198 protein-coding genes, 5 tRNA genes, 1 rRNA gene and 2 pseudogenes (1 of these 206 running past the window's edge) are annotated in these 195,769 nt (G+C 67.2%); 94 read left to right on the top strand and 112 right to left on the bottom strand.

Annotation, left to right across the window (positions count from 1 at the left end; genetic code table 11):
• Together rrf and J2753_RS10995 are read left to right on the top strand one after the other, a co-directional pair.
• Positions 1-95, top strand: a 5S ribosomal RNA gene (rrf, locus tag J2753_RS11000); the annotation flags it as partial.
• Between the two features lie 153 nt (positions 96-248).
• Positions 249-1,100: a DUF7504 family protein gene (locus tag J2753_RS10995; RefSeq protein WP_209492098.1), complete on the top strand. Its 852-nt coding sequence runs from the start codon at positions 249-251 to the stop codon at positions 1,098-1,100.
• Here J2753_RS10995 and J2753_RS10990 read toward each other — a convergent pair whose 3' ends face one another.
• Positions 1,101-1,385 carry a hypothetical protein gene (locus J2753_RS10990; protein WP_209492097.1) on the bottom strand — a complete coding sequence of 95 codons (285 nt, stop codon included), beginning with the start codon at positions 1,383-1,385 and terminating at the stop codon, positions 1,101-1,103.
• A 115-nt stretch (positions 1,386-1,500) separates the two neighbouring features.
• Here J2753_RS10990 and J2753_RS10985 point away from each other — a divergent pair, with 115 nt between their 5' ends.
• Together J2753_RS10985 and J2753_RS10980 are read left to right on the top strand one after the other, a co-directional pair.
• Positions 1,501-2,691 carry a redox-regulated ATPase YchF gene (locus J2753_RS10985; RefSeq protein WP_209492096.1) on the top strand — a complete coding sequence of 397 codons (1,191 nt, stop codon included), beginning with the start codon at positions 1,501-1,503 and terminating at the stop codon, positions 2,689-2,691.
• 38 nt (positions 2,692-2,729) lie between these two features.
• The gene (locus J2753_RS10980) at positions 2,730-3,014 is read left to right on the top strand and encodes a ubiquitin-like small modifier protein 1 (protein WP_209492095.1); all 285 of its coding nucleotides are present in this window, start codon (positions 2,730-2,732) and stop codon (positions 3,012-3,014) included.
• A 250-nt stretch (positions 3,015-3,264) separates the two neighbouring features.
• Here the strand turns inward: J2753_RS10980 and J2753_RS10975 are convergent, their stop codons facing one another.
• A complete protein-coding gene (locus tag J2753_RS10975) occupies positions 3,265-4,950 on the bottom strand; it encodes an aldehyde ferredoxin oxidoreductase C-terminal domain-containing protein (protein ID WP_209492094.1) in 1,686 nt (561 codons plus the stop codon).
• A gap of 205 nt (positions 4,951-5,155) precedes the next feature.
• On the opposite strand from J2753_RS10975, the gene coxB reads away from it, so the two are divergent.
• The 3 genes from coxB to J2753_RS10960 are packed head-to-tail and all read left to right on the top strand — an operon-like array spanning position 5,156 to position 8,609.
• On the top strand, positions 5,156-5,836 hold the full coding sequence (gene coxB / locus J2753_RS10970) for a cytochrome c oxidase subunit II (protein ID WP_379810277.1): 681 nt from the start codon (positions 5,156-5,158) through the stop codon (positions 5,834-5,836).
• Between the two features lie 3 nt (positions 5,837-5,839).
• Complete coding sequence (locus tag J2753_RS10965; protein WP_209492092.1) at positions 5,840-8,335, top strand: cbb3-type cytochrome c oxidase subunit I; 2,496 nt, start codon at positions 5,840-5,842, stop codon at positions 8,333-8,335.
• A gap of 4 nt (positions 8,336-8,339) precedes the next feature.
• Positions 8,340-8,609, top strand: coding sequence for a cytochrome C oxidase subunit IV family protein (locus tag J2753_RS10960; protein ID WP_209492091.1), 270 nt, complete (start codon positions 8,340-8,342; stop codon positions 8,607-8,609).
• A gap of 217 nt (positions 8,610-8,826) precedes the next feature.
• Here J2753_RS10960 and J2753_RS10955 read toward each other — a convergent pair whose 3' ends face one another.
• The 6 genes from J2753_RS10955 to J2753_RS10930 all read right to left on the bottom strand — a co-directional run bounded on the left by J2753_RS10955 (position 8,827) and on the right by J2753_RS10930 (position 13,134).
• Positions 8,827-9,102, bottom strand: a complete 276-nt coding sequence (locus tag J2753_RS10955; RefSeq protein WP_209492090.1) for a DUF7410 domain-containing protein — start codon at positions 9,100-9,102, stop codon at positions 8,827-8,829.
• A gap of 2 nt (positions 9,103-9,104) precedes the next feature.
• Entirely contained in the window at positions 9,105-10,559 is a 1,455-nt protein-coding gene (locus tag J2753_RS10950; RefSeq protein WP_209492089.1) for a hypothetical protein, read from the bottom strand.
• 48 nt (positions 10,560-10,607) lie between these two features.
• Entirely contained in the window at positions 10,608-11,036 is a 429-nt protein-coding gene (locus J2753_RS10945) for a hypothetical protein (protein WP_209492088.1), read from the bottom strand.
• Between the two features lie 79 nt (positions 11,037-11,115).
• Positions 11,116-11,421, bottom strand: coding sequence for a hypothetical protein (locus J2753_RS10940; protein ID WP_209492087.1), 306 nt, complete (start codon positions 11,419-11,421; stop codon positions 11,116-11,118).
• Positions 11,422-11,461: 40 nt separating this feature from the next.
• Positions 11,462-11,743, bottom strand: a complete 282-nt coding sequence (locus tag J2753_RS10935) for an ArsR/SmtB family transcription factor (RefSeq protein WP_209492086.1) — start codon at positions 11,741-11,743, stop codon at positions 11,462-11,464.
• 68 nt (positions 11,744-11,811) lie between these two features.
• Positions 11,812-13,134, bottom strand: a complete 1,323-nt coding sequence (locus tag J2753_RS10930) for a ferritin-like domain-containing protein (protein ID WP_209492085.1) — start codon at positions 13,132-13,134, stop codon at positions 11,812-11,814.
• Positions 13,135-13,283: 149 nt separating this feature from the next.
• Here J2753_RS10930 and J2753_RS10925 point away from each other — a divergent pair, with 149 nt between their 5' ends.
• Together J2753_RS10925 and J2753_RS10920 are read left to right on the top strand one after the other, a co-directional pair.
• A complete protein-coding gene (locus tag J2753_RS10925) occupies positions 13,284-13,757 on the top strand; it encodes a hypothetical protein (RefSeq protein WP_209492084.1) in 474 nt (157 codons plus the stop codon).
• 31 nt (positions 13,758-13,788) lie between these two features.
• Complete coding sequence (locus tag J2753_RS10920; protein ID WP_209492083.1) at positions 13,789-13,950, top strand: hypothetical protein; 162 nt, start codon at positions 13,789-13,791, stop codon at positions 13,948-13,950.
• Positions 13,951-14,302: 352 nt separating this feature from the next.
• Here the strand turns inward: J2753_RS10920 and J2753_RS10915 are convergent.
• The 3 genes from J2753_RS10915 to J2753_RS10905 form a co-directional block, all read right to left on the bottom strand.
• Positions 14,303-14,377: transfer RNA gene (locus tag J2753_RS10915), tRNA-Glu, on the bottom strand.
• 117 nt (positions 14,378-14,494) lie between these two features.
• Complete coding sequence (locus tag J2753_RS10910; protein ID WP_209492082.1) at positions 14,495-15,649, bottom strand: metal-dependent hydrolase family protein; 1,155 nt, start codon at positions 15,647-15,649, stop codon at positions 14,495-14,497.
• Positions 15,650-15,712: 63 nt separating this feature from the next.
• Positions 15,713-16,468 (bottom strand): archaeal proteasome endopeptidase complex subunit alpha, encoded by a 756-nt coding sequence (locus J2753_RS10905; protein ID WP_209492081.1) that lies wholly within the window; start codon positions 16,466-16,468, stop codon positions 15,713-15,715.
• 243 nt (positions 16,469-16,711) lie between these two features.
• Between J2753_RS10905 and J2753_RS10900 the strand changes: the two genes are divergently transcribed.
• Together J2753_RS10900 and yqeC are read left to right on the top strand one after the other, a co-directional pair.
• A complete protein-coding gene (locus J2753_RS10900; RefSeq protein ID WP_209492080.1) occupies positions 16,712-17,557 on the top strand; it encodes a polysaccharide deacetylase family protein in 846 nt (281 codons plus the stop codon).
• Positions 17,558-17,602: 45 nt separating this feature from the next.
• Positions 17,603-18,334, top strand: coding sequence for a selenium cofactor biosynthesis protein YqeC (yqeC, locus tag J2753_RS10895; protein ID WP_209492079.1), 732 nt, complete (start codon positions 17,603-17,605; stop codon positions 18,332-18,334).
• On the opposite strand, the gene J2753_RS10890 is transcribed toward yqeC, so the two are convergent.
• Genes J2753_RS10890 through thyX form a run of 3 tightly spaced genes read right to left on the bottom strand, consistent with a single transcriptional unit; the run spans position 18,335 to position 20,866 of the window.
• A complete protein-coding gene (locus J2753_RS10890; RefSeq protein WP_209492078.1) occupies positions 18,335-19,027 on the bottom strand; it encodes a molybdenum cofactor guanylyltransferase in 693 nt (230 codons plus the stop codon).
• A gap of 45 nt (positions 19,028-19,072) precedes the next feature.
• Positions 19,073-20,083, bottom strand: coding sequence for a lamin tail domain-containing protein (locus J2753_RS10885; protein ID WP_209492077.1), 1,011 nt, complete (start codon positions 20,081-20,083; stop codon positions 19,073-19,075).
• 39 nt (positions 20,084-20,122) lie between these two features.
• The gene (thyX, locus tag J2753_RS10880) at positions 20,123-20,866 is read right to left on the bottom strand and encodes an FAD-dependent thymidylate synthase (protein ID WP_209492076.1); all 744 of its coding nucleotides are present in this window, start codon (positions 20,864-20,866) and stop codon (positions 20,123-20,125) included.
• Between the two features lie 107 nt (positions 20,867-20,973).
• Here thyX and J2753_RS10875 point away from each other — a divergent pair, with 107 nt between their 5' ends.
• Positions 20,974-21,177: a 30S ribosomal protein S17e gene (locus J2753_RS10875; protein ID WP_209492075.1), complete on the top strand. Its 204-nt coding sequence runs from the start codon at positions 20,974-20,976 to the stop codon at positions 21,175-21,177.
• 15 nt (positions 21,178-21,192) lie between these two features.
• Here J2753_RS10875 and J2753_RS10870 read toward each other — a convergent pair whose 3' ends face one another.
• From J2753_RS10870 to cofD, 5 genes are all read right to left on the bottom strand, one after another.
• A complete protein-coding gene (locus tag J2753_RS10870) occupies positions 21,193-22,566 on the bottom strand; it encodes an NAD(P)/FAD-dependent oxidoreductase (RefSeq protein ID WP_209492074.1) in 1,374 nt (457 codons plus the stop codon).
• 195 nt (positions 22,567-22,761) lie between these two features.
• The gene (locus tag J2753_RS10865; RefSeq protein WP_209492073.1) at positions 22,762-23,388 is read right to left on the bottom strand and encodes a DUF447 domain-containing protein; all 627 of its coding nucleotides are present in this window, start codon (positions 23,386-23,388) and stop codon (positions 22,762-22,764) included.
• On the bottom strand, positions 23,385-24,266 hold the full coding sequence (locus J2753_RS10860) for a triphosphoribosyl-dephospho-CoA synthase (RefSeq protein WP_209492072.1): 882 nt from the start codon (positions 24,264-24,266) through the stop codon (positions 23,385-23,387). The genes J2753_RS10865 and J2753_RS10860 overlap by 4 nt, the downstream gene beginning before the upstream one ends.
• A complete protein-coding gene (locus tag J2753_RS10855) occupies positions 24,263-25,024 on the bottom strand; it encodes a tRNA-dihydrouridine synthase (protein WP_209492071.1) in 762 nt (253 codons plus the stop codon). The genes J2753_RS10860 and J2753_RS10855 overlap by 4 nt, the downstream gene beginning before the upstream one ends.
• Positions 25,025-26,170 (bottom strand): 2-phospho-L-lactate transferase, encoded by a 1,146-nt coding sequence (cofD, locus tag J2753_RS10850; protein WP_209492070.1) that lies wholly within the window; start codon positions 26,168-26,170, stop codon positions 25,025-25,027.
• An 85-nt stretch (positions 26,171-26,255) separates the two neighbouring features.
• Here cofD and J2753_RS10845 point away from each other — a divergent pair, with 85 nt between their 5' ends.
• On the top strand, positions 26,256-27,428 hold the full coding sequence (locus tag J2753_RS10845) for an HD domain-containing protein (RefSeq protein ID WP_209492069.1): 1,173 nt from the start codon (positions 26,256-26,258) through the stop codon (positions 27,426-27,428).
• A gap of 168 nt (positions 27,429-27,596) precedes the next feature.
• Here J2753_RS10845 and J2753_RS10840 read toward each other — a convergent pair whose 3' ends face one another.
• Positions 27,597-28,460 (bottom strand): hypothetical protein, encoded by an 864-nt coding sequence (locus J2753_RS10840; protein ID WP_209492068.1) that lies wholly within the window; start codon positions 28,458-28,460, stop codon positions 27,597-27,599.
• Positions 28,461-28,555: 95 nt separating this feature from the next.
• Between J2753_RS10840 and J2753_RS10835 the strand changes: the two genes are divergently transcribed.
• Positions 28,556-29,314, top strand: coding sequence for a coenzyme F420-0:L-glutamate ligase (locus J2753_RS10835; protein WP_209492067.1), 759 nt, complete (start codon positions 28,556-28,558; stop codon positions 29,312-29,314).
• Positions 29,311-30,336: a 5,10-methylenetetrahydromethanopterin reductase gene (locus J2753_RS10830; protein ID WP_209492066.1), complete on the top strand. Its 1,026-nt coding sequence runs from the start codon at positions 29,311-29,313 to the stop codon at positions 30,334-30,336. The genes J2753_RS10835 and J2753_RS10830 overlap by 4 nt, the downstream gene beginning before the upstream one ends.
• A 4-nt stretch (positions 30,337-30,340) precedes the next feature.
• On the opposite strand, the gene J2753_RS10825 is transcribed toward J2753_RS10830, so the two are convergent.
• The gene (locus J2753_RS10825) at positions 30,341-30,547 is read right to left on the bottom strand and encodes a hypothetical protein (RefSeq protein ID WP_209492065.1); all 207 of its coding nucleotides are present in this window, start codon (positions 30,545-30,547) and stop codon (positions 30,341-30,343) included.
• A 110-nt stretch (positions 30,548-30,657) separates the two neighbouring features.
• Here J2753_RS10825 and J2753_RS10820 point away from each other — a divergent pair, with 110 nt between their 5' ends.
• Positions 30,658-31,905: a DNA double-strand break repair nuclease NurA gene (locus J2753_RS10820; protein WP_209492064.1), complete on the top strand. Its 1,248-nt coding sequence runs from the start codon at positions 30,658-30,660 to the stop codon at positions 31,903-31,905.
• A 423-nt stretch (positions 31,906-32,328) separates the two neighbouring features.
• On the opposite strand, the gene J2753_RS10815 is transcribed toward J2753_RS10820, so the two are convergent.
• Positions 32,329-32,679, bottom strand: coding sequence for a DUF7113 family protein (locus tag J2753_RS10815; RefSeq protein WP_209492063.1), 351 nt, complete (start codon positions 32,677-32,679; stop codon positions 32,329-32,331).
• A 104-nt stretch (positions 32,680-32,783) separates the two neighbouring features.
• Between J2753_RS10815 and J2753_RS10810 the strand changes: the two genes are divergently transcribed.
• From J2753_RS10810 to J2753_RS10800, 3 genes are all read left to right on the top strand, one after another.
• Positions 32,784-34,634 (top strand): ATP-binding protein, encoded by a 1,851-nt coding sequence (locus J2753_RS10810; RefSeq protein ID WP_209492062.1) that lies wholly within the window; start codon positions 32,784-32,786, stop codon positions 34,632-34,634.
• A 151-nt stretch (positions 34,635-34,785) separates the two neighbouring features.
• Positions 34,786-35,226 (top strand): universal stress protein, encoded by a 441-nt coding sequence (locus tag J2753_RS10805; RefSeq protein ID WP_209492061.1) that lies wholly within the window; start codon positions 34,786-34,788, stop codon positions 35,224-35,226.
• Positions 35,227-35,329: 103 nt separating this feature from the next.
• Positions 35,330-36,016: a nitroreductase family protein gene (locus J2753_RS10800; RefSeq protein WP_209492060.1), complete on the top strand. Its 687-nt coding sequence runs from the start codon at positions 35,330-35,332 to the stop codon at positions 36,014-36,016.
• A gap of 194 nt (positions 36,017-36,210) precedes the next feature.
• Here the strand turns inward: J2753_RS10800 and J2753_RS10795 are convergent, their stop codons facing one another.
• Positions 36,211-36,645, bottom strand: a complete 435-nt coding sequence (locus J2753_RS10795; RefSeq protein ID WP_209492059.1) for a universal stress protein — start codon at positions 36,643-36,645, stop codon at positions 36,211-36,213.
• Positions 36,646-36,825: 180 nt separating this feature from the next.
• Between J2753_RS10795 and J2753_RS10790 the strand changes: the two genes are divergently transcribed.
• Both J2753_RS10790 and J2753_RS10785 read left to right on the top strand, forming a co-directional pair.
• Positions 36,826-38,118 (top strand): DUF502 domain-containing protein, encoded by a 1,293-nt coding sequence (locus J2753_RS10790; RefSeq protein ID WP_209492058.1) that lies wholly within the window; start codon positions 36,826-36,828, stop codon positions 38,116-38,118.
• Positions 38,118-38,537 carry an archease gene (locus J2753_RS10785; protein WP_209492057.1) on the top strand — a complete coding sequence of 140 codons (420 nt, stop codon included), beginning with the start codon at positions 38,118-38,120 and terminating at the stop codon, positions 38,535-38,537. Before J2753_RS10790 ends, J2753_RS10785 begins: the two co-directional genes overlap by 1 nt.
• 15 nt (positions 38,538-38,552) lie before the next feature.
• Here the strand turns inward: J2753_RS10785 and J2753_RS10780 are convergent, their stop codons facing one another.
• Positions 38,553-39,119: a pyridoxamine 5'-phosphate oxidase family protein gene (locus J2753_RS10780; RefSeq protein ID WP_209492056.1), complete on the bottom strand. Its 567-nt coding sequence runs from the start codon at positions 39,117-39,119 to the stop codon at positions 38,553-38,555.
• Positions 39,120-39,201: 82 nt separating this feature from the next.
• Between J2753_RS10780 and J2753_RS10775 the strand changes: the two genes are divergently transcribed.
• The 3 genes and pseudogenes from J2753_RS10775 to J2753_RS10770 all read left to right on the top strand — a co-directional run bounded on the left by J2753_RS10775 (position 39,202) and on the right by J2753_RS10770 (position 43,246).
• The gene (locus tag J2753_RS10775) at positions 39,202-40,317 is read left to right on the top strand and encodes a DoxX family protein (RefSeq protein WP_209492055.1); all 1,116 of its coding nucleotides are present in this window, start codon (positions 39,202-39,204) and stop codon (positions 40,315-40,317) included.
• Between the two features lie 43 nt (positions 40,318-40,360).
• A pseudogene (locus J2753_RS14765) lies at positions 40,361-40,675 on the top strand (RtcB family protein); the annotation flags it as partial.
• Complete coding sequence (locus J2753_RS10770) at positions 40,649-43,246, top strand: RtcB family protein (protein ID WP_394357484.1); 2,598 nt, start codon at positions 40,649-40,651, stop codon at positions 43,244-43,246. The pseudogene J2753_RS14765 and the gene J2753_RS10770, both read left to right, overlap by 27 nt.
• A 50-nt stretch (positions 43,247-43,296) precedes the next feature.
• On the opposite strand, the gene gdhB is transcribed toward J2753_RS10770, so the two are convergent.
• From gdhB to J2753_RS10755, 3 genes are all read right to left on the bottom strand, one after another.
• Positions 43,297-44,592, bottom strand: a complete 1,296-nt coding sequence (gene gdhB / locus J2753_RS10765) for a glutamate dehydrogenase GdhB (RefSeq protein WP_209492053.1) — start codon at positions 44,590-44,592, stop codon at positions 43,297-43,299.
• Between the two features lie 2 nt (positions 44,593-44,594).
• Positions 44,595-44,738, bottom strand: coding sequence for a rubrerythrin-like domain-containing protein (locus tag J2753_RS10760; RefSeq protein ID WP_143076985.1), 144 nt, complete (start codon positions 44,736-44,738; stop codon positions 44,595-44,597).
• A gap of 171 nt (positions 44,739-44,909) precedes the next feature.
• Complete coding sequence (locus J2753_RS10755; RefSeq protein ID WP_209492052.1) at positions 44,910-47,780, bottom strand: bacterio-opsin activator domain-containing protein; 2,871 nt, start codon at positions 47,778-47,780, stop codon at positions 44,910-44,912.
• A 197-nt stretch (positions 47,781-47,977) separates the two neighbouring features.
• Here J2753_RS10755 and J2753_RS10750 point away from each other — a divergent pair, with 197 nt between their 5' ends.
• Positions 47,978-48,181, top strand: coding sequence for a hypothetical protein (locus J2753_RS10750; RefSeq protein WP_209492051.1), 204 nt, complete (start codon positions 47,978-47,980; stop codon positions 48,179-48,181).
• Positions 48,182-48,220: 39 nt separating this feature from the next.
• On the opposite strand, the gene J2753_RS10745 is transcribed toward J2753_RS10750, so the two are convergent.
• The 8 genes from J2753_RS10745 to J2753_RS10710 all read right to left on the bottom strand — a co-directional run bounded on the left by J2753_RS10745 (position 48,221) and on the right by J2753_RS10710 (position 57,583).
• The gene (locus tag J2753_RS10745; protein WP_209492050.1) at positions 48,221-48,409 is read right to left on the bottom strand and encodes a hypothetical protein; all 189 of its coding nucleotides are present in this window, start codon (positions 48,407-48,409) and stop codon (positions 48,221-48,223) included.
• An 81-nt stretch (positions 48,410-48,490) separates the two neighbouring features.
• The gene (locus J2753_RS10740) at positions 48,491-48,940 is read right to left on the bottom strand and encodes a hypothetical protein (RefSeq protein ID WP_209492049.1); all 450 of its coding nucleotides are present in this window, start codon (positions 48,938-48,940) and stop codon (positions 48,491-48,493) included.
• A gap of 43 nt (positions 48,941-48,983) precedes the next feature.
• Entirely contained in the window at positions 48,984-49,514 is a 531-nt protein-coding gene (locus tag J2753_RS10735; RefSeq protein WP_209492048.1) for a universal stress protein, read from the bottom strand.
• Positions 49,515-49,517: 3 nt separating this feature from the next.
• Positions 49,518-51,167, bottom strand: a complete 1,650-nt coding sequence (locus tag J2753_RS10730; protein ID WP_209492047.1) for a VC_2705 family sodium/solute symporter — start codon at positions 51,165-51,167, stop codon at positions 49,518-49,520.
• Positions 51,164-51,682: a DUF4212 domain-containing protein gene (locus tag J2753_RS10725; protein ID WP_209492046.1), complete on the bottom strand. Its 519-nt coding sequence runs from the start codon at positions 51,680-51,682 to the stop codon at positions 51,164-51,166. Before J2753_RS10725 ends, J2753_RS10730 begins: the two co-directional genes overlap by 4 nt.
• Before the next feature lie 57 nt (positions 51,683-51,739).
• A complete protein-coding gene (acs, locus tag J2753_RS10720; RefSeq protein ID WP_209492045.1) occupies positions 51,740-53,731 on the bottom strand; it encodes an acetate--CoA ligase in 1,992 nt (663 codons plus the stop codon).
• 86 nt (positions 53,732-53,817) lie between these two features.
• Positions 53,818-55,506, bottom strand: coding sequence for a bacterio-opsin activator domain-containing protein (locus tag J2753_RS10715; protein WP_209492044.1), 1,689 nt, complete (start codon positions 55,504-55,506; stop codon positions 53,818-53,820).
• A 133-nt stretch (positions 55,507-55,639) separates the two neighbouring features.
• Positions 55,640-57,583, bottom strand: coding sequence for an acetate--CoA ligase (locus J2753_RS10710; RefSeq protein WP_209492043.1), 1,944 nt, complete (start codon positions 57,581-57,583; stop codon positions 55,640-55,642).
• A gap of 111 nt (positions 57,584-57,694) precedes the next feature.
• Between J2753_RS10710 and J2753_RS10705 the strand changes: the two genes are divergently transcribed.
• Genes J2753_RS10705 through J2753_RS10695 form a run of 3 tightly spaced genes read left to right on the top strand, consistent with a single transcriptional unit; the run spans position 57,695 to position 59,050 of the window.
• Complete coding sequence (locus tag J2753_RS10705) at positions 57,695-58,540, top strand: translation initiation factor eIF-2B (RefSeq protein WP_209492042.1); 846 nt, start codon at positions 57,695-57,697, stop codon at positions 58,538-58,540.
• A 60-nt stretch (positions 58,541-58,600) separates the two neighbouring features.
• Positions 58,601-58,804, top strand: a complete 204-nt coding sequence (locus J2753_RS10700; RefSeq protein ID WP_209492041.1) for a type II toxin-antitoxin system HicB family antitoxin — start codon at positions 58,601-58,603, stop codon at positions 58,802-58,804.
• Positions 58,805-59,050 (top strand): type II toxin-antitoxin system HicA family toxin, encoded by a 246-nt coding sequence (locus J2753_RS10695; RefSeq protein WP_209492040.1) that lies wholly within the window; start codon positions 58,805-58,807, stop codon positions 59,048-59,050.
• Positions 59,051-59,083: 33 nt separating this feature from the next.
• Here the strand turns inward: J2753_RS10695 and J2753_RS10690 are convergent, their stop codons facing one another.
• On the bottom strand, positions 59,084-59,428 hold the full coding sequence (locus tag J2753_RS10690; protein ID WP_209492039.1) for a nuclear transport factor 2 family protein: 345 nt from the start codon (positions 59,426-59,428) through the stop codon (positions 59,084-59,086).
• A 101-nt stretch (positions 59,429-59,529) separates the two neighbouring features.
• Between J2753_RS10690 and J2753_RS10685 the strand changes: the two genes are divergently transcribed.
• Together J2753_RS10685 and J2753_RS10680 are read left to right on the top strand one after the other, a co-directional pair.
• On the top strand, positions 59,530-60,489 hold the full coding sequence (locus J2753_RS10685) for a D-2-hydroxyacid dehydrogenase (RefSeq protein ID WP_209492038.1): 960 nt from the start codon (positions 59,530-59,532) through the stop codon (positions 60,487-60,489).
• A 312-nt stretch (positions 60,490-60,801) separates the two neighbouring features.
• The gene (locus J2753_RS10680) at positions 60,802-61,773 is read left to right on the top strand and encodes a hypothetical protein (protein ID WP_209492037.1); all 972 of its coding nucleotides are present in this window, start codon (positions 60,802-60,804) and stop codon (positions 61,771-61,773) included.
• Here the strand turns inward: J2753_RS10680 and J2753_RS10675 are convergent, their stop codons facing one another.
• The gene (locus J2753_RS10675) at positions 61,774-62,187 is read right to left on the bottom strand and encodes a hypothetical protein (protein ID WP_209492036.1); all 414 of its coding nucleotides are present in this window, start codon (positions 62,185-62,187) and stop codon (positions 61,774-61,776) included.
• A 47-nt stretch (positions 62,188-62,234) separates the two neighbouring features.
• On the bottom strand, positions 62,235-63,269 hold the full coding sequence (gene asd, locus J2753_RS10670; protein WP_209492035.1) for an aspartate-semialdehyde dehydrogenase: 1,035 nt from the start codon (positions 63,267-63,269) through the stop codon (positions 62,235-62,237).
• A 306-nt stretch (positions 63,270-63,575) separates the two neighbouring features.
• Here asd and J2753_RS10665 point away from each other — a divergent pair, with 306 nt between their 5' ends.
• A complete protein-coding gene (locus tag J2753_RS10665) occupies positions 63,576-65,168 on the top strand; it encodes a Na+/H+ antiporter NhaC family protein (RefSeq protein ID WP_209492034.1) in 1,593 nt (530 codons plus the stop codon).
• Between the two features lie 611 nt (positions 65,169-65,779).
• On the opposite strand, the gene J2753_RS10660 is transcribed toward J2753_RS10665, so the two are convergent.
• Both J2753_RS10660 and J2753_RS10655 read right to left on the bottom strand, forming a co-directional pair.
• Positions 65,780-66,202: a hypothetical protein gene (locus J2753_RS10660; RefSeq protein ID WP_209492033.1), complete on the bottom strand. Its 423-nt coding sequence runs from the start codon at positions 66,200-66,202 to the stop codon at positions 65,780-65,782.
• Positions 66,203-66,247: 45 nt separating this feature from the next.
• Positions 66,248-66,616 carry a tautomerase gene (locus J2753_RS10655; protein WP_209492032.1) on the bottom strand — a complete coding sequence of 123 codons (369 nt, stop codon included), beginning with the start codon at positions 66,614-66,616 and terminating at the stop codon, positions 66,248-66,250.
• A 90-nt stretch (positions 66,617-66,706) separates the two neighbouring features.
• Between J2753_RS10655 and J2753_RS10650 the strand changes: the two genes are divergently transcribed.
• Positions 66,707-67,390 (top strand): haloacid dehalogenase type II, encoded by a 684-nt coding sequence (locus tag J2753_RS10650; RefSeq protein WP_209492031.1) that lies wholly within the window; start codon positions 66,707-66,709, stop codon positions 67,388-67,390.
• Between the two features lie 177 nt (positions 67,391-67,567).
• On the opposite strand, the gene J2753_RS10645 is transcribed toward J2753_RS10650, so the two are convergent.
• From J2753_RS10645 to J2753_RS10630, 4 genes are read right to left on the bottom strand one after another with little or no spacing between them, the layout of a single operon-like run.
• Complete coding sequence (locus J2753_RS10645) at positions 67,568-68,812, bottom strand: ABC transporter permease (RefSeq protein WP_209492030.1); 1,245 nt, start codon at positions 68,810-68,812, stop codon at positions 67,568-67,570.
• Entirely contained in the window at positions 68,809-69,480 is a 672-nt protein-coding gene (locus J2753_RS10640) for an ABC transporter ATP-binding protein (protein WP_209492106.1), read from the bottom strand. Before J2753_RS10640 ends, J2753_RS10645 begins: the two co-directional genes overlap by 4 nt.
• 44 nt (positions 69,481-69,524) lie before the next feature.
• Positions 69,525-70,148: a TetR/AcrR family transcriptional regulator gene (locus J2753_RS10635; protein ID WP_209492029.1), complete on the bottom strand. Its 624-nt coding sequence runs from the start codon at positions 70,146-70,148 to the stop codon at positions 69,525-69,527.
• Between the two features lie 57 nt (positions 70,149-70,205).
• Positions 70,206-70,631, bottom strand: coding sequence for a DUF7575 domain-containing protein (locus tag J2753_RS10630; protein WP_209492028.1), 426 nt, complete (start codon positions 70,629-70,631; stop codon positions 70,206-70,208).
• Between the two features lie 156 nt (positions 70,632-70,787).
• Here J2753_RS10630 and J2753_RS10625 point away from each other — a divergent pair, with 156 nt between their 5' ends.
• The 3 genes from J2753_RS10625 to J2753_RS10615 are packed head-to-tail and all read left to right on the top strand — an operon-like array spanning position 70,788 to position 75,901.
• Positions 70,788-74,357 (top strand): MMPL family transporter, encoded by a 3,570-nt coding sequence (locus J2753_RS10625; protein ID WP_209492027.1) that lies wholly within the window; start codon positions 70,788-70,790, stop codon positions 74,355-74,357.
• On the top strand, positions 74,357-75,103 hold the full coding sequence (locus J2753_RS10620; RefSeq protein ID WP_209492026.1) for a TrmB family transcriptional regulator: 747 nt from the start codon (positions 74,357-74,359) through the stop codon (positions 75,101-75,103). Before J2753_RS10625 ends, J2753_RS10620 begins: the two co-directional genes overlap by 1 nt.
• 48 nt (positions 75,104-75,151) lie before the next feature.
• Entirely contained in the window at positions 75,152-75,901 is a 750-nt protein-coding gene (locus tag J2753_RS10615) for a DUF429 domain-containing protein (RefSeq protein ID WP_209492025.1), read from the top strand.
• Positions 75,902-75,921: 20 nt separating this feature from the next.
• Here J2753_RS10615 and J2753_RS10610 read toward each other — a convergent pair whose 3' ends face one another.
• Positions 75,922-76,545 (bottom strand): class I SAM-dependent methyltransferase, encoded by a 624-nt coding sequence (locus J2753_RS10610; RefSeq protein ID WP_321168810.1) that lies wholly within the window; start codon positions 76,543-76,545, stop codon positions 75,922-75,924.
• A 127-nt stretch (positions 76,546-76,672) separates the two neighbouring features.
• On the opposite strand from J2753_RS10610, the gene J2753_RS10605 reads away from it, so the two are divergent.
• The 3 genes from J2753_RS10605 (at position 76,673) to J2753_RS10595 (ending at position 79,147) form a co-directional block, all read left to right on the top strand.
• The gene (locus J2753_RS10605; RefSeq protein ID WP_049980416.1) at positions 76,673-76,867 is read left to right on the top strand and encodes a cold-shock protein; all 195 of its coding nucleotides are present in this window, start codon (positions 76,673-76,675) and stop codon (positions 76,865-76,867) included.
• Positions 76,868-77,045: 178 nt separating this feature from the next.
• The gene (gene hisD, locus J2753_RS10600; protein ID WP_209492023.1) at positions 77,046-78,386 is read left to right on the top strand and encodes a histidinol dehydrogenase; all 1,341 of its coding nucleotides are present in this window, start codon (positions 77,046-77,048) and stop codon (positions 78,384-78,386) included.
• On the top strand, positions 78,386-79,147 hold the full coding sequence (locus J2753_RS10595) for a class I SAM-dependent methyltransferase (protein ID WP_209492022.1): 762 nt from the start codon (positions 78,386-78,388) through the stop codon (positions 79,145-79,147). Before hisD ends, J2753_RS10595 begins: the two co-directional genes overlap by 1 nt.
• Positions 79,148-79,152: 5 nt before the next feature.
• On the opposite strand, the gene J2753_RS10590 is transcribed toward J2753_RS10595, so the two are convergent.
• Positions 79,153-80,496 (bottom strand): hemolysin family protein, encoded by a 1,344-nt coding sequence (locus J2753_RS10590; protein ID WP_209492021.1) that lies wholly within the window; start codon positions 80,494-80,496, stop codon positions 79,153-79,155.
• A 167-nt stretch (positions 80,497-80,663) separates the two neighbouring features.
• Between J2753_RS10590 and J2753_RS10585 the strand changes: the two genes are divergently transcribed.
• On the top strand, positions 80,664-81,980 hold the full coding sequence (locus J2753_RS10585; protein ID WP_209492020.1) for an NAD(P)/FAD-dependent oxidoreductase: 1,317 nt from the start codon (positions 80,664-80,666) through the stop codon (positions 81,978-81,980).
• A 404-nt stretch (positions 81,981-82,384) separates the two neighbouring features.
• Here J2753_RS10585 and J2753_RS10580 read toward each other — a convergent pair whose 3' ends face one another.
• On the bottom strand, positions 82,385-82,936 hold the full coding sequence (locus J2753_RS10580) for a DUF6149 family protein (RefSeq protein WP_209492019.1): 552 nt from the start codon (positions 82,934-82,936) through the stop codon (positions 82,385-82,387).
• A gap of 118 nt (positions 82,937-83,054) precedes the next feature.
• On the opposite strand from J2753_RS10580, the gene J2753_RS10575 reads away from it, so the two are divergent.
• The 3 genes from J2753_RS10575 to mptA all read left to right on the top strand — a co-directional run bounded on the left by J2753_RS10575 (position 83,055) and on the right by mptA (position 86,150).
• Positions 83,055-84,299, top strand: a complete 1,245-nt coding sequence (locus tag J2753_RS10575) for an NAD(P)/FAD-dependent oxidoreductase (RefSeq protein WP_209492018.1) — start codon at positions 83,055-83,057, stop codon at positions 84,297-84,299.
• 191 nt (positions 84,300-84,490) lie between these two features.
• The gene (locus J2753_RS10570; RefSeq protein WP_209492017.1) at positions 84,491-84,910 is read left to right on the top strand and encodes a DUF7124 domain-containing protein; all 420 of its coding nucleotides are present in this window, start codon (positions 84,491-84,493) and stop codon (positions 84,908-84,910) included.
• A gap of 316 nt (positions 84,911-85,226) precedes the next feature.
• Positions 85,227-86,150, top strand: coding sequence for a GTP cyclohydrolase MptA (gene mptA, locus J2753_RS10565; protein WP_209492016.1), 924 nt, complete (start codon positions 85,227-85,229; stop codon positions 86,148-86,150).
• Here the strand turns inward: mptA and J2753_RS10560 are convergent, their stop codons facing one another.
• Entirely contained in the window at positions 86,151-86,960 is an 810-nt protein-coding gene (locus J2753_RS10560; protein ID WP_209492015.1) for a TrmB family transcriptional regulator, read from the bottom strand.
• 76 nt (positions 86,961-87,036) lie between these two features.
• Entirely contained in the window at positions 87,037-88,671 is a 1,635-nt protein-coding gene (locus J2753_RS10555) for a DUF255 domain-containing protein (protein ID WP_209492014.1), read from the bottom strand.
• Between the two features lie 301 nt (positions 88,672-88,972).
• On the opposite strand from J2753_RS10555, the gene J2753_RS10550 reads away from it, so the two are divergent.
• Complete coding sequence (locus J2753_RS10550; RefSeq protein WP_209492013.1) at positions 88,973-89,296, top strand: hypothetical protein; 324 nt, start codon at positions 88,973-88,975, stop codon at positions 89,294-89,296.
• 145 nt (positions 89,297-89,441) lie between these two features.
• Entirely contained in the window at positions 89,442-89,957 is a 516-nt protein-coding gene (locus J2753_RS10545; RefSeq protein ID WP_209492012.1) for a DUF5815 family protein, read from the top strand.
• Here the strand turns inward: J2753_RS10545 and J2753_RS10540 are convergent.
• On the bottom strand, positions 89,954-90,268 hold the full coding sequence (locus tag J2753_RS10540; RefSeq protein ID WP_209492011.1) for a nucleoside triphosphate pyrophosphohydrolase: 315 nt from the start codon (positions 90,266-90,268) through the stop codon (positions 89,954-89,956). The two genes, J2753_RS10545 and J2753_RS10540, sit on opposite strands and share 4 nt — an antisense overlap.
• A gap of 140 nt (positions 90,269-90,408) precedes the next feature.
• Between J2753_RS10540 and carB the strand changes: the two genes are divergently transcribed.
• On the top strand, positions 90,409-93,834 hold the full coding sequence (gene carB / locus J2753_RS10535) for a carbamoyl-phosphate synthase large subunit (protein ID WP_245334593.1): 3,426 nt from the start codon (positions 90,409-90,411) through the stop codon (positions 93,832-93,834).
• Positions 93,835-93,962: 128 nt separating this feature from the next.
• On the opposite strand, the gene J2753_RS10530 is transcribed toward carB, so the two are convergent.
• Complete coding sequence (locus tag J2753_RS10530) at positions 93,963-94,784, bottom strand: NAD(+)/NADH kinase (protein WP_209492010.1); 822 nt, start codon at positions 94,782-94,784, stop codon at positions 93,963-93,965.
• A 121-nt stretch (positions 94,785-94,905) separates the two neighbouring features.
• Between J2753_RS10530 and J2753_RS10525 the strand changes: the two genes are divergently transcribed.
• The 4 genes from J2753_RS10525 to J2753_RS10510 all read left to right on the top strand — a co-directional run bounded on the left by J2753_RS10525 (position 94,906) and on the right by J2753_RS10510 (position 98,440).
• Complete coding sequence (locus J2753_RS10525; RefSeq protein WP_209492009.1) at positions 94,906-96,123, top strand: KaiC domain-containing protein; 1,218 nt, start codon at positions 94,906-94,908, stop codon at positions 96,121-96,123.
• 180 nt (positions 96,124-96,303) lie between these two features.
• Complete coding sequence (locus J2753_RS10520; RefSeq protein ID WP_209492008.1) at positions 96,304-96,738, top strand: DUF2391 family protein; 435 nt, start codon at positions 96,304-96,306, stop codon at positions 96,736-96,738.
• Positions 96,739-96,924: 186 nt separating this feature from the next.
• Complete coding sequence (locus J2753_RS10515) at positions 96,925-97,401, top strand: GNAT family N-acetyltransferase (RefSeq protein ID WP_209492007.1); 477 nt, start codon at positions 96,925-96,927, stop codon at positions 97,399-97,401.
• Between the two features lie 439 nt (positions 97,402-97,840).
• On the top strand, positions 97,841-98,440 hold the full coding sequence (locus J2753_RS10510) for a hypothetical protein (protein ID WP_209492006.1): 600 nt from the start codon (positions 97,841-97,843) through the stop codon (positions 98,438-98,440).
• Between the two features lie 229 nt (positions 98,441-98,669).
• On the opposite strand, the gene J2753_RS10505 is transcribed toward J2753_RS10510, so the two are convergent.
• Positions 98,670-99,848 carry a cystathionine gamma-synthase gene (locus J2753_RS10505; RefSeq protein ID WP_209492005.1) on the bottom strand — a complete coding sequence of 393 codons (1,179 nt, stop codon included), beginning with the start codon at positions 99,846-99,848 and terminating at the stop codon, positions 98,670-98,672.
• A gap of 147 nt (positions 99,849-99,995) precedes the next feature.
• On the opposite strand from J2753_RS10505, the gene J2753_RS10500 reads away from it, so the two are divergent.
• The 6 genes from J2753_RS10500 (at position 99,996) to J2753_RS10475 (ending at position 104,191) form a co-directional block, all read left to right on the top strand.
• A complete protein-coding gene (locus J2753_RS10500) occupies positions 99,996-100,289 on the top strand; it encodes a 50S ribosomal protein L21e (protein WP_209492004.1) in 294 nt (97 codons plus the stop codon).
• Positions 100,289-100,645: an RNA polymerase Rpb4 family protein gene (locus J2753_RS10495; RefSeq protein WP_209492003.1), complete on the top strand. Its 357-nt coding sequence runs from the start codon at positions 100,289-100,291 to the stop codon at positions 100,643-100,645. Before J2753_RS10500 ends, J2753_RS10495 begins: the two co-directional genes overlap by 1 nt.
• A 62-nt stretch (positions 100,646-100,707) precedes the next feature.
• Positions 100,708-101,337, top strand: coding sequence for a DUF655 domain-containing protein (locus tag J2753_RS10490; protein WP_209492002.1), 630 nt, complete (start codon positions 100,708-100,710; stop codon positions 101,335-101,337).
• An 87-nt stretch (positions 101,338-101,424) separates the two neighbouring features.
• Positions 101,425-102,288 carry a 16S ribosomal RNA methyltransferase A gene (locus tag J2753_RS10485; protein ID WP_209492001.1) on the top strand — a complete coding sequence of 288 codons (864 nt, stop codon included), beginning with the start codon at positions 101,425-101,427 and terminating at the stop codon, positions 102,286-102,288.
• A complete protein-coding gene (locus J2753_RS10480) occupies positions 102,288-103,547 on the top strand; it encodes a mechanosensitive ion channel family protein (protein ID WP_209492000.1) in 1,260 nt (419 codons plus the stop codon). Before J2753_RS10485 ends, J2753_RS10480 begins: the two co-directional genes overlap by 1 nt.
• Entirely contained in the window at positions 103,544-104,191 is a 648-nt protein-coding gene (locus J2753_RS10475) for a HemK2/MTQ2 family protein methyltransferase (RefSeq protein WP_209491999.1), read from the top strand. The genes J2753_RS10480 and J2753_RS10475 overlap by 4 nt, the downstream gene beginning before the upstream one ends.
• A 307-nt stretch (positions 104,192-104,498) precedes the next feature.
• On the opposite strand, the gene J2753_RS10470 is transcribed toward J2753_RS10475, so the two are convergent.
• Positions 104,499-104,582 (bottom strand) — tRNA-Leu (locus tag J2753_RS10470).
• Positions 104,583-105,247: 665 nt separating this feature from the next.
• Between J2753_RS10470 and J2753_RS10465 the strand changes: the two genes are divergently transcribed.
• The 4 genes and pseudogenes from J2753_RS10465 to J2753_RS10450 all read left to right on the top strand — a co-directional run bounded on the left by J2753_RS10465 (position 105,248) and on the right by J2753_RS10450 (position 107,890).
• Entirely contained in the window at positions 105,248-105,976 is a 729-nt protein-coding gene (locus tag J2753_RS10465) for a hypothetical protein (RefSeq protein ID WP_209491998.1), read from the top strand.
• A 757-nt stretch (positions 105,977-106,733) separates the two neighbouring features.
• On the top strand, positions 106,734-106,913 hold the full coding sequence (locus tag J2753_RS10460) for a hypothetical protein (RefSeq protein WP_209491997.1): 180 nt from the start codon (positions 106,734-106,736) through the stop codon (positions 106,911-106,913).
• Between the two features lie 36 nt (positions 106,914-106,949).
• Positions 106,950-107,282: pseudogene (locus J2753_RS14760) on the top strand (GNAT family N-acetyltransferase); the annotation flags it as partial.
• A gap of 425 nt (positions 107,283-107,707) precedes the next feature.
• The gene (locus tag J2753_RS10450) at positions 107,708-107,890 is read left to right on the top strand and encodes a hypothetical protein (protein ID WP_209491996.1); all 183 of its coding nucleotides are present in this window, start codon (positions 107,708-107,710) and stop codon (positions 107,888-107,890) included.
• Between the two features lie 208 nt (positions 107,891-108,098).
• On the opposite strand, the gene J2753_RS10445 is transcribed toward J2753_RS10450, so the two are convergent.
• On the bottom strand, positions 108,099-109,250 hold the full coding sequence (locus J2753_RS10445) for a tyrosine-type recombinase/integrase (RefSeq protein ID WP_209491995.1): 1,152 nt from the start codon (positions 109,248-109,250) through the stop codon (positions 108,099-108,101).
• Between the two features lie 365 nt (positions 109,251-109,615).
• Here J2753_RS10445 and J2753_RS10440 point away from each other — a divergent pair, with 365 nt between their 5' ends.
• The 7 genes from J2753_RS10440 to purF all read left to right on the top strand — a co-directional run bounded on the left by J2753_RS10440 (position 109,616) and on the right by purF (position 115,051).
• Positions 109,616-110,113 (top strand): DUF309 domain-containing protein, encoded by a 498-nt coding sequence (locus J2753_RS10440; protein ID WP_209491994.1) that lies wholly within the window; start codon positions 109,616-109,618, stop codon positions 110,111-110,113.
• Position 110,114: 1 nt separating this feature from the next.
• The gene (locus J2753_RS10435; protein WP_209491993.1) at positions 110,115-110,900 is read left to right on the top strand and encodes a GNAT family N-acetyltransferase; all 786 of its coding nucleotides are present in this window, start codon (positions 110,115-110,117) and stop codon (positions 110,898-110,900) included.
• A gap of 57 nt (positions 110,901-110,957) precedes the next feature.
• Positions 110,958-111,986, top strand: coding sequence for a M42 family metallopeptidase (locus tag J2753_RS10430; RefSeq protein ID WP_209491992.1), 1,029 nt, complete (start codon positions 110,958-110,960; stop codon positions 111,984-111,986).
• Between the two features lie 44 nt (positions 111,987-112,030).
• Entirely contained in the window at positions 112,031-112,834 is an 804-nt protein-coding gene (locus tag J2753_RS10425; RefSeq protein WP_209491991.1) for a succinylglutamate desuccinylase/aspartoacylase domain-containing protein, read from the top strand.
• A gap of 68 nt (positions 112,835-112,902) precedes the next feature.
• Positions 112,903-113,133 carry an LSM domain-containing protein gene (locus tag J2753_RS10420; protein ID WP_209491990.1) on the top strand — a complete coding sequence of 77 codons (231 nt, stop codon included), beginning with the start codon at positions 112,903-112,905 and terminating at the stop codon, positions 113,131-113,133.
• Positions 113,130-113,306, top strand: a complete 177-nt coding sequence (locus J2753_RS10415; protein ID WP_209491989.1) for a 50S ribosomal protein L37e — start codon at positions 113,130-113,132, stop codon at positions 113,304-113,306. The genes J2753_RS10420 and J2753_RS10415 overlap by 4 nt, the downstream gene beginning before the upstream one ends.
• A gap of 263 nt (positions 113,307-113,569) precedes the next feature.
• Positions 113,570-115,051, top strand: coding sequence for an amidophosphoribosyltransferase (purF, locus tag J2753_RS10410; RefSeq protein WP_209491988.1), 1,482 nt, complete (start codon positions 113,570-113,572; stop codon positions 115,049-115,051).
• Positions 115,052-115,128: 77 nt separating this feature from the next.
• Here purF and J2753_RS10405 read toward each other — a convergent pair whose 3' ends face one another.
• Positions 115,129-115,692, bottom strand: a complete 564-nt coding sequence (locus tag J2753_RS10405; protein WP_209491987.1) for a DUF420 domain-containing protein — start codon at positions 115,690-115,692, stop codon at positions 115,129-115,131.
• A gap of 171 nt (positions 115,693-115,863) precedes the next feature.
• Here J2753_RS10405 and J2753_RS10400 point away from each other — a divergent pair.
• A tRNA-Leu gene (locus J2753_RS10400) sits at positions 115,864-115,948 on the top strand.
• Between the two features lie 204 nt (positions 115,949-116,152).
• The gene (locus tag J2753_RS10395) at positions 116,153-116,329 is read left to right on the top strand and encodes a multidrug transporter (protein WP_209491985.1); all 177 of its coding nucleotides are present in this window, start codon (positions 116,153-116,155) and stop codon (positions 116,327-116,329) included.
• A gap of 83 nt (positions 116,330-116,412) precedes the next feature.
• Here J2753_RS10395 and rpl12p read toward each other — a convergent pair whose 3' ends face one another.
• Genes rpl12p through J2753_RS10380 form a run of 3 tightly spaced genes read right to left on the bottom strand, consistent with a single transcriptional unit; the run spans position 116,413 to position 118,444 of the window.
• Positions 116,413-116,757, bottom strand: coding sequence for a 50S ribosomal protein P1 (gene rpl12p / locus J2753_RS10390; protein ID WP_209491983.1), 345 nt, complete (start codon positions 116,755-116,757; stop codon positions 116,413-116,415).
• A gap of 5 nt (positions 116,758-116,762) precedes the next feature.
• The gene (locus tag J2753_RS10385) at positions 116,763-117,809 is read right to left on the bottom strand and encodes a 50S ribosomal protein L10 (RefSeq protein WP_209491981.1); all 1,047 of its coding nucleotides are present in this window, start codon (positions 117,807-117,809) and stop codon (positions 116,763-116,765) included.
• Positions 117,806-118,444, bottom strand: a complete 639-nt coding sequence (locus J2753_RS10380; protein WP_209491979.1) for a 50S ribosomal protein L1 — start codon at positions 118,442-118,444, stop codon at positions 117,806-117,808. Before J2753_RS10380 ends, J2753_RS10385 begins: the two co-directional genes overlap by 4 nt.
• A gap of 237 nt (positions 118,445-118,681) precedes the next feature.
• Here J2753_RS10380 and priS point away from each other — a divergent pair, with 237 nt between their 5' ends.
• The 3 genes from priS to bcp all read left to right on the top strand — a co-directional run bounded on the left by priS (position 118,682) and on the right by bcp (position 121,368).
• Complete coding sequence (gene priS, locus J2753_RS10375; protein ID WP_209491977.1) at positions 118,682-119,857, top strand: DNA primase catalytic subunit PriS; 1,176 nt, start codon at positions 118,682-118,684, stop codon at positions 119,855-119,857.
• Between the two features lie 51 nt (positions 119,858-119,908).
• Complete coding sequence (locus tag J2753_RS10370; RefSeq protein WP_209491975.1) at positions 119,909-120,838, top strand: DNA replication complex subunit Gins51; 930 nt, start codon at positions 119,909-119,911, stop codon at positions 120,836-120,838.
• Between the two features lie 68 nt (positions 120,839-120,906).
• Complete coding sequence (gene bcp, locus J2753_RS10365; protein WP_209491974.1) at positions 120,907-121,368, top strand: thioredoxin-dependent thiol peroxidase; 462 nt, start codon at positions 120,907-120,909, stop codon at positions 121,366-121,368.
• On the opposite strand, the gene J2753_RS10360 is transcribed toward bcp, so the two are convergent.
• From J2753_RS10360 to J2753_RS10340, 5 genes are all read right to left on the bottom strand, one after another.
• On the bottom strand, positions 121,369-122,325 hold the full coding sequence (locus J2753_RS10360; RefSeq protein ID WP_209491972.1) for a DMT family transporter: 957 nt from the start codon (positions 122,323-122,325) through the stop codon (positions 121,369-121,371).
• 55 nt (positions 122,326-122,380) lie between these two features.
• Positions 122,381-122,659 carry a hypothetical protein gene (locus tag J2753_RS10355; RefSeq protein WP_209491970.1) on the bottom strand — a complete coding sequence of 93 codons (279 nt, stop codon included), beginning with the start codon at positions 122,657-122,659 and terminating at the stop codon, positions 122,381-122,383.
• A gap of 56 nt (positions 122,660-122,715) precedes the next feature.
• Positions 122,716-123,762, bottom strand: a complete 1,047-nt coding sequence (gene idsA3 / locus J2753_RS10350) for a geranylfarnesyl diphosphate synthase (protein ID WP_209491968.1) — start codon at positions 123,760-123,762, stop codon at positions 122,716-122,718.
• A gap of 2 nt (positions 123,763-123,764) precedes the next feature.
• Complete coding sequence (locus J2753_RS10345) at positions 123,765-125,111, bottom strand: ribonuclease J (protein ID WP_209491966.1); 1,347 nt, start codon at positions 125,109-125,111, stop codon at positions 123,765-123,767.
• A 211-nt stretch (positions 125,112-125,322) separates the two neighbouring features.
• Positions 125,323-126,417, bottom strand: a complete 1,095-nt coding sequence (locus J2753_RS10340) for a DUF63 family protein (protein WP_209491964.1) — start codon at positions 126,415-126,417, stop codon at positions 125,323-125,325.
• A gap of 94 nt (positions 126,418-126,511) precedes the next feature.
• On the opposite strand from J2753_RS10340, the gene J2753_RS10335 reads away from it, so the two are divergent.
• Entirely contained in the window at positions 126,512-126,877 is a 366-nt protein-coding gene (locus tag J2753_RS10335) for a hypothetical protein (protein ID WP_209491962.1), read from the top strand.
• On the opposite strand, the gene J2753_RS10330 is transcribed toward J2753_RS10335, so the two are convergent.
• Both J2753_RS10330 and J2753_RS10325 read right to left on the bottom strand, forming a co-directional pair.
• Positions 126,874-127,323: an Lrp/AsnC family transcriptional regulator gene (locus tag J2753_RS10330; protein WP_209491961.1), complete on the bottom strand. Its 450-nt coding sequence runs from the start codon at positions 127,321-127,323 to the stop codon at positions 126,874-126,876. The genes J2753_RS10335 and J2753_RS10330 overlap by 4 nt on opposite strands.
• Before the next feature lie 50 nt (positions 127,324-127,373).
• Positions 127,374-128,174 carry an inositol monophosphatase family protein gene (locus tag J2753_RS10325; protein WP_209491960.1) on the bottom strand — a complete coding sequence of 267 codons (801 nt, stop codon included), beginning with the start codon at positions 128,172-128,174 and terminating at the stop codon, positions 127,374-127,376.
• Between the two features lie 192 nt (positions 128,175-128,366).
• On the opposite strand from J2753_RS10325, the gene J2753_RS10320 reads away from it, so the two are divergent.
• Positions 128,367-129,527, top strand: a complete 1,161-nt coding sequence (locus J2753_RS10320; protein WP_209491959.1) for a CBS domain-containing protein — start codon at positions 128,367-128,369, stop codon at positions 129,525-129,527.
• Between the two features lie 260 nt (positions 129,528-129,787).
• Here J2753_RS10320 and radB read toward each other — a convergent pair whose 3' ends face one another.
• On the bottom strand, positions 129,788-130,483 hold the full coding sequence (radB, locus tag J2753_RS10315) for a DNA repair and recombination protein RadB (protein WP_209491958.1): 696 nt from the start codon (positions 130,481-130,483) through the stop codon (positions 129,788-129,790).
• 618 nt (positions 130,484-131,101) lie between these two features.
• Between radB and J2753_RS10310 the strand changes: the two genes are divergently transcribed.
• Genes J2753_RS10310 through J2753_RS10300 form a run of 3 tightly spaced genes read left to right on the top strand, consistent with a single transcriptional unit; the run spans position 131,102 to position 135,827 of the window.
• Complete coding sequence (locus J2753_RS10310; protein ID WP_209491957.1) at positions 131,102-133,324, top strand: CDC48 family AAA ATPase; 2,223 nt, start codon at positions 131,102-131,104, stop codon at positions 133,322-133,324.
• A gap of 60 nt (positions 133,325-133,384) precedes the next feature.
• Positions 133,385-134,905 (top strand): hypothetical protein, encoded by a 1,521-nt coding sequence (locus tag J2753_RS10305; RefSeq protein ID WP_209491956.1) that lies wholly within the window; start codon positions 133,385-133,387, stop codon positions 134,903-134,905.
• Positions 134,906-134,954: 49 nt separating this feature from the next.
• Complete coding sequence (locus tag J2753_RS10300; RefSeq protein WP_209491955.1) at positions 134,955-135,827, top strand: aldo/keto reductase; 873 nt, start codon at positions 134,955-134,957, stop codon at positions 135,825-135,827.
• A 453-nt stretch (positions 135,828-136,280) separates the two neighbouring features.
• On the opposite strand, the gene phoU is transcribed toward J2753_RS10300, so the two are convergent.
• The 5 genes from phoU to J2753_RS10275 are packed head-to-tail and all read right to left on the bottom strand — an operon-like array spanning position 136,281 to position 141,436.
• Entirely contained in the window at positions 136,281-136,952 is a 672-nt protein-coding gene (gene phoU, locus J2753_RS10295) for a phosphate signaling complex protein PhoU (RefSeq protein WP_209491954.1), read from the bottom strand.
• Positions 136,952-137,785, bottom strand: coding sequence for a phosphate ABC transporter ATP-binding protein PstB (pstB, locus tag J2753_RS10290; RefSeq protein WP_209491952.1), 834 nt, complete (start codon positions 137,783-137,785; stop codon positions 136,952-136,954). Before pstB ends, phoU begins: the two co-directional genes overlap by 1 nt.
• A gap of 13 nt (positions 137,786-137,798) precedes the next feature.
• Positions 137,799-139,385 (bottom strand): phosphate ABC transporter permease PstA, encoded by a 1,587-nt coding sequence (gene pstA, locus J2753_RS10285; protein ID WP_209491950.1) that lies wholly within the window; start codon positions 139,383-139,385, stop codon positions 137,799-137,801.
• Positions 139,382-140,371 carry a phosphate ABC transporter permease subunit PstC gene (gene pstC / locus J2753_RS10280; RefSeq protein WP_209491948.1) on the bottom strand — a complete coding sequence of 330 codons (990 nt, stop codon included), beginning with the start codon at positions 140,369-140,371 and terminating at the stop codon, positions 139,382-139,384. Before pstC ends, pstA begins: the two co-directional genes overlap by 4 nt.
• 60 nt (positions 140,372-140,431) lie before the next feature.
• The gene (locus J2753_RS10275; protein ID WP_209491946.1) at positions 140,432-141,436 is read right to left on the bottom strand and encodes a PstS family phosphate ABC transporter substrate-binding protein; all 1,005 of its coding nucleotides are present in this window, start codon (positions 141,434-141,436) and stop codon (positions 140,432-140,434) included.
• A 284-nt stretch (positions 141,437-141,720) separates the two neighbouring features.
• Here J2753_RS10275 and J2753_RS10270 point away from each other — a divergent pair, with 284 nt between their 5' ends.
• Entirely contained in the window at positions 141,721-142,722 is a 1,002-nt protein-coding gene (locus J2753_RS10270; protein WP_209491944.1) for a phosphate signaling complex PhoU family protein, read from the top strand.
• Here the strand turns inward: J2753_RS10270 and J2753_RS10265 are convergent.
• Positions 142,719-142,868, bottom strand: a complete 150-nt coding sequence (locus J2753_RS10265) for a hypothetical protein (protein WP_209491942.1) — start codon at positions 142,866-142,868, stop codon at positions 142,719-142,721. The genes J2753_RS10270 and J2753_RS10265 overlap by 4 nt on opposite strands.
• Before the next feature lie 86 nt (positions 142,869-142,954).
• Positions 142,955-143,329 carry a 30S ribosomal protein S8e gene (locus tag J2753_RS10260; protein WP_209491941.1) on the bottom strand — a complete coding sequence of 125 codons (375 nt, stop codon included), beginning with the start codon at positions 143,327-143,329 and terminating at the stop codon, positions 142,955-142,957.
• Between the two features lie 159 nt (positions 143,330-143,488).
• Here J2753_RS10260 and J2753_RS10255 point away from each other — a divergent pair, with 159 nt between their 5' ends.
• The 5 genes from J2753_RS10255 to hemG are packed head-to-tail and all read left to right on the top strand — an operon-like array spanning position 143,489 to position 147,863.
• Positions 143,489-143,938, top strand: a complete 450-nt coding sequence (locus J2753_RS10255; RefSeq protein ID WP_209491939.1) for a DUF2240 family protein — start codon at positions 143,489-143,491, stop codon at positions 143,936-143,938.
• Positions 143,935-144,348: a hypothetical protein gene (locus J2753_RS10250; protein WP_209491937.1), complete on the top strand. Its 414-nt coding sequence runs from the start codon at positions 143,935-143,937 to the stop codon at positions 144,346-144,348. The genes J2753_RS10255 and J2753_RS10250 overlap by 4 nt, the downstream gene beginning before the upstream one ends.
• Positions 144,349-144,354: 6 nt before the next feature.
• Positions 144,355-145,407 carry a mechanosensitive ion channel family protein gene (locus tag J2753_RS10245; protein ID WP_379810342.1) on the top strand — a complete coding sequence of 351 codons (1,053 nt, stop codon included), beginning with the start codon at positions 144,355-144,357 and terminating at the stop codon, positions 145,405-145,407.
• Between the two features lie 60 nt (positions 145,408-145,467).
• Complete coding sequence (gene hemH, locus J2753_RS10240; RefSeq protein ID WP_209491935.1) at positions 145,468-146,514, top strand: ferrochelatase; 1,047 nt, start codon at positions 145,468-145,470, stop codon at positions 146,512-146,514.
• A complete protein-coding gene (gene hemG, locus J2753_RS10235) occupies positions 146,511-147,863 on the top strand; it encodes a protoporphyrinogen oxidase (protein ID WP_209491933.1) in 1,353 nt (450 codons plus the stop codon). Before hemH ends, hemG begins: the two co-directional genes overlap by 4 nt.
• Before the next feature lies 1 nt (position 147,864).
• Here hemG and hemE read toward each other — a convergent pair whose 3' ends face one another.
• On the bottom strand, positions 147,865-148,875 hold the full coding sequence (hemE, locus tag J2753_RS10230; protein WP_209491931.1) for a uroporphyrinogen decarboxylase: 1,011 nt from the start codon (positions 148,873-148,875) through the stop codon (positions 147,865-147,867).
• Positions 148,876-149,056: 181 nt separating this feature from the next.
• On the opposite strand from hemE, the gene J2753_RS10225 reads away from it, so the two are divergent.
• Complete coding sequence (locus tag J2753_RS10225) at positions 149,057-149,329, top strand: hypothetical protein (protein WP_209491929.1); 273 nt, start codon at positions 149,057-149,059, stop codon at positions 149,327-149,329.
• 499 nt (positions 149,330-149,828) lie between these two features.
• Here the strand turns inward: J2753_RS10225 and J2753_RS10220 are convergent, their stop codons facing one another.
• Positions 149,829-150,773 (bottom strand): biotin--[acetyl-CoA-carboxylase] ligase, encoded by a 945-nt coding sequence (locus tag J2753_RS10220; RefSeq protein WP_209491928.1) that lies wholly within the window; start codon positions 150,771-150,773, stop codon positions 149,829-149,831.
• Positions 150,774-151,007: 234 nt separating this feature from the next.
• On the opposite strand from J2753_RS10220, the gene J2753_RS10215 reads away from it, so the two are divergent.
• The gene (locus tag J2753_RS10215; protein ID WP_209491926.1) at positions 151,008-152,552 is read left to right on the top strand and encodes an acyl-CoA carboxylase subunit beta; all 1,545 of its coding nucleotides are present in this window, start codon (positions 151,008-151,010) and stop codon (positions 152,550-152,552) included.
• Entirely contained in the window at positions 152,549-152,860 is a 312-nt protein-coding gene (locus J2753_RS10210) for an acc operon protein (protein WP_209491924.1), read from the top strand. Before J2753_RS10215 ends, J2753_RS10210 begins: the two co-directional genes overlap by 4 nt.
• Position 152,861: 1 nt before the next feature.
• Here the strand turns inward: J2753_RS10210 and J2753_RS10205 are convergent, their stop codons facing one another.
• The 5 genes from J2753_RS10205 to J2753_RS10185 all read right to left on the bottom strand — a co-directional run bounded on the left by J2753_RS10205 (position 152,862) and on the right by J2753_RS10185 (position 155,472).
• A complete protein-coding gene (locus J2753_RS10205; RefSeq protein ID WP_209491922.1) occupies positions 152,862-153,041 on the bottom strand; it encodes a hypothetical protein in 180 nt (59 codons plus the stop codon).
• A complete protein-coding gene (locus J2753_RS10200) occupies positions 153,038-153,511 on the bottom strand; it encodes an MOSC domain-containing protein (protein WP_209491920.1) in 474 nt (157 codons plus the stop codon). The genes J2753_RS10205 and J2753_RS10200 overlap by 4 nt, the downstream gene beginning before the upstream one ends.
• 80 nt (positions 153,512-153,591) lie before the next feature.
• Complete coding sequence (locus J2753_RS10195) at positions 153,592-154,824, bottom strand: HD domain-containing protein (RefSeq protein ID WP_209491918.1); 1,233 nt, start codon at positions 154,822-154,824, stop codon at positions 153,592-153,594.
• 49 nt (positions 154,825-154,873) lie between these two features.
• The gene (locus J2753_RS10190; protein ID WP_209491916.1) at positions 154,874-155,266 is read right to left on the bottom strand and encodes a PIN domain-containing protein; all 393 of its coding nucleotides are present in this window, start codon (positions 155,264-155,266) and stop codon (positions 154,874-154,876) included.
• Positions 155,263-155,472 (bottom strand): DUF7557 family protein, encoded by a 210-nt coding sequence (locus tag J2753_RS10185; protein ID WP_209491914.1) that lies wholly within the window; start codon positions 155,470-155,472, stop codon positions 155,263-155,265. The genes J2753_RS10190 and J2753_RS10185 overlap by 4 nt, the downstream gene beginning before the upstream one ends.
• Before the next feature lie 218 nt (positions 155,473-155,690).
• On the opposite strand from J2753_RS10185, the gene J2753_RS10180 reads away from it, so the two are divergent.
• The gene (locus J2753_RS10180; RefSeq protein WP_209491913.1) at positions 155,691-156,929 is read left to right on the top strand and encodes a hypothetical protein; all 1,239 of its coding nucleotides are present in this window, start codon (positions 155,691-155,693) and stop codon (positions 156,927-156,929) included.
• A gap of 774 nt (positions 156,930-157,703) precedes the next feature.
• Here J2753_RS10180 and J2753_RS10175 read toward each other — a convergent pair.
• Positions 157,704-158,912 carry a threonine synthase gene (locus J2753_RS10175; protein WP_209491911.1) on the bottom strand — a complete coding sequence of 403 codons (1,209 nt, stop codon included), beginning with the start codon at positions 158,910-158,912 and terminating at the stop codon, positions 157,704-157,706.
• A gap of 55 nt (positions 158,913-158,967) precedes the next feature.
• Positions 158,968-161,355: a hypothetical protein gene (locus J2753_RS10170; RefSeq protein WP_209491910.1), complete on the bottom strand. Its 2,388-nt coding sequence runs from the start codon at positions 161,353-161,355 to the stop codon at positions 158,968-158,970.
• A 163-nt stretch (positions 161,356-161,518) separates the two neighbouring features.
• Between J2753_RS10170 and J2753_RS10165 the strand changes: the two genes are divergently transcribed.
• From J2753_RS10165 to J2753_RS10145, 5 genes are read left to right on the top strand one after another with little or no spacing between them, the layout of a single operon-like run.
• The gene (locus tag J2753_RS10165) at positions 161,519-162,523 is read left to right on the top strand and encodes an AAA family ATPase (RefSeq protein WP_209491908.1); all 1,005 of its coding nucleotides are present in this window, start codon (positions 161,519-161,521) and stop codon (positions 162,521-162,523) included.
• Positions 162,523-163,692, top strand: coding sequence for a DUF58 domain-containing protein (locus J2753_RS10160; protein ID WP_209491906.1), 1,170 nt, complete (start codon positions 162,523-162,525; stop codon positions 163,690-163,692). The genes J2753_RS10165 and J2753_RS10160 overlap by 1 nt, the downstream gene beginning before the upstream one ends.
• Positions 163,689-165,950: a transglutaminase family protein gene (locus J2753_RS10155; protein ID WP_209491904.1), complete on the top strand. Its 2,262-nt coding sequence runs from the start codon at positions 163,689-163,691 to the stop codon at positions 165,948-165,950. Before J2753_RS10160 ends, J2753_RS10155 begins: the two co-directional genes overlap by 4 nt.
• A gap of 47 nt (positions 165,951-165,997) precedes the next feature.
• Positions 165,998-166,603 (top strand): ArsR/SmtB family transcription factor, encoded by a 606-nt coding sequence (locus J2753_RS10150; protein ID WP_209491903.1) that lies wholly within the window; start codon positions 165,998-166,000, stop codon positions 166,601-166,603.
• Positions 166,604-166,623: 20 nt separating this feature from the next.
• The gene (locus J2753_RS10145) at positions 166,624-167,973 is read left to right on the top strand and encodes a S8 family serine peptidase (protein ID WP_209491902.1); all 1,350 of its coding nucleotides are present in this window, start codon (positions 166,624-166,626) and stop codon (positions 167,971-167,973) included.
• Here the strand turns inward: J2753_RS10145 and J2753_RS10140 are convergent.
• The 4 genes from J2753_RS10140 to J2753_RS10125 are packed head-to-tail and all read right to left on the bottom strand — an operon-like array spanning position 167,970 to position 173,774.
• The gene (locus tag J2753_RS10140) at positions 167,970-168,905 is read right to left on the bottom strand and encodes an HFX_2341 family transcriptional regulator (protein ID WP_209491901.1); all 936 of its coding nucleotides are present in this window, start codon (positions 168,903-168,905) and stop codon (positions 167,970-167,972) included. The genes J2753_RS10145 and J2753_RS10140 overlap by 4 nt on opposite strands.
• Before the next feature lie 48 nt (positions 168,906-168,953).
• Positions 168,954-171,458, bottom strand: a complete 2,505-nt coding sequence (locus J2753_RS10135) for a PAS domain S-box protein (protein WP_209491900.1) — start codon at positions 171,456-171,458, stop codon at positions 168,954-168,956.
• A gap of 39 nt (positions 171,459-171,497) precedes the next feature.
• Positions 171,498-172,568, bottom strand: coding sequence for an mRNA surveillance protein pelota (locus J2753_RS10130; RefSeq protein WP_209491899.1), 1,071 nt, complete (start codon positions 172,566-172,568; stop codon positions 171,498-171,500).
• 48 nt (positions 172,569-172,616) lie between these two features.
• The gene (locus tag J2753_RS10125) at positions 172,617-173,774 is read right to left on the bottom strand and encodes a hypothetical protein (RefSeq protein WP_209491898.1); all 1,158 of its coding nucleotides are present in this window, start codon (positions 173,772-173,774) and stop codon (positions 172,617-172,619) included.
• 216 nt (positions 173,775-173,990) lie between these two features.
• Between J2753_RS10125 and J2753_RS10120 the strand changes: the two genes are divergently transcribed.
• Positions 173,991-174,674, top strand: a complete 684-nt coding sequence (locus tag J2753_RS10120) for a 6-hydroxymethylpterin diphosphokinase MptE-like protein (RefSeq protein ID WP_209491896.1) — start codon at positions 173,991-173,993, stop codon at positions 174,672-174,674.
• 1 nt (position 174,675) lies between these two features.
• Here the strand turns inward: J2753_RS10120 and J2753_RS10115 are convergent, their stop codons facing one another.
• The 26 genes from J2753_RS10115 to J2753_RS09990 all read right to left on the bottom strand — a co-directional run bounded on the left by J2753_RS10115 (position 174,676) and on the right by J2753_RS09990 (position 193,623).
• Positions 174,676-174,858 carry a hypothetical protein gene (locus tag J2753_RS10115; protein WP_209491894.1) on the bottom strand — a complete coding sequence of 61 codons (183 nt, stop codon included), beginning with the start codon at positions 174,856-174,858 and terminating at the stop codon, positions 174,676-174,678.
• Positions 174,859-177,012 carry a ribosome rescue protein RqcH gene (gene rqcH / locus J2753_RS10110; protein ID WP_209491892.1) on the bottom strand — a complete coding sequence of 718 codons (2,154 nt, stop codon included), beginning with the start codon at positions 177,010-177,012 and terminating at the stop codon, positions 174,859-174,861.
• A gap of 229 nt (positions 177,013-177,241) precedes the next feature.
• Entirely contained in the window at positions 177,242-177,649 is a 408-nt protein-coding gene (locus tag J2753_RS10105; protein WP_209491891.1) for a hypothetical protein, read from the bottom strand.
• Between the two features lie 48 nt (positions 177,650-177,697).
• Positions 177,698-178,129 (bottom strand): SHOCT domain-containing protein, encoded by a 432-nt coding sequence (locus J2753_RS10100; protein ID WP_209491889.1) that lies wholly within the window; start codon positions 178,127-178,129, stop codon positions 177,698-177,700.
• 40 nt (positions 178,130-178,169) lie between these two features.
• Positions 178,170-179,840 carry a tRNA uridine(34) 5-carboxymethylaminomethyl modification radical SAM/GNAT enzyme Elp3 gene (locus J2753_RS10095; protein ID WP_209491887.1) on the bottom strand — a complete coding sequence of 557 codons (1,671 nt, stop codon included), beginning with the start codon at positions 179,838-179,840 and terminating at the stop codon, positions 178,170-178,172.
• A 634-nt stretch (positions 179,841-180,474) separates the two neighbouring features.
• Complete coding sequence (locus J2753_RS10090) at positions 180,475-182,712, bottom strand: DHH family phosphoesterase (RefSeq protein ID WP_209491885.1); 2,238 nt, start codon at positions 182,710-182,712, stop codon at positions 180,475-180,477.
• A 56-nt stretch (positions 182,713-182,768) separates the two neighbouring features.
• Positions 182,769-183,371, bottom strand: coding sequence for a YIP1 family protein (locus J2753_RS10085; RefSeq protein ID WP_209491883.1), 603 nt, complete (start codon positions 183,369-183,371; stop codon positions 182,769-182,771).
• A gap of 25 nt (positions 183,372-183,396) precedes the next feature.
• A complete protein-coding gene (locus J2753_RS10080; RefSeq protein ID WP_209491881.1) occupies positions 183,397-183,984 on the bottom strand; it encodes a thymidine kinase in 588 nt (195 codons plus the stop codon).
• A gap of 79 nt (positions 183,985-184,063) precedes the next feature.
• Positions 184,064-184,543, bottom strand: a complete 480-nt coding sequence (locus J2753_RS10075; protein ID WP_209491880.1) for a nucleic acid-binding protein — start codon at positions 184,541-184,543, stop codon at positions 184,064-184,066.
• Complete coding sequence (locus J2753_RS10070; protein WP_209491878.1) at positions 184,540-184,791, bottom strand: ribbon-helix-helix protein, CopG family; 252 nt, start codon at positions 184,789-184,791, stop codon at positions 184,540-184,542. Before J2753_RS10070 ends, J2753_RS10075 begins: the two co-directional genes overlap by 4 nt.
• 80 nt (positions 184,792-184,871) lie before the next feature.
• Complete coding sequence (locus J2753_RS10065; protein ID WP_209491876.1) at positions 184,872-185,690, bottom strand: isopentenyl phosphate kinase; 819 nt, start codon at positions 185,688-185,690, stop codon at positions 184,872-184,874.
• The gene (gene mvk, locus J2753_RS10060; protein WP_209491874.1) at positions 185,687-186,700 is read right to left on the bottom strand and encodes a mevalonate kinase; all 1,014 of its coding nucleotides are present in this window, start codon (positions 186,698-186,700) and stop codon (positions 185,687-185,689) included. Before mvk ends, J2753_RS10065 begins: the two co-directional genes overlap by 4 nt.
• A gap of 51 nt (positions 186,701-186,751) precedes the next feature.
• Positions 186,752-187,129 (bottom strand): cupin domain-containing protein, encoded by a 378-nt coding sequence (locus tag J2753_RS10055; protein ID WP_209491873.1) that lies wholly within the window; start codon positions 187,127-187,129, stop codon positions 186,752-186,754.
• 318 nt (positions 187,130-187,447) lie between these two features.
• A complete protein-coding gene (rpsB, locus tag J2753_RS10050) occupies positions 187,448-188,203 on the bottom strand; it encodes a 30S ribosomal protein S2 (RefSeq protein WP_209491872.1) in 756 nt (251 codons plus the stop codon).
• Positions 188,200-189,399 carry a phosphopyruvate hydratase gene (gene eno, locus J2753_RS10045; protein ID WP_209491871.1) on the bottom strand — a complete coding sequence of 400 codons (1,200 nt, stop codon included), beginning with the start codon at positions 189,397-189,399 and terminating at the stop codon, positions 188,200-188,202. The genes rpsB and eno overlap by 4 nt, the downstream gene beginning before the upstream one ends.
• Positions 189,396-189,572, bottom strand: a complete 177-nt coding sequence (locus J2753_RS10040) for a DNA-directed RNA polymerase subunit K (protein WP_209491870.1) — start codon at positions 189,570-189,572, stop codon at positions 189,396-189,398. Before J2753_RS10040 ends, eno begins: the two co-directional genes overlap by 4 nt.
• A complete protein-coding gene (locus J2753_RS10035) occupies positions 189,569-189,763 on the bottom strand; it encodes a DNA-directed RNA polymerase subunit N (protein ID WP_209491869.1) in 195 nt (64 codons plus the stop codon). Before J2753_RS10035 ends, J2753_RS10040 begins: the two co-directional genes overlap by 4 nt.
• A gap of 12 nt (positions 189,764-189,775) precedes the next feature.
• Complete coding sequence (locus J2753_RS10030; RefSeq protein WP_209491868.1) at positions 189,776-190,174, bottom strand: 30S ribosomal protein S9; 399 nt, start codon at positions 190,172-190,174, stop codon at positions 189,776-189,778.
• Entirely contained in the window at positions 190,168-190,605 is a 438-nt protein-coding gene (locus tag J2753_RS10025; protein ID WP_209491867.1) for a 50S ribosomal protein L13, read from the bottom strand. Before J2753_RS10025 ends, J2753_RS10030 begins: the two co-directional genes overlap by 7 nt.
• Positions 190,602-190,958 carry a 50S ribosomal protein L18e gene (locus J2753_RS10020; RefSeq protein WP_209491865.1) on the bottom strand — a complete coding sequence of 119 codons (357 nt, stop codon included), beginning with the start codon at positions 190,956-190,958 and terminating at the stop codon, positions 190,602-190,604. Before J2753_RS10020 ends, J2753_RS10025 begins: the two co-directional genes overlap by 4 nt.
• A gap of 153 nt (positions 190,959-191,111) precedes the next feature.
• Positions 191,112-191,196, bottom strand: a tRNA-Leu gene (locus tag J2753_RS10015).
• Positions 191,197-191,313: 117 nt separating this feature from the next.
• Positions 191,314-192,075, bottom strand: coding sequence for a DNA-directed RNA polymerase subunit D (locus J2753_RS10010; protein WP_209491863.1), 762 nt, complete (start codon positions 192,073-192,075; stop codon positions 191,314-191,316).
• Between the two features lie 3 nt (positions 192,076-192,078).
• Entirely contained in the window at positions 192,079-192,480 is a 402-nt protein-coding gene (locus J2753_RS10005; RefSeq protein WP_209491861.1) for a 30S ribosomal protein S11, read from the bottom strand.
• Positions 192,477-193,004, bottom strand: coding sequence for a 30S ribosomal protein S4 (locus J2753_RS10000; RefSeq protein ID WP_209491859.1), 528 nt, complete (start codon positions 193,002-193,004; stop codon positions 192,477-192,479). Before J2753_RS10000 ends, J2753_RS10005 begins: the two co-directional genes overlap by 4 nt.
• On the bottom strand, positions 193,001-193,516 hold the full coding sequence (locus J2753_RS09995) for a 30S ribosomal protein S13 (protein ID WP_209491857.1): 516 nt from the start codon (positions 193,514-193,516) through the stop codon (positions 193,001-193,003). Before J2753_RS09995 ends, J2753_RS10000 begins: the two co-directional genes overlap by 4 nt.
• Before the next feature lie 22 nt (positions 193,517-193,538).
• Positions 193,539-193,623 (bottom strand) — tRNA-Ser (locus J2753_RS09990).
• A 257-nt stretch (positions 193,624-193,880) separates the two neighbouring features.
• Between J2753_RS09990 and J2753_RS09985 the strand changes: the two genes are divergently transcribed.
• Positions 193,881-195,212, top strand: a complete 1,332-nt coding sequence (locus tag J2753_RS09985; protein ID WP_209491855.1) for a class-II fumarase/aspartase family protein — start codon at positions 193,881-193,883, stop codon at positions 195,210-195,212.
• 97 nt (positions 195,213-195,309) lie between these two features.
• A protein-coding gene (locus J2753_RS09980) for a lipopolysaccharide biosynthesis protein (protein WP_209491853.1) crosses the window boundary here: on the top strand, positions 195,310-195,769 show its beginning. It continues 1,082 nt past the right edge of the window; the window shows 460 of its 1,542 coding nt (coding positions 1-460); the start codon lies at positions 195,310-195,312; its stop codon lies beyond the right edge, outside the window.

The raw sequence follows: 195,769 nt of genomic DNA, 5'->3' as shown, positions 1-195,769 counted from the left end.
CCCGTACCCATCCCGAACACGGAAGTTAAGCTCACCCACGTGTGGTGGAGTACTGGCGTGGGCGACCCGCTGGAAAACACGACTCGCTGTCTCTCTATTCATTGCGGCATTCCCAACCCGTTCGAGCGGTAGCGTTCGCGACCGCTCACATACGTAATCCAGAGCGATCAGTTTCGATACGCCGCGAGGATCCAGTATCCTTCCGCGACCCATATTTTTATGCCCGATCAGTTGTTGTAACCGACATAATGACGCTCGGCGTCGACGGCCCGGAACGACTCGCCTTCGGCGCCAAGCGAGCGATGCGCGAACTCCGCGAGCACGCGGCGGGCCGGAACGTGCTCGCGGTTCTCACCGATTCGACCGCCGACGAGTGGCATCGCCGGTGGCAGCGATCCGACGACCGCGCTGAACAGACCGGTATCGTCGACTGCTTCGAGTTCTCCCGCGGGGCAGCGGCCACCCAGACGACGGTGGTCAACGACGACCTCGCCGTTTCGACCCTCGAACGACCGATAGAGCCGGACCAACTCCGTCCGCTCCTCGAACGATATCTTGGCGGCTGGGAGTCGGGCCAGAACGGCACCGTCGTCTACATCGACTCACTGGGTGAACTGCTCGCGGACGCGGACCGAGAAGCCATCGAGGAACTTCTCAGGTGGCTCCGGGGCCGCACCGCCACTGAGGAGTCAGGGCTCGTCGCGACGGCCGACGCGGACTGTCCACCGCGCGCGACCGCTGCGTTCGGGAGCATCCTCGAGGAGACTGCCGGCCAGCCTACGTACGACACCGACGCCCCCACCGCCGTCCGCCGGCTCAGAATGGCCGATCCGACAACGTTCGGCTACTTCCGGAGTTACTGGCGTGACGCGCTCGCGGCGCTCGAACGGGCCGACCGGTCGTTCGTCCAGGCAGGCCAACTCGATGCTGGCACCGACATCTCCTCGCGGATGCTCGGCGCGACGCTGTCAGCGTTCGCCAGACTCGATGCACTGTCGTTGCGTGCGGACACCAACGGCCCGAACCGGTACGACCTGCGCAGCTACGACCCCGACCGCGCCGCGGAACTCGGACTCGCTGTCGACGCGCTTCCCGAGTAGCTACGCCGGCACGGCGAGGTCGCTCGTTACCACAGTCCCGTCCGGCTGGAGCGTCACTGTCCCGAGCATCGCCGTCTCGCCCGGATCAGTGGTCGTCGCGACGGCCTGCAACGTTTCTTCCTGGTCGAGCTGATCCCAGAGCCGTTCTTCGACCAGCCGCTGGAACGACTCCGGATCGGTCCATCCCGAGTCGATGTCGGAGGGGACCTGCACGACCACGCGCAGTTCCGTCTTGGTCACGCGGATGCCGACGCCGAACGTATCGCCGGCTTCGTCGTCGCTCATACCGACCGTCGGGTCCGCGTCGGCAAATCCCCTCCGGCTCGCCATGTGTGATGTTGTCAGCCGCTGCGCCCCCCGATGGGCGTGCTTTTGTCCGGCAACCACATCGGCCGTTGCAATGAGCTACCGGATCGGACTCGTCGGCAAGCCCTCGGTGGGCAAGTCGACGCTGTTCAACGCGGCGACGATGAACGACGTGCCCGAGGGGGCCTACCCGTTCACGACAATCGACCCGAGCATGGGTGAGGCGTACGTGCGCGTGGACTGTGCGGCCCCGGAGTTCGACGAGACCTGCACCCCCAGCGTCGGCTACTGCGACGACGGTACCCGGTTCGTCCCGGTCAAACTCGTCGACGTTGCCGGCCTCATCCCCGGCGCCCACGAGGGCAAGGGGCTGGGCAACCAGTTCCTCGCGGACCTCAACGAGACCGACGTACTGGTTCACGTCGTCGACTTCTCGGGCGAGACCGACATCGAGGGCGAGGCCACCGAAGGCCACGACCCGCGCGAAGACATCGCGTTCCTCGAAAACGAGATCGACATGTGGTATCTCGACGTGCTGAACAAGGGGATCGAGCGCCACCTCACGGGCTACCACGGCGGCGAGGGCGACGTGGAGGAGGCACTCGGCGAGCAGATGGACGCCTTCGGCATCATCGCCGAGGAGATCAAGCAGATCATCCTCGGGCAGGGGATCGGCTTCGATCCCGAGGAGTGGGACGACGAGCAGCGCGAGGAACTGGCTCGCGAGATCCGCAAGCGCACCAAACCCATCGTCATCGCGGCCAACAAGATGGACATGCCCGCGGCCCAGGAGAACTGGGCCGAGATCACCGAGGAGGAACAGTACGACCACCTCGACTTCGTGCCCGTGAGCGCCCACGCCGAGAAGTCCCTGAAGAAGGCGAGCGAGGGGGGCGTCGTCGACTACACGGCCGGCGACGCCGACTTCGACATCGTCGGCGACATCAGCGCTGAACAGGAGGCGGGCCTCGAACAGATCCGGGCGTTCACGACCGAGTACGACGGCGCCGGCGTGCAGAAGGCCCTCGAGACGGCCCTGTTCGACACGCTTGGCTGCATGGGCGTGTTCCCGGGCAGCGCCAACGGGTCGAAGGACGAGAAGGGCGTCTTCCGTGACTGCTTCATTCTCCCCGAGAGTGGCACCGTCGAAGACTTCGCCTACACCATCCACTCCGACGTCGGCGACGGCCTACTCCACGGCATCGACTGCCGCTCGGGCCGGCAGGTCGGCTCCGACCACGGTCTCGCCCACCGCGACGTGATCGAGATCGTCACCACCGGCTGATCGCTGGCTACTTTTCGCCGCCGGCCCTTCGTCGGCCCGTGCAAGTCGAGTCTAAACTGTTCGGCCCGTTCCGCGACGACGCCGGCGCCGAGGATGTCGGCGGCGAGTACGACCCGGGGACGACAGTAGGCGAACTGCTCCGGGAGCTGGAAGCCGACTACCCGTCCCTCGAGGGACGGATCGTCGACCCGGACAGCGACGGCACTGTGGGTTCGACAGTGGTCTCGGTCAACGAGAAGAACATCACTCACCTCGACGGTCTCGCGACAGAACTCGAAGCGAGCGACGTGGTCCGAATCGTCCCCTCGGTGTACGGCGGGTAGTCGAGGGGGCGAGTAGCGACTGCTTAGTCGTCACACCGTCGCGGCTGGCTGTCGCCGCTTAGTCGTCCCACCGTCGCGGCTGGCTGTCGCCGTTGCCGGACTACGTCCGGGAGGTAGCCGAGAATCACGGATTCTCGGCAACGTCGCAGGACGGCGCTGCCTTCCTGCTGGCAGACGAGCATCGCTCGTCAGCGTCACCAGAACGCTTCGCGTTCTGGTTGGCGAACGAGGGATTCGCCCTCGTTAACGCTCAGTCGTCGGCCGGCGCCGGGGCGACCGAATCGACCGACGCGTCCGGGACAGTGCCGTCCTCGTTCCAGCCGCGCGCTTCGTAGTACTCCTGGACGGCGTCGGCGAGATCCGGGATGTCGTAGGGGAGGTCGTCGTCCTCGACGTCCTTGCCGCGCTTGTTGTTGAAGTGGCGCTCGCGCTCGATGGTTCTGGCGCCGAGAGCCTGCAGGTCCTCGTAGTCGGCGTCGAGCAGCTGTTCGAGGCGCTCGTCGGTGAGGTAGTCGCCGCCGAACGCACAGACGACCCCGGAGTCCCGGACGACGTTGTGGTTCTCGAGGCCGACGAGCGTCTCGGCCTTGCCGAGCGTCCCCTCCGGATCGACCTCGCCCGAGTACTCCAGGCCGAGCATCCCGCCGTACATGTGGTCGGCGCCGCGGTTAGCGACGGCGTAGGAGAGCCCCTGTCCGTGGAGCGTGCGGCCGTCGTGGGCGGCGAACTCCATCCCCTTCACGGTGTAGTTGTTGACCCCCAACTCCTCGTGGGCGCGGGCAGTCCCCTCCGCGAGCACGTCGCCGATCCCTTCGCGGTGGGCGATCTTCTCTAAGGTCTCGTGAGCGAGATCGGCGTTCCCGAACGCGTCTTCGCTCTTGAGATAGGCCGCGACGGTGACGCCCGCGGAGATGGTGTCCATGCCGAGTTCGTCACAGAGTTCGTTCGAGATCATCACGTCAACGATGTCGTCGACGCCCTGGCAGGTGCCAAAGGAGTACACCGTCTCGAACTCCGGCCCCTCGGTTTCGACGCCGCGCTCCTCGTCTTTCGTGGGAAGCTTGCAGGCGTAGGCACACTGCGAGCAGGCGCCTTTCTTGTACTTCTTCTCCTCGACGGCGTTGCCGCCGATGTTCGCGATGCTCTCGAACTCGTAGTCGTCGAAGTAGCGCGTCGGGATCGAGAAGTTGTCGTTGATGAACTCGGTGTTGCCCGTGGTCCCCTGTCGCCGCATCAGGTCGTCACTGGTCGCGGCCTCGCGGTGGACGTCCATCGCCGGCGGGTCCGGGATCTCGATCTCGGGGCTGGAGTCGCCCTCGAACGTGACGCACTTGACGTTCTTCGACCCGAGGACGGCGCCGATGCCGCCGCGGCCGAACGCCCGGGAGTCGAACGTCATCACCGAAGCAAAGCGCACGAGGTTCTCGCCGGCGGGGCCGATGGTGATGCAGTTCTCCGGCCCGAGGTCGTGGTGGGTGTCCATGTATCCCGAGACCCGGCTGGTTTCGGCGCCCTCCAGTTCGGGCACTTCCTCGAACTCGACTTCCGGGCCGTTGGGGCCGTCGGTGACGTGGATCGCGAGCAGCTCGTCGCTCTGGCCGGTGAGTTCGAGCACCGAGAGGCCGGCGCCCGTGAAGTTCCGCGAGAGGTAGCCGCCGGCGTTCGTCGAGACGAGGCCGTCAGTCAGCGGCGAGAGGCCGGTCATGTTCATCCGGCCGGTGAAGGACATCCGGCTCATCTGCATCGGCCCGGTCGAGAGGTACGCACGGTTCTCCGGGCCGAACGGGTCGGCGTCGTACGGGATGCGATCATGGGCGAGTGCGGTCGCGGTCGCACGGCCGCCGATGGTGTTTTCGAGCACGTCGTCGATGTCGACGGCGGTGGCGCTTCGGTCGCCGACATCGATGGTGAGCATCGGGCCCTCTGCGTGAAGCATACTCCATTGGTTCGGTTTCACACGACTTATGCCTATCTCTCAACGAGCGAATCCCAGTCCGGCGGAGCCATCTCGCGCGCGTGCGTGAGCGTTCGAAACCACTAAGGTCGGAGCGTGGCGAGTACCTGTATCAAGGCCGCCGATGATACCTGATGCCATAGCCGCATCCGTGCTCCAAAGCGGGCTCATTCCCCGCGGAACTCGGGTGCAAGTGTTCAGCGAGATCTACTGGGTGTTCCTGGGGCTCGGAACCCTGGTAGGAGCCGTCGTTATCGGCTACATGTTGAAAAATGCGTACAAGTACAGCGACCGGGGCGGCGCCGACGAGAAGGAGCGCCCCAAACTCGGCGAGATGCCGACCGGCGGGGGGAAAGGCAAGAAGCTGTTCCTCTCGCTTAGCCTCAGCGCGATCATCGTCATCTCGCTGATCGCCTGGACCTACGGCACGCTGTTGTTCGTCGAGGGCCAGACCGGTGATCAGGGCGTCGACGTCGAGGTCGAGGGCTACCAGTTCGGCTGGAACTTCCACTACCTCAACGATGACGGCGAGTACTCGGGGGTGAACACGACTGGAACGCTCCGTGTCCCCGTGGACACGCAGGTGAACTTACAGATAACATCGGACGACGTGTTCCACAACTTCGGGATCCCGGCGCTCTCGGTGAAGGGCGACGCGATCCCCGGTGAGACCACCGAAACGTGGTTCAAAGCCACCGAGGCCAAGAACTACACGGCTCACTGTTACGAGCTCTGTGGGCAGGGTCACTCCTACATGGAGGCGGGGGTAATCGTCATGGAGGAGGAAGCCTACAACGACTGGTACGCGGAGCAGCGCGCGTCCGCGGAGAACGACTCCGCCGGGAACATCGCTGCAGCGGGGGTGTAACGCATGACTGACGAAACACAACCACGAACTGACGGCGGCACGGCCACGGCACTGCCGGGTGACAGCCACGACGACGGGAGCCACCTCCCGCCGCGCTGGTCGATCAAGCGCTGGCTGATCACGACCAACCACAAGGACGTCGGCATCCTCTATATCGTGACGGCGATGTTCTTCCTCGTCTTCGGGGGCATGCTGGCGCTGCTGATCCGCGCCCAGATGTGGGCGCCGCGCGCGCCGGGTGAAGGGATCCTCTCGGCGATGGCGTACAACCAGGCCGTCTCGCTGCACGGGCTGATCATGGTGTTCTGGTTCCTCTCGCCGATCGCGACCGGGTTCGGGAACTACATCGTCCCGCTCCAGATCGGGGCCGAGGACCTCGCGTTCCCGCGGTTGAACGCGCTCTCCTACTGGCTCTACTTGGCCTCGGGGCTGATGGTGTTTGCCTCGTTCTTCCAGGGATCGACGTTCGCGGGTGGATGGACGCTGTACGCGCCGCTGAACATCCCGGCGTTCATGCCGAGCATCGGGGCGACGACGACGGTGTTCGCCATCGTCACGTTCTGTGCCTCGGTCACCGTCGGTGGGGTGAACTTCATCACCACGATCCACCGCATGCGTGCGCCGGGGCTCACGATGCGCAGCCTCCCGCTGTTCACGTGGTCGTGGCTGCTCACTGTCTGGATGATGCTGCTCGCGTTCGCGGCGCTGCTGGCCGCGTGTATGATCCTGCTGTCGGACCGCCTGCTGGGAACGACCTACTTCGCGATGACCACGGACGGGGGGTCGGTGCTGTGGACCCACCTGTTCTGGTTCTTCGGCCACCCGGAGGTGTACATCGTGTTCTTCCCCGCGTTGGGCGCGATGGCGGAGATCTTCCAGACGTTCTCGGGGAACCGGATCGTCGGCCGGAAGTGGTTCATCGTCTCGATGGTGCTGGTGGCGCTCCAGTCCTTTATCGTCTGGATGCACCACATGTTCCTCACCTCGATCAACCTCGAGGTGAAGACGCTGTTCATGGCGACCACTATCGGGATCTCGCTGCCCTTTGACCTGATGGTGTTCGCGCTGATCTACACCCTGATCAAGGGGCGGATCCGCTGGGACACGCCGATGCTCTACGCGTTCGGCGCGCTGGTGCTGTTCATCGTCGGCGGGATCACCGGCGTGTTCCTCGGTGCGGTCGTGCTGGACTACGAGTTCCGCGGCACCTACTGGGTCGTCGCGCACTTCCACTACGTGATGGTGAGCGGGGCGACGGCGCTGATCGGCGCCCTGTTCTACTGGTTCCCGAAGATAACCGGGAAGACGTACAACGAGTTCCTCGGGAAGGTGAGCTTCGCGGTGTTCTTTACCGGGTTCAACCTGCTCTACTTCCCGATGTTCCTCGCGTGGGGGACGCCCCGGCGCGTGTTCGCCTACCGGCCGGAGTATCTGGTCTGGCACCGGATCGCGTCGGTGGGCGCGGTGATCCTCGGGATCTCGTTCCTGCTGATCATCTACAACCTCACCAAGAGCCTCATCAGCGGCGACGACGCCGCGGCGAACCCGTGGCCCTACTCGACGACCGCCGAGTGGGCGGTCTCCTCGCCGCCGCCGCTGGAGAACTTCCCCGGGACCCCCAGCTACGCGAGCGGCGCACTGGAGTTCCTGGGTAGCGACGACGACGGTTCCGGCGCCGCAGCCGCCACCGACGGCGGCCACGCAACGGAGCACGAGGAGGTTCACGTCGACCATGCGAGCGTCTGGCCGTTCGTGACCGGCGTGTTCTCCTTCGTCACCGTCATCGGTCTCTCCGGCCTGCAGGTCGGGAGCTACCCCGCGGGCCTCGAGGGTCTGTTCTACCAGGCGACCTCGGTCGTCGGCGTCGTCGGCTTGATCAGCGCCATCTCGGCGATGGGCTACGAGAACTTCACGGCCCACGAGGGCGGCTTCGGCGAGACGTGGCCCTTTGGCGGCGTCGAGAACACGAAGATGGGCATGTGGGTGTTCCTGGCCTCCGACGTGGTACTGTTCGGGGCGTTCATCGGCGCATCCATCTTCCTCCGTGTGGCCTACGGCTGGACCAACTGGCACCCAGTGCCGCACAACCCGATCCCGGGGTTGGTCAACACCTACCTGCTGTTGAGCAGTTCGTTCTCGGTGATCCTCGCGCTGGTCGCCGCGAAGAAACACAGCCGGAAGGGGATCGTCGCGAGCCTCGTGATCACGTTCGTGCTCGGTCTCGGCTTCCTCGTGAACAAGGGGATCGAGTGGCTCGAACTGTTCCACGAGGGCGTCTGGCTGGACTCGGGTGTGCGTGCGTCCACCTACTTCCTCACCACGGGCCTGCACATGGGCCACGTGATCGCGGGGCTGCTGATCACGGCCTACCTCATCTGGCGGGCCTGGAACGGCGCGTACTCGGAGGGCAGCGGCGAGACGCTCGAGTACTTCGGCCTGTACTGGCACTTCGTGGACATCGTGTGGCTGTTCCTGTTCCCGCTGTTCTACATCGTCTAGACCAATGGCACGAACAAAACTTTACACCGGAATCTACGTGGCACTGTTCGTCATCGCGACGATGCAGGTCGGCATCGAGCAGATCGGCCTGCTCGAGGAGAGCTATGTGCTCGCGCTCGCGCTCATCACCGCGTTCTCGGTGATCAAGGCGGTGATCGTCGCGGGATACTTCCAGCATCTGGTCTGGGAGCCCCGCTCGCTGACCTACGTCATGATGCTGGGCTTCGTCGGCTTCCTGGCACTGACGGTCGCGGCGTCGTACTCGATCCAGTAAGGCGCCGTCGCAGTGCGGATTCTTTCGGCACGCTTCGTCGGTCAGCGACGGCTATCGCGATACCCTTCTCACACACGACGCCGCATCGACGACTGCCGTAGCGGCGTCGACGCACGCACGGTAGCCGTTTCGGCGTCGACGGTGCCCAGCGCGGGCGTCGTTGAGACATGTCTCGGCGAGACAGTCGACCGGAGAACGGAACCGGAGGGGTCGGGGACTATCCCGACCAGACGAACGAGTAGCTGTAGACGAACAGGAACATGATGAACGAAAGCGCGCCCAGCACCTTCAGGTGGAACACGAACAGGTCGTCGCTCTCCTGGTCTTCGGCGTCGGCGTAGCGTTCGGCCTCCTCCTCGGTCATCGTCTCGCCGTGGGCCTCCCCGACGTGGAGCGTGCGGAGGTGGTCGGTGGCGAACGGGCGGCCACAGTACGGGCAGCGCTCGGCGTCGCCGTCGATGTCGAACGCCGCGTCGGTGGTGGTGTCGGTCATGATCAGATGAAGGGTGCGTCGATGGTCGGCTGTGCGAGCAGCCAGAGCCCCGTGATGGTGTACAGCACCATCACGAACACGTAGGGGTACTGGCTCCGGATCGGCTGTAGCTTCCCGGTGAACAGGTCGAACGCCCGGGAGTGTGAGACCCAGACGGCGAGCAGGTGCCCCGCGAGCACCGAAATCGGCCCGACCCAGGTTATCCACCCCGGAAGCCCGAGCACGGGCGGCGTGATCGGCGGGGAGAGCGGCGCCGCAGCGGTGACGGCCGCTGCCGGAAGCTGTTGGAGCAGGTACGGCAGGTAGTGCCCGAAGTGATAGCCCGCCGCAATGGGCACCAGCGCGGGCGCGAACGCGGCGGCGACGTGCGGCGCCGCGCGGTAGGTCGGGCCGCTCGTCCGGACGCGCTTGGAGGCGCCCCAGAACACGCCGAAGAAGAGTGCGTAGCCCACGAGCATCGCCGCGAAGTAGGCCAACTCACCCGGGAGTCCCAGCCGCACAATCGGCGCCGCAATCGCCTGCCACGTCGGCGTGGCGACGAAGCCGTCGAACGTCGTCACCCACAGCAGCGCGATGACGAACCCGACCTCGCTCTCGCGGGTGGTTCTGCCGGCCTCGACCTCCGTGAGCGCGGCGCCCGGGATCACTAGTTCCAGCCCGTCGTCGGTGCGCTGGATCGGCGCCACGCGGCCGTAGAGGTCGAACACGCCCGCGACGGGGTCGAACTGCCGGCGCCACGTCTCGTGGCCCAGCAGCGCGCCGCCGGCGACCGTCGCGACGGCGTAGACGGCGACGACTGCCGTGAGCTGTCGGGGGTCGGAGGCGACTTCTGTGACCACTTCGAGCCAGACCAGCAGCAGGAGTCCGGCCACGGCGGGCCAGCGCCCCACCCAGTCGGGGACGTCGACGCCCGACCGGTCCGGCAGGAGTGCCGCGAGTCGGCCGAACGGGTCGAGCGCGGGCCAGCCGTTGCCCACGAGGTAGGTGCTTGCGGTGAAGCCGGCCCACCAGACGACCCAGACGAACAGCACCGCGAAGTTCCGGCCGGCCTGTGGTGGGCCGGCAACGCCGACGACGAGCACGGCGACGAGGCCGAGCAGGCCGAGTGCGCCGCCGATCCGCCCGCCCCAGCGCCGGACCGCCTCGCCGTTCGGCACGGGGACGCGGCGCTCGTGGTAGTCGCTGATGAGCTCTCGGTCGGTGACGAAGCTCGTGAGCAGGAAGGAGACGGCGATGACGCCGCCGCCGGTCATCAGGAACAGCCACGTCGGCGTGTCGACGTTGCCCGACGAGATACCGGGGCCGCCGTGGGCCCGGGCCGGCGCCGTGAGAACGACGAGCGCAGCGAGGGTCAGCAGGCCGCGGCGGCCGGTGCTGGGGCCGTACCGTCCGGCCAGCCGCCCCGCGTACTCGCGCAGCCGTGCGACCGCTGTCGCTCCCTGTCGATGGACGCTCACGTGACTCCCAACTCGGGGCGGAAGCGACAGAAACGTTTCGCAAACGGCTCAGGCGGTGACGAGCTGCACCGTGATGACACCGACGACCAGCAGGGCCAGCACCCACGAGCCGGCCATCACGGCCGCCGCGCGCTGGAACCCACGGGCCTTCGCGGCCGCGTAGGTGCCGTAGAAGAGGTAGAAGAGGAACGCCAGTGCCAGTGCGATGGCGACGACGGCGCCCCCGAGGCTCACGAGCGACGCGGAGTAGGTGTCGCCACTGACGAACAGCGTCGCGCCCGCGCCCATCGCCAGCGCGACGACGACGAACGCCAGGGTCCAGACCGACTCGCTGCCCGCGAGCGCGCTCCAGACCGACTTGTCGCTCCCCAGTTTCGGTGTGTATGCTTTCCAGTTCCGACCCACCACCGCCGCCACGACGGCGACGAGGAGGAGAGCCATCAGCGCCGCACTCACGAGGTAGATCGTCGATACCATGATGCGCTCCGTTAGGGAAGAATGGCCGTGGAGAAGGTATAAAGATTCGTTTCTCGTCCCGGCATGGGCGGCCCCGTGGTCAGTCGAGGGTGACCCACGTCAGGAACGCGAGCGCGGCAGCCTCGAGCACGTGGAACGACAGCATCGCGTACCACGCGATGTCGGGCACCTGCGTGCTGAACCAGACCGAGAGATCCGGGTCGATGAGGTAGTAGTAGAGCGCGAACCCGTTCTCGGCGAACAGCAGGCTCGCGAACACCAGCATCCCCAGCGTGTGCTTCGACCGGAGCGTGAGGTAGTTGCGCCCCCAGACCCAGATCAGACTCCCGAGAAAGAGGAGGTTCAGCCCGACCGCGATCTGTGCGGCGGTCGCTAGCGCGTTCATCGGTCCCCCGTCGAGCGTGGCTCGGTTCGTGTGTTCGGGCTCATGGTTGCTCCAGTCCGCTGGTGATCTCCTCGACGACGTCCCAGTGTTCGCGGGCGCGGTCGGTCGGCAGGTAGACCGCGCCGTACTCGTCGCCGCTCGACTGGACGACGTCGTTCTCCGCCAGCACGTCGAGGTGGTGCCGGACGGTGTCGTAGTTGAGGTCGAGCGCCTCCGCGAGCTGGTTCGGGTTCCGCGGCCGCTCGTCGACGGCCCGGAGGACACGCGCCCGGTTGGGGCCGCCGCGGGTGCCCGACAGCACGTACCAGAGGGCCGCCTCCATCGTGTGCACCCGAGCCGCCCGACCTACCTAAGCCCACCGACCGCCCTTCCAACGGTCGGCGAACGAGCCTACTCAACGATGAACTGGCCGGCAACCTCGCGGACCTCCGCCATCGACATCGGCTCGTCGACGGCGTCGGGGAACGGCGATTCGACGTTGAGTTCGTTCAGGAAGCTCGCGTGCCGTGCCTCGACCGAGTGGATGCTGATGGCCGCCTCGAACACCGCGTCGGCGGAGACGGTCCCCGCAGCGCCCTTGTAGGCGGCGACGCCGGTGTTCTCCAGGGCCTTCGCCACGCCGAGGAACTCCGAGGGCGTCGAGTAGCCGAAGTCGTAGTTCGCCTCCTCGACGGGCGTGCCGCCGAGCTGTTCGACGGTATCCGTGAGCGCGCTCACGTGGGCGGCTTCGTGGTCGCCGACCATCGCGAGGTGACCCGGGACCTTCTCCTGCACCGCCGTTCCGTAGTCGCTCAGCACGTCGGCGTTCATCAGCTCCTCGTCGCTGAACCCCGCGAGGCCGTCGCGGTAGAACGCGTTCTCGAGGTGTTCCAGGGTGAGCGCGTAGTTCAGCACTTCCACGTCGCTGGTGTCGTTGTCGGCCTTCCGGTCATGGCTCGGGCGCTCGTCGCCCAGTTCGTAGGCGCTCGGGTCGACCTCGCTGGTGACGAACTGGCCCGCCACCTCCAGCACCTCGTCGACGCTCATCGCCTGATCGACGGCGTTCGGGAACGGCGCCTCGTCGTTGATCAGGTTCAGGAACGCCGCGTGGCGCGCCTCGTTGGAGTGGATGCCCGCCGCCACCGTCAGCAGGTCGTTGTTCACGACCTTCGGTGCGGCGCCGGCGTAGGCGGCGACGCCGGTGTTCTCCAGGGCGGCACCGACCGCGAAGAACTCCGAGGGCGTCGAGTAGCCGAAGTCGTACTCGCCCTCGCCGATGGGGTCGCCGTTGAGGTCCTCGATGGTCGCGGTCAGCGCGTCGACGTGGGCCTGCTCGTGGGCGCCGACGGTCCGGAGGTACTCGGGCACCTGCATCCGGACGGTCTCGTTGAACCCCGAGAGCGCGTCGGCGTTCATGATCTCGTCGTCGCTGAACGTCTCGAGGCCGTCGCGGTAGAACACGTTCTCGAGGTGCTCCAGGGTCAGCGCGTAGTTCAGCACCGGCACGTCGGCTGCCGGGGGCTGGGGCGTCGCCGTGGGCTCCTCCGTCGGCTCGTCGGTGGCCGTCGCGGTGGGCGTGTCCATCCCCATCGACTCGTCCGTGGGCGTGTCGGTGCCGCCGTTGCCGGAACAGCCGGCGAGCCCCGTCGCCGAGAGCGCCGCCACTGCGCCGACGAACCGGCGTCGGCTGCTTCGCGTACTGTCGTCGTCGCCGCCGGAGTTACTGTCGAACATCGTCACTCGGTTCAACGCACCACCACCTCTTACGTATTTTCCGAATTCTGACACAAATGGCGCGGAACTCCGGGGGTATCGAGGGGGAATTTCGGCCAAAGTCCCCGACGCACCAAATCTCTAAGGGGTGCCACACCTTATCGCGGGATATGGGACTGGATCCGAACAACCCACACGATCCGCTGGGAAAGCGCGCGCCGCGGGAGCGCCAGCAGCCGACCGATCCGCACAGTCCCGAGTTCCAGCGCGACCTCAGGTACGCCTCGGACCTCGTGCTACAGGCGGCGGAGCGGCAGGCCACCGATCTGGAGGTGATCCGGGAGATCCGCCGCGAACAGCAGAGCCGGGAGCCGATCCCGCTGGAGGACCACGAACTGGGCGAGGATCCGCTGGACCCGCTGGACACCCTTGGCGACGACACCATCGACGCGCTCAGCGACGACGCGCTGGACCTGATCGAGGACCTGCCCCCACTGGAAGAGGAGGTAGTGACCGACGACATCCCAGTCGGTTCGGGATCGACGGGCGGTTCCGGGTCGAGCGACGACGACGGCCACGACAGCTACGTCGAGGGCTACGAGGAAGGCTACGTCGATGACTACGAGGAGGGGTACGAGGAGTGAGCTTTTGTCACGCCGCGCCACAGTGTCGCGTATGGCCGTTGTCAAGGTAGCCTGTCCACGCTGTGGGGAAGTCGCGAACGCGACCGTGAACTCGAAATCCGACGAGATCAAGAAGCTCGGAACGAGCAGTAGGCGCGAGTACAAATCCTCCTGTAAGGAGTGTGGCGGAACGTTCTACTACAACCTCAACTGAGCGGCGGCGGTCGTCGACTCGCGGTCAAGCACACGCATCGCTGGGAAGTTTGCTTCGACAGAAATGCTCCGGCTGGGATTCGAACCACGGTCGTTCCCGTTCGTTCGCTATCGCTCACTCACCTCCCACTCCCTGCTTCGGAATCCCAGATATCGATGGCAACGGCTCGCGACCGTTGCGAGCCGTAGAAATGCTCCGGCTGGGATTCGAACCGGAGTAAGACAGTCCGGGATGCTCACTCCGTTGCGCTTCCGGGCTGCGACTCACAGGCTTCGAATCCCACACGTCGATTGCGTCGACGCCGACTCGCGGTTCGCGACGCTCACCGCTCGAACAGTGGCGTCGACAGAAATGCTCCGGCTGGGATTCGAACCCAGGTCATCACCGTGAGAGGGTGATATGATTGGCCGGACTACACCACCAGAGCGCTTCGCATCCAACGGTAATCGGGAGGAACGTAAAACCGTTGTGTTTCCTCGGCGCCGTGGGGCGAATTCGCAGACCTCGCGCCCGTACGAGCGTGCCCTGACGCGGGGGGCTCAGCCTACCGAACCTGCTCGCCGGCGACGTACACCTGCTCGGGGGACTGCCACGCCAGCACGTCCTCGAGGGGGTTCTCGGGGAGCACCAGCAGGTCCGAACGGTGGCCTTTCTCGATCAGGCCGGTGTCGTCGAGGCCCAGCAGATCCGCGGCGTTGACCGTTGCCGCCTCCAGCGCGCCCTCGGCGTCGAGGCCGTACTCGACCATGTACGCGAGTTCGTGGGCCGCGTCCTCGTGGCGGTTGAACGGCGTCCCGGCGTCGGTCCCCATCGCGATGGGGACGCCCGCGTCGAGCGCGTACTCCCACGCGGCAGCCATGCGCTGGGCGGCGTCCTCGCCCTTCTCGACGGCCTGCTCGGGGATGCCGGCGTCGCGGTTCTCGACGATACCCTTCAGCGCCGAGAGCGTCGGCACCCAGTAGGTGTCGCGGTCGGCCATCAGTTCGGCGGCCTGCTCGTCCATGAACGTCCCGTGCTCGACGCTGTCGATGCCGGCGAGCACGGCGTTTTTGATCCCCTGCGTGCCGTGGCAGTGGGCCGCGGTGGGAACGCCCGCGGCGTCGGCGGTGTCGACCAGCGCCTCCAGTTCCTCGGGGGTGAGTTCGGGCGCGCCGGTCTGGGCGCCCGTCGTCAGTACCCCGCCGGTGGCCATGCACTTGATCGCGTCCGCGCCGGCTTTCAGCTGTTCGCGAACGGCCTTCCGGACCTCGTGAGGACCGTCGGCCTCGCGGCCGAACCAGTGGCCGTGGCCGCCGGTCATCACGACGTTCTTGCCCGCGGACTGCACGCGCGGGCCGAGGATCTGCCCGTCGGCGACGGCCTCGCGAGCGTCGATGGCGAGGGTCTCGGCGGCGCCCAGATCCCGGGTGGTGGTGACGCCGGCCTTCGCCTGCTTCCGGAGGTTCTCGGCCGCGCGGTAGGCCATCGTCGCCTCGCTGTCGCCCTGTAGGCTCTCGGCGTCGGGGCGGGCGTCCATCATCAGGTGGACGTGGGTGTCGATCATCCCCGGGACGACGAACTGTCCCGACACGTCGACGCGTTCGTCGACGGTCGCGTCGCTCGCGTCACCGACCAGTTCGATGGTGTCGCCGTCGATCAGTACGTCAGCGTCGAGAACGCCGTCGGCGTCGACAACCGTGCCGCCTTCGAGTAGTCGCATGACTCTGCGTGGACGGGCCGACTACCTAAAGCGTCGGGTGGCGGCGAGAAGAGAGGGCGGGAGTTACTCGTCGGCGTCGTCGGACTCCGCTTCGAGGGCGTCGAGTAGCTCCGCGACCTCCTCGGTCTCGTAGCCCTCGTAGCCGTCCTCGACGGTGATCGCCGAGACCGACAGCGCGTCGGCCTCGATCTCCTCTTCGTGCTCGCGGATGCTACGGAGGACCAGCTTCAGCCCCTCCTCGAGGGTGAGGTCCGCCGACCAGCCGTCCTCGAGCACGCCCTGGATCTCCTCGCGGCCGCCGCCGATGATGGTGGCCTTCCACTCGTGGGGCGTCCCCGAGGGGTCGGCGCTGAACAGGCGCGGCGTCCCGCTCTCGCCGTCGACGCCGCCCTCGATCCCACCGATCAGGAGCGCGGCGCCGTACGGGCGCGTCCCGCCCATCTGGGTGTTCTCCTGGATGTGGTCGGTGATGTACTTCGTGAGCGTTTCCACGCCGACGGCCTCGCCGTAGCGCAGGTGGTTGCTCTGGGCCATCTGGCGCGCGAAGTCGATCAGCTGTCGGGCGTCGGCGACGTGGCCGGCGGAGGCGGCGCCGATGTGGTCGTCGAGCTTGTGGATCTTCTCGATGCTTTCGGACTCCATCAGCTCGGAGCTCGCCTGTGCCTGTGCGGCCAGGACGACGCCTTCCTCGGTTCGAACGCCCACGCTGGGCGCCCCTCGCGACACTGCCTCACGAGCGTACTCTACCTGGTAGATGCGGCCGTCGGGCGAGAACAGCGACGTACCGCGGTCGTAGGCCTGCTGGTCGTTCCCTCTCATTGGAGATCCTCCGTCACGGGGACGGCTTCGCTGTCGTTCATCGACTACTGCTACGCCCCCCCGACTGAAAAACCCTGCCTAAGCGGGCTATTCCTCCCCCGTTCGCTGCTGGCGATGTCGCGGCCGCTCGCGGCCGAAACCGGTGACGCGTCACGGCGGGCCTGACGGGGGTCCGGAGAGAACCACACTGGACTCCTCCGGCTCGCCGGTACTGATTTGTGGCGCCGAGCCCCGGCCCACTCTATGACCCGTGCCACCGTCTGTCTCACCGTCGACTTCGACGCCGTCTCGCCCTGGCTCCACGCCGGCGAGTTCGGCGACTCGCCCGTCCAGCGCTCCCGCGGCCGCTTCGGCGCCGAGGTCGGCGCCCCGCGCTTGCTCGGCCTGTTCGACCGCCTCGACGTACCGTCGACGTGGTTCATCCCCGGCCACACCATCGACTCGTTCCCGGAACCGTGCCAGCGCGTCGTCGACGAGGGCCACGAGGTCGGCCACCACGGCTGGAGCCACACCCCGCCCGGCGAGTACGAGAGCCGCGAGGCCGAGCGCGCGGACGTCGCTCGCGGCATCGAGAGCATCGAGGATCTCACTGGCTCCGCGCCCGCCGGCTACCGCTCGCCCTCGTGGGACTTCTCGCCGAACACCGTCTCGATCCTGCAGGAGTTCGGCTTCGAGTGGTCCTCGAGCGGGATGGCCCGGGAGTTCGAACCCTACGAACTCCGCGAGGAGCACGCGCCCGTCGACGACCCCTACGAACTGGGCGACCCCGTCGGCATCACCGAGGTGCCGGTGTCGTGGCAGCGCGACGACTACCCCGCGCTGGCGTTCTCCGGGAATCGGGCGTTCAGCGACGAGGCGGCAGTGTTCGACCACTGGCGACGACAGTTCGACTGGATGTATGAACAATGCGAGGAGCCACGCTCCTCGGAAAGCCGGACGCAGTCCGGCGAAGACGGCGGGATCTACGTCATCACGCTCCACCCGCAGGTCAGCGGCCGAAGCCCCCGCCCGGGGATGCTCCGGGAACTGATCGAACATATGGCCGCGAAGCCGGGCGTGGAGTTCGCCCGAGTCAGCGATGTTGTCTGAGTCGGTGTCGAAACCGTTTGGGCGCTCGGGTCCCGACAGCGAGCCATGACCGATCTCGCGGCCGCCTTCGACGCCGACGGCCTGACCTGCTTCGTCGGCGCCGGCGGCAAGAAGACCACCATGTACGCGCTGGCGAACGCGACCGAGCGCGCCGTCGTCACCGCCACCGTCCGCATCCCCATCTTCGACCCGCACGTCGCCCACGTCGAGGTCACCGAGGACCCGATCTCGACGCTGATCACCACCGACGAGTTCCCGCTCGGCCTCGTCCCCGAACAGGAGTTCGAGGACCGCTACCGGGGGTACGACCCCGACACCGTCACGGACCTCGCTCGATCCCACGACGGGCCCGTCCTCGTCAAAGCCGACGGCGCCCGGATGCGCGACTTCAAAGCGCCCGGCGTGAACGAACCCCGGATCCCCGAGACGGCCGACACAGTGGTCCCAATCGCCAGCGCCCACGCCGTCGGCGAACCACTGGACGAGGAGATGGTCCACCGCCCCGAGCGCGTCGCTGACGTGGCGGGCGTCGACGTCGGTGACGAGATCACGCCCGAGGTCGTCGGCCGCACGCTTGCCAGCCCCGACGGCGGCCTGCGGGGCGTCCCCGCAGGTGCGACGGCGGTCCCGCTGGTGAACAAAGTCGACGACGACGAGGACCTCGAAGTGGCACGAGAGATCGCCGACACGATCCTTGAACACGCCGACCGTTCCGTCGTCCCGCGCGTGGTGCTCGCGCGGATGGGCGAAGCCGAGATCCGTGAGATCCGCGAGTAGCTACGAGAGCCGTTCGGCCGCTTCCTCGAACTCCGCCTGCGTGTTGAGGTTCTCGAACGACGAGAGATCGGTCACGGCTTCCAGCTCTTGCTCGCTCACGACGGCGTAGGAGAGGTCCTCCAAGGGGGCCAGAATCTTCCGGTCGCCCCGCTCCAGCGCGGCGTCGCAGGCCGCGGCCATCGCGTCCGGCCGGTAGACGGCTTGCGTCGTCTGGTACCACCCGTCGCCGAGTCGCGGGACCGCGCCATCGAACGGTGGCTCCCCCTCGTCGTCGGCGATCGCGGACGACGGTGATGAGCTACCGTCGTCGGCGTCCTCCGGCGGCGGCACCTCGCCGCTCGCGCGGTCGAACAGGTAGGAGATCGTCTCGGGGTCGACGAAGGGCATGTCGCAGGCGACGACGGCGACGTACTCCCCCTCGGCGGCCCGGCAGCCGTTCCGGATCCCGGCCATCGGCCCCTGATCCGTTTCTGGGTCGAGGGCGTAGGTGGTCGGGAGCGGGTAGCCCTCCATCGCGTTCTCTATCGCCTCGCGCTGGTCCGCGCGGCAGTTCACCACCAGTTCGTCGACGACCGGTTCGAGTCGGTCCGCCACGCGGCGGATCATCGGCGTCCCCGCCAGCGGGGCGACCGCCTTGTCGTCGTCGCCGAACCGGGTCGAGCGCCCGCCGGCGATGATCACGGCCGAGTGCATGCCCGGAGGGAGGCGACTCCGCCGAAAGTCGTTTGCGGTGCCGGCTCAGCCGTCGTAGGACCGCTCGATCACCGTCCCGCCGCTCGCGTTCCGGACGATCACCGTGTCGCCGTCGTTGTTCCAGACGGGGCTGCCGCGGCCCCAGTAGTAGTCACCGCTCCCGTCCTCGCCGCTGCCGGTGTGGAGCGTGACCGTCTCGTTCGGCCCGATTTCGGCGGCCTCGGGGAACGTGTACACGTGGTCGGCCTCGTCGCGGACCGTCCAGCCGGAAATGTCGAGCGTCTCCGTGCCGGCGTTCGAGAAGGAAACGTACTCGTCGTTCAGGTTCGCGCGGTCGTCACCCTCGGCGTCGGGATGAACCGTGGCGATCCGGAGCGGCGTCCCGCCGTCGGCGACGGCGATGGGCGTCTCAGTAGCCGTCACGGCTGCGCCGTCCGTGCAGGCGCCCCAGAGCCCCGCGCCGCTCGCGTGGGCGGCGTCCTCGGCGGTCCCGTAGCGCTCGCGGTACTGGAACTGCGAGTCGTCGTAGCGCCGCGCGAGGCCACTGGTGATCAGGCCGTAGTTGAACTCCGCGCCGTCGACGTGGACGTACGCCAGCAGGCGGCCGTAGTAGCCTCGGCGGGGCTCGTTGGCGTCGAAGGAGAGCGTCACCGTCTGGCCCATGAGTTCCTCCTTTGCGTGCTCGCTGGCGCGCTCACCCCACTGGCGCAGGCAGTCGTGGCCCGCGACTGTGTCGGGGACGCCGGGGAACTCCGCGGGGTCGTTCTCGGTGTGGACCTCCGGCGTGTCGACGCCGAGCAGGCGCACGGTGTCGACAGTGCCGTTCGGGTAACGGATCTCTATCGTGTCGCCGTCGACGACGCGGGTCACCTCAGCCGTCAGTCCGTTGGGGTCGGGCGTTGCGGCGGGCGGGGCGTCGACGGTTCCTGCGGCGGCCGCTGTCGGCGACGGCGTGCCGTCGATGCTCACTCCGCTATCGGTGGGTACGGGACTACCGGCACAGCCGGCGAGTACGAGGAGCAGACATAGCGCGAGTGAGCGCGTCGACTGCCGCATGGCCGGGTCGACGGCCGGGAGGGAGAAAGGCGTTGGCGCTCAGGGCGCGAGTCGGTTCTTCCGGTTCTTCATGTGCTCCTCGTAGTAGTCGAAGGTGATCGGACACCACTCGGCGGCGAAATCGAGCACCTCCTCGGTCAGGCCGCGGATCTCCCATTGGGCGTCGGCGGCCGCGCGCATGTCGGCGACGTGCATCAGCGTCCGGACGTTCATGCTCATCACGACGTTCACCTCGGTGCCGATGGGGAGCACGAACCGTGCGTCCTCCGGCGGCATGCCCAGTTCCAGCAGGCGCTGGTACTCCTCGACGGAGCGCTGTACCGAGTTCTGGAACACCTCCTCGCGTTTCTCGACGGTCTCCTCGTCGACGGTCCCGCTCTGCTGGTTGCGGCCGATCCAGTCCGGATCGGTCGCCGAGGGCGGCGTGACGACCATCTCGCCGTCGCCCACGTCCTCGGGATCGACGTCGTCGAACGCGACGTAGCGCATGCTCTGCACGTCGAAGGAGACGTGGCGGTGGCGCGTGAGTTGGGCCATACAGGAACGGGACATCCCCTCGATGGCGAACGTCGCCTGCGGGTGCTCGAACGGGCCGAAGTGGCCGTGGCTCAGCAGATGGCCGATCAGGGTGGCCTGTTTCTCCTCGATGTCGTCGCCGTCGACGGTCGCCATCACCTCGTCGAACTCCTGTTCGCCGACGAACGCCGAGGCGTAGTCGTTGCGCGCGGCGCGACAGATCAGTTCCTCCGGATCCTCCGTGGCCTCCAGCAGTTCGACCTCCATCGTACTCGGAAGGGAGGACGGGCCGGGCATAATTGCACCGGGACGGGCGGCCAGCGCGTTTGGTGCGGAACGAATCGCTTTAGTGGCTCTCCGCGAAATCTGACGGTATGGCAATCAAGCCGAAGTACGTCAAGCAGCTCGGGCGGATCCTGCTCGAGAAGTACCCCGAGTCGTTCAACCAGAGCTTCGAGACGAACAAGGAGAGCGTCACCGCGCTCACCAACGTCGAGTCCAAGGAAGTCCGCAACCGCATCGCGGGCTACATCACGCGGAAGGAAGCCGGCGCCGCGGCGCAGGCGGCCGAAGCCTGAGCCGGCGATTTTTCCTCAGTAGCTGTACTCGTCGGCGGTTAGCTGGACGTGGCGGTTCCGGTTCCGGAACTTGACCAGTTTGTATTCCCCGAGTAGCTTCGCGCCCGTCAGGCCCGCCCGCGGGCTCCAGGAAAGCATCTCGCTCGCGCCCCCCTCGGTTAGCATCTCCTCGCCGACGCGGAACACCTTGTCCCACTGGTCGGGGCCCCAGTCGCGGACCAACTCCGCGAGCGAGACGTTCCGCAGCACCTCGTCGCCGATGGCCTCGCGCCACTCGTGGTTGTAGCGGCCGAGTTTCCCCTCCGCGGCCAGTCGGCCGGCGATGGCGCCGGTCCGGACCGCGAGGTGGTCGCCGCCCTCGTGGAACGCCGACGTGGTCCCCATCGCGCCGCCACAGACGGCGATGCCGGCGTCGACGGGCGAGTCGATGGGTCGGGTCGAGGAGATGGGGTAGGTCTCCGTCCCGCGGTTCTTTCCCGCGTCCTCGACGATGGGGAAGTCGCTCAGGTCGTACTCGTCGCCGTACTCGCGTTCGAGCAGGCGCTCGATGTACGTCGCGCCCTGCGGGATGCGCTCGTCCTCAGGGCGCAGCAGGTCGTACTTCTCGCGGTCCGCCACCTCGTCGATGTCCATCCCGATGGGCATCGTCAGCCCCACGCGACAGACTCGGTCCTGATTCGGGAAAATCCACGGGTAGGCGGTGTGGCCGGGCATCAGTCCCCACCAGAACACGATGGCGTCCTTGACCTCCTCGTAGATCTCCTCGGGGAACTTCCGGTACTCCTGATACGCGATGTGGTTGGCCGTCGGCGGTGAGAGCACCTCGCTGGCCTTCCGGTGATCGGGGAGGTAGTCGTCCAGCACACCCATCGTGATGGTGCGCTGGGGGCCGTCACAGAGCAGCAGGTAGTCGGCGCCGATCTCCTCGCCGTTCGCGAGCGCGATAGTGTGGCGCGGGTGGTCGCGAGCCTCGGTCAGAACGCCCTTCACCGACGCGTCGACGCGATAGGTCGCGCCGGCCTCTTCCGCCCGCGAGCGCAGGAAGTCGTCGAAACGCGCGCGGTGGAAGGTGTAGCCGAACTCGTCGTAGGACGAGTCGATCCCGGTCGAGCGGAGGTTACAGGCCGCGTTCGGCCCGCGGAACTCCGCGCGGTCGAGCACGTTCTGGACCACCCCGTCGGGCATCTCGTCGGGGTGGATCCCCATGATGTCGACCCAGTAGTCGAGGATGCCGGCCGCGTCGGTGGAGTCGGGGCCCAGCCTCTCGCGGTCCTCGCGCGGGACCCCCTTCTCCAGTACGAGTGCGTCGGCGCCGTGTTCGGCCGCGGCGTGGGCGGCGGCCGTCCCCGCTGGCCCCCCGCCGACGATGGCGACGTCTACGCGTTCCATAACTGAACAGGTACGTACTCGGCGCGTTAAAGCTACTGACTCGGGGCGCCCGGCGGCCTCGGCGCCGACGCCCGGTGAGGCCGTGACTGGGGAACCCACACAGCGGCGCCCCCCTTTGGCGCTTGGACCCCTCGACGGCCAAGCGGTGGCCCTCGTCGCTACCGGCGCATGCATCGAAAGTCGTCGGCAGCGCCCTCAGTTCTCGGGTTCGCGGCGGTCCCAGTCGACGTACTCGGCGACCCGTGCCATCGCCTCGCGCTCGCGTGCGCCGCCGCAGCGCTCGGTCACGCTCGCGAGGAAGTCGAGTCGGTCCCGCAGGTCGGCGTCGTCGAACCCCGAAACCCCCAGTCGTGATGCGGCGACAGTCGCCTCGACCACGGCGCCGAAGCCGCGGTTGATGGTCGTCGGCCCCTCCCGGATCACCTCACTCTCACCCGGATCCAGTTCCCACTCCCGGATCGTCGTCCCGTCCTCTTCCCGGGAACTGACCAGCGTCGCATCCACTTCGATCCACGCATCCGCGCTCGGGAGGACCGGCTCCGCTTCCTCCCGGATCGAGAGCGCGGCGTCGACGAACGCTCGCGGGTCGGCGACGAACTGGACGACCCCGCCCCCGCGGCGCTCGAAGTTCCGCCGCGTCCGGGTGTTGCCGTACGTCCGCGCGACGACGGACTCTCTCGCGTGGAGCCCCAGCGCGGCGACGTTCCACAGGTCGTTGGGCCCCTTCGTCGCGATGACGGACTCGGTCACACCCCGAAGCGGGACCGGCCAGCCCTCGGGCGCGTCGTCCTCAGGCCTCCACCCATCAGATCCTCCAGTCATACCGCCAACCCCCGTTCGAGCGCGACGAACAGCGCCGCGGCCACGCGGTCGGCGGTCGTCCCGGGGTTGATCCCCTCCGCGACGAACGCCTCGGCCAGATCCTCGGACGGCGCGAGCGAGCCGGTTCGCTCGACGGCGTCAAGCGTCGCCTCGGCCCGCTCCTGCACGTCGCGTGCGGCCCCTTCACCGTGCTTCGTCGCCACCAACGTGTCCGGCTCCGCGGCCAACTGCCGGAGGAAGCAGCGCGCCGCCCGGTCCAGCACGGGGCCGTCGTCGGCCAGAATCGCCGCCGCGGCGTCGAAGGTGCGGGAGAACCCCTCGATCCACTCCTGTGCGTTCGTGTCCGGAACGCCCTCGTCCGGGTCCGCGGAGAGTTCCATCACGTCCCGGAGCGTCAGTTCCCGCTCCCGGAGCGCCGGTTCGGCGTCGCTCCCGCGGCGCGCATCGAGGCCGGCAGCGCTCTCCGGCGGGTCGCCGACGGCCACATCGACGTGCTCGAACGCGCGGTAGAACGCCACGGCGTCGTCGACAGTCGTCGCGCGGCAGCGTTCCTCGACGCCTTCGGAGGTGAGGTCCCCCTGCGCGGCGGCGCCGACGAGAGGGGTCAGCAGCAGCAGGCAGCCGAACTGGGTGTTGCCGCCGGACTGGCGGCTCATCCCCCGGACCGCACGTTTGAACGCCCGCCCGACCGGCGCGCCCGCGGCGGCCATCCGCAGGCCGCCGGCGCTCCCGACGCTCCCCGCGAGGAACTGCTCGAAGCGCAGGTCGCCCAGATCCCGCCGGCGGTCGACGTTCCCCGGCTTGGGCGTGCCCGCCACCTCCAGCAGCAGCGCGAGTTCGGCGTTCTCCGCGGGGGATCGAGGGCTCTCGCGAGTCATCTCGGCGCCTCCGCTGGCTCGTCGGGCGCCGCCCACTCGTCCACCGCGTCGGCGACGCGGCCCAGTACCTCGGGGTTGTCGCTTGGCCGACCCACGCTGACCGCGTCCGCGCCGTAGTCGAGGTACTCGCGCACGGTCTCACGGTCCCGGACGCCGTTGTTGGCGATCAGGAACAGGTCGGTGGCGTCGGCGAGGTTGGCGACGACCGATTCGCTGTCCATCGCGTCGACGTGGATCGCGTCGGCGCCGGCGGACTCGACCCGCTGGGCGACGTTCACGAGGTCGACGCCCGCGAGTTCGGCCCGAACTTTCACACTCACGTCGGCGCCCGGCCCGCTCGCGGCCTCGACCAGCGGTTCGAGCCGGTCGGGCTCGCGGAGCAGCGTTTCGCCCGCCCCGGCCGCGCAGAGTTCGTCCTGCCGGCAGTGGGCGTTGATCTCGAGGATGGCGTCGTGCTCGGCTGCTACTTTGGCGACCTCCCGGACTGGCTCGGCCGTGGTGGACCGGACGTTGATCCCCGGCCGCACGTCGATGTCCGAGAGCGCGGCGAGTTGGTCGTCGACGAACGGGATCGGGTCGTCGGGCAGGAACTCCGTCCGGTCGCGATCCGCGACCATCTCCCGGGCCGCCGCGCGGGTCGATCCGTCGAGGCAGACGCCGCCGAGGAACGCCGTGCCGGCCCACTCAGACCCTTGTCGGGCCCACTCGGCGTCGGCCTCGCCGGAGAGCGACGCCAGTGCGAGCCGGGGGCTGAACACTCAGACCACCCCGCCGTCCGGGATCACCGGGAGGGCGCTGGCGTCGATGTCGTCGCCGGCCAGCGCCGCGGGGCCGTCGACGCTCGCGAGACCGAGACCCGACGCGGGCGCGCCGACGGCCGCCAGCGCCAGCGCGCAGGCCCGGGCGACGCGCTCGGCGTCCGCGGGGCCGTCGATGGCCGTATCAGTTTGGACGACCGGGCGATCCAGTTCGGTGTCGTCCTCGTCGTCGAGCACGAACGCGTCCGCGAAGCCGTACACGTCGGCGACGCCCGCCGTCGAGGGATCGGCGCCGACGCCGCGCATCAGGGCCGGCGCGGGCCCGGAGAAGGCCTGCTCGCCCACGAACGGCGAGACGGCGACGACCGGCGTCCGGTGGAGTGCGCGGTCGACGCCCGGGAGCGCACGGATCGGCCCGACGGAGGTGACGGGGTTCGACGGGCCGACGATGACGGGATCGGAGAGTGCGTCTCGGACTTCGGGGGTCGGCTCGGCCTGCAGCGCGCCGCGGAACTCCACGTCCTCGACGCGGGGTTCGGCGCGGTTCGCCACCCAGTACTCCTGGAAATGCATCTCGCCCTCAGGCGTGTGGATGATGGTGGCGACGGGGTCGTCGCTCATCGGCAGGAGGTCGATATCGAGGTCGAACGCGTCGGCGAGCACCCGGGTCGCTTCGGTGAGTGTGTGGCCCTCGTCGATCAGGGAGGTGCGAGTGACGTGGACCGCGCGGTCCCGGTCGCCGATAGTCATGAACTCCGCGACGCCCGAGAAGCGGCGCCAGCGGGCGATCTCGCGGCCCGCAGTCTGGGCCGACTCGGGGAGGTAGCGCGGCCCCTTCTCGAGGTCGGCGGCGTCGGCGATGCGGAACAGTTCGTCGTCAGTGTCGTGGGTGTCGCCCTCGATCCCCCACCACGTCTCGCGGTCGAGGACGCCGCCGCCGTCGAACAGCACGGTGTCGAGATCCGGCGAGACCAGCAGGCCGCCCAACTCCACGTCGTCGCCGGTGTTGCCGACGACGGAGACGGATTCACGGGCGAAGACGGGGTCGTCGGTGTCGTCGGACTTCGTCCGACTGCTAGAGGAGCTTCGCTCCTCCGTGGACAGCAGTTTGGGGGTTCCGGTGCCCCCGGCGAGGAACGTGACCATGAACGGCGTTTCGGGCCGGCGGGGTTGAAGCTGTCCCCTTCGGGAACACCGGGGCGACTTTGAGGCTCGCACCCGGGGATCCCGTATGAACGCGATCAAGGACTCCGTCCACGACTGGATCACCCTCTCCCCGGTCGCGGCGGATCTGCTGGATACCCCCGCCTTCCAGCGGCTTCGGCACATCAAGCAGCTGTCGACGGTCCGGCTGGTCTACCCCTCGGCCTCCCACACGCGCTTCGAGCACTCGCTCGGGGTGTACCACCTCGCCAGCGAGGCGCTCTCGCACCTGCGCGTCGACGGCGAGCGCGCCGATCACGTCCGCGCGGCCGCGCTGCTGCACGACGTGGGCCACGGCCCCTACGGCCATCAGACCGAGGAGATCATCATGCGCCGCGCGGGCCGCCATCACGACGAGATCGGCGGCGTCATCGAGGACACCGGCATCGCCGACACCCTGCGCGATCACGACCTCTCGCCGTCCCGCGTCGCCAAACTCGTTCGGGGCGAGGGCGAACTCGGCCAACTCGTTTCCGGGGAGCTGGACGTTGATCGGATGGACTACCTCGTCCGGGACGCCCACCACACCGGCGTTCCGTACGGCTCCATCGACCACGGTCGCCTCGTGCGCTCGCTGGGCTACCGCGACGGCGAACTGGTGCTCGCGGCGGGGAACGTCCGGACCGCCGAGTCCCTGCTCCTCGCTCGCGGGCTGATGAACGGTATCGTCTACCGCCACCACGTCTCCCGGATCGCGGGATCAATGCTCGAACGCGCCGCCGAATCCCTGCTCGACCGGGAGAACGACGTGGGTATCGAGCAGTTCGCTCGCATGGCCGACCACGACCTGCTGGTCGCGCTGGGTGAGCACGTGCCGGATCTCGGCGGGCGGATCGAGCGCCGCGACCTCTACAAGCGGGCGGTCTGGGCGGGGCTCTCGGATACGCCAGCGCACCTCCTCGGACTCGAACACGAGGACGAGCGCGCCGCCGAGCGCGACATCGCGGACCGTGCGGGCGTCGACGAGTCGGAGGTCATCGTCGACGTCCCCCGGCGCCCGTCGATGAAGGAGTCGAACGCCCGCGTGGTCGTCGACGGCGTCGTCCAGCGACTGGAGGAGGCCTCGGGGCTCGTCGGCGCCATTCGGGCGGCCCAGCGCGACGGCTGGCGGCTCGGCGTGTTCGCGCCCGAGAGCGAGCGCGAGGCGGTTGCGTCGGCGGCCGTCGACGTGCTGGGGCTCCCGGACCGCGTGCGGCGATAGGCGGCGCTTGCGAGTGTAGAGTGGGCGGCTCGGGTGAATCCATCGTCACAAGGGGCTCGGTGGGGGTAACCCTCGTCACTGCCGCCCGGCGGAACGTTGGCGGTGGGCCTGTATCAGTCGTTCGTCTTCTCGGTGTTCTTCATCGACGACGGCTCACCGTTGCCGTCGTCACTCGAGTTCCAGCCACGGGACCTCGACCAGCGCCGGAATGTAGGTCTCGATGTGGTGCTCCCAGACGCCCTCCTCGCCGAACGCCTCGCCGTGGTCGGCGGTGACCACCACGTCGCCGTCGAGTTCGTCGACGAACTCGGCGACGTGCTCCAGCACGATCCGGAGGTTCTCCTCGTAGAGCCCCAGCGCGGCCTGCTGGGTGCCGTTTCGCACCACGTCAGCGGGGTCGAGTTCGAGCCAGAGCCCCGCCTTCTGGGCGAGTTCGCTGCCGTCGAGCACGCTCTCGACGTTCGTCCGGAGGCGGTCGCCGACCGAGGCCAGCGTGCCGCCGTCGGCCTCGACCGCCCCGTTCTCGGCTTCCTCCTGCTTGCGGATCCCCTTCTGGATCTGTTTGAGCTTCTGGCCTTTCCCGCGGGAGAGGTAGGGCGCGTGTGGCTGCATGTAGTGCAGGACGGCGCGCTCGGCGCGCTCGGCGGCCTCGCGGTTCTCGCGGAAGGCTTGGGTGATCCCCTCGGGCGGGACGGTCCCGAGCTCCTCGTCCCAGCCGGTCTTCCACACGTCGAACACCTGGCTGATGTGGTCCGCGGCGGTCCACTCGTAGTCACAGCTGGCGCCCCACTTGAGCTCGTTCAGCGGGATCCCCAGATCGTTGATGAAGGGGTTCCCCGAGAAGTAGGCGATGTCGTGTCGTCCCGTGAAGTTCCGGGAGGCCCACTCCGGCGTCGACGACCCAACGCTGCGGCGTTTCTCGAGATCACCGTCGAGATACTCGTCGTAGATCTCGCTGAACACGTCGTAGCGGCAGGCATCGAGCACCAGACAGTAGTCCCAGTCGGCGCCGAGGAAATCCTGATCCCGCATCAATTACCCCGACGTTCAGACCGACTCTACGTATTCTTGTTGCTTTTCCGGAACCCTTCCACACGACTTTTGCGCGGCCGGGTGGTGGGGAGGGTATGGAACTGTTCGCCGTGCCTGACTTACCGGAGATCCGCGAGGGCGACGATCTGGCGGCGATGATCGCCGACCGGGTCGACCTGCGGGAGGACGACGTGGTCTGTGTCGCTTCGACTGTCGTCTCGAAGGCCGAGGGCCGGACCGCAGACCTCGATGACTTCCCGCCCGGCCCGCGAGCCACGGAGATCGCCCGCAACCTCGAGGAGATTTCCGGCGACGAGAAGGACCCCCGGTTCGCGCAGGCCGTACTGGAGAACTGCACCGACGTGGTGATGGCGGAGCCGTTCATCCTCACCGAGGCGCCCTTCGGCCACGTCAGCGTCAACGCCGGCATCGACCGCTCGAACGTGCCGGATCACGACCTGCTGTTGCTCCCCGAGCGCCCCAGCGAATCCGCCGGGCACGTCCACGAGAGCCTCCCCGAGTCGCCGCCGGTGCTCGTGACCGACACCGCCGGGCGGTCGTTCCGGCACGGCCAGCGCGCGCTCACCATCGGCTGGGCCGGGATGCCCGCCTCACGGGACTGGCGCGGCGAGACCGACCGCGACGGCCACGAACTGCAGGTCACCGTCCAGTCGGTCGTCGACGAACTCGCGGGCGCCGCGAACCTCGTCTCCGGCGAGGGCGACGGGGGCGATCCCGTGGTGATCGTCCGGGACTGGGAGTTCGGCGACCACGACGGCAGCGACAACCTCTTCCGGGAGATGCGCGGCGACTTCGTCCGCCAAGCACTGCGGGTGTGGGAGTTCGACCAATGAGCGACCCGATCCGTCGCGGCGTGGAACTCACGCCCGAGCATCCCGTCTCACGCATCGCCGACCTCGCGGAGACGGCCGAGGACGCGGGCTTCGATGCCGGCTTCGTCTCCTCGCACTACAACAACCGCGACCCGTTTCAGGCACTCACGGTCGCCGCCGAGCGCACCGACTCGCTCCGACTCGGCCCCGGCGTCGCCAACCCCCACGAGAGCCACCCCGTCGCGCTGGCCTCCCGGATGGCGACGCTCGACGAGCACTCGGGCGGTCGCGGCGTGTTCGGTATCGGCCCGGGCGACCCCTCGACGCTCCGGAATCTGGGCGTCGACGGCGACGACCGGGGCCTCAGGTCGGTCTTGGAGGCATTCAAAGTCGCCAAACGGCTCTGGGCCGGCGAGCGTGTGGACCACGACGGCACGTTCGCGGCCGACGACGCCGGCCTCAACTACGAACCGCCGGGCGAGATCCCCGTCTACGTCGGCGGCGAGGGCCCGCACATGTGCCGGATGGCCGCGAAACACGCCGAGGGGCTGCTGTTCAACGGCTCGCACCCGCGGGATCTGGCGTGGGCGGCCGACCGCGTGGCGGAGGGGCTGGACCAGCGCCCCGACCACCGCGGCGCGTTCGACTTCCTCGCGTACGCGAGCGTGAGCGTCGCCGCCGAGCGCGAGGCCGCCCGCGAGGCCGCGCGCCCGCCGGTGGCGTTCATCGCCGCCGGGGCGCCTGAGCCAGTCCTCCGTCGACACGGTATCGACGCCGAGCGGGCGTCAGAGGTCGGTGAGCAGATCAGCGAAGGAGCGTTCGGCGCGGCGTTCGAGGCGGTGACGCCCGGGATGATCGACGCCTTCGCGGCCGCCGGGACCGTCGACGAGGTGGCCGACCGACTGGCTGGCGTGCTGGAACACGCTGACGGCGTCGTCTGCGGGTCGCCGCTGGGGCCGGATCTGGACACGGCGATTGGACTGGCGAGCGAGGCGCTGGCGCAGGCGGAGCAGCAGGCCGAGAATCGGGCCGAAAACGAGTAGCCCGCTACCGCGTCGCGCTGGCGCCGAGCAGGTCGAGCAGGCTCCCGAACGCGAGGTAGCCCAGCACGCCGCTGGCACCGACCACCAACAGCGCACCCATGACGAGCGAGACTGCCGAGAGCGGGTCCTGCGTCGCGGGCGTCTCGAACAGGTCGACCAACTCGGGCAGGTCGGTGACGATGCGGGTCACGAACTCCTGAAGCGTAGCCATGGCTCGCCGTTCGACCGGGGGCCACTTCGCTTTTCCGAGTACCGGCGGACGGCCACCCACGCCGCCGCGCGCCGGGAGAGTTTTCCCCGGCCGCGCCGGAGCAGTCGCCAGTGACGCTCGACCCTATCCACGTCGACACCATCGCCCGCATCGCCGCCTCCATCGCGGGCACCGTCGACGACACCGACCACGACGAGCACGCACGGGACGCGTGGGAGCTGCTCGACCCGCTTCGGGAGAACGGCCGGGTCGTGGTCGAACCGCTCGACGAGCCGGCCCTCCGGGCCGCGGCCGTCGACGACGTGGCGCTCGCGGATCGCCCGTTCTCGGTCACCCACGGTCTCGACGCAGGCACGCTGAACCCCACCGGCTTCAAGAACGGCCTGCTGCTTGACGTGGCACAGGCCGCGATGGCGGCGGCGCCGACGGATCTGGAACTCCACCGCTCGCGCACGCTGGTCACGACGGTCCACGCTAACGACGCCACCCGCGAGTACAGCGAGGACTGGCAGCAGTACGACCACGGCTACAGCCGGCAGCGCGTGCTCCACGTCCCCGAAGTGGGGGAGTTCGCCGACGAGGTGACCCACGAACTCGCGCTCTACCTCGCGGAATCCTCCCACGCGCTCGAACACGCCGATAAGGTCGAGGAACTGCTCCTCCTCGACGGCCCGCTCTACCCGAAACGGCTGTTCAACTGGGAGTCACGCGACCCCGCGCTGGCTGAGGCCACGCGCGAGGCGGCCCCGCAGGCCATCGTCGAGAACTACGTCCGCCTCGTCGAGGAGTTTGTCGAGCGCGGCGTCCCCATCGCCGGCTTCGTGAAGAACCCGACCTCGCGCTTTCTCGTCCGGACGCTCTCGGGGAAGACGCCGACGCCGTGGGCCGACGACTCGGCGCTCTTTACCCGCCTGCTGGAACAGCGCGACGACGGCGGTGAGGGCCCTGCCAGCCGCGACGAGTCGGACCTGACGTTCACCTCGTGGTTCCGTTCCCGCGGCTCCTCGGACGAGCCGATGTCCGTCGACGGCGACGCGATGGGGATCGAGCGCCGACTCGACCCCGAGTGCTACGAGGTGACGTTCTGCTACCTCTACGACCCCAGAACCGACGTGACCTACAAGATCGAGGCGCCGTACGCCGTCACCCGCGACCCGGAGACCCGGGAGGCGCTGACGACCCAGCTACTGAGCGAGGTGGCGACCGAGCGCGGGCCGCCCGAGGCTATCGGGAAAGCCGACGAACTGGCGAAGATCGGCGCCGGCGAGAAGACCGCGATCCGGCGGAAGTTCGAGGAGACGTTCGACAGTGATGCGCGGATGACGTACGATCGGCTGCGGTGGGACGTCGAGGATTAGACAGGAGTGTTGATTTAGTGGGCGTCGGTTACTGGAACAGCGACCGCAACAGCATCTCGTTCGTTGGCAAATTGGGACCTCAGGGCGCCAGGGATGAACCCCGGCGCAGCGCCGAGTCCCCACCCCTCCCCCCGCGTTAACGAGAGCCTGCGGCTCTCGTTCGCCAACCAGAACGCTGCGCGTTCTGGTGACGCCGGCGACTCGTCGCCGGCGCGAGGCGTCCACCGCATCCGCCGCCGGCGGTGGCGCGCGACGTGAGCGTCGACGGACGCGAGCCGAGCGCGAGGGACGAGCGACTGTACGGGAGCGAGTCGGTTGGGGAGGCTGTGGCTGCGGTGCGTCGCTGTGCGGTCACAAGTGTCCCTGGGAACTCCGCGGTCGTGTTCGCGGTTACGACCCTCGATCGAACAAAACGAATACCGACTACTCAGCAGACGGCCCTTTCCCCTCCGCAATCTCCTCCTCAACGTCAATTGCCACCTCCTCAACCCCAATACGGGCGAACTGCGTGCGGATGTGCTCGCGCGCGGCGTCGAGGGCGGCCTCGCGCGTGTCGAACCCGCGGGCCATCGGCGACTCGAAGGCGACCCGGATCTGCTCGCCCCCGATCAGGATCGGCGAGCCGCCGCTCTCGACCTCGTAGAAGGCGTCACAGACCCATACGTAGGGCGCGCCTTCGTCGGGCGCGCCCTTGTAGGACGGCGGCTCCTCCCCGCGCTCGAACACCGTGCCGGTGAGGGCCGTCCCGCCGCCGCGGCCGTGGACCTGGATCATACCGCCCGTAGTCGGTGGGCGCTCTTAGGGGTGGTGCCGCCGGTTCACCCCGTCTCGGCGCCCGCAGGGAAAGGCGTATGCCGGGAGCCGCCCACCTCCGGGACATGAGCGATTCGGGTGACCTTGGCGACTTCACCGACTACGTCGGCGACGACGGGGGCGACGACGACCCGCCGGCGCGCGAGCAGACCGACGGCTCGGGCGCCGCGACGGCCGAGCGCGCCGACGACGCCGAGGCCGAAGACGACTTCGAGCGCTACGACGCGGAGCCCTCCGGCGCCGACGCCGGCCTCGGGACCGTCTCCGTATCGCAGGGGCTGCGGGTCTCGCAGGACGGCGACGAGACGACGCTGCGGGCGTTCATCACCACCGGGAACCGCGACTCGGTGCGGCTGGGGAGCTACCTGCTCGTCCCCTACCCCGACGGCGAGACGCTGTTTTGCTCCATCGCCGCGCTGGAGTACGCTCAAGAGTTCCAGTCCGACGACGCCACCGAGATCCACGCGCGCCGGCAGATGCGCCGCGAGGAGTTCGAGGAGCGCGACTACAAGTTCATGGCCGAGTTGGAGCCTGTCGCCGTCATCTACGAGGAGGGCGGCGACCTCAAACGGCGGATGACCGACCGCGTGCCCAAGCCGGGCGCGCTGGCCCGCGAGGCATCCGACGAGGAGCAGATCAAGACCGGCCTCAAGATCCCGGGCGACGGCGTCTTCCTCGGCCACCTCTCCGTCGGGGGCGAGAAGGTCCGGACCGCCGCGGAGCCACCGACGGTCGACTACCGCGTGAAGGACGACTACGCCGAGGGCGACCCGCTCGTGTTCCGCCACACGCTCGTCGCCGGCGGAACCGGGTCGGGGAAGACCCATGCCTCCAAGAACGTCCTCCGGCAGTACCTCGCCGACGAGCGCACGTACCCGATGGACGACGGCCGGGAGGTCCAGCCCGCGGTGGTCCAGTTCGACCCGCAGGACGAGTACGCCCAGATGCACGACGACAACCCCGAGATGGGCGACGGGTTCGCCCGAAAGCTCGACCGGGAGGGTATCGCTCACGGCGGCCACGACGACACCATCGCGCTGGTGCCCGTCGAGGAGGGCGTGACCTACGGCGGCGAGAACCACCGCGCCGAGCAGGTGCGCTTCACCATCCCGTTCTCCGTCGTCGACGAGTACGACATGCCGTGGCTCGTCGCGGGCGGTGGGCTGAACGAGAACCAGTATCCCGCGCTGCTCACGCTGCTGAATCGGTTCTTCAGCGACTACGGGCAGAGCGGCACCTACCAGCAGTTCCTCTCGTACCTCGACGACCCCGGACTGCAGGAGGAGCTCCACGAGTCCGGCCGGGTCCACGAGGCCACGTTCGACGCCGTCAAGCGCCGGGTTCGTGGGATTCCCAACGGCATCTTCGACCAAGACGCCCGCCCAATCACGGAACTGGACCACGAACTGGTCCGACCCGGCGGGCTGACGGTGGTGCCGACGTACCACCTCTCCACCTCGCGGGCGAAGGAGATGTTCGTCCTCGCCGTGTCGTCGTTGCTCGTCGACGACAAACTGTCGAACTCCCCGAACAGCCAGCGCATCAAGGAGACGCCGCTGGTGCTGGGTATGGACGAGGCCCACAACTTCCTCTCGAACGCCGACAACGTGCAGGCCCAGAAGGTGGTCCAGAAGTTCACCGAGGCCGCCAAACAGGGTCGGAAGGAGCGGCTGGGGCTGTTCCTGATCACGCAGGACCCACAGGACATCGCCGATCCGGTGTTCAAGCAGGTGAACACCAAGGTGGTGCTGAACCTCGGCGACGAGGAGGCGATTTCGTCGGTGAACATCCCGAGCGAGTTGGCCCAGAAGGTGCCGTACATGGAGAAAGGGCAGATGGTGGTGTACTCGCCCGACAACTCCGAGCCGGTGGAGTTGATCGGACTGAGTGAGTGTGTCACCAGACACGGCGACTGACCTGCCGCACCCTCTGTGGTGCGCCCACGGAAGCGGATGCCGTGTCTGTGTGTGACCAGACACGGAGAGTGAGCGTCTGACCAGACGCGACGCCTGAATCGACGCCGAATCCGCCACCTCGCTTTTCACAGTTGCCCCCAAACCCCCAGCCATGACGAAACGAATACTCGTCGCGTACGACGGCACGCCACAGGCTGAGGCAGCGCTGGAGTTCGCAGTCGACGAGTGGGGCGACCACGACATCACGCTGCTGTACGTGATCAACCCCGTCGAGGCGGGCTACAGCGCCGGCGTCGGCATCCCCAGCGGCGGCGAGGAGTGGTTCGAGCAGGCCAAATCCGACGCCGAGGAGCTGTTCACGGAGGCCAACGCCGAGTACGAGGGCGGCTTCGAGAGCGCCACCGCGGTCGGGCGCCCGCCACAGACCATCGTCGAAGTCGCCGGCGGCGAGAGCGAGGACGTCGACGCCCCGGCGTTCGACCACCTCGTCATCGGGAGTCACGGCCGCACCGGCGTCTCGCGCATGCTGCTTGGCAGCGTCGCCGAGAAAGTCGTCCGCGAGTCGCCGGTCCCGGTGACGGTCGTCCGATAATCCCGGCGACACGACGGTGACACGGGCGTTACCCGATAGCTTCAGTGTGACCTAATTACGCGAGACACGATAGGCATTAAACCGCGAACCGCGAATCTCGGGTATGGAGTTCGACGACGCCGTCCGAACGCGGCGCAGTGTCCACGAGTACAGCGACGAGGCGGTCGACGAGGGGACCATCGAGGCCGTCTTCGAGCGCGTCCGCTACAGCCCCTCCAGCTACAACCTTCAGCCGTGGGAGTTCCTCGTGCTGACCGAGGACGGGAACCGCGAGCGCCTGCAGGAGGTCGCCTACGGGCAGGAGCACGTCGCCGACGCACCCGTCGCCGTCGCGGTGCTGGGCAACACCGATCCGAGCGCGCACGCCGAGGCCGTCGCCGAGGACCAGCTGCGGAAGGGCTACCTCCCCGACGAGGAGGCAAAGGAGGGCCTGCTCGAGACCATCGACGGGATGGCCGAGCGCGACGAGACCGAGAACCGCGTCTGGACCACCCGCAGCACCGCGCTGGCGGGGATGACGCTGATGCACGCCGCCCGCGCCGAGGGGCTCTCGACGTGTCCCGTCGGTGGCTTCGACGGCGACGCGCTGCAGGCGGAGTTCGACATCGACGACCAGTACGAGCCGGTGATGCTGGTGACGATGGGCCACGCCGCGCCCAACGCCGCCGACACGAACACGCCGCGGAAGTTCCGCCGCACCGTCGACGACATCGTCCACCGCGAGGAGTTCGACCCGACCGAGGCCGAACTCGAGGACGAGGTCCTGACCGAGAGCTACGCGACGCAATAGCCAATCACGTTGACGAGAGCGAAGCTCTCGTCCGCCAGCCGGACGTACCGGCGACGGCTAGCGACCATCGTGCCGCTGCCACGGAGCGTGATACCGTGATCGTGCAGTAGCCAATCGCGGCGAGCGAACTGCAGCGACCATCGTGTCGCTCGCACGGAGCGTGATACCGTGATCGTACAGTAGTCAATCGCGCCTCACTCTTTTCGTGCGCCCGCACCGCCAACCACCAGCGTCGGGATCTCGGTCAGCCGAACCACCCGTTCGGTCGTGCTGCCGGCGCTGGCGATGCGCGAGAAGCCCGTTCGGCCTTGTGTGCCCATCACGATCAGGTCGACCCCGTAGTCGGCTGCGGCGTCGACGACCTCCGCCGCAGGCTTCCCGCGGCGGAGGTGCCGCTCGATCTGCAGGCCGCGCTCGTCGCCCATCGCGGCCACGCTGTCCAGGGCCTGCTCGCCGGCGGCTTCCTGCTTTTCGACCGCGAGGTCCCAGTGACCGTTCGGGCCGGCCTCTTCGACGACGAACAGCGCGTCGACGGCCGCGCCGAACTGCGCGGCGAGTTCCATCGCGTGGTCGGCGGCGCGGTCGCTGTAGTCGCTCCCGTCGGTCGGGACGAGGATTCGTTCGTACATACGCCCGCAAGGGACAGGACGGCAAAAATACTGAGGGCGGTTCGCCGGTCAGACACCCGGGACCCCGAGCGCGCTGGCCAACGGGAAAGGGTAGTGGGCATCCTGATAGCCACAGCGGCAAAATTGCGCATCCCGCGGGGCCGAAGGCTTTAGCGGGACCCACTGCGTCTGTCGTGACGAATGGACGAGTCGGATCTGCGGATGGACCAGCGCGTCCGGAAGTCGACCCGGGAGACGCTCCGGAAGTCGTTCGTCACCGGCCTCGCGGTCGTCGTGCCGATGTTGGTCACCGTGATCGTGCTGGCCATCGCGTTCCAGTACGTCTCGAGCTCCCTCTCGGTGTTCGCACAGGGGGTGCTGGCCGCCGACGACGAGATCGCCCTGCCTATCTACGGCGACATCCCGGTCGGCGTCGTGGTGATCCAGCTGATCACGCCGGTGATCCTGTTCGTGGTCATCATGGTGGTCGGCGTCTTCACCAACACCACCCACTGGGGCGAGCGCGCGGTCGACTACTTCGACTACTTCATCTCCCAGATCCCGGCGGTGGGCGGCGTCTACGAGTCGTTCCGGCAGATGAGCGACGTGATGCTGGAGTCCGACACCCAGAGCTTCCGCGAGGTGAAACTCGTGGAGTTCCCCCACGAGGGCGCGTACACGCTGGGTTTCGTCACCACCGAGACGCCGGAGACGCTCTCGGACCCCGCGGGCCACAGCGAGATGCTCACGCTGTTCCTCCCGCTGGCGCCCAACCCCGTGATGGGCGGCCATCTGGTCCATATGCCCGTGGATCGCGTGATGGACGTCGACATGACCGTCGAGGAGGGGATCCGTGCCATCGTCACCAGCGGCGTCGCCGTCGGCGGCGGCCGCGGCGCCACGAACGACGGCCTCTCGGCGGAACGCCTCCGGGACCTCGCCGGCGTCGAACACGCCGACCAGCAGTTCGACCCCGACGAGGGGTCGCCGTCGGTCCGCCGGTCCGAGCCAGTCAGTACCGAGCGTCCGAACACCTACGACGAGTCGGTCGAACCCGCACGGGCGACGACGCCCGACGACATCGCCCGGCGCGAGCGCTCCGAGGCTACGGGCCCCGCCGCGGACGCCGATATCCCCGCGGAGCGGGCCCACGGCATCGATACGCAGGACGCCACCGTCACGCCGGCGGAGCAGGCCGGCCGCTACGCCAACGAGGCCGACGAGACGGAGCGCCGGCCGGCGGAGATGGCTGATCGCGCGGCCGAGGAGCGCGAATCGACCGAGCGCCGGCCGGCGGAGATGGCCGACCGCGCGGCCGAGGAGCGCGAATCGACCGAGCGCCGGCCGGCGGAGATGGCCGACCGCGACGAGTCCGAGCGCGAGTCGACCGACCAGGAGCCTGCGGCGGTCGCGGATCGGGAAGAGACCGACCGCGACGACACCGAGCACCGCCCCGCCGAGGAGTCGAACGTGGACCGGGGTGGCCGGAACTGATGGCGGGGTTCACGCTCCGCGAGCACACCGCCGACGTGGCCGTCGAGGCGCAGGGCGGGGACCTCGGCGCCACGTTCGCGGCGGTCGCCGACGGCCTCGCGGCGGCGATGTGCGACGACTGGCCCGCGGCCACCGACCCCGACGGCGGTGACCGCCACGACCTCCGGGTCGAGAGCGAGAGCCCGGAGGCGGCGCTGTACGACTATCTCGACCAGCTCATCTACGAGCGCGACGTGAAGGGCGTGCTTCCCGTCGACAACGAGGCGACTGTCGCCGACGAGTGGGTCGTCGACGCCAGCTACCGGGGGGTGCCGCTGTCGGCAGTGACTGCCAGGGAGGTGAAGGCGGTGACCTACTCGGAGATGCGGGTCGAGCGCGTCGACGGGGGGTGGGAGGCGTACGTGGTGTTCGACGTGTGAGGTGGCGGGACCGACTCAGCGCACGTCGAAGAACCCCGAACGCTTGGCGTCGTCGTCGTCGGTGCCCCACGGTGGGTCGAACTCCTCGATGGAGAGTGTGGGCATGTGTTTCGCACACTGGATGTAGGCTTCGTCCACTGCCAGCTCCACCCAGCGTTTGCGTCGGTCGCCGCCGGTCGGATCGACGGCACCGTCGAGGTCGTCGTGGACCGTTGCCCGGCCGTTGACGTGAAGACCGACGCCAGTCTCCCACCAGTCGACGAACAGGAGGCTGGCGTGAGGGTTCTCCCGGATGTTCCCCAGCGAGGCGTGGACGCCGTTACCACGGTACTCCGGATAGGCGAGCGTCTCCTCGTCGAGCACCGTGACGAACCCCTCGGGGCCGATGCGAGGCGAGCAGTCCGTGTGGCCGTCGCTGTCGGCCGTTGAGAGGAAAAACATGATGCGGGCTTCCACGAACGAGCGCATTCGCGACGTGAGGTGGTCGTAGTGGCTCTCGTCGTAGAAGCTGCGGGCACGCTCCCGGGAGCCGAGTTCGACCTGCTCGGCGTGTTCCCCATCGCTCCCCGGTAGATCGTCCATATCGCCGTATCTCCCGGCATCGAGTAAAAACTAACACTCCGCGGTCGGTGACGCTTTTGAGGGCAGGCCGGTAATCACGGTTATGGGTAAAACTCGATCGGTGTTCGCCGCCGGATTCCTCGCCGTCCTCCTGTTCTCGGGCCGGGCGCTCGCACACGTTCGGTACGTCACCCCGGGCAACAGCGGCGAACGGGTCGCGGAGTTGTTCTCGGCGGTCGCGTCGGACCCGCTTGCGCTCGCGCTGCTGGGCGGCGGCGGTGTCGGCGCCGTCGTCGCCGGCCTCGTGTGGCTGCGGCTCAGGCCGTTCCGGACCGACCTCGCCGTCCTCCGGGGGACGCTCCGGAGCTACGACGACCTGCTGCCGTGGCTCGCGCGCCTTGCCATCGGGCTGCCGACGATTGGCGCGGGCTTCACGGGCTACCTGTTCTCGCCCGCAGCGACCGCCGAGGTGCTGGGGCTGCCCGCCCCCGCGATCCGGCTGTTCGGCATCGGCGTCGGCTTCCTCGTCGTGTTCGGCTTCGCGACGCGGCTCATGGCCGCGCTGGGGCTGCTGGGCTACGTCGTCGGCCTCGCACTCTCACCGACGCTGCTGCTGGCCATCGAGTTCGTGCCGGGCTTGCTCGCCATTCTGCTGCTGGGCGGCGGGCGCCCGAGCGCCGACCACGTCTTCGCGCGGATGGCGACCGCCGAGGGAACGCTGTACCAGCGCTTCGACCCGATTCGGGAGACACTGGCCCCCATCGGCGAGCGCCTCGCCGAGCGGGACGACCTCGTGCCCGTCGTCGTCAGGGTCGGCCTCGGGCTCTCCTTCGTCTACCTCGGCATCGTCCAGAAGCTGTTCAACCCCGGGCAGGCGCTGGGCGTCGTCGCGAAGTACGATCTGACCGCGGTGGTCCCCGTCTCGCCGGAGCTGTGGGTCGTCGGCGCCGCGCTGACCGAGACCGCGCTGGGGATCGCGCTCGCCATCGGGCTGTTCACCCGTGCCGGCTGTGGCGTCGCCATCCTGATGTTCACGACCACGCTGTTCGGCCTGCCCGATGACCCCGTGATGGCCCACGTCTCGCTGTTCGGCCTCGTCTCCGTGCTGGTGATCACCGGCGGCGGCGCCTACTCGGTCGACCGCTGGCTGGACGAGCGGTTCGGCACCGAGGGTCGGCTCGAATGGGGCGGCGACGAGGCGGCGCCGACGGCCGACTGACGCGGGACGGAACGGTCTTTCCGCTGGGCCCCGATCTCTGACTATGACCACGAGGGAGTTCGACGGCATCACGCTCGAACGCGTCCGCGAGCACGTCTGGGAGATCCCACAGGAGGGCGACATGGAGGTCCCCGGCCGCGTGCTCGCGAGCGAGGCGCTGCTCGAGGACATCGGCGACGACGACAGCCTCCAACAGTTGAAAAACGCCGCCCACCTTCCCGGGATGACGAAGCACGCGCTGGCGATGCCCGACGCCCACCAGGGCTACGGCTTCCCGGTCGGCGGCGTCGGCGCCATCGACGCCGAGGACGGCTGTATCTCGCCGGGCGCGGTGGGGTTCGACATCAATTGCCTTACGGGGAGTTCGGAGGTGTCCCTCTCGTACGGGCGGAAACGGAAGATCAAGAACCTCTGGCGGGATTTCGACGAGCAGGACGCGGTCGTCGCGGCGGGCGACGACGGCGAGGTACTTTCTCAGGTTCGGTTGTTTACTCAGTCCGCACCAGAGACGGTCTATGAACTGACGACGGAGACTGGTGATACGATCGAGGCGACTGCCGACCACCCTGTCGGAACTCCGAACGGGATGGTGGAAGTTGACGACCTTGGTGAAGGAGAGGAGGTCCTCGCTCATCCGTTCGAGGGGCTTCCGGACGAGCAGCCCCCCGAGTTCGATCTACTCACAGAGGATGACTTTGAGGACGAGGATCCACAGATCGTGGAGGCATTGAACGACCGAGAGCTTCTGCCGCTACGTCCTACGGACGATGCGTTCTCACGGCTTCTGAAGCTCGTCGGCTTCCACACTGGTGACGGGACGTTCCGTGGCGACCAGACCTGGTTCTACGGTGACGAAGAGGATCTCCAAACGATTCGCGAGGACATTGCCGCGCTCGGGTTCTCGCCGTCCCCGGTGTACGAGCGTGACCGGGATCACGAGATCCGCGGAAACAGCTTCGAGCACACTGAATACAGCGTGAAGTCCGGGGCGAGGTCACTCCGCGAGCTACTCCTGCGTCTCGGTGCCCCGGACAGCCCGAAGGTCGACTCCGAGTTCACGGCGCCCGACTACCTCGATCGCCTCCCCGACTGGCAGCGTGCGCTGTACCTCTCGACGTTCTTCGGGGCGGAGATGAGCGCCCCCGCAGCGATGACGGCCAAGAACCTCTACTGCCCATCGGTGTCCCACAACCGTCGCAGCGACGTTTCCGAGGTTGGAGAGGAATTCATGCAGGACTTGATGCGTCACCTCAATGAGATCGGAATCGCAACGAACAGCCTCGAACACGTCGAGGACTACGAGGAACACGACACCAAGCGGTTCAGGTTCGGTATCAAGAACGACTCCGAGACGCTCATCGAGTTCTTCACGACCGTCGGCTACCGATACAACGAGGAGAAACGGCGGAAAGCAGCCCTCGCGGCGCAGTACCTCAAGCTCAAAGAGCGGACGATCGACGAACGGGCTCGGATCGCCGAGAAGGCGCAGGCTCTCGCGGACGGGGGCGTCGCGACTCGGGAGATAAAGGACCGGTTCGACGCCGTGAACGATCGGTTCATCGAGCGGAGCATCTACGAGCAACGGAAAGGGCGGCCGCGCCCGCCGATGTCGTTCCCGGACTACGAGGAGTTCCGTGAGAACACGGCCGTCGGTGACGACCTGACAGTTCCGGTAGAGATCGAGTCGATTGACCGAATCGGGAAGAAGCCGGTATACGACATCGGCGTCTCCCACGACGCCCACAACTTCGTCGCCAACGGCGTAGTCGTCTCGAACTGCGGCGTCCGGATGCTCCGCACGCCGCTCACGTACGACGACGTGCGCGGCCGCGAGGAGGAACTGGTCGACGCGCTGTTCGACGCGATTCCGTCCGGCCTCGGCGGCGGCGGCATCGTCCAGACCGGCCGGGACGCTGTCGAGGGGGCGCTCGAACGCGGCGTCGAGTGGGCCGTGGAGCAGGGGTACGCCACCGAGGACGACCTCGCTCACTGCGAGGACGAGGGGCGGCGCCCCGACGCCAAGCCCGAGTACGTCTCGAAGAAGGCCAAGGACCGCGGGATGAACCAGATGGGCAGTCTCGGCTCGGGCAACCACTTCCTCGAGGTCCAGCGCGTCACCGACACGTACGACGACGGCGTCGCCGACGCCTACGGCCTCGAGGAGGACCAGATCGTCGTCCTCATCCACTGTGGCAGCCGCGGGCTGGGCCACCAGCTCTGCTCGGACTACGTCCGCCGGATCGAGCAGGAACACGGCGACCTGCTCGATCAGTTGCCGGACAAGGACCTCGCGGCGGCGCCCGCCGGCTCCGAACTGGCCGAGGAGTACTACGGCGCGATGTGCGCCGCAGTCAACTTCGCGTGGGTGAACCGGCAGCTGATCACCCACCGGACCCGCGAGACGCTCGCCGAGGCCTTCGACGGCGTCGAGACCGGCGACGTGGAGCTGCTGTACGACGTGGCTCACAACATCGCCAAGCGTGAGACTCACGAGGTCGAGGGCGAGAACCGAGAGCTGTTCGTCCACCGGAAGGGCGCCACGCGCGCGTTCCCGCCCGGCCGCGAGGAGGTCCCCGAGACCTACCGCGACGTGGGCCAGCCGGTGATCATCCCCGGATCGATGGGCGCCGGGAGCTACGTCCTGAAGGGTGGCGAGCGATCCTTACAGGAGACGTTCGGCTCGACGGCCCACGGCGCCGGCCGGCTCATGTCCCGCACGCAGGCCAAACAGGAGTTCTGGGGCGGTGACGTGCAGGACGACCTGGCCGAACAGGAGCATATCTACGTGAAGGCCAACTCCGGGGCCACTGTCGCCGAGGAGGCGCCCGGCGTCTACAAGGACGTCGACGAAGTGGTCCGGGTCAGCGACGCGCTGGACATCGGCGACCGGGTCGCCCGGACGTTCCCGGTCTGCAACATCAAGGGGTAAGTCCGTCCCGAACCGTCAGCGTGGGACGGCGGCCGAGTCCGCCGCCGTGATCAGGGCCAGAGCCCGCGCGCGTCGTGGGCCTCGGCGACGCGGGAGAGCGCGACGATGTAGGCGGCGTCGCGCCAGGTCACGTCGCGGCTCTCGAACTCCTCGCGAACGTCGTTCCACGCCGTGAGCATCTCGGTCTCGAGTTCGTCGTTGACGCGTTCGAGCGACCACGCGCGACGGTTGATGTCCTGGAGCCACTCGAAGTAGCTCACAGTCACGCCGCCGGCGTTGGCGAGGATGTCCGGGATCACCGGAATTCCCCGCTCGGCGAAGATCTCGCTGGCCGTCGTCGTCGTGGGGCCGTTGGCGCCCTCGACGATGATGTCGGCCTGGACGGCGCTGGCGTTCCCGTCGGTCAGTACGTTGCCGATGGCGGCCGGAATCAGCACGTCCACGTCGAGTTCGAGCAGTTCCTCGTTGGAGACCGTCTGGGGGGCGTCGTGGGTCATCACCGCCTCCGGCTCCTCGTGGTGAGTCGGGATCGAGTGGGTGTCGAGCCCGTTGGTGTCGTAGATGCCGCCGTTCACGTCGCTGAGTGCGACGACGTTGGCGCCCCACTCGTCCAGTAGGCGGGCGGCGTTGGCGCCGACGCTGCCGTACCCCTGGATCCCGACCGAGGTCTGCTGGATCTCCATGTCGTAGTAGTCGATCGCCTCGCGGGCGATGATGGCGACGCTGCGGCCGGGCGCGCTGTCGCGGCCCTTGCTGCCTCCGACAACTGGCGGTTTCCCGGTGACGACGCCGGGGATCGTCTCGCCCTCCTGCATCGAGTAGGCGTCCATCAGCCACGCCATCGTCTGCGGGTCGGTCCCCATGTCGGGTGCGGGGATGTCGACCGTCGGCCCGATCACGTCGCGGATCTCCTCGGTGAAGCGGCGCGTCAGCTGCTCTTTCTCACGCTCGCTGAGCTCCTTCGGGTTGACCGAGATCCCGCCCTTGGCGCCGCCGAAGGGGAGATCCATCACGGCGCATTTCCAGGTCATCCACATCCCGAGGCCCACACACTCGTCGCGCGTGACTTCGGGGTGGTAGCGGAGGCCGCCCTTGTGGGGGCCGCGAACACTGTCGTGCTGGGCGCGATAGCCCGTGAACACGTCGACGCCGCCGTCGTCGCGCTCGATCGGGACCGTGACCTCGTGGACGCTCTTGGGGTGTTTGAGCCGCTCGACGATGTTCGGGTCGATGTCGAGGTGGTCGGCAGCGTGCTGGAGCTGGCGACGCGCGGTCTCCAGTGCTGATTCGGGCTCGGTTGACTCCTCTGTCGCCTGCTCGGTCTCTGTTGTGGATGTAGATGCCATGGTTACTCGATCGGTGTGCGTCGATTCCGCATCGAACCGGCGCAGTCCGGACACTGCCCGGGGTTGTCTTCCGCGACGATCACGTTGCCACACTGGAAACACTCGTAGGGCGTCTCCTCGTTCGGGTTCTGGTCGACGTCTCTCATAGTGACGAGCCCCAACAGCCTGTGGCGGGGACTCGCATCTACTACCCCGGTGAGCGGGGAGTATTCTCACGTTGACTACCGAACCGCCCTGAGACGGCTGGGTTGATCATTCAACAGTGTGTCGCCCTCTCACGATACGGTAGAACGGCCGAGAGCCCGGCGCTCCCGCCGTCAATCGGCGTGTGCGGTCGCAACCGGTGTGTGGTCGTCGATCAGCGCGGCGAACAGTTTGCGCTGGACGGTTCGCACGTGCTGGTAGAACGCCTGTGGCGAGATGTCGAGCGAGTCGGCTACCTCCTCGCCGGTGACACGCCGGGGCGTCTCGAAGAAGCCGCTGTAGTATGCCGTCTCCAGTACCTCCAGTTGGCGGTCGGTCAGGCGCTCGAGCACCGATGCGTAGAACCCGTGTTCGGAGGCCTGCTCTCTGGTCTGTTTGGCGGTGAGTTTCACCTCGCCGAAGCGTTCGCGCAGGAACTGCGTGACGTGTCTGGTGTCGACGCTGCCGGGCACGTCGATGGTGAGTTCCGTCCCCGTTTCGGTTGCCGATGCGGTCTGGAGGATGGCGCCGTGGTCGGCCAGTTCGGTCGCGAGAAACGGTCGCGAGAGCTGGAGCCGGACCACCCCGCCGGTCTCCCCGCCGCGGATCTTCTGGACGTCGTCGATCACTACCAGTCCCGCGGCGGCGTCGACGACGCTGTCGACGGGGGCGTCCTCGACGGTGACGAACACGTAGTTCCCGCTTGCCGTCTGCTGGACGCCGCCCTCGTAGCTGAGTGTGCAGTTCGCGGCGTCGGCCAACTGCGTGAGGACGAACGAGCGGTCGGAGACCGCATAGTCGACGCGGGTCATCGAGGTGGTGAGGAGCGCGCGCTTCCGTTCGCTGGCGCTGATCGCTGAGGCGATCGTCTCCCCGAGTTCACCCAGCACCGTCCGCACCGGGTCGTCGAACGCGTCCGGCGTCTCGGCGTACACTGTAAGGACGCCGTAGGTGAGGTCGTTGTACACCAGCGGGATGCTCAGCACGGAGAGGAAGTCCCGGGAGATGGCGTCCTTCCGCCATGGCGCCGCCCGGAGGTCGGCGGCGACGTTCGACACCCGCGTCACTTCGCCGGTCGCGGCGGCCCGCCCCGCCGGTTCGACACCGTCGGCGGCGACCGGGAACGACTGGCTGTCGATGTACCCCTGCTCGGCGCCGGCCCACACCTGTGGGTTGACGGTGTCGGTGGCGGCGTCGACGGTGCCGATCCACGCGAACCGGAAGCGGTCGTCGGCAGTAAGCTGCTCGCAGACGGTGTGATCGATCTCCTCTCTGGTCTCCGAGCGGACGAGCGCGCTGTCGATCTCCCGGATCGTTTCGTTGATGCGGTTGAGCGTGGTGAGCTGCTCGTTCCGGTGCTGGAGTTCTCGATCCTGCTCGCGGAGCTGGGACTCGCGGCTAACGCGGTCGAGCGCGGCCTCGGCCGTCGCGGCTAGCAGGTCGGCCAGTTCCCGGGTCACGTCGTCGAACGCACCGACCTCGGTCGAGCCGGCGATGAACACGCCGTGGTTGCCGAGCGGGATGTACGCCGCACCCCGGATGTCGGTCGCCGGGTTCTGGAGGCGGTCGTCGGCGTGTACGTCGTCGAAGAAGAGCGCCTCGTCCTCGACGAAGCTGTGGCTCGTCAGGTCGCGTCCGTCGGCGTGGACGGTCGGCAGGGGGCCGTTAGCCTCCCGCATCCCCGGTGATTGGGCGGCGGGCTGCAGGTGGTTGTCGTCGGCGTCGAACAGGTAGACGGCGCTGGCGTCGAGGTCGAGTACGGACGCCGTATCGTCGACGACGTGCTGGGCGATCTCCTGGTGGGTTTCGGCGTAGAGGAAGTCCCGCGCGGTCTCCTGGAGCGTGGCCAGCGCCTGTTCGCGCTGCTTGCGCTTGGTGATGTCGCGACAGCTGTACAGCAGCGTCCCGTCCTGGATCGACACTTCGCGGACGTTGACGAGGAGCGTATGCTCGCGCCCGGCCTTGTCGGTCGCGGTGATCTCGATGTTCTTCAGGATGCCTTCTTCGGCGAGTGTCTCGCGGTCGAACAGATCGTCGCCGAGCAGTTCGTCGATCGTCCCCAGTTCGCGGATCTCGTCGGCGGTGTAGCCGAAGATGAAGTGGACGTTCGGACAGACGTAGCTGTACTCGCCGTCCTCGTCGGTCATGAGGACGGTATCGGTCATGTTGTTGAGCGTGACGCGGTGGAGCTCCTCGGACTGCCGGAGTTCGCGTTCGAGGTCGACGCGGCCGCCGATGTCGACGGCGTCGACGACGATAGATACCAGCCGCCCGCGCTCGTCTTTCACGGGCCGGACCGAGAGCTCGAACACGCGGTCGCTCGTGACGCCGCCCCGAGTGATGACCGCCTGTCCGAACTCGCCGTCGCTGGCCGTTTCGACGAGCCGTCGAACGTCGGCCGCGGCGGTCTCGTCCTCTGGCCACCACGGGAGCGTCCAGAACGGCCGCCCGACGAGCGCGTCGGTGTCCACGTCGACCATCTCCCGCGCGACCTCGTTGACTCGTGTGAGTATCCCGTCGGGGTCGAGGACCCAGGTCGCGGTTCGGGCGTCATCGAACGTGGCGTCGAACTGCCGGGCGCGGTCGCGCTGGGTCCGCATGCGCTGTGCGTCCCGAATCGCCGTCTCCGTCCGTCGGCGCGTCTCCTCGACTGTCTCATCGAGATGGCCGTCGACGACGACGTAGTCCGTGACACCTGCCTCGATCGCCTCGCTGGCCAGCGATTCGCTGCCGCCGGCGGCTCCGAGGAGGATCGGGAGGGTCGTCGTCGCCTCCCGGATCTCGCGGACGAGGTCGATCCCGGTCGCGTCGCCGATCTCGTAGGCGGTGAGGACGGCGTCGACGGCGCCCGCACGAACGAGATCGAGTGCGGCCGCCGCCGTATCGACGCTGTCGACGGCGCTGTCACTCCGGTGCTCGAGCGCGTCGGCGACGGCAGCCGTCCAGTCAGTGTCGCCGACGATGGCAACCTGCGAGTCGTCGAGAACGGAGTCAAGCGAGAGCATATGGGGAGTCGACGCCGCCGGAGACCGATCGGCGACATCCGTGTGGTTTCGTCTGTCGTCGTCCAATGGTGAAAACCACGTTGTTTAACTATCAACCCGTCCCGACCGTCATTCTTTCGATACCAACGTGGTGTCTGTGGACACGCAACACGTTTCGACCGGGGATTTTTATCCTCCGCCCGGGCGCTAGGAAGGCCATGCTCGACTCGCGACTGGGCCGGTTCATGACGATAGCGCTCGCCATCCTCGTCGTCGCGTTCCCGTTGACGGTGTTGCTGACTCCGCCGGGCCCGTACACCCAGGCAGTCGTCACTGGCTCGCTGCTCGTGTTCGTGCTCCCGACAGCGTACCTGCTCAGCCACCCGACCATCTATCTCTGGATGCGCGAACGCGGGGAGTGATCGGCCGCGGGCGGCGACGACTCGCCGACGCTGCAGTACTCAGCTCTCGACCGCCGGTGCCGGCCGAACTCGGTTGCCGGTCTGGGACAGCACCGCCACCAGCACGAGGCCGCCGAGCACGCCCACCGGCGCGCCGAGGCGGAGTTCGAGAAGGGCGTACAGCAGCCAGCCGGCGGCGACGTTGACGGCGCCGAGGGCGAGGGGGTAGACCGTATCAGCGGGGACCATCTGCTCGCTTCACTGTAGACGCGTACTTGTTGTAAACCTAATCGAAACACAAATCGGCGTTTGTGTCTCCGGCGCCGATGCTCAGTCGCCGCCGGGGCCGGGTGGACCGCCGGGACTGTCGGGACCGCGCGGCCCGCCCGGGCCGACGCCGATGGTGACGCGGTCGCCCTCCGGTTCGGGTTCGACTTCGACGCCGTCCTCGAACCGGACGAAGGAGAGGTAGAACGGCTCGCCACAGCCCGAATCCGGGGCGTCGGCGGCTTCTGGGAGGTCGTCACCGGAGAGCAGCAGGTCGTCGTCGTTAACGAATCGCTGCGCGATTCGTTCGCCACCCGGACGCAGTCCGGTGACACCACAAACGATCCGGACGCCGTCGACGTCGTCCTCGTCCTCGAACGGTTCGTCCGGGTCGACGTAGGTCCAGCCCTCTAGCGGGTACGGGGTGACGGTTTTGTCCGCGAGATAGCCCTCGCGCTCGAGTTCGTGGATGGCACCACAGCGCGGGCAGTAGTAGGTGACGGGGTAGGGCACGGTCGGCGTACGTGCCCGAGCGATACGTGGGTTTCGGCGGCGGTTACGCTTCTTCCGCTTCCTCCCCGTGTGCGTCGACGACGAGCACGGGAATCTTCGTCTTCCGGAGCACCTTCTCGGCGACGCTACCTAGCAGCGCCCGCGAGATGCCCGAGCGACCGTGGCTCCCCATCACCACTAGGTCGGCGTCGAGTTCGTCGATGGCGTTCTGGATGACCCGTACCGGCTGGCCGGCCCGGACGTGCTCCCGGGCGTCGACGCCCATGGCCGCGGCCGCGCCGGCGACGTAGCCCGTCGCGTCGTCGGCGGCATCCCGAACCTCGGGCATGTCGTCGAGCTTTCCCTGCCGGATGCGGTCGACCTGCTCGGTGCCCAGCGAGTAGTTCACCGCGTCGATGTCGACGACGTACAGCGCGTGGATGGTGGCGTCACCAGAACGCGAGGCGTTCTGGTTGGCTAACGAATCGCTACGCGATTCGTGACCGTCGTACTTCGCGGCGAGGTCGACCGCGCGGTCGACGGCGGCCTCGGCGGTGTCGCTTCCGTCGGTCGGAACGAGGATGTTGTCGTACATGGTTCAGTCGTCCGCGGGGGTATCGCCCCCGTCGGTTGCGACGTCTTCGGCGCTCTGGTTCTTCGACATCGGCTCCGGGCTGTGACACTGCCGGACCATGCGTTTGGTCTCCTCGGGTGGCTCCGCGGTGAGGTGGGAGACGCCGATGGTGATGGCGAACACGATGGGCGTCCCAACCAGTGCGGCGCCGATGGCCGGGAACACCTGCCCGTAGAGGTCGCTGAACGGCACGATCAGGTCGTTGACCACCGCGGCGATCCAGATCAGCAGGCCGACGCTCATGCCCGCGAGCGCGCCCTGTCGGTTGGTGTTCTCCCACCAGAGACCGAGGAAGAACATCGGGAACAGCACGATAGCCGCAAGTGAGAACGCCAGCGCGACCAGTTCGCCGACCAACGCGGGCGGGTCGAGCGCGGTGATGGTCACGATGGCGCCAAGCGCGACGATGGTACCGCGGCCGACAAGCACCTGCTCGCGCTGGGTCGCGTCGGGGTTGATGATGTTGGTGTATATGTCGTGAGAGACCGCCGAGGAGGCGGTGATGAACAGCCCCGCGGTCGTCGCGATGGCGGCGGCGATGCCGCCGGCGGCGACCAGGCCGACGAACCACGTCGGGAGGTTCGATAGCTGAGCGGCCAGCACGACGATCAGGTCACCCTCGCCGCCGGACATCCCGCCGCTGGCGGCGTAGGTCGGGCCGTACTGGGAGGCGTCATAGAGGTCGACGCCGAACGCGGCCAGCGCGGGCGCGCCCCAGTAGAGCAGCATGATGAAGAAGAGTCCCCAGACCGTGGAGTGGCGGGCGGTCTTCTCGTTCTCGACGGTGTAGAACCGCACGAGCACGTGCGGGAGGCCGCAGGTCCCGAACACCAGCGAGAACGCCGTCGCCATCCAGAGGAAGTACGAGGAGTTCGCGAACGGTTCGGAGAACTCGCTGTTCAGGTCGTTGATCAGCGCCCCGTACTCGATCTGTGGCAGGATCGTGGCGTAGTCGCCGGTGAAGCCGACGACGTACACCGCCGCGAGGAACGCGACGATGAGGATGACGTACTGGACGGCCATGTTCTTGGTCGCGCCCATCATCCCCGAGAGACTCAGGTAGGCGACGGTGATGGCCATCATGATGACCACCATCGTCACGTAGTCGGTACCGAACACGTAGAGGCCGACCAGCCCCATCCCGCGGGCCTGCCCGACCGAGTAGACAAAGCCGATCAGGATCGTCGTCAGCGCGCCCATCGCGCGGGCGGTGTCTGAGTTGAAGCGGTCGCCGACGAAGTCCGGCGCGGTGTACTTCCCGAACCGCCGCATCTGGGCGGCGAGGAAGATGAGCAACACGAAGTAGCCCGCGGTCCAGCCGATGATGAACGCCAGCCCGTAGAACCCCGAGAGGGCGACGAGGCCGGCAAGACCGAGGAACGACGCCGCGGACATCCAGTTAGCGCCGATGGCCATCCCGTTCTCGACGTTCCCGATGGAGCGGCCGGCGACCCACATCCCCTCGGTGTCGGCGACTTTGAACAGGTAGCCGACGACGAGGAACAGCGCGAGCATCGCGACGACCAGCACGGCCGGCACCGGTTTGAAGGAGATGTCGAGGGCCTCCGGCAGGAGGTCGCTCGACTGGAGCACTGCTCCCGCGAGTGCGCTCATACGTCCTCACCCCCGTCGGCGGCGACGCCCCCCTCCGGCTCCGCTCCGCCGCCGGAGCCGGCGTCGACGGTCTCGGAGTGGTCGATGCCATACTTCTCGTCGAGTTTGTCCCGGCGACGCGAGTAGATGAACGCCAGCACGAGCGAACTCGTGGGGGCGAGGAACGCGACCGTGAAGTAGTGAGCCGGGAACTGGAGCACCGGAATCTCCTGGGTCATCAGCTCCGGCGCGAGGAACGTCGCGGTCACCGGCCCCCAGGTGAGCAGCGTCCAGGCGAGAAACCCCGCCCACACCAGCTTCAGGTGGTCCCGCATGAACGGGGTGGTCGGCTTCAGAATGTTGATCTCGGTCTCGAGGTAGTCGACTTCGGCCTCGCGGTCGGCGACACCGCCGTCGGTTTTTGCGGACGGCGGCGATGGTCGGCCGCCGTCGGTCTCGGCGGATGGCGGCGACGGTCGGCCGCCATCGGCGGCGACCGGTTCTTCGTCCGGTTCGTGTGAGTTATTGTGTGTCATAGGTCGTGCGTGTGTGGATTGTGGTCTGGTTGATCTGGAAAAACGATACTCGTGAGGTCAGCCCTGCACGCTGACCCGGATGTCCTCGACGATATCGGGGTTCCGAAGCGTCGACGTGTCGCCGAGGTCCTCGCCGTTGGCGATGTCCTCGAGCAGGCGGCGCATGATCTTGCCCGAGCGCGTTTTGGGCAGTTCGGGCGTGAAGATCACCTGCTCGGGCCGCGCGATGGGCCCGATGGCGTCCTCGACGCCCGCGATGATCGCCTGCCGGAGTTCTTCGTCCTCCTCGTAGCCGTCCTCGGTGATGACGTAGGCGTAGACAGCTTCGCCCTTCACGTCGTGGTCGCCGCCGACGACCGCTGCCTCGGCGACGCCTTCGACGCCGACGATGGCCGACTCGATCTCCATCGTCCCCAGCCGGTGCCCGGAGACGTTGAGCACGTCGTCGACACGGCCCAGAACGGTGATGTAGCCGTCCTCGTCGATCTTCGCGCCGTCTTCGGGGAAGTAGGTCCAGTCGCGCCAGTCGTCGCTGTCCGTATCCGAGTATTCGCGCCAATACTCGTCGACGAACCGCTCGTCGTTCTTGTACAAGGTTCGGAGCATCCCCGGCCACGGCTTCTGGATCGTCAGGTAGCCCGCACGGCCCGGATCGACCTGCTTCCCGTTCGTGTCGAGGATCTCGGCGTCGATGCCCGGGATCGGCGGCCCTGCGGAGCCGGGCTTCATGTCGTTCACCCCAGGTAGGGTGGTGATCATCTGCCCACCGGTCTCGGTCTGCCACCACGTGTCGACGACCGGGCAGGACTCGTCGCCGATGTGTTTGTAGTACCACTTCCACGCCCGCGGATTGATCGGCTCGCCCACTGTCCCGAGCAGGCGCAGGCTCGAAAGGTCGTGCCGGTCGGGGTACTCCGTGCCCCACTTCATGAACGCGCGAATTGCCGTGGGCGCGGTGTAGAGCTGCGTGGCCTCGTACTCCTCGACGATCTCCCAGAGGCGGTCCCGCTCGGGGTAATCGGGCGTGCCCTCGTACATCATCGTCGTCGTCCCGAGTGCGAGCGGGCCGTAGACGATGTAGGAGTGTCCGGTGATCCAGCCGATATCGGCGCTGCAGAAGTAGGTGTCCTCGGGTTTGATGTCCAATACTGAATGCGAGGTCCACGCGGACCACGCGAGATAGCCGCCGGTCGTGTGTTTTACGCCCTTCGGCTCCCCCGTCGTCCCGGAGGTGTACATGAGAAACAGCATGTCCTCGGCGTCCCGAGCGACCGGTTCGACCTCGGCGCCCTCGTGGCCGGCGAGCAGGTCGTCGTAGTCGTGCTGTGTCTCGGTCAGGTCGTGGCCGAACCCGTCGCCGTTGGCGGCGAGTCGACCGACGACGACGGTGTCGGTGTCGTGCTCGACGCCGGCGAGTCCTTCGTTCGCTTTTTCGAGATGGTCGAGGGGGTCGCCGCGTCGGTAGTAGCCGTCGGCGGTGATGAGGTACTCTGAATCAGCGGCGTTCATCCGCGTTGCGAGGGCGTCCGCGGAGAACCCCGCGAACACGACCGAGTGCGGGGCGCCGATGCGGGCACACGCGAGCATCGCAATCGCGAGCTCCGGGATCATCGGCATGTAGAGCGTGACCACGTCGTCCTCGCCGACGCCCATCTCGCGGAGTGCTGCGGCGGCCTCGTTCACCTCCCGATGGAGGTCCGCGTACGTGTAGGTGCGGTTGGCTTCGTCGGTTGGCTCGCCGACCCACTCGATGGCGGCCTCGTCGGCGCGCTCCTCGAGATGGCGGTCGACGCAGTTCGCGGAGGCGTTGAGTTCCCCGCCGGTGAACCACTCGAAAAAGGGTGGGTTCGAGCCGTCGAACGTCTGGTCGTACTCGGTGTTCCAGTCGAGCATCTCGGCGGCCCGGTCCCAACAGTCCGGCCAGTTCGCCGCGAACTCGTCGTGGATCCCCGGGTCGGAGACGTTAGCCTGCTCGACGAACGATTCCGGCGGCTCGAACACGTCCTGTGCTTCGAGTCGCGCTTCGAGTTCCGTGTCTTCGTCTCCCATGATCTACCATCAAGGATCACCCACCACCCACCATAAACGGACGAGCTAATTATGCAAACTCGGCGAGTAAAATCATCCCGCAGCGATCAGCGGTCGGCCTCGCGCGAGGGGAGTTGCTCGAAGAACGCGGTGAGCAGTTTCCCCTCCGCCTTCCGGAGGTGGTTGTGGAGCGTGGGCGAGGAGACGCCGACGGAGTCGGCCAACTCCTCGGCGGTCGAGTCCCGGGGCCACTCGAAGTAGCCGGCGCGGTAGGCCGCCCGGAGCACGGTCGCCTGTCGGTCCGAAAGCCGGCCCGAGAGCCGCTCCCGGAACCCGGTGGCAGTCTCGGCGGGGTGGTCGGTCCGACGCTTCGCGAGCAGGTCGACGGCGGGGTGGATCTCGGTCACGGCGCCGACGGCCGCGCGCACGTCCGCGTCGCCGGCGAGTTCTCCAGTGAGCGTCGCTGTCCCGTCCGTCGCGACCAGCGAGTGGATCCGCCCGCCGGCGTCGAGCAGCGCTATCGCGGGGGTATCGGTCACCACCACCTCGACAGTCGCGCCGTCGCCGTACTCCGCCAGCACTCGGGCGTCGTCGACGCCGTCGGCGGCGTCGGCCCGGGTCACCACCGCCTCGGCGCCCGACCCCTCCACGTCGAGGTAGTAGAGCAGCGAGCCGTCGTCGACAGGCACGACGCCCGAGAGTTCGACCCGGCAGTCGAGCGCCGCGGAGAGGTCAGCGACGACCGACGCGCTCGCCGGACACCGGAAGTCGAGTTCGACGACGGCGTCCGCAAGCAGCAGGCGTTTGCGCTCGACGGCAGTCAGCGCGTGCCCGACCTGCCCGGCCACCGCGGCCACGGCGTCAGCCGCGGTGTCGTCTGGGAGGGCGGTCCCGAGCGCCAGCAGGCCCGCGGCGTCGCCGGCCCCGATCGGCGCGAGCGTCATCGTCCCGTTAGCACCCTCTACCGTCCGGGTTTCTCCCTCACCGACGGCCGCCTCGACGGCCTCGCGGTGGTTGTCCAACTGCCGGCGGACGGTGCGTTCGGCGGCGCCCGCGACCGCCTGAAGCGTGACCGTATCGCCGACTCGCTCGGCGGCCCACGCGAACCGGACGCCGTCGACGCCCGCGAGGCGTTCACAGGCCGTCGTTGCCACCGCTTCCTGCCGGTCGGCGTCGCCGAGCGTATCGGCGAGGTCAGCCGTCGCGTCGAGGAGGGCGGTCGTCAGCCCGGCTGTCACGCCTCCCTGCGGCTCCGAGTCGGCGCCGCCGGCGCCGGATACCGCTGCGATCAGGTCATCTCGCTCGGGATCCGCGAGAAGGGGGGCCAAACTGTCCAGTCGCTCCCAGCCGCCGAGTTCAACGACGGTCTCCGGGGGGACGCCGTCGTCGAGTAGTCGCGCGGCGAACTGCCGGCGGAGATCCGTGGCGGAGGCGTCGACGCCGGCGGTCCGGTCCACCACCTCCCCGAGCAGCATCGACAGCCGGCGGGCCGACACCGAGAACAGCGGCTCGTCGTCGCCGAGCCCGTTGCTCGCGGCGTACTGGCGCAAATCGCGGGCTACCTCGGCCGGGAGCGCGGTTTCGCGGGCCGGCTCCGGGCTGTTCTCGCCCGCCCGACCCGTATCGAACACCGCAAGCAGGTGGCCGCTGTGGTGCTCGAACAGGTCGCCGGGCCGGACGCGGGCCTGCTCGGCGGGACGCAGTCCGGCCTCCCCGCAGAGGCGCACGACCAACTCCTCCCGGTGGGTGCGGGCGGCCCGCCGAACACGTTGGTAGGCCTCGCGGTCGAGCGACATCTCCTTCTAACTGTTCGTGCATCCGAAATAAGCGCACCGAAGCTGTCGCCGGTCGAACTGGAACTGGGCGGCAAACGGTTCATCGCGCAGCTTCGAACAGTTTCGAAATTCGCGTATAACCGAAACAGCCAGCTCAGTCCTCGTCCGGGGTGCGGGACTGGAGTTCGCCGACGATTTCGGGGTTCCGCAGCGCCGAGGTGTCGCCGAGGGACTCGCGGTTGGCAACGTCCTCCAGCAGGCGGCGCATGATCTTCCCCGAGCGCGTTTTGGGCAGATCCGGCGTGAACACGATGGCCTCGGGAACCGCGACGGCGCCGACGGCGTCCTCGACGGCCCCGCGGACGCGCTCCCGCAGGTCGGCCTCGTCGACGCCGTGCTCGGGGGCGACGTAGGCGTAGATGGCGGTTCCGGTGGTTTCGTGGTCGGCGCCGACCACCGCGGCCTCCGCGACGCCGGGGACGCCGACGATGGCCGACTCCAACTCCATCGTGCTGAACCGGCGGCCGGCGACGTTGACCGCCTCGTCGGCGCGCCCGAGGAACGTCACGTAGCCGTCGTCGTCGACGGTCGCCGCGTCCTCGGGGTGGTAGCGCCAGCCGTGCCGCTCGGAGACGGCGTGCTCGCCCCAGCCGGTTCCCTCGGCCAGCGCGACCGGCATCCCCGGCCACGGGCGCGTGACGACCAGTTCGCCGCGCTCGCCGGTGGCGACCGGATCGCCCGTCGGTCCGACCACCTCGGTCTCGATCCCGGGCAGGGGTTTGCCGGCCGATCCGGGCTTCATCGCGTCGACGCCCGGCAGCGTCGAGACGAGGATGGCGCCCGTTTCGGTCTGCCACCAGGTGTCGACGACGGGGCAGTCCCCGCCGCCGATATGCTCGCGGTACCAGTGCCACGCGCGCTGGTCGATGGGTTCGCCGACGGTGCCCAGCAGGCGGAGGCTGGAGAGGTCGTGGCGCTCGGGATGCTCGGCACCCCACTTCATGAACGCCCGGATCGCCGTGGGTGCGGTGTAGAACACGTCGACTGCGTGGCGGTCGATCAGCTTCCAGAGCCGGTCGCGTTCGGGGTGGTCGGCGGTCCCTGCCGACAGCACCGTCGTCGCGCCGAGCGCCAGCGGGCCGTAGACGACGTAGGAGTGGCCCGTGATCCAGCCGATGTCGGCCGCACACCAGTGGGTGTCCTCCGGGCGGATGTCGAGGACAGATTGGGCGGTCCACGCGACGTGCGCGAGGTAGCCGCCGGTTGTGTGGGTCACGCCACGGGGCTCGCCCGTAGTCCCGGAGGTGTAGATGCGGAACAGGGGGTCGGAAGCGGCTCTGGGGACGGGGTCGACTTCTTCGCCTTCGTGATCCTTGACGAGAGCCCCGTAGTCGTGGTAGCCCTCGCCGAGGTGAACACCCTCGCCGAGGTGGTCGAGGACGACGACGTCCACGTCCCGGTCGACGGCGAGGCGGGCGTTGTCGGCTTTGTTCTTCTGGGCGATGGCGTCGCCGCGGCGGTAGTAGCCGTCGCAGGTCAGCAGGAACTCGGAGTCGGCGCGCTCCATCCGTTCGGCGAGCGCGTCCGCGGAGAAGCCGGCAAAGACGACGTTGTGGACCGCGCCGAGGCGGGCGCAGGCGAGCATGGTTGCCGGCAGTTCCGGCACCATCGGGAGGTAGAGCGTCACCACGTCGCCCTCGTCGATGCCGAGGTCTCGGAGTCCGGCCGCGAGCGCGTTCACCTCGCGGGAGAGTTCGAGGTAGGTGTAGCTTCGGCGCTCGTCGAGTTGGCCCTCCCAGACCAGCGCGCGCTGGTTCTTGCGCTCCGGGAGGTGCCGGTCGAGGCAGTTGACCGAGGCGTTGAGTTCGCCGCCGGGGAACCACTCGAACGGCGGGGCGTCGCCGCCGCGGAAGGCGGTCTCGTACTCGGTCTCCCAGTCGAGCAGGTCGGCGGCGCGCGCCCAGCAGTCGGGCCACTCCCGGTCGAACGTCTCGTAGATCCCGGGGTCCGAGACCGCCGCGCGCTCGCGGAACCACGAGGGCGGGTCGATGGACTCGGTCGGCGTGCGTGTCGGATCGGCGCCGTCGCCCGTCATCATGTGACACTGCGCGGGGTGAGGGAGATAAGTTTCCCGCTCGGGGCTCCCTTCGCCCGTTCTCGGATCTGCCGAGTAGCAACACCTATCGGGCGAGCGCCCCACGCCGTGAGCATGATCGACGAGACGGTCGCCGAGATCCGGGAGATGCGGAGCCACTCCTCCTCAGCGGTCGCCGTGAAGGCCGCGACGGCGCTCCGCGAACTGCTGGACCGGGAGTACGTCTCCGCCGACGCGTTCGACCGGGACCTCGAACACAACGCGGGCGCGCTCCGGCGGGCCAACCCCTCCCACGCCTCGCTGCACACCGCGATGCGCAGCATCACCGACGCCGTCGTCGGCGAAGCCGACACCCCCGAGGAGGCCAAGTCGCTCCTGAAAAACGCCACCGAGGAGGCCATCGAACGCGTCGAGGCGGGGAAGCGCCGCGCGGCCGCCCACGCCGCGGAGACGTTCGAGGACGGCGAGACGATCCTCACCCACGACTACTCCTCGACGGTGCTGGAGGCCATCGAGACGGCCTGTGCGGAGGGGACGCACCTGACCGCCTACGTCACCGAGGCCCGCCCGCGCTACCTCGGGCGCAAGACCGCCCGTACGCTCGCGGGGATCGACCGGATCGAGCCTCACCTGCTGGTCGACAGCGCCGCCGGCCACGTGATGAGCGAGGTCGACCGCGTCGTCGTCGGCATGGACTGCATCGTCGAGGGGACGCTGTACAACCGCATCGGCACCTACCCCATCGCCGCGGTCGCCGACCGCGAGGAGGTGCCCGTGACGGTTGTCGGCTCCTCGACGAAGGTGATCGACGAGTTCCGCTTCGAAAACGAGTTCCGCTCGCCCAGCGAGGTGATGCGCGAACCGGTCGCTGGCGTCGACATCGAGAACCCCGCCTACGACGCGACGCCGGTGGAGTTGGTCGATACGCTGATCACCGACGAAGGAATCGGCGAGCCCTGATTACGGACGGCTTCGATCCCCGGTCGAAGGTTTATGCCGGAGAGCGCCCTACACACGTCTATGAGCACCGGTCGAGAGATTCGGTTGATCGAAGAAGACGACGGCTGGTGGTCCGCGATCGACGAGGAGACGGGGGTCGCCAGTCAGGGAGAGACTCGTGAAGAGGCTCTCGAGAACCTCGACGAGGCGCTATCGGCGACTGCGGAGGCACGCGAGGCCGACACCCCATCGACCGAGCCCGACGCGCCGTGGTTCGAGGGTTGAATGGGCTCCCGTGACTTCTCCGGCCGGGATATCGTGAGGGTGCTACAGAAGTTCGGCTACCGGCACGACCGAACTCGCGGTGACCACGCGATTCTGAAGTACACCAATCCCGACACAGGCGAGAAACGGACCGTCACTGTCCCACTCCACGACCGAGTTCGAACTGGGACGCTGCAGAGCATCGCCGAGCAGTGTGGTGCCGACGATTTCCACGCGTGGTGCGAGTGGATCGACGAGCACCGGTAGCGTCACCACTCCGTTCGAGCCGCTGAACGAAGTTTATACTGTATCCCGATCCGTGTACGTGTAACGGCGGGCGATCCGCTCGCCCTCGAACTCGTGGAAGTCCGCGAAGCCGAGTTCCACCGCGTCGCCGTCCTGTTCGCCGCGGAACGTCCCGCGGACCGCGACGGTGTCTCCCTCAGCGACAACCGCGTGCAGTTCGTGCTCGCCGTTCGAGAGCGGGCGACCCTCCTCGTAGAACGCTCGGAGTTCCTCCTCCCCCTCGATGGTCGACTGACCGGGGCGTTCGTACACCACGTCCTCGGTGAACAGCGCGACCAGTTCGTCGTAGTCGCCGGCGTCGACCAGTTCGTAGTAACGGCGTGCGATCTGTTCGCTCATAGGGGCTGTGGGTCGGCCGCCCCGTTGAGTGTTGTGCCCCGCCGCCCCCGAGTCCTGCCGAGAAGGGTACACTCTTTTCGCCCCGCGCCAACGTCGCGGTCATGAGCGAACCAGACGTCCTACTGCTGCGCCAGAAGATCCACGGCATCTCCGTCGACGACTACGCCGAATCGATGCGCGAACGGCTCCCCGACGCCGACGTGGCCGTCGCCGAGACGCCCGCGGAAGAGCGGGATCTGATCCCTCATGCCCGGGTCGTCGCCGGCTTCAACATCGATCCGGAGATGCTCGAACGTGCCGAGAACCTCGAACTGTTCGCCTGCTCCTACGCCGGCACCGGCCACCTCCCGCTGGACGCACTGGAGGAGGCGGGCGTCGCCGTCACCAACGCCTCGGGCGTCCACGGGCCGAACATCTCGGAGTACGTCATGGGTGCGCTGCTCTCGATGGCCCGGGACTTCCCGCGGGCGACCCGCCAGCAGGAACAGAGAGTCTGGCAGTCGTTCGGCACCAGTGAACTGCAAGGCTCGACGGTCACCGTGGTCGGCATGGGCGCCATCGGGCAGGCGGTCGTCGAGCGACTCGACGCGTTCGGCGTCGACACCATCGGCGTGCGCTACAGCCCCGAGAAGGGCGGCCCGACCGACGAGGTGCTGGGGTTCAACGAGATCCACGACGCGCTGGCCCGCACGGACTCGCTCGTGCTCGCCTGCCCGCTCACGGACGCGACCGCCCAGTTGATCGACGAGGAGGCGTTCAAGACGCTGTCGCCGGAGGCCACGCTGGTCAACATCGCCCGCGGGGGCGTCATCGACACCGAGGCGCTGGTGGGCGCGCTCCGGGGCAACGCCATCGGCGCCGCGTTCCTCGACGTGACTGACCCCGAACCCCTCCCGGCGGACCACCCGCTCTGGGCGTTCGACAACGTCCAAATCACGCCACACAACGCCGGCCACACGCCGAAGTACTTCGACCGACTGACCGAGATCGTCGCGGGCAACTACGAGGCGCTGCAGGAGAGCGGCGAGATCGAGAATATCGTGGATGAAAGTACTGTCTGAATATAGGCGGTGTTCAGATAAGGACTAGAAATAGCCAGCCCCACTCGTCGTTACTGCCAGAAATATTGCTGGATTGAAAACACGAGCGATTTCGACGAACGCTGGCGAAGTAAGTACGAGAGCGAGCAACAGGAGCGAACGCACGCAGCGAGCTGTGGGAGTTGAGGGATTTCGGTTGTAGTCATCAATTCTACTGACGTAACCCGCTGATCTGAATACTACCGAATATACTATTTAACTCTATTAAACTATTGTATAGGGCTCTATCTATCATACAGAAAGTATTATACGGGGGCAAGTTCAGTTTGAACTATGGGAGATAAGGATATCCCTCGAAGGTTTGCATTGAAAACAATTGCTGCAGGCACTCTTGGAAGTGCAGGGGTTAGATTTTCCTCAGAGAATGTATCTGCCCGTGATACGATTGAGGAGGGTGATTCTATCGGGAACAGGGGATCAGTAGAGAGTGCCGATGCAGGCACTACGTATCATTTAGAGATGGGTCACGGTGTGGAGTACATAGCTGAACTTTCAAACTCTGATAATACCATAGTAGAGCATAAAATTGGATATAACTCTATTGCTGTGAACTCTAAAACAATAAGTGATGATAATTGGGAACTAACAGGAAGTACTGAATCTGTTAGCGGACAAACTATGAAGATCGGAACTGAGAACGCAAACACCTATCTATATGTCGGACAACAGGATAATTTGATGTATGGCGCCAAACCGGCATCTGATGACTCTCTATCGTCAGATGATCTTAATGCAGCTAAGGGTATTATTCAGACAGCATTAGGGGAGATGCATCCCGCTTATACTCTCGGGGTTACTGTCGCTCAAATTCAGGAACTCTTAACTGATGATCCCGGTGACACGAGTTCCGACGATAGTGAATTATATGAGAGTACTTGGAATTATGGGCCCACCGCACAGCCCAGCGTTCCTTCCCAATATGCTGAATTTAACGTCGGCCCTCATGATAACTGTGAACCGGTACAGTTCTATGTGACTGGATCCTTTGGAAGCTACAGTGCAGGTAGAATCGGAATTAAGGGGACTTATCGAATCGATTCTGTTGAAGATTGTGGAAACCTGACTCAAACACAGGATGTAAACCTGGAGGAAAATAGTCAATATACTAAACTATCTGAAAATGAAGTTGATAGTATGAATATTTCTCTAGAAAAGTTTGATGGGGGCCCCATTTATAAATCGACCAATAATAAAAGTGTGAAGCTCATCGATTTAGAGATCAACACCGAGCCTGCCGATAATTAGCTAGCCTTCGCATCCTCTCTTGACTAATATTTCTATACTTTCTTCAATCATAATAGTTATTTCAACACATTTATATTCATCAAGGTCATCAAAAGATAACCTACTTTTGTTGGTCTGTGAACTTCCTTGAACAACCACCTCTGAAATTTCCCTGCTCTCTTCAATATCAGGAGAGATGTGTTTGTATCCCGTTGAGTTCGCTGACGGGTCTGCCCCCTCAACAGTGATTTCATCTTTGTGTATTGTTTCGTTATCTTTTCCTTTCAATATATATGTGAATTTTTGCTTTGACTCCCTTCGATTCCAAACTTTCATTCCCCCCAATTCTGGAAATGATTCCCCTCCTCTACTCAGACATCCTGACATACCTAGTACCGTTGGAGTTGTCACTTTGATGATGTCTCTTCTATTCATATTCAGACGATATCTCTATATGGCAATATATTTTTTCACTTACTCTGTTATACGATGCCAGCCTCAACCAGCAGTTCGCCGTTGAGCACCGACGCGCCGGCGGCGCCGCGGATGGTGTTGTGCGCGAGGCAGTTGTACTGGATCCCGTCGGGGGTCTCGCGCAACCCACCGGCGGAGATCTGCATCCCCTTGCCGCGCATCCGGTCCAGCCGTGGCTGCGGGCGCTCGGGGTCGTCGAACACGTGGATCGGCTGCTCGGGCGCCGACGGCAGGTCGGCGGCGTCGAGGCCTTCGAGGGCCTCGTGGACCTCGGCGGCACTCGGGTCCTCCTCGAGTTCGGCGAAGACGTTCTCGAGGTGGCCGTCGAGCGAGGGGACGCGGTTGCAGGAGGCCGCCACGTCGACGTCGTGCAGCGAGAGTTCGCCGTCGGTTACGTCGCCCAGTAGCTTCCGGGACTCGGCCTCCATCTTCGCCTCCTCGCCGCCGATGTGCGGGAGGACGTTGTCGATGATCTCCATCGACGTGACGCCGGAGTAGCCGGCGCCCGAAACCGCCTGCAGGGTCGCGACGTGGATCCGCGAGAGGCCGAACTGATCCAGCGCGGCGAGCGTCGGCGTCATGGTGATCGTCGAGCAGTTGGGGTTCTTCACGAGCGCGCCGTCCCAGCCACGCTCCTCGCGCTGGGTTTCGATCAGGGCGAGGTGGTCGGGGTTGACCTCGGGGATGGTGAGGGGGACGTCCTCGGCCATGCGCTCGTTCGAGGAGTTCGAGGAGACGACGTAGCCCGCGCGACAGAGCTCCGGCTCGATCTCGGCGCCGACCGTGGAGGGCAGCGAGGAGAACAGCAGGTCCAGATCGTCGGGCAGCGCGTCGGGATCGGTCTCGCGGACGGTCATCTCGGCGATATCCTCGGGGATCGGGGTGTCGACGCGCCACTTGGCGGCGTCGCGGTAGGACTCGCCGGCGCTGCGGGGGCTGGCGGTGACCGCCGCGATGTCGAACGTCGGGTGGTCGTCGAGTAGCTGTACGAACCGTTGGCCCACGGCGCCGGTGGCGCCGAGGAGGCCGACACGAACGGACATTATCTGCTCTGGGAGAGGCGCCCCTAAGTGCGTTCGGGTAGCGGTCGCATGGGCACCGTAGCGGCCGTCTATCGAAGGTTTTCGACCGACCCGCGGCGAACGGACACGGATCGTCGGCCGGCAGGGGTCGCTGCCGAGGGATCGTCACTTGCCCCTCCTGCGGGCGGCCGTCGACGCTACGGACATCCCGGGGGAACGCGTGGCCTCCTCCTCGGGAAGTCCTGTCAGCCGAGCCGGTATCGACGACTCACGTCGCAGCGGAGGGCAGACTAGTTTTATACGCGCCCGGGGTATACTCGCAGGAAAATGGCCTCAGAGTTCGGTGTGTTGGCTATCGTTCCGCCGCTGCTCGCAATCGGGCTAGCGATCCTGACGCGGAAGGCGGTGTTGTCGCTGTTTCTCGGCATCTGGTCGGGGGCAGTGATCTACACCGGCGGCCTGGGGATCGTCCAGACGTTCGATTGGATCGTTGCTGCAGTCGCCGGGGAATTCCACGTCCGTATCCTCGTGTTCACCCTCTTGCTGGGGTCGGGCGTCGCGATGATCTGGAACCTCGGCGGCTCGTACGCCGTCCGCGACTGGGCCATCGCGAAGCTGGACACCCAGCGGAAAGCCGGCGCCGTCGCGTGGCTGCTCGGGGTCGTCCTCTTTTTCGACGACTACGCCAACACGGCCATCGTCGGCTCGGCGATGAAGGACGTCTCCGACCACCTGCGTATCTCCCGGGAGAAGCTCTCCTACATCGTCGACTCGACGGCGGCGCCGGTGGCGACGCTGGGCATCTCCTCGTGGGTGGCGTTCCAACTGTCGCTCATCTCCGACGGCTACGCGGCGGCCGGCGTCGCCGACCATCCGCCGGCGTTCGAGGTGTTCCTCAACTCCATCCCGTTCAACATGTACTCCATCCTCGCCATCGTGATGGTCGCCATCATCGTGTTCTCCGGCCGCGACTACGGCGAGATGCTCGACGCCGAGCACCGCTCGCGGACCACGGGCCAGGTCAGCCGCGAGAGCGCCCGCCCGATGCAGGACGTGCAGGCTGACCTCGGCGAACCGAGCACGAAGAACCCCCGGCTGATCAACTTCTTCGGACCGATTGCCGTCCTCATCGTCGTCACGCTTGCAAGCGCGCTCTGGACCGGCTACTCGCCCGGCGCGAGCCTCATGGATATGGTGACCGAGGCCGACTTCGCGTCGGCGCTCATCTATGGTTCGTTCGCGATGGTCCTCACCGGGTTCGTCCTCGGGAAGGTGTACGGTATCCTCTCGCTGGGCGAGGCGACCGACACGACCATCGAGGGGTTCGGCCTCATGCTCACTGCGGTCTCGATCCTCGTGCTCGCGTGGGGCATCGGCGAAGTCGTGGGCGCGCTCGGGACCGGCGAGTACGTCGCCGGCGTCGTCGGCGATTCGTTCCCGGTCGCCGTCCTGCCGGCGCTCGTACTGGTGCTCGCGGCGTTCATCGCCTTCTCGACTGGCTCCTCCTGGGGCACGATGGGGATCCTGACGCCCATCGTCATCCCGGTCGCATGGAACCTCGCCGGCGACCACACCATCATCGCCGCGATGGTCGGCGTCATCTTCTCCGGCGCCATCTTCGGTGACCACAGCTCCCCCATCTCGGATACCACGGTGCTCTCCTCGACGTTCACCGGGGCCGACCTCATCGATCACGTCCGTACACAGCTCTACTACGCACTCACGGTCGGGATCGTCGCCGCCCTGTTGCTGCTCGTGTGGGGGCTCACCCGGATCTCGCCGATTGCACTGCTCGTGGTTGGTGCCGGCCTGCTCGTCGGTATCGTGTACGGCCTCTCCGAGTTCGACGCCAACCGCAAGGGGATCGACCCGGCCTTCGTCGACGCGCCACAGGAGAGTTCGGAGCCGAGCGACGACTGAAAGTGTCGCCGACGCGAACAGCCGGTGACGACTGAGGGTGTCACCGAGGCGAACAGCCGGTGACGACTGAGGGTGTCACCGAGGCGAACAGCCGGTGACGACTGAGCCGCCCCGACGCTCCTTTTAACCGGCTGCACCCGATAGAACCACACCGCGCCTTTAGTCCCCACCCGAGTACTCCCAGACGGGAGCGATGACCGAGTGGCGAACCCGGGCGCGGTACATTCGTCGCGAGAGCGACCGCTCGCCGGGGCGTACCCGGCCGCCCGGCACGAGGGTTAGCCAGCCGACACGGCACGCAGCCCAGGGATGAGGCTGGCAGTTAGTGTTCCGGGCGACATTCGACCTTGGCAGCTCCCGCTACGTCGCACGGGCGACCCGCAAGTCGCCCGTACGGCGAGCGGGACGCCGGGGGTACCGTGCTGCTCGCTTGCAAAACGCTCGACGAAAAGCCCCCTCACCGAAGGTGCTCGAGCAACGAACCCGGCCGATTCAGGAACGACCCCGTCGCGAAGGGAATCTGCTGCGCTACCTCGTCGATCCGGGCCCGGGTCGATATTGACCGCGTTAGGCTGGCCTGAGAGTAACCGCGTTCGGGTCCCGTGACCGACTCACATTCCTCCTGCGGAGTCGCCGTCACGAGCCATGATGACGCCGCTGACGAGCATCAGCGTCGCGAGCGCGACCATCCCGGGGTCCCAGCCCATGCCGGCCATCGTGCTGCCGTCCATCATTCGCTGATCCATCGCCGCGCCGTCCATCATCCCCGCGCCGTCCATCATTCCGAACCCGACGAGCGCCTGATTCAGCAGCATCAGCACCGAATAGGCGATCATCAGCGGCCCGCTGGCGTCGCCGATCCGGTCGGCGAACTCCGTGAGCAGTAGCGCGCCGTGAACGAGGACGACGACCCCCAGCACGGCCATCAGCCAGCCGCCGAGACCCATCGCTGTCGCCATCGACGCGCTCCACAGCGAGTAGCCACCGGAGACGACGCCGATGGCGCCACCGTACAGTCGCGTATCAGAGACCATGCGCGCCGGTTGGGCGGGCGAGTGCTTAAACCCGGCTTCGCCGGCTCACGGCTCCCAGTCGCCGCCGATACGGTCGTAGCCCATCAGGTGGGACCCCTCGTGTTCGGTGAACACGACCTTCATGTTCGCCTCCGGGACGCCCCACGCGTCGCGAACTTCCTGCATGAACGCGAGGGCGAACGTCCGTCGCTGGTCCGCGGGCCGACCCTCCCGGATGTCGGCTTCGAGCAGGACGATGGGCTCCTCCGGATCCGCCCGGCCGAGCCACAGGTCCTCCCGGTCGCTCCGCCGGAGGTTCACGGTGAGAAAGCGCGTCTCGCTGTCCATCACGTCGGCGTATCGGTCGGCGACGCCGGCGAGAAAGGACCGCGTCTCCGGCGGGTCGGCGCTCGTGGTGATCGTTAACAGGGGCATGGCTCCCCTTGGGGCGCCCGGTACAAGAGCGCGCGGTGGCCGTGTCGCCGTCGGCAGCCCTAACTCCGGCCCGGCCCCATCGCCGGGCGTATGTCGTTCGACCCTGACCGCGTCTCGACGGTCACGTTCGACTCGTACAGCACGCTGGTCGACGTCGACGCCGCCGAGGCCGCGCTGGCCGACCGGGTGCCCGAGCCCGGACCCGTCTCGGCGCTCTGGCGCTCACGCTCGCTGGCGTACACGTTCGTCGCCAACCAGGTCGACGCCTACCAGCCGTTCTACGAGATGAACCGCGACGCCCTCCAGTACGCACTCGACGCGAACGGCGTCGACATCACCCCGGAAGAACGCGACGAGATCCTCGCGGTCTACCACGAACTCGACGTGTTCGCCGACGTGCGCGAGGGGATCGAGCGCCTCCACGACGGCGGCTACGACACGTACGTCGTCTCCAACGGCAACCCCGAGATGCTCGCCTCGATGGTCGAACACGCCGATATCGGCGACCTGATCGCGGACACGATCAGCGCCGACGAGATTGGGACGTTCAAGCCGGCCGCCGAACTCTACCGCCACGCTGCCGCCCGGACGGGGACGCCCATCGACGAGATCGCCCACGTCTCGGCGGGGTGGTTCGACGTGCTCGGCGCCCGCCACGCCGGGATGCAGTCGGTGTGGATCGACCGGAAGGGAACGCCGTGGGACGGCTTCGCCGGCGACCCGGACCTCACGGTCGAGGACATCCACGATCTGGCGGACCGACTGGGCGTCTGAGCAGGTCCGCAAACGAGAATCGAGGGAGGGCCGAAGCCGCGGACGACCGGCGATGGAGGGGCGCCAGCGGGGTGGAGAGGGATGGAAGGCAACGTCAGCGGGATGGAGGGCCGAAGCAGCGAGCGACCGGCGAAGTGGAGGGGGAAGCGCCAGTGGGGGAAGGGACATCAGCAGGGACTACTCGTGTCGCAGCGCGTCGATAGGGTCGGTTCGGGCAGCGTCCCACGCGGGGTAGATCCCGGCGAGCATGCCGACACCGATGCCGACCGCGACGGCGATAGCGAACCACTCGGGCGCGAACGCGACCGGGAGGTCGATCAACGTCGCGGCCGCGTAGCCGCCCGCGAGACCGACCAGCGTCCCGATCACGGAGCCGATCACCCCCAGTATCACCGACTCCACCAGGAACAGTTGGACGATGTCCCGGCGGGTGGCGCCGATGGCCTTCATGATCCCGATCTCGCGGGTGCGCTCGGTGACGCTCACGAGCATCATGTTCGCGATGCCGATGGCGCCGACGAGCAGCGAGATCACCGCGACGCCGGTGATGAAGTTGGTGAACGTACTCAGGATGCCCTGGATCTGCTCGACCAGCGCGTCGTTGGTGGTCAGGCTGATCTCGTAGGAGTCCGGTTTGAGTTGGCTGGCGTCGGACTCGTTTTCGAGGTAGTCACGCGCCAGCGGCTCCACGTCGTCGACCCGCTCGTAGCTACTCGCCCGGATCGTGAGCTGTGGGTAGGCGCGCTCGCGCTCGCCGGTCGCGGGGCTTTCGGCGGTCGTGGTGTAGAACGGGTCCGTCGGGACGTACACCGCGGGCGTCCCGCTGGCCGCGACGGCCGCGAAGCCGCTCGACTCGTTCAACACGCCCGCGACGACGAGCGCCCGCGTGTCGTTCTCGGCGAACTCGACGGTTATCTCCTCGCCAGCCGAGACGTTCTCGGCGAACATCGTCGCCGCGGCGGGATTGAGCACCGCCTCGTTGGCGCCGACCTCGAACGGGCCGCCGGACTGGAACGAGTCGCCCGCGAAGGAGTCGCGAGTCGTCGCCGTCATCGACGGCCATCGGACCGTGTCGTTCCCGTGTCCGAGAGCCGCGATCCCGACCTGTCCGGTCGGCACCACCGCCTCGACGTGCTCGATTTCCCGTAGCTGCGCCATGTCGTGTTCAGTGAACACCGGGACGGCCTCGCCGCCGCCACCGCCACCGGGGCCACCCTGACTCTCGGGCCCGACCGTGACGGCGATCTCCGGGCTGGAGGTGGCCACGTCGCCGACGATGGCGGCCTGCAGGCTCGCGCCCAGCGTGACGAACGTGATCACCGAGCCGACGCCGATGACGACGCCCAGCACCGTCAGCACCGACCGGAGCTTGTGGCCCGTGATCGCGCGCCAGCTCATCCGGACGCTTTCACCGAGTTTCATCGCGTTCCCTCCCCGGCGATCCGGCGCTGATCGATCCGCTCGATATCCTCGAGTTCGCCGTCGAACAGGTGGACGATGCGCTCGGCGTGTTCGGCGACGACGCGCTCGTGGGTCACCACGAGCAGCGTGTTGCCGGCGGCGTTGAGTTCCTCGAACAGTTCGAGGATTTCGGCCTCCGTCTCGCTATCGAGGTTCCCGGTCGGCTCGTCGGCGAGGATGATCGCGGGGTCGTTCGCGAGCGCGCGGGCGATGGCGACCCGCTGGCGCTGGCCGCCCGAGAGTTCGTTGGGCTTGTGGTCCAGTCGGTCAGCGAGGCCGACGCGTTCGAGCAGGTCGTCGGCGCGCTCACGGCGCTCCGTGCGGCCGACGCCCTGGAACGTCATCGGGAGTTCGACGTTCTCGCGGGCGGTCTGCTGGGGCATCAGGTTGAACGTCTGAAACACGAACCCGATCTCGTCGCCCCGGAGCGCGGTGCGCTCGGCGTCCGAGAGCGTGGTCACGTCGACGCCGTCGACTTCGACGACGCCCTCGGTCGGGGTGTCGAGACAGCCGACGACGTTCATCAGGGTCGATTTCCCCGACCCGCTGGGGCCCATGACGGCGGTGTAGGAGCCCTGCGGGATGGTGAGCGAGACGCCGTCCAGCGCGTGGACGGTCTGATCACCCATCTGGTAGGTCTTGCGGACGTCGTGAAGGTCGACCGCGGCGTCGGTCACTCGCCGCCCTCCGTTCCGGCCCGCAGCACGCGGTCGATGTACGCGTTGACCTCCGCGCGGGTCGCGGTCACTGATTCGTCGCCGCCGCCGGTGACTCGCCGGGTCATCGCGCCGTTAGTCAGTGTGCCGAGGAACTGTGCGACCTGGTCCGGGTCCACGTCTCGGAACACCCCCTCCTCGATCCCGTCCTCGATGACCGAGACGAGGTGCTCGTGGAACGCGTGGGCGTGTTCGGCGTACTGCTCGCGGTAGCGCTGGTCGTGGGCGGCCTGCGCCCGGAGTTCGACCATCGCGGCGGTGAACCCCTGCTCCTCCTCGTCCAGCGTCGGCGGGAGCAGTACGTCCAGCATCGCGTCGAGTCGCTCGTCGGCGCCGTCGTCGACGGTTTCGGGCACCGACGACTGGTGTTCCTCGAGCATGAACTGCAGAAACGACAGCAGTAGTTCGTCCTTGTCGTCGTAGTGGTGGTACAGCAGCGACTTGCTCTTCTCGAACTGCTCGCCGATGCGCTGGATCGTCAGGCCGGCGTAGCCGTGCTCACACAGCGCGAGATACGTCGCGTGCATGATCGACTCCCGGGTGGTCTCGGGGTCCGAGAGGAACGGTGGTGTCTCCCCCATACTGATTGAATATTCAGTAAGCGGCCATAGGCGTGTCGGTCCGACGACCCCGCCCGATCAGTTCGCGTCGGTGGCGAACTCCGTCGTACACCAGTGACAGAACCCGAGATCGGCGTCGACCTCCTTCCCGCAGTTGGGGCAGGCAACCGTGCCGGCGTCGACGTCGGCGGCCGCCGGCGTGGGGGCGTTGACGTCCGACTGGGCGCCGGAATCGCTCCGATACGCCAGCAGGAACGCGTCCAGCGCGGCGGCCAACTGGACGAACATGGGCGGGTAGAACTCCGACTGCGAGGAGAGCGTCCCGCCGGCCGCCATCGTCTCGAGTGCCGACTCGGGGACGAAGGCGACAGTGACCGCGAACGCCAGCGCGATCCAGCCGAAGCCGCGCAGCCAGCGCCGGAGGTAGAGATGGCCGAACCCGGTGGCGAGCGTCCCCAACAGCCCGGCCAGATACGGCCGATAGCGCTCCGGAACAAGCGACATACCGCTACTGAACGTCTGGTCAGCAAAAGCGCTTCCGTCTGGCGGGGTTGAACGAGCGTTCAACGAGTTCGAAAAGGTTATCCATCGGCTGTTAGTACGAGAGTACACACAGATGCAGCTCCAGGCACCACCGACGACATCGGAGGGAGCGGCCGGATGAGGGGCGTCGATGCGGTCGTCGACGGCGTGATGGACCACAGCCGCGCGGTGATCGCGGTGATGCTGGTGTTGACCGTCGTCCTCGGCAGCGGCGCCACGATGGTCGAGCAGACGTCCTCGCTCGATCAGTTCCAGACCGACTCCGCGGAGGGCGACGCGCTCGACTACGCCCAGGAGAACTTCTCCACGGGTGACGAGGACACGACGACCGCGCAGGTGATCGTCCGTGACGAGGGCGGCGACGTGCTCGACAGGGGGTCCCTCGTCGGGATCATCAGCTACCAACAGACGCTCAACGACGACGAGACGGTCGAGCCCACGCTCGCGGGCGACCGCCCGACGGCGAGTATCGCCAACGCCATCGCTATCGCCTCGATCAGTGCCGAGGAGGGCGAGGACGTCCAGCAGGTCGCCGCGGAGCTCCGGACGCTGAACCGGAGCGTCGCCGAGGAGCAGGCGGCCATCGAGCGCCGCAACGAGACGCTCACGGCGACAAGTGAGCGGCTCAGCGAGGGGCTGACGACGCTGCGGCAGAACCCCAACGCGAGCATCGACGCGGAGTTCGAGGCGGTGCGGGAGGACACGGCCGTTGAGTTCGACGCCGAGGACGCCGAGACGTTCCGGACTGCGGCCCAACAGCTCCGGAACGCGAGCTCCGAGGAGGAGGCTCAGCAGGCCTACCGCCTCGGCACGCAGGGCGTGCTCGAAGACGAGTACACCGCACTGCAGGACCGCGTCGAACAGCTTCGCTCGGACGTCGAGCGACTGGAGGCGCTTTCGAACCAACTCGAAACCGAACAGCAGGAGTACCAGAACGCCTCCAACGCGACGCTGACCGAGCAGCGCGAACAGCTCCAGTCGCTGAACGAGTCCGAACTCAACGACGCCATCCTGCTCGTGCTCGGCGAGGACGCCGGCACCGGCGGGAGCGGCGGGAGCGGCGACCAGATCGGCGCGTTCGGGCTGATGCCCACCGACTACGAGTCCGGCTCCACCGACGCTGAGGCGACGATGCTCGTGGTCACGATGGAGGGCGCCGGGTCAGCCTCGCAGGGCACTGCGGGCGAGGACGTGATCGACGCGCAACTGCAGATGCAGGACCTCGGTGCCGACGCCGAAGGCGGGGAGTATCTGATCTTCGGCGCGGGGATCATCTCCGAAGAGATCACCAACTCGATGACCGACAGCCTGCTGATCGTCGGGCCGCTGGCCATCGTGTTCGTGCTGATCGCGCTGGTGGTCGCCTACCGCGACCCGCTGGACATCCTGCTGGGGCTGTTCGGCATCGGCGCGGTGCTCGCCTGGACGTTCGGCTTCATGGGCTGGACGGGGATCAACTTCAACCAGATCTTCATCGCCGTTCCGGTGCTGTTGATCGGGCTGAGCATCGACTACGCGATCCACATCTTCATGCGCCACCGCGAGGAGCGCATGCAGGACGCGGACGCGGGCCCGCGTGGCTCGATGCGGACCGCGCTGGTCGGCGTCGGCATCGCGCTGCTGTACGTCACCGCGACCACGGTGATCGGCTTCCTCTCGAACCTCACCAGCCCGGTGCCGCCGATCCGTGAGTTCGGCATCGTGAGCTCCGCAGGGATCACCGCGGCGCTGCTGGTCTTCGGCCTGCTGATGCCGGCGATCAAGGTGGAACTCGATGAACTGCTCGAGGGCTACGGCTTCGACCGCCGGAAGCGGGCGTTCGGCACCGGCGGCGGCGCGTTCTCCCGAGCGCTCTCGGTCGGCGCGGCCGCCGCCCGCAAGAGCCCGTATCTCGTCATCGTGCTCGCGCTGCTGATCAGCGCCGGTGGGGGGTACGGCGCCACGAAGGTCGACACCTCCTTCGAGCAGAGCGACTTCATCGCCGAGGACCCCGCCGACTGGATGAACGACCTCCCCGAACCGTTCGCGCCGGGGACCTACACCGCGAAGGCGAACCTCGAGTACGTCAACGACAACTTCGTCCGGCAGGACTCACAGGCCCAGATCCTGATACGCAACGACGGCGGCGGCGGGATCACCCAGGCCGACACGCTCGAACGCATCGACGCCGCCGAGCGCTCGGCCGCCGACAAGTCGGACGTGACCCAGACGCTCTCGAACGGGGAGGCCCGGATCGAGACGCCGCTGACGGTGATGACGGCCGTCGCCGCCGAAAACGAGTCGTTCAACGAGAGCTTCACCGCGGCCGACCAGAACGGCGACGGCGTGCCCGACCAGAACCTCGAAGCGCTCTATGACGACCTGTTCGAGGTCGCGCCGGACCGCGCGGCGGGCGTGATCTACCGCGCCGACGGCGAGTACGTCGCGATGCGGATGGTGGTCGCGGTGCAGGGTGACGCGAGCGGCGAGGAAGTCACCAGCGCGATGCGTGACGTCGCCGACGAACTCGAGGGTGACGGGCTGACGGCGACGGCGACGGGCAGCGCGGTGCTGAACAAGATCGTGCAGGATCAGCTCCTCCGGACCGTCGTCGAGAGCCTGATCATCACGCTCGTCGCGACGTTCGTGTTCCTGATGGCTGCCTACCGGATCACCGAAGGCAGTGCGACGCTGGGGGCGGTGACGCTGCTCCCGGTGGCGTTCAGCGTGACGTGGATCCTCGGCACGATGTGGCAGTTGGGGATATCGTTCAACGTCATCACGGGGATGATCACGAGCCTCACTGTCGGGCTTGGGGTGGCTTACAGCATCCACCTCTCGGAGCGCTACAACCAGGAACTGGCCCGCACGGGCGACATCTGGGAGGCGATGGAGCGCGCGGTCACCGGTACCGGCGGCGCGTTGCTCGGCTCGGCGGCCACCACCGTCGGCGGCTTCGGCGTGCTGGTGTTCGCCATCCTGCCGCCGCTCCAGCAGTTCGGGATCATCACCGGGCTCACCATCATCTACGCGTTCCTCGCGAGCGTGTTGGTGCTGCCCTCGCTGCTCGCAGTCTGGACGAAGTACGCCGGCCCCGACGGCGTGTTCCCCGCACCGGACGCGGACGACGATGACGACCCGGATGCTGGCGACGAGACGGAAACCGACGAGGACGCCACGGCGGAGACGCCGGCAATCGCCAGCGGGGCGGACGGCGACGCCGAGGCGAGGCCGCGCGCCGAGCGGACGTTCGACCGCGCGGTGGTCGCGCCCGGCGGCACCGTCACCGTAACCGTCGAGACGGCGAACGCCGACGGCCGCGCGGTGATCTACGAGCGGGCGGGCGGCGGGCCGACCGTCGAGTCGGCGACACCCGAGCCGGTCCGGACCACCGCGGGCGAGAGTGTGGTCTCGGCGGCGTTCGACGGGGAGAACCCGACGCTGCGCTACACCGTCACGGTGCCCGAGAGCGCCGCCGACGGCGACCAGTTCAGCGTCAACGGCGCGCTCGTGGTCGACGGGAACCTCACGGACACCGGCGGCGAGACGACCATCGAGGTCGTGGCCGACGTGTTCGAGCGGGTGACCGCCTCCGGCAGCGTCTCGGCGGCGGATCTCCGGGACGCCTACGCCGGCTTCGAGGAGCGCGAGATGACCGAAGCACAGCTGAGCCGGATCAACCAAGCCTGGACCCGCGAGGAGGAGTGATGAACGAGGCCGACGCTGCCGAGGCACTGACGGAACTCGGGCTCTCGACGTACGCGGCCCGGACGTTCCTCGGCCTGCAGAAGCTGGGGGTCGCCAGCGCCAGCGAGGTGGCGGGCGTGACGGACGTGCCCCGGTCGCAGGTGTACGGCGCCGCCGACGAACTGGAGTCGCTCGGCCTGATCGACGTACAGGGGGGCTCACCCACGCGCTACCGCCCGGTCGGCGTCGACGAGGCGCGCTCGCTGCTGTACGACCGTCTCAAGTCGACCGCCGATGGCGCGTTCGACTATCTCGAGGAGGTCCGGAACGAGCGTCCGCCCACGGAGGACCGGGAGGCCATCTGGCTGACCGAGGGCAACGAGAACGTCACCACCCGGATCACCTCGCTGGTATCGGGCGCCGACGCCGAGGTGCTGTTCGCCACCTCGGAGCCGACGCTGCTGACTGGTGCCGTGGCGGAGGCGCTCGTGGAGGCAGCCGACTCGGGCGTCGACGTGACGGTCGCGAGCGTCGACGCCGAGGTTCGCGAGGCCGCCCGCGAGGCCGGCCTGTCGGTCGTAGCGGTCGAAGAGGCCGCGCCCGAACTCAGCGTCGGGCGCGTGTTGCTGGTCGACGACGACACGGTACTACTGAGCGTCCAGCCCACCGCGGAGATGCCCAACGTCGGCGACGAGTCGGCGTTCTGGAGCGACGGGACGGGGTTTGCGCGGGTGCTGACGGCGCTGATCCGCCAAGTGTTCGTTTAGACCGAGTCGGACCGCTAACGTTTTTGCGTGACCTGATTGGGGATAACTATGGCCTCCACAAACCCACGGTACGTGGGCGTCGATGCTGCGCCGGACGGTTGGATCGCCGTTCGATATGACCAAGACGGATACGTCGACGTCAAACGGTACGGCGAGGCAGACCAGCTCTGGCACGATAACGAGGGAGCCGAGACAATTCTGGTCGATATCCCTATCGGGATGCGTGAAGCGTCTGCGGATCCCCGCGAGTGCGATACGGAAGCACGGGATCTGCTCAGTCCAGAACGCCACAGTAGCGTTTTCCCGGTCCCGATTCGCTCTGCGGCGATGGAGGAGTCCTACGAGGAGGCGAAGTTAAAACAGGAAGAGTGTACTGACGGGAGTTTAGGCACTCAGTCTCACGCAATCACTCCCAAAATACGGGAACTGGATGAATTACTCCGGGATAACGACACGCGAAACGAGACGATCCGCGAGTCACATCCGGAGGTGTGCTTCTGCAAACTCAACGGCGGGGACCCGATGCAGTTCTCGAAGACTGGACAGCCTGCGGCGGCGTTCTGGGAGCGCGTCGACGCACTCGAAACCGCCGACAGTAGCGTTCTCGACTCTTTAGAGGACGCAGGGGACACGATCAGGGAGTGGGACAGTCCGGAGTGTTCGAACGACGACTTGCTCGACGCGTTCGCCTTGGCTGTGACTGCGAGTGATCTGACCGGCCAACTTCGCACGCTGCCGAATGAGCCGGAACGAGATCAAGAAGAGATCCGGATGGAGATCGTCTACGCTGAGCCGTAGACACCCTCCGGATTCTTTCCTTATGGCCGCCGGAACGCCCGCATCCGATCCCGGCGCTTGCTCGACTCCGAGAGCAGTTGGGCGAACCCCCGATCCGCGAAGATGCTCTTCCAGTCGCGGTGGTAGAGCGGGAACTCGTCGTTGACGTAGGAGACGTCGGCGTCCTCGCTCGCGCCCGCGCCGCGTGCGGACTCGTTCTCGATGGTGAGCAGCAGGTCGCCCGTCACGCGAGCCACCTCGTCGAAGACATCGTCGGCCACGTCGGGGTGGATGTGCTGGAGCGTCTCGATGGTGTAGACGGCGTCGAAGGCGTCGTCCTCGAACTCCGACAGGATCTCCCCGGCGTCGCCGACGTGGAACGTCGCGTCGGCAGCGAGGGCGGGGTACTCCTCGCGGAGCACCTCGATGGCGTCGGCGTTGATCTCGATCCCGTGGAGGTTCCGGAACCCCTCGTCGTGGAGATGCGCGAGGTGGCGCCCGGAGCTACAGCCGATCTCCAGCACGCGCGCCTCGCGGTCGAGATAGTGCTCGAGTAGCTCCCGGATCTGCTCGCTCGCCTCGTTGGGTCCCTTGTGGGCGTAGTACTCCGGCGAGAACTCGCCGGTTCGCTCGGCCCAGTCCTCGCGGACGTCCTCTGGATTCACTGTGTGGGGGTCGGGCCGCGGCGAGTAAAGGCTCGTCGCACCGTCGACGATGCCGGGATCGGCGGCTGCGCGCTGACGGGGACGGACCGAAGGGGTTAAGATGCAAAACCCCATTCGTAGACACGTAATGGCGACTGGTACGGTTGATTTCTTCAACGACACGGGCGGTTACGGATTCATCGAGACTGAGGACGCGGACGACGACGTGTTCTTCCACATGGAAGACGTCGGCGGTCCCGACCTGGAGGAGGGCCAGGAGGTCGAGTTCGACATCGAGCAGGCCGACAAGGGCCCCCGCGCGACGAACCTGACCCGACTGTAAGTCGGCTCCAGTTTCTCGACGCACTACTCCAAACTACTCGGGCGTCCGTGGAAGCGGACCCCTGACTTCAACAGTTCCGAGCGGCAGCCACGCGGTTTCCGGCCCCGCCGCCGAACGTACTTTCCTCGAGCGACGGCCATCCGCAACCGCCTTAGGCCGCGCGGCGCAACGCCGAGCCATGCAACCACGAGCCATCGCGGACCTCTCGACGGCCGAGCGCCGGGCCTTCTTCGACCGGGACGCCGGCGTCGAGCGCGCCCGCGAGGACGTCCGGGAGATCCTCCCGCGGGTACGCGACGAGGGTGACGTCGCGCTTCGGGAGTTCTCCAAGGAGTTCGACGACGTGGAGGTCGCCAACGTCGACGTGACCGCCGAGGCAGAGCGCGCCGTCGAGGACGTCGACGACGACACCCTCGCGGCCATCCGCGACGCTATCGAGAACGTCCGTGCGTTCCACGAGCGCCAACTCCCGACCGACTGGCGTGAGGCGTTCGAGGGTCGCGAACTCGGCCGCCGCTTCCGGCCCATCGAGCGCGCCGGCGTCTACGTCCCCGGCGGCACCGCGGCCTACCCCTCCAGCGCCATCATGGGCGTCGTGCCCGCGAAAGTCGCCGGCGTCGAACACGTCGCCGTCGCGACCCCGCCCGCCGAGGAGATGAACCCCGTCACGCTGGCGGCGATCCACGAGGCCGGCGCCGATGCCGTCTACTCCGTCGGCGGCGCACAGGCCATCGGCGCGCTAGCCTACGGCACCGAGACCGTCGACGCCGTCCAGAAGGTGGTCGGCCCGGGCAACCCGTGGGTCACCGCCGCGAAAGCCGAGGTTCGGGGAGAGGTCGAAATCGACTTCCTCGCCGGCCCGAGCGAGATTCTCGTTCTCGCCGACGAGACGGCGAACCCCGAGTTCGTCGCCAGCGACCTCGTCGCGCAGGCCGAACACGACCCCGAGGCCAGCGTCGTCGCCGTCACCGACGACGCCGCGCTGGCCGAGAAGATCGCCGAGGAAGTCGACCGACAGGCCAGCGAGCGAGAGCGCGAGGAGACGATCCGCGAGGTGCTCGACGCCGACGTCTCGGGCGTGCTGGTCGCGCGCTCGATGCCCGAGGCGGTGCTGTTCGCGGAGGAGTATGCCGCCGAACACCTCTCGATTCAGGCCGACGACGACGAGGCGCTACTCGACCGGATCACCAACGCCGGCAGCGTGTTCCTCGGTCCGTATGCCCCCGTCGCCGCCGGCGACTACGGCACCGGGACGAACCACGTGCTGCCGACCGGCGGCGGCGCGAAGGTCCACGGCGGCCTCTCTGTCGACGAGTTCCTGCGCTCCTCGACGGTCCAGCGACTCGACCGGGACGCGCTCGACTCGCTCTCGGACACCGTGACCACACTCGCCGAGGCCGAGGGGCTGGCGGCCCACGCCGAGAGCGTCCGGGTTCGGCTGCGTGAGGGGAATGAGGGCGAGGAGAGTAGAAAAGGCGGCGAGGACGGCAAGGACGCCGGCGACGGCGACGCGGCCTGATGCCCCGACCTGCCCCGCCCACGTTCGCCGACGCCTGCGAGCGCATCCTCCGGGACCCCGGCGGCGAGCACTCGCTGTACACCACGCTCGCCCCCGTCTTCGACCGGCTGACCGACGAGGAGCGCGTGAAGGGCGACTTCGAGGCCGTGCAGGCGTTCGCCCCCGAATCCGGCAACGCGCTGGAACTCGGCTGCGGCGTCGGCGCGCTGCTTTCGCATCTCTCGAAGCGCTACGACCGCGCGTTCGGCGTCGACGCCCACCACGAACTCTTGCGGTTCACGCACCACCGCGCGCCCGCGGCGGACGTCGCCCGTGCTGACCCGCTGGATCCGCCCACGGATCTGCAGTTCGGCGCCGTCGTCGCGATGGCCGGTCCCGCGGCGTCGCCGGCCGTCGCCGACCCCGCCGAACTGATCCAGACGGCCGCCGAGCGACTGACAGAGGACGGAACGCTGCTCTACCGCGCGGTCACCGACGGTGACGTGATCCGGGCGGGCGTGGAGTCGGTCGGCGTGTTCACGGGCAGCGGCTACCGCCTCGAGCGTTCGGTGACGGACTTCCCGACCGGGGCAGGGATCGACCTCCGGATGGGCTACCGCGCGACCGACGTGGCGGAGGGCGAGTCTGCGACGACCAGCGAGACGATCACGGTGCCGGTCCACGACGCCGACGCGATGCGTGCGGCGGCCGACGAGGCCGGGTTCGGCGACGTTCGCCTGCTGGATGCGGGCGGCACGACACTGCTGGTCGCGCGTGCCTGAGCAGTTCAGTCCCGCTTTGACTCCACACCTTCGGCCGCGCCGTCTTCGGGATCAATCCGGACCGTCGAGATCCGGCTCCCGTCCACGGCGGTGACCTCGGCGACGTAGCCGTCGAGGTCGACGGTATCGCCGGGTTCCGGGGCGCGGTCGAGGCGACTGAGCACTAACCCGCCGACGGTTTCGACCGCCTCGTGAGCGAACTCGGTGTCGAGGGCGTCGTTGACCGCCGCGATCCTGACGCTGCCGTCCACGTCGAACCCCCCGTCGCCGCGCTGGCGGATCGACGGTCCTTCCGCGGCGTCGAACCGATCCCGGAGGTCGCCGACGATGGCTTCGACGACGTCCTCGACGGTCGCCAGGCCCTCGAAGGCACCCCACTCGTCGATGACTGCGGCCATCTGGCGGCGGTCGCTGCGGAACTGCAACAGCAGGTCGCTGATCGCTGTCGTCTCGGGGACGACCAGAATCTCCCGTGCCAAGTCGCCCGCAGTCGTCGCGTCGGCGTCGGGGTCCTCGCCCGCCCGCAGCAGGTCCTTCACGTCGAGGACGCCGACGACCTGCGTTGGATCGTCGGCCTCGACGACCGGATAGCGGGTGTGTTCCTCCTCGAAGACGACCGACCGAACCTCCGCGAGCGACGCGTCGGCGGGCAGACTCACAACGTCCGGGAGCGGGACCATCACCTCCCGGACGACGGTGTCGTCGAGTTCGAACACGCGTTCGATCATCGCCACTTCGGCCACGTCCACGTCGCCCTCCTCGCCCGAGCGGGCGAGTACCCGGCGAATCTCTCGCTCGCCGAGGGTCTCGTCGGACTCGGAGGCCGGCGGGACGCCGAGTGCGTGAGTGAACGCGTTGGCGGTCCCGTTGAACACGACGATGCCCGGGTAGAACAGGAGGTAGAACAGCTTCATCGGCGGTGCGAGGTACAGCGAGAAGCGTTCGGTCTGGGCGATGGCGAACGTCTTGGGCGCGAGTTCGCCGAACACCACGTGGAGGAACGTGATGATGGAGAAGCCGATGCCGATGGCGATGAGGTGGACCAGCGTTGGCGGCAGTAGCGAGCCCAGAACCGGTTCGAGCAGCGACGCGATGGCGGGTTCGCCGGCCCACCCCAGTCCCAGCGAGGCGAGGGTGATGCCGAGTTGGGTGGTCGCGAGGTAGTTGTCGAGGTCCGTCATCACGTCCTGCAGCGCGCCTGCGCCGGCCCGGCCCTCCTCGGCGAGCTGCTCGACGGAGGTGGCACGGACTCTGACGAAGGCGAACTCGGCGGCGACGAAGAAGCCGTTCAGCCCGACGAGGAGGAGTGCGACCAGCAGCCGCCCGAGCGAGAGCGCGACGTCTACCATCGGCACGGTCGGCGGCCGACGACGTTCGTGTGCGAGGCGTCCATACCGGCCAGTCCCGCGCGCTCCACTAAAAGGGTCCTGTGCGGGCGCCGCCGATGTCGGCGGCGTCGGGCGCCGACGGCTCGTGTTCCACAAGCAACTTACCGCTCTCCCGCCGTATTCGACCCATGTACCACGTCGTCGGCGGCGGGATCGCCGGACTCGCGGCCGCCTACAGCCTGAAACAGCGCGGCCACGAGGTCCGCATCTTCGAGGGGAGCGAGCAGCTCGGCGGGCTCGCGGCCAGCTACGAGACCGCCGGCGACCCCATCGAGAAGTTCTACCACCACCTCTCGAAGTCCGAGCAGACCATCGTCGGCCTCGCCGACGAACTCGGCGTCGGCGACCGGATCGACTGGCGACTGGGGAAGAACGCCTACTTCGTCGACGGCGAGGCGTACCCGATGGACACGCCCTGGGAGATCCTCGCGTACCCGCACATGAACCTCTACGACATCTTCCGGCTGGGGATGCTTACGATGGAGGTCGACGTCCGCGGCGGGATCCCCTCCTTCGACACGTACGAGGACCTCACGGCGTTCGAGGACGTCCCGATCAAGCAGTTCCTCGTCGAGCACACCACCCGCGGGGTGTACGAGAACTTCTTCGAACCCCTGCTTGACGCGAAGTTCGGCGACCGGAAGGAGGAGGTAAGCGCGGCGTGGCTGCTGGGCCGGATCAAGTTCCGCGGCGAGCGCGACCTGCTGCGCGGCGAGATCCTGGGCTACCCGGACGGCGGCTTCGACGCGCTGCTGGAGCCCCTGATCGAGGAAGTGGGCCGGGACACGGTCCAGACGAACACCCGCGTCACCGACCTCGGGACCGAGGACGGCGAAGTGGCGACGATCACTACCGAGCAGGGCGAGGAGACGGAGACTCACGACACCGACGGCGTCGTCGTGGCGACGATGCCCAACGTGCTCGAAGGGCTGACGGGCTACACCTGCGAGATCGACTTCCAGGGCGCGGTCTGTGCGGTGGTTACGATGGACCGCCCACTGACGGACACCTACTGGCTCAACATCGCCGACGACGTGCCCTTCGGCGCCCTGATCGAGCACACGAACTTCGTGCCGCCGGAGCGCTACGGCGGCGACCACCTGCTCTACGTCGCCTCCTACGTCCAGAGCGACGACGAGTGGCTGGCGACAGCCGACGATGAGGAAATCGAGAACCGCTGGCTCGGCGCCATCGAGGGGATGCACCCAGAGTTCGACCGCGAGCACGTCGAGCAGTTCCGGCTGGCGAAGGCCCCGCGTGCGGCGCCGATCTACGAGCGCGGGTATCTGGACATGGTCGTTCCGTACGATCTGGAGGCGGAGGTCGCCGACGGCCTCTACTACGCCGGGATGGCCAGCGAGTCGCAGTACCCCGAGCGGAGTCTCGACGGCGGCATCGTCGCCGGCTTCGAGTGTGCGAATTTGATCGATCGGAAAGCTGAGTAGGAGTTTTGCTTGGCGGATGGTGCGGTGGCCGTTTTCTCGACTATTGTCTACCGAGTCAGCGACAGCACCAGCAGCTCGTTCGTTGGCAACTTATGACCGCAGGGCGCCGGGGATGAACCCCGGCGCAGCGTCGAGTCCCCACCCCTCCCCCCGCGCTCGCCGACCGCTGGCGAGCGCGAGGCATCCACCGCACCCGCGGCCGGCGGTGGCGCGAAGCGGTCGCCGCGCCATCGGCGACCCAGCGCGAGGGATGAAGGAGCAAAGCGACTGAATCGGATGGGGAGGGCGTGGATGCGGCGCGGTGCGGTCACAAGTACTCAAGGGAACTCCGCGGTACTGTTCGCGGTCGCGGAACCCTACCAGAAACCGCCCAAAACTCCGTCTACTCTACAAAATCCCCAGCCTCACTCACCCGGCTCGTCGATCTCGTCGCTCCGATCCCCGACCACCACGCCGTCCTCCGTCTCCACGTACACGTCATCGGCGAACCCCTCCGCGGCGTGGGGGTGCTCGGGGTCGTCGAGGTTCTCCGGCGTCGACGGCGCCTCGGGTATCTCACCCTCGCGGAACTCCCCCAGCGGGTCGTCGATGGTGATGCCGTGGCTTTCGAAAAAGTCCGCGTAGCGGTCGTAGTGAGCCTCCACCTCGTCGACGGGGAACTCCATCATCTCCGTCCAGCCGTGGTTGTAGAAGTCGAAGTTCGCCTGCAGGTGGGTGATCTCACGGGCCTCCGCCTCCGGGTAGCCCGCCTCCAGCGCGGCGAGATACGTCGCCATCGTGCAGTCGAAGAAGGTCTCGAGGTGGGGCTCGCGCTCCGCACGGCGCCCGTCGGCGGCGCGCTCGCCGAACACGCGTGTGTGGAGGTCGACGAGTTTGTCGTTCATTTTCTCGCCCACGACCGGCATCGTGAGTGCCTGCTTCGCCGCGAAATGACGGACGTTCTGGCGGAGCTTCATCTGTCTGGCCGTAGCACCGCGACAGCCTTGAACCCAGCGAGCGCGGCATCTACGCCCGAAACGCGTGGCGAGAGCCGTATGGCAACCCACATTAACCCCCGAATCCAAACGCCATGGCATGAGTCAGTCGTTCGTGATCATCGGGGACGGTGTCGCGGGGAGTTCCGCGGCGGAGACGCTGCGCGAGAACGCCCCCGACGCCGACATCACCGTCATCACCGACGAGGGGGAGGCCCTCTATAACCGTATTCTGATCAAGGAGTTCGCGAAGGGGAAGCTTCCCGAGGCGCCTATCTCCATCCACGACGAGTCGTGGTATGCGGAGCGGGATATCGACCTCCAGCTCAACACCCTCGTCGTCGACATCAACACGGACGCCCACGAGGTCACGAGCCACGAAGGCGACAGCTACGAGTACGACAAACTGCTGATCGCCACCGGCGGGACGCCCGCACAGCTTCCGGTCGACAACTCCGACGCGGAGGGGGTCCACCACTTCTGGACGTTCGAGGACGCCCGCAAGATCAAGGCCGACGTGGAGGAGGCCGACACCGGCGTCATCGTCGGCGCCGGCCTGCTGGGCATCGACTTCGCGGCCATCTGTGGCGCCCAGGACGTCGAGGCCAACTACCTGATGCGTGGTAACGCGTGGTGGCGCTACGCGCTCAGCGAGGAGGGCGCCGAGATCATCCACGACGCGCTGCGCGAGCGCGGGGTCACCCCCGTGTTCGACTCCGGCATCGATCACTTCGAAGTCGACGACGACGGCCGCATCGAGTCGGCGGTCGACCCCGACGGCAACGAGTACGACGCCGACTTCGCCGGCGTCGCCATCGGGCTGGACATCAACACCGAGATCCTCCGCGGAACGGGGATCGAGTACGACGGCGAGGGCATCGTCGTCGACGAGTACATGCAGTCCAACCTCGAGGACGTGTACGCGGCCGGGGACTGCACGAAGTTCGACGACCTGATCCTCGGCGATCAGGCCCAGAACGGCGCGTGGGGCTCCGCGAAGGCACAGGGCGAGTGTGCGGCCAACAACATGCTCGACTACGGCACCGACGAGTTCCGCTGGGTCTCCTCGTACTCGATCACGCACTTCGACTTCCCGTTCCTCTCCTTTGGCCACCCGACGATGGGCGACGACAGCGTCGATCAGAAGTACTCCGACACGGAGTGGCGCCGCCTCGCCCTGAAGGACGGCCGTATCGTCGGCGGCGTCCTGATCGGCGACTTGGCGCCCCAGTCGGCGTACAAGCAGTTGATGCGTGAGGGCACTCGCGTCGACACCGAGAAGGAGACATTGATGCAGCAGTCCTTCAGCGTCGACGACCTCGAGGCCCCGGTCGCGGACGACTGATCTGACCGGCGACGGCCGGCCGGGCTGGGCGACTGATCTGACCGGCGACGGCCGGCCGGGCTGGGCGACTGATCTGACCGGCGACGGCCGGCCGGGCTGGGCGACTGATCTGACCGGCGGTAGTCGGCCGGGCTGGGCGACTAAGCCAGCAACACCGAAGTCGTTTTGCGGAGACCGCTCTCAGAGACCGTATGGACTCCGGCGGCTCCTCGGACATGACGCTCGCGTTCGAACTGGACGCGCTGAAGTCGCTCGCCGACCCCAATGAGGTGTTCAACGACGCCCGCGGGTGGACGAGCTACGTCGGCGTGGTCAGCGACGAACCGACCTACGTGGTCACCAACTTCACACGCAAAGAGCGCATCCGACAGGACTTCTTCTCGGGCCCGCGCGGCGTCGAGGAGAGCCTCGAGAACGTGAAAAAGCAGTTCGACACCGAGCGCCACGTGCTCATCGGCGTCTCGGAAGACCACCGCGAGCAGGCCGAGGCGGTCGACTGGGAGTATCTCCCGCTCGAGAACGCCGCCGAGGCGGCCGACTGGGAACTCGCCGACGAGGAAGACGAGGCTGATCACTTCGAGGAAGGAGAGCAGCGCGACGACTGGCCATAGCCAGCGACGGCGAGCGAACTGCTGCGAGCTCCGGCTCGCAGCCACAGAGCTTGACGCCGTCGCTGTGCCGTAGCCAACGACGTCGACGAGAATCTCCGATTCTCGCCTGCCAGCCGGACGTAGTCCGGCGACGGCTAACGACCCACCGCGACCTCCGTGTCGCGGTCACGGAGACTGCGCCGTGGCTGTGCCGTAGCCAGCCGCGTCTCGCGGCCTGATTTCTCGTTCGCCGACGGTCGAGCTTACGCCCGCGCGTGCGCCAGCGCGCGTGCCGCTTTCAACACAGTAATCCCCCAGGGGGCCGCAGGATCGGGTAATGAGTCACCAGCTTCCGGACGTGCAGGCCGGCGAACCCGACGTGAGCGTCGGGCTGAGTCAGGTCGGCGTCACGGGCGTCGAGAAGCTCGTCGAACTCGAAGGCGAGGACCGACCGTACGTGCTGACCGCCGAGTTCTCCGTGTTCGTCGACCTCCCCAGCGGCCGGAAGGGGATCGACATGAGCCGGAACATGGAGGTCATCGACGAGGTGCTCGAGGCGGCCGTCGACGGCGAGACCGACCGCGTCGAGGCGCTCTGTGGCGATGCCGCCGAGCGACTGCTGGCCAAACACGAGTACACCACCACCGCCGAGGTCAACATGGAGGCCGAGTGGATGCTCAAAGAGGAGACGCCCGCCAGCGGCCGGCCGACCCAGAGCACGGTCGACATCGTCGCCTCCGCCGTCGCCACTGAGGAGGAGACCAGAGAGGAGATCGGCTGCCGGGTTACGGGGATGACGGTCTGTCCCTGCTCACAGGGGATGTCCGAGTCCCGCGCCCGCGAGACCCTCGACGACCTGGGCGTCGACGAGGAGACCGCCGAGGCGTTCCTCAATGAGGTACCTCAGCCGGGGCACTCCCAGCGCGGCCACGCCACGCTGACGATCACGCAGGACACCGAACCCGACGTGGATCTGATGGACCTGATCGAGATCGCGCGGGACTCGATGAGCGCGCGCATCTACAACATGGCCAAGCGCCCCGACGAGGACCACATGACCTACGCGGCCCACGCCAACGCGAAGTTCGTCGAGGACTGCGTGCGCTCGCTGGTCAGCGGCGTCATCGAGACCTACCCCGATCTGGACGACGACGCGACGGTGTACGTGAAACAGGAGAACGACGAGTCGATCCACCAGCACGACGCCGTCGCCGAGCGGGAAGTGACGATGGCCCGTCTCCGGCAGGAGATCGGCGGGTAGCTACTCCCCCGCAGTGAGGAGTTCGGCTTCGTCCCACCGCGGGTCGAACGTCTCGCGTACGTCGGCGCTGAACTCCCGATCTTTCAGGTCGAGCATCGCGAACGGTTCACGGGGCGTGAGGGGGTTGGGAACCTCGATACAGGCCTCGACGCCGTCGATGAGGTGGAACGATCCGGTCACGCGGTCGGTGGTCCGTACCTCGAACCCGGGGTGATCGGCCAACTCCGACTCGTAGCGCTCGAGCACTGTAGCGGGGAGCGTGCTGATCAGGTCCGGGCCGAGCAACACCGACACCTCGGCGCCGCGCTCGAGGGCGCGCTGGAACGCCGCGGCCACCTCGTCGCCGTACTCGCCGACGTCGAACTGCGGCGTCGGCCCGCCGGCGACGGCGATGACGCGCTCGTCGGCGGTGTCGAGGCGTTCGATCAGGAGGTCCGCGCTCTCCTCCGGGCCGACGACGGCGGTCCAGAACCCCTCTTCGGTGGGGACGCCAGCCTCGAGGTCTGCCTCCAGTTCGTTGACGGCGGACTCGTACTGGGACTCCTGCTCCGCTAACTCATCGCGTTTGGCCTCCAACAGTCGATCCAGCGCCGCCTCGGGTTCGACGGCGACGTACTTCTTGGGGCGGCTGGCGGCCTGACTCCGAACCAACCCCCGCTGTTCCAGATCCTTCAGTACGTCGTACACCCGGCCCATGGGCACGTCACTCGACCGTGAGAGCTCCTTTGCGGTGCTCGGCGAGTCGTCGAGCAGCGCCCGATAGGCTCGCGCTTCGTACTCCGAAAGCCCCAGGTCGCGTAGATTTGCCATGCGTAGCGGTCTCTACCCCGGCCGTGAAAAACTCACCGGAGGTTTACCCGTTGATTCCGTTGTCCGCGGTGGTTCCCTACTCGTTGCGGGCCGCGACTCGTTCCATCAGCGTCTCGGGATCGGCCGCGGGGGCATCGACGCCGACGACGCGCGCAGTGCCTCGCTCGAGATCCGGCGCGACCGACTCGTCGGCGTTCGGCACGACCACTTTCTCGTGGTCGGCCACCCGGAGCGCAGCGCGGTGGAGATCGCTGCCCGGGTCGTCGGCGACGGCGACCGTGAGGGGATCGTGGACGAGTCGGCTGGCGGCGGTGCCGTACTCCGCGACCTGCACGCCGATACGGTGGGACGCGCCGGCGAAGGCGCCGACGGTCTCGTGGGCGATCTCGTGGTACTCCTCCTCGCCGGTCAGCGTCGCGAGGTCGACTAGCGAGTTCGCGAGCGCGGCGTTGCCGTCCAGCGGGCGCAGCGGGTGGTCCAGGAGCCCGACACCCTCCGCGGGCCCGTCGCGGAACGAGCCGTCCTCGTGGAGCGTCTCGATGGCGTGGTCGGCGACGGTCGCGGCCACGTCGGCGCCGTAGCCGATAGTCTGCTCAGCGCGGGTGAACGCGCCGACGACGGCCGCAAGGTCCGAGAGCACGTCCCGCGGGCCGGTCTGGCCGCGCTCGCGGAAGTGAACGACCGAGCCGTGCTCGATCAGGTCGCGTTCGAGGTAGTCCAGCACGCGCTCCCCGTACTCGCGAGCGCGCTCGTCGTCAGTGTAGCCGTAGTAGGTGAGGAGGGCGTCGGCAGCGAGGGCGTTGCCCCCAGCGTAGGCCGTGAGGTCGGTCCGGGGCTGACGGGCGTTCGCGCGCTCCTCGGTGTTCTTCCGCCAGTACTCCGCCCCTTCGCCCGGGCCGACGCTGCCACCGACGGCGACGCCCGACCAGAGGTCGTCGGTGAGGAACTCGATGGTCGATTCGGCTGGCTCGCGGTAGGCCTCCTCGCCCGTATAGACGTAGGCGTGGGCGAACGCGCGCAGCAGGGTCGCATTGGTGTCCAGCAGTTTCGCGTGGTGGACGTCGCCCCAGTCCTGCCGGCCGGCGTAGCGGAAGAAGCCGCCGGCGACGTCGTCGAGGAGGTGGTCCCGGACGGCGTCGAGGGTGCGCAGGGCCTGATCACGCTCGCGTTTGAGCGCGAACTCCACCGTCCGGGCCAGCGGGAACTTCGCGCTCTGGCCCCACCCGGCGAATCGCCCATCGAACTTCTCGCCGAGTTGGCCGGCGATCTGTTCCTCGATAGCGGACCCGACCTCGCCCGCGGGCGGGAGGTCGCCGGCAAGCGCGCGCGGGACGCGCCCGGCGTCGTCGCCCTTCTCGGCGTAGGTCTCGCCCACGCGGTCGAGCACCTGTCGCATCCCGTCGGGCGCGAGCGCGGTCGCAGTGGAGATGACCTCGCCGTCGGGGGTGAGGAAGACCGTCGAGGGGAACCCACCCGCGGCGTAGCGCTCTCGGATCCGGGGCTCGCGGTCGGCATCAACGCGGATCGGGACGTAGCGGTCGTTGATGTTGGCCGCGATGTTCGGGTCCGCGTAGGTGGTCGCGTCCATCTCGTGGCAGTCGACACACCACGTCGTCGAGAGCGAGAGCAGTACGGGGACCGACCGCTCGCGGGCCTCGTCGAAGGCGTCCTGACCCCACTGGCGCCACTCGACGCGGGTCTCTTCTTGCATGGGTCTCGGTGGGGGTGTTTGGGGGTAAAGCGTGTCGGAGGCGAGGCTGGTAAACGCCGACTGAAAGGAGGCGGCAAACAGCCTCGATAGGCGAGCGGGGAGCGCAGCGACCCGCGAGCGAGAAGACCCGGAAACGCAGCAAAGCAACCGTGAGGCGGTAAACAGCCTCGATACGCGAACGGAGAGGGAGTCCCGCTCGTTTGCAGCCGGCGACGAATAGACTCGCACGCGCAACGAAACAGAGCCCCCCACGATCCACCCGGCCGAGCGAACTAACACGCACCCGGCCATACCGTCGCCTATGTCCGAAGAGACCGACGTGTCCATCGACGTGGAGGTCGAGGTCGAAGTCGACAGCGAGGAACTGGGGATCGAGGCGGGCGACGAACGCGAGATAGAGGCCGAACTCGAGACCGACGGGATCGAGGTCGAACTCGAACTCGAAATCGAGGGCGTCGACGCCGAAGAGGCGGAGGAAGAAGTGGAGGAGGAAGCCGAGGCTGAGGAGTCCGAAGAACCGGAAGACGAGACGCCAGTCGTCGACGAGGAGCACGTCACGACCGCCGAGGAGGAGGGCGCGGAGGGCGAGACGTTCGAGGTTGGCTCCCCCGAGGACGAGGAGTAACCGACTACGGCTCGTGATCAGCAGCGACCTCGGGGTCGCTGCCCGGAGCGTGTTCTCGGGCCGTGTGTAACCGACCACGGCCTGCCGCGGCCGCTTGGAGGACGGGAGCGGCGGCCTTTTTGCCCGCCAGCCCCCTCTCACGACCATGTCCAAAGCAGGCGGCGAGCGGCTGGAGCTACCCTGTGGCGAGACGGTCTCACTCACGTCGCTCGACCTCGGGATGCGCGAACTCGACTGTGACTGCGGCGACTCGCACGCGGTGGTCATGGACATGCACCCGCCGACGCGCTTCTTCCCGGAGTTCCTCGTCGACACGCTGGAGGAGGCCGTCGAGACCACCAGCGAGGAGATGCCGGACTTCGGCACCCCGCACCTGATGGGGATGGTGATCGAGGAGTTCCCCGAGCAGGTCGCGGTCGCCGACGCCAGCGACGAGGGCGACGTGGGGTTCGCGATGGTCTGGATCGCCGGCTTCGACTCGCGGCGACTCCACGAGGTCATCGTGGAACTCGTGGTCGAACTGATGGAGCACGCCGTCTCCCACGCCGAGAGCGAGCGCGCGATGACCGAGTTCGAGGAGAAGATGCTGGAGTTCGACGTGAGCGCGTTCGTCGAGCAGTACCGCGACGAGCGCGACCTCGACCCTGAGCCGTACGTCTAGTCCTCGACGCGCTCCAGCACGACGCCGTCGTCGAAGCGCCCCCGCTCGGCTGCTTTCTTCTCCCGTACCGCTTCGAGTTCGTCCTCGTCGACGCCGAGCTGACGCCGCAGCGCGTCGAGCACTTCGAGGACGTCCGCCAGTTCGTCAGCGCTGGGCTCGGCCCGCAGTTCTGCGGTCTCCTCCGCTAGCTTCTCGAACAGCCGTTCCTCGTAAGCGTCGCCGTCGACGACGTGAGTGACGGGTGTCTCGCCGTCGGCCTCGATGACCGCGGGGATGTCGTCGCGGACCAGTTTGTCGTACTCGCGGGACACGCTCGGCGCCACGGCCGGGGGCGGCATTTTGGTTTCGACGGTGTGTGTCGAACCGGACCGTGTTACGAAATTCGTAATCCTGCTTCGGACCTCGTAGCTATTCGCCGAGCTTATTACGATTCACGTATTCGGGTGGAGTAATGACGGAGACCGGCAGCGACGGCGTGGTCGTCGATGGAGGAACGACTGAGACGACCACGGAAGACGGCGTGGTCGTCGAGGCAGGGACCGAGAACGCGGGCGGCGCCGGCGAGGGCCGGACCATCCTGCTGATCGGCAGCGGTCCCATCCAGATCGGACAGGCCGCCGAGTTCGACTACTCGGGCGCACAGGCCTGCCGGGCGCTGCAGGAGGAGGGCGCCGAAGTGGTGCTCGTCAACTCCAACCCGGCGACGATCATGACCGACCCCGAGACGGCCGACCGGGTGTACGTCGAACCCATCACCCCCGACGCCATCGCGGAGGTCATCCGCAAAGAGCAGCCAGACGGCGTCATCGCCGGCCTCGGCGGCCAGACCGGGCTGAACGTCACCGCCGAACTCGCCGAACAGGGCGTGCTCGAGGAGCACGACGTGGAGATCATGGGCACGCCGCTTTCCACCATCTACGCGACCGAGGACCGCGACCTGTTCCGCCAGCGCATGGAGGATCTGGGCCAGCCAGTCCCGGCGTCGACGACGATCACGCTGGACGACGACGAGTCCGCGACCGAACTCGACGAGGCCGCGCTCAAGGAACGCGTCGAGGCCGGCGTCGAGGCAGTCGGCGGCCTGCCCGTGATCGCCCGCACCACCTACACGCTGGGTGGCTCGGGATCGGGCGTCGTCCACGAGATGGACGAACTGCTCGAACGTACGCGCAAGGGCCTGCGCCTCTCGCGCAACGACGAAGTGCTGCTCACCGAATCGATTTCGGGCTGGGTCGAACTGGAGTACGAGGTGATGCGCGACGCGGGCGACTCCTGCATCATCATCTGCAACATGGAGAACCTCGACCCGATGGGGATCCACACGGGCGAGTCGACGGTCGTCACGCCCTCGCAGGTGATCCCCGACGACGGCCACCAGGAGATGCGCGACGCCGCACTCGAAGTGATCCGTGATCTGGGGATTCAGGGCGGCTGTAACATCCAGTTCGCGTGGCGCGACGACGGCACCCCCGGCGGCGAGTACCGCGTCGTCGAGGTCAACCCCCGCGTCTCGCGTTCCTCGGCGCTGGCGTCGAAGGCGACGGGCTACCCCATCGCCCGCGTCACGGCGAAGGTCGCGCTGGGCAAGCGCCTCCACGAGATCGACAACGAGATCACCGGCGAGACGACCGCGGCCTTCGAGCCAGCGATCGACTACGTCGTGACGAAAGTGCCGCGCTGGCCCATCGACAAGTTCGAGGACACCGACTTCACGCTCTCGACGGCGATGAAGTCGACCGGCGAGGCGATGTCCATCGGCCGCACCTTCGAGGAATCCCTCTTGAAGGCGCTCCGTAGCTCCGAGTACGACCCCGCGGTCGACCTCGACGCGCTGGAGGACGAACAGCTCCGCGAGGAGTACCTCGAGCGCCCGAGCCCCGACCGCCCCTACGCCATGTTCGAGGCGTTCGAGCGCGGCTTCTCCGTGGAGGAAGTCGTCGAAGCGACCGGGATCTACGAGTGGTACGTCGAGCGCTTCGCCCGCATCGTCGAAGCCAGCAAGGAGGTCGTCGACGGCGAGTTCACGCCCGCGGCGGTCGCGGGGTTCACGAACGCCGAAATCTCCGCGCTGGCGGGCAACGTCTTCGAGGACAGCAGCCTGACGTGGCTGCCCGAGACCCGCGGCGCGTGGCGCGAGGCCGCCGAGCCGGCAGCCGACCCTGCAGCCGAAGCGGCCGCCGCTGGCGCTGCTGAAGGCGAGGGCCTGCCCGTCTCCGCCGAGCGCGCCGGCGTCGGCGAGGTGGAGGCCACCGTTCCCGGTCGCACGTACAACCAGGTCGACACCTGTGCCGGCGAGTTCGCGGCGTCGACGCCGTACTACTACTCCTCGCGCAAGCCCGCGACGTTCACCGGGCCGTTCGAGGGTGACGCCGCCGCGGGTGAACTGCAGGTCGACCGCGACGCCGAGAGCGTCGTCGTGGTCGGCGGCGGCCCGATCCGTATCGGGCAGGGCGTGGAGTTCGACTACTGTGCGGTCCACGCGGTCCGCGCGCTCTCGGAACTGGGCATCGACGCCCACGTGCTGAACAACAACCCCGAGACGGTGTCGACGGACTACGACACCTCCGACGGCCTGTTCTTCGAGCCGATCACCGCCGAGGAGGTCGCCGACGCCGTCGAGGCGACCGACGCCGACGGCGTGATGGTCCAGTTCGGCGGCCAGACCTCCGTCGACGTGGGTGAACCGCTGGAGGCGGAACTCGAGCGCCGCGGCCTCGACTGCGAGATCCTCGGCACCAGCGTCGACGCGATGGACCTCGCGGAGGACCGCGACCGCTTCAACCGCCTGATGACCGAGCGCGGGATCAAGCAGCCCGCGGGTGGCTCAGCGACCAATGAGGAGGAAGCCCTCGAACTGGCCCACGAGGTCGGCTACCCCGTGCTCGTGCGCCCGTCCTACGTGCTCGGCGGCCGCGCGATGGAGATCGTCTACAGCGACGACGAACTCCGCGAGTACGTCGAGGAGGCAGTCCGCGTCTCCCCCGAGAAGCCGATCCTGATCGACTCGTTCCTCGAGGACGCGGTCGAACTCGACGTCGACGCCGTCTCCGACGGCGACGATGTCCTCATCGGCGGCGTGATGGAGCACGTCGAGAGCGCGGGCGTCCACTCTGGGGACTCCGCCTGCGTGATCCCGCCGCGCTCGCTCCCCGAGGAGACGCTGGGGCGCGTGCGCGAGGTCGTCGAGGAGATCGCCGACGCGCTCTCGACGGTGGGCCTGCTGAACGTCCAGCTCGCCGTCAAGGACGGCGACGTGTACGTGCTCGAAGCGAACCCGCGTTCCTCGCGTACCGTCCCGTTCGTCTCGAAGGCGACCGGTGTCCCGATCGCCAAACTCGCCGCCCGCGCGATGGCCGGCGAGTCGCTGGCGGAGATCGACGCCACCGAGCAGATCCCCGAGCAGCCGAGCGTGAAGGAGGTCGTGCTGCCGTTCGACCGCCTGCTGGACTCGGACCCCCGCCTCGGCCCGGAGATGAAGTCGACGGGCGAGGTCATGGGCACCGCCGGAAGCTTCGGCGCCGCCTACGGCAAGGCACAGATCGCCGCCGGCAACGAGATTCCCGAGGATGGAACCGTCGCCATCGACGGCGACTGGCCCGCGGACGTGCGTCTCACGTTCGGCCAGCATCTCGACCTGGTGGAGCCCGAGGACCTCGAAACGGCGCTGATGGAGGACAGGATCGACCTGCTGCTCTCGACGGAGCGTGACAGCCTCCGCACGGCCGTCGACGAGGAGGTTCCCTACCTCTCGACGGAGGCCGCGGCCCGTGCGGCGCTGGAGGCGCTGGAAGCCAGTGAGGCCACCGATGGGCCGCTCGCCGGCGTCGACGTGGCCGCGCTGTCGGACCGTCCGACGAGCGAAGAGAACTGGGGCTGAACCCGGACGCCGTTCGGGCCGCCGTCAGTTCGGCTATCCGTCGACGATGGGCCCGTCGACCGCGAATGCGCTGATCGCGCTGTTTTTCGATCACTTCCGAGACCGACGCGACGCCACCCGGATAGCCGCTACTCTAGCTTGTTCAGCGCCTCGAAGAACTCGGCATCCGGGCCGGCGATCCGGATCGGAGTGTCGGCGGTTCGAACCGTCACCATCGTCGGTAGGTCGGGGCTCCGGGTCACCCGGCCGTCAACAACGACGTGGGCCGTCTCTCTGCCGGTGAGTCGGACAGTGACCTCGCTGTCGGGTCCGACCGCCAGTGGCGGCATCCCCTCGTCGGCACACATCTCGTTGACGACCATCGCGCTCACGTCGGGGTGGACCAGCGGCCCGCCCTCAGAAAGGTTGTACGCGGTCGAGCCGGTCGGCGTCGCGACCAGCGCGCCGTCGGCATGGCCCGAGGAGAACAGCGAGCCGTCGACCCGGATTTCCAGATCGACGCCGCCCGCGCGGCCGCGCTGGGGCCCCTGCAGCACGATTTCGTTAACGGCGGTGGGGCTCTCCCAGCCCTCGCCGGCGGCGACGAGTCGGGGCGCCTCGCGAACCGAGAGATCGTCCTCGCGGAGGCCGTCGACGGCCAGCACCACTTCGTGGATGGCCGTTTCGGGCCCGATGGCGTTGAGGAAGCCGACCTCGCCCAGGTTGACGCCGAGGATCGGCGTGCCGCCGACGCCGCGGGCTGCGAACAGGAACGTCCCGTCGCCGCCGATGGCGACCACGAGGTCGCAAGCGTCCATCTCGGCGACGGGGTGACCGGCGTCGTCGTGGTCGCTCGCGGTGGCTTCGTCGAGCCACACGTCGACATCGTCCTCCCGAAGGCGGTCACGGATCTCCGCCGCGAGGAACGACGCCCGCTTGTTGTCCCGCTTGGCGACGATACCGACCAGCATGGTCGGCGGTTCCACCGCCGCCGGCAAAAGCGCGCGGATCCGCCCCTGGACGGACAAGCTTCATTTGCGGGGGCGCCGACAATCGCGTAATGACTGTGCGCATCGCGGAGGTGAGGTCGAGATGAGTGACGAGGAGGAGGAAGACTGGTTCGAGCAAGCGATGCGCGAGGGCGAAAGCGAAGGCGAGAGCGGTTCTCCGAGCGCGGCTGCGGACGCCGAGGAGGAGGCTGGCGAAGAGCCGGAGCAGACCGCGGAAGCGGAAAGCGAGACTGCCGAGTCCGAGGAGACGCCGACTGATTCGTTCGGTGGATTCGGTGACGAAGAGGAGGCAGACCCCTTCGGCGGTGCCGGGGGGCCGGGTGAGGAGCAGGCGGACCCGTTCGGTGGGTCCCGCGGTGGGGGCGACCAGAGCGACCCGTTCGGCGGATCCCGCGGTGAAGCGGCGGAGGGGCAGAACTCGTTCGGTGAGGGAGATGGCTTCGGCGGCGAGCAGGACGGATTCGGCGGCCGCGCCGGCGGTCGTGAGACAGGCGGCGACCAGGGTGGGTTCGGCGGCGGCTTTGGCGGGGACGAAGGATTCGGTGGCGAGGAGGGGTTCGGCGACGAGGCCGAGTCGTTCGACGAGGCCGAACTCGACTCCGACATCGACCGGGTCAACGTCGGGATCGAGGGTCTCGACGAGATGATCCTCGGCGGAGTTCCCGAACGCTCGCTGATGGTGTCCATCGGCGCCGCCGGGACCGGGAAAACCACGGTCGGGCTCCAGTTCCTGACCGAGAGCCTCGAGAACGACGAGCGAGCGATCTACATCACGCTGGAGGAGTCCCGGGAGGCGATCCTCTCGACGGCCGAGGAGAAGGGCTGGCCGTTCCGGGAGTGGCGCGACGAGGGACGGCTGGCCATCGTCGCGATGGACCCCATCGAGATGGCGAACTCGCTGGCGTCGATCCGGAGCGACATCTCGCGGCTGGTCGAGGCGTTCGACGCCGACCGACTGGTGCTCGACTCGGTCTCGCTGCTGGAGATGATGTACGACCACCCGGCCGAGCGCCGCTCGGAGGTGTTCGACTTCGCGCGCTCGCTCAAGCGCGCCGGGGTGACGACGATGCTCACCTCCGAGGCCAGCAGCGACGACGCTTACACCTCGCGGTACGGGATCATCGAGTACCTCGTGGACGCGGTGTTCATCCTCCAGTACGTCCGGCCGTCGGACTTCCGGGAGACCAGACTGGCCGTCGAGATTCAGAAGATCCGGGACGCGAACCACTCCCGCGAGACCAAACCGTACGAGATCACCAACGAAGGGATCTCGGTGTACCGGCAGGCGAACATCTTCTGAAGCTCTCCCGCGGTGACGGCCAACCGCGGGAGTGCGAAACTCGGCCGCGGTGACGGCCAACCGCGGGAGTGCGAAACTCGGCCGCGGTGACGGCCAACCGCGGCCATGTGAACGGCGGGGTCGTCGTCGTCGCCGTCCCGCACCCGCCGGAGTAAAGAACGCTCCCGGCGACGGTTGCGTATGGCCAGTTTCGCCCGCGGAATACTCCAACGGCTGTTCAACCGCGAGTTCCGGCCGGCCGACGTGGCCCAGCAGTTGGTCGGGGGGTTCCTGCTCGCGGGCCCGTTCGTCGTCACCGAGGAGGTCTGGGTGCTCGCGGGCCACATGAGCGCGTTCCAGTGGGCCGTCGTGGTCGCGATGGTGTTCGCCATCGGCTGGGGAGCGCTCTACCGCGCCGACAGCGGCCGCGACACCGACGACGAGACCGAGGTGGCCGGCATCCCCTACCGGTTCGTGACGCTGATGTTCGTCTCCTTCGGGTCGGTGTTGCTGCTCGCACTCAGTTTCGCCGCGCCGGAGACGTTCGAGGCCGGAATGTTTCGGACCGCGAAGGCGGTGAGCATCGGCGCCGTCTTCGCGGTTGTTGGGGCCGCGACCGCTGACAGCGTGTTCTAACCGTCGACGGCGCGTGACCGGCAGCGACCGTCGGGTCGCTGCAGGGAACTCGATGCCGTCGACGTGTGTCGACCAGCAACGGCGCTCGTCCGTCGCGCGCTCCGTCGCCGACGCCGCCCATGCAACTCCGCGAACTGGCCACCGACGACGGAGTTAAATCCCCATCACGACTACCTATCGCCAACAGTGAGCGCGACGGTCGAGACACGCCGGGACCCTCGCGGCGACGCGACCCACGAGGCCCGGGCGTGGGAACGCAAAGAGCAGATCCGGCGGGAGGAAGCCATCCTGAAACAGCGGCGCAGTTTCTTCAGGGACGCCTACCGCCGCGCGGACTGCCGGCTCCTGTTCGTCGACGACGACCTCGCGGGCTTCGTCTCCACCCGGCGTGACGGCTACATTCTCTTTCTGGCCGTCGCGCCGGAGTACCGCGGCGAGGGGTTCGGCGAGCGACTGGTCGCCGACGTGGCCCGGGACCACGAGTCGGTGAGCTGTCACGCCCGCGCGACCAACGAGGACGCGCTGGGGTTCTACCGCCACCTCGGCTTCGAGACGATCCGCCGTATCGACGGCTACTACGAGGACGGCGGCGACGCCTACTACCTCAAACTCGGGCAGGACCGGTCGCTCTCGGAGAAACTGTCGGAGTTCGTTCGGCGCTAACGCACGACTTGAGCAGATCCCTGTGGTGAAACAACCGGTAAGTGGGGTTGGAGATGTCACGGTGCCCGAAAGATGAGCAACATGGAAAAACTGGGGTAGACTATTAACTATTATATCACTATTGGGACCTATAGCTCCCACACCCCCTGTAAGCCATTCGTGGACCGGATTTAATATGCCCTTCCAAAGACATTCCCGTACGGCTATTACTGTCCGAACTCTATCCCGTAATCAATATAACGATCACTCTGCATACCTTTAATATTCCTTGCAATAGTTCGTCCGCTACCACAGTCGGCCGTTCTATTGGTCTTCTCACCGTATGATGTTATTGTGACAATCGCAGCGCTATCCCCACCATTTGTCCGAATAACTACACACAAACATAAAAGTTCTGTAAGTGTAGAAGGTATATAAGAATCCAGTATAATATCGGATTATGAACCGCCGGAGTTACTTGAGAACGATTACTGTAGGAAGCACCACAACACTCGCCTCTTTGAGTGGGTGTGCAGCGCTGTCTGACCCGGCGTCGGAGGCCAAAGTCAAGAACGAACAGACTGCACCGAGCGAATACAATATTGATTGTGAACTGGAGATGACGAACAGCAGGTACTCCGAGGATTCACCTGTTCAGTTGAAGGTGTCGTACACGAATATTGGGACAGACAGACGGATATCCAACTGCGCTCCATTCGTCAAAAGCGAACAAGCGAGCCTCGATGCATCACTCTGGCTCTGCCATCCGAATCAAGTAGAGATCTCAGAAGATAACGAAAAACGATGGCAAGTTGACACGGAGGTAAATCCGGATCAAATTCCGCTGGGGGTCTGCACGCTTGGGGACTTCAATGCAAACGATACTATTTCGGAGCAGTACTATTTGCTCGACAACAGCAATACAATGGGGTATCTTACACCGGGCAGCTATACGTGGGAAACCGCTGTCGTTCTCGCGGGGAACGGCCCGACACCTAAAGACCCCTCCAAAGTTGAGACAGAATCCTTTACGTGGGGGTTCACGATTGAACTGCTGTAATTCCAAATATTCTCCGAACTAGTGGCGTGAGAAAGTGGCGGCCTTGTTAAACATCTATTAGTTAGACAGCGAAGGGGGTGAAACATATCTCAGATAGGTGTCCTGTACTTACCGACCGCCTCCGAACCTATCGGGAGCGGTCGACAGCGCCGGCCTTTTGCTGTGGGTCCCGACGGGCTCTCGCGAAGGCTCGACCATCGATTGACCTACTCGTTTCGCTCGTTTGCGGTTAGTTCAGCGCTGCCTCGAACGCCGTCTCCAGATCGTGCTTCAGGTCGTCGACGTGTTCGACACCGACGCTGACCCGGATCAGGCCGTCTTTCAGCCCCGCCGCCTCGCGCTCTGCCTTCGGAATCGCGGCGTGGGTCATCGTCGCCGGCTGTTCGATCAGGCTCTCGACGCCGCCGAGCGACTCGGCGAGGGTGAACACCTCGGTCTCGGCAGCGACCGTTCGGGCCTGCTCCAGCGTGCCGTCGAGTTCGAAGCTGAGCATCCCGCCGAAGTCGTCCATCTGCTCGCTCGCGAGGTCGTGGTCCGGGTGGTTCTCGAGGCCGGGGTAGTAGACGCGGTCCACGGCGTCGTGGTCCTGCAGCCAGTGGGCCAGTTTGCTGGCGTTCTCGCAGTGGCGGTCCATCCGGACGGGTAGGGTCTTCGTCCCGCGGAGCACGAGGAAGCAGTCAAAGGGCGACGGCGTCGCGCCCACGGAGTTCTGGTAGAACGCGATACGGTCGTCGAGTTTGGCGTCGTCGGTGATCAGCGCGCCGCCGACCACGTCGGAGTGGCCGCCGAGATACTTCGTCAGCGAGTGGCTCACGATGTCGGCGCCGTGCTCGAGGGGTCGCTGGATCATCGGCGTCGCGAACGTGTTGTCGACCGCCGAGAGCGCGCCGTACTCGTCGGCGATGTCGGTCAGCGCGTCGATGTCGTTGACGTTGAGCAGGGGGTTGGTCGGCGTCTCGACCCAGAGGAGTTCCGTGTTCTCCTGCATCGCGTCGCGCACGGCGTCGTGGTCGGTGGTGTCGACGAAGTCGAACTCGAGGTCGTAGTCCTCGTACACCTGCGTGAAGATGCGGTGGGTGCCGCCGTACACGTCGTCGCCGGCGACGACGTGATCGCCGGACTCGAGGAGGTTCAGGACGGTGTTGATCGATCCCATTCCGGAGGAGAAACAGCGGCCGAACTCGCCGCCTTCGAGGGCGGCGAGGTTCTCCTCGAGGTCCGTGCGGGTGGGGTTGCCCGTCCGGGAGTACTCGTAGCCGCGGTGGTCGCCCGGGGCGTCCTGTTTGTACGTGGAGTTGGCGTAGATGGGCGTCATCAGAGCGCCGGTCCCCTCGTCGGGCTCCTGGCCGGCGTGGATGGCGCGGGTCTCGATGCGCTCCTCGGTGGCGTCGTCGCTGTCGTCGCTCATACCCCTGCTGGGGGCGGTGGGGGCCTGATTGTTGCGCTTCCGGCGCGGCTGGCGGGGTGTCTCGGTCGTCGCGCGCGTGGCGGCCGCTCACGACGGCCCGAGAACGCATCGTTTATACGCCGACCGCGAATAAGCGACGACAAGACCATGCCTAGCTCCAACGGGCCCAACACCGGAACTCGGAACAAGATGTCGAACCACCCCCGAGAACGCGGCACCTCGCCGCCCCAGCGCGCCATCGCGGAGTACGACGAGGGCCAGAAGGTCCACCTCGTGCTCGACCCGTCCGTCGAGGGCGGCCGCTTCCACGCGCGCTTCAGCGGTCACACCGGCGAAGTCGTCGGCCAGCAGGGCGACGCGTTCAAGGTCCAGATCACCGACGGCGGCAAGGAGAAGGTCCTGATCGCCGGCGCCGCCCATCTCCGCGCGCAGGAGGAGTAATGACGATCTTCAAAGAGAAGCTCGATGAGGAGTACCTCACCGCCTCCGAGGTCAAAGCGGAACTCCAGGAAGTCGAGGAGAAGCGCGCCGCCGAGGAGGATCGGGAGCTCCGCTACGAGCTCGCGCGCGCCATCGAGCACGTGAACCGCTTCGCGCTGCTCGACGCCAAGGAGTCCCGGGAACTGGTCGGCCGCCTCGAGGAACTCGAGAAGGTCGACGAGCCGACCGCCCACAAGATCGCGGACCTACTGCCCCGCGACCGGGACGAACTCCGGACGGTGTACGCACAGGAGCGCTACTCGCTGTCCGGCGACGAACTCGACGCGATCCTCAACGTCGTCGCCGAGTACGCCTGAGGCCGGACGACGACTTCTCACACCGGCCGACAGTTTATCCGTGGGCGTGACGTACGCGGGCCATGAGCGACGCCCACGAGTCCGACGCTGCCGCGAGCGACGCCGACGGGGAGGAGCCACGCTCCTCCGACGACGAGGAGTCGGTCGAACGCGCAGTCGTGCTCGACCACCTGCCTTACGGGCGCCCCGACGACGACCGGCCCCAGCACCAGAAACCCGAGATCGCCTACGCCGTCGGCGAGGCGGAGTTCGACCTGTTCGAACTCACGCTGGCGGAGGGCGCCGACGTGAGCATCGGCGACCGCGTCGTCGTCGTGCCCGACGCCGACCGGGACCTGATCCAGCGCTACCGCGAGATCGACCACGAGGACCTCTCGCGGGGCGCCGAACAGGAACTCGAGTACGTGACCGAGGAGATCGTCGAGCGCCACCCCCAGCCGTTCCTCGACTACTTCAACGAGGCCCAGCCGCTGACCCTGCGGCTCCACCAACTCAACGTCCTGCCCGGCATCGGCGATACGCTCCGGGACGACATCCTCGAGAGCCGCAAGCGCCAGGGCCCCTTCGAGAGCTTCGACGACCTGGAGGAGCGCATCGACGGCCTCCACGACGCGAAAGGCACCGTCGTCGACCGCATCGTGGAAGAGCTCACCGAGGACGTGAAGTACCGCGCGTTCGTCGCCGAGAACTGACGGGACCGCGGGCCCACGCGGCCTAATGTCGACGGCCCGAAACGCCGGAACGGGGCTTTTAACGCCGGCGGGGCGATAGAGCGGGTAATGACTGCTCCCGACGAGTCGCGGGACCCCGACGGCCTCATCCGCCGAGCCAAGCGGGGGAACCCGGAGTTCGACCAACACTTCCTCGTCGACGACCGGGTGCTCGACCGCATCCCGAACTACCTCCCCGAGGGGGCCGACCGCTCGCATCTGCTGGAGATCGGTGGCGGAACCGGCGCGCTCACCGACCGCCTGCTCGATGCGGTTCCCGAGGACGGCCATGTGAGCGTCGTCGAACGCGACCCAGATCTCGTCTCGTTCCTGCGCAAGGAGTTCGCCGACGAGATCGAGGCCGGCGACCTGACCGTGATCGCCGGCGACGCGCTGGAGGTCGACCTCCCGGCGTTCACCGCCTCGGTGTCGAACCTCCCCTACGGCGCCTCCTCGGAGATCGCGTTCGACCTGCTCCCGCGGAAGCGCCCGCTCGTGTTGATGTTCCAGCGTGAGTTCGCCGAGCGGATGGTCGCCGAGGCCGGCGACGACGACTACGGCCGGCTCTCGGTGTCGGCCCGGCATTACGCCGACGTGGAACTGGTCGAGCACGTGCCTGCGGAGGCGTTCGACCCGCAGCCACGCGTCGAGAGTGCCGTTGTGCGCTGTACCCCTCGCGACCCCGAGTACGAAGTTTCCGACGAGGCGTTCTTCCTGCGGTTCGTGAAGGCGCTGTTCACCCAGCGCCGGAAGACGATGCGCAACGCGGTGCGCAACACGGGCCACATCTCCGGACTGGAGGACCCCGACGCCGTCGTCGCGGCGGCCGACGAGTCGCTGATGAGCAAGCGGGCCGGCAACGTCACGCCCGCGGAGTTCGCAGCGCTGGCCCGACTGGCGATCCGAGTCGATCCCGGCGTCGGGGGTGAGTGATGCCCGGCTACCAGGAGATCCGCAACGCGATCTGGCGGACCGTCGTCTCCACCGAAGCGCAGATCCTGGTCACGGTTGCCGCGCTCGTCCTGCTCGCAATCGTCGTGGTTGCCGTGCGCTCGGTCGGGCCGCGGCTGAAAGAGTACGTCGACGATGCCGTCGCCGAGTCGCTGCAGGCGGGCTTCATCGCGCTGTTCGCGGCGGCGACCTCGCTGTTCCTGATCTCGGTCTGGCGGGCCGGCTGGCTGATCGAACGCGGGTTCGACCAGATCGACCCGAGCAGGGTCGACGTGGTCGCGGTCGTGCTAAGCGTCGCCGTCTTCGCGGCCGCCTACACGGTGACCAGAATTTCCAAGAACAGTATCCGGCGGCTTTCGAAGGAGCGCGGGGCGATCACCAACCACCAACAGGAGGTCGCCCACCACGTCGTCCAGCTGTTCATCTTCGGGCTGGGGATCCTCGTGGTGCTGGGCATCTGGAACGTCGAACCCGGCGACCTGCTGCTCGGGGCCGGCGCCGCGACGGTCGTGTTCGGCCTCGCGGCCCGGCAGACGCTCGGCGCGGTGCTGGCGGGGTTCGTGGTGCTGTTCTCCCGCCCGTTCGATCTGGGCGACTGGGTCGTGGTCGGCGACGAGGAGGGGATCGTCACCGACATCAGCGTGTTCAACACCCAGCTTCGGACGTTCGACGACGAGTACGTGATGATCCCCAACGACATCGTCACGGACACTGAGATCCGGAACCGATCCCGGAAGGGGCGTCTGCGCCTCGAGACCGACGTAGGCGTCGACTACGAGACCGATGTGGAGCACGCGATGGAAATCGCCGCGGCGGCGATGGACGAGACGGAGACGCCGATGGAGCGTCCGGACCCAAACGTCGTGCTCTCGGAGTTCGGCGGCTCCAGCGTCGTGTTGAAGCTCCGCTACTACATCGACAACCCCAGCGCCCGGAAGATGTGGAAGGCCCGGACGGAGGTCATCTCGGCGGTGAAGGACGCGTTCGCTGCGGAGGGGATCAAGATCCCGTTCCCACAGCGGGAACTCTCCGGGCGGCCCGAAGCGGGCGGCCTCGCGGTTTCGGGCGTGCGGGCGAGTGAGGTGACTGACGGCGACGACGACGCCGACGGCGCCGACGATGCGGAGTCCGACGGCGACGATGGCGAAGACGCGGAAATCGACGATGACCGCGTCGAACGCGAGGACGCCGTCGAGGCTGAGGACACGACGGACACTGACGACACGGAGGGCGAGGAATGACTGACTCCGACCCGAGCGACGCCGACGAGGGATCGTCGGCCGCGGGGCTGGCCGAGCGCCGTGGCGAGGAGACAAACGTCTATCAGCCGGCGGAGGACTCCGGGCTGCTCGCCGACGCTGCCGAGGAGTTCGCCCGCGGGCGAACGTTGGAGGTGGGCACCGGCTCGGGCTGGGTCGCCGAGCAGACCGCTCCGCACGTTTCGGAGATGATCGCCGCGGACGTGAACCCCCACGCCTGCCAGCAGGCCCGGGAGCGCGGCATCGAGGCGGTGCGGACGAACCTGTTCGACGCGTTCGCCGACGGGAGCTTCGAGACGGTGCTGTTCAACCCGCCGTACCTCCCGACGGACCCCGAGAACGAGTGGGACGACTGGATGGAGCAGGCGCTCTCGGGCGGCGAGAGCGGCCGGGAGCTGATCGAGCCGTTCCTCGAGGACCTCGGCAGAGTGCTCGCCCCGGGCGGGCAGGCGCTGCTGCTGGTCTCCTCGCTGGCGGGCTACGAGGAGGTTGAGGAGTTGGCTCGCGACGCCGGCTTCGTCCCCGAGGAGGTTCGACAGGAGTCCTACCCGTTCGAGACGCTGTCGATCCTGCGGCTGACGCGGTTCATGCTCTGTGGGAAGCCGTCGGCTGGACAGATCGAGTAGGCTTCAGAAGGTTTTGCGAGGGAAGAGCGCTCCGAGAGCGTCTTCCTGCATCTCGGGGTGGTTGCCCCGGCGATGCGAGGGAAGGGATTTGAACCCTTGGACCACCGGAAGACGGTCCGTTCGTTCCACTCACGGACCGACTTCCGTGCCCACACTCGCTTCGCTCGTGTGGACGCTACAGGAGCGGATCTCGCGTCCGCCGCCGCTCTTGGCTATCGCCGCCGCTGTTCGGGAGTAGTACCGAATTTTGCGAGGGAAGAGCGCTCCGAGAGCGTCTTCCTGCATCTCGGGGTGGTTGCCCCGGCGATGCGAGGGAAGGGATTTGAACCCTTGGACCTCTACAGGAGCGGATCTTGAGTCCGCCGCCGTTTCCGAGCTTGGCTACCCTCGCACGCACTCAGGCAGAAGCCTTCGTAGAGGTTTAAGGCACCGGTTTCCCCTCCCTCGGTCTTCGTGATTACGTTTTCCGCCTTGGCTAACAAAAAGCTTGCGAGGTGTCGGACACTATCCACTTCCCGTTTTGCGACTTCATCTGTCAGTTTTGGGAATCGAGAGACGGGGATAGAAAGTAGCCCACAACATAGTAAGAAATCAGACAAAAACTGAATACGTCGGCTGATGTTGATGGTGCAAAATCTCGGATGAGACGGAATCGGTCGGAATAAACCGGGACTTCAACCCGGATGGAGTGTGATTTTGCTTAAAAAGCCACTATGGAACCCACTATAGAGGGAGGTCAAGCATCAGAGGTTCGTCTACCAGAGAGGAATCCAAACCCTCGCCACAGGAGTTCGGAATGGAGTAGCACCACGTTCTTGGACTCATCTCCGGGGGCAACTCCGGGGGTTTGACTACCCAAGACTTCTTTCAAGAATCGCACAACCCCAACGCTGTCACGCAATTATTCCGGTATCTTTTTGCACCCTGCGAACCTTTATAGAAGGCAAATTCTCGCGGGACTCTCAACCGACGAGTCGCAACTATTGAGTTCCACTTTGCGGGTTCTCCGCATTGAGGAGGGGAGTACGTCGAGAGACTTCTGCGGCCAACCTAACAATGACGACGAAATCATTCACAACTACGAGCGGTATCCCTACAAACCGCGAATTGTCGGGCGACGTTGAGGGGGATAATTCATCTGCGTCGCCCTACGCTCGTTCTGATGAGTTCGCTGATGAACGTCTGGCAGGTAACAGTTCAGCCCCGGCCCTAAACAACGCGACGTATATCGGCGTCCATGAGGATGAATATCAAAGTAAAGCCAGCTGGAAACAAATCAAGAAATACGAGCGGCTTGAACTCTACAATCGAGGAACCCATACCAGACAGGGCCGAGTTGACCAGACACAACTTCACGATCAAGATGACTGGTACTTCTGCGAATCCCTGACCGCACAGATGGGGCTTTCAGACTATGAATGGTTGTTGACATTGAGGCTGTTCAAACCGATGGACATGCGTACGTATCGCGGCACTGAGTCGGATGACTCCAAGACTACGATGAAGCAGTATCTCGGTGCGTTCTGTGTTGGTGCGCTTGTGTACAACGCTGGACAGTCAGATAACCGCTGGATGTACTACCCCGGGACAGAATCCGGGGAGAAGATTGAGCGGTACAACTCACCCAAAGCACGATTCGAAGTACAGCAAGTGGAGGACGACTTGGTCGATAGGCATCAAGCCGTAGAGCGGTGTGCCGAGAGTCTCGACTTCTCAGAGGGAGAGATTCGCTCGTGCCTGGAGAAAGTTCGCACCGAACTCCCCGCATGGGTTGACGATGGTTGAGTTAAACCCCCCGGTTTATAAGATACTTTGTATTATTATGATTGAGGGTGTCGGGACATGAAGGCATCTACCTGAATAGATATACACGCTGTTCCACTTCTTGAGATTCAATACATTGAGTGGGTTGGAACGCCAATGTTCCAGTTCATTGAGGGGGGAGAGAACTTGGGCGGGGAGCGAAGCGGACCGCCGTTCTTTAGCTGGACGAAACTCTTCATTGAGGGAGTTGGACTCCTCTCCCACTCAATGCATTGTTCCCCTGAGGGAGTATCAGGCCTCTTACGTAGTCCAGTCGTCCCGTGATGAATCCCCGATCAATCATCGAGAAGATGAACAGCAAGCAAACTGATGGCTTGAGCGCCGTCTATATATCGGGACTGAAAGCATCCATTCGGGCAGGTCCTGGATAGTGTACCTCATGAATTTCGGCGGTTTCGGTGAGTGGGAACACTCCGAGGATTCACTTCATCGAGCCGGCGACGGCTACGTTGTTCTCTCAGTCTTCGGTAAGTATAGAGGAACAAAGTAATACGCCGTTGTGACATCTCCCGGTTTCTGTCAAGACCGGCGTGCTGAATCAGAAGTTGGTTTCAGCACAGTAAATTGGTTCTATTCATATTGACTTGTTCGACTAATCGAGGACATCACTGGAGACATCAGAACGGGCATTGACCGAACATCCGCACACTCCTATCAACAACCGCACTAATTCGTGTGAGACATAACTGTTATCCGTGATACAAGCTTCCGATGTGGCATGCAAATTCGTCGCGTTCGGAACGAAGAGGACTCGATGCGTCGATTCGTCGAAGAATTGTGGTTACCGTACCAGCGTGCCCTCGAAGAGTTGGTCGAGTCGCATGTGATGGCCGAAGAGATTGACATCGATGAAATCGTCGAGTTCCGCACTCAGTGGTTCGACGACCCGACCAAATGACTCTGGGTCGCGCTCGACGATGCCGACGACCCAACTGGGCCTCTCGCGGATATCGACGCCACGTTCGCTGGCTTTCTCGGCACGTCGCTCCAGACGCCCCCTTCGAAGTTCGAGACGGTAGACCAGCTTATTCTCGGAAACATCTACGTCGACCCTGAGTACCGTAGCACTGGTCTTGCGGACGAGTTAGTTGCCCGCGCGATTCAGCAGGCACACGAGGAGGGTGCCGTAGAACTCACCCTCGAAGTGGACGCCGACAATGACCGTGCGCTCGCCTACTACGAGAAACTGGGATTCGACGTTAGTCGATACAAGATGCGGATACCACTCGAAGAGGTACAGTTCGATATACAACGTCGTGTCAATTGAACCCTCCAAGCCTCTCTGATGTTGTCTGCGTGCCCGTATTCAGCACGCCACCGCTCACATCATTGATGTCTGATAGGGCCTGTCTCGATACCTATGCAATCCCACTTACCGGCTGTTTCACTCCAGACCAGCTGGTTGGAATCCACTCCCTCAATGAGTTGATTCCCTTCGACCAAAGCAGGGAACACTCCCTCCCCCATCATACCTACTACACACAACAACCACACGGCCTCCACTAAGTTATTGTGCAAGAATCGGAGGACTGCACCGGGGTGGTGGTAACAGAAGCGTGTTAGTACTTATAAAGAGAATCACTCCGTGTACTCACTCCATTGAGCCGGCGACGACTACGTTGTTCTCTCGGTCTTCGGTAAGTACAGAGGGAGAACCGAACGATTCACATCAAGGGCAGATAACGTGGTTGTATGACCGACCGTATCGAGAGACTCCTCGCTGTTCTGGTCATCCTGATAGCCTTGTTGGTAGTAGCTCAAACGACTGTTGTCCCACGAAACCGACTACTGAGTACGATAGGGATTTTCTTTGGAAGCTTGGCGGTCGTCTACGCATTGATGGAGCTACTGATGACATTCCAGTCAAATTCCTGATTCGACCGTTCGCAGGCCTACTTCTCGCCTATTCCGTCACACACTCTCCGAAACCAACACTCATCAGTAGAAGCCGAAGGAACTCTACAAGGGTGGTTGGTTCTCAACTCCTCGATGTGTTGTTCCACTTCTTTCGGAAGGGCGGCTATAGTACCCAATAGGGAGAGTTCCGAAAAGGATTCACAGCATCGAGGGGGAAAGGTTTGTCCTACCCCATCTTGTCAAGCGCATCTCGTCGGTCTTCTGGCGGTGTCCCGTCGTACTTCATAGTTGTCTCAGGGCGTTTGTGGCGGAGTTGTTCTTGTGTTGCTGCGAGGTCTTCGGCACGAGTCATATACGTGCCAACCGAGTGGCGAATTGAGTACCAACTCATCTTCCGAGACTCGTGGGGAACACCGGCTTTCTCACACAACTTCAACAGGAGCCGGCGAAGCGATTTCGAGCCGTAAGGATTCCCATGAGTTGTCAACCAGAGAGAGTCGTTGTCGTCGTACTTCGGGTAGTGTGTTCGCTCGTGAATCCACTTTTCCAGAGCGTCGGCTGTTCGGTCACGGAGACTGACGTTCCAGTTCTCGACGTTTTTCGCTGATTCCTCCTTCGGGATACGGAGCAGAGAGTTTTCAACGTCAACCCACGAGGTCTTTGCCCGTTCTACTTCGGTTGGACGTAGTCCTGCGTCGAGACTCACCCACACGAGAGAGGTCAACTTCCAAGAGCCAATGTCTCCCCAATCATCGACGCCCAACGCCTCAATGGGTTTGTTCACGCGCTCAGCCACGTAGGGCTTGAGACGTTCCCGACGTTTTTCCTTGCACTTCACTGTCTTGTACGCGGGTATGTCTCCATGTTCGAGAGCTGTGTGGCGGAGTTCTGCTCGTTCGGTTGTACTTAGGTAGTCCTGCGGCTGTTGTCCGTTGCCGGTAGAGAACGAACGGTCAGGTTCCCACTCGTCTCCTCCGAACTCGTGGTGTCGCCAGTTGAAGTAGCGTTTGAGGGAGTGGAGACAGCTATGCTTATGAGAGTTCGAGTAGTCCGAGTAGGCCATCGCCTCGATGAAGTCGTCAGCATGGCTTGTCGTCAGAGTAGGGACGTATTCATCTTCCTCACCCCAGACCCACCGCTCACAGAAGGCGACACGATAGACTGTTCGCTTGGCTGTTCCTTGCGTGTAGCCGACTACGTCACGAGGGTCCTTCCCTTCCAGCAGAAGCCATTCTGCAAATTCCTTGCGTGTGTTCTCGTAGTCGAACTCCTGTTTGTGGGCCAGCATCGAGCGATTCTCCTCCGGGACAAGAGGGAACTCGACCTCAACTGACCGCGAGCCGATAAGCCCTGATTCGTTAAGTGGATTATCTTCCATTTAGTCTACATCTCCCGAAAACCGAGTAGAAGGGAGGCTTGGGGCCTTAGACCTCCACTTTTGCGGATGCGGTGGATAGCCGGCTTGCCCGGCTAATCTTGAGTCCGCCGCCGTTTCCGAGCTTGGCTACCCTCGCACGCAGTCACTGGCGCTCGCCGGCGACAGATTGCCCCCTGCCGGTCTTAAAACCTTCTCAGTCGTGAAGCCACTGCCGCGCCCTGATTTCGGCGGCAGGGCGCCGTCGATCCGTCGTCGCCCCAGCGCCGACTCATCGCCTCCAGCGAGCCGTTCGCGTCGATTCGGCGCCGATCAGGGCCGCTCGCTCGCCGATAGTTTCACACTCCTACCGGCCTATCGCCCCGACGATGGACGAACACACCCGTGACCCCGGCGTTGCCCCGCCGCTGGGGAACCCGACCGGGTGGCGCGAGGACCGCCGGTGGGAGCACGCGACGCTCCGCCGCGCGGCCGAACACGGCGTCCGTCTCTACAACGACGGCGCCTACACCGAGAGCTACGACTGCTTCAAGTTCGAGTGGTACAACTACGGCCGCGGCACCGCCGAGTCGGCGTTCTGCCACGGGATGCAGCAGGTCGCCGCCGGCACGCACAAACACGCCGCCGAGGCCGGCCGGGGCGCCGAGGCCGGCGACGCCGGGATGCGCTCGCTGTTCTCCACCGCCCTCGAGTATCTCCGCGGCGTCCCCGGCGATTTCTACGGCATCGACGTCGCCGATGTCCGGCGTCGCCTGCTGCTGGCGACGTTCGAACCCCACCTCATCGACCCCTGGCGCATCGCCATCGACGACCATACGCCCGACGCGTACCCCGCCGACTACGAGTACGCCGCGGGGCTGGGGTGAGATGCTCTCCACCAGCCGCATCGCCGCCGCGGAGTACGCCAAGCGGCGTGTCCTCGCCGACGTGACTGAGACGTGGTTCGGGACGTTCGTCCACGATACCACCCACGACGACCGGGCGGCGGCGACACAGCTACTCGACACGCGGCTTCCGTCCGCGGCGGAGCCACCGGCGACAGTGGGGGAAGACGAGGCCGCACAGTCGCTGCTCGACCAACTCGACGCCCTCTACGAGCGCCACGGCCTCCCCCACCGCGTCGTCGCCGGCTACGACACCGAGACGGCGGTCCGACTCGACCCTGTCCTCAGGGATCACGGCTACGAGCGCGAGGACTACCGGGCGCTCGCCCCGGACTCCATCGACCTGCCGAGCGACGACACAGGCCTCCGGTTCGCGACCCACCAGCACGGGAGTGACGAGGCGCAGGCCGTCCACGAGTCGGTCGGACGCGATCCGGCCGGCATCGACTACGCAGCCGCGGTTGCGAGCGCGCTCGACGGGCGCGAGGTCGTCGTCTCCCGCGGGGGAGAGCCAGTCGGTGCCGCCGGCTGGTACGTCCACGACGGCGGGGCCGGCGACGAGCCAGTCGCCCGGTTCACCCACGTCGGCGTCCGGCCCGACGCGCAGGATGAGGGCGTCGGCGCCGAACTGGTCCGGACAGTCGTGGATCGGTGCTCGGTCCCCGCGGAACGAATGGTCGTCTGCGCCACGAGCGAGCACGTCGGATTCTACGAGTCGCTGGGGTTCGATCAAGAGGCCTCCCTCTGGCGGTTCGCACGGCTCCCCTGAGCCGGCGACGGTCACCCCGACCGGAGCGCCTTTGGCGGACCCGGAACAGCCTCGGGTATGCACGACCGCGATCTACTGTTCGACCTTTCGGGCGCCGCGGGCCCCGTTGGTTACGAGGACGGCGTCCGCGAGGTGGTCCGCGAAGCGCTCGGTCCTGAAGTCGACCGCATGGAGACTGACGCGATGGGGAACGTGGTGGGAACGGCGGAGGGCGACAGCGACCGCGAAGTCGTCGTCGCGGCCCACATGGACGAAATCGGGTTTATGGTCTCCCGGGTCGACGACGAGGGGTTCCTGAAACTCGACTCGCTCGGCGGCTGGAACGCCCAGATCCTCCGCGCCCAACCAGTGACGGTCCACACCGACGACGGCGAGGTGGCGGGCGTCATCGGCGCCGAACCGGCCCACACCCGCGACGAGGACGACGTGGGGGACATCGACGACCTCGCGGTGGACCTCGGTCTCGACGGCGACGATGCCGCCGACGCCGTCTCGGTCGGCGACGTGGTCACGCTCGATACCGACCCACGCGTGCTGGGTGACTGCGTGACCGGCAAGGCGCTGGACGACCGCGCGGGCGTCTACGCGATGCTCGCGGCCGCGCGCGCAGCCGACCCCGACGCGACGGTCCACTTCTGCGCGACGGTCCAAGAGGAGGTCGGCCTGCGCGGTGCTCGCGTAGTGGCGACCAGCGACGAGTTCGACCCGGATCTCGTCATCGCGCTCGACGGCACGCTGGAACGGAGCGTCTCGGGCGTCGAGGCGGCCGACCGGATCACCACGCTCGGCGACGGCGTCGGCATCAAGCGCAAGGACGCCTCCGTCATCCCCAGCCCCGAAGTGGTGGACTGGTTCACCGACGTTGCCGAGGACGAGGACATCGAGCACCAGCACGAGGTAGCGTGGAACATCGGCACCGACACCGGCGCGCTCCAGAACGCCGGCGGCGCGGTGCGCTCCGGCGCGCTCTCGGTGCCGGTGCGCTACCACCACTCGCCGGTCGAGACAGCGCATCGCGAGGACCTGACGGCGACGGTCGATCTGCTGGCGGCGGCGCTGGCGCGGACCGGCGAACTGGTGGACTGATCCGGAGCGATCCCTTCTTGCCTATCGGTCCCATCCCTCAGTGTATGCGAATCCACCAGTTGGGCGAGGGGCAGCCCGAGCTGGCAGTCGTCGCCGGCATCCACGGAGACGAGCCCTGCGGCGTCGAGGCCGTCGAGCGCCTCGTCGCCGAGGACCCCGACGTCGACCGCCCGGTGAAGCTCATCGTCGCCAACGAGGAGGCCCTCGAGCAGGGCGTGCGGTTCCTCGAAGAAGACCTCAACCGCGCGTTCCCGGGCGACCCCGATGGCCCCACTCACGAGTCCCGGCTGGCACACGAACTCGCCCGCGAGGTACAGGGCTGTACGGTGCTGGCGCTGCACTCCACGCAGTCCTACGCCGAACCCATCGCGGTGATCGACACCGTCGACGAGATCGCGCGCTCGCTCGCGCCGCTGCTGCCCGTCGACGTGCTGATCGAGACCGACGAACACACCGACGGCCGCCTGATCGAGCACGCCCACACCATCGAGATGGAGTGTGGCCTCCAGGGCAGCGACGGGGCCGCCGAAAACGCCTACTGGCTGGTCCGGGCGTTCCTCACCGCCTCGAACGCGATGTCGGCGCCGGTCGGCGACGACCACGAAGGACTGCCGGAGCGCGACGACGTCCGCGTGTTCCGCCTCGATGGCCCGATCCCCAAGCCGCCGGGGAAGGAGTACGACGTGGTGGTGCCCAACTTCGAGAAAGTCGAGGCTGGCGAGCGGTTCGCGCTGGCCGATGGCGAGGCGCTGACGGCCGACGAGCCGTTCTACCCGGTGCTCCTCTCCGCTGAGGGGTACGACGACATCTTCGGCTACGCGGCAGAGGAGGTCGGCACGCTGGAGTAGATCTGGGCCTGTGAGACCCTCGTCGGCGGTTCGGTACGTTTATTTCCACGACCGGGGTTTGAGTGACCATGAGTGGACGCCCGCTCGACGTGCTCGAAGAGTCGCTCTCGGAGCCGGTGACGGTCCACCTGAAGGACGGCAAGTCCTTCTACGGGACGCTCTCGGGCTACGACCAGCACATGAACGTAGTTCTCGACCCCGCCGACGCCAGCGACGCTGTGCTGGGCGAACTCGACGTCGAGGAAGTGGACAACACAACGATTATCCGTGGCGACAACGTCGTTTCGGTAACTCTATGACCGGCGCAGGAACACCCAGCCAGGGGAAGAAGAACAACACGACTCACACGAAATGCCGCCGCTGCGGGGAGAAATCCTACCACACGAAGAAAAAGCAGTGTTCGTCGTGTGGCTTCGGGAAGTCCGCCAAGCGTCGTGGCTACTCGTGGCAGTCGAAAAACGGCGACAACTGACGGTTCTCTCTGCGGCCGCTTTCTCCACCCGTCAGCGACGGCGCTCTCTGCGGCCGCTTTCTCCACCCGTCAGCGACGGCGCTCTCCTCACAGCCGTCGCTTCGTTCTCCGCCGTCGACGCCTCCCGGGAGCGACAGCGTCGCTACGGATCCTGTCTCGTCGACGGCGACGGGTATGCACGTAGCTGTATAACTCTGGGAGCTTCCGGCAGAGATAGGGCACGATAGCGGGGGTTTTTGGTCTCCCATCCCTCAGCTACGCGTATGCACGAGGGTTCGGCTGCGGGGCCGGCCGACGACGGGATGCGCGACAAGTGCGGCGTCGTCGGCGTCGCACTCGAAGAACGGGGGGCTGCTCGCCCCTGTTACTACGGGCTCTACGCGCTCCAGCACCGCGGGCAGGAGTCCGCGGGCATCGTCACCCACGACGGGTTCCAGCAGCACGACCACGTCAAGATGGGGCTGGTCGGCGAGGCGTTCACCGAGGACGACCTCGACGGCCTCCAGGGCGAGAACGGCGTGGGCCACGTCCGCTACCCCACCGCCGGCAGCGTCGACAAGGCCTGCGCACAGCCGTTTACGGTCTCGTTCCGGTCGGGGTCGCTCGCGCTCTCACACAACGGCAATCTGGTCAACGCCGGCGAGATCCGCGAGGAACTGGCGGGCGAGGGTCACGCCTTTACCTCCGACGGCGACACCGAGGTCATCGCCCACGATCTCGCGCGCAACCTGCTCGACGCGGATCTCGTGCGCGCGGTCAAGCGCACGATGGACCGCATCCACGGCTCCTACGCGCTGACGGTGATGCACGACGAGACCGTCATCGGGATCCGGGACCCGCAGGGGAACCGCCCGCTCTGTCTCGGCAAGGTCGACGACGGCTACGTGCTCGCCAGCGAGTCGGCGGCCATCGACACGCTGGGCGGCGAATTGATCCGGGACGTGAAACCGGGCGAACTGGTGCTGCTCGAACCCGACGGCTCGGGCTACGAGAGCTACCAGCTAATCGAGCAGGAAAACACCGCCCACTGCTTCTTCGAGCACGTCTACTTCGCGCGCCCGGACTCGGTCATCGACGACGAACTCGTCTACGACACCCGGCGCGGCCTGGGGGCGCGCCTCTGGGAGGAGTCGGGCGTCGAGAGCGACGTGGTGATGCCCGTGCCCGACTCCGGGCGCGCGTTCGCCACGGGCTACGCCGAGGCCGCGACCGAGGAACTCGGCGACGACGCCCCGGAGTTCGCGGAGGGGCTGATGAAGAACCGCTACGTGGGTCGGACGTTCATCATGCCCACCCAGGACCAGCGCGAGCAGGCGGTCCGCCTGAAGCTCAACCCCATTCGCTCGACTGTCGAGGGGAAGACCGTCACCCTCATCGACGACAGCATCGTCCGCGGCACCACCTCGACCCAACTGGTCTCGCTGCTCGAGGACGCCGGCGCCGCGGAGGTTCACCTCCGGATCGGCGCTCCCGAGATCGTCGCACCCTGCTACATGGGGATCGACATGGCCTCCCGCGAGGAGCTAATTGCTGCCGGGCAGGACACCGACGACATCCGCGAGGTCGTCGGCGGCGACTCGCTCTCGTATCTGAGCGTCGACGGCGTCGCCGAGGTGCTCGGCGAGTCCCGCGCGGACCTCTGTCTGGGCTGCGTGACCGGCGAGTACCCCTACGAGATCGACGGCGAGACGACGGATCGGGACGTGAGTCGACCGGAGATCGAGGGCGCCGTCGCGGACGACTGAGCTGCCCGGCACGCGGTCAGGCGGGCAGGACGACTGAGGTGCCCGGCACGCGGTCCGGCGGGCAGGACGACTGATCCTCAGACGACCACGTACACCATCAGATACACGACGACACCCAGCGCGAACGAGATGGCCCAGAGCGGCGCCGCGACCGTCCCTACCCTGCGGTGGTTCGTCCGCGGGATCTCGCTCACGGGATGGCTCCACGCCAGTAGGAGCGTGTAGAACAGCAGCGGCACGCAGACCACCGCGAGCGTGACGTGGATCCCGAGGATCACGGCGTAGGCGGTCTCGACGGCCGGCGCGGCCGAAAACTCCGTCGGCCCAACGAGCGCGACCCGGTAGAGGTAGCCGACGAGAAAGAGCGCGAACAGGCCGAACGCCGACCCCATCAGCTTCCGGTGGCGGTCGACATCGCCGTCCTTGATCGCGCGGACGCCGAGAACGACGACGACGAACGCGACGGCGCTGACGAGCGCGTTCACGTGGGGGATGGCGTCGACGACGGCTGTCGGTGCCCGTGGGAGGAGTTCGGGCGGGACGACCCGCAGCGCGGCGGCGAACACCAGCGCGAGCGAGACGGCCGACAGCACTGCCGCGACGGCGAGCGTGTGCTCGCGGACGGTTGTGCGCACGTTCATACCGACGAGTGGGTGCGGTGGGGAATAAACGTATGGCGACCGGCACGCGGATCGCCGGATGCCGCCCACCCGACCGCCGAGCGCGGGCCATCGTCGTCGCCCGACGGCGACGGCAAAGGGAAGCCCTTTTACTAGCCCACGGCCAACGATGGAGTGCAGAGAACGGCGCGAGCGTGGGTAGCCAAGCTAGGCCAACGGCGCAGCGTTGAGGGCGCTGTCCTGTAGAGGTCCGCCGGTTCAAATCCGGTCCCACGCATCGCATACGCGACCGAAGGTCGCGAAACCGAGGCGACGAAGTCGCCGAGGCCGCGGTCGGCGGACGCGAGGCGGGCAACCACCCGCCGAACACGATGCAGGTGCTCGTCCTCTGGACAGCACCCACGCATATCCTTCCGAACGCTACACTCTGAGCGGTTACGCCGTCCTGTCACCTATCAGTTCTCAACCCGTAGCGTCGACTATGTCCGGACGATCCACCGACTCCACCGGGCTGTTCCTGATCGGACTCGTCGTTGCCGCCGTCGCTCTTGTGGGAACGACGCTACTGGGCTGGGAGTTCGGTGCGCCGAGTGGACCTGTCCCCGTCGCCCTCGGCGTCGCCTGCGTGGTGCTGGCCGTGGTCAGCCGACTTCGGTAGCGCGTCGGCGAGCGTCGCCACTCCGGAACTGGCGTCGAAAGAAATCAGCACTGCGGGAAGCAGTCGGAAGGAGGGTCGGCCGGTTAACCGAACAGCTCGCCGAGACCCTCGCCGCCGTCCTCTTCTTCTTCTTCCTCGTCTTCCTCTTCTTCCTCGGCCTCGGCCGCTTCCTCAGCCTCTTCCTCCTCGGCTTCCTCGCTCTCCTCGGCGCCACCGGCGGCGCCGCCGGCTGCGGCGCCCGCGGCGGGCGCGGCGGCGGCCGTCTCGATGGCCTCCTCGATATCGACGTCCTCGAGGGCGGCCACGAGGGCCTTCACACGCGACTCCTCGACATCGACGCCCGCGGCTTCGAGCACGGCCGTGATGTTCTCCTCGTTGATCTCCTCGCCCGATTCGTTCAGCGTGAGTGCAGCGTAGACGTATTCCATTGTAGTTACCCGAACATCTCGCCGAGACCTTCGCCGCCGTCGCTGTCGTCGTCGGAGTCGTCCTCCGGCTCGGACTCGTCGGCGTCCTCGGCATCAGTCGTTTCGTCGTCCTGTTCGTCCTCCTCGGCGCTCTCCGTGGTGGCTGCCGGCGCTTCCACGCCCTGCAGCTCCTCGGGGAGCGCCTCCTCGTCCTCGATCTGCGCGGCGAGCGCACGAAGCTGTGCGTCGGCCGTGCCGATCAGGTCGGGAGCGAGCTCCTCGTTGACGATCGTCGCCTCGAGGCCGACGGACTTGGCCTCGCCGGCGGCCTTCCCGAGCAGGGTGCCCACGGTCTGGGCAGTCGGGTAGGCCGAGTTGACCGACAGATTGCGGGCAGCCGAGGCGGCGGCCTGCACGTCTGCGCGGTACTCTTCGACGTCGATTTCGAGCTCGTCGGGCTCGAACAGCACGCCGTCGGCGTAGACGGCGCGCAGGTCGAGACCCACTTCCTTGGGCTCGATGCCCATCTCGGAGAGCACGTCGGCCAGATCCTGGTCGACGGTCTCGCCGGCTTCGAGCACTTTCGAATCCTCGGTGACCTTGATCGACCCCTCCATAATGCGGGCGGAGGCGCCGACGGTCTGTAGCTCGCCCACGAACGGGCCCGGGTCGACTCCGGTGTCACCCTCGGGGATGACGATGTCGTTGGGGGCGACCTCGCCGGCGCCGATGGGCGCCGGGGTCTTCGAGGCTTCGAGCTCCTTGAACAGGCCGAACGGGTTGTCGTTCGAACCGACGAAGGCGACCTCGCCGTTGATCTCGGTGGCGAGCTGCTCGAGCCCCTCGTCGACCTGCTCGACGGCGCGGGTCATGAGCGTGTTGCGGCTCATGCGCACCTCGGCGGTGCCGTGAAGCCCGCGTCGCATGCTCTGGAGCTGTCGCGAGGGAATGCCGGTCACGCCGACGACGCCGACGGCGTCGTAGCGCTCGAGGAAGTCGACGAGCTCGTCGACCTCCGCCTGCTTCCACTCGGGGACGGTCTCGGTCTTCCGAACGCTCTCGGCTTCGCTCATGCGGGCACCTCCACGGCCGGGCCCATCGTCGTCTTCACCCAGACTGAGTCGATGTTGAGCGGACCCTTCTCGAGGTCAGCTTCGAGTCGTCGGATGATGACGTCGATGTTGTCCGAAACCTCTCCGGGCTCCATGTCCTGGGCGCCGACGCGGGTGTGGAACGTCCGGCGGTCACGCGACCGCAGCTGAACGGTGTTTTTCATCCGTTCGACGGTCTCCACCACGTCGTCGTCGGGCTGGAGCGGGGTCGGCATCTTCCCTCGGGGACCGAGCACGGTCCCGAGGTAGCGGCCGATGTCCTGCATCATCGCGGCTTCCGCGATGAAGAAGTCCGTATCGTCGGCGAGGTCCTTGGCCTCGTCGTCGTCGTCCCCGAGCTCTTCGAGCTCGTCGGGGCCGAGGACGTCGTCGGCGACCTCTTCTGCACGGACGGCGGTCTCGCCGGTCGCGAAGACGACGATACGTGTCTCTTGTCCGGTACCTGACGGGAGCACGACGCTCTCGTCGACCCGGTTGGACGGGTCATTCAAGTCGATGTCGCGCAGGTTGACTGCGAGGTCGACCGTCTCGGTGAAGTTCCGGGGCGGCGCGTCCTCGAGTGCGCGGGATACTGCTTCCTCTATTGAATCTGCCATCTTTCACCTCCGTAGTACGCGTAGGTAGCTCCTACGGGTGAGTGAAACAGGCCACGCCTGTCTCATCCGAGACGACGGCGATGCGAGACTTAAACCCGTCGAACTCGAGAAACCGTAAAACCGGCAGAGGGCGCCGCCTCGTGACGTGTGGCGGCGTCCCGTGCGTGGCGGCCGTGGCAGAGTTCCGGGCCGCCGAGGGCAAGGCCTAAACCCCGAACTGTCCAAGCGGGCACAGAGATGGAGGACCGTACGCGAAGCTACCTCGAGGGCCGCTTCGGCGACTACTACGCCGACGCGGACCTCTCGGTCCCGCCCGCCCCCGACGCCCGCGAGTGGGGGCACATCCCCTACACCGAGAGCGAGGGAACGACGATGGTCCGCCACCGCACGTTACTCGACATGGGCGGGGACGCCCAGTCGGTCCAGGAGTTCCTCGAGCGGTCGGCCCCCCGTCACGCCTACTTCTCGGCGGCGCGCTACGACGACCCCCGGAACCGCACCATGGTCGAGAAGGGCTGGCGCGGCGCGGACCTCGTGTTCGACCTGGACGCCGACCACCTCCCCGGCGTCGACGAGGCGGAAGCGAGCTACGCCGAGATGCTCGAGGCCTGTAAGGACGCCCTCCAGCGCCTCCTCGACCTGCTCCGGGAGGACTTCGGCTTCGCGGAGGAGGACCTGCTGATCGTGTTCTCGGGGGGCCGTGGCTACCACGTCCACGTCCGGAACGACGCGCTGCTCGAACTCGACAGCGAGGCGCGCCGCGAAATCGTCGACTACGTGCGCGCGGTCGATCTGGACCGCGAGGGGCTGATCCGGACGGTCTCCCACGGCGGCACGACCCGCCGCGAACTCAAGACCCGCGGTGGGTGGGGCCGACGCGTCCACCGCGAACTAGTGGAGTTCCTCGCCGACATCCGGGAGATGGAGCGCGAGGACGCCCTCGAGGAACTCACGGCGTTCGACGGCATCGGCGACGGCCGGGCCGGCACCATCCTCGACGCCGCCGAGCGCAACCCCGGCGCCATCCGGGAGGGGAACGTCGAGGCCGGCGGCCCCGGGTTGCGAAAGCTGGTCGAAGCGCTGACCGCACAGGTCGTCCAGAACGAGACGGCGCCCATCGACGAGCCAGTCACTACGGACGTTCGCCGACTGATCCGACTCCCCGGGACGCTCCACGGCGGCACGGGGTTCGTCGTGAAACCCATCGCGCCGGACGAACTCGACGAGTTCGACCCGCTGACCGACGCCGTCGCCGACCGCTTCCGCGGCCAGCGGATCATGGTGAACGTCACTGATCCCGGGCCTATCGACGTAGGCGCCGAAACGACTATCACGGCTGGTCCGCAATCAGTGGAGGAGTACGTCGGCGTGTTCCTCATGGCCCGGGGACGCGCCGAGAAAGCCACAGAGTAGATAGAGAGACCCCCAGCCCGCCGTCGCGCCACTCGCGACCCAGACCACAGCATGGATATCGACGAACTACAGACGGTCCAGAGCAAGGAGCGCCAGAAGGACAGCCTCCAGCATCTGCGGGACTCCTTCTACGAGGACGTGGCGGCCTACATCGAGGAGCTGAAAGCCGAACGCGACCGCGTCGCCGACGAGACTGACGACCCGTTCTCGGACCCGGAGGTCTCCCAGCTTTCCGACGACATCGAGCGCGGGGAGGACGTCGTGGAGGCAATCTACGAGCGCCGGGTCGGCAAGGTCGTGAAGATGGCCTCCTTCGCCGCCGCGGATATGCCGGTCGAGGAGGAGGGGCTGACCACACAGGAGCGGGACCTGTTCGAGGACATGGTCGGCCGCATCGGCGAGAACCGCTCGCGGGTGCTCGACATCCTCGCGGGTGAGGGCGACAGCATGCCCACCTCGCCCGGCGGCGCGCCGGGGGCTCAGCCCGCACCGACGGAGGAAACATCCGCCCCTGAGCGCTCGCCCAGCCCGGAGCCGGACCCGGAGCCCGAACCGTCGACGGCCGATACCGACGACAGCGCGCCCGCCCGCACGGAGCCGGCAGTCGGCACCGGATCGACCGAACCGGCATCCGAGAGTCCATCGGACGCGCCGTCGGAGGTCCCGCCGGAGGAGTTGGATGAGTCGAAAACACCGCCCGCCCCGCCAGAGGAGGGGATGGACCCACGATCTGATGGCGGCGTCGCGGCCGAAGCAGTGGCTGGCGGGGACGGCTCGCCGGTGCCCGCCGGCCCAGCGGAGGACGCGACGGGCGCCGATGAGGACGCGGCCCGAACGACGGTCCGCGTCACCGAGGACGTGGGTCGGCTACTCGGCGTCGACGACCGCGAGTACGAACTCAAGCGCGACGACGTGGTCTCGCTGCCCGAGGACAACGCCGACGCGCTGCTCCAGCGTGAGGCTGCCGAACGGCTCTGGTGATCGGACGGGCGTTGTGGACACCCGCTGGGAGCGGAAAGCGTTAGTCCCCACCGGCCACAGGTCGAGGCATGCTCGAACCCGGCGATGACGCACCACAGTTCTCACTCCCGAACCAGGACGGCGAGGAACTCTCGCTCGACGAGACTCCCGGCGAGTACACGGTCGTCTACTTCTATCCGCGGGCCGATACCCCCGGCTGTACGACGGAGGCTTGCTCGTTCCGGGACGACTGGGACGCCTACGAGGCGGCCGGCGTCTCCGTCGTCGGCATCAGCGACGACCCCGTCGAGGATCTCGAGGACTTCCGCGAGAAGTACGACCTGCCCTTCGACCTGCTCTCGGACGAGGACGGCGATGTGTCGGCGGCGTACAGTTCCTACGGCGAGAAGAACGTCTTCGGCAACGAAGTGATGGGCGTGTTCCGGAACACGTTCGTCGTCGACGACGACGGCGAGATCGTCGAAGCCTACGAGGGCGTCGACCCCGAGAACCACGCCGACGAGATCCTCGCGGATCTCGGGCTGGCCTGATCAGACGCCAAAGCGGTGGAGTTCCTCGGCGACGACCTCGCGGTTGAGCACGAGGAAGCCAAGGAGGATGAAGCCGAAGCCGGCGATAGCGACCGGCGGCAACTGTTCGCCAAGCAGCGCCCAGCCAGTGAGCGACGCGACCACCGGCACGGCGTAGCTGACGAGGTTCGCCGTGAACGGCCCGCGACGGCGCATCAGCGTGAAGTAGGCGCCGTAGCCCACCGAACTCGCAACGACGCCGACGTACGCCACGGCCAGCAGCGTGTCGGTACCGCTGGGGACCGTCACCGTCTCCCCCATCGCGAGGCTGGCGGCGTGGAGCATCACCGCGCCGACGGCCATCGCCCACCCGGTCGTCGGAAGGCTGGCCATCGGCGCCTCGATGCGGCGCAGGAGCACGCTCCCCGCCGCAACCGAGATGACGGCGCCGAACACCAGCGCCGCGCCCACGCCGTCGGGCCCGAGCACCGCGAACACGGGCGAGAGGAACTCCGGCGCGTTCGCTGGCGCGGCCGCGGTCGCCGTCGGATCGGGGCGAGCGATCAGTACGACGCCGATCAGGCCCAGCACGATGCCCACGGCGTCACGGGCGGCCAGTCCCGCCCCGGAGAGGAGGACGGCGGCGAACCCGACCGTGAGGACGGGGTTGAGGCTGTAGACGACCGAGGCGATGGAGCCGGAGGTGTACAGTTGGCCGACGAACAGGAAGAACACGTTGCCGAACACGAGCAGCGCGGCGGCCGCGAAGATGGCTTCCCAGTCGGCCCGTACCTGCGGGACCTCCAGCCGACCCAGCGCCGCCAGCGCGGTCAGCGTGACGGCGGCGCCGACATCGAAGCGGTAGCCGGCGAACAGGACCGGATCGAGCGTCCGGAGGCCGACCTCGATGGCCGAGAAGCCCGCTCCCCATGCGACGGCGAGCAGCGCGAACAGCGCGGCGTCCTGGTAGCGAGACACGTCGGATGGTGAGCCGGCGGCGGCTTGAGCGTGTCCATCGTGGCCCGTGATGCCCCTACTGCATCACCTTCTCGAACAGCGGGTCGACGTACTCCCACTTGGCGTCGACGTTCACGAGAGCGAAGCTCTCGTGTGCAGACGAGAATCTCTGATTCTCGTCGACGACGAAGGGTAGCGTGAACAGGACGAGCACCGTGATGGCGCTGACCACCTCCCCCGGCAGGCCAAAGCGAGGGAGCGCCGACCCGGCGAACGCCCCGGTGTGGGCGCCGGCGATGACGAACAGCAGTTGGCGCACGGAGCGGCGGCGGCGGTCGCTGGGCGTGGACTCCATACGGCGACGACTCTCAGGGGTGGAGTAAAGGCGATACGGCCGAAACGGGGCGCCGCTCAGTAGCCCCGGGTGATCAGGTAGTCCGCCAGATCAGCCAGCAGGTGGCTCGCCTCGTTGTCCGGGAGCACGTCGAGATGCTCCTTCGAGCGGGCGGTCAGCTCCTGGGCCTTCGAGCGGGCGTACTCGATGCTGCCAGCCTCCTCGAGCGTCGCGACGGCGTCGGCGACCTCCCGCTCGGTGAGGTCGTCGGCCGTCTCGGCGTCGACGAGGTTGTCCACGTCGACGCCCTGCTGGCGGGCGTGGAGCGTGATCAGCGTCTCCTTCTCGCCCACGAGGTCCGAGCCGCGCTGCTTGCCCAGCTCCTCGCTCGGGACTGTCAGGTCGAGCACGTCGTCCTGAATCTGGAACGCGCGGCCCGAGTCGATGCCGTACTGGCGCAGCGCTTCGACGGTGTCGTCGTCGGCGCCGAGCAGGATGGCGGGGATGGCCGCGGACGCGCCGTAGAGCACGGCGGTCTTGAGTTCGACCATCTCCAGATACTCCTCGGGCAGTACCCCGTGGCGGTTCTCGAACTCCACGTCCAGGGCCTGCCCCTCGCAGATCTGGGTGCAGGTCCGTGCGAGGCGGTTCGTCGCGGCGACGGAGAGCTCCGGCTGACTGCCGGTGTCGGTCATGAACTCGAACGCCTTGGCGTACAGCGTGTCGCCCGCGAGGATCGCCGTCTCCTCGTCGTACTCGCGGTGGACCGCCGGCACGCCCCGGCGCAGGTCGTCGTCGTCCATGATGTCGTCGTGGATCAGCGTGAACGACTGGATGACCTCGATGCTGACTGCGGCCCGCAGCAGGTCGATGTCGTCGCCGAACAGCGCGGGGAACTCCCGGTAGTCCGCGCTTCCGGGCGCCACGTCGGCGAGCGCCTCGCCGACGAGCAGACAGACCGTCGGTCGCAGGCGCTTCCCGCCCGCGTCGAGCAGGTAGCGCGAGGCCTCGTAGAGGCGCTCGGGCTCCTGAACCGGGAGCTCCGCCGCGATGGCGTCGTTGACCCGCTCGCGGCGCTCGGTCACCGCAGCGAGCAGCCGTTCGACCGTCGCGTCCTCGCTCATGATCACTCCGTGAGCGAGATCACGTTGCCGTTACGCGAGAGGTGGATGTCGTCGCCCAGGTTGTACCCCTCGGACTCGCAGAGTTCGACGTAGTCGGCGAGGTGCTTCAGGCTCTGGTGGGCGGGGACGATGTTCTTGGGCTGGAGCGCCTCCAGCATCTGGTGGTGGCCCTCGGTGCGCAGGTGGCCCGACACGTGGATGTCGTCGTAGATGTGGGCGCCCTGCATCTTGAGGAGCTGTTCGGACTGGTAGCGCTGGCCCTCGTTGGTGGGCTCCGGGATGACCCGGGCGCTGAAGATGACCTTGTCGCCTTCCTCCAGGTCGTAGGGGGTCTCGCCCTTACCCATACGGGTGAGCATCGCGCGCGGCTCGCCCTGGTGGCCGGTCACGATGGGGAGGTAGTTCTCCTTGCCCTCCTTCATGATCCGCTTGAACGTGCGGTCGACGGACTTCCGGTGGCCGTACATCCCGAGGTCGTCCGGGAAGTCGACGAAGCCGAGGCGTTCGGCGGTGCCGGAGTACTTCTCCATCGAGCGACCGAGGAGCACGGGTTCGCGGCCGATCTCCTCGGCGAACTCGACGAGGCTCTTGACCCGAGCGATGTGGCTCGAGAACGTGGTGGCGACGATCCCCCCGTCGTAGTCCTTGATGCTCTGCATCACGTCACGCAGGTGCTCGCGGGCGACCCGCTCGGAGGGAGTTCGGCCCTTGCGGCCCGCGTTCGTACAGTCCTCGATGTAGGCCAGCACGCCCTCATCCTCGCGACCGATCTCACGGAACCGCTCCATGTCGATTGGGTCGCCGATGACGGGCGTGTGGTCCATCCGCTTGTCGAGGCCGTACACCACGGCGCCCTCCGGCGTGTGGAGGACGGGGTTGATGGCGTCGATGATGGAGTGGGTGATGTTGACGAACTCGAGTTCGGTCTCGTCGCCGATCTGCATCGTCTCGCCCGGATCCATCTTGATCAGGTCGTTGTCGACCTGGAACTTCGACTCGCTCTGGATCTGCTGTTTGACGAGTTCGATGGTGAACGGCGCCGAGACGATGGGGGCGTCGTAGCGGTGTGCTAGCTTCGAGATGGCGCCGATGTGGTCGAGGTGGCCGTGGGTCGGGACGATGGCCTGCACGTCGCCCTCGATCTCGGACATGACGCGGTCGTCGGGGATCGCGCCCATGTCGATGAGGTCGAGGCTGTGCATCTGCTCGGTCTCGACGTTGTCGTGGATCAGGACCTTACTCAGGTTCAGACCCATGTCGAAGATGACCACGTCCTGTCCCGCACGGACTGCTGTACACTGTCTGCCGACTTCTTCGTAGCCGCCGATTGTTGCGATTTCGACTTCCATGGTTGGGTGCACTCAAAGCCACGTTCGTGGCGGTGTGCGTACTGAAACAGCCGCGAGTTCTGGGGGCCGTGGACCCCGGCGTCTTACAGCGCGTCGGTCACCGATCCCCGCAACGCCACACTGGCGCTTACCCGCGGGTGTTCTTACCGTCCCTTCTCCGCCCGAGGGTAAAAATGGCGCGGGTCGGCGGCCGTGGGGGTCGGGGACCGCCTCAGACCCCGAACACCGACCGCAGGAGGTCCCGCGTGCCCGGGCCGAGGCCGACGGCGGCGACGGCGACGAGCAGCAGGATGGTGTAGCGCGGGCTCTCCTCGGCGAGTTGGCCGTCGAACACCCAGACCACGAACGTCGCCGCGACCATCTTCACCACGAGGAACGGCCACGCCGCGCCGAACAGGTCGACGATGAAGCGGTTCGCGGGGTGTTTCGGGCTGAGGTTGTACGGCACGCCAAGCGCCATCAGGTAGTCGAGACCGATCACGTTCGCGGCGCCGTCGACAGCGTGGGCGACGAGCACCATCCCGCCGGCCAGCCCCGTCCCCTCGTTGACTTCCGGCGCGAACCGTTCGATAGCGACCCACGTCGCCAGCGCCGCCGCCGCGGCAAGTCCCACCATCGCGACGAGGACCAGCGGGTAGAACGTCACCGCGGACTCGATGACCGCGAGCACGGCGAGATAGGCCACCGAGAGCAGGAAGCCGGCGGTGCCCATCGTCCCCAGCGCGTAGTCATAGCGGTCGACGACCTCCCGGCGGGCCAGCCAGATCGACGCCACGATGCAGGCAAGCGCCACCCCGAACACGGTGAAGTAGATGACGGGGCTGATCAGCAGCGTGTTGAGCGGGTAGTCGAACCAGCTATCGCCGATAGCGTTGTGGGCGTCCTCGACGGTCCGGAGCGCGCCGCCCAGCAGCATGAACGGGACCATGGCCCAGAACAGCCCGCGCTCCTCGCCGATCTCGAGGCGTTCGAGCAGGAACACCACGCCCGAGACCGTCAGCAGCAGCGCGATCATGTAGCCGACCTCGCTCACGATGGTGTAGCCCGGCTCCGCGACGGGTTCGGCGGCGCCCGCACACGCCGACTTGCTGTAGAGATACTCGATGGTGCTTCCGGGCCGGATCGCGCAGGTGGCGTTGTGGGCGTCGGCCTGCACTGGCCCCCAGAAGTAGTGCCAGAGGAAACTGTCGTACACCGTCTCGGGGAACAGCAGCGAACCCCCGCCCAGCACCAGCACCAGCGCCCCGACGACGGCTGCCCACAGCTGCTGGGGCTCGGCGTCGAGGCGCTCGCGGAGGGAGAACATACCTCGAAAGGGCACAGCATGGGGCTTCAGGGTTGCGGTCTCGGGCACCGCACGTAGCCACTACTGTTACCCTTTCCCCACCCGGACAGCAGCCATGGTCACAGTTTCGCTGCAGGTGCTCGCGGGCGCCGCCGTCGCGGTGGTGCTCGTCGTCTTCGGGAGCTACCGGAAGGGGAAGGCCGACGGGATCGAGCAGGCCCAGCGCGCGGCGTCACACGAGGCCCACGAGCAGGCGACCGAGCGCGCCCCGCCGGTCGACATCGGGGACAGCGTCTCGCTGGCGGTCAAGGAGTTCCGGGCCCACCACTCCGGCGAGCGTGCCGGGGTCTGCAAGAAGCAGGGGTTCGTCATCTTCGTCGACGGCGTCCCGGATGGCGTCGACGTTGGCGACGTGATCGACGCCGAAATCGTCGCGTTCGGCCCCGACCGCAACTCCGCCGAGGCCCAGTACGTCGGTTAGATCGGGAGGCCGTCGGCCTCGTAGTCGGTGCCGAGGACGACCATCGTCTGGGAGCGCGCGAACCCCTCCGTGCCAGCGATGTGGTCGAACATCAGTTCCCGGAGCGCGTCGGTGTCCTCGGCGTAGACGCGCACCATCACGTCCCACTCGCCGGTGGTCAGGTGGACCTCCTTCACCTCCGGCAGGCCGGCGAGATGGGCGAGCGCCTCGTCCTCGCGCCCCTGATCGGTTCGCAGGCCGACGAACGCGCTGACGCCGTAGCCCACCTCCCGGGCGTCGATGTCGGCGTGGTAGCCCTTGATCACGCCCGCCTCCTCCATCCGGCTCACCCGGTCGTGGACGGTCGCACTGGACATATCGATCCGGCGAGCGACCTCGCTGAACGGCGTCCGGGCGTCCTCCTGCAGGATCCGGAGGATCTGCCGGTCCGTCTCGTCGAGTTCCATACCCGAGGTGGGAGGTGGGGGTCCTTTGGGGTTGCGGCTACCGAGTCCAGCTATCCATCGATCTCTTGGGCCCCAGCCACCATCTCCTCGTGGAGTTCCCCGTTCGAGGCGACCAGCCCCCGAGCGTCGTGGTGCCAGCGCTCCCCCCGGAGGTCGGTCACCTGCCCGCCGGCCTGCCGGATCAGGTGGACGCCGGCGATGGTGTCCCACGGCTTCGTGTGGACGTTGGTGATCACACCCTCGACGGCGCCGGCGGCGACCATCGACAGCGCGGCCTGCGCGCTGCCCGGGCGCCGGAGGTCCGCGAAGCGGCGGACGATGGCTTCACACGCGCGAGCGTACTCGTCGCGACGCTCGCGGGGCCACCAGACTGTCGGGACAACGGCCGCGCGCTCGGGGTCCGAAACCGTCGAGACCGAAATCTCGGTGCCGTTGCGGTAGGCGGCCTCGCTATCGGCGGTGTACACGTCGTCGAGTGCGGGTAGGACGTTACAGGCCGCGACCGGCAGGCCGTCGACGACGCAGGCCACCGAGGTGACCCACGTCGTCAGTTCCCGGACGAAGCTGTTGGTGCCGTCGATGGGGTCGATGATCCACGCCGGGCCCGTCTCGGGGACGGCTTTCAGCGCGTCGCCCTCCTCGCCGACAATCGGTTCCGCCGGGCGCTCCTCGCGGATGATCTCCTCGACCTCGCGCTGGGCGGCGCGGTCGGCCTCCGTCACCACGTCGGTCTTCCCGGCTTTCGTCTCGACGGCGACGCCGGTACGGAAGAACTCTGCCGCGACGTCGCCGCCCGCGACCGCTGCACGGCGGGCTAGCGCCGCGCGCCCGGTCGCTCCGTGATCGTGCATGGTTCATCGGCTGGGACGGCCAGCCCAAAGAACGCTCCGGGTTCGGAGCCGCCCCAGATCTGGCTCGACCGCCAACACGGCCACGCCTGCCGGGGGCTCGGGTCGGCGTCGGCGGGCGGTACTGGTGCGCGGTGACGACTCACATGGGGGCGACAAGTTTCAAGGGCTCTCCGGGGGAACTTCGAACTGCTTATGGATATCTCCGATATTGCCGTCGAGGAGTTCGCCGAGGTCGACGCCGACACGCGTGTCGCGAAGGTCCGGTCGTTGTTCGAACGGGAGAACCTGAAAGGGATCGTCGTGATGGAGAACGGTGACTGCATCGGCGTGCTGCGGGAGAAACAGCTGATTCAGTCACACGTCGAGGACGACACCAAGGTGTCGGCCATCGTGCGCTCCTCCCGGAGTGGCGGGAGCCCTCCGAAAGTCGGCCGCCACGACGACGTGCGCGAGGTCTGTCGCGTTCTCGTCGAGGGCGACGTGAAGGTCGCGCCCGTCTACGAGGGTGAGAACCTCTGGGGTATCGTCGCCGCCGACGACATCCTGCGCGCGGTCCACGAGAACCTCGAGGCCATCACCGTCGGCGACATCGCGACCACCTCGGTCGTCACGATCACCGAGGACGACCACGTCGGCAAGGCGATCAACCGCCTGCGCGAGCACGGTATCTCCCGGATCCCGGTCGTCAACGAGTCTGCCGAACTGACGGGGATCCTCACGACCAACGACATCGTGGAGTTCGCGGTCCGCGACGAGGAGCGCCAGGGGTCGAAAGACCGTCGTGGCGAGATCGACCGCATGCTCGACATCCCCGTCTACGACCTGATGTCGAGTCCAGTCAACACGATCACGCCGGGCGAGACCGTCGAGGACGCGGTGTCGGTGATGTTCGACAACGGCATCTCGGGGCTGGTCGTGACGGCGACGCCCGACGGCGCCGACGTGGCCGGCGTGATCACGAAGACCGACGTGCTGCGCGCGCTCTCGCTCACCGAGCAGGAGTCGATGAACGTCCAGATCACGAACATCAACCTCCTGGACGACCTCACCCGCGAGGCGCTGGTCGAGGACGTCACGCAGGTCGTCGACAAGTTCCAGGAGATGAACGTGCTCCACGCCCACGTGCGCTTCACCCAGCACAAGGAGAAGCTCCGTGGCACGCCGCTGATCCGGTGTCAGATCCGCCTGCGAACCACGCAGGGGCAGGTCGCCGGCTCCGGCGAGGGCTACGGCGCCGACCACGCGTTCCACGTCGCGCTCGACCGCCTGGAGCGGAACGTGCTCGAACTGAAGGGTGTGAAGGCCGACGAGGAGTACCGCGGCCAGCTCCTCCGGAAGCTGAACGAGCTCTAAAACGACCTTTTGCTGCGGGCCCCGGAGGGCCCTTGCAAAAGCTCGACCAAAAGCCTGCGAGCCTCCCTCCGGGAGAGCGAAGCTCTCCCGTGCTCCCGCTCGCGATGCTCGCGGGAACTCCGGTCGGCTCTTGGCCTGCTCACTCGCTTCGCTCGTTCGCAGTACTACTCTCCCGACAGCACATCTCCGGCTGAATCGCGCGACTTCCGGGTTCTGCTATTCGGGTACCGTCGGGTTCGGCAAGAAAGAGTCGGCTTGACTCAGAAGTCCTCGGCGGCGCCGAGCCCGTCCTCGGTGATTCGGAACGTCGCCGTCTGTCCTGCTGCTTTCGAACGGTGCTTCTCCAGCGCCGCGCGGCGGTTACCGCCGCGGAACCGCTCTAGCCGTAGCACCACGCCGGTCCAGTGCTCCAGCGTGTTCCCGCCCAGCCCCCGGGTTCGGTCGGCGTCGGGGTCGCGGAACACCTGGTTGGTGATGACGACCGCGAGGTCGTGTTTCCGGGCCAGCGAGAGCAGGTGGGTGACCTGGCTGGCGACTTTTCGGAGGGACTGGCCGCTGGCGTCGTCGCCGGCGCGTTCGAGGCGGTAGAACCCCGTCGCGGAGTCGAGGACGATCAGGTCGACGGAGTCGGCGAACTCTTCTGCGTCCCGGACTGCCTCGGCCTGCTCGTCGAAGTCGTACGCTTCGGAGACGACGATGCGGCCGGCGACCTCCTCGAACTCCTCGGCGTCGGTTTTGCCCTCGACGATCTGACGGAAGCGGTCGATGGAGAGGCCTTCGGTGTCGATGTACAGCGCGCGGCCGCCGCCGACCGCGGCTTCGACGGCCGCCGAGAGCGCGACGTTCGTTTTCCCCGCCGCCGGTTCGCCGTACACCTGCGTGACGGTGCCACGCTCGAAGCCGCCGCCGAGCAGGTCGTCGAGGGGCGCACAGCCGGTGGGGACGGGATCGCTCATTGGGGGTGGTAACGCGGGGTGGTACGAAAGGGCTCGGGAGTTAGTCGGATGTGGTTCACGTTTCGGATCGCGTTCGATGGATGTTCCGGTGGGCTTAGCGACAGCAACCGCGAACACGACCGCGGAGTTCCCATGGCCACTTGTGACCGCACGGCGCCGCACTGCAGCCACCGCCTCCCCAGCCGATTCAGTCGCTTCGCTCCTTCATCCCTCGCGCTTGGTTCGCGTCCGTCGACGCGAACGCTTCGCGCCGCAGCCGCCGCGGCTGCGGAGCGGTGGACGCCTCGCGCTCGCGCCTGCCGCGAGCGCGGGGGGAGGGGTGGGGACTCGGTACTGCGCCGTCGCCGAGAATCTGCGATTCTCGGCTGCCAACCAGAAATCGGAGATTTCTGGTGACCGGGGTTCATCCCCGGCGCCCGGCGGTCACAATTTGCCAACGATAGAGCTGCTGTCGCTGTCGCGGTCCCCACCAGCCCGGACCAAGCCAACACCAACCCCGAATCCCCGCCACGTCCCCGCCTCACGAAAGTACTCCAATCCATGCGAAACCCCCTCACCCTAACGCCACACTTATGCGCGGAGGCGAACTACTTCCAGACAACTCATTCCGGGTTACTCATGAACGAAGTCCAACTGGAAGTCGCGAAAGCGTACCCGAACGACTCGGGCCGTGGCATCGCTCGGCTCGACCCCGACACGCTCCTCCACTTGAAGCTCTCCCCCGGGGACATCATCGAGATCGAGGGCGCCGAGACCACGGCCGCGAAGGTCTGGCGCGCCGATCGACAGGACTGGAACACCGACACGGTGCGCATCGACGGCTTCACCCGGCAGAACGCCGACGTGAGCATCGGCGAACGCGTCACCATCCGGAAGGCCGAGGCCGAGACCGCCGAGAAGCTCACCCTCGCGCCGCCGGAGGAGGCGTCGGTGCAGTTCGGCTCGGAAGCCGCCGGCATGGTCAAACGGCAGATCCTCAAGCGCCCGGTGGTCGAGCGCGACATCGTCCCCGTGATGTCCAGCACGAACCACCCGTTCATGCGCTCTCCCGGGCAGGCGATCCCGCTGATCGCCGTCGAGACCGAACCCGACGGCGTCTGTCTGGTCACCGAGGAGACCGAGGTCGAACTCCGCGAGGAGCCGATTTCGGGCTTCGACAAGACCGGCGGCGGGATCACCTACGAGGACATCGGCGGCCTCGAGGACGAGATCCAGCGCGTCCGGGAGATGGTCGAACTGCCGATGAAGCACCCCCAGATCTTCAACAAACTCGGCATCGAGCCACCCCAGGGGGTGCTGCTCCACGGCCCGCCCGGCACCGGGAAGACGCTGCTCGCGAAGGCCGTCGCCAACGAGACCTCCGCGAGTTTCTTCTCCATCGCCGGCCCGGAGATCATCTCGAAGTACTACGGTGAGTCCGAACAGCAGTTGCGGGAGATCTTCGAGGACGCCAAAGACGACAGCCCCTCCATCGTCTTCATCGACGAACTCGACTCCATCGCACCCAAGCGCGAGGACGTGACCGGCGAGGTCGAGCGCCGCGTCGTCGCCCAACTGCTGACGATGATGGACGGCCTCGACTCGCGCGGGCAGGTCATCGTCATCGGCGCCACCAACCGCGTCGACAGCGTCGACCCCGCGCTCCGCCGTCCCGGCCGGTTCGACCGTGAGATCGAGATCGGTGTCCCCGACGAGACCGGACGCAAGGAGATCCTACAGATCCACAGCCGCGGGATGCCGCTCTCGGACGATGTCGACCTCAACCACCTCGCCGACGAGACCCACGGCTTCGTCGGCGCCGACATCGAGAGTCTGAGCAAGGAGGCGGCGATGAAGGCGCTGCGGCGCTACCTCCCCGAGATCGACCTCGACGAGGAGGAGGTCCCGCCCAGCCTGATCGACCGGATGATCGTCAAGAAGGGAGACTTCCGCGGCGCGCTCAACGAGGTCGAACCCAGCGCGATGCGGGAGGTACTGGTCGAACTCCCCAAGATCACGTGGGACGACGTTGGCGGCCTCGAGCAGCCCAAACAGCAGATCAAGGAGGCCGTCGAGTGGCCCCTCTCCAGTCCCGAGAAGTTCGACCGGATGGGCGTCGAAGCCCCGAAGGGCGTACTGCTGTACGGCCCGCCCGGGACCGGGAAGACGCTGATGGCGAAAGCCGTCGCCAACGAGACCAACGCCAACTTCATCTCGGTGCGCGGGCCGCAGCTGCTCTCGAAGTGGGTCGGCGAGTCCGAGAAGGCGATCCGGCAGACGTTCCGGAAGGCCCAGCAGGTCTCGCCCACCGTCATCTTCTTCGACGAACTCGACTCGCTCGCGCCGAGTCGGGGCCAGGAGGCGGGGACGAACGTCTCCGAGCGCGTCGTGAATCAGCTCCTGACCGAACTCGACGGGCTCGAAGAGATGGGCGAGGTGATGGTGATCGCCGCCACCAACCGCCCGGACATGATCGACCCCGCGCTGATCCGCTCGGGCCGGTTCGACCGCCTCGTGATGGTCGGCGCGCCCGATCAGGCGGGTCGCGAGAAGATCCTCGAGATCCACACCCAGGACACGCCGCTGGCCCCCGATGTGAGCCTGAAGGAGATCGCGGAGATCACCGACGGCTACGTCGGCTCCGACCTCGAGTCGATCTGTCGCGAGGCCGCCATCGAGGCGCTGCGTGACGCCGACGATGCCGAGGAAGTAGCGATGAGTCACTTCCGGCAGGCCATCGAGTCGGTGCGGCCGACCATTACCGAGGACCTGATGGACTACTACGAGGGCGTCGAGGAGGAGTTCCGGGGCAACGCCAACGCGGGCCGCGAGCGCACCGGGAACCGCCTCGGGTTCCAGTAGGCACAAAACGCGCTTTTTCCTTACACAACGACCTTTTAGTTGCCAGTCCCACCTGTAGGTATGCGCCGACGCGCCCTCCTCGCGACGCTGGCCAGCGGGACTGCCCTGCTCGCTGGCTGTAGCGCGAGCGACCCGACCGAGACCGACACCAACCAGTCGACGCCCGACGGAACCGAGTCGAACAGCACGCCCGACGAGGTGGTCCGACTGGACGGGAACCAACTCTGGGGCGCAAGCATCGTCGACCTCGAAACTGTCGACCGGACGTACGCGCTCTCGCCGATGCGATACCGCACCGAAGACGGCGCGGAAGTCCGGATGCGCTTCGACGCCACCGCAACCGCCGACTCCCCCGCTCGACTGATCGCCTCGATCCAGAACACCGACAAGTACCCCGAGCAGTTCGACCTCGACTGGTTCCCGCCCTTTGGCCGTTCGACCAGTGAACCCCCACGTGAGCACCACGAGCGACTGATGGGGGCAGGGCTCCGTGACCAAGGAAGCCTCGTACTCGCACCGACCGAGAACCACGACCTCGTCGACGACCCGCCCGAAGTCGAACGCGACGCGGACGGCATCTGGCGGCTGGCGGGCGAGACCGACCGTTGGCTCCCCGAGACGATCACGCTCGACGCCGGGGAGGCCGTCCGCGGCGAGTACGCCGTCGTCGGCCACCCCGAGGGCTCTGGTCGACCGACGGGCGTCTACGAGTTCCTCCGCGCTGGGGACGACAACGACACCAGCATCACCGTCTGGGAGACGGACGCGCCGGGTCCGGACGAAGAGTCGCGGTTCGCCGGCGAGTCGGTCCCCTCGCTCGCGGGTGACGAAGGCGACGACGGGGACGACGACGCGGGTGGGGTGACGTGGTTCCACGAGGCAGACGAGTCCACGGCCGCGTACCTCTGGCCGGAGACCGAGAAGACCGACCTCCCGGCGGGTATTACGTTCCAGTTCGTCAACCACACTCGGGAGGCGCTTGGCTGTGGCCACTGGTACGTGTACAAACTCCACGACGGCGAGTGGTTCGACCTCGGCCCGTACGTCCGGACCGCCGACTGTCGGATGGTTCCGCCCGCGGGGACGAAGTCGTGGACGCTCCACGCCTACGGCGGCGGCGGGAGCCTCCCGCCCGAGGACGGCCGCGCGTACCCCTTCCTCGGCGGCGGGCGCTATGCAGTGAGTGTTGGCTACGGCGACGAGTCGTCGTCGAGTGCCGCGATGGTGGAACTCACGGGCGACCCCATCGAGATCGTTCCCACCGAGGACGTGGCGAGTGAACGCGACGGGAGTACTGTCACCTTGACGAACCCCGAGTGGTCCGAAGACGGCGAGGATGCGGTGACGCTCACGCTCACTCGCGCCGACTCGGCCGAGGAGACGCTGATCCGCGAGCAGGTGATGCGCCGGTGGCACCGCGGCCTCCGGAACACGCTCGCGTTCGTCGAGGAGGACGTCGAGGAGGTCCGGCTCCGAACGCTCGAACGGTACGCCCACGGGCCGATTGGCTACGACGGGTCGACTCGGCGCGTCCGTGTCGACGGGCAGGCCTACGAGCTATCGGCATCGGGGATGGAGTAGCGCTGCCGGTAGCACAACGCCCAACCCGGCGAGGCTGTTTCGTTCATGTATGACTACGAACCAGAGCGACACGTTCGACATCGGCGAGTACACTGTCCACCGACTGGGGTTCGGTGCGATGCGGCTCTGTGGCGAGAACATCATCGGGGCACCCGACGACGAAGCGGCGTCCCGTGAAGTCGCCAGAGAGGCAGTCGACCTCGGCGTCGACTTCATCGACACGGCGGACTCCTACGGCCCCGGAACCAGCGAGCGCCTGCTCCGGGAGGCCGGTGTCGTCGGTACGGGTGCGACCGGCGACGGTCGGCCGGACGCCGACGACGCCCTCGTCGCGACGAAGGGTGGCCTCCTCCGGAGCCCCGACGGCGACTGGCTCCCGAACGGCGACCCAGACTACCTCAAGAACGCCGCGCTGGCGTCGCTGGACCGACTCGGCGTCGACAGTATCGACCTCTACCAGTTCCACCGGCCCGACCCGGACACCGACTTCGCGGCGTCGGTCGCCGCGCTCGGCGAACTCAAAGACGACGGGCTGATCGAGAACGTCGGCGTGAGCAACGTCTCCGTCGAGCAGTTGGAGACCGCTCGCGACCACGTCGAGGTGGCGACGGTCCAGAACGAGTACAACCTCACGAACCGCGAGCATCAGGACGTGCTCGACGCCTGTGAGGATGCCGGCATCGGCTTCATCCCGTACTTCCCCATCGGCGCGGGCGATCTCGACGAGAAAGCCGAGGTCGTCGACGACGTCGCCGAGGCCCACGACGCCTCGCGCTACCAGATCGCGCTGGCGTGGCTGCTCGGGAGTTCGGACGTGACGCTCCCGATTCCGGGAACGTCGAGCGTCGAGCACCTGCGGGAGAACGTCGCCGCCAGCGAAATCGACCTGCGTGAGGGCGAGATCGCGCGGTTGAGCGAGTAGCGGCGTCGATTAGGAGTTTTTCCCCGTCCTGCGCCGGCCGTGCCAGCGTCTCGAGAGTTGGCCACTTGCGGTCGTCACCGCCGGCTGCGGTGGCGCGAAGCGCGAGCGCCGATGTGCGTGAGCAAGCGCGAGGGACGAGCGACTGTATGTTCTCGTGAGCGGGGCGGAACCGAAGGTTCCGCTAGCAGGGAGGAGCGAAGCCCCTCGGGCAACCGAAAGCCAGCGGCTTTCGGTGACAGCCGGCGGCGACGCCGCCGGCGACGAAGCGAACGAGAGCACGGCAGAGCTTGCTCTGCCGGAGGGAGCGAGTCGGCTGGGGAGGCCGTGGTCGCGGTGTGGTCGCTGTGCGGTCACAAGTGGCCCTGGGAACTCCGCGGTGCTGTTCCTGCTGTTCAACGCACCCAATCGCCGTACTGTCTCAACTCCGGCTCAAAGCAAAAGTCCGCCAGCCAATCAGTAGATCAGTTCGTCGGAGTTCTCGACCATGTAGAGCGTGCGGGCGGCGACGTTGACCGCGTGGTCGCCCACGCGCTCTAAGTCCCGCACGGTGAGGAGGAGCCGCGACACGTCGGCCATCAGGTCCTCGACCTCCTCGCGGTCCTCGGTTTCCTTCTCGATCAGGTCCCGGACGATGATCTCCGAGGCGTTCTCACAGAGCGCGTCGAGTTCGTCGTCGCGCTCCGCGACCCCGAAGCAGCCCTCTGGTTCCTCGTCCTCGTAGGCCGCCATCGCCATCGCGAGCATCTCGAGGGTCTCGTCGCCGATGCGCTGGACGTCGACGTCCGGGAACACCTCGTAGCGGGCCTCCTCGGCGTACCCCCCGAGGTTGGTCGCCAGATCCGCGATGCGTTCGAGGTCGGTGATGATCTTAAAGGAGGAGGCGATAAAGCGCAGGTCGCCCGCGACTGGCTGCTGGAGCGCCAGCAGGTCGATGCAGTCCTGTTCGAGGTCGAGGTAGAGCTGATTCACCTCGTCGTCGCGGTCGATGACCTCGCGGCCGAGCGCCTCGTCCTGCTGTTCGAGGGCGTCGAGCCCCATGCGGAGGCGTTCGGCGACGACCTCCCCCATGTAGAGCACGTCCTCGCGGAGCGATTCGAGCTGTCGTTGGTAGTCGTCTCGTGGCATTATCCGAACTTCCCCGTGATGTAGTCTTCAACCCGGTCGTTCTCGGGGTTCTCGAACACCTTGTCGGTGTCGTCGAACTCCACCAACTCCCCGCCGGTCAGGAACACGGCGGTCTTGTCGGAAATACGGGCGGCCTGCTGCATGTTGTGTGTAACGATGATGACCGTGAACTCCTCGGCCATCTCGTCGATCAGGTCCTCGATCTTCGAGGTGGCGACGGGGTCGAGCGCCGACGCTGGCTCGTCCATCAGCACCACCTCGGGGTCGACGGCGATGGCCCGGGCGATGCAGAGTCGCTGCTGCTGTCCGCCCGAGAGGTCGAGGCCGGACTGGTCGAGCTGATCTTTCACCTCGTCCCAGAGCGCGGCCTTTCGCAGCGCCTCCTCGACTTTCTCGTCGAGGTTCTCGGTGCGGTCCTGCAGGCGCAGGCCGTAGGCGACGTTGTCGTAGATGCTCTTGGGGAAGGGGTTTGGCTGCTGGAACACCATCCCGATGCGGCGCCGGAGCGCAACCGGGTCGACGTCGTCGTCGTAGACGTTCTTCCCGTTGAACAGCATCTCGCCCTCGACGCGCGCGGCGTCGATCAGGTCGTTCATCCGGTTGATGCTCCGGAGATACGTGGATTTCCCACAGCCGGAGGGGCCGACCATCGCGGTCACCCGCTTTTCGGGGATCTCCATGCTCACCGACTGGAGCGCCTGTTCGTCGTTGTACCAGACGCTCAGATCGCGGCTCTCGATGATCGTCGACGCCTCGCCGTCGGCGTCGCGATCCCGCCCCCGACCCTCGGGGACGCTGACCGCGTACTCGTCGCCGCTCGATCCCTCGCTCATGTCCGATGCCTGGTTACCGTTGCTCATAGTGGTTGCGTACGTAGATGGCGATGGAGTTCATGCTCAGCATCGCGGTCAACAGCACCACGATACCCGCCGCGAGCACGGTGGTGTAGAACGCCGGGCTGGCGTACGTCGACGCCCAGACGTACAGTTGGAGCGGCATCGCGCCGACCGTGGAGTTCCACGAGTCGGGGACTCCGAACACCTGTGCCGCGCCGATCACCAGCAGCGGCGCCGTCTCGCCGATGGCTCGCGAGAGCGCGAGGATCGTCCCAGTGAGGATCCCCGGGAACGCCCGCGGGAGCACGACGTTCTTGACGGTCTGCCAGCGCGTCGCGCCCATACCGTAGGACGCCTGCCGCGCGGAGTCGGGCACCGCCCGGATCGCCTCGCGGGCGGAGATGATCACGATGGGGAACACGAGCAGTGCGAGCGTCGCGCCGCCGACCAGCAGCGTCCCGGTCTGTGCCCCGCCGTAGCGGACGAACAGCCCCAGCCCCAGCAGGCCGTACACCACGCTGGGGACGCCGGCGAGGTTGCTGATGTTCACGTCGATGATGCGGGTGACCGTCGTGTCGGGCGCGTACTCCTCGAGATACACCGCGGCGCCGACGCCGGCCGGGATGGCGATGGCCGCCACGGTGAACATCAGCAGGATCGTGCCGACGATTCCGGAGTAGATCCCGACCGCGCCGGGGTCGGCCCCGCGCTGGACGGTGCTAGTCAGGAACCCCCAGTCGACCCACGACTCGGGGCCGGCGAAGCCGAGCGCGCCGACGAACAGTTCGCCAACGAGCGCACCCCCGACGATCACCGCCGGGAGCAGCAGGCCGGCGCGGCGCTCGGGTCGCTCGATAGCGACGACCGAGAGGTAGAGCGCGGTCGGCACGCCCGCGAACAGGGCGAGTGCGACGCCGGGGATCGCGCCGACCCCGGTGACGGTGCCGAGGACGCCCGCGACGGCGCTGCCGACGACGATACCGGCGCCGGTGGTCAGCCCTGCACGCCGGCCCCAGCGCCCGCGTGTCCAGCGGCCCAGCAGTAGTGCTTCCGGAATCCCGATGGTCAGCACGAGCACCATCCAGTCGGCGGGCACCGTCGGGAGCCCCTGCACGAGATCCGGTACGAACAGGAGCGATCCCGCGGTCACGGCCAGCACGGCCGTGATCTCCGCGAGGAACGGGATGTCGCGCTCGGTGCGGTCCAGTGCGACGACGACGCCCACGGGGATCGCGAACGCGACGACGAAGGAGAGCCAGACCAGCGTCGGGATCACGTCGATGAACAGCGCGGCGAGGCCGCCGGCGTACAGCGCCGCGATAGTCGGGAGCATGATGCCGAGCAGCCCCGTCGTCAGCGTGCCGTAGCTCCGCTGGTAGCTCCACCAGCCCACGCCGAGCGTCGGGAGGACGAACGTGAGCAGGAAGGTCAGATGCCAGCCGGGATCGGCCGTCAGCGGCCGGAACGCGTCGTTGGCGACGTACACCAGCAGCACCGCGAGTGTCAGGATACCCGCGAGCGTCGACGCCAGCAGCACGCCACGGAACAGCTGTCCGACACGGCGGCTGACACGGCCGAACTCGTCGGTGTCACTCATTGGTAGTCCTCCTGGTAGCGTCGGGCGATCAGGTCACTCAGTACGTTCATCCCCAGCGTGATGACGAACAGCACCAGTCCCACCGCGAACAGGCTGCGGTAGGCCAGCCCCCCGCCGGTCACGTCGCCGGTCAGGAGTTGGATCATCGCCGCCGTCATCGTCATCCCGGGTTCGAGATACGACTCGGGGTCGAACAAGGAGAGATACGAGGAGAGGCTCGTCGGGTCGAACTCCCGGGCGAGCGAGCCACCCGCGAGCGTCACGGCCATGGTCTCGCCGATGGCACGCGAGAGCGCGAGGATGAACGAGGAGAAGATTCCCGACGCCGCCGCGGGGACGACGACGCCCGTGGAGACGTCGTACTTGGTCGCGCCCATCCCGTAGCCGGCCTGCCGCAGGTCGTCGGGCACCGCCTGCATCGCGTCCTCGGAGACGGAGGCGACCATCGGGAGGATCATGATGCCGACGACGATACAGGCCGAGGCGACGTTGAACAGGCCGTCGACGCCGAACAGCGCGTCGAGGGCGGGCGTGATGTACGCTACCGCGAAGATGCCGTAGATGATCGACGGCACACCCGCGAGCACTTCGAGCGCGGGCTTGAGGTACGAGCGCGCGCGCTCGCTCGCGTACTCGCTGAGGTAGAGCGCGGTCGCCACCCCGAGCGGGATGGCGATCAGCCCCGAGCCGATGGTCACCATCAGCGTCACCGCTACCAGCGGCATGACGCCGAGGTTCGGGCCCTGCAGCCCCCACTCGCTGCCCGTAAAGAACTCAGTCAGCGTCGCGGTGGGGCCGTCGATGCCCACGAGCGGCGCGGTGATACTGAAGAACTTCGCGGCCTCGAACGTCAGGAGGCCGATGATACTCAGCGTCGTCGCGACCGAGAGCGCCGCACAGCCGAAGAAAAACCCCTTCGCCAGTAGCTCCCGGGAGGAGTTCTGTGTCCGGCGGGTCAGCGCCTCCGTCGACGAGTCACCGCTCATGTGGATCAATCATCGGTGTATCCCCGAAAAAGCGCTTCGTTGTGCGGCTCACCGCGACGACTACTCCGACTCGGCCTCGATTGCGGAGTCGAGACGGTCGAGGTTCTCGTCGCGTTCGGCCTCGGTGTTGGGCACGTAGCCGACCTCGTCGGCCACGATGGCCTTGTTGGTGCTGTTCTCGAGCCAGAAGCGCGCGAACTCGGCGACGTGGTCCTCGGCCAGCGCCGACCGCGCGGGGTAGGTAAACAGCGGTCGCGAGAGCGGCTGGTACTCGCCGCTGCTTGCGGTTTCGAGGGTCGGTTTCACGCAGCCGTCGCCGTTGTCGATGCCCAGCGCGGTCACGCGGTCCGTGTTCTCGGAGTAGTAGGCAAAGCCCATGTAGCCGATGGCGTACTCGCTGTTGGCGACGCCGTTGATGATCTGGTTGTCCTGTTCGGTCGACTGATAGTCCGTCCGGTGGCCGGTCTCCTCGCCGAGGATCTCCTCGTGGAAGTAGTCGAACGTCCCGGAGGCGTCAGTGGGCCCGTAGAGCTGGATCTCCTCGTCGGGCCAGTCGCTGTTCACGTCGCTCCAGGTCGTCGGCTTCGAGTCCGCCGCCCAGACCTCCGCGAGATCCTCGACGGTGATGCACTCCTCGCCGTCCTCGCCGAACCAGCTCGCGTCGTTGTTGACGACGACGGTCAGCGCGTCGGTCGCGACCTTGAGTTCGACCGGCGTCACGTCGTTGTTCGTACACTGCTCCTGCTCGGTCTCGGAGATCGGGCGGGAGGCGTTGTTGAAGTCCGTGTCGCCGGTACAGAAGTAGTTCGTGAAGCCGCCGCCGCTCCCCGTGGAGTTGATCGAGATGTCGACGTTCGGGTGCATCTCCTCCGCGGTGAACTCCCCGCGCATCGCCACCGCGAGGGGGAACACCGTCGAACTCCCCGAGATGTCGATGTTGCCGGAGAGCCCGCTAGCGGTCTCGGTACCCGTGTTACTCGTACAGCCCGCGGCCGCTACGGCGCCCGTGGTAGCGACACCGGCCATGAACGAACGTCGGGAGACACCGTTGGTCTTCTTTGCCATCACTCAGCCGGAACACGCTCGTAGGTAAATACACTACTATGAAATCTATATAGTGCAATATATGAGCATAGTCCACAAACCCAGCTGCACGTAGACACCGGCCCCAACCGAAGTGTACCGACTCCCCTGGGGCGGTTCCTTCGACAGCCGACAGGAGCGGCGTACTGATCGGGCTCGGTAGTGATCGTGGCGAAGGTCGTCGACGACCACCGTATACGCCGATCTCGTTCGGAGTATATAGACTCGGGAAACGTTTATCACCCGTTCCGGGACTACGTACTCCCATGGCCGAGACCCGGAAGGTGCAGGTGACCGGTGGTTCCACGTTCACAGTCTCCATTCCCAAAGACTGGGCGACCGACAACGACGTGGAAGCCGGGAGCCGTGTCGTGTTCAACCCCGAGGGCGACTCGTTGATTCTGACTCCCGTCTCCGACGAGGAGCGGACCGAAGGGAGCCTCGACGTCGCGGGACTGGCGGGCGAAGAGCTTCGACGCGCGGTGATGACTATGTACGTCTCCGGATTCGACGTGATCACGCTGACGGCCGACCGGATCACGACCGGCCAGCGCCGGACGATCCGTGAGGCGACCCAGAGCCTGGTCGGCCTGGAGGTGTTAGAGGAGACGGGCGACCGCGTGGTCGTGCGGGACCTGCTCGACTCTTCGGAGCTATCGATCCACAACGCCGTCGACCGCATGCGGCTGATCGCCGCGTCGATGCTCGCGGACGCCGTCGAGGCGCTTTCGACCGCCGACGCGGACCTGGCCCACGACGTGATCCAGCGCGACGACGACGTGGATCGCCTCTACATGGTCGTCTCCCGGATCTTCCGGGCGACGCTCCGCAGCCCCACCGCCGCCGAGGAGTTGGGCCTCCCCCGCGAGACCTGTTTCGACTACCATTCCAGCGCCCGACAGCTCGAGCGCGTCGCGGACCACGCGACCAAGATCGCCCACCTCTCGCTCGAACTGGAAGAGACCCCGCCCGCGGAAGTCGTCGAGTCGCTCGGCGAACTCCACGAGGCCGCCGACGCGGTCATCGACGACGGGATGGCCGCGCTGTTCGCCGCGGAGAACGACGACGCGATCCGGCTGGCCAACGGTGCCCGCGAGCGCGTCCAGGAGATCGACAGCAACGCCCGCGAGATCGACGAACTGCTCCGGGATCTCGACCCCGCGCGGGCACAGCTACTGGGCCTGATCGTCGACTCGCTCTCCCGCTCGGCGGACTACGGCGGCAACGTCGCCGAGACTGCGCTCCAGAACGCGGCGCCGACGCCTTAAGCGAACTCGCCGCCGGTTATCTCCGCCCCGCCGTGCTCGACGGCGGCGCCGTTCCAGCCAGTGAGGTCGGCGGCGGCGTCGAAACTCAAGACCGTGTCCGTCACCGCTGCGGCGACAGTCGTCACCGACCCCTCACCAACTGTCACTCGTAGGGTGGGAGCCGGGCGTAGTCGTAGCTCGTCGCCGGTGCAGTCGCTGATAGGTATGGAGAACGGGAGAACGCGAGTCGCGATTACTCTTCGATGACGACGGCGCTGACCTGGCCGGTCTGGCCGGGTCGCGAGGTCACGCGGGCCGTGCCGGCGCTGGTCTCGATGACGGCGCCCTTGGTGATGATGTTCCGTCGAACGTAGTTGACGTTCGCCGGGTTCTCGCTCACGTCCTCGATCTCGGCCTCGACGGTCTCCTCGCCGTCGGCGACCTGGGCCGTGTTGGTCGAGAGCGCGCGGATCTTGCGGTTGTCACCACGGGCGTCGACGACGCGGAACCGCGGCTCGCCGACAGTCGTCTCGGTGGGCTCGTTGCCGAGCTGGTGTCGCTTCTTCTTCTGCGATCGAACGAGTCGACCCCCGGTGCGCTTGCGTCGGGAGGGTCCCTGGTCCTGCATACGTGCGAAAACGACGAGGGAATACTTGAAGCGTTCGACTCTCGGCCCAGCGCCGAGCGACGGCGAGGCGCACGGCCGGAGTCGAGCCAGCGAGGACACGGTTGGCGACCGAGTGGCCGCTCCGCAACGCTTAGGCCCGCCCGCGCCCGCCTCACGAGCATGAGTTTGGAGGCCACCGTCGCCGTCCCGTTCCGGCAGGAGGGCCGGGAACGGCTCGGCGACGGCGAGTTCGTCGTCGCGCTCTCGCTGGACCGGGACTGGTTCTCCCCCGACCAGGCAAAGCGCGTGGTCGACGTGGCGCTCGGCCGAGGGCTGCTCGCGCGCGACGAGGGGGAGTTGGTCGCGCAGTTCGACCCCGAGGCCGTCGACGTGCCCGAGGAGTTCGTCCCGGACGCGTCGATCCTGCGCGAGCAGAGCGCCTTCGAGAAGGTACTCGACCGCGTTACCGACGCCGGCGTCGAGAAACAGGCCGCGGTCGCGGGGATCAACGAACTCCAGCGCGAACTGGGGCTGACAATCGAGGCCGCGGCGGTCGTCTACGCCCGCCGCGAGGGCGTCGACGTGGCGGACGTCGCGCCCGCGGCCCGCCGGTCGGTGGTGGGCGAATGAGCGCCGACCGCGTGCGGGACGGCCACCGGATCGCCGAACTGCTGGCCTCCGAGTTGGAGAGCGGCGCCAGCCCCGACGCGCTGGCGGTGATCGACGCCGACCCCGAAGTGGAGCCGGTCCCCGAGGGGGCGCTGGCGTACCGCGTCCGGGACACGGCGGCAGACGAGGAGATCGCGGCCGTCTACGTCCAACCGGACCGCGCCCACGTGGAGTTCAGCGTGGCCCCGGCGGCCGTCGCCGAGACAGCCGAGGCGGAGGGCCTCCGGGCCCGTCCGAAGGCGGCCCACCCCCCGCAGACCATCGTGTTCGTGGAGGACGGCGCGCAGGCCAAGTGGATACTCCCGGCGTTCGAGACGGCACTGGCCGGCGACGGGACCGACGGCAACGCTTTTTCTGAGGGGGCGGGATAGGCCGCTGTGAGCTTGGGCCCAGCACTCCCGATACAGTCGGTCGATGGGGTAATCGACCGGCTCACGACGCTGTCTCCCAACTGGGGGAGTTCGCCCGCGCTGAGCTTCCTGCTTCTGGTGGTGGTCGGGTCCGTCGGCTACATCCTCTCGCGGTACGTCGTGCGCCTGCTGGGCCGGTCCGTCGCCAAGCGGTTCCGCCGCCAGAGCGTCGCCCAGATCGTGCTGCGGGCGATCCGCGCGACGATCACGCTGTTTTTCGTCCTCATCGGCGCGGGGCTGGTGGGCCTCAAACTGAGCAACATCGTCCTCTCGGTCACGGTGTTCTCCGCCGTGGTCGGTATTGTGCTGGCGCCGCTGGTGGGATCGGTGATCAACGGCCTGTTCCTGCTGGCTGACGAGCCTTACGAGATCGGCGATATGGTCGAACTCCCCGACGGGACCCGGGGGTTCATCGACGACATCACGATCCGCTACACGAAGATATTCACGCTCGACAACACGTTCCTCGTCATCCCGAACGACGTGATCCGACAGGACAAGGTGACGAACCTCTCGGCGGAGGACGAGCGCACCCGCCTCTCGGTGTCGGTGTCGATATCTTACGAGAGCGACATCGCCACAGCCCGGAGCCTGTTCGAGTCCGCAGCGGTCACCGCCGACGGGGTCATCGAGGGCGGCCCGGACATCCGCATCGGTTCCGCACGCTACCCGGCGCGGCCGACCTGCTACATCGACGAGTACGGCGACAGCGCGGTGATCCTGACGCTTCGCTACTGGGTCGACCGGCCGTACAAGCTGATGACGGCCCGCTCGCGCGTCCAGACGGCCATCTGGGAGCGCCTGCAGGAGAAAGACGTCGACGTGGAGATGGCCTACCCGCACCGCCATCTGGTGTTCGACGACACCAGCGGCGAGGCGCGGGTCGCGACCCGCGAGGGCGGGGAGCGCGAGGCCGTCGAGTCGGCGGCGCTCAGCGACCGATCCGGGGCAGAATCCAGCGGAGAAGCCGGTGATGGCGACGGGACCGACGGGGGTGCGGACGCCGACACCGACCGCTGAATCGCGCGGGCGCGCGTCGCGACCGACAGCTTTTGCACCGACAGGCTCCAACCGCCGAGTATGACCACAGGGATCGCCGTGCTCAACTTCGGAGAGCCGGCAGCGGCCGACCGCGACGTCGTCGTGGACTACCTCGAACGCATCTTCCTCGCCAACATGGACATCGAGGGCGAGACCACCGAGGAGGCCGCCCGCGAGCGCGCCCGCTCGCTGGCCGAGCGCCGCGCCCCCGGCCTGATGGAGGAGTACGGCGAGATCGGCGGCTCGCCGCTGAATGCCCACGCACAGCGCCAGGCCGACCTCATCGAGACCGAGCTGCAGGAACGGGGCTACGACGTGAAGACCTACACCGGCTACCAGTTCATGGAGCCGTTCATCGGCGACGCCGCCGAGGCCGCCCACGCGGACGGCGTCGACCGGCTGATCGGGCTCCCCGTCTACCCGCTGTGTGGCCCCTCGACGACGGTGCAATCCCTCGAAAAGCTCTCGGCGGCCGTCGACGACCTCGACTGGGACGTCGACTACACCGAGATCACGGGCTACCACACCCACTCCGCCTACGCCCGCCTCCGCGCGGACAACATCCGACGGACCCTCGACCGCGAGGGGATGGAACTCGACGAGGACACCCGACTGGTCTTCTCGGCCCACGGGACCCCGACCTACTACCTCGACGAGGGGAGCCGCTACGTCCAGTACGTCGAGGAGCACTGCGACATGGTTGCGGGGATGCTCGGCATCTCCGAGTACGAACTGGGCTACCAGAACCACGCCAACCGCGACGTGGAGTGGACCCAGCCCGACGTCGAGGCGGTCGTCGAGAACGTCGACGCCGAGCGCGTCGTCGTCGACCCCACGAGCTTCATGCACGAACAGAGCGAGACGCTCTCGGAACTCGACGTGGAACTCCGCGAGGAGGCCGAGGAGGAGGGGCTCGGGTTCACCCGCGTTCCCGTCCCCTACGACGACGACCGGTTCGTCGGCCTGCTGGCGGATCTCACCGAGCCGTTCATCGCCGACTTCGACCCGGACCTCTACGGGCTACAGCAGTGTAAGTGCCGGCCGGAGTCGAACGCGATGTGTCTGAACGCTCGGCGCAACGAATGAGCGACGCCGACACGGGAGCTAACACCGATGCGGGAGCCGAGACCGACACGGCGTCCAGTGACGAGCCTCGCGTCGCCATCGTCGGCGCGGGGTTCACCGGCCTCTCGACGCTCCACGCGCTGGAAGAGCGCGGCGTCGACTCGGTCGTCTACGAGACGAGCGACGAGGTCGGCGGCGTCGTCCGCAGCCGCGAAATCGAGGGGAAACTCCTCGAGGTCGGCCCCCAGCGCCTGCGCCTGACCGACGCCATCCGGGCGATGGTGACGGATCTGGACCTCGCCGACGAGGTGATCACGGCCGACGACGACCTGCCGCTGTTCGTCTACGCCGACGGCAAACTCCGGGAGGTCCCGCGTTCGCTGTCGGCGTTCCGGCGCACGGATCTACTCTCGACGCGAGGGAAACTCCGCCTGCTCGCGGAGCCCCTGAGCGACTCCATCGACCCCGCGGAGTCCGCCCAGGACGCGTTCGTCCGGAAGTTCGGGCGCGAGGCGTACACGAGCCTGATCGCGCCCATCTTCGGCGGCACGTACGGCTCGGACCCCGCGAGGATGCCCGCCAAGCACGCCCTCGAGCCGCTGATGGGGCTGGAGGCGAAGAAGGGGAGTCTGCTCCGGGCCGGGCTGGATCGGCTGGTCTTTTCGGCCGACGAGACGCCGCCGCCGGCCAGTTTCGAGTCCGGGCTCCAGCGCCTACCCGAGGCGCTGGCCGAGGAACACGCCGACAGCATCCACCGGGAGACACCGGTGACGAACGTCGAGCGTGCCGGTACGGGCGACGATCCGCCGTGGCTCGTTCACACCGAGAACGGAAGCCAGCGCGTCGAGCACGTGGTGTTCACGACGCCCGCCGAGGCCACCGCTGACATCGTCGAGGGCGTCGACGCCGAGAGCGCCGCGGCGCTCCGGGAGTTCAACTACAACCCGCTCGTGCTGGTGCATCTGGAGAGCCCCGCCCGCGCGGACGGGTTCGGCTATCAGGTGCGCCGGACTGAGCCGATGCGCACGTTGGGCGTGACGTGGAACACGAGCCTGTTCGACCGCGAGGGCGTCTACACCGTCTTCATGGGCGGAATGCACGACCCCGAGGCGGTCGAGCGCGACGCCGAGACGATCGGCGAGACGGCCGTTTCCGAGTTCCGGCGCGTAATGGGCACTGACGCCGAGGTGCTCAACGTCGAGCGCATCCCCCAGGCGTTCCCCGCGTGGGACGAGTCCTGGGACGCCAGCGAGCGCGTGAATCTCCCCGAGGGGCTGACGCTCGCGACGAACTACGCTGGCCGGATGGGCCTCCCCTCCCGGGTTCGCGAGGGGCGCCGGCTGGCCGGGGAGCTATCCCGCGGCGAGTAGCCTACCACTCCCAGTTTTTGGCGGTTTCGACGAACGCCTCGACACCCTCGATGGGGGTGTCTCGGTTGACGCCGTGGCCCAGATTCAGGATGTGGCCCTTCGGCCCCGCAGCCTCGATGATCTCTTCGGTTCGCTCCCGAACCGTCTCCGGATCCGCGTAGAGCAGCGTCGGGTCGAGGTTCCCCTGCACGGGTCGCTCGCCCAGTTCCGCCCGCGCAGTGGCCATGTCGACGGTCCAGTCCAGCGCGACCACGTCGGCGCCGGTGGCGTCGAGGCTCTCCAGTCGCCCGCCCATGTTCCGGACGAACTCCACGGTCGGCAAGTCGACGCTGTCGATGATTTCGCGGTGGAGCGGCAGCACGTAGCGCTCGTAATCCTCCGGCGGCAGCACGCCGGCGTAGGTGTCGAACAGCTGCACGGCGTCGGCGCCGTGGTCGGCCTGCATCTGGAGGTACTCCGAGACGACGTCCGCGAAGCGCTCCATCAGTTCGAGGAACGCCTCGGGGTGTCTGGCGCGGAACTTCCGGACTTCCTTGCGCCCCTTATCCGGCCCGCCGGCGACGACGTACGACGCAAGCGTGAACGGCCCGCCGGCGAAGCCCAGCACGGCGTCCTCGTCGGCGACGCTCTCGCTCAGGCGGTCCAGCAGGTCGGCGACGAAGCCGAGTTCCTCGCGCACGTCGCCGCGGCGGCGGGCAACGTCGTCGGACCCCTCGACGGGGTTCTCGATCACCGGGCCGACGCCGGACTCGATGTGGTAGTCGAACCCGAGCGGTTCGAGGCAGGTGAGGATGTCCGAGAACATGACGACGCCGTCGACGCCGTAGCGCTCGTAGGGCTGGAGAGTGATCTCCTCGGCGACCTCGGGGGTCTCGATGGCCTCGCGGAACGAGTACTGCTCGCGGAGTTCGCGGTACTCCGGCAGGTGGCGGCCGGCCTGCCGCATCAGCCAGACCGGCGGGCGCTCGGTGCGCTCGCCGCGGGCGGCGCGGACGAGAAGTGGATCGGTCATGGTTCGTCGTTTCGGCGGGTCGAGGTTAGTGCGTTTCCGTTTCGGCAACGGTCGCTCGGTGGGCAGCCGCCGTGTGCAGACTGCCAAGCGAAACCCGCGAGACGGAGTGCGTACTGAGTACCCACTATCGGCAATCGATGAGGGGAAACATTATCGGGTACGCGTTTCACATCTCTGTCGTATGTCCTCCACAAAGACAGTCGGCGCTGCGCCGCTGATCACCGGAATACTGCTCGCGTTCGACTCGGGAGCAGCAATCGTTCAAAACGGGCCTTCGCTCTGGTCGGTTCCGGGGTTCGTCGGTGGCTGCACCGCTATCGTCATCGGCCTCGGAATCCTCCGTCAGTGGGACTCGTTCGAACGCGAACCGAAAGGAGGCGGCCGACCTTCCGCAGTCCCGCTTCTGATCGCCGCCGCCGTGTTCGTTGCTGGCGCAGCAATCGCCGTCGCATAGTCACCCCCACACCGAACCCGTGGGGTTTCCTACAGAGATGGGAGCACTGTCCGGGCCACCGACCCTCTGACTCGGGGAGTCGTTCCTCCCGAGTGACGACCCGAGCAGCTTATACTGGAACTGACGACGACGGGGGACACCACCTACGAGTTCAAGCCGTGGCTGTACAGCGTCGCGAGGCTCGAAGGACTTGCCTTCGTTCTGGTCGCAGTCCGATTGGGGAAGAACCGAAGCGAAGACGAGTAGAGAGCCATCTTGGGGTAGTGCCTCGCAGAACCCTCTCTGTATCGACGACTCGACAGCCTGTTCCGGGGGGAGAAACCGTCCAACTAGCGACCGGCGGGAACCGAGAACGACGCTTCCGGACTTTCACTCACACCGGTCCGGTAACACCGGGAACGTCCCGGGAGACGGAGGTGACGTCCCGCGGGATGGAGACGTGGCTTCCCACACACGGCAGCGCCCGTGACTCGCGGCGCTGCAGACGCAGTGTCTCGGTTCACACCGGCCGCAGGTGCTCACAGTCCCCGGCCGTCACTCGCTCGCGCTCGCCGTCGTCGGTCTCAACGATCAGCGCGCCGGGGAACTCCACGTCGACGGCCTCCCCGACGACTTCGCCGCCGGGCGTATCCACCCGCACGCGCTGGCCGAGCGTCGCCGCGTGCTCGCGCCAGGCGTCGAGGATGGAGTCGGGATCGGCCCTGAGTTCGTCGAACGTCTCCAGCAGGCGCTGGGTGAAGACGCGGCGGTCGACTGGCTCACCGCGCTCTTCCTGTAACGATGTCGCACCCTCAGGGAGCACCTCCGCGTGGACGTTGGCGTTGATCCCGATACCGACGATCAGCCACGCGACGCGGTCCGCCTCGCCCTCCATCTCCGTGAGGATGCCACAGAGCTTCTTCCCGCCGCGTTCGCCCGATTGCCCCACTAGCACATCATTTGGCCACTTGATCGACGCGTCGATGCCGACCTCCCGCGCGGCGCGCGTCACGGCCACCGCGGCCGCGAGCGTGTAGACGGGCGCGTGGGCCGGCGGCACGTCCGGGCGGAGCAGCAGTGAACTGTAGATACCGCCAGCGGGGCCGGTCCAGCCCCGATCCAGCCGTCCCCGGCCGGCGGTCTGCTCGTCGGCGACGACAGCCACGTCCTCGCGGCCCTCGCTTGCCAGTTCGCGGGCGCGCTCGTTCGTCGAGCCGATGCTGTCGTGGTACTCGACGTCGAAGGGAGCGTCGAGGCCGAACTCGATGGCGGCGCCGCCGAACTCCGGGACATCGGTCACGCGGTAGCCGTCGTCGATGCTCTCGATGCCCCACCCCGCCTCGCGGAGGCTCTCGACCTGCTTCCAGACCGCGGCCCGGGAGACGCCGAGTCGGTCGGCCAGTTCCGGGCCGGCGACGGGGCCGTCCTCCAGCGCGGTAAGCAGCGCGCGGCGCGTGTCGGTCATGGAGGTGGATCGGTTCGGCGGGGGTAAATCGGTCGCGGTCCGCGACACTGTTCGACGGACAACGTATCGACTCTCGTTCGTCCCCCGCTCACGAGTCGCGTTCGCCCCTCGTTCGCGTGACGAGGCCGTTTGCCGCCTCCTTTCAGTCGGCGTTTTCCAGCCTCGCGTGTTCGGAATCCTTTTGCGGCATGTGGGCGAGGCTCCAACAATGACTGCAGGTGGTCCACAGTGACGATGGAGGACCGCATCGAGGAACTCCGTGAACGCCGCGCCGAGGCCCTGAAGGGCGGCGGCGAGGAGCGCATCGAGCGCCAGCACGAGAAGGGGAAGATGACCGCCCGCGAGCGCATCGACTACTTCCTCGACGATGGCACGTTCACGGAGTTCGACCAGTTCCGGACCCACCGCAACCACAAGTTCGGGATGGAGGAAGAACAGCTGTACGGCGACGGCGTCGTCACGGGCTACGGCGAGGTCAACGGCCGGAAGGTGTTCGTGTTCGCCCACGACTTCACCGTCTTCGGCGGGTCGCTGGGCGAGGTGTTCGCCGAGAAGGTCAGCAAGGTGATGGACAAGGCCACGCAGGTCGGCGCACCCGTCGTCGGCCTCAACGACTCGGCGGGCGCCCGGATTCAGGAGGGCGTCGACGCGCTGGGGGGCTTCGCGGAGATCTTCCGGCGCAACACCGAGGCCTCGGGCGTCGTTCCGCAGATCTCGGCGATCATGGGCCCCTGTGCCGGCGGCGCGGTGTACTCCCCCGCGCTGACGGACTTCACGTTCATGGTGAAAGACACCAGCCACATGTTCATCACCGGGCCCGATGTCGTCGAAACGGTCACCGGCGAAGAAGTCTCCTTCGAGGAACTCGGCGGCGCCGTCACCCACGCCTCCACCTCCGGGGTCGCCCACTTCGCGGAAGAGAGCGAGGAGGACGCGCTGGACAACATCGCGCGCCTGCTCTCCTACCTCCCGCAGAACAACGTCGAGGACCCGCCGCGTGTCGAACCGTGGGACGACCCCGAGCGCGCCGACGAGTCGCTGAACCAGACGGTCCCGGACGAACCCCGGAAACCCTACGACATGCACGACGTGCTCGACTCCGTCGTCGACGAGGGCTCCTTCTTCGAGGTCCACGAGGAGTTCGCGAAGAACCTCGTGGTCGGCTTCGCCCGGATGGACGGCCGCTCGGTCGGCGTGCTCGCGAACCAGCCCCGGGTCAACGCCGGCACGCTGGACATCGAGGCCAGCGAGAAGGGCGCACGCTTCATCCGCACCTGCGACGCGTTCAACATCCCTGTCCTCACCTTCGTCGACGTGCCCGGCTTCATGCCCGGCACGGATCAGGAGCACGAGGGGATCATCCGCCACGGCGCGAAACTGCTCTACGCCTACTGTGAAGCGTCGGTCCCCCTCCTCACCGTTATCACCCGGAAGGCCTACGGCGGCGCCTACGACGTGATGGCCTCCAGCCACGTCGGCGCCGACGTGAACTACGCGTGGCCCAGTGCCGAGATCGCCGTGATGGGGCCGAAGGGCGCGGTCAACATCCTCTACCGCGACGAACTCGCCGAAGCTGACGACCCCGAGGCCCGCCGGCAGGAACTCATCGACGAGTACCGCGAGGAGTTCGCGAACCCCTACACTGCGGCCGACCGGGGTTACCTCGACGACGTGATCGAGCCGCCAGAGACCCGCAAGCGGCTGATCTCGGATCTGGAGATGCTGCAGGGCAAGCGCGAGCAGAAACCCCAGAAGAAGCACGGCAACATCCCGATATGACCGACGCGGACGCGGCAGGCGAGACGGCTGCGGCGTCGCCGACCGGCCTCGCAGATCGGCTCACGCTCCCGGACGACGCCGACCCTACCGAGGCGGCAGCCATCGTCGCCGCCGTCTCGGCACACATCCGGGATCAGGAGGCTGCGGCCGCAGCGGCCGCCGCCGAAGAGAGCGAGGGAGCAAGCTGGCAAGGGAAGCAGTGGGGCTTCGCCGGCCGCGTGGAGTCGCTCCAGTCCCGAACCGTCCGCGTGCGCGACGGCACGCCCACGGACGCCTGGAGCGCGGCGGGCCGCTCAGAGCGCCTCTGAGCTACTCGACGTAGAGGTAGAGCCGCGGCGCCACGATCCCCAGCAGGACGACGATGGCGAACGCGATCCACTCCGAGACGTCGGTGAACGTCGCCGCGCCGACGCCGAGGATGGCGGCGACGGCGGCGAACGCCAGACGAACCCGGAGTTCGCGGTTGAGGCCGAACTCGCTGTCGCTCATGTGTCGCCCGTCCCGATGTCGTCGCCGACAGCAATCTCGCCGGTCTCGACGATCTCACACCGCAGGCCGCCACGGTGGACGAGCGCTTCTCGGATCCCCTTTTCCTCGAGTTTCCGTTCGAGGTAGGTGCAGGGCTCGCAGAGCTCCGCCCCCTCGACGACGGCGTCGCCGACGCGGAAGCGCTCGCCCAGCAGGCGGTTCAGCCCCACGCCGCGGACGGTGAGGTTCCGGCGGTGGATCCCGGGTTCGAACTCCACGTCGTAGTCGGCTTCGGCCTGCTCGATGGCCTCGGCCTCGATCAGGGTCAGGTCGCGGGTGCGGTCCTCCTCGTCGGTGGAGAACGTCCCCTCCTTCTCGAAGTAGCGGTCGCCCTGCAGGCCCTTCCCGACGACGGCCTCGACGGATTCGCGCTGCTGGGGTGGGGCGCCCGCCTCGCCGGCGACGTGGACGTACTCGACGGTACCGGTCATGGCCTCGCATCCGCACCGCCGACTCATAAACGCGCGGAAAGCCGAAACCGGTTGCACCTCAGGCGCGCGGCTCGTTCCGTCTACGTCGCGTCAGCGAACTCGTCGAGCGTCGCCGGCCGGCCGCGGCGCTCGCTCACCAGCGCGCCGTCGACCTCGAGACCGAGGATATCGACGGCCACGCGGCCGACGCGTTCGGACGCTTCCTCGACGGTGTAGACGCCCAGCCGCCACTGCTGGTACTGGGCGGTCCGGAGCGCCTTCACCAGCGGCGACTGCCGGCCGAGTTCCCGGATCTCGTCGCCGACCATCACCCGACTCGTGGACTCGGTCATCGCCGGATCGCTGGCCACGTCGACGATCACCTCCCGCGGGTCGAGGTCACAGGCCCCCGCGATCTCGGCCTCCAGTTCGCGCAGGTCCTCGTGATCCGCGTCGAGCAGCCAGTCGGGGACGCCGCCCAACTCCGCCCAGACCGCGCGTTTGTACAGGTCCCGTTCGGCGTATCGGCGGGCGAACGCCGCGGTCTCCGCACAGAGCCGCATCGCGACGATGAGGCCGTGGTCGTCCATCCGCCGGAGTTCCTCGGCGGTCAGGTCGGGGTCGCTCCGAAGCAGTCGCTCGGCGGCCTGCCGCAGCATCGCCTTACTGATCCGGGCGACGTGGTGGGAGTAGACGGTAGGGTTCATCAGCGCCCGCGCGACCAGCAGCGACTCGGCGCTCTGGACGTTCCCCGGCGCGAGCACGAGTTCGCCATCGACGAACTGCAGCGCCCGGACGAGTCGCCCGGGGTCGATAGTACCGTAGGGGACGCCGGTGTGGTGGGCATCCCGAACGAGGTAGTCCATCCGGTCCACGTCCAGTTCCCCGGAGACGAGTTGGCCGTACTTCCCCTCGCCGGCGACGAGACCGGCGACGCGGGAGGGATCGAGGCCGTTTCTCCGGAGCACGTCGCCGACCTGCCCCTGCGCGAGCAGTTCGTCGACGTCGTCGTGGTACTTCCCCGTCTCGCGGTGGGTCAGCGACTCGATGTTGTGTGAAAAGGGGCCGTGACCGACATCGTGGAGCATCGCCGCCGCGCGGACGCGTTCGGCGTCGATGCCGTCGACATCCATGTGTTCCAGCGCCTGCTCGGCGAGGTGGTAGACGCCCAGCGAGTGCTCGAAGCGCGTGTGGTTGGCCGAGGGGTAGGCCAACTGCACCGTCCCCAACTGCTTGATGTGGCGAAGCCGCTGGACTGCGGGGGTGTCCAGCAGGTCGGCGGCGACCCCCTCCACCTCGATGTGGTCGTGGACGGAGTCCTTGATCGTGGTCATACGCCGGGTTTCGGCGGCATCGGGTAAAAAGGACCGTAGATGAAGGACCCTACAGGAGGTCGATATCGACTACGTCGGCCAGCGACGCCACGTCGAAGTCGTCGTCCGCGACTGCAAGCGTTTCGTCCAGCGCGACAGCGGTACCGGCGACGAAGGCGTCGCGTGGTGCAAGCGCTGTCCCGGCGTTGTGTAGTTCGTTCTGGACCATCGCAGCAGTTCGAGCCACTTCCCGATCCGTCTCCACGACTGTTACCCACGCCAGCGCGTCGTCGACAGCCTCGAAGTCGGCCACGCCGGACTTGAACACCTCCCCCTGGTACACCTCGAACAGCACGAGCGGTGGAGCGACCGCTCGCTCGTCTAACCGACTTTCGACGTACTGAACTGCTGTTGAGTCTCCGGCGAGGTAGTCGATGAGGACACTGCTGTCGTAGAGCGTCACTGCCCGATGCTCCGCTTCGAGCGCTCGCGGGCCTCGCGTGCGGCCGTGGCGGCGTCGCTCTCTTCCCACAGCCCCGCACCCTCGACGACGGCCTCGCGACGCTCTTCAAGCAGGCGCGAGAGGATGTCGTCGTACGTCTCGTCCTCCCGCTTGAGCGCCGACAGCGCCGCATGCGTCTCCTCGTCGACGCGGATACTCTTGCTCATACGCCATGTATACGGCCCCGTATACAAGAAAGCACCCCCAAGGGGGCTCTTGTGGTTCTGTTGAAATCGTCAACTCGTGACAGATTTGGGGTGATCGGTAAGTACAGCTCATTTACTGATTGGGTGTTGCAGCAATGGCTCTGAACTCGATATTTATATCGTATGAATAACTATAGTCCGAAAGTATTATATCTATACAGGTAGATTTTGGTTTCGAAATGACGGACCTTAACAGAGTAAGTCGGCGAGGAGTAATCAAAGGGCTAGGTGCAAGCGTCGGGATCAGTAGTATACCGGGACTCTCAATTCCAGTAGCGGGGAAAGTCAACAGAACCAAGCGAGTCGTGATTGCCCGTGGTGGACTTCAGGATGAACCTATTGCGACGGAGAAAGTCCCGAAAGAGTGGCTTAATCATAGAGAAGAAGTGAAATCTATAGAAGAGCAGGTTCATATGATTCTATCAAAATATGATAGATATAATGGTATATCTCTGACGAATTCAGACAAGGCCTCCGATGGTGTATCCTACCCAGAAATTACAGTTCATATGCAACCTGCTGAGAGCCAAGCACCTTCGAACGAAACAATAGATATAGTTGGTCCAGATGACATTCCGGAAACTGTGGAAGAGTTGGGAATCAATCCCAGTAACAACCTAAAAACGAATAGAATAAAGACAGTCGTAGAAGGTGGAACAAAGGAGATGATGTGTCGTGGCGAATATAGTCCGAATCCCTTCCCGGGCGGATTATACGTGAACTCACCAGGTGGATATATGACGTCTGGCGTCCGGATCTACCATAATAAAAAATACAAATCATATATGTATAGTGTAAATCACGGATTCACATCGAAGGACCCAGCACAAGGGGAGTGTGTCTCGGGCAATGGAGGAACAGTAACAGACGTCAACGGAGAGCCGATTGCAACTGGGACAGATATGAATAACATCAGCCATGACTGGATATTAGCGGAGCCCGAAACGGGGGTGAATATCAGCGGGAAAATAGTTACTGGAATAAGAGAGGACGGCGAATCAATAGACGAGAATCTCACAACTGTAAGCGGCTATCTAACAGATGAAGGTATTGGTACCGTAGCTAGTGAGAACAGGACAGTAACGAAGTTTGGGGCAACAACAGGGTATTCAGATGGACAAGTAATTGAAAGGGGGAAACTATTCAGGAAGGGCTGTATCGATTATTATCTCAGCGCGATTCAAACCGACACGCGAGGTGCACAGGGCGATTCTGGTGGCCCCATTTGGTATGATCTGGGTGAGGACGCAGCTTTGCTCTCTTTAATCTCAGCTGGGAAGAACTATGATAGCACAGACACATATCCGGGATGTAACGGCGGAGATATGCTTAAAATGCCTCAACCGGTTTCATATCCAATATGGAGAGTGATCGAAAACAATCCCTTCTCTATTGGCGGAGGAGCAGTAAGCCCATAGTAGAATAATGTCAGTGTCCGTTTTGGGCCGTGATATTGAATGGTACGCACCCATCCTAGCCGCTGTCTGTCTCGGCTATCTCATCTGCGTGGTTGATCAACGCCACCCATTTGAGCCCACGAGAACACTTGCTTTAGATGGACCAACGCTGAACAATCTCCTACTTCACGTGCTGATGTATACCCCACCTCTCGGCTGGGGAGTATTACAGCGATCCTTTGGTGTTCGATCCTTTATTGAGGGGGTAGCCGTCTCAACACTTTTCCCGTGGCTGATTTCGCTCGCATTCCTTTCACAAGGATACTTTATCCTCATAGCGGCGGGGACGGGCACTCAACTTGGGGGGACGCTATTTCCTCTTCGTCGTAGCATTACGTGGATTGAATACGGCATTTTTGCCTATTTCGTCGGTCTCGCCCTCGGTATTGTTGGGAGAGGGGTTCACCGATATATTAGCGCATCTAATTAACTTACAATTCTATCCTAGATTGTGAAATGAACAACAGCAACTTTCTGCCAGATACGCGAAAAATGTCAGCTAGCGATCCAGAGTAGTTCACCGTAAAGCCGGTTCGAGATATACAGGCTCCATAGCCCACATTCTTAACCAACCTAAAGAAGCAGTCTCGGCTGAGTTGGTTAAATATAGATCAAAGTACGGATTCTTAATTCAGGAGACCCTCTGGAACGTCAGTTAAGTAGGCAACCCCACTTGCCAGCTCTTTCACCGCAGATAGTGTCTGATAAATAGGGTTTCAACAGAGCCAGACTCGTCTACTCCCCGCTCTCGAACTCCCGCTCCCCGAGGTGACTTCGCAGCGTGTCCACGTCCTTGTTGCCGGCGCCAGTGTTCAGCAGGACGACCGTGTCGTCCTCGCCGAGTTCGTCCTCCTCGGCCAGGTCGAACGCGCCGGCGGCCGCGGCGGCGCAGGTCGCGCCCATCTCCAGCCCCTCAGTCTGGGCAATCTCCACGGCGGCGTCGAGGATCGCCTCGTCGGCGGCGGCGACGGCGCCGCCGTCGCTCTCTTCGAGTGCGTCGAGGATCATCGGACTCGCGCCCGGGTCGGGGACGGCGATGCCGTTGAGAATGGTCGTGATCTCCTCGTCGCCCCACGCCTCGTGGATCGACTCGCCCTGCTCCCACGCCTCGACGACCGGGGCACAGCCGGCGGCCTGCGCGGCGTACATGCCCGGCAGGCCGTCGATGAGGCCCAGATCGCGGAGCTCTTTGGCGCCCTTGTGCATCCCGACGAGACCGACGCCGCCGCCGGTCGGGTAGACCACGGCGTCAGGGACCTCCCAGTCGAGCTGTTCGACCGTCTCGTACAGCATCGTCTTCTTGGTCTCGTGGCGGTACGGCGTGACGAACGTCTTGGTGGAGTACCAGTCCTCCTCGTCCATCCGTTCGGCGTAGGCCGCGCCGGCGTCGGTGATCTCCCCCTCCACGATGTGGAGTTCGCCGCCGTGGACCTCCACCATCGCCTTCTGGGTGTAGCCCGCGCGCTCGGCCATCCAGACGTGCGCGTCCATGCCCGTGCGGGCCGCGTAGGCCGCCGAGGACTGCCCGGCGTTGCCGGCGGTGTTGAGCGCGACCGTCTCGGCGCCGTGCTGGGCCGCGGCGGTCAGCGCGCCGGTCTGCCCGCGGTCCTTGAACGTCCCCGTGGGGTTCATCCCCTCGTCCTTGAGGTACACTTCGCCGACACCCATCGCGTCTGCGAGGTTGGGACATTCGACGAGCGGCGTCGCGCCCTCGCCCATCGAGACGGCCGACTCGCGGGGGAACGGCAGCAGCGCGTCGTAGCGCCACAGCGAGTCGAACGGCTCGGACTCGAACGTCTCCCGAGACACGTCGATCTGGTCGTAGTCGTAGGCCGGGTCGAGAATGCCGCCACAGTCCGGGCAGCGGTGGGTCGCCGTTTCGGCATCGAACCGCTCGCCACAGTCGATACAGTCGAGGCCGACGAACGCCTCCGTGGTCTCCATGCCCGGGCCTGCGAGCGCCACGGCTAATGGCTTGTGCGATCCGGCAAACCCCGCCTCACTTCTCGACGCGCGAGCGAGGGCTGCCGATATCGGGTTCGTCGGTCGTCTGCCCGTCGAGTGGCGAGATCGACTCCTCGGCGGCCGCCGCGGAATCGGCGCCGAACGCCCACGCGCCCTCGGCGAGTCGGTCGCCGTCGACCGACTGCACCTCGACGGGCATTGGCCCATCGACGGTGGCGTCACAGACGAGGCCGAGTTCGACCAGCACGGTCTCCATTGACGGCGGGTCCCCGCCAGCGCTTCCGGGGAGACAGCGCGAGACCAACTCGGCGGGCGTCGTCTCCTCGCCGCTGCCCGGGCGGATCAGCCCCTCGCGCACCAGGTCGAGGAAGGTTGGCGTCACCCGGGCGTAGGTGAACGAGTCGCTCTCGGCACCGGAATCGACGCGCTCGGCGGCGACGAACAGCGGTGCGGCGCCGCCGCCGGTGTCGAACTCGATCAGTTCCCGCATCCGGAACCCCGTTGCCAGCCGCGAGCGCGTGCCCGCGGCGGCCTCGTCGTCGAGCAGGCTGCCGTCGACGGCCATCGAGAGCCGGCCGCCGTCGGCCAGCCAGTGGCCCGTCCGCTCCAGAAACAACGCGGACCAGTCGGCGCCCGCGGCGGCGTTCCAGTCGGTTTCGGGTGGCTCCTCGACCGGGCCGTTCGGGGGATCGCTGACGACGAACCCGAACCCGTCGCGGGCTTTCACGTCGGCGGCCTGCTCGCGCCGGCGGGCGCGCCGTCCGCCGGCAGTGCCAGCGAAGCGGCCACCGCGCTCGTCGCGCAGCGCGTCGGTTCGGTGAACCCCGAACCGCCCGAGCGAGAAGCTCCCGTCGGCCACCGCGGCGTCGGCGTGCACGTCGACGGTCCGGAGCAGCAGCCGACTCTCCGCGAGGTGGACTGCGTAGGGGTGGACGTCGAAGCCGTGGAGGCGGTCCCGGACGGCTTCGAGCGTCTCTGCGGGGGTCGCATCGGTCCGGTCGAGTCGCGCGAGCAGGCGGTCGGCCGCCCCCACGAGCAGGCTGCCGTCGCCACACGCCGGGTCGAGCAGGTCAGAGCCGGCGTCGTCGATGGCGGCGTCGGGCGTGTAGCCCGCGCGGTCGAGGAGGAGGCCGGCCGTGGAGGGCCGCGTGGCGCCGCGGACGGGCCGGGCGTCGGCGCCGAGATGGCCGTCGAACGCCTCGGTTAGCTCCCGGGCGTCGAGATCGCCCACGTCGACGGCCTCCAGGGCGGCGACGGCGTCGGCGAACGCGTCGGCGATGCCGGCCTCGAACACCCACGCGAAGGTTCCGTCGTCGGTGGCGTCCTCGCTGACGCCGGATAGCTCCTCACGGACGACCTGGACCATGTCGGCGGCGTCGCGATGGGCGTGCTCGGCCTCGTCAGCCCAGAACTCCCGGTAGGCGCCCAGATCCCCCGCCAGCCCGCGGTCGGCGGCGACGCGGGCGAGCAGTAAGGTGTCGAGTGCGACGGCGGCGGACTCGGCCACGAACGCCTCCGCGGCCTCGGCCTCGCTGCCGTCGGCAGCGACGCGGCGCCAGCGGGCGAACCCCGCTTCGAGCCGTCGGGCGGTCGCGTACTGCTCGCGCAGGTCGAACAGGTCCGCCCGCAGGTCCGTGACCGCCACCTCGTCGCCGGCGGCTTTCGCCTCCTCGATACGCTCCTCGAGGGTGGATTCCCGGTCAGCGAACGCCTGAATCCGGTGGGAGAGCCGGCCGAACGCGTCCGAGACGGCCGGTCGCAGCACGTCTTCCAGCGTCTCGGTCAGGGTATCGGCGAGCGTCTCAGGGGTGGTTTCGTGGCTGGGCGACGACGCCGTCAGGTCGCCCAGCGTGGGTTCGGGGTCGTCGGCATCCGGGTCGTCTCGCGCGGCCGAGACGGCGTCGCGCTGGAGCGCGGTGAGTTTCGCGAAGGAGAGCTGTTGGTCCGGCGTGAGCGCCTCTGCCAGCGAGCGCCCGGCGGAGCGCTCGACGGCCGCGCGCACGCCGATCTCGGTGAGAGTCCGGATCGCGATCCCGTCGCGTTCGGTGGCGTCGGGGTGGTCGGGCGAACAGCGGGCGAGCACGACCATCTCGTCGCGGTTGGTGGCGACGGCGTAGCGGGCGCTCGGCTCCGTTTCGAGCGCGGCGACCGCCCGCCGGCGGGCGCCGCGGATATCCTCGCCGACCCCCGTCGCGGTGAGCACGACCGCCGGCTGGCCGTCGTCGTCGACGAACGTGACCGACTCCCAGTCGTTGCGCTGGCTGTAGGCGATATCGTCGTAGCCGAGGACGCCGTCGAACAGCCGGCGGGTGAGTGCCGGCACGTAGTCGGCGGCCGTCCCCGTGGGCGGGTTCTCGAAGAGGGTTCGGACCCCCTCGACCGCCTGGAAGACGAACCCGCCGCGCGTTCGTGTTCCCGTCATGTCCTCGCCAAGGCTTGTGGGTCCCACGCGGCCGAGTGCCTTAATCTCGCGGGTCGTTCGGGCGCCGGCGACGGTCCGCCGCTGGCGGCAGAGTTAGGTAGGCACAGACACACATACCTTCCGTGTACGACCGTTCCGTACCCCGAACGGGTGGTCGGGGCCGATGAGTCCCGACGACCCCCGTAGCGACGGCGGCGACGCCGCGGTCGATCCAGGCGGCGACGCCAGCCCTCCCACGTTCGAACCGCTGTCGGTCGACGCCGCCGGCGATCTGATCGAGGACGTGGTCGACAACGTCGAGCGCGTCATCGTCGGCAAGCGTGAGGCCGTCGAACACATCGTCGTCGCCGTCCTCGCCGGCGGCCACGTGCTGCTGGAGGACGTGCCCGGCACCGGGAAGACGATGCTCGCGCGGTCGGTGGCCACCTCCGTCGACGCCTCGTTCCGGCGCGTGCAGTTCACGCCCGACCTCCTCCCGGCCGACGTGACGGGCGTGAACGTCTACAACCAGAAGACCCAGGAGTTCGAGTTCCAGCCCGGTCCCGTGTTCGCGAACGTCGTGCTCGCCGACGAGATCAACCGCGCGCCGCCGAAAACCCAGAGCGCGCTGCTGGAGGCGATGGAAGAGCGGCAGGTAACCGTCGACGGCGACACCCGGCCGCTGCCCGAACCGTTCGCGGTGATCGCGACCCAGAACGACGTGGAGACCGGCCGCACCTACGAACTCCCGATGGCCGAAATCGACCGGTTCGCGAAGAAACTCCGGCTGGGCTACCCCGAGAGCGATCAGGAGGCCGAGATCATCGGCCGCACCGCCGGCCACCACCCCATCGAGGAGTTAGCGCCAGTCACCGACGGCCACGCGCTCCGGCGCGCCCGCGAGACCGTGGCCGAGGTTCGGCTGGGTGAGCCAGTCCGGAACTACATCAGTCGGCTGGCCGAGTACACCCGGAACCACGCCCAACTCGGCGTGAGCCCCCGTGGCAGCATCGCGCTGGCCCGCACTGCACAGGTCCGGGCGCTGCTCGCCGGCCGGGAGTACGTCACGCCCGACGACGTGCAGGCCGAGGCGCCGACGGTGCTTTCCCACCGGATCCGCCCGCGAACCGGCAGCGAGACCGGCGACGACGTGGTGTCGGCGGCGCTCTCGTCGGTCGCCGTCGAGTGATGCTGACCCGTCGTGGCCGCGCCGTCGTCGGCGTCGCCGGCGTCGCGGTCCTGCTCGCGCTCTGGTTCGGCGCGCGCTCGCTCAACGCCGTCGTCGTCCCCGCAGCCGTGGCGCTTTCGGCCGGCTACGTCCAGCTGTCGACGACGCCCGACGTGACCGTCGAGCGCACGCCGCCCGGGGACGCCCACGTTGGCGAGACTCGAACCGCCGAACTCACGCTCGCCCGCCGGGACGGCGAGATGATCGCCCGCCCGTTCCCGGGCGACGTGACCGAACGACTGGCTGCCGGCCTCGCGCCAATTCCGCCCAACGACGGCGGGAACGTCCGTGAGCGCGCCGACGGCGATGTCGACGAGAATCGAAGATTCTCGCCTGCCAACCAGAACGCGCCGCGTTCTGGTGACGTCGACGAGAGCCGGAGGCTCTCGTCTGCCAACCAGAAATCGGAGATTTCTGGTGACGCCGAAATCACGTTCGAGACGGCCGTCGGCGCCGGAACGCTCCGTTACGACGTGCGCTACGAGTCCCGGGGCCGGCACGAACTAGGGCCGGCGACGGTGACCGCGACCGACGCGTTCGGCCTGTTCGCCCGCGAGACCGAACTCACGGGCTCCGAACCGACGCTGGTCTACCCCCGGGTCCGACGGCTTGGGAGAGTGGGCCGACGCTCGCTCGGTCGGCTGGAGGAGTTCGGCCACAGCGACCAGCGCGGCGAGTTCGCCGAACTCCGGGAGTACGTCCCCGGCGACCCGCTGCGGGACATCAACTGGAAGACGACGGCCAAACGCGACGAACTGATCGTCACGGAGTTCGCCGCCGAAACGGAGGCCGAGTCGGTGTCGGTCGCCGCGGGCGCCAACGCCGACGGCGCCGACGCGATGGCCGAGGCGACCGCGAGCGTCGTCTCCTCGCTGGTCGCGAGCGGCGTCCCGGTCGACCTCTCGCTCCCACGCGGCGACCTCCGGGTCGGCCCGGAGTACGGCGGCGAGCGCGCGATGCTCCGGACCCTGGCGACAGTGGCTGCCGGTCCGGTTCCGGACGGTGACGCCGACGTGGTGATCAAGGGCCGCGCCGACGACGCCAGCGTCGACGTGCGCGGGGCGAGCCACCAGTTCAGCGAGATGGTCGACGGCGACTCGGCCGGCGCGCCCGCGGGGGTGGCAGCATGAGCACCAGAGGCGCCGGCCCCGATGCGGGCTCTGACGCCGGCCGGGAGCCCGGCCGACTCGCGAGGCTGCTTGCCCCCGACCAGGCGTGGTCGCTCCGCGAGGCGCTCGCCCGGCCGGCGATGCTCGGTTTTGCGCTCCTGACAGCGTCGTATCTCCGAGTGTTGGTCCACGTCACCGACGTGGTCGGGGGGACGGGCGCGCTGGTCGCGGAGGTGGTCGTGGTGCTGCTCGTCGGCGCGGCGCTGGCCTCGCGTGTCGACGCCCGGACGGCGCTGCTGGGCACCGGCGCGGTGCTCGTCGGGGGGCTGCTCGGCTACTACTCCGCCATCCCGGCGAGCCAGCGGGCGCTGATCGACCTCGGCGTCGTGCTCCGGGACCTGTTCGCGCTCCTGAGCGGGCTCTCAGTGTTCCGGCTGATCCAGGCGGAGATCTGGGCGCTGGCGGTGCTGCCGGCGCCGCTGTTTGGCTCGTGGCTGCTCGCGCTCCGCGGGGAGTTCCCGCTGAGTGCCGCGGTCGGCGGGAGCGCGCTCGGCCTGTTCGTCCTCACTGGCGACGCCGGCTTCCTCACCACGCTCACGGGCGTCGTCGGCGCCGCACTCGCGGTCGCGCTGGGTGAACTCGCGCCCCGACGCGCGCTCGCGGCGCGCTGGGACACCGTCGTCCTCGTGCTCACCCTGATGGTGGTGCTCTCGACGACCGTCTCGCTGGTGCCCGGCGGCGACGCCCGGCCGATGCTCGCCGGCACCGGCCAGCCGACGCTGGAGGGGAACGTCGTTGCCAACGGCGACAGCGTGGGCATCGTCGGCGCCATCCGGCTCTCCCCGGAGGTGCGCTTCACCGTCCAGTCCGAGCGTGAGGGCTACTGGCGCGTCGGCGCCTACGACCGCTACACCGGCGGCTCGTGGGTCAGGACTGGCGAGGCGCGGGCCTACGACGGCTCCCTCGACCCGCCGCCGGGTGGCAGCATCACCGTCGAGCAGACGATCACCGCCGAGACCACGCTCAACTCCATGCCGGCGCTCTGGAAGCCCGTGGGCGTCAGCGGCAACGTCGAGCGAGCGACGCAGGTGACCGCCGAGAACGGCCTGCGCGCCGTGGCGTCGATTTCGCCGGGCGAGTCCTACTCGGTCACTAGCCGGCGCCCCGTCTACACTCGGCGTGACCTCCGCGAGGCCGGCACCGACTACCCCGCGCCGATCCGTGAGCGTTATCTCGGCCTGCCCGACAGCACGCCCGACCGCGTCGGGGAGCGAACTGCGGCCATCGCCGACCGGGCGAACGCGACGACGCCCTACGGCACCGCGGTCGCGGTCGAACAGTATCTGGAGTCGACCAAGTCCTACTCGCTGAACGTCGAGCGCCCGCGGGGCAACGTCGCCGACGCGTTCCTCTTCGAGATGGACGCCGGCTACTGCACCTACTACGCGACGACGATGGCCGTGATGCTCCGCACCCAGGGGATCCCGGCCCGGATGGCGACGGGCTACACCCCCGGCGAACGCGTCGGCGAGGACGAGTGGGTGGTCCGCGGGCTGAACGCCCACGCCTGGGTCGAGGTGTACTTCCCGGAGACTGGCTGGGTCACGTTCGACCCGACGCCGTCGGCGGCCCGCGAGGAAACGAGCGAGTCCCGCGTCTCCCAGGCCCGCGAGGCCGGTGAGTCCGGTGTCGACACCGGCCGCTCGGGGTCGGGGGAGTGGACGCCGACGCCCGCGCCGACGCCCGAACCGACCGAGGGCCAGGATAGCACCAACGGCTCCACGGAGACGCCGGATCTCGCCGACATCGCGGAGGGCCGGCGCACCGCGGCGCCGGGCGACGTGGGGACGTTCTCCCCCGGCGGCAGCGAGAACGACGGCGACCCCTCGCTCCCGACGCCCGAGGAGGTGGGCTACGGGCTGGTGATCCTGCTCGGCGGTGTCGCTGCCGGGCGTCGGATCGGTCTCGACACCCGACTCTACCGGTTCGTCTGGCTGCGCTACCAGCCACGGACCGACCCGGTCGCCGACGTGGAACGGGCGTACGACCGCGTGGAGACGCTGCTCGCAGCCAAAAACCGCCCCCGGCGGCCGAACGAGACGGTCGGGGCGTACCTCGACGCCATCCGCGCGACCGACTCGCGGGTCCGGACGGTGGCGGCGCTGTACGAGCGCGCCCACCACGGCGGCGACGCCGACGAGGCGGCGGCCGACGAGGCCGTCGACGCCGCGGACGCGCTGGTGGCGGCGTCGACCCCGCTACTGGGGCGGCTCCGCTGAGCTGTCGGTACCGAAGGGTTTAGTTACTGGGTGTGGTACCAGTGCCCATGTCCGGCCTGCTGCCGTCCGAGTCAGACGGTGTCGCCGCGAACGAGGCCGAGGACGACGACGGGACGCGGCTGCTCTGGCTCGACGACGAGGAGGTCGACCCGCTGATCGGGTCGCTCTCCTCGGCCACCGCCCGCTCGCTGTTGACGGCGCTCCACGAGGAGCGGCGCACGGCCTCGGAACTCGCCGAGGCGGTCGACACGTCGCTCCAGAACGTCCGCCACCACCTCGGCAACCTCCAGGACGCCGATCTGGTGGAGATCGCGGAGACGCGCTACTCGGTCAAGGGTCGCGAGATGAAGGTGTACGCCCCCGCCGACGACTCGCTCGTCGTCTGTGTCGGCGACGAGGCCGAGCGCTCGGGGCTGCTCGACTCGATCCGGAACTACGTCGGCGCCGCCGCGGCGCTGGTCGTCGGCGCGCTGCTGGTCCAGGCCACCGTTTCAGGCTGGACGCCCACGGTGTCCGGGCCGAGCGGGCCACGAGTCGCCGACTCCGTCGGCACGGATGCGCTGTTCGGCGCCGTCCCGCCGGCGCTGCTGTTCGTCGCGGGCGGCCTCGTCGCGCTCGCGGCCGTCGCGATCCAGTACCGATACACCAGCTAAGGGCTGCCCCGGAACCCATCGTGAGAGCCGAATCCGCCGTCGTCCTGTTCGTGCTCGTGCTCGTGGTCAGCAGCGTCTCGTTCGTCGTCCCCGTCGGGTCGAGCAGCGCCGTCGACACCGAGGGACTGGCTCGGGACCGCCCGGTGGGCGCGTTCGGCGATGACCCCGTCAGATCTTCCGCGCCCGCTGATCCCGCCCCCAACCCAGACACGCTCGCCGGGTTCGCCCGGGTTCACGACGCAGGAATCACCGGCGAGGACGTCCGCGTCGGCGTCGTCGGCTCGGCGTTCGCGACGGGGGGCGGCCGTCTGGCCGACGACGTGACTGACCGCCGGCGCTTCGCCGCGGGAGCGCCCGGGCTGATCGCCGACACCAGCCACGACACCGCGGTCGCCGAAATCGTGAGTCGGACCGCGCCCGGCGCCGATCTCTACCTTGCCAGCATCGGCCGCGACGGCGGGCCCGAGGAGTACGCCGACGCGGTCGCGTGGCTCCGCACGCGCGGCGTGGACGTAATCGTCGACGCCGGGAGCTACTTCCCCGCGACCGCCGAGGGGCGGGAGCGGCTGAACGCCGTTGCCGCCGCTGCCACCGAGAACGGTACCGCGTTCGTCACTTCCGCGGGCAACTACGCCGACCGCCACTGGATCGGCGAGGGGAGCGAGGGCTGGATCGGCTTCGCGAACGACACCCGGTACAACAGCCTCGGCGACGGCGCGGTTTCGGGGTCGGTCTCGCTCCGACTCCACTGGTCGGGGACCGACAGCTACGACCTCTATCTCTACCGGGCCGTCGACGGCGAGGACCAGTTGGTCGCGAAGTCGGCGGCCGACGAGAGCGCCGACGGGCGCCACACCGAGGCTATTGATGCCACGCTGCCGGTAGGCCAGTACTACGTCGCGGTCCGCGGCGGGCCGGACGCCAACGGCACGGTCGAACTGTTCGCCTCGCACCACGACCTCGCGATATCCAGCGACGCCGGCGGGATGGTCGCGCCCGCGACGGCCGAGGGTGTCGTTGCCGTCGGCGCCGTCGATAGCGTGACCGGCGAGCCCCAGCCGTACAGTTCGACCGGGCCGGCACTGGACATCTCGGCGCCAGACGGCACCGCCACGAACGCGGCGGGGGAGTTCTACGGGAGTTCCGCGGCCGCGCCGCTGGTGGGGGGAACGCTAACGCTGATGCTCGCCGAGGACGAGAGTCTCACCCCGACAGAGGCCCAGCGCGTGCTTCGAGACGCCGCCATCCGGGTCGACGGCCGACTCTACCTCGACACTGCGAGTGCGGTCCGGGCGGTGGCGCCGGCGTCGTCGGTGCAGACGACGCGGCCGCCGTGGCTCCGTGCGAGCGCGAACGAGAGCCGCGATTAGGCGAGTTCTGTCGGTTCGTCGTCGGCGTGGGCCCGAACCCAGAGTTCGCCGATCCGCGAGAGCGAAGTCCGGTGTGAGTTGCCGTGTTCCTCCTGTTCGACGTACGCCTTCCCGCCGGGGCCAAGCCGGTCGACCGTGTAGATGACTTTCGACCGGAAGCTGTCGGTGTACTCCTCGCCCATGTCGGCCGCGAGCGTCTTCGCGAGTTCGCTCACGCTCTCGAACTCGCCGTACTCGCCCAGCGTGAACAGGATCACCTCCTCGAACGGTTTGACGTTCGAGAACGCTGCCACCGGGAGTTCGACGATGTGGTTGTCGCCGATCTGCTTGGCGCCGATGGTGGTCCCGCGCTCGTCGAACTCCGAGAGCAGGCTCTCGATGCTGGCGAGGCGCTCGGCGACCTCGCTTGTGTCGTCGCCCTCGTCACCGTTTCCTCCGCCGGCTTCATCGCCGGCCTCCATCGCCGAGAGCAGTTCCTTCGTCTCCCGGAGCTCCTCGGCCAGCTCGGTCTCCAGATACTTCTCCGGGGCGGTGTAGTAGGTGTGGATGCGGTGGCGGTCCGCCTGCCGTTCGAGCGTGATCGAGTGAGCAGCAGTCGCGAACGCGAAGCTCACCGGGCGGGGCATCGAGGAGATGTTGACCCAGACCTCGCTGCCCGTATCGAGGTGGGCGTTGATCAGGTCGTAGGCCCGCTCGAAGGCGGCGTCGTAGTCGTACACGTCCGTGAGTGCGACACGTTCGGTCTCGGCGCCCAGCAGGCTCCGGAAGTCCTGTTCCAGCTTGCCCGCGAGGTTCCGGGAGTACTCGACGTTGGCCTCGCTGCCGACGGCGCCCTCCAGCAGCACCACGCGGTCCACGTCGAACTGGTCGCGGATCAGCGGCGCGATCAGCCGGTCGTAGTCGAAGCCCACGGGAACGATGTGGGTGCCCATACCCGTGGCTGGGGCGGCGCGTGGTAAAAAGGGACAGTTCGGGCCGGCTCACTCCTCGGCGGCCGGCAGGGTAAAGGAGAACGTCGTCCCCTCGCCGGGTTCGCAGTCGACCCAGATCTCGCCGCCGTGGCGCTCGACGATCCGTTCGACCAGCGAGAGGCCGATCCCGGTGCCGTCGTGGTCCCGCTGCGTGTGTAGGCGCTCGAACACCTCGAAGATGCGCTCCTGATCCGCAGCCTCGATCCCGACCCCCTCGTCGTGGACGTCGATCCGCCACTGCTGGCCGTCGCGCTCGGCGTCGATCCGTATCGCTGGAGGGGCCTCGCCGCTGTACTCGATGGCGTTTTCCACGAGGTTCTGGAACACCTGCCGGAGTTGGTTCTCGTCGCCGACGACCGTCGGCAGCGAGTCGGCCGTGATCTCGGCGCCGCTCTCCTCGATCCGGAGTTGGAGGTCCGTGCACACGTCGGCGAGCACCGAATCGAGATCCGTCGGCTCCAGGGGATCCCCGCGGGTCTCGACCCGGGAGTAGGCGAGCAGCCCCTCGATCATCGCCTTCATCCGGTCGGCGCCGTCGACGGCGAACGCGAGGAACTCCTGACCGTCCTCGTCGAGCACGTCGCCGTAGCGCTCCTCGATCAACTGGAGATAGCTCGAAACCATCCGCAGGGGCTCCTGCAGGTCGTGGGAGACCGAGTAGGCGAACTGCTCTAAGCGTTCGTTCGACGCCTCGAGTTTGCGCTCGTACTCCCGGCGCTCGGTCACGTCACGCGCGATGGAGAGGACGTACTCCTGATCGAACTCGGCGTGGGACACCTCGACCTCCACCGGGAACGTCGAGCCGTCCTTTCGCTGGTGGAGGCCGTTGAACGTGGTCTGGCCTTCGGCCCGTAGCTCTTCGACGAACGTCCGCCACTCCTCCCGGCCGCTTAGCTCCGTCTCGACATCGGGGATCCCCATGTCGAGCAGTTCCGCGCGGGTGTAGCCCAGCCGTTCGACGGCGGTATCGTTCACGTCGTGGATCGCCCCGGTCTCGGGGTTGCTGATCAGCAGCGCGTCGTTTGACTGATCGAGCAGGTTCTTGAACAGTTCGAGCTCGCGTTCGCGCTCCTTGCGCTCGGTCACGTCGCGGAGATACACCGACAGCCCGGTTTCGGAGGGGTAGACGTTCACCTCCGCCCAGATCCCGAGTGGCTCGAAGTAGCGCTCGAACGATGTCGACTCCTGTCTGGTCAGTGCGTGCTGGAACTCCCCGTAGAGTCCCGGCCCCTCCGGGAGCGCTTTCCACATCACCGTCCCCTCTAACTCCTCCTGCGAGTAGCCCAGTAGCTGTTCGGCGCGCTCGTTGACGTGGGTGAACCGGAACTCGTCGTCGACGGCGTAGAACGCGTCGGAGATGCGCCCGAGCATCTGTTCGAGTTCGCTCTCCAGTTCCCGCTCCCGGAGATGGCGGTCGGTCAGGTCCCGGGTGACTTTCAGATACCCCTTGTGGCTCCCGTCGTCGTAGACAGCCGTGATCGTCACGGTGGCCCAGAACTGACTCCCGTCCTGTCGTACCCGCCAGCCCTCGTCCTCTACGGAGCCGTTCCGGTAGGCGGCGTCGAGGTTGGCCTGTGGCACCCCGTCGGCGCGGTCCGCCTCGGTGTAGAACGCCGAGAAATGCCGGCCGAGGATCTCGTCGGCGTCGTACCCCTTGATCGACCGGGCGCCCTCGTTCCAGCTAATCACCGTCCCGTCGGTGTCGAGTCGAAAAATGGCGTACTCCTCGACGGCGTCGACGAGCGACCGGAACCGCTCCTCGGCGTCCCGCAGGCTCCCCTCCGAGCGCTTGCGGTCGGTCACGTCGTAGTAGAGTTCGATCCGGCCGCCGGCGTACTCGCCGGACTCGATGGGTTCGCTGTGCTGCTCCAGCCAGCGTTCCTCACGGTCCTCGCCAGGGGTGACGTGGCACTCGAACTGGTTGGGGTAGCGTCCGTCGGCGTAGGCCGCGAGCAGCGTCTCGGCGAACCGCTCGCCGTCCGCGACATGGTCAGTGATCTGTTCCTCGATCACCTCGCGCTTGTCGCGGCCGACGACGGCACAGCGGCCGAGGCCGAAGTAGCGTTCGACGGTGGTGTCGGCCCACACCACGCGGCGGTCCGCGTCGAGGACGAACACGCCGATATCGGCCTCCTCGATCACGGCCGAGACTGAGTTCGGCGGCGTCCGCACGTCGTCCTCGTCGTCGGCAGTGGATCGCTCCCGGACGACGCCGACGCGGCCCTCGCTCACCGCGTTCACGCGAACTTCGCAGGGGATCTGTCCGCTGTCGGATGTCTCGATCACCACGTCGACGGCCGTGCCGTCGGCGTCGCCCAGACGGTCGCGTGTCGCCGCACCGAACAGCATCGAAACGTGGGCGCCCTCGAGGGCCTCGCGGCTATAGCCGGTGAGATCGAGTAAGGCGTCGTTGATCCGGAGAACCCGCCCGTCGGCGTCGAGGCGATAAATACCGTCGCCCAGCGCGTCGACGAGCGCGGTACTGTCCTCGGCATCGGGGACAGTGTCGCTCATGGTTCGGCATGGTGGCGGATTCAGATAAACGCACCGCGCCTACTGGATCCGGTAGCGCAGCAGCGCCGCGATGCCGCCGAGGTTCGATAGCTGCTCGCCCGGCGCGAACTCCGAGGAGAACACCACCACCTCGCCGCCCTTCTGCTCGACGGTCTCGATGATGTCGTTGGCGTCCCGGTCCCAGTCTCCCTCGTCCTGGCGCTCGGAGCGCAGGCGCTCGTCGACGACGAGCAGCGTCTCGACGGCGCCGAACTCGGCGGCCTCGGCGGTTTGCTCGACGCCGTAGGTCGCCTGCTCGCCGGTCGCGATGCGCTCGGTGAGTTCGTCGATGAGTTCGCTCTCGCGGGCGATCCGGGTCTGGTCCTGTACCTCCTCGACGGCGCCGCGCTTGAGCACCTCGTGGACCCCGCGGTCGCCCGCCGCGGAGGTGTCGACGGTGGTCGTGATCCGCTCGGCGGCGTCGGGGTACTCCTCTTCGAGGTAGTCCTTCGCGTCGCGTTTCGTGAACCCCGGGCCGGCCATGATGATTGCCTCGGCGTCGACGTGCTGGAGCGCCGAGCCCAACTCCTCGAACAGGCGGGTCCGGGGCTGGGCGTACTCGCCTTTCCCGGTCGGCGCCGTCAGCGAGACGTACTCGTCGGTGCCGTACTGCTGGACGGTGTGGACGTACGCCTCGCCCTCCTCGACGGTGGCGATGGCCACGTCGGGGGCGTCGGTGGCCTCGGCGGCCTCCTCGATCCGGTCGCGCTGGTCAGGTTTGAGGAACTTCTCGATGGTGAGTTCCTCGTGGGTCTCGACGTTGATGGTGTGGTGGAGGCCGATCTGGTCCTCCCGCGAGCAGTACTCGATGACGCCGCCGACCCGCAGGCGGTTGGCGAAGCGCGCGAACTCCACGTCCTCGACTTCCAGGGTGACGTGGATGTGTTCGCGCTCGCCGCCGGTGTCGCGCATCTGGTCGTCGTTGCGCTGGATCCGGCGGGTGGTGTCGCCCTCGACCATGTCGCCGGGTTCGAGGACGTGCGAGAGATGCCAGAGGTCGTCGACGGTCTCGGGGACGAGCGTCACCCGGTCACGACCCTCCGCGCCGTGACCGCGCTGAACGATTCGCATGGCCGACTCTCGGGGCGCCGGGGTGACGTGCCTTTCCCTCCAGCCCCGTCAGGTCCGCATCACACGCGGGTGGAAAAAGCGCACGAGGCGGTCGAACTCGTCGACGATCTCCGAGGCGGCCACCTGATCGAGCGTCGGGAACTCGCGTTCGGCGTGAAAGCCGTCGTAGCGGTCCGACACCTCGTAGCCCAACTCCTCCTCGATGGCCGCCTCGTGGTCGCGGATCAGCGCGCGCATCTGTTCTTTCTCGGCCTCGCTGCCGCCGTAGATGGAGACGCCGAACTCGACGGTGCCGTCACGCTCGGTCTGCATCCGGTAGCGCAGCACGCCGCCGGCGTAGGCTGGTGCGTTGGGCCGGACCAGCAGTTCGTTTCCGCGCTCGAGGGAGGCCAGCCGTTCGGGGTCCGCGTCGAACGTGCCCCGCAGGCGCTCTTTCACGCCCTCGGCGACGGCGTCGAGCAGCACCGGGAGGTCGAGTGGCTCGTCGCTCGACTGTTCGGTCCCGGTCGCTCCCTTCGCTGACGTCGATTCCTCGCTCACCGGTTCGTCTGTACCCTCGGCGCCCGCGTTGCCGTCCTCGCTCGCGGACACGGCGCTCCCGCCGGCGACCCACTGCTCGCTGCCGTCGGTGCTGTCTGCCCCCGCCCCGGCGTCAGCCGTCTCCTCGTCTACGTCGAACCGGGCGAGGTACTGGTCGCTGGCGGGGTCGCCGAACGCCTCGACGGGGACGGCGTCGACGGCGAGTTCGCGGTCGCTGAGGAACGACGCCAGTTCGAGGGCGTCCTCGGCGAACGCGGTACCCAGCAGGCGGACGCGCTGGTCGTCGTTGAACGCCGCGGGGGCCAGCGGCTCGCGATTGAAGTAGGCCGCGTGGGCGGCCCGTAGCTCCTCGTCGCCCTCGAAGCGCTCTGCGAGCGCCTCGTAGCCGCTGTCGGCGACGGCGCTGGCGCGCTGGAGCGCGTCGGTCACCACGTCGCTGCCCACCTCGCCGTCGGCCGCGCCGACGACCACCGCGGTCCCGGCGGCGTCGACGGCCAGCGCCGCGGCGATGTCGTCCTCGACAGTCGTCTCCACGAACAGCACGTTCTCGGCGCCGAGCGGGCCCCCGCGGCCGCGCAGCAGCGCGCCGGCGAGTCCGTCGGTCTCGTCGGTTCCCAGCGGCTGTACCGGCACGAGCCCCGACTCGCTGGTCCGATAGAGGTTCATGGGCAACCCACAGCCAGCGGGCGCATCAAGGTTACGCAGCGGCCACCGCGGGAGGGCGGGGCTTCCGGATCCGTGGTGGGCGACAAGAAAGCTTATACCGGACCCGCAGGTACGAGCAGGTGGACGCCGGCACGGTGCCCGGGTAGGGGTACTTTGGTACCAGGCCGGCCCACTCATCTTCGCAGTATTCACGTTCGGGAGCCACGCCTATCCACCATGGAGTTCCACGTCTGGGAGCCGGTGTACGAGCGTATCCTCGCCGATTTCGGCTTCGGCCGGGCCGCCGACGAGCGCGCCCGCGACCGGCTGGCGTCGATGACCTCGCCGTTCGACCTCGACGCCCTCTCGGGGTTCGAGGGCGCCACCGTCGCCGTCGCCGGCGCCGGGCCGACTCTCGCTGGCGAGGCCGCGGCCGCCGCCGCTGCCGACCGGGTCGTCGCGGCCTCCTCGGCGGCGACGACGCTCCGGGACGCCGGGATCGAGGTGGATCTCGCGGTGACGGACCTCGACGGCGCTCCCGAACGACTCGCCGGCATGAGCCACGGCGGGACCCCAGTCGCTGTCCACGCCCACGGCGACAACGTCGACGCCCTCGAGCGCTGGGTGCCGGAGTTCGCCGACCACCGCCTGCTCGCGACCACGCAGGCCGAACCTGCTGGCCCCGTGCGGAACTTCGGCGGCTTCACCGACGGCGACCGTGCGGCGTTTCTCGCGGACGCGCTGGGCGCCGAGCGCCTCCGGTTCGTCGGCTGGGGGTTCGATGACCCCTCTCTTGGCGAGATGAAGGCGAAAAAGCTCGGCTGGGCCGAGCGCCTGCTCTACTGGCTTGAGAGCCGTCGTGGGGAGCGGTTCGGGGTGCTCGACGGCCGGCGCGAGGATCTGGTGCTGCCGACCGAGTGAGCTACGCGTCGGGGTTCAGTTCAGCGACCAGCGCGGCGACGCCCTGATCGTCGATCAGGTCCTCGACCCACTGCTCCCGATAGCCGGCAACCAAGACGGCGTAGTCACGCCAGAACCCCTCGTCGAACTCGGCGTCCTCGGGCACGTCGGCCAGTTCGTCGTCGGTCGGCGGCGGGACGGACATCTACACCCCCTGCAGGTCGCTCCCGCCCGGCGGGAGGAACTCCTGGATCTTGTCCGCGCTGGCGATCTTCCGGACGAACGACTCGTCGGCGAAGCGGCTCTTGAACTCCCGGTAGCACTTCACCGCGGCGTCGTTCTGGGCGAACTTCCCGGGTTCGAGCGTGATGGTCGTCTCGGCTTTCGGGACGATAGCGCTCGGCGGGCCGCCGATGACGCGGGTCTCGTCCTCGCAGGTGATGCCGACCGCGACCCGGCAGGCCATATCCCGGAAGTACTCGCGGTCGCCGCGGATGGCGAAGCCGCCCTTCTCGAGATACTCGCCGGACTCGGGGGTCTTGCTCACCTGATCCGGTTCGACCATGTAGGCGTCGCCGGCGCCGCGGCCGTCCTTCCAGACCGAGGAGTAGGCGACGGCGAACTGCGCGGCCTCCTCCAGACTGGAGTCGGGCCAGTCGACGGGGCTGGACGGCTCGGAGGGCGCGCTGGCTTTCAGAATCGTCACCGGGCCGCCGTGGGCCTGCGTGTGGAAGAAGCGGTCGTGCTTGTCGAGATACTTCTTCACCAGATCCTCGTTCTGGTCGGCGTTGCGCCCGCCGATCACGAGGTAGCCGTCGCTGGTGCGGAACCACCGGAACTCCTCGTACCAGTGCTCGGGCTGACGGACGGGGATGTTCTCCCGGGCGAGCCAGTCGATTTCCTCGTGTTCGCCCTCTTCGGGTTCTGGCTCGGGTTCGGGCTCTTCCTCCCACGCTTCGCGGCGCTGCTTGACGGCTTCGAGGCGTTCGCGGGTGTCCTCGATGGCCTCGTGGGCGCCCTCCTTCTTGCCCTCGACGCGCTTTGCCTCCCGGTAGAGGCGGTCGGCGTTCTTCTCGACGCCGGTCAGGGCGTGGAGCGTGATACGTTCATTGTCCACGTCGACCGTGACCGTCCCCTCGGCGCCGTCGATGTCGACGACGGCCTCGGCGGCGGGGACGCCCTGTTCGGCGCCGGCTTCGAGGGTCTCCTGAATGTCGGCCCACGAGGTGCCCGCCTCGCGGGCCTCCTGGATCGTCGAGAGCATCTCGTCGATGAGGTCGTAGCGCTCGTAGCAGAGTTCGGCCTTCCGGCGCAGGTGCTCGGCCTCCTCCTCGAACCCCTCGATGGCCTGCTCCTGCTGTTCGATGATGCGTTTCTCCTTCTCGATTTCGGCCTCGAAGTCCGGGCGCTCGCGGCCGGCACCCTCCTCCTCGCGGCGCTGCTGCTCCTTGAGGCGGTAGAAGTACTCCTCCAGCGCGGGGTTGAACGAGTCGAACGCGCGACTGGGGAGGTCCGCGCGCTCCTCCAGGGCGACCGGGCTCACGTCGACGACTTTCTCGCGGGCCGTGAGTGGCTGGTCGCTCTCCTCCTCGGTTGCCTCGTCGCTGTCAGGTTCGACGTAGATGCGCGGGTCGAACTGGCCGCTCTTGAGCGCCTCCGAGAGCGACTCGAGTTCGCGGTGGATCGCGCGGTACTCCGCCTCGCCGGCGTCGTCGATGGCCATCGCCTTCTCGATTCCGGCGCGCTGACAGAGTTCCTCGCCCCAGAAGCCCCCGAGGTTGAGTTGGGTGGCGATGGTGCGCACCACGTCGGTGTCGGACTGCTCCATCCGGGCTTCGAGGGTGTCGTAGTCGACCTCGAGCGGGTTCAGCCGGGACTGGGGGAACTCGTACTGGCTGCCGGGCGCAACGGTGCGGGACTTGAGCCGGACCGTCTCCATCGACCGCACGACCTCGCCGTTCTCGTCCAGCACGGCGACGTTGCCGTCGCCGAACAGTTCCACGACGAGGGTGGTGTTCTGGTCGGGGCGCTCGAACTCGAACACGAGGATCCGGTCGAACTCGTACTGCTCGACCGAGACGAGATCCGCGCTCTCGATGCGCCCGCGCAGCATCATCGCGAACTCCGGTGGCCGCCCGGGCGCGTCGGGGACGCGTTTGGGGTCGGCGACGTGGGCCTGTTTGTACTCGCCCACCTCGATCAGGAGTTCGATACGGCCCCGGTCGAAGTCCCGGAGTTTGAGTCGCAGCAGATCCTCGTCGTAGATGTACGCCTTGTCGAGCTTCGCTCCCTCGTAGCGGGAGAGCTCGGTTGCGAGCGCCGCGAGGTCGACGCTCGACAGTTCACGTTTCGGCTCCATACGCCGAATTTCTCGGGCGACCGGGAAGGGCGTTCCGCTCGGCGGTTGACGATCACCGCCGATCCGTTCTCGCTCGGCGGCTGGCCGGTGCCGCCGATCCGTTCTCGCTCGGCGGCTGGCCGGTGCCGCCGATCCGTTCTCGCTCGGCGGTTGACAATCACCGCCGAACCGTTCTCGCTCGGCGGCTGGCCGGTGCCGCCGATCCGTTCTCGCTCGGCGGTTGACGGTCCTACGAACGCAGCCGCCACGCCCCGGCGCCGATGGCGAAGCCGAGCGCGCCGAACATGAGCGAGGAGAGCGACCCGCCGGCCAGGATCCACAGCGCCGCCTCGCCGGGGTTACGGAGTTCGAACAGGATCGCCGGCGCGTAGAAGCCGACGCCGACGCCGGCCGCGAGCGCCACGGCGGGCAACAGCCCGTCGTTCGAGTAGGCGGCGACGGCGGCCACCGTCACCATCGCGAGCGCCAGCACGGTCGTGACCGCCCCATCGGTCGGCGAGACGCTCCCGATGTAGCGAACCGGGAGGTACGCGAGCAGCGACAGCACGAACAGCCCCCCGGCGAGGCGGGCAAACTGGGCCGAGAGTGCAGGGTTCCGGCCGAACAGTAGCACGTCGGCCTCGTCGCGGGGTTCCATCGTCGGCGACTGCGGCCGGCCGGCGGTTAGGCGTTTCGGAGCGACAGCTCAGCGCTCCCGCTCGACCGATTTGGATCTGGCGCGGTCCTCAACGTCCTCGACTGTCTCGGTCTCCAGTAGCGCCTCCAGTTTTCGTTCGAACTGCTCGTCGGTGAGTTCGCCCTCGGCGTAGCGCCGGCGGAGGGCTTCGAGAGCGGTCTCCTCCTCGTCATCGGTTCGCTTCTCCCGACGGCGCTCCCGCTTCTCACTGGCCCGTTCCTTGGCTCGCTTGGCGACTTCGCTCTCCTCGTTGTCGCCGAACAGCATCGCCGTAATGGGGACCACGGCCACGTAGCCCACGAGCATCGCCGCCAGCCACCAGTCCTGCCCGGAGAACATCGCGCCCAGCCAGATGCCGGTGACGAGCGTACTCACGATGCCCGTCGCGTTCTCCCGGAGCCGTTGGCCGACCGAGTCCGACTCGCCGCTCGCGTCGCTCATAGCTGTCCGTTGGACGACACCGACAAAAACATCACCCTCCCTAGATGCGCTTCGAGACGTACGGACCGTCCTGGTGGTAGCCGAGCTTTTCGCGGTAGTACTCCCGGACGCCGATGCCCGAGATGATGCTCAGCTTCCCGTAGCCGGCCTCGCGGGCCTGTTTCTCAGCCTCGCGGACGAGACGCTTCCCGTAGCCGCGGTGCTGCCACTCTGCGTCCCCCGAGTCGGAGCCGTCGAAGGAGGCTTCGGAGCCGTAGACGTGGAGTTCGCGCACGAGCGCGGCGTCCGCCAGTTCGCGCCGGACGGGGTCGTTCGGGAACCGCAGCCGACAGAAGCCGATCAGCAGGTCCCGGACGGGGTCCTCGAAGGAGATGAACCGCTCCGTGCCGCCGCCGGCCTCGTACTCCATCGTGTCCAGCGTGATTTCGGCAGGGTCCGGATCGGCGTCGTTGTGGCCGACTTCGCGGGCGCGGATGTCCCGGATCTGGTAGCCCTTTTCCTCGGCGCGCTGCTGGGCCAGTTGGCGGAGGTTCGACTTCCAGACGCCGCCCTCGATGAAGTCCGCGGGGATGTCCCGCTGGACGCGCTGGAGCCGGCAGTACTTCGGGATCTCGTTCATCGCGTCGGCGACGACGTCGGCGGCCGTCTCGTTGTCCAGCGGGTCGAAGTCCCCCCGTTTCCACATGTCGTAGACCCGCGTGCCCTCGACGACGAGCGTGGGGTAGATCTTGAGATAGTCCGGGCGCCACTGCGGCGAGTCGAAGAGCCGTCGGAAGTCCTCGCGGCACATCTCCTGACTCATCCCGGGCTGGCCGGGCATCATGTGGAAGCCGACCTTGAACGCCGAGTCCCGGAGGCGCCGATTGGCGTCGATGGAGGCCTGTGTGCCGTGCCCGCGGTGCATCTCGCGGTTGATGCGCTCGTAGGTGGTCTGAACGCCCACTTCGACCTTCGTGCCGCCCAGATCCAGCATGCGGTTGATCTGCTCGGGATCGCACCAGTCGGGTTTGGTCTCGAACGTGATGCCCGTCACGCGGATGTCGCCGGTCTCGTTCCGGGCGATGACGTCCTCGAGGTATTCGAACTCCTGCTTCTCCGGTGGCTCGGCGAAGCTCTCGGACTGGCTGGGGTTCGGATCCGAATCGAGGTCGTACTCGTTCATCGCCTGCAGCGCGCGCTTGACGAACCACTCCTGGTAGTCGTGGCTGCGGGCGGTCATGGTGCCGCCCATCAGGATCAGTTCGGCCTTGTCGACGGGGTGGCCGATGGCCCGTAGCTGTTCCAGACGGAGTCGGACCTGCCCATACGGGTCGTAGTCGTTCTGCTCGCCGCGGGCCGCTGCTGGCTCGTGGCCGGTGTAGGACTGCGCCGAGGAGAACTCGGAGGCGGGCCCGCCGGGGCAGTAGAGACACTTCCCGTGGGGGCACATGTGCGGCGAGGTCATGATGGCGATTGGCGAGACGCCCGACGCCGTCCGGACGGGCTTGCGCCGGACGACGGACTTGACCTCCTCGCGCCACTCGTCGGGCGCGTAGCTGAGGATGTCGCCGTTGGTGGGGACCTTCGGCGCGCCGGTGTCGCTGCAGACCTCGCGTTTGGCGGCCTCGAGGTCGTCGCGTTCGAGGCCCTCCTCGATGATGCGGCGGCAGAGCTCCTCACAGGCGTCGGCGAAGGCAGGTGGGTCGCCGTCGGTGGCGGCGTCCGTGCTCATTGGTGTTGGTTGGGTGGTTTTCGGGGTTAAGGGTTGCGAGCGAGACAGGGAAACGTCGCGAGTGGAACGACCGAACGGCAAACCACCTCGTTACGCGAACGGCGAACGGAGTGAGCCGTGAGCTAGTCGATTCGTTATTTGGGTTCTCGTCGACGACTACCGTCACCGCGAACACCACCGCGGAGTTCCCCTTGGCAACTTGTGACCGCACAGCGCCGCACCGCGGCCACAGCCTCCCCAGCCGACTCGCTCGGGCTTAACCCTCGCTCGTCCTCCGAGGGAGCGAAGCTCCCTCGTGGTCCCACTCGCTTCGCTCGCGGGACCCTCGCGCTCGGTTCGCGTCCGTCGACGCGAACGCTTCGCGCCCCCGCCGGCTGCTGAGGGGTGGACGCCTCGCGCTCGCCATCGGCGGCGAGCGCGGGGGGAGGGGTGGGGAACCGGTGCTGCGCTGGGCCTCGTGCCCAGCGCTCTGCGGTCGCAAGTGGTCATGCTTCGAGATGCTGTTGCCGTCGCGGTTGCTGCCTCAGTTGCCAACGATCGAGATGCTGTTGCTGTCCCAGTAGTCAACGATCAAGACGCCGACGCCGTCGCTGTCCCGGAACCCAGAACGAACCTCAAAAACGAATACCGAGAATCAGTCGAACTGCTCGACGACGGCGCCGACGACCGCGATCTCGACTTCCTCACGCGCCCCGGAGAGGAACTCGATCCGACCCTCACGAAGCCCCGCAGCGGTGATACCCGCGCCGGGGGCGTTCGACGCTGCCTCCCGTGCGACCTCACGCAGGTCCGGATCCGCGTCCGCGCGGACCCAGAGTTCGTCCATCGCGACGCCGACGGTCACGCCCGCGTCGCCGCGGCGGTGGAGTTCGTCCATCAGCAGCGAATTCGGCGGGAAGTCGTACTTGTGGGTGTAGTCCTCGGTGTCGAGCACCGCGACCTCGATCCCCTCGGCCTCGCTGGTCTCGAGGTTGGCTTCGGCCGTCTCGACCTCCGTGTCCATCTTCTCGCGGAACTGGGTGGCGATATGGCCCGCCAGCGTCTCGCTCTCGGCGGCGTCCTCCGGCGCGCCCGCGGAGATAGCCTCGACGGACTCGCCAAAGAGCAGGTCGCCGACCAGTTCGCGCTTCTCGTCGTAGGACTGGTAGAACGCCTCCAGCGCGATGGCCTCGCGCAGTTCGGTCACGTCCTCGACGTCGAAGCCGGCCTCGCGGGCGGCCGCGAGGTAGGACTCGGGGGTCTCCTCCCAGTAGCTAACCGCCGGCAGGTGGGCGATCTCCTCGCGCACCCCGGGGGTGACCGTCGACGCCAGCGACGCGGCGAGCGCGCCCGTCGAGAGGTCGTCGGCGGTCGGGTTCACCAGCACCTCGGCAGCGTCGGCGATTTCGGGGTCCGCAGGCGCGGCGTCGACGACGACGCGGTCGGCGCCGTAGATGCCCAGCATCTCCAGACCGTCCTCGCTCTCGACGGTGGAGGCGGTGCCCGCAAGCACCACGAGCGGCAGTTTCTCGTCGTGACGCTCCCGGTCCTGCAGCATCCGGGTCACGTCGTTGGTCGCGTCGTTCATCCCGTATACCGACTCCTCGAGCGGGCGCCGGGTGACGTAGTGGTACTCGGCGTCGCTCTCGGCGTGTTCCTCGCGGACCATCGGGAGCACCGCGCGCTCCAGCGCCACGCCGGCGACGTAGCCGTCGGCGGTCGCGGCGTGTCGGACGACGATTGGTCGCGATTCGAGGACTGCGCGGCGGATCGACTCCGCGGCGTCGAGCAGTTCCTCGCTCGCGGCGTCGACGGCCGCGTCCTCGGCGACCAGCGTCAGTTCGTCGGGCCGGGCGCGCTCGGTCATGGCGTCGGCGAGGCGGCGCTCGACAGTGGCAGCCTCGTCGCCCTCGAGTTCGACCAGCGCCTCGGTTTCGACCTGTAGCTCCTCGCGGCGGACCTCGACCTCGCCGTCGAGTCGGACGATGTCGCCCACCTCGATCTCGGGGTAGGCGCGCACGCCGGCCTCGATGAACGCGGCACAGTCGACGATGCCGGTCTCGTCGCGGAGTTCGAAGACGGTGGGGCCGCCGGTCTGACGGGCACCGACGACTTCGCCATCGATGCGGACCGCCTCGCCGACCCGGTCCGAGAGTTCGCCGATGTTTCGGCGAGTCGGCTCCTCGGACGCTTCGACGGGCGTCTCCTCGGTCTCCTCGGCGGCAGCCTCGCGCGCTTCGGCGCCGGGCGCTTCCGTGGTCTCCGCGGACTCCTCGGACTCGGATTCCTCGGGTTCGGCCGCAGCAGCCGCCTCCTCGGACTCCGCTTCTTCGGCCTCGGCTGCTTCCGCAGCCTCGGCTTCCTCTTCAGTCGCTTCCTCGGCCTCGGGGGTCTCGTCGGAGGTCGACGCCTCGGTCACGGACTCGCCGTCCCGCTCACGTCCGTTTCCCGCGTCGGCCTCCTCATGTCCGTTTCCCGCGTCGGCCTCCTCACTCCCGTTTCCCTCTTCACCCTCCTCGGGAAGCTTCTCCTCGGTCCCCTCCTGGATGAGCGTCCCGCGGAACTCGCGGTCGGCCTGCCGGATGGAGGAGGTGAGGTCGATGTTGCCGTTGTCCCGGACGTTCTTCACTTGGACGAACACGCTGTCGCCGGCCTCCCAGTCGAGGCTCTCGAGACGGCCGTCGAGCTCCGAACGGTGCAGCAGCCCAGTGACGCTGGGCGAAAGGTCGATGAACACGCCGAAGTCGGCGTAGCCGTCGACGACGCCGCGGTAGAAACGGTTCTCGACCAGCTGATCGGCGCTGTCGCCCCGGAACTCGAACACCGCGTCTTCCTCGTGCGACTGACAGATGTGGCCCTGGGTATCGGCGCCACAGATAATGCAGTTACCCATTTGTGAGAACAAACGCGGTCCGCCCTAAAGGTGTTGTCGAAACGCCTGCAACTCGCTCAGAGCCCTGCGGCCGCGAACCCGCCGAAGCCGTAGCCAAAGACGATGGCCGCCGGTAGCGCGGCCGCCAGCGCCGCACGGGGGATCGTGGTCCGGTGCCGGACCGCGGTGCCCACGACGAGTAGCCCAGCGCCGTACAGACAGCACGCCACCCGCAGCGGCGCCCACGGGATGGCGGTCAGCAGACACGGTGCCGTCGCGTAGGCGATCAGCTGAACGGTCTCGCTCACGCCCGCCCGATCCGGCGCGACGAGCGTCAGCCCGACCGTCTCGATGGCGGCCGCGAAGTGGAACGTCGCCGGCGCCAGAAAGAGGCCGACGCCCATGAGAACCAGCAGGACCCGCACTGCGCCGGCCTCGGGGACGAACGGCGGGATGGCGTCGACGGTCTGGAAGTTCGGCAAATCTCCAGTCGCTAGCCGTCCACCGACGGCGCCCAGCGCCACGAGCACGCCGAAGATCAGTCCCGGCGCCTGATCCGCGGGGGCGACGCCGTTCCGGAAGAACCGCCGGGGCCGGATCATGACCTCCGCCCACGCGCGAGCGAGCGCTCGCGGCCCGCGGTCACGCCCGCCCTCTGGGTCCTCGACCCAGGTGGTCATCGGTCCACCTCGTCGATCAGGTGCATCAGTCGGTCCGGAGCGTGTGGCAGTTGCGACACCGTGCCTCGTAGGACTCCTCGGCGCCGACGACGATGGTCGGGTCGTCGATGTGGGCTGGCTCGCCGTCGACGAGTCGCTGGTTCCGAGTGGCCGGCTCCCCGCAGACGGTGCAGATGGCCTGTAGCTTGTCGACGTACTCGGCGATGGCCATCAGTTCCGGCAGCGGGCTGAACGGCTCGCCGCGGAACGTGATGTCGGTGCCGGAGACGATCACCCGGCGCCCGTCGTTGGCGAGGACGTTGCAGACGTTCACCAGATCGGTGTCGAAGAAGTTCGACTCGTCGATGGCGACGACCTCCTCGCCGTTGAGGTAGTCCTGAATCTCCCAGACGCCGTCGCCCTCGTTGTCGATCACGCGTGCGTCCCACTGGCGGCCCTCGTGGGAGCCGATGGTCGTCTCGCCGTAGCGGTCGTCGACGGCGGGAGTGAACGCCGCGACGTCCTGGCCCGCGATCTCCGCGCGCCGAAGCCGCCGGAGTAGCTCCTCGGTCTTCCCCGAGAACATGGATCCGGTGACCACCTCGACGAAGCCGCTCCCGGTGATCTCGTGCATGGTCGAACCCGGGAAGTGCGCGGCTAAAGGATTGCCGAAGCGTTACCGACCGGAGTGGTGTCGTACTGAGAACCGGTTGCTACCCGTCGGAATCTTCGCGAAGGATCTCGATACCGTGCTCGACAACCGCGTCGGTGACGAACAGGCTCGTATCGGTCTGCAGCGACCGCATCAACTGAGCGGCTTCGTCCTCAGTCAGTCCACCGCGCCCTGACGCGAGTGCGATGATTCCGATAGAGCCGTGAACCTCGACGCCTGTCTCCGTCGCGGCATCCCTCGCCGCCAAGTCGTCTGTCAGAAGGATGGCGTCTCGATCTGCTGCCACCGCCAAGGCAGCCGCTTCCCCGGCGTCTAACCCGGCTTCGACCCAAGATTCGTCCCCGCCGGCTGTTGCTACTTCGACGGAACGGTCGTCGAACCCTCCAGGAGCGCCGCCGGCCTCCAGTTCGCGACGCACGGACTCCGGAACCACCAGTTCGTCTATGACCTCCGGAAGTTCGAGCGAGTCGATCTCTCCGAGATGAATGAGCGGTCCGGCATCGGTGACGGCGACGATCACGCCGTCGAGCCCCAGCGCACGTCCTCCTCGACGGCCTCGGCCTCTCGCTCCGCACGGCGGAGTCGCTCTTCGCCGACGGACTCCACTGCTTCCGAACGGGATAGCTCCCCGTTCAGGTACCGCGTGGTTGTGAGATCGAGCCACATATCCTCGACCCCCCGCTCCAGCGCCTGTTCGAACACCTCAGACTCCGGAACGCCGCGCGCCTCGGCGATCTCTTGGACGCGCTCTGTGAGATCAGCAGCCATTGTGCGGAGTTGGGCGCTAAGACACTTAACTATCGGGCCAGCCCCCTCATCGCCCGCGGATCGTCGTCCCGGGGCGACTGTCAGTCGTCGCTCCGAATCGTCGTCCCCGGGTTCTCACCGGCCAGAAACGCCCCGATGTCGTCGGGGCCGAACACCGACGCCGGCGCGCCGAGGTCCAGTAGTTCACGCACCTTCGCCGCCATCCCGCCAGTCACGTCGGCGTCGGCATCACTGCCGCCGAGCGCGTCCGCAGCGTCATCGAACGCCGTGATCTCCGGGATCACTTCGTCCTCGGTGTCGAGCACGCCCGGCACCGTCGAACAGAGGCCGACGCGATCCGCGGAGAGGTGCTCCGCGGCGGTCGTGACGATCTCGTCGCCCGAGAGCACCGTCACGCCCTCGCCCTCGGTGGCGATCACGTCGCCGTGGAGCACCGGGACGAAACCCTCGTTCAGCATCGTCGCCGTCTGGTTCATCGGCAGGTCGAGGCCCCCGTCAGCGTCCCGGGATCCCGCCGAAAGCGGGTGGACCGGGAGCGCCGGCACGCCGCGGTCGTGGAGGCGCGAGAGCACGAACTGATTGAGCGTCTTCATCGCGCCGTGGATCGCGATGGCGTCCCCGGCGTCGGCGCTGCCGTCGGTCGTCGTCACGCCCGCCTCGCTTGCGTGGTGGTGGCCGAAGCTCCCGCCGCCGTGGACCACGACCAGCCCCGAGACGTCGCCGCGCTTCAGCGCGTCGGCGATGTCACCAGAACGCGGAGCGTTCTGGTTGCCAGCCGAGAACTGAAAGTTCTCGGCGATGGCGTCGGCGGCGGCGTCGAGCGCTTCGCCGTCCAGAGTCTCCGCGCGGTCCTTCTCGGTGATGACTGAGCCGCCGAGTTTGAGAATCGTCGGGCTCATCGCTCCGCTCGCACCCCCTCGGTCGCGAGTTCGGCCCGGAAGCTCTGCTCACAGCCCGGCGAGTACTCCAGCGCGCGCCGGGTGGCCTGCCCCTCGTCGAGGGCGACGATACAGCCGCCACCACCCGCGCCGGTGAGTTTCGCCCCCAACGCGTCGGCCTCACGTGCGCTCCAGACCATCCGGTCGAGTGAGCGTGAGGAGACGCCCAGCGCCGACAGCAGTCCGTGGTTGAAGTCCATCAGGTCGCCGAGTTCGTCGAGCAGCACGGGGCTCGGATCCTCGTCGGGGTCGGCCGCGGCCAACAGTTCCTCGCCTCTTCGGGTGAGGTCGCCGATGGTCTCGACGGTGTCGGCGGCGAACTCGTACTCCTCCTTGAGCGCGCGCACGCCAGCGACCAGTTTTCCTGTGTCACCCGCCCCGCCGTCGTAGCCGATGACCAGGGGGAGTTCGGGCGCCTCGATGGGTCGGGTATTGTCGCCCTCGACGCGGACGGCGCCGCCCATCGCCGAGCAGTACGTGTCCGCGCGGGAGGCTTCGCCGCCCTGTACGGCTGATTCGGCCTGGTACGCGCGGTCGGCCAGTTCCTCGGGGTCGATCTGTTCGCCGCGGGAGCGGACTGCGGCGTCGATGGCGGCGACGACAACGGCGGCCGAGGAGCCCAGCCCCCCGCCGAGGGGGATGTCGCTGTCGACGGTAATCTCGAAGCCGGCATCGGGGTCGCCGATGGCGTCGCGGGCCTGCGCAACTGCCTCGTCGAGGTAGCCCGTCGCGGCCTCCACGAGGTTCGAGGGCACGTCGACATCCGGATGGTCGTCGGTCTCGGTGCCCCACTCGACGGTGAAGCCGTTCAGCGTGAGGTCTTCGGCCTCGACGCGCACGCGGTCGTCAGCGCGCGGGTCGGCGGTCACCCACGCCCGGCGCTCGATGGCACACGGGACCGCAGGCTCGCCGTACACCACGGCGTGCTCCCCGAACAGGTACACCTTCCCGGGGGCGCTCGAAGTCGTCATGTCCGAACGCTCGCCCTCGGTCGTTACAGTAGTTCCGACTGGGGCCGAGCGCTACGCCTCGGGATCGTACGCTCGCGCGTCGCCGTCGACGGGTGGGGCGCCGAGCGCCAGCACCTCGGCGGTCTCGTCGGCGTCCTCCGGGCAGTACGCGCGGTGGGGACTCTCGGCATCGACGGCGAACAGTTCGTCGGCGCCGAGTTCGAACGTCCGCTCGGGTGTCTCGACCTCGATCTCGCCGGCGATCACGAAAAAGGCCTCCTCCTGCTCCTCGTGGTAGTGGTACGTCAGCGGGAGTTCCTCGCCGGGGTCGGCGCTGTAGCGGTTCAGCGCCACGTGTTCCAGCCCCGCGGCCTCGGTGAGTCGTCGAAGCTCGCAGGGTCGGTCCGGTGCTGGCTCCATCTCGTCGGTACCGACGGTTCGATAGCCCATGCTCTCTCCTTGACCAGCGCCCGCAAAAGCCCGTCGGGGGAACCGATATCAGCGCTGAAAGATGCGGCGGGAGATTTATGCCCCATTGCGAACGGCTAGGGCGGTGGCGGCGCGCCCCACGGCGTGCCGGACGCGACATCCCCGTCGCGTCGTCGCCGAGCGCTACCTCCCCCAACGCGCTCGACGGCCCCACTACCGCCGGTCGAGCCCCCCTCGGCCGGCATTCCCATCCGTCTTTCAAACTGTTCGTAGCTATCTCGAAAGCGAGCGCTGTCGCTACGCGGTTGGCGAAACAGTTGCAGAAGGGGTACAGCGGGTCTAGAGCCCGGCCTCGAAGTCTTCGAGGGCGTAGCCGGGCTCCGCGCCGCGTCGGTCGAGCGTCTCGTTGGCCAGCAGCCAGTAGACGACCGACAGCGCGCGTCGACCCTTGTTGTTGGTCGGGATGACCAGGTCGACGTTCGAGACGGCGTTGTTCGAGTCACACATGGCGATGACGGGGATGCCGACCGTGATGGCCTCCTTCACCGCCTGGGCGTCACCGATCGGGTCGGTGACGACCACGACGTCCGGCTCGATGTAGCCGTCGTACTTCGGGTTCGTCAGGGTGCCCGGGATGAACCGACCCGTGCGTGCGCGGGCGCCGATGGCGTCCGCGAACTTCTCGGCCGGGAACCGGCCGTACTGCCGCGAGGAGGTGACGAGCACCTGCTCGGGGTTGTAGTTGGACAGGAACTCCGCGGCGGTGCGGATGCGCCCGTCGGTCTGGCTCACGTCGAGCACGTACAGACCGTCGTCACGGACGCGGTGGATGAACCGCTCCATGTCCTTGGTCTTCTGCTGGGTCCCGATGTGGACCCCAGCGGAGAGGTAGTCCTCGACCGGAATGAGGAGGTCGGCCTCCTCGCCCTCCGGCATGACGTTCTCGTCGAACCGGGACTCCTCGTCGGCCTCGTCGGCCGTTGCTGTTTCTGCCTCGGCGTCCGAGGCGGTCTCTGCCGCCGCTTCGGACTCGGTGACCTCGTCGGTCACGTCCTCCTCGGCGGGTTCTGTCTCGTCGTTCTCGCTTTCGCTCATACAGCGTCCTCCGCGATGCGGATGAGTTCGTTGAGTTTGGCGGTTCGCTCGCCACCGACGGTGCCCGTCTTGATGAACGGGGCGCCCGTCGCCACGGCGAGGTGTGCGATGGTCGTGTCCTCGGTCTCTCCCGAGCGGTGGGAGATCACGGGCGTGAACCCGTTGCGGGTCGCGGTCTCGATGGCGTCGACCGCCAGCGAGAGCGTCCCGATCTGGTTGGGCTTGATCAGGATGCTGTTGCCAGCCCCCTGCTCGATGCCCTGCTGGAGGCGCTCGGTGTTGGTGACGAACAGATCGTCACCGCAGATGAGCGCCTCGCTACCCACTCGCTCGGTGAGTGCCGCGAAGCCCTCGTAGTCGTTCTCCTCCAGCGGGTCCTCGACGTAGGCCAGATCGTACTCGTGGACCAACTCAGCCACGTAGTCGATCTGCTCCTCGGGACTCCGGCTGGTCTCGCCGTACTGGTAGGCGTCGCCGTCCCAGAGCTCCGAGGCGGCGATGTCGAGGCCGAAGCTGATGTCGAACCCGACCTCCTCGGCGACCTGGTCACAGGCCGCCGCGACGATCTCGAACGCTTCCGAGTCGTCGATTGCGGGCGCCCACGCACCCTCGTCACCTTTGGCGGCGGGGATGCCGCGCTCGGTGAGCAGGTCGCCGACGGTCTCGTGGACCGCGGCGTTGGCGAAGGCGGCCTCCGCGACGGAGGGCGCCCCGACAGGGGCGGCGAGGAACTCCTGAATGTGGGTCGCGTCGGCGGCGTGCTCGCCGCCGCCCACGACGTTACCCAGCGGCACCGGGAACTGGTCGCCCCGGAACGCGCCGCCGAGATGCTGGTACAGCGGCGCCCCGAGCACGTCGGCGCCGGCCTTCGCGGCCGCCATCGAGATGGCGACCGCGCTGTTGGCGCCGATCTCCGAGAACTCCTCGGTGCCGTCGGCGCCACGCAGCGCGGCGTCGACCTCACGCTGGTTCCCCGCGTGGACCGTCTCCACGAGACGGGGGACCGCGTGCTTGCGGGCCGCGGCGATGGCCTCGTTCGGCGGGAGCTCGATTGCCTCGTGCTCGCCGGTGCTGGCTCCCGAGGGAGCCGTCGCGCGGCCGAAGCCGCCAGACACCGTGAGCACGTCGGCCTCGACCGTGGGGTTGCCACGGGAGTCGAGCACGCGCCGGAGCGAGACGCCGCTGATACGCGTCATTTGCCCTCCCGTCGGACGGTGAAGGGCAGGACACCGGCGTCGTACTCCTCAGCGGCGATGAGGTACGGCTCGGTTCGTCCTGTCTCCACCAGCACCGGAGCGCCGTACGATAGCTGCAGCGCTCGGGCGCCGATGATGCGGGCCTTCTCGTACCGGTTGAACTCGGTGCTCATTGGTAGGGTGAGACCACGTCGACGAGGTCGCGGTGGCTGACCATCATGCGCCGGCAGCAGTGCCGGTCGACGCCCAGCTCGTCGAGGACCTTTGCGGGGTCCTCGTCGCCTTCGCGACCGCGCTCTTTGAACTCTTCCCAGTGTTCACCGATGACGTTGCCGCACGTGAAACACCGGACTGGTATCATCATGGGTGGATCACCTCAGCGGTAGGACTTCTGGTAACGGGCACGCGCACCGGGCCCGCCCCACTTCTTCGGCTCGGACTGCCGGGAGTCGTTGACCAGCAGCGAGCGGTCGAACTCCATGTAGGCGTCGCGGAGTTCGGCGTCCTGCAGGTGCTGGACCAGCCCACGCGCGATGGCGGTGCGGGCGGCGTCAGCCTGCCCGGCGAAGCCGCCGCCGGAGATCGACACGTCGATGTCGACCTGCGTGCGGAGGTCGTCGCCGGCGATGCGGAACGGCTCCAGCATCTTCAGCTGCGAGAGTTCGGGTTCGACCAGCTCGACGGGCTGGGAGTTGATGCGAACGCGACCCTCGCCCTCGCTCACGGTGGCGCGGGCGACGGCCGTCTTCTTCTTACCGGACGTGTTCGTTACCATGTCTTGTTGGCGCCGAGGTTCTCGGAGATCTCACCGAGCGAGGTGAACTTGATGTTCGAGAGTCGGTTCAGCGAGGTACCCTCGAGCACCTCACCGTCGCGGTCGTGGGGGTTGCCCACGTAGACGCGCACGCTCTCGAAGGCCTCGCGGCCACGGTCCTGCTTGTACGGCAGCATCCCGCGCACGGCCCGCTTGAAGATGCGGTCCGGACGCTTGGGGTAGTAGGGCCCCGAGTCCGAGCCGAGGTTCACGCGGGTGCGGTAGGTCTCCATCGTGGCGTCCTCGTTGCCTGTGATGACGGCCTCCTCGGCGTTGATGATGGCGACGCGGTTGCCGTCGAGGGCGCGCTGTGCGACCTCGCTGGCGACACGTCCCATGATGCAGTCACGGGCATCGACGACGACGTCGGCCTCCCACTCGGCGACGCTCATCGGATCACCCGCACGTTGCTACCTTCGGGGTTGTCTTCGAGTATCTGTTCGAGCTGCACCGCCTCGCCGACCTGATCGATCTTCTTCCGGGCGGTCCCGGAGAAGCTGACGGCGGCGACGGTGACGTCCTTCTGGAGCACACCGCTGCCGAGCACTTTGCCCGGCACGATGACGGTCTCGTCTTCCTGCGCATAGCGCTCGATGCGGCCCAGGTTGACCTCGGCGTGCGTGCGACGCGGCTTCTCGAGCCGCTCTGCTACGTCGGCCCACACGTTGGCGCCGACGTCACGCGAGACCGACTTGAGCTCAGCGATGAGGCTCCCTAGTCTCGGGTTCGTCTTGTTGCTACTCATGGATTAACCTCTAGCGTGGAGTTGCCTCCGGAAAACTGAGAATGCAGGGAGCAGGATTTGAACCGGAGCGAGACCTCGCTACGCTCGGTCTCACAGGGTTCGAATCCGTCCCCGTGCATTGCCACGGCTCTCCCGTTCGGTCGAGCCGAGAAATGCAGGGAGCAGGATTTGAACCTGCGGACCTCTACAGGACAGCGCCCTGAACGCTGCGCCGTTGGCCTGACTTGGCTATCCCTGCCTGCACTCTCAGTTACTGGATGTCCCTTGAAAGCGGTTTCGGTCCGCCCCCACGAACTGTCGGCGCCGGGGCTCCCGGTTCGGGGGCTGGCGTCGGGGTGTCGTGGGTGTCGGGTCATCAGACTGCGACTTTCTCTTGTAGTTCGTCCGCGCGCTCCTCGATGGAGTCGATCCCGCGGAGCACCAGTTCCTCGACCGTCATGGAGCCGTCCGTCTCCACGTGGAAGACGAACGCCCCGGGAACGTCCTCGACTTCGAGTTCCTTGCCGGGGTAGCGCTCGGTCAGGTCGTTGTCGAACTCGTCGGTGTGGACCAGCTCACCCTCCTCGGTCTCGATGACCCCGCGGAGGATGTTGGTCTCCTCGTCGTCGAACTCGCCACGGTCGCCGACGACCGACACCTTCTGCAGGTGGCGGTAGCCGACTGCCACGCCGCCGGACTGCTTGGCGTGGCTCTTGGCGTCGTCGAGCACCGCGTCGGCTTCCAGCTCGATGCGCTGGTTCTCGCCGCCGGGGTTCTCCTTGAGTTCGATGATTGGGATGTTCTCGTCGGCCGGCTGCACGTCAGGGTCCGAGGACTCGATGTCCCCGGAGTACGCCGTGCCGGGTCCCTCGACGTCGAGCGCGAGGGTGACGGTGTCACCGTACTCGAAGTCGTCGGGCGTCGCCAGCGGGACAAGCCCGAGTCGGAGCCCGATCATCTCGTCGAACATCACCGAGGAGTTCTCGACCATCCGGACGGTGTCGATCGAGAGCGTCGGCACGTCCGCGACCATCGCCCGGCGAAGCCCGTTGGCGAATGCCGGGGTCAGCCCACGCACGAGGATCCGCGCCTCGCGATCGTCGCCCTGGATGAACTCGACGTCGAATTCGTCTGCCATGTGTTACAGTCGGTTCTTCTTGGGTGCGCGCGTCCCGTCGTGCGGGAGCGGAGTGACGTCCTCGATACGGCCGATCTCCAGCCCTGCCCGGGCGAGCGCGCGAATCGTCGCCTGCGCGCCCGGACCGGGGGACTTCGTGTCATTGCCGCCAGGACCGCGAACGCGAACGTGGACGCCGCCGATGCCGGCGGCCTTCACGTCGTCGACGACCGCTTCGGCCATCTGCATGGCCGCGTACGGCGACGCCTCGTCGCGGTTCTGCTTCACGACCTTCCCACCGGAGGACTTGGCGACGGTTTCTGCGCCCGTCGCGTCCGTCACGGTGATCAGCGTGTTGTTGAACGACGCGAACACGTGTGCGATGCCCCACTTCTCGCCGTCTGCTGTGGTCTCGCTCTCGCTCATTCTTGTTCCTCCGCGCGTGCGGGGTGGAGTTCGTCAGCCAGCACGGAGTTCTCGTCGAACTCGATGCTGTCCTCCTCGGCGACGGTCACGAACTTCGAGGGTGCCGTAACGCGGGCACCGTCGACGGTGACGTGGCCGTGGACGAGGAACTGACGGGCCTGCTGGGGCGTCGACGCCAGCCCCTTTCGGTAGACGACAGTCTGGATACGACGCTCGAGCACGTCGGTCTCGTCGAGGGTCAACACCTCGGAGATGTCGTCTGCCTCGTTGAGAATGCCGATCTTCTTGAGACGGGCGACGAACTCCGCGCCCTGCTCGTTCGCTTCCTCGACGTCGCCCTGTGCGGCGCCGAGCAGGCGTCGAGCCTCACGGCGGAAGTCGCGCAGACGCGACTGTGCGCGCCAGAGCTCTTCCTTGCTCTCGAGGCCGTAGCGGTCGACCAGCCCGGACTCCTCGGCGATGCGCTCGCCCTGGAACGGGTGGTTCGGGGTCTCGTAGCGTTTGGTTGCGTTTCCGGTCGTCATTCTTCCTCACCGCCTTCTTCTTCCATCTCCTCGCGGATCTCCTCGATGTTGACCCCGATGGTCCCCTCGGTTCGACCCGTGGACTTGGTCCGCTGGCCGCGGACCTTCTTGCCGCGCTCGTGGCGGATGCCCTTGTAGGAGCTAATCATCTGCATTCGGTTGATGTCATGGCGCCGGGATTCCTCGAGGTCGCTCCCGGTCTCGTGGGTGGTCTCGCCGGAGAAGAAGTCCTTCTGCCGGTTGGCCATCCACGTGGGAACGTACTCATCGAGGCTCTCGACGACCTCGACGACGCTGTCGATCTCGTCGTCGTCGAGGCGCCCGAACGTCGCCTGCCGATTGACTTCGGCCTTGTCGGCGACGATGCGCGCCATGCGCTTGCCGATTCCTTTGAGTTCACTGAGGGACCGCTCGACGGATTTAGTACCATCCAGGTCGGTCTGCCCGATCCGGACGAAGTACTGGAGGTCCTCATCCTCCGTCTCGCCGTCCGCTGGTTCTTCTGCACTCATATCTGGTTGTTGTCGGTGCGAGCGTTGCGGCGGGGATTTGAACCCCGGAGGCTGTGCGCCACAGAGTTAGCAACCCTGCGCCTTGGGCCAGGCTAGGCTACCGCAACCCGCGTGCTGGTATCGTCGCCCGTCGTCGGACTCGGGACCCGGCGCCCCTACAGTTCACTACACCCTTCGCTTTCCGGACTATCTACTTAAACATCACGGAACGGGGGAGGGTGTGGGAGGGACCAACACCGACGACGGCGGCGGGCCGACCCGCCGACGGGGCGTCGATGCCCTGATCGGCCGGCGGTCGCGGCCTTCACCACGCACCCTGGCCGGCAGGGGTGGATTTACGCCGCTCGCCCGGGAGTCGACGCCCATGCCCACCCATCTCGACGGCGCGCTGTTCGGCGACGCGTTCGCCACGCCTGAGACCCGTGACATCTTCTCCCAGTCCGGCTTCGTCGAGCGATTCCTCCGCGTCGAGGCCGAACTCGCGCTCGCACAGGCCGAGGCAGGAGTGATCCCGGCCGACGCCGCCGAGACCATCGCCGACGGATTCGACGCCGATCTGACCGACGACGACCTCGCGGCCCACACCGGCCCGGGAAAGATTTTCAGCGTCGTGATCCTCGACGCGTGGCGCGAGACGCTGCCCGACGACGCCGCGCGCTACGTCCACTGGGGGGCGACCACGCAGGACATCTCCGACACCGCGCTGGTCCTCCAACTCCGCGAGGCCATCGACCTGTTCCTCGATGACCTGCTCGGAATCCGCGACGCCGCGGCCGCCCTCGCGCGCGAGCACCGCGACACGCCCGCGGTCGGGCGCACGCACCACGTCCATGCAACACCCGTGACGATGGGCCTCCAGTTCGCCTCCTGGGTCGACGAGATCGACCGCCGGATCGCCCGCCTCGACGCCGTCCGGGAGCAGGTCTCGGTCGTCGAGTGTTTCGGCGCCACCGGGACCCTCGCCTCGCTCGGCGGCGATGGCCTCGCAGTCCAGCAGAACCTCGCCGACCGCCTCGATCTCTCGGTGCCGGACGTGGCGTGGTTCGCTGCCCGCGACCGGATCACCGAGGTCACGAACGCGCTCGCGACGGCCGCGGGGACGCTCGCCCGCATCGCTCGGAACGTCCTCCTCCGGAACCGTTCCGAGGTCGGCGAACTCCGAGAGCCGATCCCGGAGGGCGCCGTCGGTAGCAGCACGATGCCCCACAAGCGCAACCCCGTGCGCTCCCAAGCCGCGGTCGGCCTCGCGGGCCGCGTCCGGCGTGCCGCCCACGAGATGACGGGCCTGCAGGCCGGCTACGACGAGCGCGACTACGCGACGTGGCTCCCGGAGTTCGCCGTCGTCCCGGAGGCCTGCATGGCGTTCGGCCGCCTCGTGCGGAACGGCCGCGAGGTCGTCGAAGGCTTGGATACCGACGCCGACGCCGCCGAACGGAACCTCCGGCACCACGGCGGCCTCGTCGCCTCCGAGGCGGTCGCGATGGCGCTGGCCGAACGCGTCGGGAAGGCAGATGCTCACCATATCGTCCACGAGATCGCGACCGCGGCGATGCAGGGCGAGGAGTCGTTCGCGGCGCTGCTCAGGGCCGACGAACGCGTAATCGAGCACCTCTCTGACGCCGAAATCGACCGACTCACCGATCCGACCGACTACACGGGGCTCGCGGGGCGGCTCGTGGACCGAACGCTGGACTGACCGAACGCTGGACTGACCGAACGCTGGACTGACACGCAGCCGAAACGATCCGCGACGGACCGCCGGGCTTATTCGGGCGTTTCCAGTAGCCGGCGGCGTGCCTTCCGACGAGTCACCCGAGGACGAAGCCGTCGACGACGTGACTCGTCGACTCGACGATGCGCTGGAGCGAGTCGCCCACGGCGCCGCCGTCTCCGTGCCGAGCATCCTCCTCCAGCGCGGCCTCACGGTTGCGTTCACCGCCGCGCTCACGAACGGCCTCGGCGCGGCGCCGTACGGCCTGTTCGCGCTCGCGCGCCGCAGCCAGCGCTTCCTCTCGCGGATCGTGCTGGGCTTTCGCAACGGCCTGAGTCGCTTCCTCCCGACCGCCGATCAGGAGGAGCGCAACGCGCTGGCGACGTTCGCCGCGTTGCTGTTGCTCGGGGTCTCTGCGGTCTTCGGGACGGGCCTGTTTCTCGTGGCGCCGCGGGCCACCTCGATGGCCGGCCAGAGCCAGCAGTTCGAACTGCTGCTCCGCGTGTTCGCGCTGGGGATGCCCGCGAGCGTCTGGCTCTTTA

Origin of the sequence: Halolamina salifodinae (assembly GCF_017874235.1) — an archaeon.
GTDB lineage: Archaea > Halobacteriota > Halobacteria > Halobacteriales > Haloferacaceae > Halolamina > Halolamina salifodinae.
The sequence above is the reverse complement of the archived record's forward strand: the minus strand, read 5'-3'. Positions and strand labels throughout refer to the sequence as shown.

What these genes read in the sequence shown, in the direction of transcription:
- J2753_RS10995 (WP_209492098.1), top strand. Translation starts at nt 249, where the DNA reads ATGACGCTCGGCGTCGACGGCCCGGAACGACTCGCCTTCGGCGCCAAG.
- J2753_RS10990 (WP_209492097.1), bottom strand. Translation starts at nt 1,385, where the DNA reads ATGAGCGACGACGAAGCCGGCGATACGTTCGGCGTCGGCATCCGCGTG.
- J2753_RS10985 (WP_209492096.1), top strand. Translation starts at nt 1,501, where the DNA reads ATGAGCTACCGGATCGGACTCGTCGGCAAGCCCTCGGTGGGCAAGTCG.
- J2753_RS10975 (WP_209492094.1), bottom strand. Translation starts at nt 4,950, where the DNA reads ATGCTTCACGCAGAGGGCCCGATGCTCACCATCGATGTCGGCGACCGA.
- J2753_RS10965 (WP_209492092.1), top strand. Translation starts at nt 5,840, where the DNA reads ATGACTGACGAAACACAACCACGAACTGACGGCGGCACGGCCACGGCA.
- J2753_RS10960 (WP_209492091.1), top strand. Translation starts at nt 8,340, where the DNA reads ATGGCACGAACAAAACTTTACACCGGAATCTACGTGGCACTGTTCGTC.
- J2753_RS10955 (WP_209492090.1), bottom strand. Translation starts at nt 9,102, where the DNA reads ATGACCGACACCACCACCGACGCGGCGTTCGACATCGACGGCGACGCC.
- J2753_RS10945 (WP_209492088.1), bottom strand. Translation starts at nt 11,036, where the DNA reads ATGGTATCGACGATCTACCTCGTGAGTGCGGCGCTGATGGCTCTCCTC.
- J2753_RS10940 (WP_209492087.1), bottom strand. Translation starts at nt 11,421, where the DNA reads ATGAACGCGCTAGCGACCGCCGCACAGATCGCGGTCGGGCTGAACCTC.
- J2753_RS10935 (WP_209492086.1), bottom strand. Translation starts at nt 11,743, where the DNA reads ATGGAGGCGGCCCTCTGGTACGTGCTGTCGGGCACCCGCGGCGGCCCC.
- J2753_RS10930 (WP_209492085.1), bottom strand. Translation starts at nt 13,134, where the DNA reads ATGTTCGACAGTAACTCCGGCGGCGACGACGACAGTACGCGAAGCAGC.
- J2753_RS10925 (WP_209492084.1), top strand. Translation starts at nt 13,284, where the DNA reads ATGGGACTGGATCCGAACAACCCACACGATCCGCTGGGAAAGCGCGCG.
- J2753_RS10920 (WP_209492083.1), top strand. Translation starts at nt 13,789, where the DNA reads ATGGCCGTTGTCAAGGTAGCCTGTCCACGCTGTGGGGAAGTCGCGAAC.
- J2753_RS10910 (WP_209492082.1), bottom strand. Translation starts at nt 15,649, where the DNA reads ATGCGACTACTCGAAGGCGGCACGGTTGTCGACGCCGACGGCGTTCTC.
- J2753_RS10905 (WP_209492081.1), bottom strand. Translation starts at nt 16,468, where the DNA reads ATGAGAGGGAACGACCAGCAGGCCTACGACCGCGGTACGTCGCTGTTC.
- J2753_RS10900 (WP_209492080.1), top strand. Translation starts at nt 16,712, where the DNA reads ATGACCCGTGCCACCGTCTGTCTCACCGTCGACTTCGACGCCGTCTCG.
- yqeC (WP_209492079.1), top strand. Translation starts at nt 17,603, where the DNA reads ATGACCGATCTCGCGGCCGCCTTCGACGCCGACGGCCTGACCTGCTTC.
- J2753_RS10890 (WP_209492078.1), bottom strand. Translation starts at nt 19,027, where the DNA reads ATGCACTCGGCCGTGATCATCGCCGGCGGGCGCTCGACCCGGTTCGGC.
- J2753_RS10885 (WP_209492077.1), bottom strand. Translation starts at nt 20,083, where the DNA reads ATGCGGCAGTCGACGCGCTCACTCGCGCTATGTCTGCTCCTCGTACTC.
- thyX (WP_209492076.1), bottom strand. Translation starts at nt 20,866, where the DNA reads ATGGAGGTCGAACTGCTGGAGGCCACGGAGGATCCGGAGGAACTGATC.
- J2753_RS10875 (WP_209492075.1), top strand. Translation starts at nt 20,974, where the DNA reads ATGGCAATCAAGCCGAAGTACGTCAAGCAGCTCGGGCGGATCCTGCTC.
- J2753_RS10870 (WP_209492074.1), bottom strand. Translation starts at nt 22,566, where the DNA reads ATGGAACGCGTAGACGTCGCCATCGTCGGCGGGGGGCCAGCGGGGACG.
- J2753_RS10865 (WP_209492073.1), bottom strand. Translation starts at nt 23,388, where the DNA reads ATGACTGGAGGATCTGATGGGTGGAGGCCTGAGGACGACGCGCCCGAG.
- J2753_RS10860 (WP_209492072.1), bottom strand. Translation starts at nt 24,266, where the DNA reads ATGACTCGCGAGAGCCCTCGATCCCCCGCGGAGAACGCCGAACTCGCG.
- cofD (WP_209492070.1), bottom strand. Translation starts at nt 26,170, where the DNA reads ATGGTCACGTTCCTCGCCGGGGGCACCGGAACCCCCAAACTGCTGTCC.
- J2753_RS10845 (WP_209492069.1), top strand. Translation starts at nt 26,256, where the DNA reads ATGAACGCGATCAAGGACTCCGTCCACGACTGGATCACCCTCTCCCCG.
- J2753_RS10840 (WP_209492068.1), bottom strand. Translation starts at nt 28,460, where the DNA reads ATGCGGGATCAGGATTTCCTCGGCGCCGACTGGGACTACTGTCTGGTG.
- J2753_RS10835 (WP_209492067.1), top strand. Translation starts at nt 28,556, where the DNA reads ATGGAACTGTTCGCCGTGCCTGACTTACCGGAGATCCGCGAGGGCGAC.
- J2753_RS10830 (WP_209492066.1), top strand. Translation starts at nt 29,311, where the DNA reads ATGAGCGACCCGATCCGTCGCGGCGTGGAACTCACGCCCGAGCATCCC.
- J2753_RS10825 (WP_209492065.1), bottom strand. Translation starts at nt 30,547, where the DNA reads ATGGCTACGCTTCAGGAGTTCGTGACCCGCATCGTCACCGACCTGCCC.
- J2753_RS10815 (WP_209492063.1), bottom strand. Translation starts at nt 32,679, where the DNA reads ATGATCCAGGTCCACGGCCGCGGCGGCGGGACGGCCCTCACCGGCACG.
- J2753_RS10810 (WP_209492062.1), top strand. Translation starts at nt 32,784, where the DNA reads ATGAGCGATTCGGGTGACCTTGGCGACTTCACCGACTACGTCGGCGAC.
- J2753_RS10805 (WP_209492061.1), top strand. Translation starts at nt 34,786, where the DNA reads ATGACGAAACGAATACTCGTCGCGTACGACGGCACGCCACAGGCTGAG.
- J2753_RS10800 (WP_209492060.1), top strand. Translation starts at nt 35,330, where the DNA reads ATGGAGTTCGACGACGCCGTCCGAACGCGGCGCAGTGTCCACGAGTAC.
- J2753_RS10795 (WP_209492059.1), bottom strand. Translation starts at nt 36,645, where the DNA reads ATGTACGAACGAATCCTCGTCCCGACCGACGGGAGCGACTACAGCGAC.
- J2753_RS10790 (WP_209492058.1), top strand. Translation starts at nt 36,826, where the DNA reads ATGGACGAGTCGGATCTGCGGATGGACCAGCGCGTCCGGAAGTCGACC.
- J2753_RS10785 (WP_209492057.1), top strand. Translation starts at nt 38,118, where the DNA reads ATGGCGGGGTTCACGCTCCGCGAGCACACCGCCGACGTGGCCGTCGAG.
- J2753_RS10780 (WP_209492056.1), bottom strand. Translation starts at nt 39,119, where the DNA reads ATGGACGATCTACCGGGGAGCGATGGGGAACACGCCGAGCAGGTCGAA.
- J2753_RS10775 (WP_209492055.1), top strand. Translation starts at nt 39,202, where the DNA reads ATGGGTAAAACTCGATCGGTGTTCGCCGCCGGATTCCTCGCCGTCCTC.
- gdhB (WP_209492053.1), bottom strand. Translation starts at nt 44,592, where the DNA reads ATGGCATCTACATCCACAACAGAGACCGAGCAGGCGACAGAGGAGTCA.
- J2753_RS10760 (WP_143076985.1), bottom strand. Translation starts at nt 44,738, where the DNA reads ATGAGAGACGTCGACCAGAACCCGAACGAGGAGACGCCCTACGAGTGT.
- J2753_RS10755 (WP_209492052.1), bottom strand. Translation starts at nt 47,780, where the DNA reads ATGCTCTCGCTTGACTCCGTTCTCGACGACTCGCAGGTTGCCATCGTC.
- J2753_RS10750 (WP_209492051.1), top strand. Translation starts at nt 47,978, where the DNA reads ATGCTCGACTCGCGACTGGGCCGGTTCATGACGATAGCGCTCGCCATC.
- J2753_RS10745 (WP_209492050.1), bottom strand. Translation starts at nt 48,409, where the DNA reads ATGGTCCCCGCTGATACGGTCTACCCCCTCGCCCTCGGCGCCGTCAAC.
- J2753_RS10735 (WP_209492048.1), bottom strand. Translation starts at nt 49,514, where the DNA reads ATGTACGACAACATCCTCGTTCCGACCGACGGAAGCGACACCGCCGAG.
- J2753_RS10730 (WP_209492047.1), bottom strand. Translation starts at nt 51,167, where the DNA reads ATGAGCGCACTCGCGGGAGCAGTGCTCCAGTCGAGCGACCTCCTGCCG.
- J2753_RS10725 (WP_209492046.1), bottom strand. Translation starts at nt 51,682, where the DNA reads ATGACACACAATAACTCACACGAACCGGACGAAGAACCGGTCGCCGCC.
- acs (WP_209492045.1), bottom strand. Translation starts at nt 53,731, where the DNA reads ATGGGAGACGAAGACACGGAACTCGAAGCGCGACTCGAAGCACAGGAC.
- J2753_RS10715 (WP_209492044.1), bottom strand. Translation starts at nt 55,506, where the DNA reads ATGTCGCTCGACCGCGAGGCCTACCAACGTGTTCGGCGGGCCGCCCGC.
- J2753_RS10710 (WP_209492043.1), bottom strand. Translation starts at nt 57,583, where the DNA reads ATGATGACGGGCGACGGCGCCGATCCGACACGCACGCCGACCGAGTCC.
- J2753_RS10705 (WP_209492042.1), top strand. Translation starts at nt 57,695, where the DNA reads ATGATCGACGAGACGGTCGCCGAGATCCGGGAGATGCGGAGCCACTCC.
- J2753_RS10700 (WP_209492041.1), top strand. Translation starts at nt 58,601, where the DNA reads ATGAGCACCGGTCGAGAGATTCGGTTGATCGAAGAAGACGACGGCTGG.
- J2753_RS10695 (WP_209492040.1), top strand. Translation starts at nt 58,805, where the DNA reads ATGGGCTCCCGTGACTTCTCCGGCCGGGATATCGTGAGGGTGCTACAG.
- J2753_RS10690 (WP_209492039.1), bottom strand. Translation starts at nt 59,428, where the DNA reads ATGAGCGAACAGATCGCACGCCGTTACTACGAACTGGTCGACGCCGGC.
- J2753_RS10685 (WP_209492038.1), top strand. Translation starts at nt 59,530, where the DNA reads ATGAGCGAACCAGACGTCCTACTGCTGCGCCAGAAGATCCACGGCATC.
- J2753_RS10680 (WP_209492037.1), top strand. Translation starts at nt 60,802, where the DNA reads ATGGGAGATAAGGATATCCCTCGAAGGTTTGCATTGAAAACAATTGCT.
- J2753_RS10675 (WP_209492036.1), bottom strand. Translation starts at nt 62,187, where the DNA reads ATGAATAGAAGAGACATCATCAAAGTGACAACTCCAACGGTACTAGGT.
- asd (WP_209492035.1), bottom strand. Translation starts at nt 63,269, where the DNA reads ATGTCCGTTCGTGTCGGCCTCCTCGGCGCCACCGGCGCCGTGGGCCAA.
- J2753_RS10665 (WP_209492034.1), top strand. Translation starts at nt 63,576, where the DNA reads ATGGCCTCAGAGTTCGGTGTGTTGGCTATCGTTCCGCCGCTGCTCGCA.
- J2753_RS10660 (WP_209492033.1), bottom strand. Translation starts at nt 66,202, where the DNA reads ATGGTCTCTGATACGCGACTGTACGGTGGCGCCATCGGCGTCGTCTCC.
- J2753_RS10655 (WP_209492032.1), bottom strand. Translation starts at nt 66,616, where the DNA reads ATGCCCCTGTTAACGATCACCACGAGCGCCGACCCGCCGGAGACGCGG.
- J2753_RS10650 (WP_209492031.1), top strand. Translation starts at nt 66,707, where the DNA reads ATGTCGTTCGACCCTGACCGCGTCTCGACGGTCACGTTCGACTCGTAC.
- J2753_RS10645 (WP_209492030.1), bottom strand. Translation starts at nt 68,812, where the DNA reads ATGAAACTCGGTGAAAGCGTCCGGATGAGCTGGCGCGCGATCACGGGC.
- J2753_RS10640 (WP_209492106.1), bottom strand. Translation starts at nt 69,480, where the DNA reads ATGGGTGATCAGACCGTCCACGCGCTGGACGGCGTCTCGCTCACCATC.
- J2753_RS10635 (WP_209492029.1), bottom strand. Translation starts at nt 70,148, where the DNA reads ATGGGGGAGACACCACCGTTCCTCTCGGACCCCGAGACCACCCGGGAG.
- J2753_RS10630 (WP_209492028.1), bottom strand. Translation starts at nt 70,631, where the DNA reads ATGTCGCTTGTTCCGGAGCGCTATCGGCCGTATCTGGCCGGGCTGTTG.
- J2753_RS10625 (WP_209492027.1), top strand. Translation starts at nt 70,788, where the DNA reads ATGAGGGGCGTCGATGCGGTCGTCGACGGCGTGATGGACCACAGCCGC.
- J2753_RS10620 (WP_209492026.1), top strand. Translation starts at nt 74,357, where the DNA reads ATGAACGAGGCCGACGCTGCCGAGGCACTGACGGAACTCGGGCTCTCG.
- J2753_RS10615 (WP_209492025.1), top strand. Translation starts at nt 75,152, where the DNA reads ATGGCCTCCACAAACCCACGGTACGTGGGCGTCGATGCTGCGCCGGAC.
- J2753_RS10605 (WP_049980416.1), top strand. Translation starts at nt 76,673, where the DNA reads ATGGCGACTGGTACGGTTGATTTCTTCAACGACACGGGCGGTTACGGA.
- hisD (WP_209492023.1), top strand. Translation starts at nt 77,046, where the DNA reads ATGCAACCACGAGCCATCGCGGACCTCTCGACGGCCGAGCGCCGGGCC.
- J2753_RS10595 (WP_209492022.1), top strand. Translation starts at nt 78,386, where the DNA reads ATGCCCCGACCTGCCCCGCCCACGTTCGCCGACGCCTGCGAGCGCATC.
- J2753_RS10590 (WP_209492021.1), bottom strand. Translation starts at nt 80,496, where the DNA reads ATGGTAGACGTCGCGCTCTCGCTCGGGCGGCTGCTGGTCGCACTCCTC.
- J2753_RS10585 (WP_209492020.1), top strand. Translation starts at nt 80,664, where the DNA reads ATGTACCACGTCGTCGGCGGCGGGATCGCCGGACTCGCGGCCGCCTAC.
- J2753_RS10580 (WP_209492019.1), bottom strand. Translation starts at nt 82,936, where the DNA reads ATGAAGCTCCGCCAGAACGTCCGTCATTTCGCGGCGAAGCAGGCACTC.
- J2753_RS10575 (WP_209492018.1), top strand. Translation starts at nt 83,055, where the DNA reads ATGAGTCAGTCGTTCGTGATCATCGGGGACGGTGTCGCGGGGAGTTCC.
- J2753_RS10570 (WP_209492017.1), top strand. Translation starts at nt 84,491, where the DNA reads ATGGACTCCGGCGGCTCCTCGGACATGACGCTCGCGTTCGAACTGGAC.
- mptA (WP_209492016.1), top strand. Translation starts at nt 85,227, where the DNA reads ATGAGTCACCAGCTTCCGGACGTGCAGGCCGGCGAACCCGACGTGAGC.
- J2753_RS10560 (WP_209492015.1), bottom strand. Translation starts at nt 86,960, where the DNA reads ATGGCAAATCTACGCGACCTGGGGCTTTCGGAGTACGAAGCGCGAGCC.
- J2753_RS10555 (WP_209492014.1), bottom strand. Translation starts at nt 88,671, where the DNA reads ATGCAAGAAGAGACCCGCGTCGAGTGGCGCCAGTGGGGTCAGGACGCC.
- J2753_RS10550 (WP_209492013.1), top strand. Translation starts at nt 88,973, where the DNA reads ATGTCCGAAGAGACCGACGTGTCCATCGACGTGGAGGTCGAGGTCGAA.
- J2753_RS10545 (WP_209492012.1), top strand. Translation starts at nt 89,442, where the DNA reads ATGTCCAAAGCAGGCGGCGAGCGGCTGGAGCTACCCTGTGGCGAGACG.
- carB (WP_245334593.1), top strand. Translation starts at nt 90,409, where the DNA reads ATGACGGAGACCGGCAGCGACGGCGTGGTCGTCGATGGAGGAACGACT.
- J2753_RS10530 (WP_209492010.1), bottom strand. Translation starts at nt 94,784, where the DNA reads ATGCTGGTCGGTATCGTCGCCAAGCGGGACAACAAGCGGGCGTCGTTC.
- J2753_RS10525 (WP_209492009.1), top strand. Translation starts at nt 94,906, where the DNA reads ATGAGTGACGAGGAGGAGGAAGACTGGTTCGAGCAAGCGATGCGCGAG.
- J2753_RS10520 (WP_209492008.1), top strand. Translation starts at nt 96,304, where the DNA reads ATGGCCAGTTTCGCCCGCGGAATACTCCAACGGCTGTTCAACCGCGAG.
- J2753_RS10510 (WP_209492006.1), top strand. Translation starts at nt 97,841, where the DNA reads ATGAACCGCCGGAGTTACTTGAGAACGATTACTGTAGGAAGCACCACA.
- J2753_RS10505 (WP_209492005.1), bottom strand. Translation starts at nt 99,848, where the DNA reads ATGAGCGACGACAGCGACGACGCCACCGAGGAGCGCATCGAGACCCGC.
- J2753_RS10500 (WP_209492004.1), top strand. Translation starts at nt 99,996, where the DNA reads ATGCCTAGCTCCAACGGGCCCAACACCGGAACTCGGAACAAGATGTCG.
- J2753_RS10495 (WP_209492003.1), top strand. Translation starts at nt 100,289, where the DNA reads ATGACGATCTTCAAAGAGAAGCTCGATGAGGAGTACCTCACCGCCTCC.
- J2753_RS10490 (WP_209492002.1), top strand. Translation starts at nt 100,708, where the DNA reads ATGAGCGACGCCCACGAGTCCGACGCTGCCGCGAGCGACGCCGACGGG.
- J2753_RS10485 (WP_209492001.1), top strand. Translation starts at nt 101,425, where the DNA reads ATGACTGCTCCCGACGAGTCGCGGGACCCCGACGGCCTCATCCGCCGA.
- J2753_RS10480 (WP_209492000.1), top strand. Translation starts at nt 102,288, where the DNA reads ATGCCCGGCTACCAGGAGATCCGCAACGCGATCTGGCGGACCGTCGTC.
- J2753_RS10475 (WP_209491999.1), top strand. Translation starts at nt 103,544, where the DNA reads ATGACTGACTCCGACCCGAGCGACGCCGACGAGGGATCGTCGGCCGCG.
- J2753_RS10465 (WP_209491998.1), top strand. Translation starts at nt 105,248, where the DNA reads ATGACGACGAAATCATTCACAACTACGAGCGGTATCCCTACAAACCGC.
- J2753_RS10460 (WP_209491997.1), top strand. Translation starts at nt 106,734, where the DNA reads ATGCAAATTCGTCGCGTTCGGAACGAAGAGGACTCGATGCGTCGATTC.
- J2753_RS10450 (WP_209491996.1), top strand. Translation starts at nt 107,708, where the DNA reads ATGACCGACCGTATCGAGAGACTCCTCGCTGTTCTGGTCATCCTGATA.
- J2753_RS10445 (WP_209491995.1), bottom strand. Translation starts at nt 109,250, where the DNA reads ATGGAAGATAATCCACTTAACGAATCAGGGCTTATCGGCTCGCGGTCA.
- J2753_RS10440 (WP_209491994.1), top strand. Translation starts at nt 109,616, where the DNA reads ATGGACGAACACACCCGTGACCCCGGCGTTGCCCCGCCGCTGGGGAAC.
- J2753_RS10435 (WP_209491993.1), top strand. Translation starts at nt 110,115, where the DNA reads ATGCTCTCCACCAGCCGCATCGCCGCCGCGGAGTACGCCAAGCGGCGT.
- J2753_RS10430 (WP_209491992.1), top strand. Translation starts at nt 110,958, where the DNA reads ATGCACGACCGCGATCTACTGTTCGACCTTTCGGGCGCCGCGGGCCCC.
- J2753_RS10425 (WP_209491991.1), top strand. Translation starts at nt 112,031, where the DNA reads ATGCGAATCCACCAGTTGGGCGAGGGGCAGCCCGAGCTGGCAGTCGTC.
- J2753_RS10420 (WP_209491990.1), top strand. Translation starts at nt 112,903, where the DNA reads ATGAGTGGACGCCCGCTCGACGTGCTCGAAGAGTCGCTCTCGGAGCCG.
- J2753_RS10415 (WP_209491989.1), top strand. Translation starts at nt 113,130, where the DNA reads ATGACCGGCGCAGGAACACCCAGCCAGGGGAAGAAGAACAACACGACT.
- purF (WP_209491988.1), top strand. Translation starts at nt 113,570, where the DNA reads ATGCACGAGGGTTCGGCTGCGGGGCCGGCCGACGACGGGATGCGCGAC.
- J2753_RS10405 (WP_209491987.1), bottom strand. Translation starts at nt 115,692, where the DNA reads ATGAACGTGCGCACAACCGTCCGCGAGCACACGCTCGCCGTCGCGGCA.
- J2753_RS10395 (WP_209491985.1), top strand. Translation starts at nt 116,153, where the DNA reads ATGTCCGGACGATCCACCGACTCCACCGGGCTGTTCCTGATCGGACTC.
- rpl12p (WP_209491983.1), bottom strand. Translation starts at nt 116,757, where the DNA reads ATGGAATACGTCTACGCTGCACTCACGCTGAACGAATCGGGCGAGGAG.
- J2753_RS10385 (WP_209491981.1), bottom strand. Translation starts at nt 117,809, where the DNA reads ATGAGCGAAGCCGAGAGCGTTCGGAAGACCGAGACCGTCCCCGAGTGG.
- J2753_RS10380 (WP_209491979.1), bottom strand. Translation starts at nt 118,444, where the DNA reads ATGGCAGATTCAATAGAGGAAGCAGTATCCCGCGCACTCGAGGACGCG.
- priS (WP_209491977.1), top strand. Translation starts at nt 118,682, where the DNA reads ATGGAGGACCGTACGCGAAGCTACCTCGAGGGCCGCTTCGGCGACTAC.
- J2753_RS10370 (WP_209491975.1), top strand. Translation starts at nt 119,909, where the DNA reads ATGGATATCGACGAACTACAGACGGTCCAGAGCAAGGAGCGCCAGAAG.
- bcp (WP_209491974.1), top strand. Translation starts at nt 120,907, where the DNA reads ATGCTCGAACCCGGCGATGACGCACCACAGTTCTCACTCCCGAACCAG.
- J2753_RS10355 (WP_209491970.1), bottom strand. Translation starts at nt 122,659, where the DNA reads ATGGAGTCCACGCCCAGCGACCGCCGCCGCCGCTCCGTGCGCCAACTG.
- idsA3 (WP_209491968.1), bottom strand. Translation starts at nt 123,762, where the DNA reads ATGAGCGAGGACGCGACGGTCGAACGGCTGCTCGCTGCGGTGACCGAG.
- J2753_RS10345 (WP_209491966.1), bottom strand. Translation starts at nt 125,111, where the DNA reads ATGGAAGTCGAAATCGCAACAATCGGCGGCTACGAAGAAGTCGGCAGA.
- J2753_RS10340 (WP_209491964.1), bottom strand. Translation starts at nt 126,417, where the DNA reads ATGTTCTCCCTCCGCGAGCGCCTCGACGCCGAGCCCCAGCAGCTGTGG.
- J2753_RS10335 (WP_209491962.1), top strand. Translation starts at nt 126,512, where the DNA reads ATGGTCACAGTTTCGCTGCAGGTGCTCGCGGGCGCCGCCGTCGCGGTG.
- J2753_RS10330 (WP_209491961.1), bottom strand. Translation starts at nt 127,323, where the DNA reads ATGGAACTCGACGAGACGGACCGGCAGATCCTCCGGATCCTGCAGGAG.
- J2753_RS10325 (WP_209491960.1), bottom strand. Translation starts at nt 128,174, where the DNA reads ATGCACGATCACGGAGCGACCGGGCGCGCGGCGCTAGCCCGCCGTGCA.
- J2753_RS10320 (WP_209491959.1), top strand. Translation starts at nt 128,367, where the DNA reads ATGGATATCTCCGATATTGCCGTCGAGGAGTTCGCCGAGGTCGACGCC.
- radB (WP_209491958.1), bottom strand. Translation starts at nt 130,483, where the DNA reads ATGAGCGATCCCGTCCCCACCGGCTGTGCGCCCCTCGACGACCTGCTC.
- J2753_RS10310 (WP_209491957.1), top strand. Translation starts at nt 131,102, where the DNA reads ATGAACGAAGTCCAACTGGAAGTCGCGAAAGCGTACCCGAACGACTCG.
- J2753_RS10305 (WP_209491956.1), top strand. Translation starts at nt 133,385, where the DNA reads ATGCGCCGACGCGCCCTCCTCGCGACGCTGGCCAGCGGGACTGCCCTG.
- J2753_RS10300 (WP_209491955.1), top strand. Translation starts at nt 134,955, where the DNA reads ATGACTACGAACCAGAGCGACACGTTCGACATCGGCGAGTACACTGTC.
- phoU (WP_209491954.1), bottom strand. Translation starts at nt 136,952, where the DNA reads ATGCCACGAGACGACTACCAACGACAGCTCGAATCGCTCCGCGAGGAC.
- pstB (WP_209491952.1), bottom strand. Translation starts at nt 137,785, where the DNA reads ATGAGCGAGGGATCGAGCGGCGACGAGTACGCGGTCAGCGTCCCCGAG.
- pstA (WP_209491950.1), bottom strand. Translation starts at nt 139,385, where the DNA reads ATGAGTGACACCGACGAGTTCGGCCGTGTCAGCCGCCGTGTCGGACAG.
- pstC (WP_209491948.1), bottom strand. Translation starts at nt 140,371, where the DNA reads ATGAGCGGTGACTCGTCGACGGAGGCGCTGACCCGCCGGACACAGAAC.
- J2753_RS10275 (WP_209491946.1), bottom strand. Translation starts at nt 141,436, where the DNA reads ATGGCAAAGAAGACCAACGGTGTCTCCCGACGTTCGTTCATGGCCGGT.
- J2753_RS10270 (WP_209491944.1), top strand. Translation starts at nt 141,721, where the DNA reads ATGGCCGAGACCCGGAAGGTGCAGGTGACCGGTGGTTCCACGTTCACA.
- J2753_RS10260 (WP_209491941.1), bottom strand. Translation starts at nt 143,329, where the DNA reads ATGCAGGACCAGGGACCCTCCCGACGCAAGCGCACCGGGGGTCGACTC.
- J2753_RS10255 (WP_209491939.1), top strand. Translation starts at nt 143,489, where the DNA reads ATGAGTTTGGAGGCCACCGTCGCCGTCCCGTTCCGGCAGGAGGGCCGG.
- J2753_RS10250 (WP_209491937.1), top strand. Translation starts at nt 143,935, where the DNA reads ATGAGCGCCGACCGCGTGCGGGACGGCCACCGGATCGCCGAACTGCTG.
- hemH (WP_209491935.1), top strand. Translation starts at nt 145,468, where the DNA reads ATGACCACAGGGATCGCCGTGCTCAACTTCGGAGAGCCGGCAGCGGCC.
- hemG (WP_209491933.1), top strand. Translation starts at nt 146,511, where the DNA reads ATGAGCGACGCCGACACGGGAGCTAACACCGATGCGGGAGCCGAGACC.
- hemE (WP_209491931.1), bottom strand. Translation starts at nt 148,875, where the DNA reads ATGACCGATCCACTTCTCGTCCGCGCCGCCCGCGGCGAGCGCACCGAG.
- J2753_RS10225 (WP_209491929.1), top strand. Translation starts at nt 149,057, where the DNA reads ATGTCCTCCACAAAGACAGTCGGCGCTGCGCCGCTGATCACCGGAATA.
- J2753_RS10220 (WP_209491928.1), bottom strand. Translation starts at nt 150,773, where the DNA reads ATGACCGACACGCGCCGCGCGCTGCTTACCGCGCTGGAGGACGGCCCC.
- J2753_RS10215 (WP_209491926.1), top strand. Translation starts at nt 151,008, where the DNA reads ATGGAGGACCGCATCGAGGAACTCCGTGAACGCCGCGCCGAGGCCCTG.
- J2753_RS10210 (WP_209491924.1), top strand. Translation starts at nt 152,549, where the DNA reads ATGACCGACGCGGACGCGGCAGGCGAGACGGCTGCGGCGTCGCCGACC.
- J2753_RS10205 (WP_209491922.1), bottom strand. Translation starts at nt 153,041, where the DNA reads ATGAGCGACAGCGAGTTCGGCCTCAACCGCGAACTCCGGGTTCGTCTG.
- J2753_RS10200 (WP_209491920.1), bottom strand. Translation starts at nt 153,511, where the DNA reads ATGACCGGTACCGTCGAGTACGTCCACGTCGCCGGCGAGGCGGGCGCC.
- J2753_RS10195 (WP_209491918.1), bottom strand. Translation starts at nt 154,824, where the DNA reads ATGACCACGATCAAGGACTCCGTCCACGACCACATCGAGGTGGAGGGG.
- J2753_RS10185 (WP_209491914.1), bottom strand. Translation starts at nt 155,472, where the DNA reads ATGAGCAAGAGTATCCGCGTCGACGAGGAGACGCATGCGGCGCTGTCG.
- J2753_RS10180 (WP_209491913.1), top strand. Translation starts at nt 155,691, where the DNA reads ATGACGGACCTTAACAGAGTAAGTCGGCGAGGAGTAATCAAAGGGCTA.
- J2753_RS10175 (WP_209491911.1), bottom strand. Translation starts at nt 158,912, where the DNA reads ATGGAGACCACGGAGGCGTTCGTCGGCCTCGACTGTATCGACTGTGGC.
- J2753_RS10170 (WP_209491910.1), bottom strand. Translation starts at nt 161,355, where the DNA reads ATGACGGGAACACGAACGCGCGGCGGGTTCGTCTTCCAGGCGGTCGAG.
- J2753_RS10165 (WP_209491908.1), top strand. Translation starts at nt 161,519, where the DNA reads ATGAGTCCCGACGACCCCCGTAGCGACGGCGGCGACGCCGCGGTCGAT.
- J2753_RS10160 (WP_209491906.1), top strand. Translation starts at nt 162,523, where the DNA reads ATGCTGACCCGTCGTGGCCGCGCCGTCGTCGGCGTCGCCGGCGTCGCG.
- J2753_RS10155 (WP_209491904.1), top strand. Translation starts at nt 163,689, where the DNA reads ATGAGCACCAGAGGCGCCGGCCCCGATGCGGGCTCTGACGCCGGCCGG.
- J2753_RS10150 (WP_209491903.1), top strand. Translation starts at nt 165,998, where the DNA reads ATGTCCGGCCTGCTGCCGTCCGAGTCAGACGGTGTCGCCGCGAACGAG.
- J2753_RS10140 (WP_209491901.1), bottom strand. Translation starts at nt 168,905, where the DNA reads ATGGGCACCCACATCGTTCCCGTGGGCTTCGACTACGACCGGCTGATC.
- J2753_RS10135 (WP_209491900.1), bottom strand. Translation starts at nt 171,458, where the DNA reads ATGAGCGACACTGTCCCCGATGCCGAGGACAGTACCGCGCTCGTCGAC.
- J2753_RS10130 (WP_209491899.1), bottom strand. Translation starts at nt 172,568, where the DNA reads ATGCGAATCGTTCAGCGCGGTCACGGCGCGGAGGGTCGTGACCGGGTG.
- J2753_RS10125 (WP_209491898.1), bottom strand. Translation starts at nt 173,774, where the DNA reads ATGAACCTCTATCGGACCAGCGAGTCGGGGCTCGTGCCGGTACAGCCG.
- J2753_RS10120 (WP_209491896.1), top strand. Translation starts at nt 173,991, where the DNA reads ATGGAGTTCCACGTCTGGGAGCCGGTGTACGAGCGTATCCTCGCCGAT.
- J2753_RS10115 (WP_209491894.1), bottom strand. Translation starts at nt 174,858, where the DNA reads ATGTCCGTCCCGCCGCCGACCGACGACGAACTGGCCGACGTGCCCGAG.
- rqcH (WP_209491892.1), bottom strand. Translation starts at nt 177,012, where the DNA reads ATGGAGCCGAAACGTGAACTGTCGAGCGTCGACCTCGCGGCGCTCGCA.
- J2753_RS10105 (WP_209491891.1), bottom strand. Translation starts at nt 177,649, where the DNA reads ATGGAACCCCGCGACGAGGCCGACGTGCTACTGTTCGGCCGGAACCCT.
- J2753_RS10100 (WP_209491889.1), bottom strand. Translation starts at nt 178,129, where the DNA reads ATGAGCGACGCGAGCGGCGAGTCGGACTCGGTCGGCCAACGGCTCCGG.
- J2753_RS10095 (WP_209491887.1), bottom strand. Translation starts at nt 179,840, where the DNA reads ATGAGCACGGACGCCGCCACCGACGGCGACCCACCTGCCTTCGCCGAC.
- J2753_RS10090 (WP_209491885.1), bottom strand. Translation starts at nt 182,712, where the DNA reads ATGGGTAACTGCATTATCTGTGGCGCCGATACCCAGGGCCACATCTGT.
- J2753_RS10085 (WP_209491883.1), bottom strand. Translation starts at nt 183,371, where the DNA reads ATGACCACCTGGGTCGAGGACCCAGAGGGCGGGCGTGACCGCGGGCCG.
- J2753_RS10080 (WP_209491881.1), bottom strand. Translation starts at nt 183,984, where the DNA reads ATGCACGAGATCACCGGGAGCGGCTTCGTCGAGGTGGTCACCGGATCC.
- J2753_RS10070 (WP_209491878.1), bottom strand. Translation starts at nt 184,791, where the DNA reads ATGGCTGCTGATCTCACAGAGCGCGTCCAAGAGATCGCCGAGGCGCGC.
- J2753_RS10065 (WP_209491876.1), bottom strand. Translation starts at nt 185,690, where the DNA reads ATGAGCCCGACGATTCTCAAACTCGGCGGCTCAGTCATCACCGAGAAG.
- mvk (WP_209491874.1), bottom strand. Translation starts at nt 186,700, where the DNA reads ATGACGACTTCGAGCGCCCCCGGGAAGGTGTACCTGTTCGGGGAGCAC.
- J2753_RS10055 (WP_209491873.1), bottom strand. Translation starts at nt 187,129, where the DNA reads ATGGGCTATCGAACCGTCGGTACCGACGAGATGGAGCCAGCACCGGAC.
- rpsB (WP_209491872.1), bottom strand. Translation starts at nt 188,203, where the DNA reads ATGAGCGAAAGCGAGAACGACGAGACAGAACCCGCCGAGGAGGACGTG.
- eno (WP_209491871.1), bottom strand. Translation starts at nt 189,399, where the DNA reads ATGACGCGTATCAGCGGCGTCTCGCTCCGGCGCGTGCTCGACTCCCGT.
- J2753_RS10040 (WP_209491870.1), bottom strand. Translation starts at nt 189,572, where the DNA reads ATGAGCACCGAGTTCAACCGGTACGAGAAGGCCCGCATCATCGGCGCC.
- J2753_RS10035 (WP_209491869.1), bottom strand. Translation starts at nt 189,763, where the DNA reads ATGATGATACCAGTCCGGTGTTTCACGTGCGGCAACGTCATCGGTGAA.
- J2753_RS10030 (WP_209491868.1), bottom strand. Translation starts at nt 190,174, where the DNA reads ATGGTAACGAACACGTCCGGTAAGAAGAAGACGGCCGTCGCCCGCGCC.
- J2753_RS10025 (WP_209491867.1), bottom strand. Translation starts at nt 190,605, where the DNA reads ATGAGCGTCGCCGAGTGGGAGGCCGACGTCGTCGTCGATGCCCGTGAC.
- J2753_RS10020 (WP_209491865.1), bottom strand. Translation starts at nt 190,958, where the DNA reads ATGAGTAGCAACAAGACGAACCCGAGACTAGGGAGCCTCATCGCTGAG.
- J2753_RS10010 (WP_209491863.1), bottom strand. Translation starts at nt 192,075, where the DNA reads ATGGCAGACGAATTCGACGTCGAGTTCATCCAGGGCGACGATCGCGAG.
- J2753_RS10005 (WP_209491861.1), bottom strand. Translation starts at nt 192,480, where the DNA reads ATGAGCGAGAGCGAGACCACAGCAGACGGCGAGAAGTGGGGCATCGCA.
- J2753_RS10000 (WP_209491859.1), bottom strand. Translation starts at nt 193,004, where the DNA reads ATGACGACCGGAAACGCAACCAAACGCTACGAGACCCCGAACCACCCG.
- J2753_RS09995 (WP_209491857.1), bottom strand. Translation starts at nt 193,516, where the DNA reads ATGAGTGCAGAAGAACCAGCGGACGGCGAGACGGAGGATGAGGACCTC.
- J2753_RS09985 (WP_209491855.1), top strand. Translation starts at nt 193,881, where the DNA reads ATGCCCACCCATCTCGACGGCGCGCTGTTCGGCGACGCGTTCGCCACG.